At 39.0% G+C, this 186,463-nt stretch carries 161 protein-coding genes, 5 tRNA genes, 1 other RNA gene and 1 pseudogene (1 of these 168 running past the window's edge); 80 read left to right on the plus strand and 88 right to left on the minus strand.

The window, feature by feature from the left end; genetic code table 11:
* From B2107_RS14360 to B2107_RS14415, 12 genes are all read left to right on the plus strand, one after another.
* A protein-coding gene (locus B2107_RS14360) for a c-type cytochrome (protein ID WP_409529476.1) crosses the window boundary here: on the plus strand, positions 1-298 show its 3' portion. It extends 341 nt beyond the left edge of the window; the window shows 298 of its 639 coding nt (coding positions 342-639); its start codon lies beyond the left edge, outside the window; it ends in the stop codon at positions 296-298.
* Positions 299-317: 19 nt separating this feature from the next.
* Positions 318-1,553, plus strand: a complete 1,236-nt coding sequence (locus B2107_RS14365; protein ID WP_293956354.1) for a quinol:cytochrome C oxidoreductase — start codon at positions 318-320, stop codon at positions 1,551-1,553.
* 44 nt (positions 1,554-1,597) lie between these two features.
* A complete protein-coding gene (locus B2107_RS14370) occupies positions 1,598-2,935 on the plus strand; it encodes a cytochrome c oxidase subunit II (protein WP_293956355.1) in 1,338 nt (445 codons plus the stop codon).
* Positions 2,936-2,963: 28 nt separating this feature from the next.
* Positions 2,964-4,835, plus strand: a complete 1,872-nt coding sequence (locus tag B2107_RS14375; protein WP_293956356.1) for a cytochrome c oxidase subunit I — start codon at positions 2,964-2,966, stop codon at positions 4,833-4,835.
* Positions 4,836-4,915: 80 nt separating this feature from the next.
* Positions 4,916-5,959, plus strand: a complete 1,044-nt coding sequence (locus B2107_RS14380; RefSeq protein ID WP_293956357.1) for a COX15/CtaA family protein — start codon at positions 4,916-4,918, stop codon at positions 5,957-5,959.
* Between the two features lie 73 nt (positions 5,960-6,032).
* On the plus strand, positions 6,033-6,938 hold the full coding sequence (cyoE, locus tag B2107_RS14385) for a heme o synthase (protein ID WP_293956358.1): 906 nt from the start codon (positions 6,033-6,035) through the stop codon (positions 6,936-6,938).
* Positions 6,938-7,519, plus strand: a complete 582-nt coding sequence (locus B2107_RS14390) for a cytochrome c oxidase subunit 3 (protein WP_293956360.1) — start codon at positions 6,938-6,940, stop codon at positions 7,517-7,519. The genes cyoE and B2107_RS14390 overlap by 1 nt, the downstream gene beginning before the upstream one ends.
* A gap of 9 nt (positions 7,520-7,528) precedes the next feature.
* Positions 7,529-8,263, plus strand: a complete 735-nt coding sequence (locus B2107_RS14395) for a cytochrome c oxidase subunit 3 (protein WP_121125511.1) — start codon at positions 7,529-7,531, stop codon at positions 8,261-8,263.
* Between the two features lie 27 nt (positions 8,264-8,290).
* Complete coding sequence (locus tag B2107_RS14400; RefSeq protein WP_209578650.1) at positions 8,291-8,668, plus strand: cytochrome C oxidase subunit IV family protein; 378 nt, start codon at positions 8,291-8,293, stop codon at positions 8,666-8,668.
* Positions 8,669-8,677: 9 nt separating this feature from the next.
* Positions 8,678-9,406 (plus strand): SCO family protein, encoded by a 729-nt coding sequence (locus B2107_RS14405; protein WP_293956361.1) that lies wholly within the window; start codon positions 8,678-8,680, stop codon positions 9,404-9,406.
* Between the two features lie 7 nt (positions 9,407-9,413).
* Positions 9,414-9,959, plus strand: a complete 546-nt coding sequence (locus B2107_RS14410; RefSeq protein WP_293956362.1) for a DUF420 domain-containing protein — start codon at positions 9,414-9,416, stop codon at positions 9,957-9,959.
* A 26-nt stretch (positions 9,960-9,985) separates the two neighbouring features.
* A complete protein-coding gene (locus B2107_RS14415; protein WP_293956363.1) occupies positions 9,986-10,441 on the plus strand; it encodes an ABC transporter ATPase in 456 nt (151 codons plus the stop codon).
* 115 nt (positions 10,442-10,556) lie between these two features.
* Here B2107_RS14415 and mtgA read toward each other — a convergent pair whose 3' ends face one another.
* On the minus strand, positions 10,557-11,321 hold the full coding sequence (mtgA, locus tag B2107_RS14420; protein ID WP_293956364.1) for a monofunctional biosynthetic peptidoglycan transglycosylase: 765 nt from the start codon (positions 11,319-11,321) through the stop codon (positions 10,557-10,559).
* Between the two features lie 137 nt (positions 11,322-11,458).
* On the opposite strand from mtgA, the gene mutS reads away from it, so the two are divergent.
* Entirely contained in the window at positions 11,459-14,065 is a 2,607-nt protein-coding gene (mutS, locus tag B2107_RS14425) for a DNA mismatch repair protein MutS (protein WP_293956365.1), read from the plus strand.
* Positions 14,066-14,193: 128 nt separating this feature from the next.
* Here the strand turns inward: mutS and B2107_RS14430 are convergent, their stop codons facing one another.
* Positions 14,194-15,348 carry a hypothetical protein gene (locus B2107_RS14430; RefSeq protein ID WP_293956366.1) on the minus strand — a complete coding sequence of 385 codons (1,155 nt, stop codon included), beginning with the start codon at positions 15,346-15,348 and terminating at the stop codon, positions 14,194-14,196.
* Between the two features lie 97 nt (positions 15,349-15,445).
* Here B2107_RS14430 and B2107_RS14435 point away from each other — a divergent pair, with 97 nt between their 5' ends.
* Positions 15,446-16,153, plus strand: a complete 708-nt coding sequence (locus tag B2107_RS14435) for a tRNA1(Val) (adenine(37)-N6)-methyltransferase (protein WP_293886084.1) — start codon at positions 15,446-15,448, stop codon at positions 16,151-16,153.
* A 3-nt stretch (positions 16,154-16,156) separates the two neighbouring features.
* On the plus strand, positions 16,157-16,651 hold the full coding sequence (locus tag B2107_RS14440) for a metallophosphoesterase family protein (protein ID WP_293886085.1): 495 nt from the start codon (positions 16,157-16,159) through the stop codon (positions 16,649-16,651).
* Positions 16,652-16,820: 169 nt separating this feature from the next.
* Here B2107_RS14440 and B2107_RS14445 read toward each other — a convergent pair whose 3' ends face one another.
* Positions 16,821-17,156 carry a MerR family transcriptional regulator gene (locus B2107_RS14445; RefSeq protein WP_209578639.1) on the minus strand — a complete coding sequence of 112 codons (336 nt, stop codon included), beginning with the start codon at positions 17,154-17,156 and terminating at the stop codon, positions 16,821-16,823.
* Between the two features lie 165 nt (positions 17,157-17,321).
* On the opposite strand from B2107_RS14445, the gene B2107_RS14450 reads away from it, so the two are divergent.
* Positions 17,322-17,681 (plus strand): hypothetical protein, encoded by a 360-nt coding sequence (locus B2107_RS14450; RefSeq protein WP_293956367.1) that lies wholly within the window; start codon positions 17,322-17,324, stop codon positions 17,679-17,681.
* An 89-nt stretch (positions 17,682-17,770) separates the two neighbouring features.
* On the opposite strand, the gene accD is transcribed toward B2107_RS14450, so the two are convergent.
* From accD to dprA, 5 genes are all read right to left on the minus strand, one after another.
* Positions 17,771-18,613, minus strand: coding sequence for an acetyl-CoA carboxylase, carboxyltransferase subunit beta (gene accD / locus B2107_RS14455; RefSeq protein ID WP_293956368.1), 843 nt, complete (start codon positions 18,611-18,613; stop codon positions 17,771-17,773).
* 220 nt (positions 18,614-18,833) lie between these two features.
* An RNA gene (ffs, locus tag B2107_RS14460) (signal recognition particle sRNA small type) lies at positions 18,834-18,931 on the minus strand.
* Between the two features lie 105 nt (positions 18,932-19,036).
* Positions 19,037-19,264 carry a DUF6814 family protein gene (locus B2107_RS14465; protein ID WP_293956369.1) on the minus strand — a complete coding sequence of 76 codons (228 nt, stop codon included), beginning with the start codon at positions 19,262-19,264 and terminating at the stop codon, positions 19,037-19,039.
* Positions 19,257-20,762, minus strand: a complete 1,506-nt coding sequence (locus tag B2107_RS14470) for an MFS transporter (protein ID WP_293956371.1) — start codon at positions 20,760-20,762, stop codon at positions 19,257-19,259. The genes B2107_RS14465 and B2107_RS14470 overlap by 8 nt, the downstream gene beginning before the upstream one ends.
* A gap of 109 nt (positions 20,763-20,871) precedes the next feature.
* Positions 20,872-21,990 carry a DNA-processing protein DprA gene (gene dprA, locus B2107_RS14475; RefSeq protein WP_293956372.1) on the minus strand — a complete coding sequence of 373 codons (1,119 nt, stop codon included), beginning with the start codon at positions 21,988-21,990 and terminating at the stop codon, positions 20,872-20,874.
* 128 nt (positions 21,991-22,118) lie between these two features.
* Between dprA and B2107_RS14480 the strand changes: the two genes are divergently transcribed.
* Positions 22,119-22,430, plus strand: a complete 312-nt coding sequence (locus B2107_RS14480) for a hypothetical protein (protein ID WP_293956373.1) — start codon at positions 22,119-22,121, stop codon at positions 22,428-22,430.
* An 86-nt stretch (positions 22,431-22,516) separates the two neighbouring features.
* A complete protein-coding gene (locus tag B2107_RS14485; protein WP_293956374.1) occupies positions 22,517-23,107 on the plus strand; it encodes a hypothetical protein in 591 nt (196 codons plus the stop codon).
* On the opposite strand, the gene rsmG is transcribed toward B2107_RS14485, so the two are convergent.
* Together rsmG and B2107_RS14495 are read right to left on the minus strand one after the other, a co-directional pair.
* Complete coding sequence (gene rsmG, locus B2107_RS14490; RefSeq protein WP_293956375.1) at positions 23,108-23,743, minus strand: 16S rRNA (guanine(527)-N(7))-methyltransferase RsmG; 636 nt, start codon at positions 23,741-23,743, stop codon at positions 23,108-23,110.
* Positions 23,744-23,765: 22 nt separating this feature from the next.
* Entirely contained in the window at positions 23,766-24,908 is a 1,143-nt protein-coding gene (locus B2107_RS14495) for a glycosyltransferase (protein WP_293956376.1), read from the minus strand.
* A gap of 276 nt (positions 24,909-25,184) precedes the next feature.
* Between B2107_RS14495 and tgt the strand changes: the two genes are divergently transcribed.
* The 3 genes from tgt (at position 25,185) to B2107_RS14510 (ending at position 28,428) form a co-directional block, all read left to right on the plus strand.
* The gene (gene tgt, locus B2107_RS14500) at positions 25,185-26,315 is read left to right on the plus strand and encodes a tRNA guanosine(34) transglycosylase Tgt (RefSeq protein WP_293956377.1); all 1,131 of its coding nucleotides are present in this window, start codon (positions 25,185-25,187) and stop codon (positions 26,313-26,315) included.
* A gap of 28 nt (positions 26,316-26,343) precedes the next feature.
* Positions 26,344-27,420, plus strand: coding sequence for an LptF/LptG family permease (locus B2107_RS14505; protein WP_293956519.1), 1,077 nt, complete (start codon positions 26,344-26,346; stop codon positions 27,418-27,420).
* Positions 27,421-27,516: 96 nt separating this feature from the next.
* Positions 27,517-28,428 (plus strand): DMT family transporter, encoded by a 912-nt coding sequence (locus B2107_RS14510; RefSeq protein WP_293956378.1) that lies wholly within the window; start codon positions 27,517-27,519, stop codon positions 28,426-28,428.
* Between the two features lie 138 nt (positions 28,429-28,566).
* On the opposite strand, the gene B2107_RS14515 is transcribed toward B2107_RS14510, so the two are convergent.
* Positions 28,567-31,608 (minus strand): VIT domain-containing protein, encoded by a 3,042-nt coding sequence (locus B2107_RS14515; RefSeq protein ID WP_293956379.1) that lies wholly within the window; start codon positions 31,606-31,608, stop codon positions 28,567-28,569.
* 339 nt (positions 31,609-31,947) lie between these two features.
* Between B2107_RS14515 and B2107_RS14520 the strand changes: the two genes are divergently transcribed.
* The gene (locus B2107_RS14520) at positions 31,948-33,240 is read left to right on the plus strand and encodes an esterase-like activity of phytase family protein (protein WP_293956380.1); all 1,293 of its coding nucleotides are present in this window, start codon (positions 31,948-31,950) and stop codon (positions 33,238-33,240) included.
* 151 nt (positions 33,241-33,391) lie between these two features.
* On the opposite strand, the gene B2107_RS14525 is transcribed toward B2107_RS14520, so the two are convergent.
* Positions 33,392-34,852: a glutamate synthase subunit beta gene (locus B2107_RS14525; RefSeq protein WP_293956382.1), complete on the minus strand. Its 1,461-nt coding sequence runs from the start codon at positions 34,850-34,852 to the stop codon at positions 33,392-33,394.
* 17 nt (positions 34,853-34,869) lie between these two features.
* Complete coding sequence (gltB, locus tag B2107_RS14530; RefSeq protein ID WP_293956383.1) at positions 34,870-39,384, minus strand: glutamate synthase large subunit; 4,515 nt, start codon at positions 39,382-39,384, stop codon at positions 34,870-34,872.
* A 306-nt stretch (positions 39,385-39,690) separates the two neighbouring features.
* Here gltB and B2107_RS14535 point away from each other — a divergent pair, with 306 nt between their 5' ends.
* From B2107_RS14535 to B2107_RS14545, 3 genes are all read left to right on the plus strand, one after another.
* On the plus strand, positions 39,691-40,788 hold the full coding sequence (locus tag B2107_RS14535; RefSeq protein ID WP_293956385.1) for a mandelate racemase/muconate lactonizing enzyme family protein: 1,098 nt from the start codon (positions 39,691-39,693) through the stop codon (positions 40,786-40,788).
* A gap of 242 nt (positions 40,789-41,030) precedes the next feature.
* Positions 41,031-42,011 (plus strand): deoxyhypusine synthase family protein, encoded by a 981-nt coding sequence (locus B2107_RS14540; protein WP_046674101.1) that lies wholly within the window; start codon positions 41,031-41,033, stop codon positions 42,009-42,011.
* Positions 42,012-42,101: 90 nt separating this feature from the next.
* Positions 42,102-42,764: a hypothetical protein gene (locus B2107_RS14545; RefSeq protein WP_293956386.1), complete on the plus strand. Its 663-nt coding sequence runs from the start codon at positions 42,102-42,104 to the stop codon at positions 42,762-42,764.
* 72 nt (positions 42,765-42,836) lie between these two features.
* Here the strand turns inward: B2107_RS14545 and B2107_RS14550 are convergent, their stop codons facing one another.
* Complete coding sequence (locus B2107_RS14550; RefSeq protein WP_293956387.1) at positions 42,837-43,037, minus strand: hypothetical protein; 201 nt, start codon at positions 43,035-43,037, stop codon at positions 42,837-42,839.
* A gap of 166 nt (positions 43,038-43,203) precedes the next feature.
* Here B2107_RS14550 and B2107_RS14555 point away from each other — a divergent pair, with 166 nt between their 5' ends.
* Positions 43,204-43,779, plus strand: a complete 576-nt coding sequence (locus B2107_RS14555) for a non-canonical purine NTP diphosphatase (RefSeq protein ID WP_293956388.1) — start codon at positions 43,204-43,206, stop codon at positions 43,777-43,779.
* A gap of 159 nt (positions 43,780-43,938) precedes the next feature.
* Here the strand turns inward: B2107_RS14555 and B2107_RS14560 are convergent, their stop codons facing one another.
* On the minus strand, positions 43,939-46,512 hold the full coding sequence (locus tag B2107_RS14560) for an OstA-like protein (RefSeq protein WP_293956389.1): 2,574 nt from the start codon (positions 46,510-46,512) through the stop codon (positions 43,939-43,941).
* Positions 46,513-46,566: 54 nt separating this feature from the next.
* Between B2107_RS14560 and tilS the strand changes: the two genes are divergently transcribed.
* From tilS to B2107_RS14595, 7 genes are all read left to right on the plus strand, one after another.
* Positions 46,567-47,898, plus strand: a complete 1,332-nt coding sequence (gene tilS, locus B2107_RS14565; RefSeq protein ID WP_293956391.1) for a tRNA lysidine(34) synthetase TilS — start codon at positions 46,567-46,569, stop codon at positions 47,896-47,898.
* Between the two features lie 188 nt (positions 47,899-48,086).
* The gene (locus B2107_RS14570) at positions 48,087-48,581 is read left to right on the plus strand and encodes a hypothetical protein (RefSeq protein WP_293956393.1); all 495 of its coding nucleotides are present in this window, start codon (positions 48,087-48,089) and stop codon (positions 48,579-48,581) included.
* A gap of 85 nt (positions 48,582-48,666) precedes the next feature.
* Positions 48,667-48,987, plus strand: a complete 321-nt coding sequence (locus tag B2107_RS14575; RefSeq protein ID WP_209578618.1) for a DUF4834 family protein — start codon at positions 48,667-48,669, stop codon at positions 48,985-48,987.
* 33 nt (positions 48,988-49,020) lie between these two features.
* Entirely contained in the window at positions 49,021-50,124 is a 1,104-nt protein-coding gene (gene recF / locus B2107_RS14580) for a DNA replication/repair protein RecF (protein ID WP_293956394.1), read from the plus strand.
* The gene (locus B2107_RS14585; protein WP_293956396.1) at positions 50,117-50,443 is read left to right on the plus strand and encodes a DUF721 domain-containing protein; all 327 of its coding nucleotides are present in this window, start codon (positions 50,117-50,119) and stop codon (positions 50,441-50,443) included. The genes recF and B2107_RS14585 overlap by 8 nt, the downstream gene beginning before the upstream one ends.
* Before the next feature lie 11 nt (positions 50,444-50,454).
* Positions 50,455-51,018: a Crp/Fnr family transcriptional regulator gene (locus B2107_RS14590; protein WP_293956397.1), complete on the plus strand. Its 564-nt coding sequence runs from the start codon at positions 50,455-50,457 to the stop codon at positions 51,016-51,018.
* A gap of 251 nt (positions 51,019-51,269) precedes the next feature.
* Positions 51,270-51,704, plus strand: a complete 435-nt coding sequence (locus tag B2107_RS14595) for an SRPBCC domain-containing protein (protein WP_293956398.1) — start codon at positions 51,270-51,272, stop codon at positions 51,702-51,704.
* 365 nt (positions 51,705-52,069) lie between these two features.
* Here B2107_RS14595 and B2107_RS14600 read toward each other — a convergent pair whose 3' ends face one another.
* From B2107_RS14600 to sucC, 3 genes are all read right to left on the minus strand, one after another.
* Positions 52,070-52,690 (minus strand): L-threonylcarbamoyladenylate synthase, encoded by a 621-nt coding sequence (locus B2107_RS14600; protein WP_293956399.1) that lies wholly within the window; start codon positions 52,688-52,690, stop codon positions 52,070-52,072.
* A gap of 149 nt (positions 52,691-52,839) precedes the next feature.
* Positions 52,840-54,285, minus strand: coding sequence for an asparagine--tRNA ligase (gene asnS / locus B2107_RS14605; protein ID WP_293956400.1), 1,446 nt, complete (start codon positions 54,283-54,285; stop codon positions 52,840-52,842).
* A 305-nt stretch (positions 54,286-54,590) separates the two neighbouring features.
* Complete coding sequence (gene sucC, locus B2107_RS14610; RefSeq protein WP_293956401.1) at positions 54,591-55,784, minus strand: ADP-forming succinate--CoA ligase subunit beta; 1,194 nt, start codon at positions 55,782-55,784, stop codon at positions 54,591-54,593.
* 172 nt (positions 55,785-55,956) lie between these two features.
* Here sucC and B2107_RS14615 point away from each other — a divergent pair, with 172 nt between their 5' ends.
* The 4 genes from B2107_RS14615 to B2107_RS14630 all read left to right on the plus strand — a co-directional run bounded on the left by B2107_RS14615 (position 55,957) and on the right by B2107_RS14630 (position 58,873).
* On the plus strand, positions 55,957-56,607 hold the full coding sequence (locus B2107_RS14615) for an ABC transporter ATP-binding protein (RefSeq protein ID WP_293956520.1): 651 nt from the start codon (positions 55,957-55,959) through the stop codon (positions 56,605-56,607).
* Between the two features lie 46 nt (positions 56,608-56,653).
* On the plus strand, positions 56,654-57,133 hold the full coding sequence (locus B2107_RS14620) for a hypothetical protein (RefSeq protein ID WP_293956402.1): 480 nt from the start codon (positions 56,654-56,656) through the stop codon (positions 57,131-57,133).
* A gap of 80 nt (positions 57,134-57,213) precedes the next feature.
* Positions 57,214-57,741 carry an HAD hydrolase-like protein gene (locus B2107_RS14625; RefSeq protein ID WP_293956404.1) on the plus strand — a complete coding sequence of 176 codons (528 nt, stop codon included), beginning with the start codon at positions 57,214-57,216 and terminating at the stop codon, positions 57,739-57,741.
* Between the two features lie 127 nt (positions 57,742-57,868).
* Positions 57,869-58,873, plus strand: coding sequence for a LacI family DNA-binding transcriptional regulator (locus B2107_RS14630; protein ID WP_293956405.1), 1,005 nt, complete (start codon positions 57,869-57,871; stop codon positions 58,871-58,873).
* 71 nt (positions 58,874-58,944) lie between these two features.
* On the opposite strand, the gene lpdA (B2107_RS14635) is transcribed toward B2107_RS14630, so the two are convergent.
* Entirely contained in the window at positions 58,945-60,333 is a 1,389-nt protein-coding gene (gene lpdA, locus B2107_RS14635; RefSeq protein ID WP_293956407.1) for a dihydrolipoyl dehydrogenase, read from the minus strand.
* Positions 60,334-60,578: 245 nt separating this feature from the next.
* Between lpdA (B2107_RS14635) and B2107_RS14640 the strand changes: the two genes are divergently transcribed.
* Positions 60,579-60,878 carry a DUF3817 domain-containing protein gene (locus B2107_RS14640; RefSeq protein WP_293956408.1) on the plus strand — a complete coding sequence of 100 codons (300 nt, stop codon included), beginning with the start codon at positions 60,579-60,581 and terminating at the stop codon, positions 60,876-60,878.
* A 148-nt stretch (positions 60,879-61,026) separates the two neighbouring features.
* On the opposite strand, the gene B2107_RS14645 is transcribed toward B2107_RS14640, so the two are convergent.
* From B2107_RS14645 to B2107_RS14675, 7 genes are all read right to left on the minus strand, one after another.
* Positions 61,027-61,431, minus strand: coding sequence for an acyl-CoA thioesterase (locus B2107_RS14645; RefSeq protein ID WP_293956410.1), 405 nt, complete (start codon positions 61,429-61,431; stop codon positions 61,027-61,029).
* Between the two features lie 66 nt (positions 61,432-61,497).
* Positions 61,498-62,904, minus strand: a complete 1,407-nt coding sequence (gene lpdA / locus B2107_RS14650; protein ID WP_293956412.1) for a dihydrolipoyl dehydrogenase — start codon at positions 62,902-62,904, stop codon at positions 61,498-61,500.
* A 211-nt stretch (positions 62,905-63,115) separates the two neighbouring features.
* Complete coding sequence (locus B2107_RS14655) at positions 63,116-63,649, minus strand: plastocyanin/azurin family copper-binding protein (RefSeq protein ID WP_293956414.1); 534 nt, start codon at positions 63,647-63,649, stop codon at positions 63,116-63,118.
* A 174-nt stretch (positions 63,650-63,823) separates the two neighbouring features.
* A complete protein-coding gene (locus B2107_RS14660; protein ID WP_293956416.1) occupies positions 63,824-65,428 on the minus strand; it encodes a response regulator in 1,605 nt (534 codons plus the stop codon).
* A gap of 21 nt (positions 65,429-65,449) precedes the next feature.
* Complete coding sequence (locus tag B2107_RS14665) at positions 65,450-66,010, minus strand: chemotaxis protein CheB (RefSeq protein WP_293956418.1); 561 nt, start codon at positions 66,008-66,010, stop codon at positions 65,450-65,452.
* Positions 66,011-66,016: 6 nt separating this feature from the next.
* Positions 66,017-66,856, minus strand: coding sequence for a CheR family methyltransferase (locus B2107_RS14670; RefSeq protein WP_293956419.1), 840 nt, complete (start codon positions 66,854-66,856; stop codon positions 66,017-66,019).
* Positions 66,844-70,275 (minus strand): hybrid sensor histidine kinase/response regulator, encoded by a 3,432-nt coding sequence (locus B2107_RS14675; protein ID WP_293956420.1) that lies wholly within the window; start codon positions 70,273-70,275, stop codon positions 66,844-66,846. The genes B2107_RS14670 and B2107_RS14675 overlap by 13 nt, the downstream gene beginning before the upstream one ends.
* 962 nt (positions 70,276-71,237) lie before the next feature.
* Here B2107_RS14675 and B2107_RS14680 point away from each other — a divergent pair.
* Both B2107_RS14680 and B2107_RS14685 read left to right on the plus strand, forming a co-directional pair.
* A complete protein-coding gene (locus B2107_RS14680) occupies positions 71,238-71,756 on the plus strand; it encodes a KdsC family phosphatase (protein WP_293956421.1) in 519 nt (172 codons plus the stop codon).
* 2 nt (positions 71,757-71,758) lie between these two features.
* Complete coding sequence (locus tag B2107_RS14685; RefSeq protein ID WP_293956422.1) at positions 71,759-72,337, plus strand: Maf family protein; 579 nt, start codon at positions 71,759-71,761, stop codon at positions 72,335-72,337.
* Between the two features lie 53 nt (positions 72,338-72,390).
* Here the strand turns inward: B2107_RS14685 and B2107_RS14690 are convergent, their stop codons facing one another.
* From B2107_RS14690 to B2107_RS14770, 17 genes are all read right to left on the minus strand, one after another.
* Positions 72,391-74,973: a TonB-dependent receptor domain-containing protein gene (locus B2107_RS14690; RefSeq protein WP_293956423.1), complete on the minus strand. Its 2,583-nt coding sequence runs from the start codon at positions 74,971-74,973 to the stop codon at positions 72,391-72,393.
* Positions 74,974-75,236: 263 nt separating this feature from the next.
* On the minus strand, positions 75,237-75,656 hold the full coding sequence (locus B2107_RS14695; protein ID WP_205399713.1) for an HYC_CC_PP family protein: 420 nt from the start codon (positions 75,654-75,656) through the stop codon (positions 75,237-75,239).
* A 421-nt stretch (positions 75,657-76,077) separates the two neighbouring features.
* Positions 76,078-78,543 carry a phosphocholine-specific phospholipase C gene (locus tag B2107_RS14700; protein ID WP_293956424.1) on the minus strand — a complete coding sequence of 822 codons (2,466 nt, stop codon included), beginning with the start codon at positions 78,541-78,543 and terminating at the stop codon, positions 76,078-76,080.
* Positions 78,544-78,725: 182 nt separating this feature from the next.
* Complete coding sequence (trpA, locus tag B2107_RS14705) at positions 78,726-79,487, minus strand: tryptophan synthase subunit alpha (RefSeq protein WP_293956425.1); 762 nt, start codon at positions 79,485-79,487, stop codon at positions 78,726-78,728.
* A gap of 3 nt (positions 79,488-79,490) precedes the next feature.
* A complete protein-coding gene (gene trpB, locus B2107_RS14710) occupies positions 79,491-80,675 on the minus strand; it encodes a tryptophan synthase subunit beta (RefSeq protein WP_293956426.1) in 1,185 nt (394 codons plus the stop codon).
* On the minus strand, positions 80,672-81,271 hold the full coding sequence (locus B2107_RS14715) for a phosphoribosylanthranilate isomerase (RefSeq protein ID WP_414711849.1): 600 nt from the start codon (positions 81,269-81,271) through the stop codon (positions 80,672-80,674). Before B2107_RS14715 ends, trpB begins: the two co-directional genes overlap by 4 nt.
* A 28-nt stretch (positions 81,272-81,299) precedes the next feature.
* The gene (gene trpD, locus B2107_RS14720) at positions 81,300-82,289 is read right to left on the minus strand and encodes an anthranilate phosphoribosyltransferase (protein ID WP_293956429.1); all 990 of its coding nucleotides are present in this window, start codon (positions 82,287-82,289) and stop codon (positions 81,300-81,302) included.
* A 351-nt stretch (positions 82,290-82,640) separates the two neighbouring features.
* Positions 82,641-83,108, minus strand: coding sequence for a hypothetical protein (locus tag B2107_RS14725; RefSeq protein ID WP_293956431.1), 468 nt, complete (start codon positions 83,106-83,108; stop codon positions 82,641-82,643).
* 147 nt (positions 83,109-83,255) lie between these two features.
* A complete protein-coding gene (locus B2107_RS14730; protein ID WP_028072584.1) occupies positions 83,256-83,477 on the minus strand; it encodes a DUF2795 domain-containing protein in 222 nt (73 codons plus the stop codon).
* A 122-nt stretch (positions 83,478-83,599) separates the two neighbouring features.
* Complete coding sequence (locus B2107_RS14735) at positions 83,600-84,358, minus strand: ABC transporter ATP-binding protein (protein WP_293956432.1); 759 nt, start codon at positions 84,356-84,358, stop codon at positions 83,600-83,602.
* On the minus strand, positions 84,340-85,131 hold the full coding sequence (locus B2107_RS14740) for a lysophospholipid acyltransferase family protein (protein WP_293956434.1): 792 nt from the start codon (positions 85,129-85,131) through the stop codon (positions 84,340-84,342). Before B2107_RS14740 ends, B2107_RS14735 begins: the two co-directional genes overlap by 19 nt.
* Before the next feature lie 65 nt (positions 85,132-85,196).
* Entirely contained in the window at positions 85,197-86,111 is a 915-nt protein-coding gene (locus tag B2107_RS14745) for a substrate-binding domain-containing protein (RefSeq protein WP_293956436.1), read from the minus strand.
* Between the two features lie 6 nt (positions 86,112-86,117).
* The gene (locus tag B2107_RS14750) at positions 86,118-86,588 is read right to left on the minus strand and encodes a DsrE family protein (protein ID WP_293956438.1); all 471 of its coding nucleotides are present in this window, start codon (positions 86,586-86,588) and stop codon (positions 86,118-86,120) included.
* Positions 86,589-86,619: 31 nt separating this feature from the next.
* Positions 86,620-87,600, minus strand: a complete 981-nt coding sequence (locus B2107_RS14755; protein WP_293956440.1) for a c-type cytochrome — start codon at positions 87,598-87,600, stop codon at positions 86,620-86,622.
* Positions 87,601-87,680: 80 nt separating this feature from the next.
* Positions 87,681-88,394, minus strand: coding sequence for a LysR substrate-binding domain-containing protein (locus tag B2107_RS14760; protein WP_312378485.1), 714 nt, complete (start codon positions 88,392-88,394; stop codon positions 87,681-87,683).
* Complete coding sequence (locus B2107_RS14765) at positions 88,364-88,582, minus strand: LysR family transcriptional regulator (RefSeq protein ID WP_293956441.1); 219 nt, start codon at positions 88,580-88,582, stop codon at positions 88,364-88,366. Before B2107_RS14765 ends, B2107_RS14760 begins: the two co-directional genes overlap by 31 nt.
* 61 nt (positions 88,583-88,643) lie before the next feature.
* Positions 88,644-90,014, minus strand: a complete 1,371-nt coding sequence (locus B2107_RS14770) for a dipeptidase (RefSeq protein ID WP_293956442.1) — start codon at positions 90,012-90,014, stop codon at positions 88,644-88,646.
* Between the two features lie 107 nt (positions 90,015-90,121).
* Here B2107_RS14770 and B2107_RS14775 point away from each other — a divergent pair, with 107 nt between their 5' ends.
* From B2107_RS14775 to B2107_RS14795, 5 genes are all read left to right on the plus strand, one after another.
* Positions 90,122-90,436, plus strand: a complete 315-nt coding sequence (locus B2107_RS14775) for a hypothetical protein (RefSeq protein WP_293956443.1) — start codon at positions 90,122-90,124, stop codon at positions 90,434-90,436.
* A 7-nt stretch (positions 90,437-90,443) separates the two neighbouring features.
* Positions 90,444-90,995, plus strand: a complete 552-nt coding sequence (locus B2107_RS14780; protein ID WP_293956444.1) for an RNA polymerase sigma factor — start codon at positions 90,444-90,446, stop codon at positions 90,993-90,995.
* Positions 90,988-91,341: a hypothetical protein gene (locus tag B2107_RS14785; RefSeq protein WP_293956445.1), complete on the plus strand. Its 354-nt coding sequence runs from the start codon at positions 90,988-90,990 to the stop codon at positions 91,339-91,341. The genes B2107_RS14780 and B2107_RS14785 overlap by 8 nt, the downstream gene beginning before the upstream one ends.
* A gap of 186 nt (positions 91,342-91,527) precedes the next feature.
* Positions 91,528-94,251 carry an outer membrane beta-barrel protein gene (locus tag B2107_RS14790; protein ID WP_293956446.1) on the plus strand — a complete coding sequence of 908 codons (2,724 nt, stop codon included), beginning with the start codon at positions 91,528-91,530 and terminating at the stop codon, positions 94,249-94,251.
* An 18-nt stretch (positions 94,252-94,269) separates the two neighbouring features.
* A complete protein-coding gene (locus B2107_RS14795) occupies positions 94,270-95,058 on the plus strand; it encodes a GLPGLI family protein (RefSeq protein ID WP_293956447.1) in 789 nt (262 codons plus the stop codon).
* A 377-nt stretch (positions 95,059-95,435) separates the two neighbouring features.
* Here B2107_RS14795 and B2107_RS14800 read toward each other — a convergent pair whose 3' ends face one another.
* A complete protein-coding gene (locus B2107_RS14800; protein WP_046674057.1) occupies positions 95,436-95,615 on the minus strand; it encodes a hypothetical protein in 180 nt (59 codons plus the stop codon).
* Between the two features lie 116 nt (positions 95,616-95,731).
* Positions 95,732-97,870, minus strand: a complete 2,139-nt coding sequence (locus B2107_RS14805) for a S46 family peptidase (protein WP_293956448.1) — start codon at positions 97,868-97,870, stop codon at positions 95,732-95,734.
* 176 nt (positions 97,871-98,046) lie between these two features.
* Between B2107_RS14805 and B2107_RS14810 the strand changes: the two genes are divergently transcribed.
* From B2107_RS14810 to B2107_RS14825, 4 genes are all read left to right on the plus strand, one after another.
* Positions 98,047-99,417: a DEAD/DEAH box helicase gene (locus tag B2107_RS14810; protein ID WP_293956449.1), complete on the plus strand. Its 1,371-nt coding sequence runs from the start codon at positions 98,047-98,049 to the stop codon at positions 99,415-99,417.
* A 6-nt stretch (positions 99,418-99,423) separates the two neighbouring features.
* Entirely contained in the window at positions 99,424-99,669 is a 246-nt protein-coding gene (locus tag B2107_RS14815; RefSeq protein WP_293956450.1) for a hypothetical protein, read from the plus strand.
* Between the two features lie 104 nt (positions 99,670-99,773).
* On the plus strand, positions 99,774-100,124 hold the full coding sequence (gene gldC / locus B2107_RS14820; RefSeq protein ID WP_088160288.1) for a gliding motility protein GldC: 351 nt from the start codon (positions 99,774-99,776) through the stop codon (positions 100,122-100,124).
* Between the two features lie 27 nt (positions 100,125-100,151).
* On the plus strand, positions 100,152-100,559 hold the full coding sequence (locus B2107_RS14825; RefSeq protein ID WP_293956451.1) for an EVE domain-containing protein: 408 nt from the start codon (positions 100,152-100,154) through the stop codon (positions 100,557-100,559).
* A 116-nt stretch (positions 100,560-100,675) separates the two neighbouring features.
* Here the strand turns inward: B2107_RS14825 and B2107_RS14830 are convergent, their stop codons facing one another.
* The 7 genes from B2107_RS14830 to B2107_RS14860 form a co-directional block, all read right to left on the minus strand.
* Complete coding sequence (locus tag B2107_RS14830; protein ID WP_293956522.1) at positions 100,676-101,203, minus strand: acyl-CoA thioesterase; 528 nt, start codon at positions 101,201-101,203, stop codon at positions 100,676-100,678.
* A 14-nt stretch (positions 101,204-101,217) separates the two neighbouring features.
* On the minus strand, positions 101,218-102,132 hold the full coding sequence (locus B2107_RS14835; protein ID WP_293956452.1) for an SDR family oxidoreductase: 915 nt from the start codon (positions 102,130-102,132) through the stop codon (positions 101,218-101,220).
* Positions 102,133-102,317: 185 nt separating this feature from the next.
* Positions 102,318-103,262 carry a M20/M25/M40 family metallo-hydrolase gene (locus tag B2107_RS14840; protein WP_293956453.1) on the minus strand — a complete coding sequence of 315 codons (945 nt, stop codon included), beginning with the start codon at positions 103,260-103,262 and terminating at the stop codon, positions 102,318-102,320.
* An 86-nt stretch (positions 103,263-103,348) separates the two neighbouring features.
* Positions 103,349-103,999, minus strand: a complete 651-nt coding sequence (locus tag B2107_RS14845) for a lipoprotein signal peptidase (RefSeq protein WP_293956454.1) — start codon at positions 103,997-103,999, stop codon at positions 103,349-103,351.
* Between the two features lie 55 nt (positions 104,000-104,054).
* Complete coding sequence (locus B2107_RS14850; protein WP_046674049.1) at positions 104,055-104,441, minus strand: TraR/DksA family transcriptional regulator; 387 nt, start codon at positions 104,439-104,441, stop codon at positions 104,055-104,057.
* Between the two features lie 3 nt (positions 104,442-104,444).
* On the minus strand, positions 104,445-107,858 hold the full coding sequence (gene ileS, locus B2107_RS14855; protein WP_293956455.1) for an isoleucine--tRNA ligase: 3,414 nt from the start codon (positions 107,856-107,858) through the stop codon (positions 104,445-104,447).
* A gap of 212 nt (positions 107,859-108,070) precedes the next feature.
* Positions 108,071-108,421, minus strand: coding sequence for a HesB/IscA family protein (locus B2107_RS14860; RefSeq protein WP_293956456.1), 351 nt, complete (start codon positions 108,419-108,421; stop codon positions 108,071-108,073).
* A gap of 285 nt (positions 108,422-108,706) precedes the next feature.
* Here B2107_RS14860 and glyA point away from each other — a divergent pair, with 285 nt between their 5' ends.
* From glyA to purE, 8 genes are all read left to right on the plus strand, one after another.
* Positions 108,707-109,978, plus strand: coding sequence for a serine hydroxymethyltransferase (gene glyA, locus B2107_RS14865; RefSeq protein WP_293956457.1), 1,272 nt, complete (start codon positions 108,707-108,709; stop codon positions 109,976-109,978).
* A gap of 522 nt (positions 109,979-110,500) precedes the next feature.
* Entirely contained in the window at positions 110,501-111,097 is a 597-nt protein-coding gene (locus tag B2107_RS14870; protein WP_293956458.1) for an RNA polymerase sigma factor, read from the plus strand.
* Positions 111,098-111,488: 391 nt separating this feature from the next.
* A complete protein-coding gene (locus tag B2107_RS14875) occupies positions 111,489-112,184 on the plus strand; it encodes a zinc metallopeptidase (protein ID WP_209578567.1) in 696 nt (231 codons plus the stop codon).
* Between the two features lie 134 nt (positions 112,185-112,318).
* Positions 112,319-113,659, plus strand: coding sequence for a signal recognition particle protein (gene ffh, locus B2107_RS14880; protein ID WP_293956459.1), 1,341 nt, complete (start codon positions 112,319-112,321; stop codon positions 113,657-113,659).
* 251 nt (positions 113,660-113,910) lie between these two features.
* The gene (locus B2107_RS14885; RefSeq protein WP_293956460.1) at positions 113,911-114,504 is read left to right on the plus strand and encodes an NADH-quinone oxidoreductase subunit A; all 594 of its coding nucleotides are present in this window, start codon (positions 113,911-113,913) and stop codon (positions 114,502-114,504) included.
* A gap of 3 nt (positions 114,505-114,507) precedes the next feature.
* Positions 114,508-115,011, plus strand: coding sequence for an NADH-quinone oxidoreductase subunit B (locus tag B2107_RS14890; protein WP_209578565.1), 504 nt, complete (start codon positions 114,508-114,510; stop codon positions 115,009-115,011).
* A gap of 31 nt (positions 115,012-115,042) precedes the next feature.
* Positions 115,043-116,185, plus strand: coding sequence for a 5-(carboxyamino)imidazole ribonucleotide synthase (locus B2107_RS14895; RefSeq protein WP_293956461.1), 1,143 nt, complete (start codon positions 115,043-115,045; stop codon positions 116,183-116,185).
* Positions 116,186-116,193: 8 nt separating this feature from the next.
* Positions 116,194-116,703: a 5-(carboxyamino)imidazole ribonucleotide mutase gene (gene purE, locus B2107_RS14900; RefSeq protein ID WP_293956462.1), complete on the plus strand. Its 510-nt coding sequence runs from the start codon at positions 116,194-116,196 to the stop codon at positions 116,701-116,703.
* Positions 116,704-116,747: 44 nt separating this feature from the next.
* Here the strand turns inward: purE and B2107_RS14905 are convergent, their stop codons facing one another.
* The 4 genes from B2107_RS14905 to bshA all read right to left on the minus strand — a co-directional run bounded on the left by B2107_RS14905 (position 116,748) and on the right by bshA (position 120,477).
* Positions 116,748-117,731: a sugar phosphate isomerase/epimerase family protein gene (locus B2107_RS14905; protein WP_293956463.1), complete on the minus strand. Its 984-nt coding sequence runs from the start codon at positions 117,729-117,731 to the stop codon at positions 116,748-116,750.
* Between the two features lie 233 nt (positions 117,732-117,964).
* A complete protein-coding gene (gene frr, locus B2107_RS14910) occupies positions 117,965-118,528 on the minus strand; it encodes a ribosome recycling factor (RefSeq protein ID WP_209581773.1) in 564 nt (187 codons plus the stop codon).
* A gap of 27 nt (positions 118,529-118,555) precedes the next feature.
* Entirely contained in the window at positions 118,556-119,260 is a 705-nt protein-coding gene (gene pyrH, locus B2107_RS14915; protein ID WP_075991132.1) for a UMP kinase, read from the minus strand.
* Between the two features lie 74 nt (positions 119,261-119,334).
* Positions 119,335-120,477, minus strand: coding sequence for an N-acetyl-alpha-D-glucosaminyl L-malate synthase BshA (bshA, locus tag B2107_RS14920; protein WP_293956464.1), 1,143 nt, complete (start codon positions 120,475-120,477; stop codon positions 119,335-119,337).
* Between the two features lie 319 nt (positions 120,478-120,796).
* Between bshA and B2107_RS14925 the strand changes: the two genes are divergently transcribed.
* The 5 genes from B2107_RS14925 to B2107_RS14945 all read left to right on the plus strand — a co-directional run bounded on the left by B2107_RS14925 (position 120,797) and on the right by B2107_RS14945 (position 124,613).
* Positions 120,797-121,516 (plus strand): DUF1003 domain-containing protein, encoded by a 720-nt coding sequence (locus tag B2107_RS14925; protein ID WP_293956465.1) that lies wholly within the window; start codon positions 120,797-120,799, stop codon positions 121,514-121,516.
* Positions 121,513-121,917, plus strand: coding sequence for an alternative ribosome rescue aminoacyl-tRNA hydrolase ArfB (gene arfB, locus B2107_RS14930; RefSeq protein WP_293956466.1), 405 nt, complete (start codon positions 121,513-121,515; stop codon positions 121,915-121,917). The genes B2107_RS14925 and arfB overlap by 4 nt, the downstream gene beginning before the upstream one ends.
* 144 nt (positions 121,918-122,061) lie before the next feature.
* On the plus strand, positions 122,062-122,430 hold the full coding sequence (locus tag B2107_RS14935) for a BlaI/MecI/CopY family transcriptional regulator (RefSeq protein WP_293956467.1): 369 nt from the start codon (positions 122,062-122,064) through the stop codon (positions 122,428-122,430).
* Between the two features lie 29 nt (positions 122,431-122,459).
* Positions 122,460-123,704, plus strand: coding sequence for an energy transducer TonB (locus B2107_RS14940; protein WP_293956468.1), 1,245 nt, complete (start codon positions 122,460-122,462; stop codon positions 123,702-123,704).
* 15 nt (positions 123,705-123,719) lie between these two features.
* Complete coding sequence (locus B2107_RS14945) at positions 123,720-124,613, plus strand: hypothetical protein (protein ID WP_293956469.1); 894 nt, start codon at positions 123,720-123,722, stop codon at positions 124,611-124,613.
* Positions 124,614-124,658: 45 nt separating this feature from the next.
* On the opposite strand, the pseudogene B2107_RS14950 reads toward B2107_RS14945, so the two are convergent.
* The 12 genes and pseudogenes from B2107_RS14950 to B2107_RS15005 all read right to left on the minus strand — a co-directional run.
* Positions 124,659-124,913: pseudogene (locus tag B2107_RS14950) on the minus strand (chaperone modulator CbpM); the annotation flags it as partial.
* Positions 124,914-124,917: 4 nt separating this feature from the next.
* Positions 124,918-125,829 carry a J domain-containing protein gene (locus B2107_RS14955; protein WP_293956470.1) on the minus strand — a complete coding sequence of 304 codons (912 nt, stop codon included), beginning with the start codon at positions 125,827-125,829 and terminating at the stop codon, positions 124,918-124,920.
* Between the two features lie 157 nt (positions 125,830-125,986).
* Positions 125,987-127,561 carry a M28 family peptidase gene (locus B2107_RS14960; RefSeq protein ID WP_293956471.1) on the minus strand — a complete coding sequence of 525 codons (1,575 nt, stop codon included), beginning with the start codon at positions 127,559-127,561 and terminating at the stop codon, positions 125,987-125,989.
* Positions 127,562-127,739: 178 nt separating this feature from the next.
* A complete protein-coding gene (rpiB, locus tag B2107_RS14965) occupies positions 127,740-128,186 on the minus strand; it encodes a ribose 5-phosphate isomerase B (RefSeq protein ID WP_293956472.1) in 447 nt (148 codons plus the stop codon).
* Positions 128,187-128,199: 13 nt separating this feature from the next.
* Complete coding sequence (tatC, locus tag B2107_RS14970; RefSeq protein WP_293956473.1) at positions 128,200-129,060, minus strand: twin-arginine translocase subunit TatC; 861 nt, start codon at positions 129,058-129,060, stop codon at positions 128,200-128,202.
* Positions 129,061-129,136: 76 nt separating this feature from the next.
* Positions 129,137-130,492 carry an acetyl-CoA carboxylase biotin carboxylase subunit gene (accC, locus tag B2107_RS14975; protein ID WP_293956474.1) on the minus strand — a complete coding sequence of 452 codons (1,356 nt, stop codon included), beginning with the start codon at positions 130,490-130,492 and terminating at the stop codon, positions 129,137-129,139.
* A 74-nt stretch (positions 130,493-130,566) separates the two neighbouring features.
* The gene (gene accB, locus B2107_RS14980) at positions 130,567-131,046 is read right to left on the minus strand and encodes an acetyl-CoA carboxylase biotin carboxyl carrier protein (protein WP_293956476.1); all 480 of its coding nucleotides are present in this window, start codon (positions 131,044-131,046) and stop codon (positions 130,567-130,569) included.
* Between the two features lie 74 nt (positions 131,047-131,120).
* On the minus strand, positions 131,121-132,110 hold the full coding sequence (locus B2107_RS14985; RefSeq protein ID WP_293956477.1) for a beta-ketoacyl-ACP synthase III: 990 nt from the start codon (positions 132,108-132,110) through the stop codon (positions 131,121-131,123).
* 7 nt (positions 132,111-132,117) lie between these two features.
* Positions 132,118-133,056 (minus strand): phosphate acyltransferase PlsX, encoded by a 939-nt coding sequence (gene plsX / locus B2107_RS14990; RefSeq protein WP_293879633.1) that lies wholly within the window; start codon positions 133,054-133,056, stop codon positions 132,118-132,120.
* A 106-nt stretch (positions 133,057-133,162) separates the two neighbouring features.
* Positions 133,163-133,354 carry a 50S ribosomal protein L32 gene (gene rpmF, locus B2107_RS14995; protein ID WP_046672269.1) on the minus strand — a complete coding sequence of 64 codons (192 nt, stop codon included), beginning with the start codon at positions 133,352-133,354 and terminating at the stop codon, positions 133,163-133,165.
* A gap of 14 nt (positions 133,355-133,368) precedes the next feature.
* Positions 133,369-133,905 (minus strand): YceD family protein, encoded by a 537-nt coding sequence (locus B2107_RS15000; RefSeq protein WP_293956478.1) that lies wholly within the window; start codon positions 133,903-133,905, stop codon positions 133,369-133,371.
* Positions 133,906-134,007: 102 nt separating this feature from the next.
* Entirely contained in the window at positions 134,008-134,658 is a 651-nt protein-coding gene (locus tag B2107_RS15005) for an epoxyqueuosine reductase QueH (protein ID WP_293956480.1), read from the minus strand.
* A gap of 177 nt (positions 134,659-134,835) precedes the next feature.
* Between B2107_RS15005 and B2107_RS15010 the strand changes: the two genes are divergently transcribed.
* Positions 134,836-135,996 carry a hypothetical protein gene (locus B2107_RS15010; RefSeq protein WP_293956481.1) on the plus strand — a complete coding sequence of 387 codons (1,161 nt, stop codon included), beginning with the start codon at positions 134,836-134,838 and terminating at the stop codon, positions 135,994-135,996.
* 8 nt (positions 135,997-136,004) lie between these two features.
* Here the strand turns inward: B2107_RS15010 and B2107_RS15015 are convergent, their stop codons facing one another.
* From B2107_RS15015 to B2107_RS15095, 17 genes are all read right to left on the minus strand, one after another.
* On the minus strand, positions 136,005-136,853 hold the full coding sequence (locus B2107_RS15015; protein WP_293956482.1) for a transglutaminase-like domain-containing protein: 849 nt from the start codon (positions 136,851-136,853) through the stop codon (positions 136,005-136,007).
* 103 nt (positions 136,854-136,956) lie between these two features.
* Positions 136,957-137,616 (minus strand): ABC transporter ATP-binding protein, encoded by a 660-nt coding sequence (locus B2107_RS15020; protein ID WP_046672265.1) that lies wholly within the window; start codon positions 137,614-137,616, stop codon positions 136,957-136,959.
* Between the two features lie 480 nt (positions 137,617-138,096).
* The gene (locus B2107_RS15025; protein WP_312378482.1) at positions 138,097-139,488 is read right to left on the minus strand and encodes an FtsX-like permease family protein; all 1,392 of its coding nucleotides are present in this window, start codon (positions 139,486-139,488) and stop codon (positions 138,097-138,099) included.
* Between the two features lie 140 nt (positions 139,489-139,628).
* Positions 139,629-139,853 (minus strand): helix-turn-helix domain-containing protein, encoded by a 225-nt coding sequence (locus tag B2107_RS15030; RefSeq protein WP_293939600.1) that lies wholly within the window; start codon positions 139,851-139,853, stop codon positions 139,629-139,631.
* A 246-nt stretch (positions 139,854-140,099) separates the two neighbouring features.
* The gene (locus tag B2107_RS15035) at positions 140,100-142,496 is read right to left on the minus strand and encodes an ABC transporter permease (protein ID WP_293956486.1); all 2,397 of its coding nucleotides are present in this window, start codon (positions 142,494-142,496) and stop codon (positions 140,100-140,102) included.
* Positions 142,497-142,523: 27 nt separating this feature from the next.
* Positions 142,524-144,929: an ABC transporter permease gene (locus tag B2107_RS15040; protein ID WP_293956488.1), complete on the minus strand. Its 2,406-nt coding sequence runs from the start codon at positions 144,927-144,929 to the stop codon at positions 142,524-142,526.
* A 190-nt stretch (positions 144,930-145,119) separates the two neighbouring features.
* On the minus strand, positions 145,120-147,453 hold the full coding sequence (locus B2107_RS15045) for an ABC transporter permease (RefSeq protein WP_293956489.1): 2,334 nt from the start codon (positions 147,451-147,453) through the stop codon (positions 145,120-145,122).
* 134 nt (positions 147,454-147,587) lie between these two features.
* Entirely contained in the window at positions 147,588-149,948 is a 2,361-nt protein-coding gene (locus tag B2107_RS15050) for an ABC transporter permease (RefSeq protein WP_293956490.1), read from the minus strand.
* Positions 149,949-150,045: 97 nt separating this feature from the next.
* Positions 150,046-152,436: an ABC transporter permease gene (locus B2107_RS15055; protein ID WP_293956491.1), complete on the minus strand. Its 2,391-nt coding sequence runs from the start codon at positions 152,434-152,436 to the stop codon at positions 150,046-150,048.
* Between the two features lie 215 nt (positions 152,437-152,651).
* Positions 152,652-155,015, minus strand: coding sequence for an ABC transporter permease (locus B2107_RS15060; protein ID WP_293956493.1), 2,364 nt, complete (start codon positions 155,013-155,015; stop codon positions 152,652-152,654).
* Between the two features lie 49 nt (positions 155,016-155,064).
* The gene (locus B2107_RS15065; RefSeq protein WP_293956494.1) at positions 155,065-157,473 is read right to left on the minus strand and encodes an ABC transporter permease; all 2,409 of its coding nucleotides are present in this window, start codon (positions 157,471-157,473) and stop codon (positions 155,065-155,067) included.
* Between the two features lie 45 nt (positions 157,474-157,518).
* Complete coding sequence (locus B2107_RS15070) at positions 157,519-159,921, minus strand: ABC transporter permease (protein ID WP_293956495.1); 2,403 nt, start codon at positions 159,919-159,921, stop codon at positions 157,519-157,521.
* Between the two features lie 92 nt (positions 159,922-160,013).
* Positions 160,014-162,434 (minus strand): ABC transporter permease, encoded by a 2,421-nt coding sequence (locus B2107_RS15075; RefSeq protein WP_293956497.1) that lies wholly within the window; start codon positions 162,432-162,434, stop codon positions 160,014-160,016.
* Between the two features lie 60 nt (positions 162,435-162,494).
* Positions 162,495-164,897 (minus strand): ABC transporter permease, encoded by a 2,403-nt coding sequence (locus B2107_RS15080; RefSeq protein WP_293956498.1) that lies wholly within the window; start codon positions 164,895-164,897, stop codon positions 162,495-162,497.
* 47 nt (positions 164,898-164,944) lie between these two features.
* Positions 164,945-165,622 carry an ABC transporter ATP-binding protein gene (locus B2107_RS15085; protein WP_046672289.1) on the minus strand — a complete coding sequence of 226 codons (678 nt, stop codon included), beginning with the start codon at positions 165,620-165,622 and terminating at the stop codon, positions 164,945-164,947.
* 89 nt (positions 165,623-165,711) lie between these two features.
* Positions 165,712-168,078, minus strand: coding sequence for an ABC transporter permease (locus B2107_RS15090; protein ID WP_293956499.1), 2,367 nt, complete (start codon positions 168,076-168,078; stop codon positions 165,712-165,714).
* A 26-nt stretch (positions 168,079-168,104) separates the two neighbouring features.
* Complete coding sequence (locus tag B2107_RS15095) at positions 168,105-169,358, minus strand: efflux RND transporter periplasmic adaptor subunit (RefSeq protein ID WP_293956500.1); 1,254 nt, start codon at positions 169,356-169,358, stop codon at positions 168,105-168,107.
* A 631-nt stretch (positions 169,359-169,989) separates the two neighbouring features.
* Here B2107_RS15095 and B2107_RS15100 point away from each other — a divergent pair.
* The 4 genes from B2107_RS15100 to B2107_RS15115 all read left to right on the plus strand — a co-directional run bounded on the left by B2107_RS15100 (position 169,990) and on the right by B2107_RS15115 (position 174,760).
* Positions 169,990-171,372 carry a TolC family protein gene (locus B2107_RS15100; protein ID WP_293956501.1) on the plus strand — a complete coding sequence of 461 codons (1,383 nt, stop codon included), beginning with the start codon at positions 169,990-169,992 and terminating at the stop codon, positions 171,370-171,372.
* Positions 171,373-171,473: 101 nt separating this feature from the next.
* The gene (locus tag B2107_RS15105) at positions 171,474-172,835 is read left to right on the plus strand and encodes a sigma-54-dependent transcriptional regulator (protein ID WP_293956503.1); all 1,362 of its coding nucleotides are present in this window, start codon (positions 171,474-171,476) and stop codon (positions 172,833-172,835) included.
* A gap of 3 nt (positions 172,836-172,838) precedes the next feature.
* Positions 172,839-174,158, plus strand: a complete 1,320-nt coding sequence (locus B2107_RS15110; RefSeq protein ID WP_293956505.1) for a sensor histidine kinase — start codon at positions 172,839-172,841, stop codon at positions 174,156-174,158.
* Positions 174,159-174,241: 83 nt separating this feature from the next.
* Positions 174,242-174,760, plus strand: a complete 519-nt coding sequence (locus B2107_RS15115; RefSeq protein WP_293956506.1) for a hypothetical protein — start codon at positions 174,242-174,244, stop codon at positions 174,758-174,760.
* A gap of 189 nt (positions 174,761-174,949) precedes the next feature.
* Here B2107_RS15115 and B2107_RS15120 read toward each other — a convergent pair whose 3' ends face one another.
* Complete coding sequence (locus tag B2107_RS15120) at positions 174,950-176,113, minus strand: BamA/TamA family outer membrane protein (protein WP_293956507.1); 1,164 nt, start codon at positions 176,111-176,113, stop codon at positions 174,950-174,952.
* A gap of 327 nt (positions 176,114-176,440) precedes the next feature.
* Between B2107_RS15120 and B2107_RS15125 the strand changes: the two genes are divergently transcribed.
* The 9 genes from B2107_RS15125 (at position 176,441) to B2107_RS15165 (ending at position 180,835) form a co-directional block, all read left to right on the plus strand.
* Positions 176,441-176,513, plus strand: a tRNA-Thr gene (locus B2107_RS15125).
* Positions 176,514-176,539: 26 nt separating this feature from the next.
* Positions 176,540-176,620: transfer RNA gene (locus tag B2107_RS15130), tRNA-Tyr, on the plus strand.
* 50 nt (positions 176,621-176,670) lie between these two features.
* Positions 176,671-176,743 (plus strand) — tRNA-Gly (locus B2107_RS15135).
* A 95-nt stretch (positions 176,744-176,838) separates the two neighbouring features.
* Positions 176,839-176,910, plus strand: a tRNA-Thr gene (locus B2107_RS15140).
* Between the two features lie 72 nt (positions 176,911-176,982).
* Positions 176,983-178,167 carry an elongation factor Tu gene (gene tuf / locus B2107_RS15145; RefSeq protein ID WP_075991174.1) on the plus strand — a complete coding sequence of 395 codons (1,185 nt, stop codon included), beginning with the start codon at positions 176,983-176,985 and terminating at the stop codon, positions 178,165-178,167.
* Positions 178,168-178,330: 163 nt separating this feature from the next.
* A tRNA-Trp gene (locus B2107_RS15150) sits at positions 178,331-178,401 on the plus strand.
* A gap of 23 nt (positions 178,402-178,424) precedes the next feature.
* Positions 178,425-178,619, plus strand: a complete 195-nt coding sequence (secE, locus tag B2107_RS15155; RefSeq protein WP_028072657.1) for a preprotein translocase subunit SecE — start codon at positions 178,425-178,427, stop codon at positions 178,617-178,619.
* 20 nt (positions 178,620-178,639) lie between these two features.
* Positions 178,640-179,185: a transcription termination/antitermination protein NusG gene (gene nusG, locus B2107_RS15160; protein WP_046672242.1), complete on the plus strand. Its 546-nt coding sequence runs from the start codon at positions 178,640-178,642 to the stop codon at positions 179,183-179,185.
* Positions 179,186-179,254: 69 nt separating this feature from the next.
* A complete protein-coding gene (locus B2107_RS15165; RefSeq protein WP_293956509.1) occupies positions 179,255-180,835 on the plus strand; it encodes a S41 family peptidase in 1,581 nt (526 codons plus the stop codon).
* Between the two features lie 19 nt (positions 180,836-180,854).
* Here the strand turns inward: B2107_RS15165 and B2107_RS15170 are convergent, their stop codons facing one another.
* Positions 180,855-181,175 carry a helix-turn-helix domain-containing protein gene (locus B2107_RS15170; protein WP_120333427.1) on the minus strand — a complete coding sequence of 107 codons (321 nt, stop codon included), beginning with the start codon at positions 181,173-181,175 and terminating at the stop codon, positions 180,855-180,857.
* A 159-nt stretch (positions 181,176-181,334) separates the two neighbouring features.
* Here B2107_RS15170 and B2107_RS15175 point away from each other — a divergent pair, with 159 nt between their 5' ends.
* Entirely contained in the window at positions 181,335-181,475 is a 141-nt protein-coding gene (locus tag B2107_RS15175) for a hypothetical protein (protein ID WP_293956511.1), read from the plus strand.
* Here the strand turns inward: B2107_RS15175 and B2107_RS15180 are convergent.
* Complete coding sequence (locus tag B2107_RS15180; protein WP_293956512.1) at positions 181,472-182,128, minus strand: rhomboid family intramembrane serine protease; 657 nt, start codon at positions 182,126-182,128, stop codon at positions 181,472-181,474. The genes B2107_RS15175 and B2107_RS15180 overlap by 4 nt on opposite strands.
* A 180-nt stretch (positions 182,129-182,308) precedes the next feature.
* On the opposite strand from B2107_RS15180, the gene B2107_RS15185 reads away from it, so the two are divergent.
* Genes B2107_RS15185 through B2107_RS15195 form a run of 3 tightly spaced genes read left to right on the plus strand, consistent with a single transcriptional unit; the run spans position 182,309 to position 185,943 of the window.
* Positions 182,309-182,623 carry a hypothetical protein gene (locus tag B2107_RS15185; protein WP_293956513.1) on the plus strand — a complete coding sequence of 105 codons (315 nt, stop codon included), beginning with the start codon at positions 182,309-182,311 and terminating at the stop codon, positions 182,621-182,623.
* 38 nt (positions 182,624-182,661) lie between these two features.
* The gene (locus tag B2107_RS15190) at positions 182,662-185,058 is read left to right on the plus strand and encodes an outer membrane beta-barrel family protein (RefSeq protein ID WP_293956514.1); all 2,397 of its coding nucleotides are present in this window, start codon (positions 182,662-182,664) and stop codon (positions 185,056-185,058) included.
* 12 nt (positions 185,059-185,070) lie between these two features.
* The gene (locus B2107_RS15195; protein ID WP_293956515.1) at positions 185,071-185,943 is read left to right on the plus strand and encodes a TraB/GumN family protein; all 873 of its coding nucleotides are present in this window, start codon (positions 185,071-185,073) and stop codon (positions 185,941-185,943) included.
* The last annotated feature ends 520 nt before the right edge of the window (positions 185,944-186,463 follow it).

Consider the following 186,463-nt stretch of genomic DNA (forward strand, 5'->3'; position numbering starts at 1 on the left):
GTATTGCTCTGTATGCCATGGTGTAGAGGGTAAAGGTGATGGTCCTATCACCAAAGATCGTAGCGTGACAGATTCAAGAGGTACCCGTCAATTAGAGAACTTTCCGCCGCCACCATCTTATCAGCGCACAGATGCGGCGAACTCTTCACGAGGTGGTTTGATGGCTGACTTGACTGATGGTAAAATTTACCATACAATTTATTACGGACACAACTCCATGGGATCACATGCGTCTCAATTATCTCCAGAGGAGAGATGGAAAGTTGTTATGTATGTTCACGAATTACAAAAGAAATAATCTAACATCAGATATATAAATGGGAACTCACAGTCATCATCACGATTATAATTTCAACGAGCGATACGAGTTTGCTGGCAAAGCTAAAATGTTCAGTATGATCGCTGTTGTACTAGGTATAGCTGCTGTAGCTATTGGGTTGCTTTCGGGCGATCACGTTACTGTAGAGCGTACTTATGCCAACTTGTTATTGATGGGTTATTACTTTACATGTGTATGCGCAGCTGGAACATTCTTTGTTGCCTTGCAATATGTGACCCAATCTGCATGGTCTGCAGGTTTGGTACGTATACCTCAGGCTATGGCGAGTGTTTTACCAATTGCTTCATTGATTTTATTGGTTATTGTAGGTTTAGGTTTAACTACACATAATTTATATCATCACTGGAATGCAGACGGTATCACTGATCCGCATAGTACAAATTATGACCCTATCATCGCAGGTAAGTCTGCTTATTTAAATGTTCCATTCTTCTTGATCCGTCAAGTAGTATTTATGGGTACATATAGCATATTTGCAGTTATTTTTGCGAAGCTTTCTTATAAGGAAGATTTGGAAGGCGGATTGGCTTCTTATAAAAAGTCATTCAAATTGTCAGCAATCTTCTTGGTTATTTTCGGTTTTACCACGCCTATCTGGTCTTTCGATACCGTGATGTCTTTAGAAGCACACTGGTTTTCGACGATGTTCGGATGGTATAACTTTGCAGCAATGTGGGTAAGTGGTATTTCATGTATTACCATCATTGTTGTTGTATTGAAAAAAGCGGGTTATATGAACTGGGTAAACGAAAATCATTTGCACGATTTGGGTAAATTGATGTTCGGTTTCTCGATCTTCTGGACTTACGTCTGGTTTGCGCAATTCATGTTAATTTGGTATTCAAATATGCCAGAGGAAACAGTTTATTTCTACAAACGTTGGGAACCGGAATACAAACCTTGGTTTTGGTTAAGTATTATCATTAACTTTGTGGCACCTTTGTTATTGTTGGTAGACCGCGATGCGAAACGTAAACAAAATGTCATGTTGTTCGTCGGTATTCTATTATTGGCTGGTCACTGGCTTGATTATTACATCATGATTATGCCAGGTACGGTAGCAGAGCACAGAGGATTTGGTGTCATTGAAATCGGAACTGCGCTTGGTTTCTTAGGTTTGTTCACTTTCTTAGTGTTTAGCAAATTAAGCAAGCAGGCATTGGTGCCTAAAAATCATCCTTTGTTGGACGAGAGTTTGCATCACCAAATATAGTTTCACTTTTAAAGGAAGGTTACGTAAAAAACGTTATAAAAGAAATGAGCTTTAAATTAAATAATAGATTCAAATCCATCTCGGGTTTTGTGCTTGCTCTAGGGTTGCTTTTTGCAAATCCTATCCTGGCGAGTCAACAAGATACAGTAGCATCTGATTCTGCAAAAGTGGCAACTACAGCGTTAGCGGCCCCTGCAGCGACGGATTCGGTTGCAAAAGATACAACAGCGGCAGCAGGTACTGCTGCTGTTGCATCTACTAGTTCTGGTACAGAAGCTAGTGCAGCTGCTCCTGCTGTTGAAGAAGTGAAGCAGATAGACCCTCAGGTTTATAAAAACTTCACATATTATGTGTTGTTGTTCTTAGTTATCTGTACAGTGGTTGCCGTAATTGGCAAAGTACTTTCGATCTATGAACTGACAAGAAAAATGAACGGTAAATATAATCCGTTTGCGAATAACACATTTCAATCGTCATTGTTATTCATTTTCTTGGTCGTATTTCTTTATGGTGTGTATTGGTCCTATGTACATTGGGGAGCAGCTTATTGGCGCTCAGCAGTGACGGAGCATGGCGAGCGTATTGATACCATGTTTATCATTACGACAGCGATCACAACATTTGTATTGGTTATTACACACATTCTGTTGCTGACGTTTACATTTTTGTACCGTATGCGGGCAAAACGTCAAGCTTACTATTACCCTCATAACAATGCAATCGAGAAATTGTGGACAATTGTCCCTGCTGTCGTATTGACAGTATTGGTACTGTTTGGTTTCTTTACGTGGAGATCGATCACAAATATTCCTGAAGATCTTCAAAAGTCAGCATTACAGGTTGAGGTTCTTGGTGAGCAGTTTCAATGGAATGTTCGTTATGCTGGTTCAGATGGCATTATTGGTAAACGTAATTATAAAATGACGACGCCAACTAATCCATACGGTATTGATTTTAATGATAAAAATTCTTGGGATGATATTCAAGGATCTGAAATTTGGTTGCCTGTCAATAAACCTGTACGTTTCCATATCATTTCAAAAGATATTATTCACTCTTTCTACATTCCGGATTTCCGCGTTCAGATCAATGCGGTACCAGGGATGACCAACTATTTCCAATTCACACCTACTGTAACGACAGAAGAGATGCGCGACCGTTTGGGTGATTATAACTATGACTTCGTCATGTTGTGTAATAAGATCTGTGGATCTGGTCACTACAATATGCAGAAGAAAGTTGTTGTCGTAACAGAGGAGAAATATAAAGAATGGTTAGCTAAACAAAATAAATATTTTACTGAGGATTTGCAAAAAGAGTTCAGTGGAAAAACAGCTAACGTGAAAAAGGATAGTGTACAAGTTACAGCATCTTTGAACTAATTAAGAATTTTTGAATATAAAATCGAATATGTCAAGTACAGTAATATCGCATAGCGCTGAACATCACGATTCGCACGGCCATCATCACGAGGAGTCGTTCATCAGAAAGTATATCTTCTCGGGTGACCACAAGATGATTGCTAAGCAATTCTTGATCACTGGTATCATCATGGCAGTTTTTGCGATGCTTTTATCAGTATTATTCCGTATCCAATTAGCATGGCCGGATAAAGAGTTCCCTATATTAGAAGTATTCTTAGGTAAGTGGGCTGAAGGTGGTCGTATAAAACCGGAGTTTTTCCTTTCCTTGGTAACCATTCACGGTACCGTAATGGTATTCTTCGTATTGACGGCTGGTCTATCAGGTACTTTTAGTAACTTATTGATTCCATATCAAATCGGAGCACGCGATATGGCATCTCCTTTTATGAACATGTTGTCCTACTGGTTGTTCTTTGTAGCATCGGTAATTATGGTTGCATCGTTTTTCGTAGAAAGTGGACCTGCTTCTGCTGGTTGGACAATCTACCCGCCGCTATCGGCTGTTCCTACCGCTATCGCTGGATCTGCAACAGGTATGACCCTGTGGTTGGTGAGTATGGTTTTATTTGTAGCTTCACAGTTGATCGGTGGTATTAACTATGTAAGTACAATTTTGAACATGCGTACAAAGGGTATGGACTTATGGAAAATGCCTTTGACAATCTGGGCGTTCTTCTTAACTGCTATCGTGGGTATGTTGTCATTCCCGGTATTGGTTTCAGCAGTTGTTCTTCTGATTTTTGACCGTGCTGCTGGTACGTCATTCTATTTATCTGATCTTGTTGTTCAAGGACAGATTTTGCCAAACGAAGGTGGATCTCCAATTTTGTTCCAGCACTTGTTCTGGTTCTTAGGTCACCCTGAGGTATATATCGTTGTTATGCCAGCTTTGGGTTTAACATCTGAGGTTATTGCTACAAACTCTCGTAAACCAATCTTCGGTTACCATGCCATGGTTTATTCGTTAATCGGTATCACTGTATTATCGTTTATCGTATGGGGGCACCACATGTTTGTAACGGGTATGAATCCTTTCTTGGGTGGTGTATTTATGATTACCACACTGATTATCGCAGTTCCTTCTGCTGTAAAAGCATTTAACTACCTTGCAACATTGTGGAAAGGTAATATCCGTTTCACTCCTGCAATGATGTTTGCTATCGGTTTGGTATCCTTCTTTATCTCTGGTGGTTTGACAGGATTGTTCCTAGGTAATGCAGCGTTAGATATCAACTTACACGATACGTATTTTGTTGTTGCCCACTTCCACTTGGTAATGGGATCGGCGTCAATCTTCGGTATGCTTTGTGGTGTTTACCACTGGTATCCTAAGATGTTCGGTCGTATGATGAACACAAAATTAGGTTATTTACACTTTTGGTTGACTTTCATAGGTGCTTATCTGGTATTTTTCCCAATGCACTTTATGGGTATTGATGGTGTTCCCCGCCGGTACTATGCATTTACAGAATTTGCTTTCATGGCGAAGTGGGTTTCTGTAAATAAATTGGTTACTTGGGCTGCGATTATCGCTGCCTTAGGTCAGGTAGCATTCTTATGGAATTTCTTCACATCGATTTTCTTCGGTAAAAAGGCGCCTCAAAACCCTTGGCACTCGAATACATTGGAATGGACTACTCCGGTAGAACATATTCATGGTAACTGGCCAGGTGAGATTCCAACTGTGCACCGTTGGCCTTACGATTACAGTAAGCCGGGTCATAGTGAGGATTTTATTCCTCAAGATGTTCCTTTCTCTGAAACCATGAGTTCTAACTTGGCTCATGATTTTGAAGGAGATGAAGAAGCTGAGCGCATCCAATCAGAATGGAATGCTCAAAATGGTAGAAAAGACTAATAGAATCTTATTAATAGAGTAGGAGCGATCCTACTCTATTTTATAGAAGTTTGTATTTTTTAAGAGGTAGGGGTAATATTATGTTTCCAGCAGCGGAGAAGCGATTTATAAAGACCAATTTTATAACGATCATTGTGTTGTTTTTGGTCATTGTTGCTGGAGGAGTGGTTCGGAGTACAGGGTCAGGTATGGGATGCCCAGATTGGCCAAAATGTTTTAACCGTATTATTCCTCCCACAGATATTTCTCAATTACCTCAAGGATATGAACAGCATTATATTGAAGGAAGAGCAAAGAAGAACGAACGTTTCGCGAAGATTGTAGAATTTTTCGGGGATAAGGAAATGGCTTACAAACTCCGTACCGATAAGAGTATTTTGCAGCATGAAGAGTTTAATGTCGCAAAGACCTGGACGGAATATATTAATCGGTTGGTTGGTGTTGTTTCTGGATTTTGTTTGTTACTGACAGCGATTTATTCTTTCACCTATTTAAAATTACGAAGTTCGATCGTTGTATGGTCAGTGATCAATCTTTTTGTTGTAGTCCTTCAGGCGTGGTTAGGATCAATTGTTGTATCGACTAATTTAATGCCTTGGATTATTACAGTGCATATGCTTTTGGCTATTGTAATTGTTTGCATTAGTATTTATACTTATTTCAAAGCGGTTACATTACGAAACAAAAGCCTACTGGTCAATCGTTCTTTGGGTATATTAAAAGGACTTGCTATAGCTTCTATTTTACTGATGCTAACACAAGTGATTGTCGGTACGGGTGTTCGGGAAGAGGTTGATATGTTAACTGGTTCCACAGTAGCCCGAACTGATTTTATAACGACTATCGGCCAACAGTTTGAATTACATCGCTGGTTGGCATATTGTTCTTTGATTTTAGTTATCGTATTATTCTTTTTGGTCCGCACAAGTTTTAATTCGGGATCTAAGCAATATAAGTTTGCTTTGATTGCACTAATTCTAGTGGGTATCCAAATGCTATCAGGAATTATTTTAGCTCGATTTGCAATACCTGCCTTTGCACAGACAACACATTTGGTGGTGGCTACGCTCTTATTTGGAGCGCAGTTTTACTTGTTGTTATTGTTAAATAAGCAACGGCACTAATTACTGCAATCGGGATGTTTATGTTTAAAATGACGTGTTTAATTACACTGATAGTAGGAGGTCTCTTTTAGTTATGAAAGAATTTATTTCAGATTTTAAAAAGCTTGTTAAGTTGCGACTTACGTTGACGGTGGTATTTTCTGCCTCAATTGCTTTTTTGATCGGATCAAAACAACAGGGTGATATCGTCTGGATCAACTGGTTATTGTTGACGTTAGGTGGTTTTCTGGTAACAGGGTCTGCCAATGGTTTTAACGAGATTATTGAAAAAGATTTGGATAAACTGATGAAACGTACGGAAGACAGACCCTTGCCGTCTGGCCGGATGACAACTGGACAAGCTTTGGTATTGAGTGTCTTTATGGGCATATTAGGGACCCTGGTACTTGTTCGATTGAATTTCGTAGCGGGTTTGCTATCTGTATTCTGTATTCTTCTTTACGCGTTTATCTATACACCTCTAAAAAGAAAATCGCCAATAGCAGTGTTTGTCGGTGCGTTTCCGGGTGCATTTCCTCCGTTGATAGGATATTATGCAGCCTTTTCGCAAGATGATTTAGCCTACTATAGTGGACATAACGAAGAGGCCATTATTATTATTCCTTTTGTATTGTTTGCTATTCAGTTTTTATGGCAGTTTCCGCATTTTTGGGCAATAGCCTGGGTGGTGGATGACGACTATAAATTAGCGGGCTTTCGCTTATTACCGACGACAAAACGTGATAAGATATCTGCCTTTATGGTATTTTTAACAGGATTGTTTATGATACCAGCAGGTTTTATACCGTATCATTTTGGCTTTGGTGGGATTTGGTTTACGGTTGTATCGGTAATTGGTGGATTGATGTTTGGTTATTATGGTTATTTGCTGTTTAAGAATTGTGATATTCCTTCGGCGAAGAAAGTGATGTTTACCTCATTTATCTATCTACCTGTGACACAACTCGTATTATTGCTTAACTTTATTCCGTTGAAATAATGTTAGATATACAAGCACAAACTGACGAGAAGTTAGTACAGAGAAAAGCCCAAAAGTTCAACCTATGGTTGGGTATGTTGGGTATGTTCATGATGTTTGCCGCGTTATCCAGTGGTTTCATAGTATATACAGCGAGTGGTGTGGACAAAGGCATTAAGACCTTGTTGCCTAACGCACTTTTGTATAGTACACTGGTGATTGTGGTGAGTAGTCTGACCATGTTTTTAGCGCATAGATCGGCTAAAAATGGTGAGCGTTCCAAACAGCGGTTGTTTTTGATAGCAACTTTTATTTTGGGAGTCGTATTTTTTGCCTTGCAAGTTCATGCTTGGAATGTATTGATCGATAGGGGTGTTTATTTTGTGAATAACAATGCATCGCAATCGTTTGTATATGTTTTTATATGGATGCACTTGGCGCATATTATTGCGGGTTTGATCGTTTTGATTGGCGCGATTATAGGAATTAACAAACTTCCTAAAGACGGCAATCTTTTCCGCATGGATCTTGCCAGTATTTTTTGGCATTTTCTCGATCTTTTATGGATTTATATATATGTTTTCTTACTTTTGAATCAATAATAGTAAACAATGAGTACAACAGTATCGCAATTGGATAAGGTAAAAACTGGTCCATGGAATGGTGGAAAATCACCTTGGAACTTAGAGTATGGAAAAATCATGATGTGGTTTTTCTTGGTAGGGGATGCCTTCACATTTTCTGCATTTTTGGTTTATTATGGCGCGCAACGCTTTTCTCATCCAACCTGGCCTGATCCAGATAAGATCTTCCAATCTATCCCTGGAATTGCGGAGCATGGTCAGCCATTGGTATTCGTCGGTTTGATGACCTTCATTTTAATTATGTCTTCGGTGACGATGGTGTTGGCTGTTGAGGCAGGCCACCGTAACCAAAAGAATGAGGTAGTTAAATGGATGTTGTGGACTATTTTGGGTGGTATCTGTTTCGTTGGTTGTCAGGCTATTGAGTGGACTCACTTGCACCACATGGGTTTTTGGTTTGGTAAAAATCCAGCAACTGGATTGGAAGGTGATGCTATCAAAACAGCATTATTACCTTATTTCACACACGATATTTCCTATACTTCCGCGTTACAATTTGCTAACTTGTTCTTTACAATTACTGGTTTCCACGGATTTCACGTTACAGTAGGTATTATTTTAAATATCATCGTGTTATGTATGACATTAAATAATACATTTGAAAACCGCGGTTCTTACCTAATGATCGAAAAAGTAGGTTTGTATTGGCACTTTGTGGATTTAGTATGGGTATTTGTTTTTACATTCTTCTACTTAATCTAATTACGCAATAAATAATTTTAGATAGCTATGTCACAATATCAAGATAATATCGCTCATGGAGAGCATGCTCACGAAGGTGGGATGGATAAAAAAGCCATTTGGAGAGTATTTGGCGTGCTTTTAGCGCTTACTTGTCTAGAGTTCTTAATTGCATTGGGCTTTGTGCACCATTGGCAAATCTTAGCGAAGGGTGCATTGGTAAATACCATTTACATTGTACTTACTTTGGTTAAAGCTTATTATATCGTTGCATTCTTTATGCACTTAAAATTCGAAAAATCGAGCTTTATCGTTACCGTTGGAATTGTCTTTATTTTTATTATTTATTTTATTGTTTTGATGCTTGTGGAAGGGGGGCATTTGGCTTCCGTTTTTCAAGAACATCAATTATTTCCCAATAAATAGATAAAGTGAATGAATAATAATACTGGACAAAAGAAAGGTATTAAAACTATATTGATCCTGGCCGTAATTCTTTTACTGCCAGGATTTTTATATTTTGTACTGAATAAAAGCGGTTCGAACACCTATGCTTCTTTGCCAATTTTTGGAAAGAAGGAAGTGCCCGGCACTACGCATCGGAAATGGGGTAGGGACATTGTTGACACAATTTATCATACCGTACCCTCGGTTGATTTTGTTAATTACGATGGTAAAAAGGTACATCTATTGGATAATGACACGACGCTTTCTGTGGTACATCTGATGTATTCTAGGGATGCTTCGTTATCGAGAACGATGATTAAGCGACTTGATCAGATTGCTAATCGATTTATTCAGAATAAGAAGGTTAAGTTGTATTCGATTTCCGTTGATACTACTTATGATACACCGGCGGTATTGGCAAAATATGCAAAAGTTTACAAGCCCTGGACCAAATCTTGGTTTTTTGTGACGAAGCCTTCTGTGGATATCTTTAAATTTGCGAAAGAAAGTCTTTTACAGGATGCGATGGCCAACCCTGAGGGGAGCAAGCCATTTATTATCGGATCAAATTATCTGTTACTCGATACCAAAGGCAGAATAAGAGGAATATACGATATCAATGTGAAGACTGATGTTGATCGTCTTGAGGATGAAATTAAATTATTATTGGTCGAGGAAATCCGAAACCATCCAGCTACAATAGAACAAAAGAGGTAATTATATTATGGAAGAAAGTCTCAACACAGAGAAAAAGTATAGTAAGTGGATTTGGCTACTATCTATTGTAATTCCAATAGTAGTCGCTATCCTTTTTACAGTGAATTTGCAGAAATTGGGTTATAATGTGAAGCCGCTTACATTTTTACCTCCGATCTATGCTACGATCAATGGCATTACTGCTGTATTGCTTTTTTGGGCTGTAGCTGCAATTAAAAGGGGTAATAAGTCGTTGCATGAACGTCTGATCAAATGTTGTATCGCTTGCTCTTTGGCGTTTTTGGCGATGTATGTTGCTTATCACATGACTTCGATCGAAACAAAGTATGGGGGTGAGGGCATTTGGAGACCGATCTATTTTTTCATCCTGATCACGCATATCCTGCTTTCTATTATCATTATTCCTTTTGTACTTTTTACATTTGTACGCGGTATATCGGGATCTTATGAACGACATAAGAAATTAGCTCGTATTACTTATCCCATGTGGTTATATGTTGCTATTACAGGAGTAATTGTTTATTGGATGATTTCTCCTTATTATATTGGTTAATTTAAGCAAGGAAGGGAGTTTTATTTATGAAACGTATTTGGATTTATCAGGCTGATCGCATCTTGTCGCAAGAGGAAAGCGCGCAGATTTCGGCTGAGTTGATGGCTTTTGCCGAACAGTGGAAAGTACATGGAAAGCCGCTTTCGGCTTCTGCGGAATTGCGTGATGGACTTTTTGTGATTCTTAAAGTAGACGAAGAATTTGCCGCTGCGTCTGGTTGCTCGATCGACAGTTCGGTGCGCTTTTTAAAAGGTATTGAATCCAACTATAATATTCAGTTATTCGACCGTATGCAGTTCGCCTACAAGTCGGAGCATGGGATCGCTGTAGTGAGCCGTGATGGATTTGAAAAGTTATTGAATGATGGTATCATCAATGATGATACATTAGTATTTGATAATACGATTACGCAGGAGCATCAAATGGAAAATGCCTGGGCCGTACCTTTCCACAGGAGTTGGCACAAGCGACTTTTCAAATAATTCATATTATAATCACAACTAAAGGCCATAGTACTGAACTATGGCCTTTAGTTGTTTAAAAAACTGCCTATTTTTTGTGACATTCATGGCCTTCGCCAGAGTAATGTTTCTCCGCTTACTCAGGAATGGTATAATGGTGCATGTATTTTGCAATTGCGTTTGCACGTCTATTGACATAAGTGGAAGGGTTGCGTGCATCCCATTCTCTGGGATTTGGCAATATCGCTATGATTAGGGCAGCTTGCTTTTTGGAAAGATTGCTCCCGGTCTTGCTAAAGTAATATGCTGCCGCGGCGTCAGCACCATAAACCCCTTGTCCCATTTCAATTACATTAAGATAAACTTCAAGAATTCTTTTCTTACTCCAAAAGGTCTCAATAAGTACGGTGAAGTAGGTTTCGAATCCTTTTCTCAACCAAGATCTTCCTGGCCATAGAAATACATTTTTAGCTACCTGCTGGCTAATGGTACTTCCTCCACGCAGTTTTTTGCCTTGTGCATTTTTTTTAATGGCATTTTGAATTCCCTTTAAGTCAAAACCCCAGTGGGTCATAAAATGGGCATCTTCTCCTGCAATAGCGGCTAACTTGAGGTTATCGGACAGCTCATCGTAATCCAACCAATTTTTTTCCAATTTGAAGCCTTTTCCTTGTTCTTTCAGTTCGAATCCGCGTTGAATCATCAGCCAAGTAATTGGAGGGTTGATAAAACGTAAGCTAATGACCCAAAACAGTGTAATACCGATAAAATAGAGAATTACTCGTGTGAGAATACGTAGTATGGGCGACTTTATTGACTTCAACGGGTTAAATGAATTCTTTTTGAAGGTGTTTTTTTGTGTGCTGGACGTATTTTGTTTACCAGTTCTTTTGATGGCCATGACTAATTTTTTTCGCTTACAAACTTAGCTTATATTCTTGTTTAATGGAAATGATTTTATTGAGAAGTTGAGTGTATCGTTTGCCAAAGCGATGTTATTATCCTATTTTTACGCTTCATAAAAATTGAGTTTAAAAGTTGGCAAAAGAAAAGAAAGTAACCCCATTGATGCAACAGTACAATGCGATCAAGATTAAGTATCCTGGAGCGTTGTTGTTGTTCCGTGTTGGCGATTTTTACGAGACATTTGGTGAGGATGCAATTAAGGCTGCTCAGATTTTGGGTATTGTTTTGACGAAGCGTGGAAATGGCTCGGAATCGGAAACGGCATTGGCTGGTTTTCCGCATCATTCGTTGGAAACTTATCTTCCGAAACTGGTGCGTGCTGGTCAAAGGGTGGCTATTTGCGATCAACTGGAGGATCCGAAAGCTACGAAAACAATAGTTAAGCGTGGCGTGACAGAGCTGGTCACCCCTGGTGTTTCTTACAATGACAATATTGTTCAACAGAAGTCCAATAATTACTTGGCATCAATTTTTATCGAAAAAGAACGGATTGGAATTTCTTTTCTGGATATTTCAACAGGTGAATTCTTAGTTGCTCAGGGAAGCGTCGCTTATATCGATAAATTGCTTCAAGGGTTTAAACCGACAGAAATTATTCTCTCCAAAAAACAGAGCAAGGATTTTATCGAGCAATTTGGAACTCAGTATTACACCTATTTTCTAGATGAATGGCCTTACACGGGCGACTATGCCACTGAAACATTATTGAAACATTTTGAAGTTTCATCGATGAAAGGATTTGGAGTTGACCGTATGTCTACGGGTATTGTCGCCGCTGGTGTGGCTTTACATTACCTCAATGAAACCGAGCACCGTAACTTGCAGCATATCTCTACGCTTGCCCGCATCGAAGAAGACCGTTACATGTGGCTGGACCGTTTTACGATTCGCAATCTGGAATTAATCGGCTCGATGAATGAAAATGCAGTCACGTTATCGGATGTATTGGATCATACATCTAGTCCAATGGGAGCGCGCTTGCTTAAGCGCTGGATTGTAATGCCCTTGAAAGATAAAAAGAGTATTCAGGAGCGATTGAATGTTGTGGATTTCTTTTTCGCTAACCGCGATCTAAGGGATGAATTGATTGGCCAGATCAAACAAGTAGGCGATCTGGAACGCTTAATCTCAAAGATCGGGCTTCAGAAAGCGAATCCCAGGGAAATCGTGCAGTTGAAGCGTGCGTTATTTGCTATAGAGAAATTGAAAGAACTTACAGATCGCAAAGATGCAAATGCACTGCGTACGATTTCGGGACAATTGGATGCCTGTACTGCTATCCGTGAGCAAATTGAGCTGCAGATTCAGGCAGAACCACCTGTTGCCATCAATAAAGGAAGTGTAATTGCGGATGGGGTTGATGCGGAACTGGATCGATTGCGTAAAATTGCCTTTGGAGGAAAGGATTATTTGCTGGAAATCCAAAAAAGGGAAGCTGAAATCACGGGTATTCCTTCCTTAAAAATTGCGTTTAACAATGTGTTCGGCTATTACCTGGAGGTTACTAATACACATAAAGACAAAGTTCCAACTACTTGGATACGTAAGCAGACCTTGGTCAATGCTGAGCGTTATATTACGGAGGAACTTAAAGAATATGAAGAACAGATTCTTGGAGCCGAAGAAAAGATTCAGGCTTTAGAGAGTAGGTTGTATGCTGAGCTGTTGATTTCGATCGCCGAATACATTAAACCTATTCAGCTGGACGCACAGTTGATTGCTAAGCTGGATGTACTACTCAACTTTGCTGTTGTGGCGGAGAAGAATTATTATGTGAAACCAGAAGTTAGTGAGAGCAAGATTTTAGATATAAAAGGTGGAAGACACCCTGTCATCGAAAAAAATCTACCGGTGGGCGAAGATTATATCACGAATGATACGTTTTTAGATCCGAAGACACAACAGATAATTATCATTACGGGGCCTAATATGGCGGGTAAATCAGCACTGCTTCGTCAGACCGGATTGATTGTACTCATGGCACAAATAGGCTGTTTTGTTCCTGCCAAAGAGGCTAAAATTGGATTGGTTGACAAAATTTTTACTCGTGTCGGAGCATCGGATAATCTTTCTTCTGGAGAATCTACTTTCATGGTCGAGATGAACGAAACTGCGAGTATCATGAACAATCTATCGGACCGCAGTCTTATTCTTTTGGACGAAATTGGCCGTGGTACAAGTACATATGATGGAATTTCTATTGCTTGGGCCATTGCGGAATTTTTGCATAATCACCCGTCTGCCAAAGCAAAAACACTATTTGCGACTCACTACCATGAATTGAATGAACTGACAACTTCTTTGGATCGTATCAAGAACTATAACGTCACCGTAAAGGAGGTCAATAATAAAGTTATTTTCTTGCGGAAACTTGTGCCGGGAGGTTCAGAACATAGTTTTGGTATACATGTAGCCAAGTTGGCAGGGATGCCGCAAAAATTGCTCAATCGCGCTAACCAGATTTTAAAGAGGTTGGAGCAGGAGCGTACTGGTGGAGAGCAGATTAAGGATAGTATGCGTAAGATCCAGAAACAGGCTTATCAGTTACAGATGTTTTCGATTGATGATCCTGTCCTAAACAAGATTAGGGATATGTTGAATAATTTGGATGTTAACTCGCTGACTCCGGTCGAAGCATTGATGAAACTGGATGAAATTCAGCGGTTGCTAAAGCATTAATCTTCCTTATCATACTCTGAGTAATGCTTAAAATAGGGCTTATTTTTCGATTGGAATAGCACAGTAGCGTGCTATCTTGGTTTTACAAGCATATACTGACTTATTCATTTTGGATTACCGACATTTTCTTAAAATCTAAAGCATAATGCTAAGCTTCCGTAGTTGGCTTGGATGGGGCTCAGTACTTTGCTACTTGCGTCATACGGTGCGTAATGATAGCCTAGTTCGAAGCCGATGTATTTTTGGTTTTTCATGCGAAATAGTGAGGAAAGACCAAGTCCGAGGTGAATATTGTTGATGGTAACCATATTTTCTGTGTATCCACCATCATAATAATAACCATCCGGATCATAATAGCCTGAAGAATACGTATTCTCTGTAATGCCGGTATCTGTGATATCAATACCTAGTATGGCTTTTGGAATCAGGATGAATTTGTCGTTGTCAAAAACTTTATAGCCTACAGCACCTCCCATAAAAGCGGTCGCTGATGAATTGACTGCTACTTCTGATCCATCATAATTATAGTCGATATTGCGATCGTTTGCGTTGATGCGTACCTTTAAACCTCCTTCAAAGATCAATTTCCTTTCCAGCGAGCTCATCAGCATAAATCCGAGCGTTACGTTTGTACCGAACACTTTGTTGCCTCCTCCTAGCGGGCTCATCACGCCAATGGAAGGTACATAGCCTAGTTTGGCCTTATGCCGGTCTTTATATCCTTTAGGGGTTGGAAATCGTTGTTCATCACTTTGTGTATTGGCTTGTTTGTCTGGAATTTCTTCAATTTGTGTATCGGCAAAGAGATGAAGGATATTTGTTTCCTGGCCGCTTAATGTATAATTATCAGATGCAAGTAGTGCTTTTGCTCTTAATTTGATAAGGTTATCTAGTGGATGGCGTAATGGATAGAAATGGAATTTTGCTTTATTTTGCTCATATTGGGTAGTAAAATCTTCTTGATCTGCTGCATCGAGCCTCTGGAGCAGGCTCTTATCAAATTGATTGTTCCAGTATAGGTCGATCGCTGTCGTGCTATTTTTCTTTTCAATAATGAGTATTAGGATGCGTAGTCTTTGTATATATTCGTTGATGCCGCAGCTTGCTTGTATAGTGTTCAGTAAGGGGACAATTTTTTCAAATTCATTGTTGTTTAAGGCTTTTGTCAACAAAGGAAGGGTTTCAACCGTATATCGTTCACAATTTTCCTGTGCATGCACGCGTGTGGTGGAAAGGATGCTACTGATGATCAACATGAAAAAAGCAAGCTGGCGGATACTCATGGTTTATCTAGATTTATTGCAGACTAAATTAGTAAATAAATCGCAGGATATATTCGTTTGTTTGCGCCAACGGCTTTAAAAGTTTTATCTTTGGTCTATGGCGTCGATATTTCGATTTAAAGAATTTGAGGTTGATCAGTCTGATTGTGCAATGAAGATTAACACAGACGGCGTATTATTGGCTTCATTGTTGGAAGCGGGGACTTTAGGTCGAATTCTGGATATCGGTACAGGAACGGGAGTCATTGCATTGATGTTGGCTCAACGGTTTGCGCACAGTTGGGTAGAGGCTGTCGAGATGGACTCTTTAGCTGCTGCGATGGCAGATAAAAATTTTCGTCATTCCGTTTTTTGTGAACGGCTTAAGCTTCACGCCTGTGCCTTTCAGCGTATGGAAATGGCAGAGCCTTATGATTTGATTGTTTCGAATCCACCATTTTATACCGATTCACTCCATAATCCTGACGATCGAAAGAAGCTCGCGCGGCATGCTGACCTGGATTTTTTTGCTGAATTATTGGATTTCGCTTCTTTACGCTTATCGAATCAGGGGAAATTAATTCTGATCGTTCCTACTGCTTTGGCAGATATACTGATGAAGATTTCAGCAGAGCACGCTCTTTATTGTTGTGCTGAAGTTCAGATAAGTTCTTTTGAAGGTGGATCCGTCATCCGTAAGATCATTACATTTGAACGGAAGCCTGTCGAATCGGTTGCTGTACGTGAGTTTGTTATATACGCAGGGAAGGGTATTTATTCAGCAGCTTATCGCAGCGTATTGGCCCCTTATTTTTTAGCTTTTTAGGTTATGACAAAAATCGGATTACTTTCGGATACACATTCTTTTCTAGACGAAGCGGTATTTACTCATTTTGCAGCCTGCGACGAGATCTGGCATGTCGGAGATTTTGGTGAAGGTGTTATTGCAGACCGGCTGGCTTCTTTTAAACCATTACGCGGCGTGTATGGAAATATTGATGGCCAGGATATTCGTCTGCAATTTCCCGAAGATTTGAGATTTAGATGTGAGGAAGTAGACGTTTTTATGACGCATATTGGTGGCTATCCAGGGAAATATGCTGCGCGTGTTAAGGGGGAATTAATGAAAAATCCTCCAAAGTTATTTATCACAGGACACTCACACATTTTAAAGGTGATGTTCGATCCCAAAATACAATGCCTTCACCTCAATCCTGGGGCAGCAGGAAAGCACGGCTGGCATAAAGTGCGCACATTGATGCGATTTGACATTCATGCGGATAAAATTGAAAATCTTGAGGTAATTGAGCTGAATGGGCGTTAGACAAAGCGGCTACCATTTGTTTCCAGCAGAAGATCCACCGTGGTCTATTTATCTTGGTATGTCACGTTTTGAAAAATAGATGCATCGTCTTTGTTCTATAGACAGTGTTGCTACGTATGCTCTTGGGGACCTCTGTTCAACAAGAGGATTTCTGCAGTAAATAGGGTTGTTATAATGAATCACGAACTTCAACAAGAAAGCTCTTTAGACGTTCAAGTGAGTCGATAACGCGCTGGTTTTCTTTTGCTTCTGATTTGTTGTCTCGCAGATAATCGCGTGCTCCTTGAAGCGTATAACCTTTGTTTTTAACCAGATTGAAAATAATTTTTAAATTGGCAATATCTTCCTGCGTAAAAAGGCGATTACCTTTTTTATTCTTTTTAGGTTGTAAAATATCAAACTCACGCTCATAAAAACGTATTTGGGAGGCGTTTACTTCGAACATCTCTGTAACTTCTCCCATAGTATAATACAATTTATTTATTTCACGCTCTTTGTACGGCATATCTTCACAATTAATCTATAGCAAACTTAATAAAAATTCCTATTCAAAAAGAAATTTTTGAGATCATCTTATGTAGTGACTCAATGAAAGCGAACAAAGTAATCTAATCTATATGTAATCGCTAATTATTGTGGGTAAGCGTAAATTTTTATAAGTTTGATTCGTGTGAAAAGGGTTAAAGTATTAGGTATGGTTATCGTTAGCAAATTTTGGACAAATTTATTTTCTTTTGGGAGAGCGAATGCAATTACTATTTATCCCTTTATCTTTTTAAAAAGCACTTCTTTCAAATGCAACGAGAATCTGATCCGTCATGAACGTATACATTTGCGTCAAGCGCTTGAATTGGGTATTCTCTTCTTTTATGTATGGTATCTTATTGAATTTGTCTTTCGCTTTATTCAATTGAAAGATTTTCATGGCGCTTATCTGCATATTTCTTTTGAGCGGGAAGCGTATGATAAGGAAGGTGAACCGGACTATTTGACCGGGAGAAGGCTATGGGCATTTTGGCAATATCTTTAGGTAGGCCTATTTGATCGTGTTTAAAAAGAGAAAAGCGGTATCAAAAATAGTTTTGGTACCGCTTTCTGTTTTATCTTTTGGAGGATTAATTATCCGACTAATTTAAGATAAGTAGCTACTTTGTTTTTTAACTGTCTACGGTCGACAATAAAATCCAAAAATCCATGCTCAAGAACGAATTCTGAAGTCTGGAATCCTTTTGGAAGATCCTTTTTAATTGTTTCTTTAATGACACGTGGTCCTGCAAATCCGATTAATGCTCCCGGTTCTGCGATATTCACATCACCTAACATTGCGTAAGATGCTGTAACTCCTCCTGTGGTAGGGTCTGTCAATAAACAAACGTAAGGAAGTCCTGCCTTTGCCAATAATGCTAATTTAGCCGAAGTTTTAGCCATTTGCATCAATGAAAATGCAGCTTCCATCATGCGTGCACCACCTGATTTTGAGATTAGCATAAATGGAATTTTATGCTCAATACAGTAATCTATCGAACGCGCGATTTTTTCACCAACGACAGATCCCATTGATCCGCCGATGAAACTAAAGTCCATACAAGCAATAACGATGTCTTGACCATTCATTTTTCCATGGCCAGAACGTAAAGCATCTTTAAGGCCTGTTTTGGCTTGGCTTTCTTTTAAACGTTCAGGGTATGGCTTTGAATCGAAAAATTTTAATGGATCACCAGAACTGAGATTGGGAAATAGCTCGGTAAATTCGTTATTGTCAAATAAAATTGAAAAATATTCTTTGGAGCCGATTCTTAAATGGTGGCCACAATATTGACAAACATAGTCATTTTCTACTTGTTCAAGATGCAATAATGGCTTTTTGCAAGTGGGACATTTGTTCCACATGCCATCAGGTGCTTCTTTTTTATTAGCGGTAGCTGTGCTAATACCAGCTTTTTCTCTTTTAAACCAACTCATACGATAGTTCTTATTCGATTACAAACTTATATAAATTTGAGTTTATATACAATTATAATTATGTTGAATGTATAGGCCAAGCGATGAAAACGCCTTGTCTAACAGGCTTTCTATTACTACTTGGACAGGGGCCAGCATTGGGATCTATAAGACATTGAGCTGATTATTAGATTGAAATTAATTGTGAAGTGGAAAGTCAGCCAAAAATTAGGGCACAAAAAAAGGGTAAGCTACTCCTATCGCACCGCTCAACCAAATACCCTTGCTTTGTTCCCAACCTGGGGGAGTCAATGGGAGCTGGTCGTAGAAGACTTACCCGTCACAAAAGTAGAAAAAAAAACAGTTTTACGAAAGAAAAAATGCTATTTTATCTTATGCGATTGATTATCATGGTGATAATTTGTTTGAAGTGATGAAAAACACTTACATTTTGTTTTGATCATATTCTCCCAATAGGGAATAATACCCAAATAGGCCAAGTCCAATGGAGATAATCGGTGTCAAGATACCTAGGATAATGATTCCAAATACGACATCTTCCTGGTGACCAGTGGAAATCTTTGGCAGTGCCAGTTCAAAAACGGAAAAATAAGCGGTAAATAGCGCTAAAGTAATCCAGAGTATGCCAAGTAATTTTTTGATACTATTCATGATTAGTGGGAGTTGATTTGTTATTGATATAAATACTGCCGATGATAAAACATACCATTGCGATAATAATCGGATACCATAGTCCCGCCAGATAAAATTGTGGTGTCTGAGCTACTTCGGCTTTGGTAGTTAAGTAGGTGGATACGGCGGGTAGGAGTCCACCGAATATTCCGTTTCCAACATGGTAAGGCAAAGACATGGATGTGTAGCGGATCTTTACCGGGAACAGTTCGACGAGAAAGGCTGCAATGGGTCCATATACCATGGTAATATAAATCACCTGAATAAAGATGAGGAGAATGAGGTAGATATAGTTCCAGTTGGCAATATGAACAGTTGTTGTGACTGTTTGCTGGCCTTTTAGTTTGCCTGATTGGTGTATTGTTTTAGCGCGGGTGATTTCGGTTCCGTCGTCATATTGTGTTTTGACAACTGATTTTATTTCTGTCTTTTCTGTAACCGTAGGACTTTCGACTGTTTCATTCAGTTTGACTTTGTGCGCTGCATTGGAAAGTTGGTACATCGATTCATAGATTGGGCGATAGGTCAATACAGCGAGTAACATACCGCCTAGCATAATCCACTTTCGTCCAATTTTGTCACTGAGCCATCCAAATACGACAAAAAATGGTGTCCCTAAAAGTAGGGCTATCCCAAGAATGGTATCTGCCTGATCCGATTGTAGGTGCATCACTGTTTTCATGAAACTCATGGAATAGAACTGTCCGGTGTACCAAACAACACCTTGACCCATGGCGGCACCAAATAGTGCGAGCAGCACAAATTTGAGATTATATCGGTTGCCGAAACTTTCTTTTAAAGGATTTGTACTTGTTTTACCTTCTGCTTTAGCTTTGCTAAATTCGGGTGATTCCTTCATTTTTTTACGAATCAGGTAGGAGACATACACCATAACTAAAGAGAGTAAGAAAGGAACCCGCCAACCCCAGATGTCAAATTGTGATTCGGTGAGTAAGCTTTTGGTCAGTAGGATGACGACTAGTGATATAAATAGGCCAAATGTCGCCGTTGTCTGTATCCAGGAGGTCCAGTATCCTCGTTGCCCTATAGGCGCATGCTCGGCCACGTAGGTGGCTGCGCCGCCATATTCTCCACCGAGGGCAAGACCTTGTAACAGGCGAAGGATCAAAACGAGCAGGGGTGCCCAAAATCCGATGCTTTCGTAGCTTGGAATACAGCCTATGAGAAATGTTGCTCCGCCCATGAGCATTAAGGTAACCATAAACGTATATTTTCGACCGATAATATCACCCAGTCGGCCAAAAAATAGTGCCCCAAATGGGCGAACGACAAATCCAGCCGCAAATGTGGCTAATGTGGAAAGGAAAGCAGCTGTTGGATTTTCCGCGGGGAAGAATTTGGTAGAAATTACGATCGATAGGCTCCCAAAGATAAAAAAGTCATACCATTCGATGAGTGTGCCCATGGAGGATGCGCCGATGACTTTCCAGATACTTTTTGTGTTGTTTTCGTTCATTAATTGTTTGTTTTTGGTTTAGTTTATACTATTGAAAGTAGCATGTCCTTCTTTTTACTTCACATGTGCGTTGAATTGCACCGGCCTTTGGCTTTTTTGGGAATGTGTATCAGTTTTTCTGCGCTTCTACCATTCCAACGGTTTTATATCTTTTGCCAGGCAGGGCATGAATGAATGATTGCATTTCGAGTTCCAGTAGGATTAGTGCCAATTTGCTTTGCGGCCATTTTGTAAGTTCAATCAAGTGATCTAATTCGAGTTGTCCCTTTTGTTGAATGAGCGTAAACAGGAGTTGCTGATCTTTCGTCAGTGTTAAAGGGAGGCTAAGCTGTGGTGCAGCAGTTTTTTTGGTGATTTCCCAATTCATGAGGTATTCAAGATCCTGAAGTCCTCGAATCATATGAGCACGGTTGGTTTTGATGAGGTAGTTGGTGCCTTCGGAGCTTTTTTCATAAATGGAACCTGGAAAAGCACATACATCACGGTTGTAGCTGTTGGCCAGTTCTGCAGTGATCAGAGCCCCCCCTTTACTGGCTGCCTCCACGACAATGGTGACATCGGCGATTCCAGCTATAATTCGATTGCGCATAGGGAAGTTACCGCGTTCGGGTAAGGTATTGGATGTAAATTCTGTCAGTAAGCCGCCATGGTCTAACATTTTCGCGGCAAGCTCACGATGAGATGCTGGATAAATTCGATCGAGGCCATGTCCTAATACGGCAATGGTAGGTAGATTGTTCTTTAATGCATTGCGATGTGCCAATGCATCTATACCATAGGCAAGACCGCTAACAATCAAGGTGTCTTTGGATCCATTCATGGCGTCCAGCAGATCTTCGCATATTTTCTGGCCATAGTGGGTTGCATGCCTAGTACCAACAATACTAATGATCTTCGAACTGTTTAGCGGCTGGTTGCCCTTATAGTAGACAACAAGCGGAGCATCTTCACATTGGCGAAGTCTGTTTGGGTAATTTTCGTCTTCCAGCCACAAGGCTTGTATCTGGTGTTTGTCGATAAAAGCAAGTTCTTTTTCGCAGGCGGGCATATAACTTTTGTTGTATATTGCTTCAGCGATTGACTCCCGTATTCCAGGAAGCTGCATCAATTCTCGTTTTGAATAGGTGAACACATCGGCTAGACTATGTCCTTGTTCAATGATATTACGTGCCGTTCGAGGGCCAATGCCCTTGATTTGCGTCAAAGCTATGGGATAAATTAGTTTCATAATTGGGTTTGTTTAAAGATAAGAAAAATATAAGTAGCTGCTGTACTTTTTGTTAGAATTGCTCGGAGCACTGTATTTTTTGTTCCAATTAAGCAATATCGATAAGAGGGGTAGGGACCAGGTTTAATATGGTAGGAAATATCGGTCTATTTTGGGAAGAGCGAAGAGGAATTGGTAACTTTGTTCGAATAATAAATATTTTAACGATGGAAATGAAAGAACCTTTTGATATTGAATTGGGAGATATAGTTTATTCTGTCTTCCCTGAGGAAGAGGATACATATGTTATTTTTAAAGATGGCACGGAATACGTCAAGATTATTAAAGATAATGATACCAACTGGTTAAAATTGCATCCAGAGACAGAACTACCTATGTTCGGAATGGATGAGGAAGTCAATCTCATTGGCCTTGAAATCAAAAGAGAGTTAGGGTATTAACTTTTTTAGTTAAAGATAGTTAAAGGCGGTTAAAGACTTTTCAATTTTATTTACAATTGATTAGTTTTAGTTAATCAATTGTAAATATGGTACGGATCGCATTTCTATCTTTATTGTTTTTTTGTTTCTATTTTTCATTTTGTCGGCAGGGTATTTTTGCCTATCCAATAGTTTCTTATGATCAGGATACTATTGAGGAAAGAGGAAGTAAACGGGATACGCTTCGTTTGGATACTGTTTCGATCAAACGCAAATCAGCAGGGGATAAATGGGGTGAAAAAAAGGAGGAATATAAATCCATCTTTTTTTGGGGCGATACGAAAAATATGGTTACCCTTCCCCATCGAGGTGGGATTGCTGTCAATCTAAACAAGCTTTATAATAAATTTAGCCGGAAGGGACGAAATTCAAGGAAGCTCCAGCGTCAGTTTGAAAAGGAATACCATCAGGATCTGATCCGGGAAGAATGGTATCCGCTAACGCAGGAGTATAGTAAGTTGTCGGGAGATTCGTTGCGCAAATTTAGGATATACTATGAGCCTTCCTTAAAATGGCTTCGAGAGAATGATCGTTATGAGAAGATCGCTTATATCCATCAGTGTTTAAGAAACTACCTCGATTCTGTAGACATAATCCATAAGCGGCTTCAGTTTCCGATGGGTAATGCCAAGCTTTAACTACATCGGTACATAGACCAAATATTTTGTATCGAAGAACTCTTCTTTAAAGTAATCTGACAGTGGATGTAATTCTGCTTTAAGTTTGGATTCTTTGATTTCTTCAGTGAGATCGCCTCCTTTTAAATAAAGAATGCCATTGGGAATTCCGTTTTTATCTTTTTTTGAAAACTTGTTTCTTATCCAAGGTGTAAATTCAGCGAGTCTTGTTACCGCTCTTGATAGCACAAAGTCATATTTGTCGTCCAGCTGTTCGGCACGGATATGGTCCGCTTCGACATTATTAAGCCCTAATCCGGCTGCAACTTCCCGTACGACTTTTATTTTTTTGCCAATCGAATCGACCAAGTGGAATTTGACTTCTGGAAACATAATGGCCATTGGGATGCCCGGAAAGCCCCCTCCTGTCCCCACGTCCAAAATTTGTGTTCCAGGTGTAAACTCTTGGACAAATTTGGCGATACCCAGCGAGTGTAATACATGATGTAGGTAGAGGCTATCAATATCTTTACGCGAGATGACATTGATTTGGCTATTCCAAAACGTATATAAATCGGCTAGCTTTGCAAACTGCTCTTTCTGACTTTCAGTCAGTTTTGGAAAATAATTATAGATGATATCGACTGTTGGATTCAAAGTGTGATGTTTTAAATGTGAACTATTTCCAGCTTATTTTTTTCTTTTTTCTGCTGAACATACCATTGATGCAAATATAGAAATAGTAGATGAAGTCTACCAAAGGCAACCACCAAATCAGTTCCTTTACTGCTAGTTTTTTATAGATGTTGTTAAATATTATCCATTGTGCAATAAGCCGAAGGAGGTAGGCACTCAAAGGCACATACCAGTACATTGGGAAAGCAACTGTGGTCGCAATGACTGCTATGTAAAACAGGAATGCGGATAGCAGCTGGGTTCCCAGCATGCGTTGATGACGTTTTTTATAAATAGTAGATGCACCTGAATGCCTTGCTTTTTGTTTGTAGTAGCTTTTCCAAGTCGTTTTGGGTTCGGAATAGACAATGGATCCTGCCGACAGTACGATGTTGACATTGACCGGATTTGCATTTTGGTTGACAAATAGATCATCATCGCCCGATTTAATATGCATGTGGGCTGCAAACCCTTTGTTTCGAAAGAAGAGATCTTTTTTGTAAGCCATATTCCGACCGACCCCCATATAAGCATTCCCCTTCAGGGCATAGGAGAAATAGCTCATGGCCGTATGACTGGTTTCAAATCGAATCAATAGATTTAATACCCCTTTTTTCTTAAAATATGGGGAATAGCCGAGTACAATTTCTGTTTCAGGTCTGAAAGCAGCTGCGACTTCTTTAAGCCATTGATTGGATTGTGGTGCACAGTCTGCATCGGTAAACACCAGTATCTCGTGTTTTGAAGCCTTGATACCCATACTTACGGCGAACTTCTTGCCATGTTTTAGGCGGATATGTTCTTTGATATCGACAATTTTTAAATTGGGATATTTTGCTTCGAATTCATGCAATATCCAAGGTGTATTGTCTGTCGAAAAATCATTGACAACGATTACTTCAAAATTAGGATAATCTTGATGCATTATCTCCGGGAGGAATTGGGCGATATTATCCTGTTCATTGTGTGCACAAATAATTACAGATAGCGGTGGGAATTCCGTTCCTTCCTGTATCGGTTCAATTTGATAACGGCTCAATTTACTATATACAAATAAGATGTAGTATAATTGTATACATAGAAAAAGGCCCAATACTCCGAAAGCAATATAGGGGAGATTGGCCAAAAATACGTGAAGGTCAAGCATAGCTCACAAAGATAAGTGCTTTCCACAACTTTTTTACAGCTGAAAAATGATAATTTATTTTTGAAACATCCTGTTTGCAAATCTTTTTATAGTATTTTTGCAACGTATTCTAGGGATGAATCCGGGCTTGGGCAGCAATACAGAAAGTTACGAAGCTTTTTTAATCTGCAAGTTGTTGGAAATAAGGGTTTATGGTTTTTAGTCCAACAGTCAATAATGCCATGTTCATGGTCGATCATCCTTTAAAATAGAAATAGTCTCAGAGGAAAAATATTAATGAAATTTACGCTACAAGCACAAGATAAGCTGTCTAAAGCACGTGCAGGTGTTGTCGAAACTGCACACGGTCCCATTCAAACACCTATTTTTATGCCTGTTGGTACGGCAGGTACAGTGAAAGCAATTCATCAACATGAATTGAAGAATGATATTGAAGCGCAGATTATTTTGGGTAATACCTATCATTTGTATTTAAGACCAGGATTGAATGTATTGAATAAAGCGGGTGGATTGCACAAGTTTAACGGTTGGGATGGTCCTATTTTGACCGATTCGGGTGGTTATCAGGTATATTCATTGACGGAAGTACGTAAGATTAAAGAAGAGGGGGTTACCTTTCGTTCTCATATTGATGGATCAAAGCATCTCTTTACACCAGAAAATGTCATGGATACGCAACGTATTATCGGTGCCGATATTATTATGGCATTTGATGAGTGTACACCTTATCCATGTGATTATAATTATGCACGTCGTTCTTTGGATATGACACATCGCTGGCTAAAACGTTGTGTAGATCGTTTTGATAGTACGGATCCGCTTTATGGCTATGATCAAACTTTATTTCCAATTGTTCAAGGTTCTGTTTATAAAGATTTAAGAGTAAAATCTGCGGAGACTATTGCCTCATTTAATCGTGATGGGAATGCGATTGGCGGATTGTCGGTAGGGGAGCCTGCGGAAGAAATGTACGCGATGACCGAGGTTGTCTGCGATATCTTGCCGCATGACAAGCCACGTTATCTTATGGGGGTGGGTACGCCCGTGAATATTCTTGAAAATATTGCCTTAGGGGTGGATATGTTCGATTGTGTCATGCCAACCCGCAACGCTAGAAATGGTATGCTATTCACACAAAATGGGATTATCAATATCAAAAATGAGAAGTGGAAAGATGATTTTTCGCCAATAGAAGTGGAAAGCGATTTGCATGCAGATCAATTTTATTCAAAAGCTTATCTTCGACATTTGATTAAATCGCAAGAAATTCTTGGAGCACAAATTGCATCTTTGCATAATTTACATTTTTACCTTTGGTTGGTTAATCAGGCTAGGGAGCGAATCATTGATGGAACTTTCTACGATTGGAAAAACAAAATGGTGAAAATATTGGATCAACGTTTATAAGAGTAACTCGTTCAAGTTAAAGGAAATGCTGTCGTTAATCGATCGTTACATTATTAAAAAGTATCTAAGTACTTTTTTATTCACTATGGCCATATTTACTGTTGTCATGGTGGTTTTCGACGTGTCCGAACGATTGGATGATTTTTTAAAGTATCATGCTCCTCTAGATAAGATTATTTTTGAATATTATGCTGGGTTCATTCCTTTTTATCTGAACTTCCTTTGCCCATTGATCAATTTTATTGCGGTAATTTTCTTTACGTCCAAGATGGCGGACCAAACTGAGATTGTCCCAATTCTAAGCGCCGGGTATAGCTTTAACCGTTTGCTTCGTCCTTACATGATCGCTGCAACCCTGATATTTGCCATATCTTTGGTATTCAACATTTTTATTATTCCGAATACGAATAAAATGAAGGTTGATTTTGAAAATATCTATGTAAAGCCACCCAAGGATAATTCGAGGGTTTCTACTCACATGCAATTGGACAAAAACAGCTATGTGTATATAGACAATTTTGATAATACAACCAAAACAGGATACGGCTTTGTACTTGAAATTTTTAAAGGGGATACCCTCAAGGAGAAAATGATGGCTGACCGTATTACCTGGGACTCGGTGGCAACAAAATGGAAGATCGAAGGGTATACCAATCGTATTATCAATGGACTACATGAACGCATGGATAAAGGTACTGTTAAAGACACAACCTTGGATATGAAACCTTCGGATTTTGAGGTACGTGACAATATGTTTACCGCCATGGATACACACGAATTAAATATTCGGATCCGTAAAGAGGAAATCCGTGGTACCGGGGTGATGAACGATTTATTGCTTGAGAAATACAAGCGTTATGTGTATCCATTTTCCGCTTTTGTACTGACTTTGATGGGTGTGGCACTGTCCTCCAAGAAAGTGCGTGGGGGTATAGGATTGAGTCTGGGTATCGGTATCGCGTTAAGTTTTACTTATATCGTCTTTATACAGTTTGCAACTATGTTTTCTTTGAAAGGGGGACTGCCACCGTTGATAGCCGTATTGATTCCAAATGTTACTTTCTTTTTGGTAGCAATATATTTGGCGATTAAAGCGCCGAAATAATTTTTGTTCAGTTTTCAATAACTTCAATGAGCTTGCCTTTTAAAGGGGAATAGTAGGTATTGCTCATCATTTCTATACACATGTATTCTAGAGAATATGACTAAATTTCAATTAAATCGGAATATTCTAATTCTGCATTTAACCATACTTATTTGGGGATTTACCGGGATTTTGGGGAGTCTGATCTCCGTATCTGCCCTTCATTTAGTGTGGTATCGTGTTGCAATCGCGTCTATCGCGCTGTTGATCTATTTTTTGGTAACCAAGCAGTCGATAGTAGTTTCGCGGAAACAGTTTCTCCAATTTTTTATGGTTGGAGCGGTTGTCGGGTTGCATTGGGTACTATTTTTCTATTCGATTAAAGTTTCTACAGTTTCAGTGACGTTAGTAACACTTTCCTCGGTGACATTGTTTACGGCAATATTGGAACCTATTATAAATAAAAAGCGCATTGCGCTGTTGGACATTGTTGTTGGTTTGGTCATCATTATCGGTATTTATACCATCTTCTCTTTTGAGACACATTACCTTATTGGTCTTTTGGCCGGGCTTGGCTGTGCATTTTGTGCGAGTATATTTTCTATTGCCAATGCACGGATGGTTAAGAAATCTAGTCCTACACTGATTACGTTTTATGAGATGATGGGGGCATGCTTTTGGATCAGCATATTGATGCTATTTACAGGAGATTTTAATGCCGAAATGCGATTGGGACAGCAAGATCTAATCTATCTTTTATTGTTAGGGGTGGTTTGTACTGCTGTTGCTTATGTGATGGGTGTTGCCGTCATGAAAGAGCTGTCAGCCTTTACTGTTGCGCTGACAACAAACCTGGAGCCCGTTTATGGTATTCTCTTGGCGATGTTGATCTTTGGACAGAAGGAGACCATGAGCGGTGGCTTTTATCTTGGAGCCTGTATTGTCTTGGGGGCGGTATTCACTTACCCTTATGTAAAGACTAAATTGGAAAATAGACAAAAAGATTTGGTTATCCGTAAATTGCATTAGTTGAATCAGGTGCTATCCAATCTTTTTTAGACAGCACCCGACTTATTTGATTTATACGTGTTACTCTACAGCATCGTTTCGGAGATTCAATTTTCAACAGGTTTATTTGACTTTTGATCATCTGCTGTCGCTGTTGATCTATTGAAATGAAAACTCGCCAATCCCTACACTGCGTTCTTTATTGCGGTCCAGATAGATCGTAACAATTTTTCGTTCCTGCTTTCCACTGCTATAGTAAGTATAGATTTCAGCCATGACGGCTGCTGGACCTGCTAGGGTCAGGGAACCATCGTTAAAGAAATCAACTTCAATTTTGTATTTTCCCTTCAATGCTTTTTTCAATAAAAATTGTTCAGGACCGTAGCCGCCAGTAAAGTCATTGCTGAGCCTTCCTCCAATGGCTGTGGCAGGATTACTATAAAAGCATTTTTCTTGATTTGGATCCGTTACCCAAAGGTCGATATCCGTGTTTTGTGAATTCCAGTTGATGACAACTCGAATGTCAACCGGTAGGTCTGCAATCAATTTTTTGTCCAATCTTAGGGTAGGGCCTGCCGATTTGTTTGCCTTAATGAGATTATTGATTTCCATAACCAATGTTTCTTCAATACCGTCATCGCGGTCGGCAGCTTCCGGGGAGTAGCTCTGGGTTAAAATCCCATATAATTGTTCTAATGCTTCCTTGAACATACCTTTGTCCTGTAAGACAAGGGCATAATCGCGGTGACTTTGTGGATCCATAGGACGCCATTTTAATACCTTAGCTGTAATGAATAGTGCATTGTCGTAATCTCCCCATTCACGTAACTTATAGGAGATGGTTTTGTACAGATCTACATTTTCAATTTGTAAGTCTGCGAGTGCACTTAAGATGAGTAAGGCTTTGTCTCGATCTCCTCTTTTGAAAAAGAAGTTTGCAACATCAAAATAGAAAGTTGGTGTTCCCATGTACTGATTCCGAAGTTGAAGATAGCTTTTGTAGGGATCTTTGGATTGAATAAGGTCCTGCAAATAGGCTTGGTCTTCTTTGATTTCGGGGATGCTGATTTTTCCGCGTATGTTAGCGATGGTGTTGGCAGTTTGTATGCCAGCTACACGTCCTTCTAAGGATTGAACAACAACTGTTTCCTGAAGAGCGTCATCAGATAAGGTCGCCATTGCCAGTTCGCTGGTTGCTGCATGGGCAGTGCTTGAATTGCCGCCAACCGACAATCTTTTTTCACTGGCGGCATCTGATGATCTGAATTCTTCGGCTCGTGCTGTCGCGACGGGGCTGGCTGAAGGGCGCGACGGAATAGGTGTAATAGGATCCGCTGCGTTGGCGATTTCTTCAGCAACGGCAAGTTCGGGAATTGGAATCAATCTATTACGCTGTGGGTATTTCTTTTTTTGCTGAAAATCGGTTTTCCACCAGGAGCGCAGTTGTTCTGCACTATTTTCGGCCTTATCTAAGAGATTCGCTACACGCTCTTCACGTTCGATTGCATGTTCTTTTTGGAGTGCATTAAATTGCGGGAGTAATTCTTCTGGAGGTGTTATTGCGTAACGTATGTAATCTTCTACGGTTTCCAGTACAATTAGGCTCGTATTTCGCGTCACGATTCCGAATTGTTTACCCAAGGTTTCTATGTCCTCACGATTGTTGTCGTATTGAAGATCCAATGCTTCGATTTTCTTTTGCGCCCAGATCTGTTGTAGGTCAATTTCGCCATGATCTGGTTGCAGTGCTATGCTAATCTCTTGTGGTGCTTGTTGCCCATCTCCTACAAGTACTGTGAGCTGCTTCATTCCTGGGTGTTTCCCTAAGCCTGCGATAGAAAAATTGTCTTGTATTGGGGTACCTTTTTGAGGATAAACTTCCTCAAAATCATTTTTTTCTTTTATCCCCAGATAGATGAGGTTTATCGTATTTAGATTATTGTACGCTTGATTTACTGAAGTATTGGTTAAATTGATCATCTTTCCAATATGTTTCTGGGCGATTTGTTTTAGGACACCATAGTCTGATCCATTGGATGAAGTGATGCAATAGACTGGATTTTCAAGGCTAATTTCACTTTGACCAAATGTGGAAAGGCCATCGCTAAATAGCAGGTAATCGCTGGCCTGTATTACACCTGCCTTTATTTGGCTATAATCTGTACCGCCATCGTAATCAATTCCTTTGAGGTAGTTTTTGAGATCATTCCAATTACCTTGACTTACCTGAAAGGTATGCCCTTTTACAAATTGAATATCCAATAAGCCAAGATCAACAGTCATATTGGGGTTTTCTTTAAAGAAGAGATCTAATAGCGCGAGTTCCTTTTCGATATCTCTGTTTTTACTACTGAGCGAACGGTCCCATATAATTCCAATGCTGTGCCCCCATTTTTTCTGAGCAGGTTTTACGGAGTTGACGCTTGCATTGGCAAGAAAATAAAAGGTATTGTCATTATTTGCCTGAAATAGACCTGATGTTTCCCTGTTGTCTGTTGGCAGTTGAATGACTAAATTTCGCTGGGATCTAAACTGTTGTTGATGTAAAGAAGCTGTGTAATTGTTATTGTGTTGAGAGAATGCTAGAGAACCATCTGGTTTCTCTGTGAAATCTGGCTTATGTGTATGCTGATAGACATGAATATCCAAGACGAAATTTTCAATGGGGGACGTATAGTTTAAGGGTAAATGATAGTAACGAGCCTGATCGGATGCCGTTGTCAGATTTTCCGAATAGCTGATCTGAACGGTTCGTTTCCCATTCGCTGGTAATGGGTAAATCCGAGTTCGGAAATTATTTCCTTCGACTTTTTCCAATAGTCCTGGATCGACCCTACGTGTTTCTATACTTTCAAATACTTCGGTACCTTTATTTTTATCGACTGGAACTGCCTGGCGTAATTTCCCATTAATATCTAAGGCATAACCGCTTACGGAGACGCCTTCCGGCATGGGGAATGTCAGTTCGCCCTCGAGATCGCGATTGGTCTTATTTTCGAAGATCATTGTCATTGTCGTTTTGGCGATATTTCCAAAGATGACGACATCTACTTTGAGGTCTGCCAACATCACCTTGTTTTGCTGGCCATTGTCGTTTATAATTTTTAAACGGGGTATTTCGCGTGTAGTTCTGATCTGAGATTTCGTATTCACATTGGAAAATACCAAAATTATGAAAAGGGCAATTATGATCTTTTTCATCTTTCTATGTTTAGTAGGTGAGGTCCGTGAATACATCGATGGTTCGCGGCTCAATTAGCTTTTATTTTTCTAGTGATGCAGGAAAATTCAAAATTCCATAACCGCGGGTATTTAATTTTTATAGGGTGATTTTTGCGATAGATGTAGTTTATTTAAACTTATGTTAATGATTGGCTAATATCTGGCCATTATGTTTGCAGCAGTATTCGGACAGCCGGCCAAGCATAGATCGTTTAGATTAACCGTACTGTTTTATCAGGGATGCAAGGTGAGAGGAATAAAATTTGGTTATTCGAATAAACCTGAACAGCAGTAAGCATTATTTAAAAATTTGAACAGATGAAAAAAATATACAGTGTACTGGGGATGGCCCTATTGTGTGCTTCATGTAGTAAAGATGATGTGTCGCAGATTATTGACCCGATTGTGGAATTGACCTATCCCCAAAAGGCAATAGCAACAGATCCAAAAGTATTAAGTGATATTAATGGTATAAAAGTGTATAATGGAGGCTATGGGTCATCGATGGTTCAAGATCCTACTGATAAATCCATATTTTATCTTTTAACTGATCGGGGACCGAATATTGATGGAACTGAAAGTGATAGCAAAGTATTTGCTACTCCAGCATTTGCACCACAGATCGGTAAATTTAGGTTAAAGGATAATACGCTAACATTGGAGTCTGTTATCGAATTAAAAAATAAAGATGGCTTGAAATTGAATGGTCTGCCAAATCCTGAAGGAAAGGGTGGTTCTGGGGAAAAAGCATTGGGGGTTGATGGTAAAGATCTAGGGAAAAGTGAGAATGGAATCGATTCCGAGGGACTAGCAAGGGCTGCGGATGGTTCTTGGTGGGTCAGTGACGAATATGGACCACATATTGTTCACTTTGACGTTTCGGGAAAAGAAATCGAACGGATTAATCCGTGGTCTACGGGTAAAAAGTTGCCTTTGGTATTTGCCAAACGTCGTCCTAATCGCGGAATGGAAGGTTTGACAATTACCCCAGATGGAAAGACTCTAGTCGGTATCATGCAATTTCCACTGTATAATCCATCGAAAGATGCGATTAAAAACTCGTTGGCAATCCGTATTGTTACGCTGGATATTGCGAGCGGCGCCACGAAACAATATGTCTATATGATGGAGCGTAGCGATTTGCAAGCTGTGAGTGAAATCGCTGCCGTGAGCAATTCAACATTTATTGTCTTGGAACGCGATGGGGAATACGCGACAGAAGCAACTCGTTCTACTGTATTTAAGCGAATTTATAAAATAGATCTTTCTGGCGCAACAGATATCTCGGATGCGAATAATACCGTAAATGGGAAATTATTTGACGGTAAAACTGTCGAGGAACTCAAAGACGCGGCTACATTGGCTAAATATAATATTAAACCAGTCAATAAAACGTTGGTTGCCGATTTAATGACTGACATCAAGGAATTGTATCCGCATGATAAAGCAGAAGGCTTGGCTGTTATTCATCCATCTCTGATTGCGGTATGTAATGATGATGATTTTGGGGTAACTGGAAAAGGTTTCTATGAGTCGAAAATATTGCCTTACATAAAGACTGTAGATAAAAACAGCATTTATTTTGTTAAACTTAAGGACCCACTGAAATAGGGACTAATGCCTGATTATAAAAAGGTCCGTTAAATTCTCAACGGACCTTTTTATAATTTTATACTTTCCACGCTTTTGCTCTTATCGCTAATGATTATACGATGGCTTAGTATACCACTTGTATGAACTTTTTGGCGAGCGCGGCCTACTTTTAAGCATTTATTGTGGTCAGGAAGTCTTTGCTTTCAAGCTCTGAATAACCCATTAGGTATTCATCGACTTTTCGAGCACATTCGCGTCCTTCGGATATGGCCCAAACAACCAAGGATTGTCCCTTACGGCAGTCTCCGGCAGTAAAGATATTATCAATTGTCGTTTGGTAGTCTTTGTCATTTGCAAGGATATTTCCTTTTTCATCGACACGTACACCTAACTGCTCTAAGAGCGTATGTTCAGTATGTTGATAACCTATAGCCAGTAATACGAGATCTGCCGGGATTTCACGGATTTCGGATTCGCCTAAGCGGGTTCTTCGTCCGAATTCATCCACTTCGTATTGAACCTCTTTGATTTTTACTGCTTTGATATGTCCATTTTCATCTTGAACGAATTCTTGGGTTTCTGTAGCCCAAAGTCTTTCACAGCCTTCTTCCTGCGAAGAGGATGTACCAAATGTAAGCTTATCCATTGGCCACGGATTACTCTTTAGCCTTTCTTTAGATGGCGTTGGTTTACGGGCAATCTGTGTGATACTTTTTGCACGGTGCCGGTTGGATGTACCTATACAGTCTGATCCAGTATCACCGTCGCCGATGACAATAACATGTTTGTCTGTTGCCAGGATGCGGTCTTGTTCGATCGTTATTCCGCTCACTTCTTTATTTTGTTGGGTCAAAAAGTCCATTGCAAAATGGATACCTTTGGCATCATGTCCCGGTAATTGCATATGCCAGGGTACAGTTGATCCTGTTGCCAATACAATAGCGTCATAAGCTTTTAGTTCGTAAATACTTGTATCTTTGCCAACTTCTGTATTCACCTTGAATTCGATTCCAGATTCTTTCATGAGGTGGATACGACGATCAATCACTGATTTTTCTAATTTAAAATCCGGAATACCGTAGCGTAGTAATCCTCCGACCTGATCATCACGTTCGAAGACGACAACATCGTGTCCTGCTTTGTTAAGCTGTGCTGCAGCGGCAAGTCCTGCAGGACCAGAGCCGATCACAGCAACGCGTTTGCCTGTTTTTAAATAACTTTTGTGCGCTTTGACATAGCCTTTTTTGAAAGCGATCTCAATAATATGTTTCTCAATCTCTTCAATAGTGATCGGAGTACTATGTATACCCAGTACACAAGCCGACTCACACGGTGCCGGACATATTCTGCCTGTAAATTCGGGGAAGTTATTGGTGGAGGATAAAATCTGATAGGCCTCTTCCCATTTTCCATCGTATACAGCATCATTAAATTCAGGGATAACATTGCCCAATGGACAGCCTGAATGGCAGAATGGAATACCGCAATCCATACAGCGCGCGGCCTGCTTATTAAGTTCATTCTCAGAATAACCTTTGTTAAATTCCTTGAAGTGCTGTACGCGTGCTTCGACAGCTTCTTTTGGTGGAAGCACGCGCTCAAATTCTTTAAAACCTGTAATTTTTCCCATGATTTGTGCTTCCTATATTATGCTTCAACCAATTTTTGACGAATGACATTTTTGTATTCTCTTGGGAATACCTTAATGAATTTATTTTTTTCTCTCGACCAGTTTTGTAGAATGAAATCTGCTCTGCGACTATTGGTCAGCAAGATATGACGTTTTAACAAGGCAATGATTGCGGTTTCGTCTTCACTTTCCAATGGATCTAAGTCAACCATTTCCTGATTACAATTATCGCGGAAATCTTCGTTAATGTCGTAGATCCATGCGATACCGCCGCTCATTCCGGCAGCAAAGTTACGACCTGTTGCGCCCAAGATCAGTGCACGGCCCCCAGTCATGTATTCACAGCCATGGTCACCAACACCCTCAACTACCGCTGTTGCACCTGAGTTACGTACAGCAAAGCGTTCGCCGGCCTGTCCGTTGACGAATAGATGACCTGATGTTGCACCAAATAGTGCTACGTTACCGATAATGATATTATCTTCCGGTACAAGAGCACTTTCTGCAACGGGATAGATGGCTAGCTGAGCTCCTGATAGCCCTTTTCCAACATAATCATTGGCTTCACCTTGTAACTCAAATGAAAGTCCTTTGGTCGAAAATGCGCCGAAGCTCTGTCCGGCCGAACCTTCAAATTTGAAATTGATGGTATTATCAGGTAGGCCTTCAGAACCATAGAGTTTTGATATTTCATTAGACAGCATTGTTCCGATGGTACGGTCTGTATTTTTTACTTTAAAGGTGCCAAATACAGGTGTTTTGGTATCAAGAGCCAATTTAGACTGCTTCAATAAGCCCCAATCCAAGATCATGGCCATACCGTGATCCTGCTCCTCGGTATTGTATAATGATTGCCCAGGCTCGTTTCGCTCTACGTGCAATATATCGGTAAAGTCAATTTTCTTTGCTTTCCAATGATCTATATTTTCACGTTTTTTTAGGAATTGAGCTCGTCCAACCATTTCGTTGATGGTGCGAAAGCCTAGATACGCCATTGTTTCGCGCACTTCTTCTGCCAAGAAAGTGAATAAGTTGACAATATCTTCTGGTTTTCCGGAGAATAATTTACGCAGTTCTGGATCTTGAGTTGCAACACCTACAGGGCAGGTATTCAGGTGGCATTTACGCATCATGATACAGCCGCCGGCAACTAGGGCAGCAGTGGACACACCCCACTCTTCGGCTCCTAATAGTGTAGCAATGATGATGTCACGACCTGTTTTTACCTGACCATCAGCTTGAAGCACGACGCGACTGCGCAATTTGTTTTTAACAAGTGTCTGATGCGCTTCTGCAAGGCCTAATTCCCAAGGAAGACCGGCATGTTTGATTGAACTGATTGGGGATGCGCCTGTACCGCCGTCAAAACCTGCAATGAGGATGACATCGGCGTGCGCTTTTGCAACTCCGGCAGCAATGGTACCAACACCTGCTTTAGAGACCAATTTTACGTTGATTCTTGCTTGACGATTGGCATTTTTTAGGTCAAAGATCAGCTGGGCTAAATCTTCGATGGAGTAAATATCGTGATGGGGTGGTGGTGAAATCAGGCCGACACCCGGTGTAGAGTGTCTGGTCTTTGCAATCCAGGCATCCACTTTGGGACCAGGTAATTGACCACCTTCTCCCGGTTTGGCACCTTGGGCCATCTTGATTTGTAGTTCGTCCGCTTGTGTCAGGTAATTGGACGTGACACCAAAACGAGCCGAGGCAACTTGTTTAATTGCTGAACGCATGGAATCTCCATTTGGGAGTGGTTTATAACGCAGTTCATCCTCTCCACCTTCACCGGTATTGGATTTTGCTCCGATGCGGTTCATGGCGATGGCAAGGGTACTATGCGCTTCGTGGGAAATTGACCCAAAGGACATCGCTCCGGTTGCGAAACGTTTTAGAATTTCACTAGCAGGTTCTACTTGCTCCAATGGAATAGAATTGCGATGTTTTGCAAAGTCCAACAATCCACGAAGGGTAAACATATGTTCTTTTTGCTCGTTGATTTTCTGCGCGTATTTTTTATAGGTTGCGTAGTCTCCAGTGCGACAGGCCTGTTGCAAGAGGTGAATCGTGTCAGGATTCCAAAGGTGGCCCTCACCGCGGCGTTTCCATTGGTAAATACCGCCTTCTGGCAATAGATTTTGCGGGGTACGGCTTTTTTCAAATCCACGCCAGTGTTTTGAGAGCGCTTCTTTGGCAAGATCATCTAATGTCATGCCGCCGATACGTGAGACTGCTCCGCAGAAAAATTTATCAACAACGGATTTGTCGATGCCGAGTACCTCGAAGATCTGTGCTCCGTGGTAGGATTGCAATGTGGAGATCCCCATTTTGGAGAAAATTTTCAACAAACCATTGTTGACGGCCTTGACGTAGTTTTTGGATAATTCTGGCCAAGTGAGCTCTGTATCTAAGGTGTTTTGTTCCTTCATGGTACGGATGCTTGCCAGTGCCATATAAGGGTTGATCGCAGTGGCACCAAATGCCAATAAGCAGGCAAAATGGTGCACTTCCCAAGCATCACCGGCTTCGACCACTAGACCTACTGCGCCGCGATTTCCGGTTTTGATCAAATGGTGGTGCACAGCTGATACAGCAAGTAAGGAAGGGATCGCAGCATGTTTGGAGTCGATTGCGCGATCCGAAAGGATTAAGACTTCAAAACCATCACGTACAGCATCATCAGCATAGCGACACAGGCGCTCTAAACCTGCTTCTAATGCCCCGGGTTTGCCATCCGAGCGGAAGTAAGATTGAATGGTTTTTGCCTGGAATAAACCTGTATCGATGGAACGCAATTTCTCCAGTTCTTTGGAGGTCAAAATCGGATGCGGTAAGGTTACGCAGTGACAGAATTTCTTGTCCTCGATCAGGATATTACCTGCATTACCAATGAAAGTCGCTAAACTCATGACCAGACGTTCGCGAATCGGATCTATTGGTGGGTTGGTTACCTGGGCAAAGAATTGCTTAAAGTAACTTGAGATATGCTGTGGTTGATCGGAAAGAATGGCTAGCGGAACATCGGAACCCATTGAGCCCGTCGGCTCATATCCTGTTAGCGCCATTGGGGTCAGGATAGTTTCCAGGTCCTCACGAGAGAAACCAAATGTTTTTTGATATTTGAAAACAGATTCTTTGGAAAGATAGGTATAGGTTACACGAGGTTCTTCCAATTCTTCCAGCTTGATTTTGTAATTATCCAACCAATCGCTGTAGGGTTGTTGATTGATCAATTGATCTTTTACTTCTTTATCGGTAAGGATACGGCCCTGTTCCATGTCGACAAGAAAAATCTTGCCTGCTTGTTGTCTGCCTTTTTTGATGATGGTAGATTCTTCGATTGGAAGTGCACCTGCTTCAGAAGCAACCACGACACGGTCGTCTGAGGTTACGGCATAACGAAGTGGACGTAAGCCGTTGCGGTCTAATGTAGCGCCAATGTGTTTACCATCGGTAAAACAAAGTGCTGCAGGACCATCCCAAGGTTCCATTAATGTGGCGTGATATTCGTAGAAAGCACGTTTTAACGGATCCATTTGTGTGTTGCCATCCCAAGCTTCAGGAACTAACATTAACATGACATGGGTTAAACTACGGCCGCTATGTAAAAGCAATTCGGCAACATTATCGAGACATGCAGAGTCTGATTGACCACGGTCTACAACAGGAAGCAGGATTTCCATTTCCTCTTCTGTAAAGTAAGGCGATGATAATGCACGCATGCCTGCATAAAACCAATTGAGGTTACCTGTCAGGGTGTTGATCTCGCCATTGTGTGCCAACATACGGAAAGGCTGTGCGAGTGACCATGAAGGGAATGTATTGGTTGAAAAACGCGAGTGAACTAAGCCAAAAGCAGATACTACACGAGGATCGCGTAAATCGAGATAATAGGTTCCGACTTGGTATGTTGTTAATTGACCTTTGTAAATAATTGTTTTGCAAGAAAGGGATGCAAAGTAAAGTGGGAGAGGGTATTCTTGTTGTTGTTTAACTTTTTGGATGATCAGGCGACGTAATACAAAAAGCTTGCGTTCAAATTCTTCAGTGTTTGAAACGCCGTCCGGTCTGCTGACAAAAAATTGGACAATCTCGGGTTCCGCACTGAGCGCTGTTGGTCCAATACCTTCACGATTGACAGGTACTGGACGGTAACCAAGGAATTTCATACCCCTCTCTACTGCCGCCTCTTCAATTAAATCCCGACATATTTTGTTCATGTCTTCTTCTTTAGGAAGAAAAACCATACCTGTGCCATAATAACCTGGCTCCTCCAATTGTATACCCAAGCTGATACATTCTTCCCATAAAAATTCATGCGGAAGTTGGATCATGATACCTGCTCCGTCACCACTTTCTGGGTCACAGCCACAAGCACCGCGGTGTTCCATGTTTTCCAACATGGTCAATGCATCCTTTACTTGTGCGTGTGATTTATTCCCTTTGATATGGGCGACAAAGCCTACCCCACAGGCGTCATGCTCAAAATTAGGGTCGTAGAGGCCCTCCGTTTTCGGTCTTTGTTGAATCATCTTTCCTTTTCAAATATTATACATTGCTAATATAGGAATAAAAAACGTAAATATTGTAAATATTCTAATGAAAATCTGTTTAATTTGATTTTATCATTTCTTTTGAAGTGTTTTGTTGCTGATATTGTATTTAATATCTACGGCTGTTGATAACTGTTTACGCAGACTTTAAATATGCGTGATTTGGCAATATTTTTTTGCGGGATATGGGAAACACATCCCAAGATTGCGATAATATATATAAATTAGGCAAAATATTGCATATCCTTTATACGGTATCACTATGGCTTAAGTAAAGAGAAAAAGATGAAAATAACTGAAATTGAAATTTATCGATTGAGTATTCCAATGGAACCTTTTGTGATTGCGACTGGTACGATGGATTATGCTCAGAATACGTTTATACGCATTCATACTGACGCCAACTTATATGGTGTGGGCGAATGTTCTGCCTTTCCGATGATCGTTGGAGAAACACAAGATACTTGCTTAGTTCTGGCAAGAGATTTTGCAAAGATCTGGAAGGGGCGCGATCCTTTGGCCATAGAAGAGCGTTTGGCTGAATTGGATTTGTATATTGCCGGTAACAAAACGATCAAATCGGCTTTTGATATGGCCTTGTATGATTTGGCCGCCAAACGTGCTGGTCTACCGCTTTATCAGTTTCTAAAGGGAACGAAACGAGAAATTACGACAGATATCACTTTAGGAATTGCGTCTCCGGAAGAGATGGCGCTGAAGGCAAAGCGTTTAAAAGACGAAGGTGCGGTCATGTTGAAAGTTAAACTGGGGAAGGAGCCAAAAACGGATATTGCACGCATTCGTGAAATACGTAAGGCTGTTGGATTCGAAATGCCTATTCGCGTGGATGCAAATCAAGGCTGGTCTTATGCGGGGGCAATAGAAGCTTTGCAGGGGCTGGAACCTTTTAAGATACAATTTTGTGAACAACCAATGCGTACCTGGGATGACGAATATTTACCGCAATTGCGCACAGAAACTATTGTTCCCGTGATGGCGGATGAATCTGTTTATTCTCACCATGACGCAGAGCGTCTCTGTAAAGCTGATGCTTGCGATTATATCAATATTAAATTTTCGAAATCAGGAGGTATTCAAGAGGCCTTAAAAATTAATCATATTGCCGCGGAATACGGCATTACTTGTATGATCGGAGGAATGCTGGAATCTCGATTGGCTTTGGCTGCTAAGGTACATTTCGCGTATGCTGCACCAAATGTCAAGTTTTTTGATCTGGACACGTGTATGGTTGGCCATCTGGAGGATCCTGTTATCGGTGGTATTCAGTATGACGGATACAAAATACATATTTCAGACGAAATTGGTATCGGGGCCGATATAGACCAAGGGTTCTTAGACCGTTGTGAGAAATGGATCATTTAAATTGTGGTAAATGATGAATAGTATGAACTGGGGAATAGGGATACAAGAGATTGTTGTGCTGATTATTATTGTTATCTTTTTGGTAGCGGCCTATTTGTTTTTCTCTAAGTTGTTGAGAAAGTAGGTTTAGTTGGCTTTAAAAAAAATGTGTTCTATACGCGTTTTGAATCTCTATTGGGACGAAATAGATTATATTCAGTACCTTTGCGGTACTTATTATTTTATAAAAGTTAGAAAATATCATGAGTACTCAAAAAGGACCTATTTCTCAATTTATTGAGCATAATTACCGTCACTTTAACGCAGCTGCATTAGTAGATGCTGCAAAAGGTTACGAGGAACATCTATTGGATGGTGGAAAAATGTTGATCTCTTTGGGAGGTGCAATGTCTACCGCCGAATTGGGTGTTTCTTTGGCAGAAATGATCCGTCAAGATAAAGTACACTTTATTTCTTGTACTGGTGCTAATTTGGAAGAGGATGTGATGAACCTTGTGGCACACTCACACTACAAAAGAATCCCGAATTATAGAGATTTGACAGCTGAGCAAGAAAGAGAGTTATTGGATAACCACTATAACCGTGTGACAGATACTTGTATTCCGGAAGAGGAAGCTTTCCGTCGTTTGCAGAAACATCTTGAAGATGTTTGGCATGCTGCTGAGGCTAAAGGTGAGCGTTACTTACCACATGAGTTTCTTTATCAGGTTGTTAACTCTGGTGTGTTGGAGCAATATTATGAAATCGACCCAAAAGATTCTTGGATTGTTGCTGCTGCTGAGAAAAATTTACCAATTGTATGTCCAGGATGGGAAGATTCAACGACAGGTAATATCTTCGCTTCCAATGTGATCAAAGGTAAATTGAAGGCGAGTACGGTTAAATCTGGTATTGAGTACATGATTTACTTGACAGAGTGGTACCGTAACAACTCAGCAGGTAAAGGTGTTGGATTTTTCCAAATCGCAGGTGGTATTTCTGGTGACTTCCCAATCTGTGTAGTTCCGATGATGTATCAAGATCTTGAATGGGAAGAAGTACCTTTCTGGGCTTATTTCTGTCAAATTTCGGATTCAACAACTTCGTATGGTTCTTACTCTGGTGCTGTTCCAAACGAGAAAATCACTTGGGGCAAATTAGATATTGATACTCCTAAATTTATCGTAGAATCTGATGCGACAATCGTTGCGCCATTAATCTTCTCGTATATCTTAGGTCATTAATCTTTTTGACATACAGAAAGGAGCGATTCTTCGCTCCTTTTTCTTTTCCCTTTTCTTCTTTATCTTTACTCTCTAATATTTCTTTTCCCGATGAGCAATCTTACAACAGATAATCCCGTTGCACTTCAGGCCTTAATGGATGAAACAATCTTTGGAAATGGTTTTGATTTTCAGGCAGATCTGTATACGCATCCTATGCAGGAGGAGAACGGTGCTCATGCGCAAGTAGCTGTTGTACAAGCATCATCGGAAATGAAGGATACCTCGTATGTGGCCGTGGGCTTAGGTGCAGAGAAAGCCGCTGTAGCTATTGAGTCCGGCAGGGGCGGCGATACTGTTAACCATCTGGAGGTATTGGGTGGTGAGTTTATCTATCAGGGAAGTAAAGAACAAGGTATACTCTTTATTTTACGTTATGAGCAGTATCCTTATTTCTCGCCAGCAGCCCTTGATGCTTTTGAGAAGACAATTGGTGCTTTGAAATTGACCAAAGAGACCGTTGCGGTACTCAATTTGGCAAATCCCCATAACCCGAATGATTTTAAGCGCATTATGCAGTTTTTCCAACCAAATAAGATTATATTGTTAGGTGTTGACCCCGCATCTTTGAAACTTCCATTTATTGAACATAATTCCTACATGAAAGGCCGTATTGCGACGGTTTTTAATACGTTCAGTTTTGAAGAGATGTTTGTTGATGTGAACAAAAAGAAGCTGTTTTGGAACGAATTTAAGACCTTTATTGTTTCTTGATTTTTTTATCAGAAACTTGTTATGAATAAAATTGGGATTTAAGAGGGAATGTGAGCTCCTAAACCCCATCTATTATTTAATCTTCTTTGTTATTAATTTGGCAAGGGACTTTGCAGTTTTAGCGTAACCCTCGGCTATTCTGTCATTAGTATTGGGTATCCCGACGAAATCAAAATCTCCAGAAAGAACTTTCATTTTTTGTGCAAATGTACTGCATGGAGACACCATCACTAAGGTCAGCAGTAGATAAACTGCTAAAGAAAACTTTTTCATTATTTTTATTGGGTTAATAGTGCCAATTATAAGTTTTATTACAGAATATATATATGGTAATGCTTATTTTTGGAGGTGTAACTTCATGGAAAAATTGTAGCCCACTGCAAAGTGAGGAGCACGGTAGATAAAGCGAAATAACAAACAAAAACTAAATTTGAAGAAGATGCTAGAATTAGTGTTTGCAACCAATAATGCCCATAAATTGGAAGAGGTCCAAGCGATCGTGGGGGATGCTTTTGTCATTAAGAGTTTAAACGATATTGACTGTCAGGATGATATTCCAGAAACAGGTATAACATTTGAGGAAAATGCCCAGCAGAAAACGGACTATTTGGTGAACAAATATGGTCTTTACTGTTTTGGAGATGACTCAGGCTTAGAAATTGATGCATTAAATGGTGAGCCTGGAGTTTATTCAGCACGTTATTCAGGATCGAGGGATATGGAAAAGAATATTGATCTTGTCCTGAAAAATTTAGGCGATAACCCCAATCGTACAGCGAGATTCAAAACAGTTATTTCACTATATTTGAATGAGCAGCAGCACTTCTTTGAGGGAAGTATTGAAGGTAAAATTATTGCGGAACGTAGAGGTGTTGATGGTTTTGGTTATGATCCCATCTTTATCCCTAATGGCTATGACAAGACTTTTGCGGAGATGACTGCCCTTGAAAAAAACAGCATAAGCCATCGTGCGATTGCTGTGGGCAAACTTGCTGCATATTTAAGAACGAAGTAAGTTAGTTACGATCTGATTTGAGTTATAAATAGAAGTTTTTATTTATTTAATGATAAGGAATGAGCGCTTCTGAGAGGATCAGCAGATAGGCTTAAATCAAAAAAGCAGCGCAAAACAATTTGTTTTGCGCTGCTTTTTTATGCGACTTGGTATTGGCGGTTATTTAGTTTTTACTTTTGTCTGTGTACTATCTTGCGCCGATATTATCGCCGATTTATTTGTTGTTGAGTCGGACTTTGCAGTTGCTTTGTCGGCTGCAGTCTTTACATTTGTTTTCGTACTGTTAGCTTTACCTGTTGTTTCCGATGGCTTAGCTGTTTTGGTGGCAGCGCTTGTTTTATTGTTTGAAGCGTCCACCGCTTTTTCTTTCTCGAGCGTTTCGTTCCCATCAGCTTTCTTGGCGGCACCCTTTTGAGGGGTCGTTGATTTATCGCCTTTTTTAATAGACTTCATTGTCCCTGATTCCTCACCTTCTGGCGCAGTAGGAACCGTAAACGAAGCTTTTGAAAGGTCTCTTTTTCGATTTAATAAATCGTCTTTTGACTTAGGCCGGTCTTCAGGTCGCCAAGTGAAATTCGGAAGAAATTCCTTATCGGCCGTGACTTCAGCAATAGGATAGACCTTGCCGTCTACTTTCCGGATGGATACATATTCCTTCAGCTTATTATCTTCCATCAAGATCTTGAAGCGGCTACTTCGATCGTGGACAAGCTCTGTGGTTACATTGGTCTTTTCATCAATATTGTAGAATATATTTTCAGCGTTGCCATCAACAAACAGACGTTCCATACGGTTATTGGTGAAAAAGCTGGTAATCTTCCGACCTTTAATCTGATTGAATTTTAATGAGTCGCTTGTTGCGTTTACCATGAAAGCGTTACCGACAAGTAGTGAATTGTCCAATTTTTGATTCTTTACTTGTAGGAATATGGTATCTCCAGAGATTTGTGAGTTTTCGGCCCACATCATTGGTTTTCCCATTAGTCTGAACATGGAATCTTGCATACCATAATACATAGAATCTGCTACGGCTTGGAGGTCAGATTTAAATAGTCGCGCATTATAGTAGGCTTTTATAATCCGTGTTTTGGCCGTATCCTGTGTTAGAGAATCTCGTTTACCCTGTTGAGCATTTTTTAAAGCTGCTCCCATCAGTTTATCGGATTCACCGCCTTTCGGGATGATCGCTTTTTTACGCAATAAACTATCAGCCTTAAGATTTTTTTCAATTTCTATCTTGTTTTGATCACCGACAATAGCTGGTGTTTTTTTTGCTGCAATCGGTTTCTTATTTGTCAGGGTATCTTGTACTTTTTTAATGTTCTTTTCAAGAACCGGTTTGCTGTTGTCTTTTTTAGGCAAACTGTCGATTCCCTTGTGAATGCCATCTTTTATGTTTTCTAATGTACCTGTGGAATCAACTGTTGTTGAGCTGGAATCTTGGTCACCATAATCGACCTCATTGTCGTCCTCAATCGCCCCACCTTCACGATTCAATTTAAAATCTCTTGCAATATAATCTCGGCGAAATATCATCTGTGAGAAGAGCGTGTCGGCTGTCATAAAAACAGAATCTACCTGTGAATCAGTCTTAAGTGGTTTATTATTGCCGCTTTTGATATTTTTACCTGGACGTTCCTTTTCTTCTAGAGCAACTTGCGATGTAGTTTTATTTGATTTGAGCTTATCTTTCTGTCTATCTTTATCAATTTCCTTTAACTCTTTAGTTTCTTTTTTGAGCTCTTGCCCTGTTTTTTGTGGAGCAGGAGACAAAGAAGATACAGAATCTTTTTGTGTTGAATCTTTTTTGACAACCGAAATGATCAACGGCTTATCAGTCATTGTGATGGATTCGTTCCTTCCATTGTACAAGCCAAATCCTCCGTAGGCATAAAATTTGTCTAAGGTGTCAACAAAGACCACATTTTTTACGGCTTTACCGATTCCCACTTGTCTATCGTAGAATAGGCTGTCTCCCTTAAGAAACTTTGTCCCTTCTGTGTAGAGGTTGTTTTTAGAGAAATAAGCCTGGCCCGTTGCCATATGGTATCGGCCTTTTTCAGTATATAAGTTTTCCCCTTTATTTCCCTTGATATTGGTAGGCCCATAGAAATCAGTAATGCGTGTATTACCATTATATTTCATGGAATCCGTGTAGACTTTTACATTGGTTGATCGGACCACAACTTTTTGATTGAAATAAGATTCCCCTGTATTTTCGAAATAAGTAGCTCGCTGGCTTGTAATTGTATCGCTTCCTGACAGAATACGCCCACCACTGTAATAATTACCGATTTTACTTCGCATATTATAGACAAGGTGGTCGGTCGTCAGTATGGAGCCGTTGGTGCTGACCATGCGAACTGCTCCTGTAAGTGTAGCGAGTTGCATTGCTGCTTCATAATGTAATTTATTGGAGAATATCTGTGTACCGTCGGGTTGAGTAATGATTACGTTTCCAAAGGCTTCAAAAAATTGTCTGCCAATGTTGTCTTTATGTAAATAGCCACTATCTGAGGATAGCGTTGAACCCACATGTTCATAGACTGGACGGTAAAACAAAATATTGCCGTCTTTTCCAGTAATAATATGGGATGATGAAAGAAGCTTTAGTTCATCCTGTTTCTGAGCTTGGACCGACAAGCCAGTTAAAATAAATACAATAAGTGTATAAATGTATTGTTTCACATGGGCAAAAATATGGATTTTAATTGCTACTTTACTGGATTTCACAAATTTTAAGACTTGAATTTATCTTTGACATAAAATATACCTTAACTTTGTTCTATGAATGTGCTGGAAAGACTAAAGGGCTATATTGAAAAGGAGCATTTGTTGATGCCCCATCATAAGGTATTGCTTACAGTGAGTGGAGGAAAGGATTCGATGCTTATGGCACATCTGTTTGTAAAAGCGGGGTATACCCTTGCTATTGCACATTGTAATTTTAAATTGAGGGGTACGGATTCTGATGCGGACGAAGCATTGGTTAGAACGTTCGCCACGGAAAATAATGTCCCGATATTTGTGCGGCATTTTGATACAAAAACCTATGCGAAAGAGCGACAGATTTCGATTCAAATGGCTGCCCGTGAACTTCGTTACGCCTGGTTTGAGAAATTGCGACATGAAATGGACTTCGATCGAATTGCAGTTGCTCATCATCTGAATGATCATATCGAAACGGTTCTATTAAACCTTTGTCGCGGAACTGGTCTTCAGGGACTTCAGGGTATTCTCCCTGTCCGGGAGCGCATCATTCGACCCTTACTTTTCCTAAAGGCCAGCGAAATTGAACATTTTGTTAATATGTACGGTATTTCCTATCGAGATGATCAATCCAATTTTTCAACAAAATATGCCCGAAATAAAATACGGATTGATATTATTCCGCATTTTCAAAAGCTTCAGCCAGATTTCGAAATGGTCTTCGAGCAGAATATCCAACATTTTAAAGAGTCTTATCAACTGCTGCAGCAATTTGTAGAGCCTATTCGCAAACTGCTTTTTTTTCCTACTGGCGCTGGGTGGGAGGTTCGGAAAGAAGATTTAGAACCTTATCTTGATAATCTACCACTGCTCTATGAGCTATTCTCGCCCTTTAATTTCTCAAAGGCGATATTAAGTGATCTCCAACAAGCATGGGTAAGAGAATCGGGGCGTATTTTTCAATCTGATTGCTACCATATGCTCTTGGACAGAAATGAACTTTTTATTCGAGAGAAGGAATTTGTTTCTGCTGATGAGGGGTTGATTACCTCCGAAACTTCAACCGTGGAGTGGAAGCAGTATTGCTTTCATGCTGAGGTTTCTACAGATGTAACTATTGTCCAAGCGACAGAGGTTGCGAAGCTGGAGTATGATTTATTGGTTTTTCCTCTCACGATTCGATCGTGGAAAGTTGGCGATAGCTTTTATCCTTTAGGTATGGAAGGCCGTAAGAAGCTGAGCGATTTTTTTATCAATAAGAAGATCAGCTTATTTGAAAAAGATAATATTCCGATCGTGGTGAATGGAAACGGAGATATTCTTTGGGTAGCAAATTATCGGATAGACAATCGTTATAAAATTACCTCCAATACAAAAAAAGTCCTTACTTTAGTTTGCAGAACTGATTAGCGACAAATGCTGCCGCTGAATTAGAAAAAAAACTCTGTTTTTGGAGAACGTACAAGGTGTTTCTATGAAGCTAATCCAGTATAGTGTGGATTGTGAAAACCATAGAAGCGAAGCGATGCTATTGATAGGTTGAAATATAACCAAGCAATGGTATTGAGTCTCCCAATTGACAGCTAAATCTTAAATAAATGAAAGAAGGTGTACTCTATTCGGAAAATCAATATTTAGGTCGTGACCGTGTTTGGATAAGTGTGCGTTTGGTGCTTGTACTTTTTTGCTTTACTGCATTTTATCTGAATTTGGATCATTTGATATCCAGTCAATTGTTTTTTATTGTCGGGGTAGGTATTATCATCACATCTATCGTAATGATGTATATGGTATTGTTCCGTACGGAGGTCTTTGAAGATCACATTCTTATTAGCGGGCTTTGGTCTACCCGGGTGGTCAAAATAGATCTTGCTTCTATCACAAAGATTGAAAAGGCACCATATAGCACTTTCTTTTTCAATAACCCAGTTTACAATCTGCATACAAAAGGTAAAATTAAATTCTTTGCTGGTGGTAAAAATGCTGTCTTTCTGACAGATAAAAATGGCCTTACTTATGTCTTGGGCACACAACGCCAAGAAGAGCTCTACCGGATTATTAGGGAAACGAAAGAGAAATTAGGAAAATCTTAAAATGTGTTAATAAATTCTTATCTGACATTTTAAAGACATCAATTTTCCGAGTTATTGGTTAAATTTGATAAAATAACAACGAACTATGGCATTTTTAAAATTTATACTTATTGCATTCGCTGTTTACTTTGTAGTAAGATTCTTATTTAAATTATTTTTACCTTTCGCGATGCGCAAAGCAGCTGAGAAGTTAATGAAAAAAGCGCAGCAACAGGGTGGAGCATATAATAGCCAAGGGCAAGGCGGAACATTTTATTATGAATTTAACGGTCAACGCCAAGAGCAAGCCAAAAGGTCGCAGCCCGAAGGTAAGGTGCATGTAGATTACATTCCGCCAAAAGAAGGTGTCGAACGTAAAGGTACAGAAACGGCTGGTGAGTTTGTCGATTTTGAGGAAATTAAATAATTTTTAGCAATTCAAATAGCGTATCTTTGTGCCATGTGGCTCAAGCAACTTTCTGTTCTAAATTTCAAAAATTACGCGGAATCATCTTTGGAATTCCTTCCTGAGGTAAATGCATTTACAGGTGATAATGGGGTTGGAAAAACCAATCTTTTGGATGCGATTCATTATTTATCCCTTTGTAAAAGTTATTTCAATCCGATCGATTCACAGCACATCAAGTCAGGTAACGACTGGTTTATGGTACAGGGAGAGTTTAATAAAGAATCAACCAGTGATTTTATATCTTGTAGCCTAAAAAAAAATCAAAAGAAGCAGTTTAAAAAAAACAAGAAGGATTATCCTAGATTGGCTGATCATATCGGTTTGTTTCCTTTGGTGATGATTTCCCCAAACGATAGTATCATCGTCACAGATGGGAGTGAAGAACGTAGAAAGTTTGTGGATAATGTAATTTCCCAAACAGACAATAAATATTTAGATACGCTGATTATTTATAATAAGTTTTTAGCTCAACGTAACAGCCTTCTTAAACAAGCGCGTCAAACTAGTGTACTTGATCTTGGACTAATTGAAATTCTTAATTTTCAACTTGAAGAAGTTGGAAATATTATTTTTCAAAAAAGAAGATCCTTTATGGAGGAGTTTCAGCCTGAGTTTGACCGACATTATCAGTTCCTCACTGAAGACGCGGAGTCCGTACAATTGCACTATGAATCGCCTTTAATGACTGATTCTTTTTTACGTATTTTGGAAAAGAACTTGGAGCGTGACCGTATGTTAGAACGTACCACGCAGGGTATACATAAGGATGATCTAATATTTACAATTCACGGTGGAATGCCTTTGAAAAAATTTGGTTCTCAAGGGCAACAAAAATCTTTTTTAATTGCGCTAAAACTTGCTCAATATTCTTATTTGCAACATAAAAAGGGTTTTAAGCCTCTGCTTCTTTTGGATGATATATTCGATAAACTAGATGATCGTAGAACACACAAATTGATGCAAATGGTTTCCGAAGATGATTTTGGACAGATTTTCCTAACCGATACAGATTCAAAAAGAATTGAGCGAATATTTGAGGAAATCAACCGTCCTGTTCGTATATTTGATATTGTAGGAGGACAAGTCAATGTATAAGAAGCACGCTAAGAAAAGCCTGGAATTTATTCGGTCAAGCGATGATATCACGATTAAGGAGGGAGTTGAACGTCTTCTTGAGGCTTATAAACTGCGAAGGAAATTTGACGAAACATCGATCGCTTCCGTTTGGCCTCAATTGATCGGTAGAGCTATTGCTAATCGCACTCAGCAGCTATATGTTCGTGATAAAAAACTGTTTGTACGTGTCGAGTCTGCTGTTATTAAAAATGAATTGGCGCTTATGCGACGACAAATTTTAGGGAGGGTAAATGAATATGTAGGTCACGTCATTATTGAAGAAGTCGTGATTTTATAAAATCTCTTTTCATGTTTGATCAACTCTTCCAAGATTTTTTCCCTATTTCTGAGGCTAGTGCCTTAAAACTTTTCTCAAACTTCGCGCGTATTGAATTAAAACGTGGTGATTATTTGATCAAGGCGGGCGATTATTCTTCCAACCTGTTTGTGATAGAATCCGGATTAATCCGTCAATATGCTTGGTCAAAAAAAGGAGAGTTTACGCAATGGATAGGTACAACGAATCATTTTGTGACAGATCTAACTTCTTTCATCTTTGGCAGGGCTTCCAGATGGAATTTCCAATGCATTAGCGATTGTACGGTATACCGTTTGTCAAAGTCCGATTACCAGCGGATGGAATCCGAAATTGAGGAATGGAATAAATTTGAGAAGGCTTTTTTAGCCAAATGCTTTTGTACTATGGAGCAGCGCATTTCGGATTTCATTTGTCTAACGGCGGATGAGAGATATGTCCAATACTTTGAACAACATAAATTATTATTCCAACAAGTTCCTCTTCAATATATCGCCTCCGTTTTGGGTATGAGCCCAGAAACCTTGAGTCGTATTCGAACAAAAATAAGTTCTTGATAAAAGTCAAGAGCGACCTGCCTGTCTCTTTCTAGTTTTGTCGTGTAGCTGTTAACGAACAGCTTAATTAATCGAACACGTAAGCAAAATTTTGTGTATACGGTTCGTAATAAGCTTGGAATAGTTTGTATGCAACTGTAATAATTGAAATTAAGACGAAACTAGGATAGCATCACATACGCTTTATCGTTATATGAAGACGGATGAAGAAGATGGAGCTATTTTGTCGTTTCAGCGATAAAAAGAACACAATGAAAAAGATTGAAACGAGTATTCTCATTGATGCATCAGCAGAAGAGGTTTGGCAGGTATTAAGTGAATTTAAGGCTTATTCCCAATGGAGCCCAACAATCAAACAGTTTGAAACGGAACCGGTAGTCGGAAAACGCTGTAAAGTGCTTTTAGAACAACCAAACGGATTCAAGATCAAAATGAATCCAATATTCCTTTCTATTGAACAGCATAGCGAGCTGCGTTGGAAAGGAGATTTATTCTTTCCAGGTATTTTTGGTGGCGAGCATTATTTTAGGTTAGAACAAGTGGGAGCTTCACAAGTTAGATTTGTCCAAGGTGAATTTTTTTCTGGATTGTTGGTTCCTCTTCTGGGAAAACTACTGGTAGAGACAAAACGTGGATTTGAACTTTTCAACATAGCGATTAAAAGAAGGGTAGAGGGTGGTTCTTAACTTTCCACAGGAATTTGTTAGTATCGTTTTTTTATAAACACGATAGTTAGGAAATTTGTCGATGATCGCTAACTTATTCACATTTTACTGTGTATAACCTTCTAGTTTTGAACATTTCGTCAGTTTTTCATTCCTATTGGTTTTAGTTGTTAACAATTGGGTGTTAATAAACGTGTGCTTATGCACAATTTCTGTTAATACCTGTATGCTGATAAGCTACTTATTAACATTTATAGTGTTAATAAGTAGCTGTTTTTGTTGGTAAGTATGTTTATGGGTGTAGTTTATGCACAAATTACCAACAATGCTGCTGTTGGTAATTTTGCAAATAGTTGATCAGGGGAATTTCTATTGCAAGTTGGCTTTTATAGGAATTGTTCCAAATCACCTTTTCCTTCACGAATGACATCAAAAGTTCCTTCGGTAACATCGACCACGGTAGATGCTATATTATCGCCATAACCGCCATCTATAACAGCATCTACTAAATCTTCGTATTTTTCGTGAATTAATTCGGGATCAGTAGAATATTCAATAATTTCATCTTCATCGTGAATGGAGGCTGTCACAATAGGGTTGCCTAATTGTTTGACTATTTCACGAACAATGTTATTGTCTGGAACACGGATACCCACTGTCTTCTTTTTGGAACTTAGGAGCTTAGGGACTTTAGTTGTTGCATTAAAAATAAAAGTAAAAGGTCCAGGTAAGGCTTTTTTCAGTACACGGAAAACGGAGGTATCGAAGGATTTTGTGTATTGCGAAATATCTGTTAAATCATAGCATATAAATGATAGATTTGCTTTTTCAGGCTTTAGTCCTCTAATTTCACATACGCGTTCTATGGCTTTTTGTTGCGTGATATCACAGCCAATACCATATACGGTGTCGGTCGGATAGATGATTACACCACCACGGCGAAGAATATCAACCGCCTGTTCTACTGCCTTGGGGTTGGGGTTGTCGTTATATATCTTAATAAGCATTTTCTATTTTTGTTAAGTACCTGAATTAGGTTTAATCTCAAGCCCTATTAAAGAATGCCAATGGGGCAATGGTTACTATCTGTATTCAGATACGCTATATCTAAAAGAACAACAGCCAAAATATTTTGTTTTGGCTGTTGTTCTTTAGATTAAAATTCTGCGTTTTTCGGTGTGCGTGGGAACGGAATGACATCGCGGATATTGGTCATTCCCGTCGTGAATAAAACAAGGCGTTCGAACCCTACGCCGAATCCGGAATGTGGTACCGATCCAAAACGGCGCGTATCCAAGAACCACTCCATTTCTTCTGCAAGAATACCAACTTCAGCCATGCGATCGAGTAAGCGATCAAGATTCTCTTCACGCTGCGAGCCACCGACCATTTCACCAATGCCTGGGAAAAGAATATCCATGGCGCGGACTGTATTTCTTCCTTGTGCGTCCGGCTCATTTTGCTTCATATAGAAGGACTTGATTTCGCGCGGATAGTCGGTTAAGATAACAGGTTTCTTGAAGTGTTTTTCAACCAAATAACGCTCGTGTTCCGATTGTAAATCAGCTCCCCAATCATCAATTAAATACTTGAATTGTTTCTTTTGGTTTGGTTTGCTACGCTTTAAGATTTCAACAGCATCGGTATAGGTAACGCGTTCAAAATCGTTTGTTAATACGAAGTTTAATTTCTCAACAAGGTTTAATTCTGAGCGTTCTGCAGCAGGTTTGGATTTTTCCTCTTCCAGCAAACGATTTTTGAGGAACTCGATTTCTTCTGGACAAGTTTCCAAAGCGTATTTGATGACATATTTCAGCAAAGCCTCGGCCAGATCCATATTATCTTCTAATTCATAGAAAGCCATTTCGGGTTCGATCATCCAAAATTCGGCTAAGTGACGTGTTGTATTTGAGTTTTCCGCTCTAAATGTTGGCCCGAACGTATAGATGTTTCCAAATGCCATGGCGCCAAGCTCACCTTCTAATTGGCCCGATACCGTAAGGTTGGTTGATTTTCCAAAGAAGTCTTCTTTGAATTCAATATCTCCATTTTCGTTGCGTGGCGGATTTTTTAAATCCAAGGTTGTAACCTGAAACATTTCTCCAGCACCTTCGGCATCCGAACCTGTGATGATCGGTGTGTGCATGTAAACAAAGTCGTTTTCCTGAAAAAACTTGTGTACCGCAAATGCTAATGCATTACGCACTTTGAATACGGCATTGAATGTCCCGGTACGGAAACGTAAATGTGCAATTTCACGTAAAAATTCTAAGCTATGCTTTTTGGGTTGTAACGGATATTTTTCGGGGTCAGAGTCGCCGATAATGCTTACCTCAGTAGCTTTAACCTCAACTTTTTGACCTTTACCTAATGATGCTACCAATTGACCTTTTACGCGGACTGCTGCTCCAGTGGTGATACGCTTTAAGATATCCTCAGGTGTATTTTCAAAATCGACAACTGCTTGAATATTATTGATTGACGAACCGTCATTGATTGCTATAAACTGATTGTTACGGAAAGTTCTGACCCAACCTTTAACAACGACCTCTTTGCCAAATTCTGTGGCATTCAATAGTTCCTTTATTCTTGTGTGTTCCATCTTAATTTTTGGAGATTGACTTGTAAAAGATGCTTTGTTAAAAAAGCAATACAAAAATACGCTATTCTGTTGGTTTATTGGCTATAAATGTTGATTTAATTCAATTCACGATGGGGTATTACAGCTCATAGGGCAAATATATTATTGAAATCACAACAGGTGGAGTTAGACGGTTAGGAAGTGAAATATATTTCATTTCTAAATGAAACATAACTTTGATAACGGGGGCTTCATGAGATGCGGTGTAATAACAAAAAGCGCGAATTAAAAATAATTCGCGCTTTTTGTTATGATGATTCAAGGAATTATCCTTTCAATACTTTCGTTACTAGTTCAGCAGCTTCTTTCAATAAAATTGCAGAATAGACTTGTAAACCGGATTCATCAATTAATTTTTTCGCTTCTTCAGCATTCGTACCTTGAAGGCGAACAATAATAGGAACTGGAATGTTTCCAATTTCGCTATACGCATCAATTACACCTTGAGCAACACGGTCGCAACGAACAATACCACCGAAGATATTAATTAAGATTGCTTTTACGTTAGGGTCTTTCAAAATGATATTGAAACCAGCTTTTACAGTTTCAGCATTAGCCGTACCACCTACATCTAAGAAGTTGGCAGGTTCACCGCCGGCTATTTTGATGATATCCATGGTAGCCATTGCCAAACCAGCGCCATTTACCATACAACCTACGTTACCATCTAATTTAACGTAGTTTAGGTTTGATTCACCAGCTTCAACTTCTGTTGGATCCTCCTCAGTTACATCGCGCATAGCTGCGTAATCTGCGTGACGGTATAAAGCGTTTTCATCAAGATTTACTTTCGCATCAACGGCTAAGATCTTGTCGTCAGAAGTTTTCAAGACAGGATTGATCTCAAACATAGAAGAGTCTGTAGAATCGTATGCTTTGTAAAGGGCAGCAACAAATTTTACCATTTCTTTGTGCGCAGCACCAGAAAGACCAAGATTGAAGGCAATTTTACGTGCTTGGAATCCTTGTAAGCCTACTTTTGGATCGATTTCTTCTTTGAAAATCAAGTGCGGTGTTTTTTCTGCAACTTCTTCGATATCCATACCACCTTCCGTAGAGTACATAACGATGTTACGTCCTTTAGCACGGTCCAATAATACAGACATGTAGAATTCTTTTGTTTCGCTCTCGCCTGGATAGTAAACGTCTTGAGCGATCAAAACTTTGTTTACTTTTTTACCTTCAGGTCCAGTTTGAGGCGTTACTAATTGCATACCAATGATGTCAGTTGCTCTTTGTTTGACTTCATCTAAGTTCTTAGCTAACTTGACACCACCACCTTTACCACGGCCACCAGCGTGAATTTGAGCTTTGACAACAACCCAATCAGAGTTGTAGTCTTCTTTCATTTTTTTGGCCGCTTCCACAGCTTGCTCTGGAGTATCTGCTACGATACCTTCCTGTACGCGCACACCAAAGCTCTTTAGTATTTGTTTTCCTTGATATTCGTGAATGTTCATTTGCAAAAATATTTGGCGTAAAAATATAATTTTTTGGGGGATAAGACAAGTGATAAATCGCTCTTTTATCTATTTTTTGACATTTAGACAAAATAAAATGGCTGGAATTGAGAAATAACAGCTTATTTATTCAAACTCGTTGTATCGTAAATTTAGTTATCTTTGCCCTATGATGTTACATGCCAAAGGAATTCACAAAGCTTATGGGTCATTACCGATTTTGAAAGGTGTTGATATCGCTGTTGAAAAGGGCGAAATCGTTAGTATTGTAGGTGCATCGGGGGCTGGAAAAAGTACCTTGCTGCACATTATCGGTACCTTAGATAAACCCGATCAGGGATCGGTTTTGATCAATGGTGTAGATGTCCAAAAATTGAGTGCTAAAAAGTTAAGTGCTTTTCGCAACGAACATATCGGTTTTGTATTTCAATTTCACCATTTGTTGCCTGAATTCACTGCTTTAGAAAATGTATGTATTCCTGCTTTTATTCATGGAAAGGGAAGACTTGAGGCAGAGGAAAAGGCGAAAAAATTGTTGGAGTTATTGGGAGTTTCCCATCGTATTGGCCATAAGCCTGCTGAAATGTCTGGTGGTGAACAGCAACGTGTCTCTGTGGCTCGTGCGCTGATTAATGATCCTTCCATTATTTTGGCAGATGAACCTTCCGGCAATCTCGACTCTGAAAATGCAGCCGCTTTACATCAATTGTTTTTTGATCTTAGAGATAAATTTCAGCAAACATTTATTATCGTTACGCACAATGAGGAACTTGCTCGCATTTCGGATCGAACGATTCATATGCGTGATGGTGTAGTCGTATAATAGATCCACAACATCCTGAAATAACGGGATTAATAAGTATGTTTTAATGAAAAAAATACTCATAACTTTCGGGACTAGGCCTTTGGCGATGCGTATAGCAAAAAAACTAGGCGCTGATTTCGAAGTATTATATGCCAGTTCAGAAGATATTCCCGAATTGCTTTTAGCCTCAGGGAAATATGCTAAAATTCCAAAAGGTCTTCTTCCTACTTTTGCTCATGAGATACTTAAATTAAGTTTAGACCAAGAGGTTAACTATGTGTTGCCTTTGGGTGGTTTTGAGCTCGAACCATTGTCCACTGCCAAAGTTTTATTTGAGGAATATCACATCTCCGTTCTTGTTCCGGATAAGGATTTGCTTGAAACAATACCTGTTATGGAAAACCCTCCAACAGACCTGCCTTATAGACTTCTTTCCAGGGGTAAAGATTTATTGGACTCAACAACTTTTGAAAGATCATTGGATGGCTTGTTTGCTGCCTCTGATTCTGGAGAGGATTTGGCACTAATTTGTGTATCCAAGTAGCCTCTTATTTTGCGTTGCCAATGTTATTGTTTTGTTTAATCGGTGTAGGCGCTGTTCATGTTTTTAAGTTTTAATAGATGATGTTTCCAGAAGAAAAAAAGGTTTATGTTTTTGAATTAGATGATGTTATTTTCGCTAAAAAAGATTACCTACTACAAGTCTATTACCTTTTTGCTAATTTTATAGAATTTACTGAGACGGTTCCCGCTCAAGCAGAATTGATTCAATTTATGAAAGATCATCTCGAGCGTCAAGGAGAAGATTTATTGTTTGAACGTGCACAACAAACCTTTGGATTTGACAAAAAATATAAAGAGAATTTTGAGCGTCTTCATGTGAATGCTATTTTGCCACTGCGATTACAGTTGTTTGATCACATTAATATGCTATTTAAAGCGCTAAAAGCTGAAGGTAAGCAGATATGTATTTTAACAAAGGGAAATCCGCTAGAACAGCTCAATAAAGTAAAATTTGTGGACTGGGGCGAATATGAGAATGATATAAAAGTGTATTTTTTGGATGAACTTATTTTTAGGGGGATTGCGCCTTTGGACTTCCTTGCGAATGAGTTTACTGTTGAACCAAGCGCAATTCAATTTGTAGAATAAGTTCACAGTAAGTATATTTGTTTAATCTACCGAGACGATATTGCCATTATAATCGCAGTCAATATTGTTGAAAAAAATTATGATTAGGGATATAAAAGCCCTATTTTTATATAAAGCCCTTGGATTTATGAATAAAGTGAACAAGCCTGCCACGATAAAAGAAATTGCCAAGAAGCTGAAAATCAGTCCTTCAACAGTTTCTAGAGCATTGAATGATCATCCAAGTATTGGATTGGTAACCACAATGCGGGTAAAAAAGATGGCCGAAGAATTGAATTATGAACCCAATCAAACAGCGATATTCTTCAAACAGCGCAAAACATTTACTATCGCTGTCATCTTGCCGAGTTTGTCTGAACCTTTTTTTTCCTTTGCTATCAGTGAAATTGAAAATGTTGCATCTGAGCACCGATATACTGTTCTAATGGGACAATCATTGGACGATCCCGATCGTGAAGAGCAGATCTTAAAGACATTTAAAAACCATCGTGTCGATGGAATTTTAATGTCAATTGGTAAAAAGACGACTAATTTGGAATTTATCGAAAAATTGGGTGCTTCGGATATTCCTGTTGTCTTCTTTGACTGTGTACCGAGTTTGCCCCATATTAGTAAAGTACAAAGTGACCTTTCTACTGGTATGAACGAAGCTGTCGATGCATTCGTAGCTTGTGGTCATAAAATTATTGCCCTTGTAAACGGACCGAAAACATTGCCCGCGAGTGAAGATCGAAAAGTTGCCTATCTATCTGCTATGAAAAGAAACGGTATGGATATTCTTGATAAGAATATTATCGAAACTGATTTGAGTACGGAAGGAAATGAAAGCGCTATGGATAGTATATTTGCGATGCCTGAGCGACCATCAGCGATCATTTCTTTTAATGATTTTGTAACACTTGACTTGATGAAAGCGGCGCGGCAGAAAGGTCTTGTATTGAACCAAGATATCTTTTTTATCAGCTATGCAAATTATCCGTTATGGCAATATATGGAAAATCCACCAATGGGACGTATTGAACAATTTCCAGGAATGCAAGCGCGGAAAGCAGCAGAAATCCTATTCGATCGAATAGATAATCCTGAAGCCCCAGACCAACAGATCGTCTTTAAGTCGAGGCTAGTTATGTAATCCGATTTATCTGTTCTTCATAAAACTAAAAAGGGGNNCCCCTTTTTAGTTTTATGAAGTTGTTGCAAATACTATAAGTGGATTACCTCACCGTAAGCATCAGCACAAGCTTCCATAATCGCCTCACTCATCGTTGGGTGAGGATGGATCGTTTTAATCATTTCATGACCTGTTGTTTCCAATTTGCGGGCAACAACAACTTCCGCAATCATCTCTGTAACATTAGCTCCGATTAGGTGCGCACCTAGGAATTCACCATATTTAGCGTCAAAAATAACTTTTACAAAGCCATCTTTTGCACCTGCAGCGGAAGCTTTTCCAGAAGCTGAGAAAGGGAATTTACCAACTTTAATTTCATAACCAGCTTCTTTGGCAGCTTTTTCGGTATAACCTACTGATGCAATTTCTGGGGAACAATAGGTACAGCCGGGTATGTTGTTGTAATCGATCGGTTCAACATGTAGACCTTTGATTTTTTCAACACAAGTTATCCCCTCTGCTGATGCAACGTGAGCCAAGGCTTGACCTTTAACGATATCTCCGATAGCATATACTCCTTCGATGTTCGTTTTGTAGTAATCATCTACTACAACACGTCCACGATCAGTTTTTACACCAACTTCTTCCAACCCTATATTTTCGATATTTGGCGCAATACCAACAGCAGATAATACAACCTCCGCTTCGATCACTTCTACACCTTTTTCGGTTTTAATTGAAACTTTGCTCAACTCACCTGATGTATCAACAGATTGAACCTCTGACTTGGTTAAAACAGAGATGCCTTGTTTCTTTAAACTTTTCTCTAATTGTTTTGAAATTTCTTCATCTTCAACAGGAACGATTCTATCCATAAATTCTACGATAGTTACTTTTGTTCCGATAGCATTATAGAAATAAGCGAACTCAACACCGATAGCTCCTGAACCAACAACAACTAAAGATTTTGGTTGTTTAGGAAGTGTCATTGCCTGACGGTAACCGATGATTTTTTTACCATCTTGAGGTAAATTAGGCAATTCACGTGAACGTGCACCTGTCGCTAGGATAGTATGTTTTGCCGAATATTCTTTAGTAGAACCGTCGGCTCCTTTCACATCGATTTTACCACCTTTTTTAATTTTTGCAGTACCATTGATAACGTCGATTTTATTCTTTTTCATCAAAAACTGTATACCTTTACTCATTCCTTCAGCAACTCCGCGACTTCTTTTGACGATAGCTTCAAAATCGGCCTCACCACCTTGAACATTGATGCCGTAATCAGCGGCATGGTTTAAATATTCAAATACCTGAGCACTTTTCAATAATGCTTTTGTAGGGATACAGCCCCAGTTTAGACAGATTCCGCCTAATGATTCGCGTTCAATAATCGCTGTTTTGAACCCTAACTGAGCGGCTCTAATGGCAGCAACATACCCGCCTGGACCACTACCGATTACAATGATGTCGTAATTCATATAAATAAATATTCTGTAGTTGAGTGTTATAGCTTCAAATACCAAGATATATGAAGCCTATATTCATTCAAAAGTACGCATTTTTTCTGATGAAACTGAACAATTTATTGTAAAATTGGCAGTATCTGATAAAACACTGTCGCTGTTTGTAGGTATATGTCACATCTTAGTCAAAGCGGTAAAAATAATAGTTAATCTTTATAGAGAGTCTTATTTTTGGAATTCACAATAGACAGTTTATCATTATGTTAAGAATATTTAGACAGATTGCACTGTGGGAAGCTATTTCCACAATTTGCTTGTTTTTCATTGCTATGCCGCTGAAATATCTCGCTGGAATTCCCGAAGCAGTCAAAATAGCAGGGTCCATTCATGGCTTTTTTGTCGTTATCTTTGTCGTTATGCTAATTATGTCTACCGTAGAATACAAGTGGCCTATCTTGAAGGCTGTTAAATATTTCTTCGCTTCTTTGATTCCTATTTTTGGCTTTTGGGTAGAATTGGATCTAAAAAAGGAAATTGAAGGAAAAAGACAGAAGTCTTAGTCTGCTCGTAATGCAGTATATTGATGCCGGAATCTCCTTAGCGAGTGAGATCGAAAATTGAAATGAACAAAAGCCGATCTGTAAGACGAATAGTAGTTCTGTCTATTATTGACAAGAGACACAAATTTTAAGAGCAACAGGGAGATGTTTAATCATCTCTTCCTGTTTTCTCAATCCCCATGTAAGCATAAGTGATGCTATCCCTGCCATGAGGTGCGGGATTCCCATCCTCATCCAAATTTACAAATACCAGTTTTTCGATCGATAGAATTGTCTTTTTGGATATTTTATTGCGGACTTCACAGCGCATCGTTAAGGATGTTGTTCCAAAATTAATGGCTTCAATGCCGAGTTCTAGAATATCACCTTGTTTTGCTGAGCTTACAAAGTTTATTTCCGAAATAAATTTTGTAACGACTTTTGGGTTTCCAAGTTGAACGATAGCATAGATTACCGCTTCTTCATCTATCCATCGCAGCAATGTTCCCCCAAATAATGTTCCGTTAGGATTTAGGTCTTCGGGTTTGACCCATTTTCTTGTATAAAAATTCATTGTGTATAGCTATTTAAGGCAAAGGGGAAAAGTTTCCTTTTCCCCCTAAGTAATTTATATTAACGCCTAAGCGTGTATTGCTCGATTTGCTGTCGCTGCTAGCGCAGCTTCTTTGAGTGCTTCTGTATAGGTTGGGTGTGCATGGCAAATACGTGCGATATCTTCTGCAGATGCGCGGTATTCCATGGCTACCGTAGCCTCCGCAATTATATCTGCGGCGCGTGGACCAATCATATGTATGCCTAATACTTCGTCGGTTGTGGCATCTGCGAGTACTTTTACGAAACCATCAGTATCGCCAGAAGCTTTTGCACGGCCAGAGGCTTTGAAAGAGAATGATCCTGCTTTATACTTAATACCAGCCTCTTTCAATTGTTCTTCAGTCTTTCCAACAGATGCAACTTCCGGCCACGTATAAACCACTCCCGGAATTAAATTATAATCAATATGTGGTTTTTGACCTGCGATGTATTCCGCGACATATACACCTTCGTCTTCAGCTTTATGGGCCAACATCGCTCCAGTGATTACATCCCCGATAGCAAAGACGCCTTGTACGGCTGTTTCAAGGTGTGCATTAACTGGTATTTTTTTACCTCTTTCTTCTACAGTAATGCCGATATTTTCTAATCCTAACCCTTCTGAATATGCCGTACGACCAACCGCTACGATGCAATAGTCGCCCTCTAAAGTAATTTCTTGTCCCTTCGGATCCTCTGCCGTTACATGAACGACATCGCCATTAGCGGAAGCTCCTGTCACTTTATGGCCCAAATAGAACTCCATTCCCAATGATTTTTTCAAAACACGCTGTAGTTCTTTCCCTAACCCAGCATCCATTGTGCCAATAATGGATTTTGCAAATTCAACAACAGAAACTTTTGAACCTAAACGAGCGTAAACTGAACCCAATTCCAAACCAATCACACCTCCACCGATGACAATAAGGTGTTTTGGTATCTCTTTTAGGTTTAGCGCTTCTGTAGAGGTAATGATTCTTTTTTTATCAACCGGCAAAAAGGGCAATGAAGTTGGTTTCGATCCGGTCGCAATAATTACATTTTTACCAGTGATCTGATCTGTAGAACCATCTGCTTTTGTTATTTTGATTGTGTTTTTGTCCACAAATGAACCTATACCCTGAAAACTGTCAATTTTATTCTTTTTGAATAGGAAGGTAATACCGGCAGTATTTTGTGCAATGACATCGTCTTTACGAGCAATCATCTTTTCCATATCTACTTTCAGGTCTTTCAAACTGATGCCGAATGTATCAAAATTGTGCGCAGCATTGTGGTAATGCTCCGAAGCATCTAAAAGCGCTTTAGAAGGAATACATCCAACGTTAAGACAAGTACCACCAAATGTGCTATATTTTTCGATAACAGCTGTTTTTAATCCTAATTGGGCACAACGGATAGCTCCTACATATCCACCTGGACCACTTCCGATTACAATTACGTCGTATTGCATTGATTACGTTTTATTTTTTTGTACCACAAATTTAATGATTATTAACGGGATAGGAAATCAAAACTTACGATTTGTGACTAAAGCGCCTTACTTTACATTTATTTGATAAATAGCGGGAAACTATACACCATAACAAAAATGATAGGCGTTTGGGAGGGAATATAAATAAAAAAGGTATTCATCTTTTGAATACCTTTTTCTTATTTGGTTATTATTCTGCAACAATTTTGCCTTGCATGACACCATAGTGACCAGGGAAGCTACAGATAAAGGTGTAGACTCCTTTTTCGAGTGTAAACGTGATTTTATCAGTTTCTCCAGGTCCCAACAATTTGGTGTGGGCTGCAATTGAAGATAAAGCCGATTTTGGGATATATTCGTCTGCAGCAGCTGCAGCTGCTTCTGCACCAAAAGTGGGCAGATCAACCCCTGGTTTCAAAATAACTACATTGTGCCCCATCGACTCTTTAGGCATTGTACCTGCATTTTTGAAAGATAATTCAACAGGTTCGCCTGCCTTCACACGGAATAAATCCTTGTCAAATTTCATTTGATCGTTACCTTCTAAAGATAGGCTGTTGGAAATAGCTACGTTTTCAATACCAGGTACTGTTTCTGTTGCTTGGCCTTCTGTCGAAGTTGCCGCTTCTGTACTCGTTGATTTTTCAGACTTGTCACTGTTTCCACCGCAAGAGGCAATTGATAAAGCAACTGCAACTGCTGGTATCATAAAAAGTTTTTTCATTTGAATGATTGTTTGTTTATCTTCTATTTGTTATAGGCATTTCCACTGCCTTCAGCGGTTTAATGATGAAGTTATTATAAACTTTGACCCCTTTCTGGATATACGTTTATGACAAACAACATCAACACATATTGTTTATGTTCTAAAAGTAATCAATTCATTGATAAATTGAAACTAACATTTCAATTTTGACAATAAAGTATCAATTGTTTTATATAGCTTGATCGGATCGAATGGCTTTCCAACAACTTCATTTGCTCCAGCATCAAGAGCTTCCTGTTGTTCGGCTTGCAACACAGAAGCCGAAATCGAAATGATGGGCATATTGGCTATTACCGGATTTGCGTTTCGACGTATTTCTTTGATCGCTTCAAAACCACTCATCAATGGCATATGTGCATCCATAAATACCAGGTCGATTTTTTTCTGATTAATCTCTTCTAGGGCAATAAGACCATTGGTTGCCAAAGTGATATTGCAATTCCAGCTTTTGAGGATATTCGCCAACATGAAACTGTTCAGTTCGTTGTCTTCAGCAATTAAAACCATCGGGAAATTGAACTTCGGTAATTCTGTGTAGAGTACCTGGGTTTCTTTCTCTACAGGCTTATCTTTGATTTTGTCAAAATTACATTCAAATGAAAACACGCTACCCTTTCCGTATTCACTCGAGGCAAAGACTTGACCGTTAAGCAATGCTGCAATCCGTTTTACGATGGCGAGACCTAATCCTGTACCTCCAAATTTTTTGGTAATACTATCCTCGCCTTGTTCAAAAGCAATAAATATTTTTTCAAGGGCATCTTCTGCAATGCCAATTCCTGTATCAATCACCTGAAACCGTAAACAAATAGTGTGGGTGTCTTCTGATAGGAGTTGGATTTTTAAGAGGACAGCTCCTTCAGCGGTAAATTTGAAACTGTTGGAAATGAAATTGGTTAATATTTGTTTTAATCGCAATGGATCTGTCAGAAAATAACTGGTGATGCGATCGTCGACATCAATTGAAAAATTCAGTCCTTTGTAGTTGGCTTTATCAATAAAGAGATTGTTGAGGTCATCTGTAATATCATGTACTGATGTGGATTCCATATTAAGCTTCATCATTCCTGAGTCAACCTTGGAAAGGTCCAGTATGTCGTTGATGATATTCAGCAAATTTTGCGATGCAGAGTCCAGTTTATTGATCCAATTTTCTTGTTCTAAGGTAAGCTGGGAGTTTTTTAGCATCTGTGTAATCCCCATAATACCATTAATAGGAGTACGAATCTCATGGCTCATATTGGCTAAAAATGTTTCCTTGGATTTCCTGGCCAGGTCGGCCTCCTCTTTAGCCTTAAGAATAGTTTGCTTAGACTCCTCTAAAGCAATGTTTTTTTCTTTAAGTTCTTGCTGAATCAGTAGTTGTTGAACGAAAGATTTTACTTTTGCTATAGTAGCTTCTGGATTAAGAGGCTTATACAGATAATCTACAGCTCCGCTATTAAGCCCCTGTAAGAGGTATTTATCTTCTTTAGAAATAGCCGTTACCATAATTGTGATGATATGGTTAGTTTTCGGATTATTCTTTAGAATGGAAACGAATTCAAAACCATTGATGTCTGGCATCTGCACGTCAACGAGTGCTAAATCAATTTGCTCCTTCCAACAAATTTTTAAAGCGTCGTTGGGATCTGTACTTGATACTATATTTATATTTTCTATGTCTTCCAACAGGGCTGTTAGACTGATAATGTTTTCAATTTTATCATCAACAATCAATATATTTATCTTCTTCATTACAGCAAATCTAAATACTATTTATGTCAACTGCTTGATGTAATCTTTAATTTCTTGAATGGTCAAAATACCTTCTTGTGCTCCAAGTTGAATAGCTGCTTCGGGCATGACAGGCACTTCAGCAGTGGTAGGATCTTGTACAAAAGTTTTTCCTCCGTATCGTTTTATCATGAGTAATCCTTGTGCGCCATCTTGATTTGCTCCTGAGAACAATATAGCAATGCAGTTTTCTCTATATACTTCAGCTACAGACTCAAAAGTTACATCAATTGAAGGTCTTGAGTATTGAACAGGTTCAGAGATATCCAAAGAAAAACTATAATCTGGTTCAACTAATAGGTGATAACCAGCAGGTGCAAAGTAAATAGTGCCATTTTCTATTGCTTCTTTATCATCAGCAGTCTTTATTTTTTGAACGAGCGCTTTAGAGAGTGTTTCTTCAATAGTAGAAGCGTATTTAGGATTTCTGTGTACAATGACAATAACAGGTATGCGTATAGGGTGTTCTAATGATTTAAGAATGTTTAGAATCACACTGAAGCCACCTGCAGAGCCCGCTAACAAAAGAATCTTTCTTTCCATTTTCTATTACCCAATTTTTTGGTAAATATTATTTTTTTTGTTTACGATCTTAAATTTGGCAGCATCTTTATAGTTGATCAGAGATTCCTTCGCCCCCAAACAGAGAAAACCCAGGTGACAGAGTGAATGATAGAATAAATCCAAGACTCTATTTTGTAGCTCAGTATCAAAATAAATCAATACATTACGACAGGTAATCATCTGAAATTCATTAAAAACTCCATCGGATACTAAGCTATGTATAGAGAAAAGGATATTTCTTTTGAGACTATTATTAATTGTCGCGGCATTGTACATTGCTGTATAGTAATCCGACAATGAGTTTCTGGGTTCTGTTTTGATAAAGTTTTCCGAGTATTCTTTCACTTTTCCAAGAGAATAAATACCGCGTTTTGCTTTTTCTAGCACTTTCCCATTAATATCAGTACCATAAATGAATGCACGTTGGTAAAGATTTGCTTCTTCCAACAATATGGCTAGCGAATATACTTCTTCACCGGTCGAACAACCTGCGCTCCAAATTTTAATATGGGGATAAGTTGCAAGATAGGGGAACACGTCTGTTTTGATAGCTTTATAAAAATCTGGATCCCGAAACATTTCTGTGACATTTACGGTGATTTCCTGAAGGAAATAGGTGCTGAATCCGGGTTGGTTGATCAAGTTGGATTTCAATTCCTGTAGATTAAATTTATTGAGTTCCATAATTCTCGTTACACGTCTTTTAAGAGATGCTCTGGTGTAACCGGATACATCATACCCATGGAGATTTTTGACTATATCAATAATTTCTTCTAACTCTTCAAAACTGATCATTGCCACATTTTTAACGGTTAACTCAGCCATACACGCATTAAGGATATTAATTTGTCGACGTCAATCGGTTTACTAATATAATCGTTTGCGCCAACAGCAATCGTCTTTTCGCGATCACCTTTCATTGCTTTTGCTGTGACAGCAATAATAGGAATATTCGTAAATTTTTTGTTTGCTCTTATTTTTTCAATAGCCTCGTAACCATCCATAACAGGCATCATAATATCCATTAAAACAAGATCGATCTGGTCATTTCGTTTAAGGATATCCAATGCCTCCTGACCATTGTTGGCAATCTCAATCTTCATATCATAACTTTCAAACGCCGTACTGAGGGCAAAAATATTCCGCATATCGTCATCTGCTAGTAGTACCGTTTTGGAAGCTAAATTGTTCTCAGCAATTACAGCACTTCCAGAGTTGTTGAACATGGTGTATTCGTGTTTACTGCTGCGAATTTTATTTAAGAATAAATTTACCTCATCAATCAGACGGTTGTTTGACTTGGCGGACTTGAGCACCATGGCTTGGCTATGGTGGAGTATTTCAGAAGTTTGCGCTGTACTGAGTTCCATTGCCGTATTGATGATAATTGGTAAATTCTTAAATTGACTGTTCGATTTGATTTCGTTTAGGAGTTCAATCCCTGATCGGTCTGGGAGATTTAAGTCCATAATGATACAATCAAATGATTTCTCCTGATTCAATAAATCGAGTGCTTGTCCCGCACTGAAGGCCTGAAAAATTTGAATATGCTGTTCTTCCAACGATTGTTTGATAAAATCGCTTTGGATTTCTTGATCTTCCACCAAAAGAATTTTTTTCAATGGATGACTTGTTGATGCTTTTATTTTTAAGAAAGTTTCGGCTAGCGATTCTTCTGACACTGGTTTGGACATAAAGCCGATGGCTCCAGCAGAAATAGGTTCATCATGTAAAAATGTTCCTGCCGACATCATGTGTACTGGAATATCCTTGGTGTTATCATTTTTTTTGAGGTTACGAAGTACTTCCCAACCATCCATTTTTGGCAACATAATATCTAGTATTACTGCAGCAGGTAGTAAATTTTCAGCTTTTTGTAAACCATCTTTTCCATCATAGCTGATGTAAACATCATAGCCATTTTGCTCGGCGTAGTCTTTTAAAATATCTGCAAAAATAAAGTCGTCCTCAATAATCAGCAATTTATTGTTTTTTCCATCGTCTTCTATCCTTTGAATTTTTGCAGTGACATTAGTTTCATTCCGCATTAGCGGTGGATAATTATTTTCATTGTCGATAGATGATACTTTTACTAACGGGGTTTGGATTTCCTGTTCTAGCGGAATGCTAAAGATGAAGACGCTACCTTCACCGATTTTGCTGGATAAGGTTATTTTGCCTTTCAATAAATTGGCGATTTCCCGACAGATCGATAAACCTAAACCAGTGCCACCATATTTACGGCTTGTTGAACCATCTTCCTGCTTAAAAGCATCGAAGATAAGCTCTTGTTTTTCCGGGGCGATTCCAATACCATTATCTCTGACCGTAAAAATAAGATTTTGTGTGTCAGCTTTTATTCCAAAAAAAACTTCTCCTCTTTCACCTGTAAACTTAAATGCATTCGATAACAAATTCTTAATGACTTGTTGTATACGATGCTCATCGCCAACAAATTCTTGTGGAGCATTTGAGTCTACATCAAGTAGGAACCGTATATTTTTTGAGGCTGCGGTATCGCTGAAAAAATCTTTAATATAATTTACGAGATAGTTGGTGCTGATACGCTCTTTTTCTACCTCAACTTTGCCGGATTCTATTTTTGCCAAATCCAATAATTCATTGATTAAATGTAAAAGATCTGAGCCGGCACTATGAATAACAGAAGCATATTTTATTTGATCCTCATTGAGGTTTTTCTTTTTGTTATCCTGAAGTAATTTGGCCAGAATGAGAATACTATTAAGTGGTGTCCGCAGTTCATGGCTCATATTGGCCATAAATTCAGATTTATACTTGCTAGATAGCTCTACTTCCTCTATTTTTTGGGCTATCGCCTGACGGGCTTTTTCCAGATCTTCGTTTTGGGCGAAGAGTAACTTCGCTTTCTCATCCAACTCATTATTCGTTTGGATAAGTTCTTCTTGCTGCACTCTAAGTTCTTCTTCAGAGGCTTCTAACAAATGTGTTTTATGTATTAGCTCTTCATTCGTTGTTCTCAACTCTTCCTGTTGAGTCTCCAGTTCTTCGGTTTGTTGTTGAAGCTCCTCATAAAGATCCGCAAGCTTTCCATGTGTTTGGGCTACTTTAATAATAACGGCAATGTTATCTTTTACTTTATTTAAAAAGCTAAACCGCAGTTTTTCGTCTTTCTTATTAATAACGGGGCAGCATATCTCCATGATACCGACACAATGTTTTTCATAAGAAAAAGGAATAATATAAATCTCAGTGTCTACCCGATCTGCCAATGAGGTTTCTAATAAAAGGTGCTTGTTGTTGATATCTTTAATTTTAACAACTTCATGATTGTTTGCAACTTCGCCTAATATACCGTCATTTTCCTTAAAAGTTTGTTTGATATATTGTTTTGCAGAAATGCCGATTTTGTGGCAAAGCTGATATTCCTGATAATTGTCGTCGAAAATATAAACTGTTCCGCCTAGTGCTCTAGTCGACGAGGCAATAGCATGTAGACTTATTTCAGCAATTTTCTTGTCTGTATAATCTCCACGTAACTGTTCATCGATGCTACTGATTGCATTCAAAATCCAGTTATCATTATTTGTTTGTTCCTGCAATAGTTGAAGACTGCTGTTAGACTCCTGTTGACTTTTCACGGTCGCCCTTAGAAATCTTGAGATAGAAGAAATCTTGGAAAGGATATAGAAGAATCCACTTAAACCGATAGCAATGAACAGGTAGGTAATGTATTGGGCTATTTGCAGGTCGTTTCTAGATTTTTCTAAAAGATCTGCTCGTTGATCCAATAAATCTTTTGATATTAGATTAATCTGGCCCAATATAGAGGCTTTTTGTTCGTGAATGTGATTGGATCTAAATTGAATTTCTCTTGTATCTGCAATATCTTGCTCAAAGTTATAAAATGCTGAAATTTCTTTGCGTAATATTTCAATTTTGTTCAATGGGAAATGATAGAAATCATCTTTAAAACTTAATGAACGGAGCAGTTCATCGGTTTTTCTTAATTCCAATTTGTAGGGAATAAATAACGAAGCATCTTTCTTATTCAGGTAATCAAGTTTGACATCATTTACTTCGTCTACATTTGATTTAATTTCATTAATAGTATTAAATCTATTTTCGGCGATTTGAACGATAGTTCGCTCGTTATTTAAGTTATGATGCAGCGATATGAAAAAATATAGGGCTGAAAGGAATATAAGCAAAAAAGAAATGATCACTCCTAGGGTAATTTGCTTTCTATAGTTTTTTCGATTCATGTGAGAATGAGTTTATCGTTTTACTTTTCTGTAGGTAATGTTTTTTGATTGTACCTGGGGAAAAAGATATATGTAAAATAACAAAAAAACTTGCTATTAATCAAAAGCTGGAATAGAAACAGCGCTATAGAAAATTCCAGAGGCATGCCAAATGCATCAATGCCAACACGACAGCCGTTTTTTCTTACCGATGTGTAGCATGGCATGTTTGCGTCTTATTTTTTAGTTCCATCATACGCAGATCAAGCGGTGTTCAAATCCGCCCTTTTAACATTGCTTGTTCATTGCTCGTTCAGTACTTCTTCATTGCTTACTCAGTCGCTACTGAAAAAACAATGACTGATCACTGTCTAAAAATTGGCCGAATAATGAGATTAGGGGTAACTTGGTATCAAGTTGCATACAATTTGATTATCACGACGGTTATTGATATAAGGGGAAAAATAACATCATATAAAAAAGTTTGGACTAAGGTGATAATGAATCAATTTCAAAACCTGTGTACTGAGCCAATAATTCAGTCAATCTGGACAGGAAGAAATGCGTGTAAAAACAAAACCCTGATGATGGGCACCAGGGTTCGTTACTAACCAATTATAAACCTAAATTATGAAAAGACTTTTTACAGGCCGCTAAACTAAATTAGTTGCCGTTTTTTTTACTATGAAAACTAAAATGATTGTTTTTTTATCTTTTGCAATCAAAACGTGAATAACGTCTTTGATTGGTTGCTATTAGTGTTTCATAGTGAGATAACCTTTAATTATCTTCAACAAAGATACAGTAAATATGCAGTAGCCTCCAAATATTTTTTCCAATAAGTTGCTAATACAACTATGTTGTGACACACAAATGATATTTCGACTAATTTGGATAATTATTTGACAGCCTTGTTCATTGGATTGCCGTCATTACTCGAATTATTTATTAGAAATGCTTTACATTTACAAAAATATATTTTTATGATATTGACCGAATTTAAATCGATAAAGGCTTTTGTATTGGATGTGGACGGTGTGTTGACTGACGGAACCGTGCAGGTAAATGAAGACGGACATCAATTGCGTACCTTTAATATTAAGGATGGATACGCGATGCAGTTGGCAATCAAAAGAGGTTATCCGATTTTTATAATTACCGGCGGTGGATCAATTGGTGTTGAGAAGCGTATGAAAGGGTTGGGTATCACTGAAGTACATTCAAAAGTAAGTGATAAGCTTTCAAAAATGAGCGAACTTGCTTATACTTACAAGTTGGAATTAAACCAGTTGATGTACATCGGGGACGATATTCCTGATTTCAGCTGCATGAAAGCAGTTGGCGTGGCTGTTTCGCCAGCGGATGGAGTAGAAGAAATTAAGGGAATTTCACATTATGTGTCTGGCTTTTGTGGGGGTAAGGGAGTTGTGCGTGAAATGATCGAAAAAGTAATGAAAGTGCAGGGTAATTGGTATGAGGATGAAACGATAAAAAGCATATAAGAATGTTGGAAAATATAAAAAATACTACAGTGATATTAGGTTCTCAATCCCCACGGAGAAAGCAGTTATTGGCAGGGCTTGGCCTGACATTCGAAGTTGAGGTAAGGGAGACAGTAGAATTTGTTGATCCAAATCTTTCAGCTATAGAGGCTGTTCGTCAAATAGCAATCTGTAAAGCCGAAGCATTTAGGAATAGGGTAGATTGTTTGATTATCTGTGCCGATACGGTTGTCGTTTCTGATAAGGGCGAAATTTTGGGTAAACCGAAAGATAAGCAGGAAGCTATAGCAACCTTGACAAATTTGTCTGGTAAGAAGCATTTGGTATTGACTGCAGTAGCGATCTTGTGGAAAGGCAAGATTAGCACTTTTGTAGAAAAGACGACAGTCTATTTTTATGGATTAAATCTGGATGAAATCGAATATTATGTTACTAAATTTGAACCTTTAGATAAAGCTGGTTCTTATGGAATACAGGAATGGATTGGATTAATTGCCATAGAAAAAATAGAGGGAGAATATAATAATGTAGTCGGATTACCTACGGCAAAGCTCTATCAAGAATTGAAAAAGTTAATATAAAAAAGCGGCTTTTGCCGCTTTTTTATTAAGATTTGATTTTTTTAGCTTAGTTGTTATTTGATGAAATAACGAACACCGGTGTAGAACATGCGTCCTGTTAATGGACCCCAAAGCATCGACGTATCAAAATAGTTTCCAAAGGGTTGATCTGCTGCGAGGATTGGCATACGTTGAAAATAATTGGACAGATTTTCTCCGCCCACATAAACGGTGAGGTTTTTCTCTTTCCCAAACGTTTTGCTAATCTGTGCATTCATTGTTGCGTAAGCCTTTGATGCTGTAGGTATTTGATATTCAACGGGGTTCTCTGCTGTTGATGGAATGCGTTTTTGTCCAACTACATTTAATGTATAATCTACACTCCAGCCAGCATGGTGGTTATAGGCTAGGTTGACAAAGCCGCGGTGTTTAGCCAATAGGGGTTTGGTCTTTCTGCCACTTTCAAAATCAGTCTGCACATCAAGTAGGCGATAGGCAAACCTCGTTTCAAAATGAGCAGCTGGCATCAAGCGAAATTCTGTTTGCAAACTATTGGAGAAAGATTTTCCATTCAAATTATAAAAATTGATCTCTCGGGGATTTTCGTAATCGACCACGACCTGATTAGAGAAGTTGTTGTGGAAAAATTCAACGGATGCCGAAGCCTCGCGACCAAATATTTGTAAACTTTGGTCTATCGCTATTCCGCTATTCCAAGAGACTTCAGGTTGTAGGCCATAAGCTTTATCGTATATATTAGGCGATTGAATAATCAATTTTCTACTACTTGCCAAGACGGCCGTATTCTCTGCAAATATATTTGCTGTACGTTGACCTTTTCCTGAGCTAGCCCGGATTGTTGTTCCCGAAATCGGTGCATAACGTAAATGGATGCGTGGTGTTGTAAACCATCCATACAGGGAGTTGTAGTCTTGGCGGAGACCAATTATAGCATCAAATTTTTCTGATGGACTATAGGTATATTCTGCAAATGCACCCGAAACAACCTCTTTGCGTTTGAAGTTTTTATCTTTTAAATACCATTCGGTGTAGTTGTCATAATTAATGGATGCTCCAACACGATATTTATGTGCAACAGTTCCGATAATATCTTGAAATAAGAGGTTGGCATAGCCATTTTGTTGTTCCGAATCGTAGTTATTAAGCCCAAAATAGCTTTTCTGATTATAGTTTGATCCTGCGAGTTGGAGACCTATGCTACGGTGCTTATTTTCGGGGAACACGTAACCAATTTTAGCAAAACCTTCTACGCGTTCAATATCAAATCCTAAACCATAGCGATTTGTGGTTCCCTTATCAGTTTTTTCGTTGAAGTCAATCTGCCCACCAGTACGGTCGTCATTGAGATATTTAACCCCAAATTGTACCATCAGCCCTTTTCCATTTTCATAAAACCAGCGGTTGACACCGGAGAATAAATTGCCTACAGGTATATCTCTAAACCCGTTGTGACTAAAGTTCATAGACTTATTGTACATAAAATTGTCGTGCAATAAAACTGCCGTCGACCAATGTTGACCAATTTTTTGGGAAAGATTTAAGTTTACATCTGTGCGGCCCATGTTGTTCGCATAGGCATTAAAAAACAATCTTTCCGAATTTTGAGGTTTCTTCAGTTCAACGTTGATCTGTCCGGCCATGTTTTCGAAACCGTTAGCTACGGAACCTATGCCTTTCGCTATTTGAATTGATTCAATCCACGTTCCTGCAATAGAATTTAAGCCTAATGGAGAAGCCAGTCCACGCGGGCCGGGTAAGTTTTCGACAGTTAATTGGGTGTAAATACCACTCAGGCCGAGCATTTGAATCTGTTTACTACCCGTTACAGCATCAGCATTGACGACATCGACAGAAGCGTTAGTTTCAAAGCTTTCACTTAAATCACAGCAAGCTGCTTTAAAGAGCTCTTTTCCCGTGAGCACTTCTAACCGTGCAGGTGTCATACGGTCAATATAGTTTGAACGACGTGTTCCTTTGACCTCAACTTCCATCAACACATTACCCTTTGCTGTAATCATAATGACTTCATGCAGATCTTTGATGGTGATGGTGTCAGGTTTCATTCCAACGTAGCTTACCACCAATTGGTCGAATCCTTCTTTATGGTCTAATTTGAAAACACCATTTTCGTTTGTCCTTGTATTTTTGGTCGGAAGGTTTGTCCAGTGTAAATTGGCGCCAACAATGGGTTTAAGATCCCCCTTTTGGTTTTCTTCAACCACAACCCCGGTTACTGTATGTGGATGATCGTGATTGTCGGTCGTCACCATTTTTTTTTCGGGTATTTTCCCATTTTCCAATCGCGGATACATACAACATTCATGGAGCTTAGCATAGGATTCATCAGTAGCAACTAAGTTGTCTACATCATGGCCAACCTGAGCAATATTTTTCTTGATAGATTCCAGTTGGACTTTCTGAGGATTATATTTGATCTGCAATAAGTTATCGCTTGCATTCCAAACGGCCATTTCTACACCATGCATTTTCGCTGCGGTTTCAATGCGTTTTTTACACATGGCACAATTCCCAGCTACGGTAAGCGTTGTCGTACTGTCGGTCTGTGCTTGTACAAATGTCAGAAAAACGAAAAATAGGATGGTTATTGTATATATTTTTTTGAAAAATTGATTCATTGCTTTATTACGAGTATTTGCTTCAACTAGCATTTAATTTTTACCTTCATGATACCGCGCAACCACATTCAAGGGGTACGGATTTATTTTTTCAGTTCTACTATTTTTGCTGATGATTTAAAATCCACTGTTTTTGTTCCGTGACAAGCTACGGAAAGATCAATGTTGGGAATGACAGTCTGCCGTTCTCACGAAATATAAAAACTATATTGGACTTCGGTCAATTCAAGAAAATGAACTGTGTTCGGTGAAAAGAGGTGATATTAAATTCTAAAATTTTGATTGAGAATAAAAACAGGTGGGGTCTGTCTATTGTCGCTCGCAAAATCGGTATACTTTAGTTTAGAAAAATCGTCTTCCTCCCCAGAGAAATGATAATAATTAAGTATCCAATGAAGCGTAACTATTGCGGGAGAAAAAGTGTTAAAATCAAGATTTTGTGTTACTCGGCTGAAGTGATCGACCTTTTGTGCTTCGATCTTAACATCTTTACAGCTTCCTGTTTCATGACAGTGGTTCTGCTTTTTTTTTGCAGACTTGGCACAAAGAGGGCAGGCCATATTATGGCTTTCCGATAACGATACACTTTTTGTTTCCCCTTGGCAAAAATGAAGATGCAGTGAGGCACCACTTGCTGCGAGCAAATAGAAAAATAAGCCGATAAATAGTGCAATTTTCTTCATTGAAGCAAAAATAGAGAAAATATGTAATTTTTTTTTGTAAAATTTTGGATAAATGTTATAACTTGTAGAAACAAATGAAAAACCAAAAATTACCAGAGTTATGTATGTATTATTTATCAATTCGGTCGGCTCATACTTATTAGCTATCTTTTTGATTGTTGGGGCAGTACTCTTATACAAGGGATTCTACCATCTCGCTCGTCGTATACAGGAATAAATGATTGGATCTTCTTTTCGTGTAGTTTTATGACTTGAATGTGCTTTAGCTCTGCTGAAGGTAGCCGTATTCTTGTATGTTGTATTCGAGATCAATCGTTCTGTAAAGCTGTTTAGTAAGGTCCTTGGAATATATTGTGGGTGTCAGCAGCAAAGTCAAGTAAACGTGGGCTATCCAGTCATTTTGAACAGCCCTTCTCTTTATTTATCGATCGAATAAGGGATCGCTTTTGCCTGCATTTCCAATCTCGACACGACCGGCATAGTGTTCCACAAAGTTTGGAAAGCCGGCGCAAGTGAGTTGGAAGTCATACCAAAAGTGTTGATTAGCCAAATCAAAATGTATGATGATAGTTTGTCCAGCTTTAAGTTCCACGTTCTTTTTTTTCTGACCATAGCTGACATCTTCGAATATAAGTTGCTGAGCTGTTTTTCCATGATTTGTACAGGAGAAAGATAAACGGCCACTAAATGCTGATTCGTTTTTACACTTTTCATACGAGCATCGTATCACCACATGTGGATTATTCACATCGCCTTTAAATTCGCGATAGAATCCATTTGGACCGTAAATTTCGAAATGATATATTTCTTTTTCGAAGTCATTAAGTGACCAAAGGTCCGTTATACTGTCTCCTGGAGAAATAGCATAATTTCTTGAGGTTCCAACTTCTCCTTTGTAGCTAGCAGCATGGTAGACTGTAAAAGGTGAGCCCGCGGAATGCTCGCCAAAGATTTTATTTGAAGCCTCAAACGTGACCAAGTAATTCCCTTCGGGTTGGTATTCGCCATGCACATAAAGTTCATAAGGAAGGATACACGAATCTCGGAGTCCTTTTTCTTGTTTCGGGAAATAGGGCGAACTGCCGGGGTCTTCCTCTATATGTTTGATCTCCATTGCGCTGAGCGCTTTGAAGCCCATGGGAAGGCCTTTGAACTTGGCTTGGTGAATCTCTTGGATAAAAGGTTCCCGTTCTAGCACAATCGGTTTGTTAATGGTTTCGCCATGGTAAGGCCTAAATGCCGAAGTTAAATCTCCACATACGGTACGCCGCCAACTGCTGATGTTAGTTTCTTTTATATTTTTATTGATTTTGTGGTTAATAAACTTCTCGAGGAATTGTAAACTGGAGGTATGGTCAAACACTTGCGAATTAACCCAGCCGCCTCTGGTCCATGGAGAAGCTATGATCATCGGTACCCGATAGCCAAGACCGATATTGCTTGCTCTGCCGCTTTCAGGATAATATTGCTCATCGCGGCGTACAAATTCCAACGCAGGGTTTATTCCCTCGGATACTTTTCCGCTTTCTGCATCATCAGGATTTGGTGCGGTAAAGGGTGCAAAGTGGTCAAAATACCCGTCATTCTCATCATACGTAAGTATAAAAATAGTTTTTTTCCAAACTTCAGGATTTTGGGTAAGAATGTCCATAATTTCGCTGACATACCATGCGCCAAACCAAGGAGAATCAGGATGGTCAGAAAAAAGCTGCGGTGGAGCTAGCCATGATACGGTTGGAAGTTTACCTTCCTCGACATCTTTTCGGAATTGATACAGAACATCCCCTTTAGGGATCTGTAACTCGCGCTGTTGCTCCCCATCTTGATAATGCATTGTTTCCAATTCCATATACTCAGGTTGTGCGCTGTTATTAACAAAGGCACGGCGATGAATATCTTTTGTCCGTTCATCGAGCTTTTCAAAGTTTTTGGCGGTATATAACTGTAGTTCCTCTAGCGTATGTTTGAGATTTTTCTTTAAATTTTCAAGTGCTTCGGCAGCTGTTGTTTCACTGATTTTGCGTTCGAGATCTTCTTTTTTTAATATCAGGAGCTGACGATAGCGCGGATGATATTTGACCTGATATTGTGGAAAGTACTCCATTGGGTTGCAGCCAAAATTGGCTAGCCAGCTGTTTGCCTCACCACTATATCCGGCACTGCTCGAAGAAATTTCATTTTGATAGATCTTCCAGTCTACACCTAATTCCGAAAGGCGTTCGGGAAAGGTTGTCCATGTTGCCTTGCCACTAAACTCGGAGTCACCGTTCCAAACCAAGGCTTTTCCCGTCAGATTTTCCCGGATATTAGCAGTCCAGAAGTAAAGTCTATTGGGATTAGTACCGGTGATACTTGAACAAAAGTGCTGATCGCAAATGGTGAAAGAGTCTGCGAGTGAATAGTAAAAAGGAATATCTCCACGGGTATAATGTCCCATAGTCAAAGGCAGATTGGCAAACTCTTTAAATCCGGAATGTTTGACATCCAGCCATCTGTTCATTTTACCATTATTCCTTGCGTCGGTTTGGTCGGTCCAATTGTGTGGCAGGCAACCCATCCAGGTAACTTTTGAATCTTTGATATCCAACCGAAAGGGAGCAAATGTTTCTCCGGATTTTTGCGTCTGAAACCAGACTTTATTCCGATTGGGTTGCCGGATAGCTCGAGGATCATTAAAACCTCTTACACCACGCAGTGTCCCAAAGGCATGATCAAAAGAACGGTTTTCCTGCATTAATAAAACTACGTGCTCGGCATCGTAAAATGTACTGCCCAAGGCTGGATTTATGGCCATCGCCTTCGCAATAGCGGATGGAATAACATGGGAGAGAGAGGCCCCTCCAGCAAGCATAGCTGCTTTCTTTAAAAAATCTCGTCGAGTATCCATAGTTATCAGTATTGATTGACTGGCTGTTTATTCCTTGATGCATCAAGGCAGCAAAGTTTTTCGCTTTGAAAAAAATATATTTTCAAAAACTGTCCTAAAAATAAGCGTTCGATCCAAGAAAAAAGACTTTAGATCGAACGCTTATTAAAAAAATAACATTTTGCTAATTCTTAGCTTGTGGATTAAGCTTTGATGGACGAGATAAATGCGGGGATTTGGTTGATATAATCCTGATCTTTTAAGCGTTTAACAAATGCAGTACCTATGATAGCTCCTGCAGTATCTCTAGTTGCCTTTTGAAAAGTTGTTTTATCAGAAATACCGAAGCCGACGATCAATGGGTTTTTTAAATGAAGGTCATATACCCGCTTGAAATAAGCTGCTGTATTGTCTCCGACATCGAGTGTTTTACCGGTTGTGGCATTTGAAGAAAGCAAATAGATAAAGCTCTTTGAAAGGCTGTCTATTTTTCTGATTCGTTCCGTCGATGTCTGTGGTGTTACAATAAATACATTGGCAACTCCATTTTTCTCGAATGTTTCTTTATAAAAGTCTTCATATTCATCCATGGGTAGATCCGGTATAATCACTCCGGTTACACCTACATTTTTACATGCTTCACAAAACTTTTCGACACCGAATTGTAATACAGGATTAAAATATCCCATGAGAAATACAGGGATGCTGATATGTTCACGTAGGTCATTCAATTGGTCGAACAACTTTTCTAGCGTCATACCATTTGCCAAAGCAATTTCTGAACTGTGCTGAATGACAGGTCCGTCCGCAACCGGATCGGAATAGGGAAAACCAATTTCCAGAAAGTCCGCTCCGGCCTCTTCCAATTTCTTGGCAATACTTATTGTACTGTCCAATGTTGGATACCCAGCTGTAAAATATATCGATAAAAGGGGTTTACCTTCTTTTTTTTCAATTGTATTCATGACTTAAAAATCAAAGTATTTCATATAATTATCCAGATCCTTATCGCCGCGGCCAGAAAGACAGATAACGACGGTCTCATCACCTTTAAAAGGAATTTTCTCTAAATAAGCGAGCGCGTGTGCACTTTCAATAGCCGGTATGATACCTTCTAATCGTGTAAGTTCAAGACCAGCACGCATGGCTTCGTCATCAGTCACACTGACGTAGCTACCTCTACCGGATTTGAATAACCAGGCGTGCTGCGGGCCGATTCCGGGATAGTCGAGTCCAGCGGATATGGAATACGGCTCAATGACCTGGCCATCTGCTGTCTGCATGAGGAGGGAGCGACTTCCATGCAAGACTCCTTCTTTTCCTAAAGCTGTTGTAGCTGCGGATTCGCCTGAATCAACACCGTGACCCGCGGCCTCTACGGCATACAATTGAACCGATTCTTCATCTAAGTAATGATAGAACATGCCTGCCGCATTGGACCCTCCTCCAACACAAGCCAATACGATATCTGGATTTTCTCTTCCTGTTTTTGTCAAGAGCTGTTTTTTCGTTTCTTTAGAAATAATAGACTGAAAGCGAGCAACCATATCGGGATAAGGGTGTGGTCCCACAACCGACCCAATGATATAATGGGTGTCGACAGGGTTGTTGATCCAATCTCGCAAAGCTTCATTGGTAGCATCCTTTAGCGTTTTGGAGCCCGATGTCGCAGGAATAACTTCGGCACCCATCATTTTCATGCGTGCTACATTTGGAGCTTGACGTTGAATATCAACTTCTCCCATGTACACTGCACATTGTATCCCTTTCAGTGCACAAACGGTAGCTGTGGCAACGCCATGCTGTCCTGCGCCTGTCTCCGCGATGATGCGCTTTTTACCCAGGCGTTCCGCTAATAGAATTTGGCCAATGGTATTGTTGATTTTATGCGCTCCGGTATGGTTCAGATCCTCCCGTTTTAAGTAAATCGTAGTTCCATATTTTTCGGATAGACGCTTGGCATGATATAATGGAGAAGGACGTCCGACATAATCGCTTAGCAGTTGGTTAAATTCCTCCTGAAAGCTCTCTTCTTCGATAATTTTGAGATATTCTTCACGTAGCTCTTTCACATTTGGATAGAGCATCTCAGGGATATAAGCTCCTCCAAAGGGACCATAATATCCTTTTTCATTGACTTGATATATACTCATTTTTTTATAGTATTTATACTTTGGCTTAATAGCTCAATATCTTTTAAGCCGGGTTCTACTTCAAATTTTGAATTTAAGTCCAAGGCATATAGCCGTGGATCATTTCTTTCTAGCGCTGTTTTGATATTTTCGGGATCCAAACCACCGCTGAGAAAATAGGGGGTAGTCAGTTTGTATTGATCCAGGAGGGACCAGTCAAATTGTAATCCTGTACCACCGTAAGAACTGCTTTTCGTATCAAATAAAAAGTAATCTACAGTATTAGCGTAAGAATCTAAAGCTATCCAATCAAAATCTTGATCAACTCCGAAAGCTTTGATGATCGTAGCTTTTGATTTTTCTTTTAATTCGCGGCAGAATTGTACAGATTCGTCTCCATGTAGCTGAATTGCATTTAATTTAAATTCAGTTTTTTTAATAAGAATTTCTGAGAGACTTGCATTGACGAAAACTCCAACCTTGTTTAGGTTCTCAAGCTCTTTTATATATATGGAAGAGTTTTCGCCAACATAACGTTTGGATTGATCATAAAATATGAATCCCATATAGTCCACTTCCAGAGAAGCTACAGCCGCTATATTATTGTGATATTTCATGCCACAAACTTTTACTTTGACCGCCATTTTATTTTTTGATTAGTTTTTGGAAACTGCGCAAAGCTTTCCCTCCCATCAATGAGCTTTCGGCTTCATAAAAACAGTCGCCAAAAGATTTTTCGGGGTTAAAGGTCTTAATCGCAAATGCGGCGTTGGTCAAAACAACATTGTTCTGCACATCTGTACCCTGATTGTTCAATATAGATAAAAATGTTTGGGCGGCATCTGCTATCGTTTCACCACCCGTCAATTCCTGTGCTGAGACTGGGGTAAAACCAAGCTCTTCCATGCTATAGTAATTCTCTCCTTGGTTGTTGATTACCTTAAAATCACCGGTCATGGATATCTCGTCATAACCGTCCAATGCATGGATAATGGAATATTGTTTGTTGGTATTTTGGTATAGGTAACCATACAGTCTTGCTAATTCTAAACTAAAGACACCAACGGACTGAAATCTAGGATTGGAAGGATTTGTCAATGGTCCCAGCATGTTAAAGAAAGTCTTAATACCCAATGCACGACGTATCGGGGCAACTGTTTTCATAGCAGGGTGAAACAATGGCGCATGTAGGAAACAGATATTGGCTTCATCAAGCTGGCGTTGAAGTTCAGACTTATCGTTGCTGAATTGGTAGCCTAGATATTCCATGACATTGGATGAACCACAGCTCGAAGATACCCCGATATTACCGTGTTTTGCGACATGGTAACCAGCTCCTGCTGTGATAAAAGATGCTATTGTTGAGATATTGAAGGTGTTTTTACCATCACCACCTGTACCACAAAGGTCAATTAAATCATAACCGTTAAAATCCAGCTTGAGGCATAAATCATACATCGCATCTCTAAACCCGCCAAGCTCTTCAACGCGAATACTGCGCATACCATAAGCAGTCATAAATGCCGCAATTTGATGACTGTCGTATTTGCCCATGGCAATGTTGGTTAGAATCTCGTAGGCTTCTTGCCTAGAAAATGTTTTGTATTCAAATAAATGCGCTAAAATTTCTTTCATGGTAATTTAAATAAAAAAAGGCTTACCTTATTTAGGCAAGCCCATCATATCTTGATGTATTAATCAAATAATGCAATAGGAGTTTGCCACAACGTTATTCGTTGTGCCACCACCAAGCTTTATTTGATACAGTTATTTTCATTGTTATTTTTATTAATACAAATATGGTTGATAGAATTATAAAATGCAAGTGTTTTTATTGAAAAATTTTTAAGAAAGCATCATTAGCTTAATATTGCTCACAAATACACTGTAATGTATAGTTTAGTAAGAGCGTGTTAACATTGCCCTGACGGCGAAATTTGAGCGAAGGACACATAGACTTCTCGTAAAATAGGCGCACAACGAAAATTAATAAAAAACAAAATGAGCTTTGTTATTGCCTTTGGAGACTAATGTGAGCGATGCAATCTTTTTATCACGAATGACTACAGCAAATACAAAACGTTTGAGATATTTGACAAAGTAAACTTGCTGCGGATCAATACCTTCGAGATCTATGTCGCTTGTTTCTTTCCTTCCCGCTTGATCAAAGCTCAGATATTCCAATTTATTAATATCCTTACTTTGTATATTTATCCTGACTTCATCAATACTCGCCAATAAGTACTCCTGCATATCGTTCTCTTGTTTTTCTGATGTTATTAGGTCTTGACTTAAAATAACATCGGTAGCTAGAGTAGGATCATGTAATCGATGGACAAACCTTTTTAAAACAACAATATTTTCATTGCCAATTTGTTGTTCTTGTGCAAATGAGCTTTGGATAACTATACAGCTTATAAACAAAAACAATAATAGTTTTAATTTAATCTTCATACCTATGAGACTTGTCTTTATTAAAATGGATTAAACTATAAAATAAAAACCTTTTGAAACAGCATACAAGCTACACTGTATCGTCTACCAACGGCAAGAGCAGCCCTAAATAAAAAACGCCTTTATTTTAAAGGCGTTTTTTATTTTTTAGTATTCATCTTCATTGAAGAAGAAATCGTCTTTTGTTGGATAGTCGGGCCAAATTTCTTCGATATTTTCATATGGCTCGCCATCATCCTCAAGAGATTGTAAGTTTTCAATTACCTCAACAGGTGCACCTGAACGAATAGCGTAATCGATTAATTCATCTTTTGTTGCTGGCCATGGTGCATCTTCTAGATGCGAAGCTAATTCTAATGTCCAATACATATAAAAACAATTTAAGTTCTCTATTTTCGCAAAACTATGATTTAATTTAACTTAAGCAAGTAAATTGCGTGTTATTTTTTTTTGTTTGGTGTAAGTTGTTGATTCATAGCTTTATAATATTTTTAAATATTCTCGAAATCACTTCCCTTTTCGTTTAACGCATTCAGTCTTGGTGACACGGATTTGATGTCGGGGTTTGGATAATCATTTTCGATCAAGCCATCCCGCATACGTACAATACGATGTGCATGTAATGCGATATCTTCTTCGTGTGTGACTAGAATAATGGTATTACCTTTGGAGTGGATTTCTTCCAGTAGGCCCATGATCTCAATGGACGTTTTGGTGTCAAGGTTTCCTGTTGGCTCATCGGCAAGTATAATGGAAGGATCGTTGATCAATGCTCTTGCAACAGCAACACGTTGTCGTTGTCCACCCGAGAGTTCGTTAGGTCTATGATCCATACGGTGTCCTAAGCCAACACTTTCCAACGCTGCAGTGGCTTTTTCCTCACGTCTATTTTTATTATAGCCCGCGTAAATTAGGGGAAGCGCAACATTTTCAAGTGCTGTATTCTTTGGTAATAGGTTAAAAGTTTGAAAGACAAAACCAATTTCTTTGTTCCTTACTTCTGCAAGTTCATCGTCAGTCATGTCACTCACATTAATCCCATTGAGGATGTATTCTCCTCGGCTTGGTGTATCCAAGCAACCTAGAATGTTCATTAACGTGGATTTTCCTGAGCCCGAGGGCCCCATTAAGGCGACAAATTCTCCTTTATGGATATTGAGCGTTACGGAGCTTAAGGCATGAATTGTTTCAGCGCCAATCTGGTATTCTCTGGCAATATCCTTGATTTCGATTAAGATCTTTCCTGACATATTTTTTGGAGATTCTCTAGGTTATGAAAATACGATTTATTCTTCATAATCCAATAGGAATGCATTTTCTCATAGACCACTTTCTCCAATTCTGCCGCATTATCATCGTTAAAATTTTTGGTCTCTATCGGATTGAACACTTTTATTTTAACAATTCCTGGTCGAGATCCCCTTTTTGATCCATCATCGAAAAAGATATCCCAAGCATTCTCGATGATAATAGGTACCGTGGGAACGTTATTTTGAATTGCGATACGAAAGGCTCCAGATTTAAATGCGTGAATCTGCGGGGGGAAACCATCATCGATTTTTCCTTCTGGAAAGATAACGACACTTCTGCCATTTCGGACGATTTCATTGGCACGTTGGAAGGCTTTGAATGACGATACTTTACTTTTTCTAGTGACCGGGATATCTATTGTTTTGAAAAAAATACGTGTAACCGGATTTTTAAGCAATGACGCTTTTCCGATAAATGAAAAAGGGGCGGGGCACAAATAGGTGAGGGCCGTTATATCCAATACCGAAGTATGATTGGGACACAATACCATGGAACGGTTCCAATCTATTTTTGATTCATAGCTCACCTTAAAAAATACACCAGCTAGGGCCGAACCACCAACCGATACCCAACGCCGCATACGGGCGATCCGAGCATAGTTTTTTTCGGGACGTCGCGCTAAAAAATAGATATAAGGGAAAAACAGAAGAAAAACAAGTAGAACGCTGATAAAGTACCAATACCGATGGATTTTTTTGAACAATAGGATCATACAAGTCAACTAATTTTGACCTAAAGTAAAGAAAGAAAATGGATAATTAATTACCCATTTTCTTTTTAGTCTACTGTGAAACCATATTTTTTGTAAATATTCTTGGCCGTTGGTGAGTGCATGAATTTTAAAAAGTCATCTGCTGCCAGCGCATGGGGTGCGTTTTTAAGCTTTGCAGCGACGTAAGTTGTCGTTGTATTTTGAGCATCCGGAATGGGAATGCCTTCGACAGGATGGCCAATTAATTTTTGGTAAACGACTTCAGAAGCCCAAACGGGAGCTGCATCGGCCTGTCCATACAATACACGCATGGGGCTTTCGCGATGGTGGATCTTGGTCAGATAGGTGCTGCCATCTTTGACCTTATCATCCATGATTTTCTTGACAAGTTGCTCGCCCCCGGCTTTTTTATAGGATGCTTTGATCTGCTCACCTATTCCTTCCCATTGGGGATTAGGCATGCTGATACGAATATTTTCCTTTCCCAGATCATTCAATGTTCTGATATTGCCGGGATTTCCTGCTGGAACCATCAAACAGATATTGTTGTAGCAGTAAACCTGTGTGTGGCTGAAGTAATCTGCCATCTCGTTTATCGCTCGTTTGCTCGCTGTGTAAATATCAGGCTTATGCGTAATGCGTAGATTGCCTATCGTGATTGATCCGCCTTTAATCTGTTTAGCTAAAATGCCCGGCGGCAGGGTTTCAACAAAAATACGTTTGTATTGTGGGTATTCTTTTTTGAATGCTGCAAGTAGATCATCGACAACCATAAATTGATTGCCCGCGAAAAAGACAGTAAGCTGCGGATTCTCGATATCACCATATAAATCTGGAATATTGTCTATCCCGGGGACCGTAAAGTTTAAAGCCGATTCTGGTGGATTATTCCAGGGGGGATCAAAACGATGTTCTTGTGCCTTAATTTCATGGGCCCTCAATAATGCTATTGTTAGACCAAGCAATAGAAAATTTCTCATTATACTTTATGGTTTAACGATAATCCACCCTTCATTTGCTCTTAAGATTAATTCACCATTTCCGCTAGGCACATAGCCTATAAAATCAAATAGTTCTTCTTTGGCAATATGTTTCTCTTCCAACGTATTGAGGCATTGCGCTACGATAACGCCTTTTTCGACCAGGTCTTTCAAAGGTTTCTCATATTGGCTGTTCTTTTTTAGGTAAGCTTCGGTACCACCGGAAAATGCAACCAATTCAATTTGTAAACGTCCTTTTAACCGTGGATCTTTCAAGACATTGTTAATATTGCGAATTGCTTTTTCGATTGTTTTTGGATCATTGCTGTCCAGCTGATAAATGGCTTTGTACGCTTTTTTCTTTGCAACGGCACCGCTGTAATGATGGTTATTGAGCAACAATTTATTGTCCTGTGCTTTCGCTTGAATAGTCATTATCACTACTAGAATGCAAGCGATTGTAAATTGTTTTTTCATATTTATTATTGATTTAATGGGGTATTTATGTTTAAAAATTAAAAGGTCCGAGTTTATGTTGTTCTATACTAACGTTATCGGCATAAGGTGGATAGGGGCTATCTTTTGGTTTTTTAATTAGATTAGGATAGTCCAATTGCTTGTTTGTTTTTTGTGGTCTATCGAAAGAATTGATATATGCTGCGACATCATAGGCCTCGTCGTCTTTCAACTGAGGTGCATCATAAGTTGCGCCTAAAGGCATATTGGCTTTGATAAAACGAGCCGCGGTAAGCAATCGTGCCATTCCAGCACCATCATTGTAGCTGTCATTACCCCATAAGGGAGGATATTGATACCCTTTTCCCGCTGTTTGAGGTAGTCCCTGACCATCCTTTCCATGACAACTTGTACATTTATTCTCAAAGACCAATTGACCATGTTTCAAGTCCGCAGCACGATTGGGGATATCCATTTTTATAAATCCTTGGCCTGCTAACCGACCTTTATTAACGGTATTTACGCTGATGTTCTTGATATAGGTGATAATGGCTCTCATTTCCTTGCTATTTTCAGGAATGGCTCGGCCGTTCATGCTTCGCTCAAAGCAACCGTTGATGCGCTCTTCAAGTGATTCAACCTTATTTTCCCTTGCGATGTACGTTGGGAAGACATTGGTGAGCCCGACATAAGGGGCAGCAAAAGCCTTTGTGCCCCCATTGAGATGGCAGCTGCTGCAGGCAAGCTTGTTTCCAATTTTGACCTCCCCATCATAGAAATAATCGTATGTATTTTTGATGAGCTTTTCACCATAATTGGCCATTTTACCTTCGGGATTATCTTTGAAAGCGATTTTCTTAAACTGTGAAACGTGCATAATAAGGGAATCGTTGTGTATTTCAATAGCATCTGTTTGCCTATGGTGTTCTTCATATTTTAACGGAAATACACATAAAGTTGTACAGGTAATCACCAACGCTACAATGATCCAGCTGAGTGCCTTTAAGTGATTTGTAAGTTTCTTATAATCCATTACGCTAATTCATTTCTACAAATCTAAGCGCCTCTAATCTGTAATTAAAACGAAGTTTTTTTATGAGACATAACATTTGGTTATAACTTGAGGTTTTGCCGTAGACAGAATTGCAGAAACTGGTTGGGCGTACCGGCAAGTCCTCCATATAAATGGGTAAAATAGAAATAACGTTCTATTGTCAATTGCGGGATATCGACAATGGTCAATAAATTATTTAACACTTCTTTTTGAACTGTATGAATCGATAAAAAAGCAAAGCTATTGCGACGGGCAAGATAGCCTTTGATACTCTCTGTTGAAGGCAAGATCATTTCTATCTGTACTTCGGATAGATTGATGCGGTTATCTTTTAGTGCATTCTCTATAATTGTTCGTGTACCCGAGCCCTGCTCGCGTAGTACCAAAGGTAAGCGTGTAATATCGGATAATGTTAGATTTTTCAATTGAGCTAATAATGGGTTTTGGCTATTTGTGACTAAGACGAGTTCATCCTTCATAAAAGGAATGTATTTTAGGGCCCGGTTGTCGGTAGACCCTTCCGTAATACCTAAATCCAATGTTCTATCGATAAGCTGTTCCTCAATACTGCGGCTGTTGGATTGAAAAGATTGGATACGATTGTTGGGATATTGCGATAGAAAATCGGCAAGTAGAGCAGGTAAAACATATTGGGATATGGTTGTGCTCGCTCCTAAAACCAGATTCCCTTTTCTTCCTTCCTGTAATTCCTGTATTTCTTGGCCAGCCTGATTATAAAGTGTTATAATTTGTTGGGCATATTTATATAAAATTTGACCTGCATCAGTGAGATTGAGATTATTTCCTTTCGTTCGAAAAGCGGTATTCCGAGTCTCTTTTCCAGTTCTTGGATATTTTTGCTTACTGCCGGTTGCGAGATGAAGAGTGCCGAAGCAGTTTTGGTGAAATTAAGGTGCTGCGCTGCAGTATAAAAAACAATTAAGCGAAAATCGAAATCCATAAAACGATAAAGGGTTATTTCTAAAATTTAAAAATAACCCTTTATCGAATGAAAAACTAAATTATTTACTGAGTTCTGCGTAATATTTATGAAATAATGGAATTGTTGAAATTCCCATGAGGTAATTCTCAATACCATATTTTTCATTTGGCGAGTGTAGGTTGTCGCTATCCAAGCCAAAGCCCAAAAGCACTGTTTTTAAACCCAATACTTCTTCAAAAAGAGCAACAATTGGTATTGAACCACCACCACGCGTTGGGATAGGTTTGACACCAAAGGTGTCATGTAGGGCTTTTTCTGCCGCTTTGTAAGCAACACTGTCGGTCGGTGTGACGACAGGTTCACCACCATGATGAGGTTTAACTTCTACTTTCACATAATCTGGTGCAATAGCTTCAAAATGTTTTTTGAAAAGCTCCGTAATACGGTGAGAGTTTTGGTTTGGCACGAGGCGCATGGAGATTTTCGCATTCGCTTTTGATGGAAGTACTGTTTTGGCGCCTTCACCGATATAACCACCCCAAATACCATTTACTTCTAAGGTTGGTCGAATACCGGTGCGTTCTAATGTTGTGAAACCTTTTTCTCCCCAGATATTTTGGATACCCAGGTCAGTTTTGTATTCTTCAATGTCAAAAGGTGCTTCATTTAAAGCTTTACGTTCTTCAGCCGTCAATTCGACAACATCATCATAAAATCCAGGGATAGCGATATGATTGTTTTCGTCATGTAATGATGCAATCAGTTTCGCTAATATCGTGGCCGGATTAGCTACTGCTCCACCATATACGCCCGAGTGTAAATCTCTATTAGGCCCCGTAACTTCAACTTCAACATAAGAAAGGCCGCGTAAGCCAGTTTCTAACGATGGTTGAGCCATGCTGATCATCGAGGTGTCAGATATAACGATAACATCTGCTTTCAGTCTCTCTGTATTTTCTTTAACAAATGTACCCAAATTGACTGAGCCTACTTCCTCTTCACCCTCAATCATAAATTTGATGTTACATGCTAAAGCATCATTTTTAATCATGTATTCAAAGGCTTTTACATGCATGTAAAACTGACCTTTATCATCGGCAGATCCACGTGCATAAATTTTACCATCACGGACCGTCGGTTCGAAAGGAGGGGTATCCCACAACTCGTATGGATCAGCGGGTTGTACGTCGTAATGACCATATGTCAACACTGTGGGAAGTGCCGGATCGATAATTTTTTCTCCATAAACGATTGGATTACCAGCGGTAGGACAAACTTCTACATTGTCGGCTCCGGCTTCACGCAATTTCTCAGCAACAAATTCAGCAGTTTTTTGGACATCTCCTTTGAATTTAGGATCGGCACTTACTGATGGTAAACGCAATAAATCAAACAACTCATCCAAAAATCGTTGTTTGTTTGCTTCTACATATTCTTTAATGTTTTGCATATTGTTTGTGTTTGAAACAAATTTACACAAATCAACACATTTAACTCAATTTGTTGTAACCTTTTCGGGGATGGTTGCGACTAATGTAAAAACTAATTCAAATAATTATGGAAAAGCAAACAGTAGGGGCCATTTTAGGAATCGGACTATTTACATGTATCACGTTGTGTGTTTATTTTATTATGCGGTATCGGAGCGTGGCTGTACATATTCCAGGTGAAAATAAGAAAAGAGAGCCACTAGATTGGCAAAAGCCCGGGATTTTGGTACTTGGTATAGGGATAGGATTATTCATTGTGGGAATTTTGGACAACTACATGAATACTGATTTGCCAGATTCACTTGCCGTCGCAATTTTGATTATTTCTGCGGGTGTTGCAATGATAATTGCTAACCGATTGGATAAAAAACGCGATATTTAACTCGCTAATGGATGAAATCTATATTCGAAAAGTTCTATCAGGCGATGTGGAATCCTATCGTTATTTTATAAAAACGTATAAGGATATGGCATTTTCTGTCGCTCTTTCTATTGTAAAGGAAGAGCATTTGGCAGAAGATGTCGTTCAGGATACATTTATAAAATGTTATCAATCGCTGTCTTCCTTTAAAGGGAAATCGAAATTTAGTACATGGTTTTACCGAATTGTTGTGCATGTTGCTTTTAATGCCATTCGTCATAAGAAACTGGATTTGGTCAATTTTGATCTAACCCACCATGACATGTCGCATGAAGATTCCGTATTGGATGAAATAATCGACCACGAAAGAAAAGAAATGATCAACGATGCACTCACTATTCTGCCCGCTCGAGAGTCTGTTGCATTACGGTTGTTCTATCTCGAAGAACAGTCGATGGATGAAATTAAAGAGATTATGGGCTGGACATTAGCGAATACCAAAGTGATCTTGCACCGGGCCCGTAAAAATATGCAGATCATTTTAAGTCAGTTAATTAAAAAAGCGGAGTATTATGGATAAGGAACAGGAAAAATTCAAGAAAGTTATGCAAATGAGTAAAATAGAAATGCCATTTGATGATTTTGAACAACGTATCATGAACGGTATTGCTGCGCTTGAGAAAGATAAAGAGAAAGCCCTGTCAAATAAAAAGTATGCGATTACATTTTTTCTTCTTGGGACTGTTTGTGGCATGATGTTCAATAATTATCTGATGGCCAAAATTCAAGTTGCAGACATTGCCCCGGATCTTAAAAATTATAGTGCGATTGGTGGCCAGTTATCTTTTGCTGTTTTGATATGCTTTTTCTGTCTTCAGTTGTGGCGATTGATCAATATGCAACAAAAGAGGCATTATCAGGTATAGTAAACGATCTTTTTTGTCGAATATGCATAGTCTAAGTTTTTTGCGAATTGGACTTTATATTTCGTTCATCTAGCGCAGCTAAGGGGTCAAATTGGTTTTTTAAAAATAAAATTAATTTTACTGTAACAAAACATTAGTTTTATCTACTAATGATATATTGATATTAATTTACTATCCAACAATTTTATGAAGAGAGTTTTACAAATGCTCTTGTTTTTCATTTTTGCTATCCCTGGTTTGGCTTCAGGTCAATCCAAGATTGCTGGAAAAATAAGTGATGTAAAGGAGCAACTAAAGTTATCAGACGCAACAGTCATGCTATTGACTGCTAAAGATTCCATATTGACCGGCTTTACCCGATCGGATGAAAATGGTCTGTTTTCATTGACCAAGCCTGATACAGGAGCTTATATTCTCATTGTGAGTTATCCCAAGTATGGTGATTTTTATACGGAGATCAAATCCGGTGTGGACTATTCCAAATTGGCTATTGGTCTAACGAATACAGCCACATTATTACAAGAAGTTATTGTTACTGGCCGTATCCCAATTACCATCAAAGGGGATACCACTGAGTATGATGCCGGCAGTTTTAAAGTGGAGAAGAATGCAAAGGTTGAAGACCTGTTGAAAGCGTTGCCTGGTATCACGGTTGATGCATCTGGAAAAATTACTGCACAGGGTAAAACAGTAAAAAAAGTATTGGTAGATGGCGAGGAATTTTTCGGCGATGATCCGACGTTGGTAACACGCAATATCCGATCGGATATGGTCGATAAAGTTCAGGTTTATGAGAAAAAATCGGAACAGGCCGAGCGAACAGGAGTGGATGACGGTCAGCGTGAGCAAACGATCAATGTAAAGCTAAAAGAAGGTTCCAAAAATGGTATGTTCGGAAAAGCGCTTCTTGGCGGTGGAACCGACGATTACTATATGGGGCAATTGATGTTGAACAAGTTTAAGGGCTCGCAAAAAATATCAGTTTACGGTCTTTTTGGTAATAATGGTACTACCAGTATGAATTGGCAGGATGCACAAAAGTATGGTGGTGATTCAGGTGTATCCTATGGTGATGACGGATCGATGAGCTGGTCTAATTTTACGGACCCTTTTTCTGGACAAGGAGTTATCGGTGTGCCACGTGCCATAAATTCAGGCGTTAACTTCTCGGATAAATTTGATAAGGACAAACATACAGTCAACATAAACTATAAATATGGAAGATTGAGTAGCGATGGAAATGATGAAACGATTATGACCGGTTTGATCAATAACAAATCGGTGAAGAATGTCGATTCTGAAAATGATCAGCATCGTGCCAATCTGAAATATGATCTCAAATTAGATTCGTTAAACCTTTTAACCATAAAGGGGGGAGCATCAAGAAAAAATCTTTGGTCAAATAATACGCGTGAGGCGTATCAGTTTAGTCAAAATGCAGATACGACCATTGCTGAAAGTACAAGTGAATTGGTTAAAAATAACATTAATGAGTTTGATTTGAGTACCTATTTCACCCATAAGTTCAAGAAAAAAGGACGCTCCTTTACATTTGATGGTCAATGGAAACGAAATGAGATGAAAGGTACTGGACATTTAAAGTCGGACCTGAAAAATTATAGCCTAAAAACAGATTCTACGACCGATCAAAGTAAAGTACGTAACAATACAAGTAATGTGCTAAGTGCTTCAATTTCCTATACTGAACCCTTAACCAATAGCTGGAACCTTGTGGTTGGAACAGGAATTGAGCAAAGTAACAGTAGTTCCCTTGTGGAGTCATTCAATAAAGATGATGATGGCGATTATACTCAACTCGATCGTCGTTTCAGTAATAATTATGATTTCGATAGAAGTAGTAACAGATACAAATTTGCTATAGTCCATACAAGTGAAAAGTTTAAGTTTACTGTGGCCAATAATTTTAATAATGATAAATTGAAACAGTTCAATAACTATACAGACGAGGGGATTACAAGAAGTTACTTTACGTACAATCCAAATGTAAGTGCAGGCTATTCTTTTACGAAAAGTAAGGGGTTATGGCTGAACTATACTGGTAAAAACCAATTGCCTTCCTTGAGTCAGATCCAACCGATATTAGATAACTCCGACCAGATTAATCGTTATCTGGGGAATGAAAATTTAAAGCCGTCATTTAAAAATTCCTTAAATCTGAATTATAACTCATTTCGCGTGCTGACCGGAAACTATATGTATATCGGTGGTAATATTTCTACCGAAAAGAACCCGATAACACAAAATATTGATACATTGAACGGGATCAACACATATACGTGGAATAATGTTGATGGTAAGACAAATACTTCGCTGAACGTATGGTCTGGTGTTTATTTTAAGTTGAGCAAAAAACTTGGCCTTTCCAACTCGCCACAGTTTTATGTAAATATGAGTGACAACTATAATATGTTCAATCACCAATTGAATAAAGTAAATACCACGAACTTTAATTTTACGTATAATTTTAAAAGAGATACCAAAACAGGTTTAAATTTTGACCTGAACCTTAGTCCCCAGTACCGTTTGATGAAATCAAGTTTGGAGCGTAATACAAACAGTAATGGTTTTGTATTTTCCTCAAACGGAAGTGTGGAGTATTTTTTCAACAAAACATTTAAGGTTTATACCAATTACACCTATTCCTACGAGGCGGCCACCAAAGCTTTCGATGAGAAGTTTGAGCAGTTTTTGTTGCATCCGGGTGTGAGTAAGAAATTCCTTAAAAATGAATCATTGGTGCTGGATTTTACAATCAACGATGTTCTTAATCAAAACAAGGGCTTTAGTCGTTCGGCATCGACTTCAGTCTTTACGCAACGTCGATATGATACGATACGCAGATATTATATGCTTAAACTATCATGGGATTTTACAAAAATGTTTTTATAAAATATTAAGCAAGATACAATGTTAAAATATATCTTTTTTCTCCTTTTCTGTTGCTCTGCCCTAGGTCTAAAAGCGCAGTACGTGCTATTTGGACGAGCTGGGACTATTTCCTACGACAAAACGATGTACATGAAGAATATCGTCAATAAAAAATTCATCGCTAAGGCTGATGAAAATTCTAAACAGTTTTTTGAACGTATAGTGCCTAGGCTACCTGAAAGTGCCGTGTTAAAGAAGTCAATGAAATTCAATACCACGGAGACGTTTTTCGAATCGCTAAAAGATGAGAGCCTGGACGCGGAGATAAAGCAGTATATTATGATGTTTGCGTTAGACTTCGACGCGGCAACACTTTCAAACATGGTGAACCGATCGTTCTTAAGATACAATGATATCGTTGGTGAAAAGATCATCGTTCAAGATTCTATGAAGCGTATCAAATGGAAAATCACTGATGAGTATCGTGAAATCGCTAGTTACAATTGTAGGAGAGCCAATGGGATTACACCTGACTCTGTTTATGTTATTGGATATTATTGCAATGAAATCCCCATCAGTGGCGGTCCCGAATCTATCAACGGTCTCCCTGGTATGATTTTAGGCTTAGTGGTACCAAGTCAGCATGTCTCTTATTTTGCAACGAAAGTAGAATTTAGTAACACGGTTGTGATGGATAAAAAGAAATTTGAGAATACAAAGGTGAAGCGGATGACTCGAAAGGCGATGACAGATCAAATGACGAGTGTCCTATCGCAACACATGAATAAAGAAACCGTTCAATTTATTATGGAACTTGGTAATTTGTAAACATTCCAAAATTCTGTTTCAATAATATAATGAGTATTCGTAACTCGCAGCAAAAACAAACAGCTCTTCCCTTGACGAGCTGTTTGTTTTTGCTGTGATAACCCGGAATAATTTTTCGTTTAGCTATTTCCGAGTAGAATAAAAATATCTTCGCGACTAATATCGAATCGAGTGCTATTAAATTTGTGTCAGCTAACCTGTTAATACAAAGTAAAAAACATGGACGGAAAAAACCTAAGATGGACCGCAGGCTCCTTTTGAAGATTATTAAGATATCAAAGTTTATGAGTGGAAGATCGTATGCAACGTTTCACCAATCATCCAAAAAAAAAGGCCTTTCATTAGAAAGGCCTTTTTTATGTTAACTCCGAAAAAGACTATTTTCCGTCGTTTTTCTTAGCAGTAACTTCGTTACGAATTTCTTGTGCTAAAGTTTTAATTTCTTGTAATCCTTTACGTACACGTGTACCAGCGGCAGAATTACCATTGTTGAAGAACTTGTCTGCATCAGCTTCGATAGAAGCTACTAACTCTTTTAATTTTACGTAGTTTTCCATTTTTTTATAATTATAATTTTAGTTTTTATGGTTTTTCCTAAACACTCCTTAAATATACAAAAACGAATCAAATAGAAAATAAATTTCGTTTTTTTTTATCGAAAAAGCTGAAAAAACTATTCAACAATCTTTAGTTCGTCAATAATGTTGGTTGCTCCTGCAAATTTATCGATAATAAATAATACATAACGAATATCAACTGAAATTGTACGTTGCAACTTATGGTCAAAGATAACATCTCCAGCCATTGCTTCAATATTACCATCAAAAGCTAGGCCAATTAATTCGCCATTGCCATTTATTACGGGTGAACCGGAGTTTCCTCCTGTTATATCGTTGTCACTTAGGAAGTTTACTGGTAAATATCCCTTTTTGTCTGCATAGCGGCCATAGTCCTTATTATTATACAGGTCAATCAGACGTTGCGGTAAATCAAACTCTTCGTCACCTTTTTTGTACTTCGCAATGGTGCCTTTTAATGTCGTGTAGAAGTTCTTATCAGCATCGTTACGCGGATCGCTTGGTAAGCCTTTTATCGAGCCGTAAGTTAACCGTAAAGTACTGTTCGCATCCGGATAGAATTTTCCTTTTGGATTCGAAGCCAATACACCAGCAACATATTTACGATAAGCACCTTCAAATTTGTCGTCTTGCATTTTCCAGCTAGGATCTACTTGACGGTATCGGTTGAGTAATGCTGAAGAAAGTTTATATAATGGATCATTCGCTAAGATTTCAGCATTAGGAGTTTCCAAGTAATTGTTCAGACGTTCAGCCGAAGCGAAGATGCTGTTCTTCACCGATTCTTTAACAAAAGCCGTAAAGTCGCCATTATTTTTTGCAGCCAATTCAGCAATATATGGCGCTATATTTCCAGCCTTTTTAGCATAAAGGTTCAATTCGTCAATTAATACTTGCTCTTCAAGAGGCATGTAAATCTTTTCGTAACCTGCCTCTATTGCAGATTTTAAACGTGGGAGAATTGCATTCCTTTGCGCTTCGTCCCCAGCAGCATATACTTCTAATCCAGATCCGATTGAATATGGAAGAGCAGCAATCGCACTGGAACGCAACATGCCCATCAAATAGTTGTCGTGTCTAGCCTTATCGTTCGTTGCTGCATAGAACTCATTGATTGTCGTGATGACATCTCCATATTCGGCTTTGTTTGCAGTTTTATTTGCCCATTTGTCAAATTTCGCTTCGTCTTTTGCTTTTGCTTCCGCTGTTTTATGTAATGTCAAAGCGTCAATCATCCCTTGACGATTTTTCCAGTAATTTGCTACTTGAGAGTATTTAGACGCGTAGTTCAATTTGACAGCTTGGTCTTGATCCATGAATTTTTTCATGGCATCCATACCGGTTTTAGACGCTTCTACCCAAGCTGGATAAGCGAATTTTACATTTTGGTTGATCCCTCCTGAAGGCATCCAACGGTTTGTACGACCTGGGTAACCTAAAATCATTGCAAAATCTCCTTCTTGAACACCTTTTAAGCTGACAGGTAGGAAATGCTTAGGCTTCAAAGGAACATTGTCTTGTGCATATTCTGCAGGATTACCATTCTTATCAGCGTAGACACGGAAAATTGAGAAGTCACCAGTATGACGTGGCCATTCCCAGTTATCGGTATCACCACCAAATTTTCCGATGCTATTTGGAGGAGTTCCTACTAACCGAACGTCATTGTAATCTTGGTATACAAAATAATAGTACTCGTTGCCTTGGTAGAACGATTTTACTTCAACTACATACTTGCCATTTTCGCTATTCTCTTTTTGAATTTTGGCAATTTCAGCAGCAATGATTTTTTTTCGCTCATCTTCAGACATTTTGTTGTTCACCAAACCTAAGATTCGTTTTGAAACATCATCCATACGAACAAAAAAGCGAACCGACAAAGATTTTGGCTTTAGCTCCTCAGATTTGGATTTCGCCCAAAAGCCATTTGTCAAATGATCATTTTCTGGCGTAGATAGTTCAGCAATGGCGCCATATCCACAATGGTGGTTGGTAAATACTAAGCCTTGGTCTGAAACGATTTCTGCTGTACAGCCGCCGTTAAATTGTACAATTGCATCTTTTAGACTAGAGTGGTTAATGCTGTAGATTTCTTCGGCACTTAAACGAAGTCCTTTTTTTTGCATATCTGACTCATTCAGACGCTTCAAATACATTAAAAACCACATCCCTTCGTCGGCAAATGCAGTAAAGCTTGTTGTGATGAACAACAAACACATCCATAATTTTTTCATATCAACCTGATAAAAAGTTTGTTTATACCCTACAAAAATGCTTTAATTCTCTTAAAAACCAAAATATTAGACTTTATAATGTGCTTTTCACCAATTTTTATGTCAATTAAAAGTAAATGTGTGCCGTATTGATCGGTGAGGAAAACCAAATGGACTCTTTTCCTTATCTTTGCAAGATGCAGCAATCATTTGAAAATTTTAAATTCAATAAACAGATCTTAAATGCGATAGCGGAGGCTGGGTATCAACAGCCGACCGAAATCCAAGAAAAGGCAATTACACCAATATTGGCCGGACAGGATGTGATGGGAATCGCTCAAACGGGAACTGGAAAGACGGCGGCATTTGTGTTGCCGATGCTGATGAAGCTAAAGTATGCGCAAGGAAATGATGCGCGTGCTTTGATTTTAACACCAACGAGAGAATTGGCCATGCAGATCGAAGAAAATATTAAACTATTTTCTACTTATCTTGATTTACGATCAGTGGTACTTTATGGTGGATTAGGGCCAAAAACTCAAATAGAAGCACTCGAAAAAGGAGTGGATATTATCGTTGCAACACCAGGTCGATTTTTGGACTTGTACCTGGAAGGGCATATTGGTGTCAAATCACTAAAATTTTTGGTCTTGGATGAGGCCGATAAGATGATGGATATGGGTTTCATTAGTAAGATTCATCGTGTTCTGGAAATCGTACCCCGGAAACGGCAGAACTTATTGTTTTCGGCTACCATGAGTGAACTTGTGCGGAAAATAGCAGGTGATTTCTTGGCGTTTCCTACCATTATTGAGGTGTCCGAACAAGCTACACCAGCAAAGACGGTAAGTCAGGCGCTATATGTCGTTCCCAACCAAAAGACAAAATTGAATTTACTTCAGCATCTTCTGAAAGATGATGAAGCGTTTAGTCGACTGATTGTTTTCTGTAAAACCAAGCAGGTAGCAGACAATGTCTTCCACTTTTTGGAACGTAAATACGGTAAAGATGAGGTTCGTGTTATCCATGCCAATAAAGGTCAGAATACACGTATCAACTCCATCAATGCGTTTAAGGAAGGTAATATTCGTATTTTAGTCGCAACGGATGTGGCGGCGCGTGGACTAGACGTTTCTAATGTAAGCCATGTGATCAACTTTGAAGTACCTATTGTTATAGAAGATTATGTGCATCGTATTGGACGTACTGGACGCGCTTTTAATGAAGGTGATGCCATTACGTTTTGTAATGAGGCTGAGAAATATTACGTTCGCAAAATAGAAAAGTTAATCAAGCAAAGTATACCTGTATATCCAATCCCAGAAGAAGTCTTTATAGAGAAAACACCTTTTCATGAAAAACAAGACATCGCGCGCGAGATTGACAATCAAAAACGAAAAGATGATCCAGATTTTCAAGGCGCTTTTCACGAAAAGAAATACGTTATCAAACAGAAAGAAGTGCGGGAGGCACAACGAGCTTCTGGATTTAAACCAAAAGCAAAAAGTAAAAGTAAGTCTGCAGGCGGAAAATCGGGAGGAACAAATCGTAATTTTAAAAAACGTTAATTTATTGTGCGCTTTACACCACTAAATATCGCTAGTGCATCCCTTGTTGCCTGGTTTATTATGGAAAACCACAATGATGAAAAGGCCTTATTTACTTGGGGCGCATTTATCTTATTGTTGTTGATATTGACCGTCATTGATATTGTATTTAGGGTCTTTGTAAAGCCAAATAAAAAAATGTGGTTATTACAATTGGCATTTTTGGCCGTCGTTTGTGTCACCAGTTTAATTGTCAAAGTAACCTTTGGGTAAGAGGTAAAATTAAAAATAAAGATGGGTTAGGTTGTGAATCGATGGTAAATATAGTTCCTGTTTCAAAAAACATAGCTCAAAATAAATAGCTCAATAATATTAAAATGAAAAAAGCTGAAATAAAATTACAGGTAGAGTTAGATGAAAACAACGTACCTGAAAATATCATGTGGTCTTCTACAGATGGAAATAACGCGGAGGAATTACCTGCAAAAGCGATGTTTTTAGCCCTATGGGATTCACATTATAAAAATTCAATGCGTATTGACCTTTGGACTAAAGATATGCCCTACGATGAGATGAAACGTTTTTTCTATGAAACGCTTCAAACATTGGGCGACTCTTTTATCCGTTCTTCAGGCGGTGATCCGATGGCTGAAAAAGTTATTGGCGACTTGCGCGATTATTGTGCGCATTTTGCAGATAAAATGGAAGTTTTAATGCCACAACAATAGTTTTTAACGCTTAACAGAAATTTCACCATGCAATACTTCTTAGTAAAATCTGAACCATTTAAATATAGCTGGGAGCAATTTAATAAAGATGGACGCACCTTCTGGGACGGTGTTCGCAATTATCAAGCTAGGAATAATATCAAAGCGATGAAAGAAGGGGATCTGGTCCTGTTCTACCATAGCAATGAAGGAAAAGAAGTTGTGGGCGTGGCCAAAGTCGTCAAGGAATTTTATCAAGATCCCACAACAGATGATGAGCGTTGGGTTGTTGTGGACCTGGAACCTGTTGAGACGCTGAAGAAATCCGTTACGTTGGAAACCATTAAGGCCGACGAGCAGTTGCAGGATATTGCTTTGGTCAGACAAGGACGTTTGTCTGTCATGCCTTTGAAGCCAGAAGAATTTGATCGGATTTTAGCGCTTGGTAACAATTAAGGTACCTCGAATAAATCAGGCTATTATATGTTGATATAATGCAAAAAGGGAAAACGATCGTTTTCCCTTTTTGCCTTTTTCAAACAGTATGTGAACTGAACAATCAAAGTTAGGCATCAGTTCTTTTGGCTAAAGAGACTGACCAATGCTTGTAATTTTTTTGCATTTTCAGGCTTTAATTTCCCCGCGAGAATAAGACGTAATTCTCTTCGTTGTAATGCATCTTCGTATGCTTTGTGTTCTGACTCTGTTTCCGGAATTAAAACAGGCACCGCTTTTGGGTTGTTATCCGCATCAACTGCAACAAAGGTATAATACGCTTCGTTGGTTTTTACACGGGTGCCTTCCGGTAAATTAGAAGCGAAAATTTCCATGCGTACCTCCAAAGAACTATTAAATGCACGCGTTACCTGAGCTTGTATCGTGACGACCTCACCGAGTTTAATGGAGCGCTTAAAAGATACATTGTCCACTGATACTGTTACGACGACATTGCTGCAGTGTTTTTGAGCAGCAATAGCCGAACAGATATCCATCCAGTATAATAAACGGCCACCCATCAAATTCCCAAAAGTATTTGTGTCGTTGGGTAATACCAATTCGTTCATCTCAGTGTATGACTCTCGCGCAAATTTTTCTATCATATCATTATTTGTCATTATCTTCCAAACGTTTTGAATTGATTATCTATGATTGCCAAGGCATCCATAAATGATGTCGGCACATAACCCAATTCAGCGTTAGATTTAGTCAGATCAAAGCCTGTCTGCCGTGGCCTGTTTTCCGCCTGTCCAATGCTGGCAGCACTGATCTCCGAAATCAATCCTTTGTCTAGCTGCCAATAGTCCGCAATTTTGTAGACAGCCTCACTGATCGACATTAATTCTGCTCCTGAAATATGAAATATTCCCTGCGCTTTTCGGTCAATCGCGAGTTGGCAAGCATTAGCTAAATCATCCACAAAGGTAGGCATTCTCCATTGGTCATTGACTACTTTTATGGGTTCATTTTGCGACAACTTACTTTTGGCCCATAATACGAGATTCGAACGATTGGGGTCAGCATTGATCCCATAGACTAATATGGTGCGAAGGATAGCATAATGACAGCCCGATTTTACAAGCACTTGTTCGGAGGCGTATTTACTTTTCCCATATTCACTTTGTGGATTGGGAAGATCTGATTCATCATAAGGCGCATTTTTTTTGCCATCAAATACAAAGTCCGTAGATAAGTGGACCAATTGGGTCTGATGTGTAGTACAATAGGAAGCCAGAAAGGCTACGAGATCGACGTTAAGCGATTGACATGCGGTTCGATCTGCATCACAAGCTTCTACACTCGTCATAGCTGCAGTATGAACGATTGCATCGAAAGTTTGTGCAGACAAAAAATCTGTTAATTGATTACGGTCCAATAAGTCTACCTGAAAAAAAGCATAATCCGCTTGATTCGGATTGCGGTTTGGTCCTTTTGAAATGGCAACAACATCATATTGGACATTTTTAGCCAGTAAATCAACCACCTTTTGGCCAAGGAATCCATTGGATCCTGTCACTAGAATTTTTTTCATCAACAATAATTAAATGATATCCAAGCAGCTGTTTATCAAGACTCGTTTGGAGGGGCTTAAGTACGCTGTTTAGTTTATTCGTGTATTTCTACGAAGCGGCCTATCTATTTGTAATGTAGCATTCGTTCAGGCAAAAAGTTAAATTGTCACATTTCGCTAGACGTGAATCCGCTTTTTTATTTGTTTTAATTGGTCCATATAAAATCCATTTTACGGGATTGTTTCATGATATTTTCAATTACAGTTTTTTCTAGATCCAAAATACACTTTAATGCGTTATAATCAATTTTATCTGCATCATCGGTCGGCATATGGTAGTCTGGGTGTCCGCCCGTATGGAAAAACAATACGGGTATATTCTTTTTGTAAAATGAAGTTTGGTCAGAGCCGCCATTCCCATCCCGGCTTAGGTTAAATTTTATAGGTGCCTGGATATCTTTAAATACCACTGGCCATTGGCTACTTGTTCCATAACCAATTACAGCAAGGCCATTGCTAGGATTATAGCGACCAATCATATCCATATTGAGCATCGCTGTGATTTTGTCTAGGGGTAGGGTAGGGTGTTCTGTAAAATATTTGGAACCAACTAATCCTAATTCTTCCGCTCCGAAAGCAATAAACAGCAAGTTGTAAGGTTCTTTTTCATTGTTGCTACTGAAGTAACGTGCAAGTTCCAATAGGCCGGCCGTACCAGATGCATTATCGTCGGCTCCATTGTGTATTTTACCTACTCCTAAGGAATCTTTTGAGCTTCCTTGACGACCTGTTCCCAAGTGATCATAATGTGCGCCTATAACAACTGTTAAGTCAGCGCCGTTGTCAATATATCCAATGATATTATCTGCATTGCGAATGCTGTCTGCAACTTTTACTTTCCAGACTTTGGCTTTGAAGGATTGACGGTACCCTCTTTCACCTTTAGGCTCAAGCTTGTATTTTTTGAATTCCTTTTCAATATAATCTGCAGCTTTGAATACTTCCTTACTGCCTGTTCCCCGTCCCTGCATTTTATCATCGGCGAGGAAGTAGATATGTTTTTTTAAGTTTGAAACTTCAATCTGTTGTGCTTGCGCCGTTTTGATTCCCATTAGGCAGCAGAGTATCAGAAGTAAGCTGATGTTTTTCATTTTAATAGCGATGTTTAATTAGTTTCAGGTATTATCTATATAAAAATAAAAGCCTTGAGATTAACAAGGCTTTTAGGGATATTTCGTTAATCTTCAACGATTTCACTGTGGATGCTGGATTTCTCTTCTTTTTCTGTTTTAAAATACCGTTTTTGAAATAACAGGATCAAAACCACCCCAACAGATATTGCCGAGTCGGCAATGTTGAATACGGGTCGGAAGAAGAGGAACTCTTCACCGCCCCAAAAGGGCACCCAAGAAGGGAAGTTGCCTTGAATTAATGGGAAATAAAGCATATCGACTACTTTTCCATGAAGAAAGGATGAGTATCCTCCTCCTGCCGGAAACAGACTCGCTTTATCATACCAGGTACTTTCACTAAAGATGACACCGTAAAAAGCAGAATCGATGATATTTCCAAGCGCACCAGCAAGAATTAAGGCTACATTTAAGATAAAGCCTCGATTATATTTATTCTTGATCATGTAATGTAGGCCGTATCCAATGCCCGCTACGGCAAGAATGCGAAATACTGTCAAAAACAATTTGCCATAATCGCCGCCAAATTCCATGCCGTAAGCCATTCCATTATTTTCAATAAAATGAATCTGGAAAAATTTCCCCAATACATGGTGGCTTTGTCCAATTGTCATGGTTAGCTTAACCCAGATCTTCGACAATTGATCTAATAAAAGAATCGCGACAATAAGTGCGATCGGTTTTGTATAACCCTTCATTGTGTTATAAAAATGGTCCTTGCCTAAGCAAAGACCATATATTTAATGCCTAAAATTAATATTGTTTGTTTTTCGCTTCGATGCTTAGCGTCGTATGTGGAACAGCTTTCAAACGTTCTTTTTGAATCAGTTTTCCGGTCTCTCTACAAATACCATACGTTTTGTTCTCGATGCGCACCAACGCTGCTTCAAGGTTGTCGATAAATTTCTTTTGACGAGCAGCCAATTGATTAGTTTGCTCTTTTTCTAAAGTAGCTGAACCGTCTTCCAATGTTTTGTACGTTCCAGCAGTATCGTCGGTACCATTAGCATTACTGTTATTAAGCGTTGCGGTCAACGAGGAAAGCTCTTCTTTTGCTATTCTAAGCTTGTCTAGGATAATATCTTTGAATTCTTGTAATTCTGAATCGCTATAGCGTGTTTTCTCGTTGTTGTTTGCCATAATTTAATTTTTTTGGATTAATGCCTTAAGTTCTTTGCCATCGATCTCGATGGTCTCTCCTTCAGTTAGTGAATCTTCAAATACCAATGAATCGGCCAGAATTTCGGTGCAAATATACGATAAATTTTCGTTGGCAGCATTGATCACTTCCGAAGCAGCTGTTAACTTTACGTTAATTCTGTCGGTGACTTCCAATCCCTTTTCTTTCCTTAGATTTTGTAGACGGTTAATCAATTCTCTTGATAGACCTTCTTTTTTCAATTCTTCGGTAATATGTATATCTAATGCTACGGTCAATTTACCTAAATTTGCTACCTGCCACCCCTCAACGTCTTCAGCTATAATTTCAACATCGCTCAGTAGAATCGTATATGGCGTACCTGTTAGGGCTAATTCGCCTGTTGATTCCAACGTGCTAATTTGATCTATAGTCAACGATTGGATAGACGAAGAAACTAACTTCATATCCTTACCAACTTTCGAGCCAAGAGCTTTAAAATTTGGTTTTATTTTTTTCTTAATAATACCAGTGGTATCTGTAATGAACTCGATATCTTTAATATTGGTCTCAGAAAGTATCAGATCTTTTACTTTCTCTACCTTTACTTGGAAAACACTATCAAGTACCGGAACCAAAATTTTGTTTAATGGTTGACGTACATTGATGGAAGTTTTCTTCCGTAAAGAAAGTGTCAACGATGAGATATCCTGTGCTAAAGCCATACGTTCTTCCAGATCTTTATCGACTAGACTTTCATTGTAGACCGGGAAATTCGCCAAGTGAACAGATTCAACTTGATCCTTATTTGTTGCTGAATTTAAATCCAGGAATAACCTGTCCGAGAAGAAAGGTGATATTGGCGACATCAGTTTCGCAATCGTATCAAGACAGGTATAAAGTGTTTGATAGGCCGAAATTTTATCTTCTGTATAATCTCCTTTCCAGAAACGACGACGGCAAAGACGGACATACCAATTGCTGAGATGTTCATCGACAAAGTTTTGAATAGTGCGCGCAGCCTTTGTAGGCTCGTAATCCGCTAAGTATTCGTCTACTTCCTTGGTCAACGAATTTAACAAGGAGATAATCCAACGGTCAATTTCAGGACGTTTTTCCAAAGCAATATCGGGTTCTGAATAGGAGAACTTATCGATATTGGCATACAGTGCAAAAAAGGCATAGGTATTATATAAAGTACCGAAGAATTTACGACGAACTTCATCCAACCCTTCCATATTGAATTTAAGGTTGTCCCATGGTGCCGCGTTACTGATCATGTACCAGCGTGTTGCATCGGCGCTGTATTGATCGATCGTTGAGAATGGATCAACACCATTGCCCAGGCGTTTGGACATCTTATTTCCATTTTTATCCAATACCAAACCATTGGAAACCACGTTTTTGAAGGAAACCGATTTGTACATCATCGTAGAAATCGCATGTAAGGTAAAGAACCAGCCTCGTGTTTGATCAACCCCTTCAGCAATAAAGTCTGCCGGGTATGCATGATCGAATCCAGCTTTAAAAGGAAACTCTTCCCCTTTGGCTAGTTTTTCGTGATCCAATCCCCATTGTGCATAAGGCATTGCACCTGAATCAAACCAAACATCGATCAGATCAGGTTCGCGGAATAACTTTTGTCCGGCATCAGAAACAAGGACAATATCGTCCACATATGGGCGGTGAAGATCCAGTTGTTCGGTGTCGAATTTATCCAGGTAAGCTTTATTCTTCACTTTTTCATCGTCAGACAAGACGTCTGAGTTCAGAGAAGCTTCCAATAAGGACTTTAATTCAGGTAAGGAGCCGATACAAATTTCTTCATTTTCGTCTTCTGAACGCCAGATAGGAAGTGGAGTTCCCCAGTAACGCGAACGAGAAAGGTTCCAGTCTACCAGGTTTTCTAACCAGTTTCCAAAGCGGCCGGTACCGGTTGCTTCAGGTTTCCAGTTGATGGTTTTATTTAATGCTACCAAATCTTCCTTCACTGCTGTTGTGCGGATAAACCAGCTATCTAATGGATAGTATAGAACAGGTTTGTCTGTACGCCAACAATGTGGATAGGTATGCTCATATTTTTTGACATCGAAAGCTTTGTTGTCCTCTTTTAGTTTGATAGAGATCAACACGTCTGTGGGTTTGAAGTCTTCTTTTGAACGTTCCTCAGCGCTGTAATATTCCTCTTTGACAAATCTTCCGGCAAAATCGGTGATTTCACTTACAAAACGTCCAGTACGGTCAACAGTAGGTACCTCTTTTCCATTTTCATCTTTTATCAAGATGCCCGGTACACCATGTTCTTTTGCTACACGAAAGTCATCCGCACCATAAGTAGGAGCAGCGTGGACAATACCAGTACCATCTTCGGTGGTAACAAAATCACCTGGAATAACGCGGAAAGCATTTTCTTGTAAGTCCTCGTTGGTGATATAGGGCAACAATTGCTCATAGCGCAAGCCAACAAGTTCTTCGCCTACAAATTCTGCTGCAAGCTCCCAAGGAATTACTTTGTCGCCCAATTTATAGTCTTGGAAGGATGCATTTTCTCCTTCCGCTTTAAAATGTTTGCTGATCAAATCTTTCGCTAACACGACAGATACAGGAGCACCAGTATATTTATTGAAAGTTCGGATTTTAACATAATTTATTTTCTTGCCTACAACCAAGGCTGTGTTGGACGGTAAAGTCCATGGCGTGGTCGTCCAGGCAATGAATGCTACATCCTCCGCATCGTCGTCAACTAATTTTTCTATCGCTGGATGAAGCTGACTTTTGATCAGTCTAAACTCGGCAACGATGGTGGTATCTTTAACATCTTTATAGGTGCCGGGCTGGTTAAGTTCATGCGAACTCAATCCCGTACCTGCTGCCGGAGAGTAAGGTTGTATCGTATAACCCTTGTACAAAAGACCTTTTTTGTAAAGTTCTTTCAATAAATACCATAAGGTTTCGATGTATTCATTCTTGTAAGTAATATAAGGATGTTCAAGGTCAACCCAATAGCCCATTTTGGTGGTTAGGTCATTCCATACATCGGTATATTTCATTACCTCTTTACGACAAGCGTCATTATATTGTTCTACGGTTATCTTTTTGCCGATATCCTCTTTTGTGATTCCAAGAGCTTTTTCGACGGCAAGTTCAATGGGCAGACCATGGGTATCCCAGCCGCCTTTTCGTTTCACTTGGTAACCTTTCAAAGTCTTGTAACGGCAGAAAATATCCTTAATCGTACGTGCCATCACGTGGTGAATTCCAGGCATTCCATTTGCAGAAGGCGGACCTTCAAAAAATGTATAGGTCTTGCTCTTAGGACGATTATTGATACTTTTTTCGAATATTTTTTCCTGTTCCCAACGGGTCAAAATCTCTTTACCTATCTCGGGTAAATTTAACTGCTTATATTCTTTGTACATCAGACTGTTGTATGCTTCTTTTCTAAAGGTCGCTAATTTAGTGATTTATGATGGAAAATGAAAGAGGGCTATGTAGTGGTAATATCATTAAGTTGAAGGGAGCTGTATAGCATCTAACTTCCGGCAAATGGCGAACAGGATGGTGATAGCTGCTACAACAAAGGGACTACCCATGGCAGTCCCTTTGTTAGTTTATTCGTAAATAAATGTTGTTAAGCTGAGAAGCTGCTTCCACATCCGCACGTGCTAGTTGCATTCGGATTATTGAATGTGAAGCCCCGTGCATCGAGCCCTGATTTAAAGTCGATTTCCATTCCTGCAAGATATAAGCCATGAGCTTTGTTCATAAAGATGCGAATTCCTTGGATTTCGTATTCGTTGTCACCATCCTTTTTTTGATCAAAGCCCAAGATATAACTCATTCCCGAACAACCACCACCTTCGACACCTATGCGTAAACCAAAATCATCAGAGATTTCTTGTTGATCCTTTAATTTATTCAGTTCCTTGATCGCCCCTTCTGTCAACGAAACAGGAGCAACTGCTGTATGTTCTGTACTCATTATAATAATTTTTTAGCCGATCCAATACAAAAATACATTTTTTTGATGGCAAAACACTCGACTGGGATTTTTTGACATTTTCTAAACATTCAGTTTCTCGTCTGCTTATTCGGTCAATTATTGGAGTAGACGGATTCTTAGATAATTAGGTAATTTGCATAAATAAGGCCTTTTTTCTAAGAACATTTAATAAAATATGGCTTTTTGTCGAGATTCTTTATGGAATATGCTATCTTTGAGGCATTAAAATAAACTACAAAATTTACTTTACAACATTTAAAAACAATGGAAAGAGATCAAGCCATTTTTAATTTAATAGCTGATGAGCTTAAACGCCAAGAGGAGGGTATTGAATTAATTGCTTCAGAAAACTTTGTTTCAAAACAAGTCATGGAAGCTGCTGGTTCAGTGTTGACAAATAAATATGCAGAGGGCCTCCCAGGAAAACGTTACTATGGAGGTTGTGAAGTTGTGGATGAGATTGAAACCATCGCAATTGATCGTGCAAAACAATTATTTGGCGCAGAATGGGTAAATGTTCAACCTCACTCTGGTGCACAGGCAAATGCCGCTGTTTTTTTGGCGACCATCAAACCTGGCGACAAAATCTTAGGCCTTGATTTATCTCATGGTGGTCACTTGACACACGGTTCACCAGCGAACCTATCTGGAAAGATCTATCAACCGTTATTTTATGGTGTAAAAGAAGATACTGGTCTAATTGATTATGAGCAATTGGAAGAAACAGCACTTCGCGAAAAACCTAAAATGATCATCTGTGGTGCTTCTGCGTATTCTCGTGATTGGGATTATGCACGTATACGTAAAGTTGCAGACGAAATTGGTGCTATCGTGATGGCTGATATTTCTCACCCTGCGGGTTTGATCGCGCGTGGTTTATTGAATGATCCACTTCCACATTGTCATATCGTTACGACAACGACACACAAAACGCTTCGTGGTCCACGGGGTGGTATGATTATGATCGGTAAAGATTTTGAGAATCCTTGGGGTATCAAAACACCTAAAGGTGAAATTCGTACAATTACGCAATTGTTGGATCTGGCTGTATTCCCAGGTACACAAGGTGGTCCTTTGGAGCATACCATTGCTGCGAAAGCGATCGCATACGGTGAGGCTTTATCTGATGATTATATGGAATATATCGTTCAAGTGAAGAAAAATGCGGCGGCATTGGCACAATTCTTTGTAGAAAGAGATTACAAGATCATCTCTGGCGGTACAGACAACCACTTGATGTTGGTGGATCTTCGCAACAAAGATATTTCTGGTAAAGAAGCTGAAGCTGTATTGGGCAAAGCAGGTATCACAACAAATAAAAATATGGTTCCTTTCGATACACGTTCTCCTTTTGTGACTTCAGGCGTACGTTTTGGTACAGCTGCCATTACAACACGTGGTATTAAAGAAAATGAAATTATACAAATCGGTGAATTGATCGATGAGGCATTGAAAAATGCGTCTAACGATACTCAACTGGATTTGATCCATGGTAAAGTAAAAGCAATGATGGCTGAGTTCCCATTGTATAAATAAGACATTCCTCTACGAATGAAAAAAGCGGAAGTACCATGCGGTGCTTCCGCTTTTTTTATTCCTTTTCCTAAAGCTATTTTCAATGTCCTGTTTGCAGTATAAGTACCTTTCGACTTAACTTATCATAGGAATTTTATACTTATCGGAATCGTACTCTAAACAGATCTTATAAGGATTCATTCGAATGAGGTCCCTATTAGCTTCCTATTAATTCCGGACTATACAATGCCCTGTTTACCCTGTTGTGCTTCTCGTGTAATACTGTTATATCTAGTTCCTCTTGTAAAGGAGGAATTGCTTTAGGAGCGTCCTTTTGGAAATGTGGAAAGGAAACTTATTTTTAAATGTTAAAAAGTCTTAAAATAAAATGTAATAATTTGATTACTCATTTATTTTGCTGTAATTTGATTTGTGATTAATTGATTGTTTTACAATAAGAAAGGATAGGTTATACGACAAACATTTACATTTTAACACAGAACTGATAATTTATTTGCGAACTGCTAAAAAAGTAAGTGACGTATGAGACTTTTAAAAAGTAAAAGCGATCAAGAGTTGATCCAAATGTATGTCGGTGGCCAAGAGTCTGGCCTAGAGGCATTGTTGAATCGATATAAATCGAAAATTTATACCTCTATATATATGAAAGTAAAGGATGAATATCTTGCTGAAGATATTTTCCAGGAGACTTTCATTAAAATCATCAACACATTAAAATCAGGAAAATATAACGAAGAAGGTAAATTTTTGCCTTGGGCTATTCGTATAGCACACAATATGATTGTCGACTTTTTTAGAAAGGCAAAACGGGCACCAAATATTGTAAACGCTGATGGTTTTGATATCTTTGAGGTCCTCGAATTTAGCGATGAAAGTGCTGAGTCAAAGATGCTAAAAAGACAGGTCGATGTAGACCTGAAGAAAATGATTCAAAAGCTTCCCGATGATCAAAAAGAAGTGCTCATTATGCGGCACTTTTGCGATATGAGTTTTAAAGATATCGCAGAAATCACCGAAGTAAGTATCAATACAGCTTTAGGAAGAATGCGTTACGCACTAAGTAATTTACGTAAGATGATCGAAGGTACTGATCTTACATTACAGATGGGGTATTTGTAATAAATAAGGGCGATTAACGCCCTTATTTATGATCCATCTTCTCTATCTACTGCCCAATTATACAACTATAATTCCAACCTACAAAAGTAATTTTTTAAAAAGCATTCGTTGATTATTTTTTCCTCCAATTGATTTGGTTTATTTCCGAAAGAACTACTTTAAGAGCGGCTTCTCGTGTATTGTTGGAACGCGCGGAGGTTATTTCAAACCTGATATGATGGTATTTATTTAAAGACGTGAGGTAAATATGTCATGTGGAGATCAGAAGAAACTGTTCTTTTTGTCAGATCAAAGAGTTTTATTATCTTAGGAGTTTATGGAAACGCCTTTTTTCAAGAACTGGAATAAGGTTTGATAGTCATATAATAACTATAAAAACGATTAAATAGCTATGTACTTGATTTTATTCATTGGGATAATGGTGGTGAGCCTAATTGTCCAAACAAGATTCAAAAACAAATTTAAGAAATATGCTGAGATGCCATTGAACAATGGGATGTCCGGAGCTGAGATTGCGCAAAAAATGTTAAATGATAACGGTATATATGATGTAAAGGTGTTATCTATCCCAGATCGTTTGGGAGATCACTATAATCCGTCAGATAAGACCGTGAATTTAAGTCCCGAGGTTTACAGTGGTCGTAGTGTTGCGGCTGCAGCAGTGGCGGCGCACGAATGCGGTCATGCTGTACAGCATGCGAAAGCCTATAAATGGTTGGGATTTCGTTCGGCTATGGTGCCCATGGTAAATGCCGCTTCCAAACTGACATCTTGGGTGTTGATGCTCGGCGTTATGTTGTTTGCCTTTTCCAAAGGTGGTAACCCCTGGCTTTTAGCTGTGGGTGTAGGCGCATTGGCTATTACGACAATTTTTTCTTTTATTACCTTACCTGTAGAGTTCGATGCATCAAACCGTGCACTGGAATGGTTAAACCATGCGGGTGTAACGTATAATGGCGAAGAGCATGAGGGAGCAAAAGATGCCTTGAAATGGGCGGCGATGACCTATGTCGTAGCGGCGTTAAGCGCACTGGTGACTCTTTTATATTACGCCTCTATATTATTTGGTGGTCGTAGAAGTGATTAAATACAGGTATGGCCACTTTATCTTGCCAAAAATGCGATTATTTTTTATAGTCGCATTTTTTATGGGGTGTTAATGAGGTTACTATAGACAATTTTTTTAACTTTGCTGTTTATATAGAATAAGATTCAGATTTTATGTTTTCAAATCTTCAAGATAAGTTAGATAGGGCCTTTAAAGTATTAAAAGGACAAGGTAGTATTACCGAGATCAACGTTGCAGAAACGATGAAAGAAATTCGCAAAGCGTTGTTGGACGCCGATGTGAATTATAAAACTGCCAAAACTTTTACCGACGATGTTAAACAAAAAGCTTTAGGTGAAAATGTACTGACAAGTATATCGCCAGGCCAATTGTTGACAAAGATCATGAACGATGAGTTGACTGCTTTGATGGGCGGGTCTGTTACGGAGCTTGAAACTGGGAAAAATCCAACAATTATTTTAATTGCGGGGTTAAATGGTGCTGGTAAAACAACGTTTTCAGGTAAGTTGGCGTTGTATCTTAAAGATAAAAAAAATAAGAAGCCATTATTGGTTGCCGGTGATGTTTACCGTCCCGCTGCGATCGATCAATTGGAAGTACTTGCAGAGCAAGTAGGGGTACCCGTTTATGTGAATCGTGAATCTAACGATCCTATTGCTATTGCAAAGGCTGGTGTTGAGGAAGCTAAACGTAATGGGAACAATGTTGTAATTATTGATACTGCTGGTCGTTTGGCAATAGATGAGCCTTTAATGGTAGAAATTACTGCAGTTAAAGAAGCTACAAAGCCTGATGAGATTCTATTTGTTGTGGATTCAATGACTGGGCAGGATGCAGTTAATACCGCAAAAACATTTAATGACCGTTTAGACTTTACAGGAGTAGTCCTGACTAAGTTAGATGGAGATACACGTGGTGGTGCGGCATTATCTATCAAATCTGTCGTGAATAAGCCTATTAAGTTTATTGGTACGGGTGAAAAGATGGATGCACTGGATGTATTCCACCCTGATCGTATGGCTTCGCGTATTTTGGGAATGGGTGATGTGGTGTCCTTAGTAGAGCGGGCGCAGCAGCAATTTGACGAGAAACAGGCTGCAGAGCTTCAAAAGAAAATCCGTAAGAATAAATTCGATTTCAACGATTTTAAATCCCAAATTCAACAGATTAAGAAAATGGGTAATATGAAAGACCTTATGGGAATGATCCCTGGTGTCGGTAAAGCAATGAAGGATATTGAAGTCGACGATAATGCATTCAAACCTATTGAAGCAATTATCGACTCTATGACTCCTTTCGAACGTGAAAATCCAGATGTCATTGATCAAAAACGTCGTTTGCGTATTGCAAAAGGATCAGGTACTGATATTAATGAAGTGAATAAATTATTGAAACAATTTGGTGATATGCGTAAAGTCATGAAACAGATGTCTAATCCAGCAATGGCTGCTAAATTGATGCGTAATATGCCCAAAATGCCGGGAAAAATGTAATTTTTAGAGAATAGTTACATCATAAGAGGGGCATCGTATCATTACGGTGCCCTATTTTTTTATGATTTAATTCTTGGATGATCATGCTTTCATCCGCTCGAACGTATAATTACATGGTGAGTCGGATTAGATAGATATTGAGCGTCACTTCTGCTTGATTTTGTTGGATCTGATCTGTTTTTAAAGAAATAATTCGTAATTTCAAGTTCCTCACCCGAGTGAACAAAATATTTGTTAAATTTGTAATCATTATGGATGACCCCGCGCAATTATCGGAATACGGCAAAATCCTTATCATTCTTCTGATAGGGGCGCTGTTAGTTTGTGCGACCATTTTCCTGGCACGTCTAATCTCTCCTAAAAAGAATAATCCCATAAAATCCGGTACGTACGAATGTGGAGAGGAACCAATTGGTTCATCTTGGGTTCAGTTCAATCCGCGCTTCTATGTTATTGCCCTCGTTTTTTTACTTTTTGATGTGGAGCTTATCTTTATCTTTCCATGGGCTACTGTATTTGGACAATCGGAATATATTGCAGCAGATGAAAGATGGGGATGGTTTACTATGATCGAAATGGGCATGTTTATTGGTGTCTTAATTCTAGGATTGGTGTTTGTGTGGAAGAGGGGGGATTTGGAATGGGTTAAGCCGAAAGTGTCGTTACCGAAGGTTCCTGTATATATCCCAGATAGCGCCTATGCGAGCTTAAATAATAAAACATATCAGCTGCGCGATTATGTAGCGGTAGCAGATGAAACAGTAGTTGGAGAAGTAGTAACGGCAAACGAAGTCGTCTCTGTTCCTAAACCAGCTTTTAAACCGCGATTTAAAAAACCTGAATAAAGCATGAGTCTAGATAGTCAATTGCAAAATGATGGTGTTATTGTTGCCAAATTAGATGATTTACTCAACTGGGCAAGGCTGTCGTCCATGTGGCCGATGAGTTTCGGTATTGCCTGTTGTGCCATAGAAATGATGGGAGCAATGGCATCTACCTACGATTTGGATCGGATGGGCGTCTTTCCAAGACCTTCTCCTCGGCAATCCGATGTGATTATTATCGCCGGAACCGTTACCTTCAAGATGGCTGATCGCATTAAGAAATTATATGAGCAAATGCCTGATCCCAAATATGTTATTTCAATGGGGTCATGTTCAAATTGTGGTGGTCCCTATTGGCAACATGGGTATCATGTCGTCAAAGGAGTGGATAAAATTATTCCTGTAGATGTGTATGTTCAAGGGTGCCCACCTCGGCCCGAAGCGCTGATCGGAGCTTTTATTGAATTGCAAAAAAAAATAGACAAAGAAAGCTTACTTGGAGAACAGCTGTTCAAAGAGAAAGCTTAAAAAAATAAAATTTATAAGATTTAAATCAATTATGGCAAAAGATTTTTATGGCGAACTGCAATTAGGTATTCTTGGCGGTGGACAACTGGGAAGAATGTTAATCCAGGAAGCCATTAATTACAATGTAAACGTTCATGTATTGGATCCCGATAAGAATGCTCCTTGTCGCAAGTTGTGCAATAGATTTGAATGTGGATCATTGGGCGATTTTGAAACGGTCTATAATTTCGGTAAAGATTTGGACATGATTACGATCGAGATTGAGAAGGTAAACGTAGATGCGCTGGAAAAGCTGGAAGGTGAAGGAGTGATCGTTTATCCGCAATCACGTATCATTCGTCTAATTCAGGATAAAGGTTTACAAAAGCAATTTTTTAAACAAAATGATATTCCGACATCTACATTCCAATTGATATCCAATAAGGATAATATGATGAACGCTCCACTAAGCCTTCCTTATATCCAAAAATTACGTCGGGACGGATATGACGGAAAGGGTGTAAAGAAAATTGTCACACAGCAGGATATTCAAGAGGCTTTTGAGGAGCCAAGTTTAATTGAAGAATGGGTAGATTTTGAAAAGGAAATTGCTGTTATTGTTGCCCGGAATGATAAAGGAGAAGTTTCTACCTTTCCAATGGTGGAAATGGAATTCAATCCACAAGCAAATTTAGTTGAATTTTTGATCGCTCCTTCTTTATATGGTGTGGAAATACAACAGCGAGCCGAGATGATCGCAAAAAAAATCGCAGAAGATCTACAAATTGTCGGAATATTGGCCGTAGAGATGTTTCTAACAAAAAATGGCGATATTTTAGTTAACGAATTGGCTCCCCGTCCACACAATAGTGGCCATCAGACCATTGAGGGTAATTATGTGTCGCAATTTGCACAACATTTAAGAGCCATATTTAATCTACCTCTGGGGGATACGCGCTGCAGGACGAATACAGTCATGATTAATCTATTGGGTGAAGCGGGCTATGAAGGGCTGGCTAAATATGAAGGTGTTGAAGAGGTACTTGCTATGGAAGGTGTATATATCCATCTTTATGGCAAGAAATATACAAAGCCTTTCCGTAAAATGGGACATGTCTGCATTATCAATGACGATCGGGAGAAAGCAATCTCCAATGCGAGAAAAGTACAAGAAATATTAAAAGTTAAAGCTTAAAAGAGACTATGTCAGTAAATAATAAAGCCCAAGTTGGTATCATCATGGGGAGTAAATCTGATCTTCCGGTCATGCAGGATGCTATCGATGTTCTAAAAGTCCTCGGTGTAGAGTTTGAAGTAACGATTGTTTCAGCACACCGTACACCTCAGCGTATGTTTGATTACGCTAAAAATGCCGCAATTCGTGGTTTGAAAGTTATTATTGCTGGGGCAGGCGGAGCCGCGCACTTACCAGGAATGGTAGCCTCTATTACACATTTACCCGTCATAGGTGTCCCTGTCAAATCTTCGAATTCAATTGACGGATGGGACTCTGTGCTTTCTATCCTTCAGATGCCCAATGGCATTCCTGTAGCTACAGTCGCTTTGAATGCAGCGAAGAATGCGGGTATATTAGCCGCTCAGATTCTAGGTACAAGTGATGAAGTAATCGGCAATAATATTATTGACTATAAAGAAGAGTTAGCGAGAAAAGTAATTGAGACAGCTGTGCAAGTTGAGGATACCGAATTCTAAGTTGACATTCTTACAAAATAAAAAAGGGGGCATTGCTCCCTTTTTTATTTTGTAAGATTTGCCTGAACATAATCGTAGCTCTTTTTAAGACTTTCCATCTTATTGGGCATATCAATATTATCTTGTTCAACAAAGGCATATTTAAGTCCTGATTTGCTCTTTTCTTTAACAATCTCAGGGAAATTGATGCTGCCTGTTCCTACTTCGGTATACTTGATATCATTGAAAATTTGCTCGATAGGCAATTTTCCATCTTTCGGCCACTCAATAGGATTGGATTTTGTTTTATCCATATCTTTGACATGCCACAATTTAAAACGGTTGGGGAATTTTTCAAACAAAGATATCGGGTTTTTACCAGCTTTTTCTGCCCAAAAAAGGTCTAATTCAAAATCGACCAGGTCTGGCTCGGTAAATGCAAGCATTACCTCTTCACCCGTCGTATTATTGCCTAGATCCCTAAATTCCCAGAAATGGTTGTGATAAGCAACTTTTAAACCTAATTTTTTAGCCTGTTCACCAGCTTTATTCAACTGCTCCGCAGCATAGAGATAATCATCTTTTTTCAATGCGTTAAGATCGAACATTGGTGTTACGGGAGCAATTACATATTCTTGACCAAGTTCTTTTGCCGCATCGAAATAAACAGCGATGTCCTCTTTGTCAGTATGGACTTTACTCAGGTATTTGGCCATGTCGTAATGACCTGAATGTGTTTTTAGACCATTGTCATCTAATATTTTCTTCAGCTCTTTGTAGGGCAATTTCCAAAACTGCTTGGCCGCCGCGTCGATACCATAGAGCTCAACGTGTTTGTACCCAATTTTGGCAATTTGTTCTAGCGATCCTTTTGGATCTTTATCCATCAAATCACGAATGGAATAAAGCTGTACGCCTATATTCTGTAATGGATTGTCGCTGATTGCACCGGCTTTATTTTGACAGGATATAAAGTTGGGCACCAGATAAGCTGCCGAAATACCTATTCCAGCTTGCTTCAAAAATTGACGGCGAGAATTGTTCATCATATAATTGATTACTTGTTAGTGTACAATGTACAATTATTTGTTTAAAAATCAATGGTGCAACAGGGAATATTTTGAAAGATGTGTTGAGTTTAGAATTCTAACTATTTGTAAACAATAGTTTATAAGAGGATAAGGATGGTCTTTGGTGAGTTAGTGGAGGCAATACTGTCGGATGACCTTACAAAAAAAGGTCTGAATACCTTCAGACCTTTTTTCCATTGAAGTAGGAATACCTAAACAGTCATGATATCTTTTTCTTTTAGCTCAGCCAATTTATCAACTTTTACAATGAATGCGTCAGTTAACTTTTGGACTTCACCCTCGGCAGTTTTAATTTCATCTTCTGAAGCACCATCATTTTTTAATTTCTTGATGGACTCATTGACATCCTTACGGATGTTACGAATACCGATACGGCCTCTTTCAGTTTCTTCTTTTACCTTTTTAACTAGATCACGTCTCCTTTCTTCTGTTAAAGGGGGGACATTCAGACGAATAACGATACCATCGTTCTGCGGGTTGATGCCTAGGTTAGCGTCTGTGATAGATTTTTCAATTGCGTTGATAAGCGATTTCTCCCAAGGCTGAATGACAATAGTCCGTGCATCAGTTGTATTGATGTTTGCCACTTGTGAAAGTGGAGTGGCGCTACCATAATAGTCTACTGAAATACCATCTAACATAGATGGAGAAGCTTTACCGGCACGAATTTTAGTTAATTCGGATTCGGTGTGAGCAACTGCTTTGGACATCTTGTCTTTACAATCGTCCAATTCAATTGAAATTAGTTCGTTCATATAAGATTACGTTTTTAACAGATTTAATTATTTAACCACAGTTCCAACATGCTCACCATTAGCAAGTTTTAATAAATTGCCTGGTTTATTCATATCAAATACGATGATCGGTAATTTGTTTTCTTGACAAAGGGTAAAGGCAGTCATGTCCATGACATTTAATCCTTTCTCATAAACCTCTGTGAATGATATTTCCTCAAATTTTGTTGCACTAGGATCTTTTTCCGGATCAGCAGTGTAAATACCATCAACACGTGTTCCTTTCAATACAGCATCTGCATTGATTTCGATCGCACGTAAAGATGCAGCGGTATCTGTTGTGAAATACGGATTTCCAGTACCAGCTCCGAAAATAACAATACGGCCTTTTTCCAAGTGGCGAACGGCTCTTCTACGAATAAAAGGTTCACATATTTGCTCCATTTTGATCGCAGTAAGCAAACGTGTCTTTTTCCCAACTTTCTCAAGCGCATCCTGCAGTGCCATGCTGTTGATGACTGTGGCAAGCATGCCCATATAGTCTGCTTGAACACGGTCCATTCCTGATTTTTCAGCGCTTAAACCACGGTAAATATTACCGCCACCGATAACAATTGCAATTTCTAAACCTTGATCGTGAATTTCTTTGATATCATTAGCGTATTGCGATACACGGTTAATATCGATACCATAGCTTTGGTCACCCATTAAGGATTCACCGCTAAGTTTTAATAAGATACGTTTGTATTTCATAATTGTTTTTTTGGAAATTTTCCAAAGGTCAAAGATAAAATATTTTTTTTATCCCCTAAGACTTAAAGTGATATTTATTGTGGTTTTATGGTTTGATTAATGACTTTTTGGTAATATTGCTCATAAAGAGGCATAATATTAGACAATTGGAATTCTTTGGCGTGATTTAATGCTGCTTCTTTAAATTTCTGTAGACGCTCACCATCTTCCAGAATATAGATTGCATTTTTTGCCATGTCATCCACATCGCCCACCGCACTGAGAAATCCTGTGACACCATTTTTATTCAGTTCAGGTAAACCACCCGTATTAGAAGAAATCACCGGAACTTGGCAGGCCATGGCCTCTAGTGCTGCAAGTCCAAAGCTTTCCGAGCTGGAAGGCATTAGGAAAAGATCCGATACGGACAGTATTTCTTCCACCGCATCTTGTTTACCCAAGAAACGTATGTCTTGGCATACATTAAGTTCTCTCGAAAGCTCTTCGGCATTTCGACGCTCGGGACCATCTCCAACCATTAAAAGCTTCGAAGGGATTACATCATGTACTTTCTTAAAAATACGAATGACATCCTCCGTATTTTTAACCTTTCTGAAGTTGGAGGTATGAACCAATATCCGTTCATTGCCCGGAGCAATCGCTTTTTTGAAATGTGAACGGTCTTTATTGCTGAACCTGTCCAAATCAATAAAGTTTGGGATCACCTTGATGTCGCGGGTGATGTCAAAGTATCCCAGCGTCTGATCTTTAAGATTCTGTGATACTGCAGTTACGCCATCTGATTGATTGATGGAGAATGTAACAACGGGACTAAAACTTTTGTCCTTACCCACTAGCGTAATATCTGTGCCATGTAAGGTGGTTACTACTGGAATAGTAATGCCATAGGTAGTAAGCAAGATCTGTTTTGCCATAAATGCCGCCGATGCATGTGGGATTGCATAGTGGACGTGGATCAAATCCAACTTTTCGAAACGAACAACATCTACCAGTTTGCTGGCTAATGCAGATTCATAGGGTAGAAAGTCAAAAAGCGGATATTGCGAAACAGCTACCTCATGGTAGTATAGGTTTTCAGAGAAGAAATCCAGTCGTGCAGGTTGTCGATAGGTAATAAAATGGATCTCATGTCCATTAGCGGCCAAAGCCTTTCCGAGTTCGGTTGCAACTACACCACTTCCACCAAAGGTGGGATAACAAACAATTCCTATTTTCATCTGCGTAATTATGTCTGAGCGTATATTTAACGGCATCACTAGTATGCACTGTTCAATTTTATTTTAAAGGGTTCCGTGAACCTCATGTTAGTATTCCAACTATTTTCGTCTAAATATATGCGATATTGCTATTTCATCTGACGATTATCTTCTTCAATTATTTCATGGCCACACGAAAATTTGAAGATGATTACTCCTAAATTTTGTGCTGCAAATTTCGACTATTTATGCGTAAAATAACAGAAACCAATTGCCATAGTTTTGTGAATTTTTTGATTGGTTAAAAAGCGCTATCTTTAAATAGACATTTAATTGGTATATGGATAACTTTATAAGTGATATTTCAGGACAGCAATTTCCTTCTGAACAACGTATTTTGGGGGCTTCAATTCGACAGCCAATTTTTAAGCTGATAAAAAAAGAGTATCCGAGCTTTGGCAAAGATAAATATATCGCTTCCACAGAGTTGACACGGTTCAAAGAAGCTTATATATCCGAATTCTTAAGGGATGAGTCGGGGCAGTTAAGTCAACTGGATCAACAGGTAATTAATAGCTTTAAGGAAAATAAGGTCATTAGTGCGAGTTTGGATGGGGATACAAATGAACCGGTCAGCTTAGGGGATAAAGTCGCAGATAAAGTGGCTGAATTTGGTGGAAGCTGGGTCTTTATTATTTCCTTTATCTTTTTTTTAATCGTTTGGATCATAGCCAATATCTACTGGTTAAATAATAAAGGATTTGATCCCTATCCTTTTATTTTACTTAACCTGATTCTGTCCTGTGTGGCAGCGTTGCAGGCTCCCGTTATTATGATGAGTCAAAATAGGCAGGAAGATAAAGATCGCGAACGTGCTAGAAATGATTATATGGTTAACCTAAAAGCTGAGCTCGAAATTAGGGAATTGCATGAGAAAATCGATCATCTCATTATCCGTAAAGAGCAGGAACTTGCCGAAGTACAACGCGATCAAGTGGAAAAATTGGGGTTTTTGCTAAAAAAGATGGAAAAGATAGAAGAAGCATTTAAAGAAAAATGAATTTAGAAGGAGTAATAGGCGAACTAACATTTAAGTTTTCCAGATCAGGCGGAGCAGGCGGACAACACGTAAACAAGGTGTCATCCAAAGTATTGCTCCAGTGGAATGTCGAGGTTTCCACAGCTGTTTCTGTTGAAGAAAAAGCGATGATTTATACAGTTTTGGCAAATCGCATAAATAAATATGGAATATTTCAACTGGAATGTGATATCGATCGATCACAGATTCGGAATAAAGAAATTGCAGTCGATCGCTTCAGGCGCATTTTGGAGTCCGCGCTTGTACCAATAAAGGCCCGAAAGAAAACAAAAATACCTTATTCAAGTATTTTAAAAAGGTTAGACAGAAAAAAGCGACAAGCTCAACTGAAAGCTTCACGCAAGAAGAACTTCGAGGAATAAATTCAAAAAATTAGAATCTTTAATAAAAAGTATTGTTTATCAGTGTTTTAAATGTAAAACTAAAAATATAGTTGTAAAACTAAATATTTAGTTTTAACTTAGATGACGTGTTATTATAACAGTATTTTTTATGCTATAAAAGTTATGGAAGATTTTAAAGAATTAACGAAAGCTGAAGAGCAAATTATGAAAGAGCTCTGGGACATGGGGCGTGGCTTTGTCAAAGAGATTGTTGATCGATTGCCAGAACCGAAACCTGCCTACAATACAGTGTCGACCATCGTTCGTATTCTCGAAACGAAGGGTTTTGTGACGCATGAATCTTTTGGAAAAAGCCATCAATATTTACCTAAGATTTCAAAAGATGAATATAAGAAAGGTATTACAGGAAAATTACTAACCAATTATTTTGATAATTCCCCCAAAAGGATGCTTTCTTATTTTTTGGAAGAGAATAGATTAGACGTTCAGGAACTTGATGAAATCCTGTCTATAATTGAACGTAATAAATAACAACCAAAACCTTTATAAACTTTTTGATTATGATTTATTTATTGATTGTCAATATTTCATTGATTATCAGTTTTGTACTCTATAAACTGATTTTTAGAAGGCTGACTTTTTTTCAATGGAATCGAATTTATTTGATTGGAATGGCCCTGTTTTCCTTATTGGCTCCTATAGGAATCTTTATCGAATTGCCAAATATAGAGATAGTCGAATATGAGATTCCGCATGTAGATTTGATTACCTATATGGATATCGCCATTGGTGGTCCGCAAGAGCAACCTATTTATTTGATATACATCTTGACTTGCGTGTATTGGATTGGTGTTGCCTTTAGCGCGGGCTTTTTTATTTGGAGAGGAATAATGTTGGTAAAGACGTTAGCTCAGAAGCATGACTATTTAAGTTTTTCATTTTTCGATAAGGTCTTCATTGGCGAAGCGATTAAGAATAGAAGCGCTATCGAATCTCATGAGCGTGTTCATGTGGATCAGCGGCATTCGTATGATTTGCTTTTAATAGAACTATTGAAAATCTTCAACTGGTTTAATCCTATCTTATATTTCTTTCAAAAGGAGTTAAAGTTCCAGCACGAATGTATCGCAGATGAAATCTGTTCGACAGATAGAGTAGCATATGCAGAAATGTTGGTTGCTCATGCATTACAGGTAGATCAGCTACCGCTGACACATGAGTTTTCAAATCATTCATTTTTAAAGAAGAGAATTATGATGTTATTTAAGAATAAATCCGCAGGTAAATATAAGCTGCTATATGTATCTATCTTACCGATCATCCTGGTTGTACTTACTTCAACCATGATATTTAATACGAGCAGGGCAAAAGGAATGGTTTTAGCTGTTGAGTCAGGTGTTAAGCAGGTGGCAGCATTCGATCATCAGACCTACCCGCCTAAACAAACAAAGCGTAGCCACCTACAGTTCAATGAACAATTGGATACTATTTCTTTTGATCGGGTCGAAGTGAAGCCAGCTCCAGAAGGGGGAATGCAGTCATTTATGATTTGGATAGGCAATAATTTTCAGTTTCCAAAACAGGCTGTGGAACATAATGTCAGTGGTATGATTGAAGTCAATTTTATTGTTGAAATAGATGGTAGCTTATCCCATATTAACGTTAAAAAGGATATCGGTTATGGCACCAAAGAAGCAACGATGAAACTTATGGAAAGTGCAAAAAGATGGAAACCGGCGCTTGTAGGTGGTAAACCAGTACGGGTTGCCTATACATTGCCCATTCGTCTTAATCTAGCAAAATAAAACACCAGGTATTACATGATGCACCCCATAATCATCCGTTTCTTCTGTGTCATTATCGCCTTTGCGACGCTCTCTTCATGTAAATCTTATCAGGTCGTTCCTAACGGTTTTTCTGTCGAGGGAGATGAATATTTTGTTAATCTCAATAAAGAGCTCACCGTATTTTTAGGAGATGATATTATGGAGAGCAAAAATTGGCAAGGCAATAATAGTCCAATCAATGCCGATAAAGTTACGCGTAGTTTTCGCAAGGTTTTACGCCACTTGCGTTATTCGGACACTGCCTACAGCGTGCTATTTTCTGGACATTTGGAGGGAAAATATCGCTACAATATGCTTGCAATTGTTAACAATTCGCCAAATGTAAAAGGAAAGAAAAATCATTTATTTGATCTAAGTTCTTTTCAACGGGAGCAAAATAAGGAAGGGCGATATTTTTACACGACGACAACTTTTAAAGGACAAAAATTACTTCATTTTGTAATTCCTGTTAATGGACGACTTTGGCAGGAGAAAATGGTGTCTCTTATTTTTATCGTTCCAGAGGATTTTACAGATATCGCGTGGGCAAAGGACATTGTTATGTCGAATGTAGCAATGTATCGCGATCATTATAAATTTACCCCGAGCCGCACAGAAATTTTATGCCCTGATGATGGCAGTAGCCGTTCACATTTGGATTATAAAATTCCTGAAGAAAAGGTAAATCAAACAGGCTATATGTTAATGAAAGCCTATGGTTTGGTTGAGGGGAAAAGAAGATTGGTTGTTTACCGCGTGATGAAGCCCGGTGATTTTTATGGGTCTTTTGTCACCTGTAAAGGGGACTATGAAATTCTGTATACCACATTGCAAGACGAGATTATTTGGCAAACTAAGGTGAATACAGAGCGGGATGTCGAATTCTAAAGAATAAATTGAAAGCCGNNCGGCTTTCAATTTATTCTTTAAATGCAAGATTTCATTTTGGAGCTGTTCAACTTTCTCTAAGAGATGGCTTGCCACTTGAATTCCCGCAGGATTTACATCAAGTTCATAGTAGAGATTCGAAAAGCGTTCCAGTTTCTGAAGATCGTCTTCATTAATATATTGTTCTTCCTGTTGAATGACGATGTGTATGAGACCATATTCCACCATCGTTTCCAAGAAAGTTATTTCAACCTTTCTGGATTGACAGAAATCTATGACTTTTATCAGTGTTGTTTCCATAAGATTATTGCTTTAAATCCCTCAATTGTTGAAACAATGCCTTTTCTTTGGCAGTCAGATTGCTCGGCATTTGTATATTCAATGTGACATATAGATCGCCAAACTCACCTTCTTTGCGATACAAGGGAAAGCCTTTTCCCTTAAGACGCATTTTTGCACCATTTTGACTCTCGTCTTTAATCTTCAATTTTATTTTGCCTCCGAACGTATCTAAAGTTGCTTCACCGCCCAGAACAGCAGTATAGAGGTCAATATCTAGTGTTGTATATAAGTCGTTTCCCTGACGTTTAAAACGAGCATCTGGTATGATGTTAATGGTGATATAGAGATCTCCCTTCGGTCCACCATTGATGCCCTCACTGCCATATCCTTTCAATTTGATTTTCTGGCCATCTTCCACGCCGGCATGAATCGTGATGCGGATACTTTTCCCATTGATATTGAAGGTCTGTTGATGTGTCGTGTAAGCTTCTTGTAAGGTTAAGCTAAGTTCAGCATTAAAGTCCTGTCCACGAAATGTACTTTGGCGCCCGCCGCCACGTCTGCTGCCAAACATCTGTTCGAAGAAATCGGAGAATTGCCCATCATCAAAGTTTCCAGTGTATTCGTAAGATCCGCCACTACCAAATGGATTTCCACCGGTGGATTGGGACTGCCGGTATTGTTGTTGCGCTTTTTCATACTCCTCTCCATGTTGCCAATGTTCACCGTATTGATCATATTTTTTGCGCTTTTCGGGATCGGATAATACTTCGTTAGCCTCATTAATCTCCTGAAATCGTTGTTTGGCCTCATTGTCGTTAGGGTTGACATCAGGATGGTATTTACGGGCCAGTTTTCGATATGCTTTTTTGATCTCATCAGCTGAGGCTGTCTTATCGATGCCAAGCACTTTATAGTAATCTACAAAAGCCATAAATTATACTTGTTTTTTGTATTAAAGTTAACAATAATTACCGATAAAATGTTTATTCTGGAGATCATTTTACGGTATAAAAAAAGCAGGTAAACCTTCGTTCACCTGCTTTTTTTTGTACGTTCAGATAATTTTATTTACATCGGATAATTCGGTTTTATTCTTTACTCGTGTCCACAACAAGACGATTTTCCCGATTGGCAATTTGCCATGTCGTGTAGAATGCAAGCTGCTCGCGCTTTACCATCAAGGGAAAATTGATTTTGTCATAGGTGTCCGCAGGTGTATGATAGTCCGGATGCAATCCGGAAAAATAAAAGACTGAGGGTATACCTTTTTTTGCAAAGTTGTAATGATCTGAACGATAATACAAACGCATGGGATCTTTTGGATTGTCATAGGTGTAGTCGATCTCCATTTTCGTATGTTTTTCATTCTCGTTTTTATTGATCTGAAATAACTCCGAGCTCAATTTATCTGAACCGATCGCATGGATATAATCGTGATTACCTTTGAGATGTTTGTCGTCCACACGGCCAATCATATCAATATTAATGCAGGCAACGGTGTTTTTCAATGGGAATACCGGATTTTCTGTATAGAATTTGGAACCCAGTAAACCTTTTTCTTCTGCCGCATAGGTGATGAACAAAATACTGCGTCTAGGGCCATTTCCAGCAGATTTAGCTTTTGAAAAAGCACGTGCCAACTCAAGGACGGCTGTTGTGCCCGAGGCATTGTCATCGGCCCCAAAGAAGATATTTCCTTTGGAATCTATTCCATCGTGGTCATAGTGGCCTCCAACTACCACGACTTCATCTTTTTTATCTGTCCCTTCCAGGTAACCAAGAATATTTGGGTCAGTAAGGGTAGTGGCATTGGTGCCAAACTCTGCTTTAAAATTAGTAGGGATAACAAAAGAACTTGGTTGTCCAGATCGATTAATCTTTGAAACTACAGCGGCAAGGTTGGTTCGTGCTAGATTCAAAACATAGTTGGCCGCATGATCAGTAATATTGACAACTGGGATCATAGGCGACCTCTCTGGTGCGGGTTGATCTATAGCCAAGTTATAGTGTCCTTCTGTAGCTCGGTCTCCGGCATCTTCCAAAAGTTGAGATAACTGACTATTAATAGCAAGTATCATCTTAGGATTGTGTTTGAGGATTTCTTTAACTTTTTTATTTCTGGTTGTCGACCAATTAGATGGAGTCTTTGTTTTGCTAATCCATGAATTACCCTTTTCATCCATTGGTTCATGCTCATTGATCAACATAACGATTTTATTGTGGAGATCCATGCCAGCGATATCTGAATATTTGGGATCATCAATACCATAGCCAATAAAAACGATTTCATTACTCTCGAAAAACTTGTTTTCATTGTTGCCAATGACAAAAATATCTTTGCCATGTTGAAAAGGTCTATCATTAATACTAAATTGCTTTACCTTGAAGCTGTTTCGAATAAGCTGCAGGGGTTGGAAATAAGATCCATTGACAGGTGCAGTAAGCCCATACTTTTTAAATTCATTGGCTATATATTCCGCCGCTAGGCGTCCTCCTTTTTGCCCTGTTCCTCTGCCTTCAAAATCGACAGAAGCTAAAGTGCGCAGATGTTTTTGCGTAGATTCTACCGTGATTTCCTCCGCATATTTGCTGTTAACGTCCTGTGCGTTAGCACAGCTGATCAGCGAGCATGCAATCCATAGCAGGTTGTATATTTTTTTCATTGTTTATTTTTTACTGTTCCTAGTTTTTTGAGCTTTATCTTGAGTTTTTAGTAGGCTCCGCAGCCGCTATCTGCCTGCAGATAGATGTGAGTACGTTCAGTATCTGCGCAATATATAAAAAAAAGCGGATGAAAAGTATCGACTACCTCTCATCCGCATCTTAAAATATGTTAATTTATTAACAGCTACAAGCGATTTTGTCTACCCGATTAGCGTGACGTCCGCCTTCGAATGCTGTGTTTATAAATGTATTGACAATCTTTTTAGCAAGCTCAAGATCGATAAAACGTGCTGGTATACACACTACGTTTGCATCGTTATGCTGACGCGCCAAAGCGGAAATTTCTTCTAACCAACAAATAGCAGCACGAATATTTTGGTGCTTATTGGCTGTGATAGCAACTCCATTTGCACTGCCACAAATTAAAACTCCGGCATCTACTTCTTTATTTTCTACTGCTGATGCAACCGGATGTGCAAAATCTGGATAGTCAACTGAGTCTGGAGAATTTGTCCCAAAATCTGTTACTTCATACCCCAGTTCTTTCAAAAAGCTTACCAAAGCTGTTTTGTACTCAAAACCCGCGTGGTCACTTCCAATTGCAATTTTCTTTACGCTGCTCATTTTTATTGTTATTTTATTTTTCTTGTGCTAATTTTTTTCTTTTAACATCCGCAGAAACCATAATACTGATTTCATATAATAGGAACATTGGTGCTGCAACTGTCAGCATGGTAATAACATCTGCCGAAGGTGTAATAACCGCTGCTATCACTAAAATAATGACTGTTGCATAACGACGGCTGGCTCGCATAAATTCCGGAGTCATAATACCGATTTTAGATAGAATAAATACCAGTATCGGAAGTAAGAAAACAATACCACAACCCAATGTTAGGGTTGAAATCGTCGAAAGGTAATTATCAATGGTAATTTGGTTGACAATTTCATCACTCAGCGATACATTTGCTAGAAAGTTGATGGATAATGGTACAACAATATAGTATCCGAAAAGTGCCCCTAAAATAAACAATAGCGAAGCATAAAATACAAACCCACGGGCAGATCGTCTTTCTACGTCTGTTAATGCGGGTTTTACAAATAACCAAATTTCGAAAAGGAGATAAGGGAAACCCATCATCAAGGCCATCAATAAACAGGAGTTTATCTGAAGCATAAATTGACCAGCTAGTTCAGTATTGATGATATTAAAAGGAATTTTTTTTACACAAAAGTCTGCCAGATTGAAAGCGTCGGCTGCTTTACACATCATGCGATAGGTCCAAAAATTTAGATTCTTTGGTCCCATGATGATATCGTTGAATACGAAATCATAGAATGTAAAAGCAATACCTGCAAAGATACAGATCGCAATTGCTGAACGGACTAAATGCCATCTTAAAACCTCAAGGTGGTCAAAGAACGACATCTCTGCTTCTATGTTCTTCCCTTTATCTTTAATAGCTTGTATAAGATCTTTCGAATTAGGTGTACTCATAAAAATTGTTTGGAAACAAAAATACCATTCTTATTGTAAAGAATGGTATTTTTTATGTGTGTAAAGATAATTTTATTTAATCTTCTGCAGGATATTCAGTTAGATCGAAAGTTTCCATAAACTTTGTCGTGAAATTACCTGCTCTGAAGTTAGGATCACGCATCAATCTTAAGTGCAAAGGGATGGTTGTTTTGATCCCTTCGATAACAAATTCGCTGAGTGCTCGTTCCATCGTGCTGATTGCTTCCTCACGTGTTTGTGCCACGGTGATTAATTTCGCAATCATTGAATCGTAATTAGGCGGAATCGTGTATCCTGAATATACGTGAGTATCTACACGTACTCCATGCCCACCTGGCGAGTGAAAGTTCGTGATCTTACCTGGAGAAGGGCGGAAGTTATTAAAAGGATCTTCTGCATTGATACGACATTCAATGGCGTGCATCTGCGGTTCATAATTTTTTCCCGAGATCGGAATTCCTGCTGCCACTTTAATCTGTTCTTTGATCAAATCAAAGTTGATGACTTCTTCCGTTACTGGATGTTCTACCTGGATACGGGTATTCATTTCCATAAAGTAGAAGTTACGATGTTTGTCAACTAAGAATTCGATTGTACCTGCGCCCTCATAGTTCACCGCTTTGGCGCCTTTGACAGCAGCTTCACCCATTTCTGCTCTCAACTCAGGAGTCATAAATGGAGATGGCGATTCTTCGATCAATTTTTGGTGACGGCGTTGAATTGAACAGTCACGTTCAGATAGGTGGCATACAGTGCCAAATTGATCACCTACAATCTGAAATTCAATATGACGAGGTTCTTCCACATATTTTTCAAGGTAGATTCCGTCATTACCGAAAGCTGCTGCTGATTCAACTCGTGCAGAATCCCACGCTGGTTCGAATTCTTCATCTTTCCAAATGATACGCATCCCACGACCACCGCCACCAGCAGTTGCTTTGATGATAACCGGATAACCGATTTCATTGGCTAATGAAATACCTTCTTTTACATTTGAGATTAAACCTTCTGATCCGGGCACTGTAGGAACACCAGCTTTTTTCATGGTATCCTTAGCACGGGATTTATCACCCATCTTCTCGATTTGTTCGGCCGTAGCACCAATAAATTTGATGCCATACTCTGCACATATCGCTGAAAAGCGCGCATTTTCGGATAAGAAACCATATCCTGGATGGATAGCATCAGCATTTGTCAGTTCGGCAGCAGAAATAATATTCGGAATGTTTAAGTAAGAATCTCTACTTGGCGGGGGACCAATACAAACGGCTTCATCCGCAAATCTTACGTGTAGGCTATCTCGGTCAGCAGTAGAATATACTGCAACACTTTTGATACCCATTTCACGACAGGTACGGATAATGCGCAGGGCAATCTCTCCTCTATTAGCAATTAATATTTTTTTGAACATTGTCTTGTATTATGAAGTTTGCAAAAAAATGTAGCCCTTTAGAGGCTACATATATTCATTTACGCAATTGTAAATTATTTAGGCTCAACTAAGAATAATGGCTGGTCGAACTCAACAGGTTGAGCATCTTCTACCAAAATCTTAACGATTTTACCTGAAACTTCAGATTCAATTTCGTTGAATAATTTCATCGCTTCAACGATACATAATACAGAACCTGTATTGATATCATCACCAACATTGATGAAAGACGGTTTGCCAGGGCCTGCCGAACGGTAGAATGTACCGATCATTGGTGATTTGATTGTAATCAAGTTTGCATCTGCATTTGTAGCTGGCGCTGCAGGACTAGCTACAGGAGCTGGTGCCGCCGCTTGCGCAACTTGAGGAGCAGCGATAGGGGCAGCAGCAGGAACAGAAGCTGTTACATACGTAGGCTCTTGATTTGTTTTTATTGTAATTTTAAAATCTTGCTCTTCAATCGAGACTTCATTCACACCTGATTTTGAAACGAATTTAATCAAGTCCTGAATTTGTTTGATATCCATACCCATAGTATTCTAGGTTTTGTTTGTTTCTAAAAAATTCTAACTGTCAAAAGTAATAAATTATACCATAAAATGGACAATTAATACGCCCATTTTAAATAGATGGATCCCCAAGTGAAACCACCGCCGAAAGCGGCAAGGATAAGATTATCTCCTTTTTTCAATTGCGATTCCCATTCCCATAAACACAAAGGGATTGTACCACTTGTTGTGTTGCCATATTTTTGAATGTTCACCATGACCTTCTCATCCGGCAATCCCACCCGCTCTGCTGTAGCATCAATGATACGTTTATTGGCCTGATGAGGTACCAACCACGCGATATCTTCAGATTTAAGATTGTTTTTGACCATCACTTCGTGCGCAACATCTGCCATATTGGTTACCGCAAATTTAAATACAGTACGGCCTTCCTGATAGGCATAGTGCAATCCTGCATCTACCGTTGCATGTGAGGCAGGGTTGAGTGAACCTCCACCTTTGATATTCAAAAATTGTCCCCCAGAACCATCGGTTTTTAAAATTGCATCTTGTATACCCATGCCTTCCTCATTAGGTTCCAGTAGTACACAACCACAACCATCACCAAATAGGATACAGGTATTGCGGTCTTGATAATTGATGACCGAAGACATTTTGTCTGCACCGACAACGAGTACTTTTTTGTGTGTACCAGCAATGATAAATTGCGTTGCCGTATTCAAACCGAATAAAAATCCTGAGCATGCAGCCTGAAGATCAAATCCCCAAGCATTGGTCGCTCCAATTTTATCGGCAAGAATATTAGCTGTGGCAGGGAACAGCATATCTGGAGTACTGGTACAAAAGATGATAAGATCAATATCTGTAGCAGCTATGCCTCTTTTTTTCAATAAACCTTGAACGGCAGGTACAGCAAGATCTGAAGTAGCAAGCCCTTCGCCTTTTAAGATGCGACGCTCTTTGATTCCCGTTCTGGAAACGATCCACTCGTCGTTAGTGTCGACCATTGTTTCCAATTCTTTGTTGGTTAGGATGTAATCCGGAACGTAACCATTTACAGCCGTAATTGCGGCGTGAATCTTTGACATAAATATTCTAATTGAAAATAGATCTGATGCTGTCAATGAACTTAGACTCGATCATATCTCTTGAAAATAAAACCATATTTTTAATGGCCTCAGGTGTCGAAATACCGTGGCCAATAATGACAGGAGCATTTACTCCCAGGATAGGGCTTCCGCCGTACTGTTCGTAGTTGAATCGGTCGAAAAAATCATCTTTAAAACCCTTTTTCAACGTTACTACATAAAATGATTCTGCAAGTTTCAAGACGACGTTTCCTGTAAATCCATCACAGACATATACGTCCGCATGGTCACTGAACAGGTCGCGACCTTCTGCATTTCCGATAAAGTTAATTTTGTCGTTGGCTTTTAGTAGGGGGTAGGTAGAGGTTGTTAGGATGTTTCCTTTTTCTTCTTCTTCTCCGATATTCAATAATCCGACTTTAGGGTTGGATACATTGAACACATGCTCGGCAAAGACACTTCCCAAGATTGCAAATTGGTTCAACATCTCTGGTTTACAGTCTGCATTTGCGCCGACGTCCAATAAGATCCCGAAGCCTGATTTCAATTTGGGAACGATGGATGCTATAGCAGGACGCAATACGCCTGGGATAGCTTTAACGCTGAACATCGAGCCCACGAGCATAGCGCCGGTGTTACCAGCAGAAGCGAACGAGTCGATTTCTTTGTTTTTTAAATAGTCAAATCCCTTCGCAATACTTGAGTTGGGTTTTTGAGTTATTGCTTTGGTTGGATGTTCACCCATTGCAATGATTTCTGGAGCCTCAACATATTCAAAGTCAGATGAATTCCCTCCGGCTTGATTGATTAATTGTTTTGTCTCTTCAGTTTTACCAAAAAGGACTATTTTTTGGTCTCCAGTAAGCTGCTTTTGTGCTTCAATAGCACCTGTTATCGTTGCTTTAGGAGCATAATCTCCTCCTAAAATATCTAAACCAATCTTCATCCGTTATTATTTAGTAAATCAATAATACGCAAAAAACATCCCAAAGTAAAGCAAATTTCTAAAATAGTGCTTGTCTGGGATGTTTTGGCGTTATGAAAGGTTTACCTTAGACAACAGCTGTATTTTCAATGATCAATTTACCGTTGTAGTACAAATTTCCGTCTACAGTATATGCACGGTGAGGTAAATGAACTGCGCCAGTTTCTTTACATACTGTCAAGCTTGGAGCTTCAGCTTTATAATGTGTTCTTCTTTTGTCTCTTCTTGATTTAGAAGTCTTACGTTTTGGATGTGCCATCTCGTATTCTTGTTTTAGTTATTTTTAATATTTCTCAATGCTTCCCAACGTGGGTCGATAATTTCTTCTTCTTTTTGTTCCTCTGATTCTGGCTCGCTTGTGAATAATGCGAGCATCTCAGGATCACATTGTATGCCTTGTCCCTGCTCTTCACATTTGACGATATAGGGAACAGCTAAATTAATGTATTCATACAATAGCTCAGCTATATCCAACTCATGGTCGCTTTTGGATAAAATCAATACCTCTTCGGTATTATCTGTCCAATCTTCATCCGTGAATTTGACTAATATCCGCTCTTGAATTGAAATCGGTGACATAAACTCTTTTAAACAGGTATCACAAGTCAACTGAATTTCACCTTGGATATCAAAATGCAATATCAACAGGTTCTCCTGTTTTTGCAACTCAACTTCTGCTGCCAGATTGCCATCTTTTACAATTGAATGTTCGTAGCAGTCAAAGAACTTTTTATTAATGTCAAACTCAAAATTGTGCTTTCCAGCGTTGAGCCCCGAAAAGGGAATTCTATATTGTTTTAGATGTTTCACAATCTTGCATTTGAGCCTGCAAAGGTATGTATAAAATCATTAGGATCGAAATATTTTTTTAAATATTCTAAGGCTAAGCTTTATACCGACCAATGATAGGGCTTATTCATAATAATTTTTGCCTAACTCTATCTTTTCGCGCCCATTTGCCATGCGCCATTTATTGGTGTCGCGCAGCGAATAAGCGCAGCCGCAATACTCCTGCATATAGAATTTCTCCTTCTTGGAGACTTCCAACATACGGGCCGAACCACCTTTCTTACGCCAGTTGAAGGTCCAATATTCCATACCTTCATGGCGTGAAGCCGCACGTAAACCGCAATCGTTAATTTGCTCCATATTTTTCCAGCGAGATATGCCCAGTGAACTTGAAATCACATCAAAGCCATTCGCAGCTGCATATTCCGCTGTTTTTTCAAAACGCATATCAAAGCACATTGTGCAGCGGATGCCTCTCTCAGGCTCTTGTTCCATCCCCTTGGCTAAATCAAACCAATGGTCTACATCATAATCTGCATCAATAAAAGGAATATGATGTTTTTCGGCAAATCGAATGTTCTCCTCTTTGCGTAAATCATATTCTTTGCGTGGATGAATGTTTGGATTGTAAAAATAAATCGTAAAATCGATATCTGAAGCAATAAGTGCTTCCATCACTTCTCCAGAACAAGGAGCGCAGCAGGAGTGTAAAAGTAATTTCTTACCTTCTCCAGGTAACGTCAATTTCTCCCTTACAAATTCCTTATTTTCCATAATCGTATATCCTAACAAAAACAAAGGCAATTTTAATCAAAAAGTAGCGAATTGACAAATATTTCCGTTTTACTTTGAAGGGGTTGCCCTTAAAAGAATCATATAAATTCATTTATATTCTACATATATTAGTAGATTTGTATGTTTAACGCAATACACTATTTTTAATAAAAAAATATGAAATTTTCGTTTCAATCCTGTATTATTATAGTATTCATCAGTATTATAGGTTTTGTCTCCTGTAAGAAATTGGATGATGAACCTACAAACGAAGGACGAATCACGCAGATATCGAGATTGTATATTTCCTTTTTGGATTATGATCCGAATAATTCTTCCCTGAAGAATATGATGATTGTTGACCCAGCAGATACCAACAATTTGGATAATATCTATCAATATCTATCTCCGGCTAAAGGGGGCGGGCCGATTCTCTTTGATGCGAATGCCAAGGCCGTCTTCCAGGCAAGTATTACACCGCAGGATACATTTTTACAAGTTATTCCATTTGCAAATGATATCTATGGGATTCCTGGTACTTCAGGCGCAATTGGATACCGTGGTTTTACCAATGTCATAGGCTTGGCCTACTACACGTTTTCGCAACAAAATAGTGCTACTTCAGCGACGACGATTCCGTTTCTTTTAGCCGCGACAAATCGTGGAGCCGGTAGCTCCATGTTGTATGCCATTAGTACACCTTCTGGGAAGGTTGGCTCCAAGGGTGGGGCCCCTATTATTGACAAGCAGATAAATCTGGGAACTGTTATCCCGAGTTCGATGACCTTGCTCAATGGTAGCGATAACAATGATAAGTTAGTAGTTATAGGTTTTAATAGTGACGGCTCGGGTAAGGGAAGTGGATTTGCTGTTTATGCCAATCTTCAACAACAATTGATTAATCAGGCGCGTGATACAATTATTGAATCAGATAAATTCAAGCCTATGATGAAAGTCTATATCAAAGGAAGAACACAATTGGGCCCTGTATCTTATGCACCCAATAAGGGCTTATTCGCGGTAACATCGGGTAAAGAAGTGTTATTTTTTAAAAATCCAACCGCTTTGTTTAGTGGGACTACAGTCAAAACAGATGTCGAACCTGATTATGTTGTCGGTGGCGCAAATACGGGCTTAGAAAAACCATGGGGAGTAGCAATTGATGATCGGGCCAACGAAGGAAAATTCTTTTATGTTTCTGATCTAACGAATCGTACAATTTCACGCTTTCCATTGTTAGAAGAAGGCAACATACAACCCAATATCACAGCGAAAACGTACGGAAGTCTAAATCCAAATTATATCTTTTTGGATGGACGTTCGACTACAAATTTTTAATAAATAGTTTAAGCAAGCAGTTCAAACAGTGTTCTGATTTCCTGTTGCTTGCTTGAACTTTCATGCTCTTCGTAGGCAGACATCAAATTTCGTAAAGCACGTTTAATGATTGTGGCATTATCGCAGGGATAGGTAAACGCTCTATCGGGACTTAGGTTCAGTTGCTTCAAAAATGAATTCACATCACTTTTTTGCATTACCTGACCCCGGTTAAATGCATTGATGTAAAATAAAACTTGTTCATTCCCTTCTTCGTCCATATCCATATACGCCAACACAAAATGCTTTGGTAAATTAATGCCATAGATCGGAATGTCCAGTTTTTGTGCAATGATGCTATAGATACAAGATAAGGTTAGGGGATTTCCTTTTTTTGTGTCCAGTACCTGACCAATATAGGAGTTCTGTGGGTGATGATAGTCCTTTGTATTCCCAGCTAAGCCGAAAGACCCAAAAAGAACGTGGTTCATCAGGTTAACTTTTTCCAGCGGAGTCATGTCGTAATGCAGGCCTCGCCATACCTCAGTTTTGAGGTCTTCTATAGCCAAAACAATTTTATGGTTTTCATAAGAAGGATATTGATAATTATTGAGGATAATTAATCCTTCCAGTAGATTGAATGAGTTGCTCAGGTTCCAGATCTGTAACTCGTTTTTGGTCTGATCAAATTGAATTTCATGAATGATATTTTCCAGACGTCCTTGTATATGGGGATCGAAGCTCGATTCCCAAAATTTTTCTAAATAGGGTACAATCTCAGGACCTTGGCTTTTTAACTGGTGTTCCACTTCCTGAATAATCTGTTGGTCGGTGTCGTCCAACAGGGATATTAGCGATTTCAACTCTCTCTCATTCATCCTAACGAAGTTAAAAAATTGATTCGAGAAATAGTATACAAAAATCCCCCTCCCAGTAATTTACTCACCGGGCAGGGATTATTTAGGTTAAATTGGCGTACAATTATTTGAGCTGACCATCCAGCATATTGACAACTCTTTTACCGTATTCTGCATTCTTTTCCGAATGCGTTACTTGTATGATCGTCACACCGTCATCGTTGAGCTGTTTAAATAGATCCATGATTTCTTCACCCTGTTTGGAGTTTAAATTACCCGTAGGTTCATCGGCCAGTAATAATTTAGGCGAACCTGCTAATGCACGTGCAATACCGACAATCTGTTGTTGCCCCCCAGATAACTGCGCTGGAAATAGGTCTTTCTTTCCAACGATGCCAAAACGATCGAGCATATCGGCCACAATGGCTTTTCTTTCTTTGCTTGAAATGTCTTTATAGATCAAGGGCGTTTCGATATTTTCGTATACAGTCAATTCATCCAAGAGATGATAGGCTTGAAATACATAGCCAATATGGGACTGGTAAAGCTGCGTTCTTTTTTTCGCTTTCATTTCCAATACATTCTCTCCCATAAAGATATATTCACCTTCATCAGGTTCATCAAGCATACCGATAATATTCAGCAGGGTCGATTTTCCAGACCCCGATGGCCCCATGATGGAGATAAAATCGCCTTCAGCGATATCGAGACTTACATCTTTAAGGACGAATGAGCGTGTACCACCTACATTATACCACTTGAATAAATTTTTTAATTGTATCATTTTTTAATATTGAGATCTTAGATATTCGCATTTATATTTTTTCTAGTAGCCACAATAGGTAATCGATTGCAGCGTAAAGACTGTCATTGGTTCTATTCCTTTTTTATTATTCTTCCCGCAGACTGTCTACTGGATTTGTTTTTGCAACTTTTATAGATTGAAAGCTGATGGAAAATAATATCAACATAAATATGCAAAATATTGAGATCAAAAACGACCACCAGAACAGCTGAAGTGAATTCCATTTATCGTAACTGCTCTCTCGATTGATGTATTGATAGGAAAAAATAAAACCGGTAAAACCCAGTGTCAATCCAATTATATTTAGAAGAGTAAATCCTTTGTTCTTTACAAGTTTACGCCAAGCCAGTTTGAAATCATTTTGTGCCATTTTACGCTGGAAGTGCATGTTTAAACCAATACTGACTATTTCACCTAATTGAAAAATGCAATCCCCTTGCCAGTGTTGTAATTGTTTTGTTATAAGTATTTTATGTTGTAATTATCTTGTTTTTGGATGTCCGATTTCGGACAGTTTTCGTTCACAATCGAACATTCTTTGCGCTTTAGCCATTGGCTCATTGCCCACCACGCAACAGGTGTGGCAATGACGAAGGCAACAAACACCAATTTTATAAAGTCTCCAGACAGCAGTTTCAGTAATCTCATCGTACTTGCGCCAAGCACCTTCCGCACACCGATTTCTTTTGTCCGTTGTTGTGTCACATAGGTGGCTAGTCCAAAGAGACCGAGGGCAGCTACAAAAATGGCGGCGATTGCAAAACAGCTGAATATATTTTTCGTCCGTTCAACATCTTTATAAAGTGAAGCAAAGCTCTCATCCAAAAAACTGTAATTGATCTTTTGATTGGGTGAAAATTTATTCCATACACTGTTCATTCCTTTCAGGGTCTGCTGTAGGTTTTCGGGTTTAACTTTAATGGATAAAAGTGAGGGATACCCCCGTAATACCATGCATAAGCCAGCGTATCCTTTACCTTTCAGCGACTCAAAAATAAAATCATCCACAACACCAACGACTGTCCAGGTATCGCCATTGGTTATTTTTGCTCCGATGGGATTTTTTATGGTCAGTTGCAATCCGAAGGTCTCCAAGTAATCCTGGTCAATCTCCCAGAACTGTCCCTGTGTCGCCATATCGATCTCCCGTCTGCCCGCATTCCAAAATGGATTGCCGTTTCTTTTGGCACCATCAATGGGAACTGGAATAAAATCGCCTAAGGAAACGGAACTTACATTTGCAATGGACTTCAACTCATTTTTAAGGCTTGGAATCTGATTCCCCAATGTACCAATACCTCGGAGGATAATGACCTGTTCCTTTTTGAAACCTAAATCTTTTTCAAGGATATAACGTATCTGTTGATTGGTCGCCAAGGCACTTACAATAAGGATGATTGACGTCGCAAACTGAAAGACGACAAGCCCATTTCTGAATAATGAAGATTTGGCTCCGGTGGTCTTATTTTTCAATGCGGCAATCGGTTTAAATCGGGATAGATAAAAAGCTGGATAGATTCCGGCCAGGCTGCCGATAATCAGTATTGCCAATAATAAAGATGGGAAAAAGTAAGGGGATGTCCATGGGATGGTGAGGGACTTATTGGCGAGACTGTTGAATATGGGCAACAAAAACCAACTCAACAATAGACCAACAAGCAAAGACAATACACTATAACAAATTGCCTCGAGCATGAATTGTCCGATCAATGATGTCCTTGTCGAACCAATTGTCTTCCGGATGCCAATTTCTTTGGACCTTGTAGCGGCATTGGCGGTCGATAGGTTCATAAAATTGATACAGGCAATCAAAAGAATTAACAATGCGACGATTGCAAAAGTCCAAACCATGCGGATATCTCCCCGATGCGGCTTTAATTTAACGTAGACCGTGTAATTATTGCTCAGCCATTTTGAGGCTGTACGATATCTAACAGTTTTTCGTACAATACCTCACAGATCATCTTATTAAAGGGCTCTAGGAAGGTATCCTAGTCCTTAATCTCTTTCAGTTGGAGATGTTCGCAAAGTTCAAGCATCATTTTGGCCGGATCTGTATCAATGGCTAGAGCAATCAAATACATTTCATCTAAACGTAATTTAGCGGTCTCGGTCATGGTCAATTCGTTAATTCTCGCTTTACTCAATCCTGTTTTGCGGGCAATCTGGGATTTATTCACAGATTTCTTCGCTAGAAATTCGCCTAGTTTTGTCATCCTTTTATTTTAATAATCTGTCCTTTTGTATAGATAAATATAGATAATGTTATTTTTATTTATACAAATGTTTTTGTTTTTGCAATATTTTCTATTTCTTTGTATCGAAAATCTATATTGTTTCAATGTACCAATTATGAAAACAGCGAAAATTCAAAAAACTTACACCAATTATAAACTTTCATTCCCTTTAGCTAAATAACAGTTTGCTCGATTTAAATTTGCACAACTACGGCTTATTTTTTCTTATCCATCCCGCAAACTATCTACGGGATTGATGCGGGCTGTCTGGAATATCCGGATAGCAATAATCGTTAATGTCGTCAAACCCATAAACAATCCCGTGAAAACAAAGAGAGCAATCGGAACATCGATATGGTAGTAAAAGTTTTCCAGCCATTTGTGTATAAACCACCATGCTATGGGCAAAGCGATCAGAATTGCTATCAGCAGGAGTAAAATAAATGATTTGGAAATCATATAGGTGATCGTATTTACCGAAGCACCGAGCACTTTACGGATACCAATTTCTTTTACTCTTCGTTCTAACGTATAAATGGCAATGGCTACGATCCCTAAGATAGCAATCAGCATACTAGCTCCTGTAAAAAGTGCCAATTGTTGGTACTGCTTTTTCTCTTTGTTATACTGATGCTGTACCTGATCTTCCTGCCAGTTGATCTGCGCTATCCGGTTAGGGAAAAAGTTGTTCCAGGTGCTGTTTACCAGTGCTAAAGCTTCCTTTTTCTTACCTTCTTCTACGCGGATAAGCATACAGCTGCCTTCCCATTCATTTTGCGCTTTAATCGCAAAAGGACCGATCGGAAACTTTAGACTTGCTCCGTTGAACTCTTTAAATATGCCTACGGGTGTATTGTTTAAAGGCTCATTGCTCTTATTAAGTTTTAAAGACAGCCGTTGGGCGGTCTGTTCGGAAACGAGCATATTGGTAAAGACCTGTTGCCCGGCCTGTATCGAATCCGTAAATGGCCTATCCAGCGCATAGTCCGCACTTAAAGGCCGGCCATTCAGGAGCTTTATACCCATTGTTTTGATGTAATCATAATCCGCATAGACAAATACAACTGGGAGTTCTTCGTTCGGATTGATAGGGTCTTTTACTGTTTTAAAATCTACACTGCCACTAAAGGGCGTCCAGCTTGTGAGACTGACCGAAGAAATATACGAATGTTTTAATAGCTCTTGTTTGAACGCCTGATCTTTTCCCTCCCAGGAGGTATAATTGATGGTCAAGAGATTTTTGGGGGCATAGCCAAGATCTTTGTTGTACAGGTAATGCAATTGTGCCCGCATGGACACCATACAAATCGCTATGACGATGGCAATGGCAAACTGTACAATCACCAGCACTTTGGTAAATGCCATATTTAGCGGGAGCTTGAAGAAAGAAAGCTGTTTCCGAAGTTCTAGGGACGGCCGTGTTTTTGATAGTGACAAGGCCGTAGGTAGGCTACAAAGCCAGCCCAGAATGATCCACATGGATAGCAATCCAACAAACATGAATAGGGAATGTTGGTAGCTCATGGTCAATGGATGTTCTAAATAGTGTTCAAATGCAGGACTGATAAGCACGTAACTCAAAAATGCAATCATAAAAGAGCCGGCAAAGAGTATGGTACTCTCTAGGCCCATTTGTAGGATCACATTTTTTCGGCTTGCTCCCAGTACTTTGCGTATACCGATCTGCTGTGTGCGTTTGAGTGCATGGGCAAAGCTCAAGTTGATATAATTGATACTGACCAATACAAGGATCAAGATCCCTATTCCTGCTAGCAGATAAATGTCTTGCATCGGGTTTTCCCAACCTGTAATACTTCGCAAGTGTATATCTGTGATGGGCTCAATAAAAAGATTGTGCTCTTTCGTCCAATCACCTAGTTTTTGCGTATTATACCACTTGTTTATCTTGTCTGAAAAACTTTGAACATCAGTTGTACTTTTGAGCAATAGAATTTGTGTTTGTAACGAACCACTTTTTTCGGGATTGAATTCATTCACCTTAGGCATCAGCACGAAGGCTTCTGCCTGGAAGGAAGAGTTATGGGGCATATCCTCAATAATGGCATTAACATAATAAGCTTCGGGTTCCCCTTCTTGAGGTTTATTGTAGAATGTGCTACCGAGCACGTCTTTGCCACCGAAGTATTTTTGTACCCCAGAAGCTGTCAATGTGATATTTTTTGCTCCGGAAATAACCTGTTTCGGATTACCTGCGATGATTTTTGTATCAAAAAGATGGAAAAAGCCGCTGTCGACTTCCAGCGTATTGATTTCGGTAAATTGCCCTGAGCGCTTGTTTATTGTTAATTTTGGTGAAAATGAATTGATTGAAGTATAGCCAAGTACTTCTGGGAAATGAGCTTTTAATGTTGCAGAGATACCTTCAGGAGCTCCCGAATTATTGTTTGTGAATCCTTTCTGCGTTTCTTTGGGCACAATTCGCATTCTGTAGAGCGCTTTGGAGTTGCTCCATTGTCTGTCGTAGGAAAGCTCATCAACGACAAGTGAACTGATTAGCATAAAAACCAGCAGGGCAATCGTTAAACCAACGAGGTTTGATAGCGAATAGATACGATTGCGCATCAATGTCCGCCAGGCGGTTTTAAGATGGTTCTTTATCATAGGGTTAATATGGATTGGTTTCGTAAATTATTCATCTCGTAATTTTTCAACGGGATTAAACCGAGTTGATCGAAATACAATAATGCCCACCAATAAACTCAGCAAACCAATCAAAGTCCCCAATGGTAACAAGTAGGTAAACGCATTGATTTCTATTCTGATAATGTAATTTTGCAGCCAGTATTGCATCAATAGATAACTCAGTGGAACTGTCGTTAATGCCGCAAATAGGAAGATTCCGTAGTACTCTTTCGAAAAGAGCAACATCAAATGTGCTAGGGAAGCCCCAAGTACTTTACGAATGCCGACTTCTTTATTGCGCAGATGGATGGAAAGCGATATTAATCCGGTAAGTCCCAATACAACAATCAGCAGCGAAACAACCGTAGCAATCTGGGAAGCGCGATGCAACTGCAGCTCAGTTTCATATAAATTTTTGATACGTTCATCCATAAATTGATATTCGAATGGAGCATCGGGCAACAACGTTTTCCACTTTTTTTCGAGTTGTTGTACTGCATTGGAAAGGGAGCCTTGCTGTAAACGGATGCTAAAGTATCGATATTGTAAGCTTTCCTGTACATCTGTCCAGACGATAGGAGGAGAGGCCTGATGAAGTGAATTGGCAACAAAATTGTCTGCAACGCCCACAATAGTCATTTTGTAACTGGGATCAGCCAGAGCAATTTGCTGACCAATAGCTTGCTCGGCATTTTTAAAACCAAAATCATTCATGGCCTTTTTATTGATAACAACTGGATTGTTATTCGCATTGGCAACATAGTTTTTAGGGAGAAAAGTTCCAGCAACTAGTGGTATCTCATACGTTTCCAAAAAATGACTATCACTTGTAATCCGTTGTACCTGGATTTCTCTGTCATCTGTCGTCCCGAAGGCAGGCTGCATATTGGACCCAAGCAATCCGGGAGTTTCATAAGATAAGCTTATTGATTTTACTTCTGGCTGTTGGCTGAGTTCCTGTTGTACGGTCTCCATTTTGCGAACACCATTTACGGACCAATCTCTAGGTACCTGAACGGTTAATAAGTAGTCTTTGTTGTAGCCTAGATTGCTATGGAGAAATAGATCCACTTGTTTGGAAATAATTAAGGTGCAGACAAGCAGGAGCAAGGCTACCCCAAATTGAAAAAACAAAAGAATTTTTCGGACCAGCTGTTTGCCCCCCAGCGTCGAAAACTGGCTTTTGACTGCCGGAAGTATTGCGACATTGGAAAGTTTAATGGCAGGATAGAGCCCCGCTGATAGACCAATGAACAACGTCATTATAACCAGTAGACCAAAAAAGTAAATCGGTAATTCCACCAACGAGGGTAGCTTGCGCATCAAGACATGTTCGAAGATTGGACTTGTGATGAAATAAATTGGAAGACTGATCAATGCTGCTATGGCCACAATCAGAATATATTCGGTCATCAGCTGTCTAATAAGCTGCATGCGAGATGATCCCATCATCTTTCGAACACCGATTTCCTTTAATCGCGTAATGTGCTGAGCAATACTAAAATTGACGAAATTGATGATGGCCATGATCAAGATGAAGATGGCAGTCCAAACCAGCGTCTGTATCATTTTACGGACGGCCCCTTGGTTGTCATCCAAATAATAAGTTTTCAATGGTTTTAGATCAGGGCTATATTCACTGGAAAATTCCTTATCGGTATTTTTTCTTACCAACGTTTCAATGGCGGCATCTACACGATTCAAGCTTACACCTGGTTTCAATTCGATGTAACCGGCAATATAAGGGTTATTCCAATTGTCTATCGATCGGCCAAAGAATTGCTCATTGATGATCGGTAAAAATATGTCGGCATGCATATTCTTTGTGAGATCCATAATGGCATTTTGAACATCGGATTTGATGATTGCTGTAATTTCAAAATCCTGCTTTTCACCCTTGAAATTTTTTATCTGTAGCGATTTGCCGAGTACATCCACATGCCCGAAATATTTTATGGCTGCTTTGTCACTTATAACAACTGAAAAGGGATTATTTAAAGCCGTATTGGCATTGCCCGCCAGAATATGAAATCCGAACATCGTCAATAGACTGGGATCTCCAAGAGACATGCCTTCTTCATGTACTGTCGCACCGTTTGCTACGATACCGGTCAATCCATCAATCCGATAATAATTAGAGACCAGATTGGGATACTCCTCATATAAAGCTTTTGGGAGTGCCCCTAATGTAGTTAAGTTAATACCAAATCCTTCTTTCTTATACTTGCTTTGCAACAAAAATTGCCGATCAATATTTTTGATATTGCTATTCACTTGATGTACATCCCATACATAGGCGCTCACAAGTAGTAGAAAAGTAATACCGCAGGTCAATCCAATTAAATTGATCAGATTTTGCACTTTTTTCTTTCCGATATTTCGCCAAGCAATCTTGAAGTTTGTAAAGTTCATTGTCTTAAAATATGAATTTATTTTGTTCGTGGAGCTGCTGATACCTTGTGCTCTACTTGAAAAATTAAGAATACAAATGTTTAGCCAAGTAATTATCCTGTTGATCATTAACGGATTGCATTTTTGATTCTTTTACTCGCTGTTCGATATCGGACAGTGAGTTGTTCATAGTGGATCAATTAAATTATCTTTATTCATCACGCAAACTATCAACGGGATTTACTAAAGCGGCCTTAATCGTTTGATAACTTATAGTAGCCATACTGATTAAAATGGCCATCAATCCAGCAATGGCAAAGTAATACCAATGGATCGCTATTCGATAGCTATAATCTTGCAACCACTTGTCCATTGCCCACCACGCGATAGGCGTCGCTATAAAAATAGCGATAACGACAAGCTTGATGAAATCAATTGAAAGTAAAGAAGTTACTTGGGTGACACTTGCACCAAGAACTTTGCGAACAGCAATTTCTTTCATGCGCGTTTCCGCCATGTACGCGATCAGTGCCAGTAATCCCAAACAGGAAATAAAGATCGTCAATCCTGCAAAAACCAGCGCTAATGTACCTATAGCCTTTGTTTCCTTAAACTTTTGTTCATAGGTTTTGTCAATGAACTGATATTCAAATGGGTAATCTGGGTTGAATTTTTTAAAGATAGTTTCAATTGTTTTTAAGTTGTCTGCGATGTTATTGTTTGTATTTAAACGATAATGAATCGTTGTAAACCAAGCCCTTGGGCCCAAAATAACCATAGGTTTTTTATCCCCAAAAGGCGATCCCATAATAAAATCTTTGACAACGCCAACGACTTTCCATTTGGTGCCATCGCCATCCACAATGCTATTTACAGGGTTTGTAAGATGAAGACTTTTAACGGCAGACTCATTTAAAATTAATGCAGTACTGTCTGTTGCAAATTTATATATGTCGATATCACGCCCTTGAATCAAAGTGAGACCAAGATTTTTTACCGCATTAGCGTCCGTACTAAAGCGGTTGTAAGAAATTCTTTTGTCCTCTTCGGTCGGTGTACCGGACGTAAATCCCCAACCATTGCTATAAAAGTCTGTTACTGGCGACATGTTCTTCGATACAGAGACAACAGCATTGCTGGCCAAAAGCTCGTCCCGGAGGATTTTATAATTCTTTTCCAAGTCACCTTTAATACTGCTGTAGAGCAAACCATTTTCATTATAGCCGCGGTCGCGCTGTTTAGTATACTGGATCTGTTTTGCCACAATGACTGTAGCGATAATCAATATAATAGCGAGGCTGAACTGTATAACAACGAGTATTGAACGAATGTTAAACCCTTTACTCTTCGAAACAAATTTTCCTTTCAAAGTTTTGATCGGTTGAAATGAGGAAAGGAAAAAGGCTGGATAAGTACCTGCTAATATCCCTGTAAACAGTGCAAATGCGAGTAGAAAAAGCCAGGTCTGTAGGCTCAATAAGGAAAGACTAAGATTTTTACCAACAAGATCATTGAAAAAGGGCAGCACTATAAAGACGAGTAAAGTTGCGAGAACCATCGCAATTAAACTAATCAGCATGCTCTCAACGAGAAATTGAGCCATTAGGCTTGCCTTACTTGCACCAATTACCTTACGGACACCAACCTCTTTTGCGCGACGCTCAGAACGTGCTGTGCTTAGGTTCATAAAATTGATGCTGGCTACTAATAAAATAAAAACACCGATCCACGCAAAAAGCTTGACAATATCAATCCGTCCCGAAGTATAATTTCCACCTTTACCATTGTTATACAGAAAAGAATCGGGATAAGGAAAAGCAAAAATCTCCCCTGTGTTTTTCGCTGATAAGCGACCCTCTGCCTTATTGCTGGCATTGATATGATCCCTTAAATAGGTCTTGATCTTACTATTAAATGCTGTTAAAGAAGCACCATCTTTTAATAAGACATAAGTACTTATTGAATTATTGCTCCAGTTGTCATCCACATAACCAATTATTTTTGCATATTCAAAAGGAAGAAGTATGTCAAATCTGAAACTTGAATTACTCGGGATATCTTTGAGAACAGCTTGTACATCAACTTGATTGACCGAATCTATTCTAACCGATTTGCCTATTGGATCCTCATCGCCGAACAGCGACTTTGCATAGCTTTCAGTAAGAACAACACCTTTTGGGTGATCAAATTTAACATTCTGTTCGCCTTTCATAAAAGGAAAGGAGAACATCTTGAAAAATCCGGGATCGACAAAAACTGTGTTTGCAATAAGCTTCTTTTCTTTAAATGTCGTTAAAAATTCGTGTCCCTCATTGTATCGTGTAAACGCTTCGATATCTGGGAAATCAGCGGCCAATGAGGGCCCTAATATTTTAGGTGTATATGCCCAGGCCGATTTATCGCCCTTAAATTCATCACGATTACTCAAGACATGGAGGCGATTCCCCTTTTCATGAAAGCGGTCCATCGTCAACATGTTCTGTAACCAAAGCACTATAAGCAATGCTCCGGCCATACCTATTGCCAACCCGATGATGTTAGTCATAGAAAACGATTTATTCTTCATTAGGTTGCGCCATGCTATTTTGATGTAGTTGCTTATCATAATTATAGTTTCCCTCTATTTGTTTTTAAAGTTGATTTAAAAGCCTAATTTTATCTATTAACTGTACTTAGCCGCTATTCATCTCTTAATGCCTTCACCGGATTACTGCTTGCAGCTCTAATTGCTTGGCTGCTGACAGTAATGAGAGCGATCAGTATGGCGGAGGCTCCAGCTAAACTAAATGTCCACCACTGTATTTCAATGCGATAGGAGAAATCCTGAAGCCATTTATTCATAGCCCACCACGCAATAGGAGATGCAATTAAAATGGCAATGACGACAAGTTTGACAAAATCTCTAGATAACATTGCTGTAATTCCTGAGACGGATGCACCAAGTACTTTGCGTATACCAATTTCTTTTGTTTTCAATTCGGCCATATACGATGCAAGTCCAAATAGACCTAAACAGGAAATGGATATGGCTAATAGCGAAAAGATAAATGCTAACTTAGCCGTCTGTTGTTGATCGCCGAATTTTGAAGCGAACTGTTGATCAACGAATTTGTATTCAAAAGGATAAGCTGGATTGAATTTCTTAAGCGTCTTTTCAATTTGATTCAACTGATCGCTAAACGATGATGTAACATTGACCCGAATAACCATGTTAAATAGCCAATTTTTGTTCGCAGATATTAACAATGGAGAGACGGGATTATAGGGAGATCCGCTAATGTGATCATTGATAACACCAACAATCGTATATGTCTTATCGCCCCATTTTAAGTAATTGCCAACCGGATTTTTGAGATTCATTTCTCTAATGGCAGCTTCATTGAGCAATATTGACGAGCTATCAGCTAGCATTCTACTATAATCGATATCTCGGCCTGCTATAAGTTTTAATCCAAGCGTCTTCACAAAATCACTTTCTGTTTTTCCAAGATTGAAGACGATTTTATTGCCTTGTTCAGGAGTAGCACCCTCCCATAGAAAACCTCCGCTCGTATTCGATGCATTTTGTGTGATAGACCAACCGGTGCGTGTCACCGACTGCGCTATGTTGGCGCTGATCAGCTCCGATTTAATTGCTTCGTAATTTTTTTCCATATTACCTTCCATTGGTATTTCGATCAGCTGTGAACTGTTGTAACCGATATCACGTTGCGCAGCATAATTGATTTGCTGTCGTACAATCATAGTCGCTATAATCAGTATGATCGCAATACCAAATTGGAAAATGACCAGTAGTTCTCTAAAATTCAACACAAACTTTTTGGAGTGGCTTATCGGTTTCAGTGTTTTAACGGGCTTAAATGCAGATAGGACAAAGGCAGGGTATAATCCGGCCAATGTGCCTGTAAAAAATGTGAATCCGGCTAACGATATCCAGATGATTGGATCTGTTAAGGAAAATGATAAAGGCCTGTCTAATATTTTATTAAATAAGGGCAATATACCGATGGCCATACCAATAGCGATTAGTCCAGAAATAAGTGCTAATAAGACCGATTCAGTAAGGAATTGGGCAATCAGGTTGAAACGTTGGGCGCCCACCACTTTGCGAACCGCAACCTCTTTTGCTCTTTTCTGACTTCTTGCCGTACTGAGATTGATAAAATTGATGCAGGCGATCAGCAAAATTAGTAGGCCAATACCACCAATCAGTTTGACTTGGTCTATCTTTCCCCCCACAGGTATTCCCTGTTCGAATTTCGAGTAAAGATGCATTTTTGACAAAGGATATAGGAAAAGCGATCCTTTTGAGATATTGTTCGTTTTTTTTGTGATAAAACCGATCAGTTTTTCATTGAAAGCTTCTATATCAACACCCTTTTTCAGCTGCACAAAGGTGTAAAATGAATTGGAAGTCCAATTCGGAGAGTAATTCTCCGGTTGAGCCAAGGGGATTAAATAGGTAAAATCAAAATTTGTATTGCTCGGCAAATCCGCGATTACAGCAGTTACTTTATAAGGCTCTTTATCGTCGAGCATAACTATTTTATCCAAGGGGTCGACATCGCCAAAGATATTTCTTGCCAGGCTCTCCGTGAGAACAATACTTTTATTGTCTCCTAACGCGTTGTTGTTATTTTCCCTAAGGATTTTGAAATCAAACATTTGTATAAAGGCGGGGTCAACTTCGTTTCCTTTAGATTTTATTTTTTTCTCATCGAAAGACAATAATCTATTGGAGCTCCAATAAATTCGTGCAGCGTGTTCTACCTCTGGATATTCAGCTTCCAGTGCTGGTGATGCGAGGCCCGACGTAACTTGTTGAAGTTTAATTTTTCCCTCGTCTTCATATTTGTTCCAAAGTTTATAAAGACTGGTATTATTGCTATAAAAATTGTCAAATTGAAATTGATTTTGTATCCATATTCCGATAATCAATACGGCAGTCATGCCGATGGACAACCCAATGATATTGATTGCGGAATAACCTTTATTCTTCCAAAGGTTACGCCAAGCTATTTTGATATAATTCTTAAGCATTTTTTGTTTCGATTATCGATAAATAGCAAGAGAGAAATTTACAGAGTCTCTCGGGTGTTATCTATCGGATGTATTAGTTAATTAGTCACGTTAATAATTACTCGTCTCTTAAGCTATCAACTGGGTTCAGAATCGCAGCTTTTACAGTTTGAAAACTGATGGTTATAAATGATACAAACAATGCGCTGATTCCAGCCAATATAAATACCCACCAATCCAACGTAATATGATAGGCAAAATTCTCAATCCAGCGATGCATAGCATACCATCCCAATGGTACACTAACTAGCAGGGCAGAGCAGACTAAAACCATGAAGTCGAGGCTTAATATCTGGACAATTTTGATTGTTGAAGCACCTAATACTTTACGTATTCCTATTTCCTTAAAACGTTGTTGCACGGCGTAGGCCGATAATGCAAATAGTCCCATACAGGCAATAGCAATGGTAATGATGGAAAATAACTGCATTACTCGTGTTGTTTGCTGATCTTTGAGATATAACTTATTATAATCATCATTGAGAAAGTGATACTCAAAACTGTTTTTTGAATCAATATCTTTTATAACAGCTTTTATCTGCGCAAGAGCATCTTTCACCGGCGATGTCGGATTGAGTCGAATAAAAATATTGCCGAAATAATCATATTCTGGAAAGAGTACGATCGGCTTAACCTCACTATGTAGCGAAGCAAAGTTAAAACTTGCGACCACCTGCTTAATCATTCCTTTACGCCCGTTTAGGTTGATTTTCTTTCCAATTGCTTGTTGGGGTGTAAACCCCATAGCGGATGCCGCTAGCGTATTTACAACGAAACCATATTCGGGTGAGACTGTATCCTGTGCACGTAAGATATCCGTATCTGATAGCGGTTCACCGGCTACAGACTGAATGTGAAAAACAGAAACAAAATCTTTTTCAATCGGAATTGCCGTGACATCCATATCAAAATCATTGGGTTGGCCTTCTACTTCACTGACGCTGTAGCCACCTTGGATATTGACAGGATTGTCATACGAAGCGGTAACGCCCTGGACACTATTGAGCTGCATTAACTTTTCTTTTAATAGCTGCCTTTCTTTATTTTGCCATCCTCGGCCATCAATGACCAACATATCAGAGCGATCCAATCCGGTGTTTTTAGACTGGATAAAATCCATCTGCCTACCGGCGAATAAGGTGCAGATAATAAAAAATATAGAGATACTGAATTGAAAAGTAACGAGTACTCTACTCAGAGATATACCATTTTGTTTTTCAGTCAATTTTCGTTTAAAAATCGAAATAGGTTTTGAGCTTGCTATGGAATAGGCTGGCCAGCCGCCCGAAAGCAGAGTTATAAACACTATAAATGTAGCCAAAACTGCATAAAAGCGGGGATCGGCCCATATCGTCAATTTTATCTCAGCGCCCATAAACGAACTAAATACCGGTAATAAGAGTACAGTTGTCAAAAGACTAAAGCCAACAGCTAGAAAGACCATGATACTACATTCAAAGAAGAATTGAAAGAATATCGTTTTCTTTGCAGCACCTAGTACTTTCTTGACACCGATTTCCTTTTTACGTTCAAGCGCATGTGCTAATACCAAATTTGTAAAATTGATACAGGTTAAAATAATAAGCGCAGCACCTAATGCCATTAAAATATAGATATAAGTGATGTTTCCTGTACCTGCTGCTTTGGAGTGGAGATGGATATCGGTCAGCTTTTCCAGGATAAATCGAAATTGATAGCCTTGTTTTGTCGCTTCGGCGAATTTTGATTTAGTCATTTGATCCAATTTCTGTTGGATCAAGCTGAACTGATCTTTATTTTTTAAGAGCGCTATGGTTACATCATTTGCAGAAGACCATGCTATTTCTTTGTAGCGTTCTAATCCCTTATTGGAAAGGAGTGCGGAGAAGTTCAGCTGTGTATTCGTGGGCAAGTCTGCGATAATGCCTGTGATTTTCCAGTTGACTTTGTCAATGGATAGTGTCTGACCGATGGCCGACTGCTTGGGAAAATATTTCTCTGCGAGTTTTTTTGTCAAGACAATCTGATTTGGTTCTGCCAAGGCTGATTGTGAATCACCTTCGAGAAAGGTATAACCTAACGTTTTAAAAACATTCTGGTCAGCATACAGCAGGCCTTTTTCAGTTATTAGTGCTTCTTTGGATTCTATTTTGCCGCCTTTGGAATAGCTGTAGAATCTGGTTGCTTGTTCTACATCCGGAAATTCAGCCTGCAATGTAGGCGCTAAGCCTGTTGGTGTTACGGCAGAGTTTACTTCTTCGGTGCTATTGGGTGATTTATAGGTGAGGCTAATATAAGCTAGGCGGTCAGCGTGGGGAAAGAAACGTTCATAGCTCGATTCATGGTATATATATGCCGCCAATAATAGAAAACATGTTATTCCTATACTAAGTCCAAACATATTTAGAAGAGAAAATCCTTTGTTTTTTCTAATATTTCGCGAAGCGATTTTAAAATAATTCTTTACCATGGTTATGCGTATTTAGACTGTTAATTAGGCTATATTCTTGTCACATAGTTCGCTTTAGTAGAAGGCTGTGTTATTAGACAAATAGCAAAGTCAGTTAATTCAATTCGTCTGCCATAAATATAATGTATTGATTTTTAGGTTTTTGATGTGTTTTTGTGGTGGTTTTAAATGTTCGGAAACGGACAGTACAGTGTCCGTCCCCGAACAAATTAATATTATTCGCTTCTTAGGGTTTTTACGGGATTTGCTAAAGTAGCTTTAATCGCTTGGTAACTAACGGTTAATAGGGTAATGACTAGTGCGGTTAAGCCTGTGATAGCAAACACCGTCCATGTAATTGATATGCGGTAGACATAGTCTTCGAGCCACGATTTCATCAACAGATAAGCCAGGGGAGATGCAAGCATAAAGCTGATGCCCGTGAGCCAAATGTATTCGGTGGAAAGTAGTCGCCACAAGCCAAGTTCTGAAGCACCCAATACTTTTCGAATACCGATTTCCTTTTCACGTTGCTCCGTAAGAAAGGACACTAAGGCGTATAGACCGAGACAGGAAATGAGTATGGCCAGTCCTGTAAATAAACTTGTTAAGCTCTTGATCATTTCCATTTGTTGAAACTGCTTGGCATATTCCTGATCCGTAAAGGTATAATCAAAAATCAAATCAGGATCTATACGATTGAAGCTTTCCGCAATAGCTTTTAAGTCCTGCTTACCATCTTGACCTTCGTTCAATTGCAGCGTGATCTTGTTCTTTGGTAAAAATTTGAGGAAATAAGCTGTCGGCGTAATCGATTTAAAAGGGGATTCGGAAAGTGTATTCTTGATAATACCCACAATATGATAATCAATACCGGCACGTGAAAGCTGTTTACTGTTAAGGTCTGTCACGCCCATAAATTGAGCAGCTGCCTCATTCAAAATAACAGCGGTTGAATCTGTTTTAAAATCTTTTGAAAAATTACGGCCCTGTATAAAATCCCATTGTACAGTCTTCGCAAAATTGTCATCAACGGTAAAGATACCCATAATAGCACCATCTTTGCTGTCATTTCCCTGCCAATTAAATCCACCTCCGGTCAACGAAAGACGGTTGACAAAGCTGGAGGAAAGTGCCGCATCCTGAATTAATCGCTGCTCGATCAGTTCTTTCCGGAGCACGTTAAAGTTTTTAATGATTGTAGGACTAGAGGAAGTAATATTCAGCAAATTGGAACTTTTATATCCCATAGGACGATCCTTTGTGTAACGCAGTTGCTGGATCACCAGATAAGTGGATATCATCAGGAAAATAGAAATCGCAAATTGCACGATGACCATTGCCTTTCTACTTCTTGATCCGCCTTTTCGGCTGTTGATTTTACCCTTAAGAGCAAGAATAGGATTAAATGCCGATAAAAATAGCGCAGGGTAAATACCTGCTAAAAGACCTATAACGCCTATTCCTGCTAAGGAGTAGCCATAGAATCGAAGATCCATAAAGGGTATATGTAAGTTCGTATGGGTGATTGTATTGACCCAAGGCAACAGTACTGTAGCCAATAGAACGGCGATCAAAAAAGCACAGGCTACCGCGAGGATGGATTCCACAAGAAAGCCAGTGATAAGATGGCTGCGATTGACGCCAACAGATTTTAAAACGCCGATTTCTTTTCCTCTTTTTAGACTTCTTGCAGTACTTAAATTGATAAAGTTTATACTGGCCAGCAACATAATGAATATACTGATCCACCCAAACATCCATACATATTGAATTTGTCCACCTACGTTCTTTCCATTTTTGAATGAATCGTATAAATGCCATTTCGACATCGGATGTAAGAGGATCTCAGGTTTTATATCCGTTAGTTTTTTGTTGATAATATTTGTCAGCTTGTTTTCCAACGCGGGAACAAAGGCAGCATTGTCGATTTTGGCGAAAGTGCTAAAAAAGCAGCTGGACCAGCTGTCTTCTATGCCTTGGTCTTTCGCAAGATAATCGACAAACGGCAATACATAATCTAAGCCATAAAAAGTGTTGTTTTCAGGAATATCTTTATAAACACCTTGAACAGTATACTGTTCTTTGCCATTCAATTGAAGTGTTTTCCCGATGATATCTACCTTATCAAACAGTCGTTTTGCTAAAGATTCTGAAATTATGATGGTTGATGGATTGCCCGGTGTGGTACTATTTCCTTTTACAGATTCGAGAGAAAATAATTCGGCAAATTTTCCCATGGCGTAAAACCCCGGAGCATTTAATTTTTTATCACCTACTTTAAGATTATTGCTTTCTAGATTGGTGACCAAAGTGGCATCTGGCATCTCATTTTTAAAATCAGAGACAATCGTTTTGGCCAAAGGAATAGGCGTAGAGCGATCAGTTGATTTTTCATCGTTGAAAGTTCCGGTCATCATGACCTGATAAATATGTTGATAATTGCGGTAATGCTTATCAAAAGAAAATTGTTTCAGCACCCATAACGTACTGATCAGAGCAACAGTAAACCCCAGTGCTAATCCCAAAATATTTATTGTTGTATTGAGGGGACTGCGTTTTAAATTTCTAAGTCCTGTTTTTAGGAATAACTGAATCATTTTATTGTTTGGTATTTAATTATAAGCTACTCGTTATTTATCAACCGCTCTATTCGTCCCTTAAACTATTTATCGGATTTGCTTTTGCTGCAAATATACTTTTGGTTGAAAGTACAAGACTTGCAAAAGCAATTAATCCTACAGCTGATAGCCCAAAAATCCAGGGACTGATTGTCGTTCGGTAGACAAAATCATTAAGCCAATTATGCATAAAATAATAGGCAATTGGAAAAGCTATTAGACAGGCTATCGCAACCAGTGATAGCAAATTTCGAAGCAGTAGGAATGTGATCTGGAAAACAGATGCCCCCAATACTTTACGGATTCCAATTTCCTTTGTGCGTTGATTTGCCGTGAAGATTGCTAGTCCAAATAAACCCAGTCCAGCGATGGTTACAGAGAGTCCCACTGCCCAGGATAAAAGTTTAGAAAGCTGCTTCTCTTGGGTATAGAAATTTTGGATTACCTCGTCTACAAATCGTAGATCCAATTCATCATCAGCGAAGACCGATTTATAACTGGACGTTATTTTATCGATAGCATTTTTCCAGTTTTCAGGATGCGATTGATCCAATGCAATATGGAGTACATAACCATCTTTGCTACCCGTATAAACAACGGGTTTAACTCCTTGTCGCGCTGAAGCAAGGTCAAAATCTTCCATTACCCCCACAATGATGCTATTTCCATTTTCAAAGGTTTTACCGATGGCATCTTCTGGGTTTTTGATATTTAGCAGTTCAAGACCTTTTCTATTGATCAACATTTCCCTGGTTGAATCCAATAGGCGTATATTTCTTCCTGCTAAAAGCGGAATCTGATAAACTTCTAAATAGTTTTCATCACCAGAGCGGCTATCAAAAGTCAAGGATTCCTTGTCGGGCGATTGATCGTAAGCGATGGCAGTAGTCATCCAACCGTTCATTGCAGGAGCGATGTTCCCAAAACTGATTGCTTTGACATCTTTTAACTTCTGGAGCTCATTTTTGAGAATGATGCCTTTAGCGGAATTTTGAAAAGCTCCAGGAATGTAAACATTGACAATGGCGTCTTTCTGGAACCCCATATCTCGATGAGTGGCGTAATTGATTTGGCGAACAACGATAAGTACGCAGATAAGGAACGCTTGGGCCATGACAAACTGAAAGATGGTCAGCGCTTTGCGTATCCATGCACTTCGGGATAAATTGGTGTTTTTCCCAAGCTGATTTTTGAGCGCCAGCACTGGCGCATATCCTGTCAGTACCCAGGCAGGGTAGAATCCCGCAAGTAAAGTGACTAAGATCAATTGCCCGAATAGGAACAAAACAATAACGGCTTTGTCTAAGCGGTCTACGCTCAGGTTTTTCGGAATAAATCCTTCGAAGACATGTAAAAACAAAGGGAGCAACAGAACTGCAAGTAATGTCGCCGATAAGGTTATCAGAAATGTTTCTATTAAGAATTGCTTGATCAATGTAGCTTTAGAACTGCCCAGGGTTTTGCGAATACCCACTTCTTTCGCTCTTTCGATGGATTGCGCAGTGGATAGATTGATAAAATTTACCGCTCCTAGCGCCAAGAGGAATAAGGCCAGTAGAATGAGGTTGCGTAGTGCTTCCGGGTGGGTCGCATCATAATTAAATCGCGTATCAAAATGTACATCTGCCAAGGCTTGCAGTTCCAGCTTATCGCGGATCTTTTCTCCTTCTTTGTATTTATATTTTTTAAGGAGATTAGCAATATTGTGCTCCAGCAGATGCGGATTGCTGTGGGCTTTTGTTTTGATAAGTACTTGATGGGAGTCGGAGATGCTGTTCCAAGCTTCCCAGTTATACATGTTCTTTAAGTTATTGTCAATAGGGATCGTCGCATCGGCAATGAAGATTTCATAATTGAAGTCCGAATTATGTTGCGGATTTTCAATCACTCCAGCGACCTGAAGCGGTATACTATCCGCATAGAAGATGGTTTTGCCAATCACATTTGCCGGCGATTCTTTTCCATAAAACTTTTCTGATGTTTTCTGCGTAAGGATGATATTTCCGGATAAATTCAAAGCCTTAGGACTGCCAGCCAACCATTTTGAAGGGAAAATATCGAAATATTGACTGTTAGTGAATACCATCTTCTGTTCTTTCGGGAAAGTCTGGAATTTGTCCTTAGCCAGCGAAACTTTCAGCTTTTGGATATGGCTATGGTAGATCGGCGCTACCGCTTCTAAGTTTGGGAGTTCTGCTTTCATCGTACGAACCAATGGGACGTAGACACCGGCATTTTTAAATTCCCCATTGTTAACTACGCGATACACTCGTTCTTTACCGGGTACATGTTTATCAAAACTATAGTCGTATTGAATCATGAGGAAAATAACCAACGTAGCCGTAATCCCAATAGCGAGACTAGTAATATTGATGAACGTGATCAACTTATGTTTTTTTAAGAAACGATACGCTGTTTTAAGTGAATTTACAATCATTGTTATTTCGTTTTTTGTTAACCCCAATTTGATATTCCAGTGTTGCTATTCGTCCCGCAAACTATTTACAGGATTTAGTAATGCAGCTTTAAAAGTTTGGAATCCAATTGTTATAAATGCGACAATTGTCACTGTCAGGACAGCGACTACGTATGCCCACCACGGCATATCGATGTGATAAACAAAATCATTTAACCAGCTATTTGATAAGTAGTATGCAATTGGTCCTGCAATCAGAAATGCTATACAGATCAATTTGATGTAGTTTGCGGACAGCAAATGAATAATACTACCGACACTTGCACCAAGAACTTTACGTATGCCGATCTCTTTACTCTTTGATTCAGCTGTATAGGCAGCTAGTCCTAGTAAACCCAGGCAGGCAATAAATAGGGTCAAAAATGAAAACAAAGTCATGACATTGGATGAACGAATTTCATTATCATATTGATCTTGTACATGCTGGTCTAAAAAGAAAAAATCAAATGCAGCATCGGGAGCAATAGCTGTGTAGATTTTTTTTATCTCCTCCATATACGACTGAAGATCTGCTGTTTTATAGCGGATCAATAAATTCCGAGGAGATTCAGAAGAAGCATTCATTGTATAGTAGGTATATCCACCGATCTCAGATTTTAGGTTGGCATAATTAAAATCTCGAACAACACCAGATATGATGGAATTAGTCGCACTCATTTCTGTAACGATATGTTTACCTATTGCCTCTTCGGGTGTTTTATAACCTAAAAACTTCATTACTTTTTCGTTGATCAATACATAACACGTTGAGTCTGTACGCCCGATCACATTTGGTAAATCTGTACCCGCAAGTAATTTTAGTCCTAAAGTATTGATCGTCTTGCCATAGGTGACGCAGCTCAGTGTGGGTAAGCCCTGCTTGTCAGTCGTAAATTTATAAGTTGATTTACCACTTTCATTGAATCCGGGTATCGATTGTGCGAAAGTCGTGGCTACCGTATTGGTCAGGTTTTGAACTTGTTGGCCAAGGGTATTTAACTTTTCTTGATTTTTTAAAGAACGAATTGAAATAGACACAACATTTTCAGGTTGATACCCTAAATCCTTATTGCGGATAAAGCTTATTTGGGCAAGCATAATACTGATACCAATAATCAGTACGATCGAAATAGAAAACTGGCATACAACCAATATTTGTCGGATTAATATTGTTTGCCCCTGTTTATTGTATCCTTTGTTCATTAAAGAGATTGATTTAATGCCTGAAAGGAATAATGCAGGATAGCTACCTGCAACCAACGTAATGACTAGCCATGCTATAGCCAATATTCCTAACATATTCCAATTCAGCAGATGCTGAATAGTCATATCGGTCTTACCGACCAAATTGAACGCAGGAATAAGTATGATGGCAAGGACGAGCCCAATAAGCATAGCGGAAAGACTAATTGTTGCCGTTTCTACAAAAAAACGGATAATGAGCTGCCGACGGGTAGCGCCAAGTACTTTATTGACTCCAACTTGTTTTGCATTTTTCTGTGATTTGGCTGTCGCAAGATTCATATAATTGATGCATGCAATTATAATCACGAGAAGGGCAAGGACTGATAATGTTCTAATGATGGTTATATTTCCAGAACGTGTAGTAACTCCACTTGTAAGATCTGCTGAATAGAGGTGTACTGCTGATAACGGTTGTAGGAAAAATTGTGTATAATATTGGTTGTCTTTTTCGACATACTTGTCTATCAATTTAGTAGCTTCTTGCGCAATAGAGCCTGGATCTGCGCCCTTTTTCAATAGAATATAAGTTTCGTAACTCGCATTGCTCCAGTATACATTTTGCCCCATCCATGAATCCATAATATTCATGACCATGTTACAATCTAATGTGCTATTAGCTGGAAGATCTTTGAAGACTCCGGTGACCTGTACGGTATCCTGTTGATTGATACTGATTAATTTGCCAATGGCTTCCTGTTTTCCAAATAGTTTTTCTTTCGACGATTGGGATAGGACGATGCTTTTTCTATTTGAAAAAGCAGTACGCGCATTTCCTTCAATAAATTGAAAATCAAATATCGAGAACAGCGTCGAATCTGCTAAGTACAATTGTTTTTCAGAGAAATTATCATTCCCGGTGCCGATTGAAGCCGTTGCACCATAACCGTCTTTTACCAGACGCACCATATTATCCACCTGGGTAATGTCGGATTTTAAAGTTGGTCCCACCGCATTGGGGAGTGTAAGCATTTTCTCCTCATTATATGCTGCGGATAGCTTCATGTAGACGCGGTAGATATGCTCAGCTTTAGGATACATAGTATCAAAACTTAGTTCCTGTCGGATAAAGGCGAATAACAATAGCGATACACAGATACCTATGGCCAGTCCACTGATATTAAGGATACTGAAAAATCGGTTTGCCCTGATTGTTCGCCAAGCTGTCTTTATATAGTTCTTTATCATGATCGTGTGTGTTTGGAAAGTTGTCTGATGACCTGTTCTAATAAAAGATTGTTCATAGCAGAAGCGTAGTGATTGACTAAAATTGACGCTAGTTATTCATCTCTTAGGCTGTCTACCGGGTTTGCTCTGGCCGCTTTAAGTGTTTGATAGCTTACCGTAAATAAAGCGATCAGAATGGCGGCGAAACCGGCCAAGGCAAACATCCACCATTGTGGTTCAATGTGATAAGCAAAGTTGTCCAGCCATTTTTTCATCGCCATCCAAGATAGGGGAGTGGCAATGAGGAGGGCTACAGCCAATAACTTGATGAAGTCGGAAGAGAGCAGGAGGATTAAATGATAGATGGATGCACCGAGAACTTTCCGTACGCCGATTTCTTTGGTACGCTGTTGGGCTGTATACGTCACAAGTCCCAATAATCCCAGACAGGCAATGAAAAGTGCCAGTCCAGAGAAGGCTGTAAAAAGTCTTCTAAAATTAAAATCCGCTTCATATTGTCGATTGAAGCTATCATCAAGAAAGCTATATAAAAATGGACGGTTTGGTACAAGCTCATTCCACAGTTTGCCGATTCTTGCAATGGTCTCAGGCTGGTTTACATGTTGGATATTCAAGGTTAAATATCGGCTGCCGCTTGGATCAAGGCGCAACGCTAATGGCTCAATCTTACGGTGTAGAGAAAGGTAGTTGAAATCTTTCACCACACCAATAACTGTCCCCTCTCTTCCCCATTGACGAAATTGTTTACCAATAATATCTTGTGGATTGGAGTATCCCCATTGTTTAGCAGCAGATTCATTGATAACAAGTGAATGAGCTGTATCGGCAGGGAAATCTCTGGAATAGGCGCGCCCTGCGGCCATTTGTAAACCGATATTAGGAATAAAGTCGACATCGACTTCATATAAAAAAGGAGCAAATGAAGTCATTGTTCCGTTGGCTGACATGATTTCGGTTCCGGCATTTGGAAAAAATGTTCCGGGTACCGTGCGTGATGCGGTGACAGACAGCACATCTTTATCTTTTGCAAGTGTCGATTTTATCGCTTCCAGGTTATTGTTTACCTTATCATCGAAATTATAATCAATGACAAGTCGTTGATCTTTTTGAAATCCAAGATCGCGGTGCTGCAATTGATCTAATTGAGAAAAGACGACGACAGTACCTGCAATGAGCGCAATGGAAAGGCAAAATTGAAAAACAACTAATACGCGACGTAATAATGTGCCACCTTTGCTGTTGCTATAACTTCCTTTAAGCACTGAAATAGGTTTGAAATTTGCTAGAATCAATGCGGGGTAGCTGGCTGCAAGTAGCCCCGTAAAAACGGTAGTGGATAGGAATATTGCCCAGGTCGTCCCGTTTAGCAGGGACGAATAATTGAGGTGTTTGCCTGAAAATGCTTCCAAAAAGGGAAGAAAAGCCATAACGAGCAGTATAGCCAAAATACTACTGACAAATACAAGGACCAATGATTCAGACATAAACTGAAAGATCAGATTGCTTTTGCTCGCGCCTATGGTTTTTCGGACGCCGACTTCTTTTGCTCTTTCCATTGACCTTGATGTAGCCAGATTCATAAAGTTCACACAGGCGATCAATAATATAAATCCGCCAATAATGCTGAATATGTATAAATTCTGATAGCTTCCATTGGGACCGGGCTGACGATCCGCAGACGAGTGCATGTAAGCCTGCAGAAGTGGCTCAATATGGAAATCGTATTTTGCGTTGCGGTTTTCGTTTGCAGGGAGATGCCGCTTGAGAAACTCCGGTATTTTTTGGTTGAACTTTACAGGGTCAAAGTCTTTTGAAGCGAGAAAGTACGTGTAGAAGTCCACATAATCCCAGCCTTCTTTGTTAAATACGTCTGGCCGAGCTTTTCGGAAGGTACTCATCGAGAGCAGTGCATCGAACGTAAAGTGCGAGTTGGGAGGTACATCGGCCATTACTGCTGTTACCGTGTATAGACCTGCGTCAGCACGGCCCGCGGCTAAACCTCCCTCAAGCGTCTTGCCAATGGGATTTTGATCGCCGAAATATTTTTTGGCTGTACTCTCTGTTAATACAACAGAATAGGCATTATTTAAGGCTGACTGAGGGTCGCCGGCCAAAACCTTCCAACTGAAGACATCAAAAGCAGTTGAATCCATGAAAAATACATTTTCCTCTTGGAATCTTTTATCGCCTTTTTTGAGTAGGATAGAGGTTTGCCCTGAAAATTGAACGACCTTCTCTATCTCAGGGAAATCAGCCCTGATGGCATCACCGACGGGTGCATTGCCCCAGATCTGATGCTGCTCGGTGCTGCTTACACCCTTATAGTCATGGACGATGCGATAAATTCGATCTTTATTCACATGGTATTTGTCATAAGACAATTCATTTTGTACATAAATCGCTATTAATAGGCAGCAGGCTAATCCTATTGCTAATCCAATTATGTTTATGGTCGAATATCCTTTATTTTTAGAGATATTGCGCCAGGCTATTTTTATATAGTTTTTGATCATAGCTCAATTTCTTAAATTGCAGTGTGTTTGACAATCAATTAGTTTCTTATATTCCAGCTTTTACTCATCTCTTAAACTATCGACCGGGTTTGCACGTGCTGCTTTTATGGATTGGTAGCTCATTGTAAAAAATGCAATAAGTAGGGTTGCGGCAGCCGGAATAATAAACATCCACCAGGATAGATCTATCCTATACGCAAAATCATCCAACCATTTGTGCATCGCCCACCAAGCAATTGGAGTAGCAATCAAAATAGAAATGAGTATAAGTTTGACGTAATCTTTTGATAATAATCCAATAATTCCCAGTACTGTACTTCCCAACACTTTTCGAATACCAATTTCTTTTGTACGTTGTACCGTGGTGATCGTAACCAAACCGATCAATCCCAGGCAGCTGATGAGAATTGTCGTCGACGTAAATAGATTGATGATCTTCGAGAATTTTAGATCACTGCTATAAAGTTCTTTGATTTGCTGATCATAGAAATCATATTTAAATGGGGCTTTTGAATAGTATTTTTTCCATTCTTTCTCAATCTGTTTTAAAGTTTCCGGCCAGGTAGTTGAGTTAGTGTTGAGTTTGATACTTATTCTGCTTAATTCCCATTTTTTAATGGAACTCAGCATGACGACAGGTTGAATGGCTGCATGGAGATTTTTTGTATGAAAATTGTCCGTCACCCCCACAATCTGACGCTGTTTATCTGTATACGTAACAAAGCTCCCTACAGCATGTTCAGCAGATTTAAAACCTAATTTTTGAACGCTGGCTAAGTTTAACACGATGCCTGTGCTCGTATCGGCCAATTGCAGCGGGCGGCCAGCAAGCATTTTAAAATTATAGAGCTTAAAGTTATCTTGGTCGACAAACTTCATTTGTACATCGGCTTGTACCTGTCCCGTATCACTTTTTGCAAACAAGGCATTTCCCCAATGTTCGCTACTCATGGGCAGATGCCCCAAGGAAGCCTGCTCTACGCCTGCGATCTGCTTGATCGCTTGTTTGAAAACAAAAGGATCAACATTACTGTCCTGATAGCTTTTACTCGGGAAACGTAGGGTAATGATCGCATTCTTATCGAAGCCGTAGTTACTCTGTAGGGCATGTTTCAACTGTAGACCAATGATGAAAGTTGAAATAACGAATAGCTGGGCAATCAAAAATTGAAAAACAATGAGCATTTTTCGAAAAGAAAGATTGCCAAATTTGAGCGTTTGCGCATTCGAGATTTTAATGACTTCAACAATCTTGACTTTATTTGTCAGTAAAATTGGGTAACATGAGGAAATTAAGGTAATCGTTATGGTAAGTGTTGCTAAAAATAGCGATACGCCAAAGGGGTCTGGATATAGCTTGAGCTGATCGGGAATATAGGATGCTAAAACTGTTTGAATGAGAATAAGTAAAGGCCATGATAAAAGTACCGAAAAAGCCGTAATGCAAAAGGTTTCCAATAAAAAGGATTTGCTGATCCTCTGTTGGCTTTCACCCAATGTTTTACGAATACCAATCTCCTTCGCCCGCTGAGGAATTTGTGCAGTAGCCAGGTTGATATAATTGACACAGGCCAATAGGAGGAGGAATATACCAATGCCAATAAGTCCAAATATGATTTTCTTATCCACACTATTCTGGGCGAAAGAAGTAAAATGTAAGTCTTTTAAGGGTACTGTATTTACATGCATTTTAAATCCGAATTTGTCAAATTCGGCATGCGTCATCTCATACGCCTTTTTATCGGCTGTCTTTATGAGGTTAGGAAGAGAAGCCGATGATTTTACCTTAATAAAGAGCTGCCAATTTGAATTTGAATTACTCCAGTTTGTACTGTCCCATTCCTTTTCTGGAATCCGGATAAATTCTTTGCCCAAAAAGCTGCTTGGAAGCGCTAAATCTTTTACAATACCGGTGACATTATATAATGTACTATCATAGGACAAAGTCTGTCCTATGATTTGGTCCATTGACGTATTTGGGAAGTACAATTTAGCCCGCGATTCTGTCAGGATGACTTCATGGCTATTTTTTAGTATATTCCTTTTGTCGCCAGCTAACCAAACATAAGGTGTCATTTTGAAATAGTCTCCCGTGGTACCGATGATTTCGGGCTGATCTTCAAACTCTATTTTCTGCGCGCCACCATTATTACTGATACGCTCGAAGTATTGTTTAAAGATGGGTACTGTCAGTTCAACATGAACAAAGTTTTCCTTGATATATGCCGGTAATGGTGCAGGAACACCATCGAAATGATCTAATTTATCCTTTTCCTCATAGGAGGTATGGACCTTGTAAATCTGCTCACTTTCTGGATGATGCTGGTCAAAACTAAATTCATAATTGACGATACGGAAAATAAGCCAACAGGCACTTATTCCGATGGCAAGCCCAAATACATTCAGAAATGTGAAAAGACGGTTGCGCCATAGTTGTCTGAAAATTAATTTAATCGTGCTCATCATCTATAGGTTATTAGGATTAATATTTTGGTTATGTATGAGTTGTCTTATACCGATGTTGTTTCCATAATCACTTGTCCGTCTAGCATGCGGATTACACGGTCAGAAAATTTTGCATCGTGCTCACTGTGTGTTACCATGACGATGGTTGTGCCGGCCTCGTTCAATTCAGTCAGAAGCTGCATCACTTCATTACCGTTATTGGAATCGAGGTTACCCGTAGGCTCATCGGCAAGGATCAGTTTGGGGTTATTGACAACTGCACGAGCAACGGCCACACGTTGTTGCTGACCTCCGGAAAGCTGTTGTGGAAAGTGATTGCGGCGGTGCATGATCTGCACTTTTTCCAGAACTTCTTCTACACGTTTTTTGCGTTCTGCTGCTGGAACATTGGTATAAACCAGTGGAAGTTCCACGTTTTCAAATACAGTTAGCTCATCGATCAAATTGAAGCTCTGGAACACAAAACCAATGTTATGTTTGCGAAGATCTGAGCGACCGCGTTCCTTGAATTTGGCAACTTCGATCTCATTGAACAGATAGCTTCCTTCATCCAAATCATCCAGTAGACCAATGATATTGAGTAATGTCGATTTCCCACAGCCCGAAGGCCCCATTACAGCAACAAACTCGCCCTCTTTGACATGAATGTTTAGGTTGTTTAATGCGACGGTCTCCACTTCTTCAGTGCGATAATACTTTTGAAGGTTTGTGATCTTGATCATATTTTTTGTGCTCATGATTTTTATGTTTTTGTATCCTTAGCGAAATTGCTTTGGACGGTTACTGTTTTATTATTAAACTCGTTTAAATTTTATTGATCTCTTAATGTTTTGGTCGGGTTTGCTATTGCCGCTTTAAATGCTTGTGAACTAATGGTCAACAAGGCAATGACAATTGCTGCCAAGGCGCTGATCACAAAAATAGTCCAGGAAATCTGCACATGATGTACATAGTTGGTTAACCATTTGCTCATAATGACCCAGGCAATTGGAGAGGCAATAATACATGATATTGCCACAAGAATGACAAATTCCCGATTGAGCATCTGGATAAGTCCTGATACCGAAGCCCCCAGTACTTTGCGGATACTGATTTCTTTGGCACGCTGCTCGGTTGCAAAGGCAGCTAAACCAAATAGACCTAAGCAGGATATAATGATGGACATCAGTGCAAATACACTGGATAGTTGCTGTACAAAAAGCTCAGCTTTAAACTTACTATTGAAACTATCATCTAAAAATTTATAGTCAAAAGGGAAGCCAGGGTTATTTTTGACGATGACCTTCTCGATTTGTTGAATGGCATCTGGTAAATCTACTCCAGCTTTTGTCCTAATGGTCATGATGCCATTATCTCTATTCATTGGTAGAAACAGCATCGGCTCAGGATCGGCATACACATTGTTATAAACGAAGTTTTTGACGACACCGGCGATAGTAAACTTTTCCTCACCGTAGCTGATGATGTTACCGGCCACAAGGCCATCTTTTTTGATCAGTTTTGCAAATGCTTCGTTGATGACAACCGATGTGCTGTCGCCTACAAAATTTTGATGAAAGTTTCTACCGTCAAAAAGCTTTAAGTCTAAAGCCGGAATAAGACCCTCATCAGAACGTAACATGCCAATCAATATACTGGCATTTGGATCTTTTCCATCCCAGCTAAAACCGGACGTATTGGAGTTGATATTGAGGATACTCATATCACTGACACCGACTTCTTGCACAACTCCTGTTGCTAATAATTGATTCTTAATGAGCGGCAGATGTTTGGCCATATCACCTTGTAGCGCTGTTGTTAATACCTGACTCTTATCAAAACCGAGATCCCTGTTCTTGTTGTGCTGAATCTGTTGGTAGATGATAATGGTACAGATAATTAACACAACTGAGGCTGTATATTGTAGGATGACCAACCCTTTACGGACGAGACTTCCACTACCAGCCTTCTGTTTTGCCCCTTTGATCGTTGAAAGCGGCTTGAATGCCGAAAGGAAAAATGCGGGATAGCTACCTGCAAATAATCCACATACTAAGGTTATTGTCATTAAAAATAGCAGGTGTGAGGGGGCTAAAATAGTAACCTGAAGATCCTGGCCTATCATGGTGTTGAACGGCCCGATGAAGATATAGATTAGTAATATAGCAACAAGAGAGGAAATAATTGCCAAAACAAGGGATTCTCCCAAAAATTGCATAATGAGCGATTTGCGACTTGCACCAACCACTTTGCGCATACCCACTTCTTTTGCTCTTTTTTCTGATCTTGCTGTTGCGAGATTCATAAAATTTATGCAGGCAATTAATAGAACAACCCAAGCGATAAAGGTAAATAGACGTATATTCTTAATACCACCTTCTTTTTCAATACCACTGTTATCAAATTGGTTGTAAGTAATCCAACGTTCCATCGGATAGAGAAAATTCTGTGAGAAAGTGACTTCACCATTGGTTTTGTGTTTGACAAAATCCATCATCTGCTTGTTAATCTGATCGACGTTGGCATTATCTTCGACCTGCACTAGCGTTTGAACACTATTATTCCCCCAATTTTTTAGAAAATCCTGACCTGCTTCAAATTTTTTGAAAGGGATGAGCCATTGAAAGTCATAGCTGCTATTTTTGGGGAGGTCCTTGATTACCCCCGCAATAATAAATGGCTCACTATTGTTTGTTTTGACTGTTTTTCCCAAGGCAGGACGGTTGCCAAATAATTTCTTCGCTGCAGTTTCTGATAATACAATGTTATTGACTTGATCAAAGGCAGTCTTTCGATCCCCTTCAAGAAATGCAAGGGATAGCACATCAGCGATGCTTCCATCGGCATATACACCATTTTGAAATATATTATTGTCTCCTACAGAAAATAACATGGGCGAATTCCAGCTTATGCGTACTGCATGCTTGATGCCTGGGATTTCTTTCGCGATGCTTTGGGCAAAAGGTCCTGGGGTAGATTCAAAAACATAGGTAGCTCCATCATAAGTCTGTTTTGATTTGACAATGTAGATATCCTTTTTGTTGGCGAAATTATCGTTGAAATTCAACTGATTTTCAACCCATAAAAAAATCAACGAAGCCGCAGCGATTCCGACCGCCAATCCGAAAATATTAAGAAAGCTGTAACCTTTGGTTTTCCAAAGGTTGCGAAGTGCGGTTTTAATAAAGTTTTTAATCATAATTATGGTCGTAGATAAAGGTGATGTTACTTTTTAATATTTAGCTCTTGCACCTTATCGTAGGTCTCATAGCTCGATACGATAACCTTATCTCCAGGTTGTAGACCTTTGATGACTTCATAATATTCGGGATTCTGTCTTCCAAGTTGGATATCTACACGATATGCTGTGCTTCCATTTTTATCCAATTTGAAGATCCAGTTACCGCCGGTCTGTTGATAGAATCCTCCTTTTGCCAGTAATAATGCTTTTGTCTCGTCACTTAACGCTAGACGTATTTGCAAAGTTTGTCCACGACGGATCCCTTTGGGAACATCATTGATAAATTCCATGTCAACTTGGAAACGACCATTGGTAACTTGTGTATACACTTTTTTAATACGGAGTTTGTAGGTTTTATCGCCGATAGCAAACTCTCCCTGTAAATCAGGGAAAATTCGGTTGATATAGTGTTCATCAATATCAGCGCGAACTTTAAACCCGGTTAAAACGTCGATTTGTCCCAATCGTTCACCTGCATTTTTGTTTTGTCCAATTTCTGCATCGAAGGAAGTCAACTGTCCATCAACGGGTGCCCTAACAATTAAGTCACCAATTTTCCTTTTCATCAGTTCCAATGCGCTCTGCGTACGTTGGTAGGTTTGTTTGTCCTGATTAGTTTTTTGCGCATTGGAGATCTCGTCCTGTTTTAGAATCTGTTTGGTCAAGTTGACCCGCTCTTTTTGATAGTTATATTCGTTCTTTGATTTTTCGAACTCTTGTGTTCCAATGGCTTTTTCAGCAAGTAATTTTTTATTGAGGTTATAGACACGTTCTGCTTCTCTATAGGCTTGTTCCACATCAGCCATTTGGTTGCGGTTGTTAATAGAAGCTTGTTGGGCATTGGTTTGGGCAATCTGGGACTGTGTCAATAGATTTAACACTTGCGTTTCCTGTTGTACTAAAGTAAGCTCCTGATCGGTATTGGAAAGACGCATGATTGCATCCCCTTTGTTTAAGATAGCCCCGTCTTCTACAAATTTTTCTTCTACGCGTCCGCCAACAGAAGCATCGAGGTATATACTACTAATAGGAAGCACGGTGCCATTTATCGGTATAAATTCTTGAAAGTTTCCATTTTTTATTTCGACAATAGAGATGCGGTCAGCTTCAACATTCAGTTTGCTTTTGCCGGAGGTAAAATAGAAGCTGGCGCTGATCAATCCAACTAAGCCAGCAACCCCCACAATAGTCATGATACGTTTGCTATTCCACTTCTTCTTTTCTAAAGGTCTGTCCATAATTTAATATCAATTTTGTATGTAACTATGAAAGCTGTGCCAATAATGTAATCTATTGATTGATATATACTTATTTTGTTCAGTTTTAAGTTAGGTGTTCGATAGCGGACACTTCTTGTACGAAGGCGTACAACGGTGTCTTTTTTGTCGATGGTGCTAACTGAAACGGTTTGAGCAAAAAACAAATCTAACTACAGGTTGTGTTTAATTGAGTAAAATTTCATCCGATGATTTTCTCGCTCGATTTGATCAAAAGATGCAATATTTTCAATGATATTATTGCGTTTTGAAACCTATTTTAGTATCGCACATTCCCACCCGAGTCATACCATATTCGGACTTTGTTCGGAGCTTGTTCGGTACTTATTCGGTGTTCCTTCGGATCTTGTTCGGTTGTAACCGAATAAACTCCGAGAAAGTACCGATGAATATCCGTAGAATAAACGAGTAAAAGGCGAACTTGATATCCATCATGGACCTATTGATACGCTTGTGAATTTTGATTGTCCAACTACGCACACCGACTGTTCATTAACGAACATTTTTCAAAATTCACTTTTTATATCATTTTGATATTTAGTGCTTTATTTGTTTGGCATGGGGATGGTCAGCAACAAAATAAAAAATGGATATGAAGAGAGTCTATATATATACTACATTATGCTTTTTATTGAGTTATGCCAAGACCGAGGCGCAGCAGACTGAGCGGCGGCCACCAGAAAAAGTGGCGCAAACAACAACGATAATAAGCACTGACGATAAGCAAATTTCCAAACGGAGTTTAGCTGAATGTATACAGTTGGCTATAAAGGCCAATCCAACCTTATTACAGAATGAACTCGATGTGAAGCGTGCGGAGGTGAATTTAGCCCAGGCTAAAGCGAATAGATTGCCCGATGTAGATGCAAGCCTACAGCATAGTCTGACATCTGGAAGATCTCAGGATAATTCGACCCTTCAATATATTTCATCAAACAATTCGACAGGGAATTTTTCTTTAGACGCAAGCCTGCCTATATTTAGAGGGTTTCGCTTATTTCACGATATACGGATGCGCGCCGACGCGAAGACCGCCGGTAAATTGACTTTTGATACACAGATTAATGCCTTAAAACTGGATGTTATTACTGCTTATATTCAAAGTTTAACTGCTCAGGATATATTGCGGCAATCGGAAATGCAGACTGAAGTAACCCGAGAACAGGTCAGACGTGCGGAGAGTATGCATAAGGAAGGTGCAATTAATCCTGGAGATTACTTTGATTTAAAAGGACAACTGGCAAATGATGTCAATACGATTGAAAATAATCGTCAGTTACTATATAGTAGTCGTGTGAAGCTTGCAGCCTTACTCAATATGGATGAAAATCAATTGGGCCAATTGGAGAATCTTGGAATAAAAGAGAGCGGGCAACGACTGGACGCGAAACAGCTCTATGAAATGGCTATTGATCAATTGCCCGATATACAGGCACTGAACTATCGGATCAAAGTGGCGGAGCGGGATATTAAGATTGCGAAATCATACTATTATCCGTCCTTGAGTCTGAGCGCCGGTTTAGGCTCAAATTATTCGAAATTGGGGATTCAAGGGACGTATTGGTCACAAATGCGTAATAACGTAGGAAAGTATATATCGCTCAATCTTTCTGTTCCGATTTTTAATCATTTGCAAGTTTATAACAACGTGCGCTTGGCAAAATTAGATCTGCAGACGGCTAGATTTCAAAAAGAGATCCAGCAAAATGTTTTGCGGTCGGCGACCTCCAATGCTGTTTTTAACTTGCAGAATGCAAGTAACATGATTACACAATTGCGTAGTCAAAATGAAAACTACGCGGAATCTTTTCGTATTGCCAAGGTAGTTTTCGAATTGGGAAACAGTAATTCAGTGATTTTTTTGACGGCGAAAAATAAATTCGACAACAGCCAGATTCAGTTGGTCGTCAAGCAGTATGAATGGCTATTGCAAAAATATATCAATGATTATTATGCAGGCTCGTTGAATTTATAGTTATCTTAGTATCTTCATACTTTAGCAGACATGGAAAAATCACATAGCGTTTGGCAAGTTCTTTAATTCCATTAAAATAAAGAAAATCATAATTTAAAAAGATGAAAAAAGCATCAATTTTAGTGGTTGACGATGATCAGGACTTACTAACGGCAGCGAGAATCTTGCTTAAACCTAAAGTCAGCCATATTCAGGTCGAGCCTAATCCGGAGAATCTTATCGCACATTTGGAGAAGATACCTTATGATCTGGTGCTTTTAGATATGAATTTTAAAAGTACGATTAATACCGGCAATGAGGGATTATACTGGTTGTCGCGGATCAAAGAAAAGTTTCCACAGGTACATGTCATTATGATAACCGCTTATGGAGCTGTTGATCTCGCTGTAAAATCGCTGAAACAAGGAGCATCAGATTTTGTGGTGAAACCTTGGGAAAATGAGCAACTATTGACAACGATCGAAAGCGCGCTTGCCGAATCAAAAAATAAAGAAAAGAAAAGTAAAAATTCCTTGCTCAGTAGTGTGAGCAGTCCTGATTTGATTGGTAATTCCATTGTGATGGACGAACTGCAATATAAATTGGAGAAAATTGCACCTACAGATGCCAATATATTAATATTAGGTGAAAATGGGACCGGGAAAGACCTGATTGCTCAAGCCATACAGCGAAGATCACTGCGTTCCGATCGGACTTATGTTAAGGTTGATGTCGGGGCGCTGACAGAATCATTGTTTGAAAGCGAGCTTTTTGGCTATAAGAAGGGCGCATTTACGGATGCACGTGAAGACCGTCAAGGGCGGTTCGAAGCGGCGAATGGCGGGACATTGTTCCTCGATGAAATTGGCAATATCTCTTTGCAGCAACAAGCTAAACTGTTGACTGTACTGCAGAATAGACAAGTGACGCCGTTGGGTTCCTATCAACCAATATCGGTGGATATACGCTTGATCTCCGCAACCAATGTTCCATTGAAACAACTTGCAGATGAAAGCCGTTTTCGAAAAGACTTAATTTATCGGATCAATACCGTTGAAATTCAGGTACCGCCCTTGCGTGAACGAGGAGAGGATATCAAGTTATTGGCTGATCATTTTCTCGATATCTATTCAAAAAAATACAATAAAAGGATTGAAGGTTTTGAGTCGGATGCGGTTAAGAAGATGACCGCATACCATTTCCCAGGAAATGTACGCGAACTACAATACAGTATTGAGCGCGCTGTTATTATGGCCGACCAGCTTAGTATCGCTGGTAACGATCTTTTTTTCTCGCCAATTGAACAGCAAATGGAGAGCCGTATCGTTGAATCTAGTCCTGGCAGTCAAAATTTAGAAGAACTTGAACGGAAAGCGATCAAATCAGCGATTGAGCGTTATAATGGTAATATTAGTAAAGCAGCGAAAGAATTGGGGCTTACGAGGGCGGCACTTTATAGACGCTTGGAAAAATATGATATTTAGTCGATGCGGCACGGAAAAATTCTAAATGCGATTAAGATTGTAGTACTGCTGATCGCGGCTCTTCTAAGTGCTTATCTGTTACTAAAGCGCGAATATGTGCAGGCTGCCTTGATCTTTTGCGTCATGCTTTATCTCGGTTTTAATTTATATGCACAATATAATTTTTTAGCGCGTCAATTGATTGAATTTTCTGAAGCCGTCAAATACCGTGATTTTACAAGACGTTTCTTGGTGAAAAATACCCAATCTGTGGAAGGAAAGCTTTTCCTTGCTTTTAATCAGATTAACGAAACCTATAAAGATATCAGCATCAAACAGGAAATTCAGCATCAGTACTTGGATCGTGTAATCAATATGTTGAATTCTGCGATCATCTTCTATGAAAGGGATAGTGGAAAGGTGATGTGGGTCAATGATGCATTTAAACAACTATTCCATTTACCACATCTCGGAAACATCGCAGGGCTGAAGAAAAAAAACACCGATCTTTATGAAAAAACCATGTTACTTGAAAACGGACAGCAGCAGATGGAGTCCGTTCAGTCGAGTAAAGGAAAAATAAAGCTATTGATTCAGAGCTCAAGCTTTGAGACACAGGATGCTTTGTTTCGCATTGTGGTATACCAAAATATCAATGAAGCAATTGATGAGACCGAGACAAAGGCATGGCACAAGTTATTACGTGTACTGACACATGAAATCATGAATTCCATCGCTCCAATCAGCTCACTTGCTGAAACCTTAAACGGTCGTTTGGACCATTTTAAAGGGGCGGAAGATATTGATGATCTAAAAACAGGTATTTCCACCATCAAACGCCGTAGTGAAGGACTTTTACATTTTGCGAAGAGTTATCGTATGATCAATAAGGTCGATCAGCCTCAGCTAGCGCCGATCCAAATTTCGCAGTTATTTGAGCATATCTATCAGCTGCTTGAACCAACCTTGATCCAAAAAAATATTGATGTTGATATTATTCTGAAAAATACACGGCTAATCTTATCTGCCGATGTCAATTTGATCGAGCAGGTTATTATCAACTTAATGTTGAATGCAATAGATGCGGTTAAAAATAGGGTAGAAGCCTATATTAGTTTATCTGCTCTTGAAGTAGACGGAAAGGTGCAGATTCGGATTGAAGATAACGGGGCAGGAATTCCTGCCGATCTTCAGGAGCAGATCTTTACACCATTTTTTACAACGAAGAAAACGGGTACAGGGGTCGGCCTTACCCTAAGCAAACAGATTATGCTTTTGCACAAGGGAACTATTTTTCTCAATAGTACGGAAGGAGAAGGAAGTGTTTTTATTCTCCAGTTTTAGGGGGATCATTCCTGCAAACTAAAACCTAATGTTCCATGTGAAAAATCATAAAATTTAGCGATGTTTGCAGCGAAATGAACTACATGCTTAAGTATTGGCGACATTATTTTGTATCCCATAGTCGCCATGGGACCCATTCTCCTTTTGTTTATAAATTGGTAGACGAAGTAATTTATCAAAAGACATCCAAAGCGAGCGTTTCAGAATTACCACAAACTATTCAAAACGAGAGCAAGGTAGAACAGAAAAAGTATGCATTAATCGATCGATTATTAAGGACATTTGCTTACGACAATTTTAGCTATTGGGCCGATCATCCGTGCGAAAGTTATAGGAGTCTTTTGCACGATCAATGTGGACGTTATGCGTACCGGCATATTTATTATATTGACCAGGACGATCTTGACCTGAATTTTTTGAAAAATGTTGGGGATCGAGATCTATTAATTATAAACGAGCCCCATTTATCAGTGAAAAGGGAAGCCTATTGGAATAAGCTGAAGGAGGATGATCATAGTGTAGTTACAATAGATCTATACCGAATTGGGTTAGTTTACTTTAGAAAAGGACAGCGTAAAGAGAATTTTCTGATTCGATTTTAACCTGCTGTTCCGATTTAGGCTGCTGTTCCGACCTCTTTTTGACTGTCGATGGTCAGTCATCTACTGCGTTCCGTTGGGCACCAACTATTTTAGCTGAAGTTTGCGGGTAGTAGAGATGAGGGGAAAAAGTGGATGTCATTAGGCAAGAATACACAAGAGCATCCATACATGTATAGATGCTCTTGTGTATTAAAAAGCTTCACTTAGGGACAGATAGAAACCCGACTGTCGTTTTTCTCCGGGTCTTTGTTCACCAAAAGAATAATCAAAGCGTATGCTGCTATTGTGTTCGAGACTAAAGAAGTAGCGTAAACCACCACCGTAACTTGCGACATATCGGCTGCTATTTTCCTTGGAAAAGGTGGATCCGAGTCCTGAAAATCCAACGATGCCAAAGCGTGGATGAAAGCGATAGCGCAGTTCAGCCTGTGAGGCAAGATAATTCTTGTCTCGATAACGTCCGAGGTAATAACCGCGCATCATCATGTCTCCACCGAGCTCACGGTAATTGTAAAATGGGACAGTTTTTCCAAATGTGGAACGAAAGATTCCTTGCAGGGCCATTGTGACTTGGTTGTGCAGGGGAATAAAGCCACGGAGATCCACATCGAGGTTTGCCCCCGTAAAATCAGTACTTGTCCATAACTTTGGGGCATAGGCCAGCCGCAATTTAGCATAATACCCCTTTGTTGTATAAGAAACGTTGTCCCTATTGTCAAACAATTGCGAAAGACCTACGAGTAGCTGTTGTCCGCCACGCTTCCCAATCAGATCGGAATGGTTGAAAATGCGATCGGCACTATCGCTTCGAATGGTGAAGTTATCGTATTGAATGTTGATACCTGAATAAAGGCCGTTGCTGATTTTTTTCTCAGCTTCGAGTTTGACGCGAAATAATTTTTGATCAATGCGTTCTTCATCTGCTTTCCAAGTGTCCATACCGACGCCATAATAGTTAAAGGGCCAATTGCGGTAGCGTATTTCACTAATCAGATGGTAGTCGTTGTTTTTAGTCCAAAGATCGGTCTGTAGTTTGAAGTTGGACTGGCTATTGGATGTAAAGGTTCCCATGGCCATGACGGTGGAGGTGCGGATTTTGGGATCAGATTTGTCCAGATAAAAATTATACGCGCTGGCCAGGCCGTATTCAACTCCCGTTTCTTGCGCATAACCAACGGCCGGTAAAACCATAAAACTACCGGAACGTGTCGAATCTCTTTCAGCGGAAAGAAATTTTTTACTCAATTTTTGAATAATATTTTGAGCTTTCAATTCGGCCGATCCCATTAAAAGTACCGTAAATAGTACAGAGTATCGGGTAAGTTTTGAAAGTGATTGCGGTAAAATTTGCATGCCCAAAGATAGTATATTAGCCAAATAACCAAAACAGGTAAATATGCAATCAAAAATTATTGTGCTGCATATCAGTATAATTGCCAAAAACTGTCTTTTTTTTTTGATAAATATTTTTGTAAAGTGAGTTTTGTGTCTATCTTTGCATCAGCAAACAAGGGAACAACGGTTCAAAACAACGAAAGTTTGCTTAGTTCTTTTAAATGAAAAAAAATAAAAAATAAACTTGCAGAAATCAAAAGTAAATTCGATATTTGCACTCGCTGAAAAGGTAGAGATACTTGGTCAGACGTTGATAGAATGTAAGTTTAAATAAAGATATTAGAAGCCTCTTTAGCTCAGCTGGTAGAGCAACTGACTTGTAATCAGTAGGTCATTGGTTCGATTCCGATAAGAGGCTCTAAATGTAACGAAAGTTACAGGTCTGGAGGGGTTCCAGAGCGGTCAAATGGGACGGACTGTAAATCCGTTGCTTCGGCTTCGAAGGTTCGAATCCTTCTCCCTCCACACTTTATTTTAATTAGGGTGTTAGATTTACTCTAGTTTCTAATTATTAAGCGGAAGTAGCTCAGTTGGTAGAGCGATAGCCTTCCAAGCTATAGGTCGCGAGTTCGAACCTCGTCTTCCGCTCAAATTTTTCAAGTATTAAATTTAGTCTCTATCTTCTTTGATAATAATGTATCTAAAGGTGGGGGCATTAATACGTAAATAAGGTTTTTTAGTAAGCCGAAGTAGCTCAGGGGTAGAGCACTTCCTTGGTAAGGAAGAGGTCGTGGGTTCAAATCCCATCTTTGGCTCGTACTTGTGTAAAAGTTAAGCAAGAGTATATAACAAATAGAAATAATTTATAATTACTAATTCGCATAAACATGGCAAAAGAGAAATTTGACCGTAGTAAACCACACTTAAACATTGGTACTATCGGTCACGTTGACCACGGTAAAACTACAACTACAGCTGCTATCACTAAAGTGTTGGCTGATAAAGGTTTGTCAGAAGCTCGTTCATTTGATTCAATTGACTCTGCTCCTGAAGAAAAAGAGCGTGGTATCACAATCAATACTGCACACGTAGAATATTCTACAGCTAACCGTCACTATGCACACGTTGACTGTCCAGGTCACGCTGACTACGTTAAGAACATGGTAACTGGTGCTGCTCAAATGGACGGTGCTATCATCGTAGTTGCTGCGACTGATGGTCCTATGCCTCAAACTCGTGAGCACATCTTGTTGGCTCGCCAAGTAGGTGTTCCTGCGTTAGTAGTATTCATGAACAAAACTGACTTAGTTGATGACCCTGAGTTGTTAGACTTAGTTGAAATGGAAGTTCGTGAGTTATTATCATTCTACGAATTCCCTGGTGATGATATCCCTGTAATCAAAGGTTCTGCTTTAGGTGCATTGAATGGTGAGCCTGAGTGGGTTGAGAAAATCATGGAATTAATGGATGCTGTTGATAACTACATTCCAATTCCTCCACGTTTGACTGACTTACCTTTCTTGATGCCAGTAGAGGACGTATTCTCGATCACAGGTCGTGGTACAGTAGCTACAGGTCGTATCGAAAGAGGTGTGATCAACTCTGGTGATCCAGTTGAGATCTTAGGTATGGGTGCTGAGAACTTGAAATCTACAGTAACAGGTGTTGAGATGTTCCGTAAAATCTTAGATTACGGTGAGGCTGGTGATAACGTAGGTTTATTGTTACGTGGTATTGAGAAAACTGATATCAAACGTGGTATGGTTATCTGTAAACCAGGTTCAGTAACTCCTCACGATCATTTCAAAGCAGAGGTTTACGTATTGTCAAAAGCTGAAGGTGGTCGTCACACACCATTCTTCAACAAATACCGTCCTCAATTCTATTTCCGTACAACTGACGTAACTGGAGAAATCTCTTTACCAGAAGGTACTGAAATGGTTATGCCAGGTGATAACGTTACAATCAGTGTGAAATTAATTTCTGCGATTGCAATGGAAAAAGGTCTACGTTTCGCTATCCGTGAAGGTGGTCGTACAGTAGGTGCTGGTCAGGTAACTGAAATTATCTAGTCTTAAATTAAGATTTAGAATCACATAAAATAAGCTAATCGACTCAGGTTGATTAGCTTATTTTTTCGATAAGCGATTTATCGGATTAGAATAAAAAAAAGTGAAAAAAGATTTGCAGAAAGTGGTTTAAAACACTATATTTGCATCACAAAGTAAGAAATACACGGGCATAGTTTAAAGGTAGAACGAAGGTCTCCAAAACCTTTGGTCTGGGTTCGAGTCCTGGTGCCCGTGCTTATAAAAACAGATAAACTAAAATGGCAAAAGTACTTGATTTTTTTAAAGACTCTTATGTAGAGATCACTGAGAAAGTGACTTGGCCTACATGGTCTCAGTTACAAAGTTCAGCTGTTATTGTACTTGTTGCTTCTCTTCTTATTGCATTGGTAGTCTTTGTAATGGATAAAGCTTCAAGCGTAGGGTTAGAATTCTTGTACGGTATTGCTTCTTAATTTTTCAATCGTATTTATTTATGGCAGATCAAGGTTTAAAGTGGTACGTAGTTCGTGCTGTAAGTGGTAAAGAAAAGAAAGTAAAGCAATATATTGATGCCGAAGTTAGCCGTTTAGGTATTGAGCACTTGATTCCTCAGGTGTTGATTCCAATGGAAAAATACTACTTGATGCGCGATGGTAAGAAAGTTGCTAAAGAGCGTAACTATTATCCTGGTTATGTATTATTAGAAGCAGCTCTTGACGGTGAGTTAGAGCATATCATCAAAAATATCAATAGCGTAATTGGTTTCTTGGGAGATAAAGCTGGTAATGCGGTTCCTTTGCGCCAAGCAGAAGTAAATCGTATCCTAGGTAAAGTGGATGAAATGGCCGAACAAGGTGAAACCATTAACGTTCCTTACTATGTGGGTGAAACAGTGAAAGTAAACGATGGTCCTTTCAACGGATTTACCGGAGAAATCGAAGAAGTCCACGAAGATAAAAAGAAATTAATCGTGATGGTGAAAGTCTTCGGTCGTAAGACGCCACTTGAACTAAACTACATGCAAGTAGAAAAAGAGTAAGATTAGTAATTAACGATAGAGAAAAGCTTTTCATGAAAATTGGAAGGCTTTTTTTGTATCTTACTGCAAATGAAAAGGCCAACTATTTATCTATTCGTATTGGTGTATGTGCTGACATTGCTGAGCTGTGCAAATGTCGAGAAGTACAATCGATTTATCGAAACTCCCCTGGCGGTGGAAGCTATGCAGCAAGATATCAACTATGTCGAGCATAACTTATGGAAAATGCATCCAGACCTGTTTCTGTATGTGCGGGAAGATCAGTTAAAGGTTAAGTTCGACAGCCTTCGTCGGACGATCCGCCAACCCTTATTGCCCAATCAGTTTCAGCTGGCATTAGCATCTGTACTGGCCCAGGTTCGGCAGGGGCATATGACGCTGAGTCCCCTTATTTCTAAATTTGATCCAAAAGGTAAGGATAAAGTCCGTTATCAAAAAAGTAAAGGTCCCTTTTCACAACTGGGCTTTCATTGGCAGGAAAATACACTCTATCTCTCAAAAAATGGAACGTTAGATTCAAGTTTGGTAGCAGGCTCTAAAATTCTTTCTATTGAGGGTATACAACCACAAAATCTGTACACTAAATATCGTCCAACCTTTACGTCGGACGGCTATAATACGACATTTATAGATCAGGCTTTCGAGCGTTTATTACCGCGGTATTACCAATTGGAACTGGGGTATAAAGATTCTATTTCGGTTTTGTTTTCTCGCGCCGATAGTACATATCAGCGGACTGTGGTCAGAAGGTTTGACAGTGTCGATACAAAGGCTAAATCAGGGATAAGGACCACGGCAGTGAAAAAAGTGAGCCAACCTGATCAGAAGAAAAGTGATCTAAAAAAGCAGCGTAAAATCTTTGGTTATAATGCTAATCTAAAAAGAATGAGTAAACAGCTCTCTTTTCCTGTTAAAGGCGATAGTAGTGTTGCTTTATTGAAAGTGGTTGACTTTTCGTATGGGCGTCCAAAAGAAGCCTATAGAAGAATTTTTGATCGGCTGGAGCTTAATTCGGTACAATACCTGATCTTGGACCTTCGTGGAAATTTGGGCGGACATTTGTCCGATGTCCGTGAACTATACAGTTACTTAGTGGAAGAGGATAAATTCCAATTTGTTCAGCCTGCAGTTATCACCTCAAAATTCAACTTGCCGTTTTATCAGGTAAAAGGATTGCCGGGCTGGTCTTATCCCGTTTTATCGCCATTTATCATACCTAGTGCGGTTGTATCCTGGACAAAGACCTTTTCCAAAGATGGGAGAAATTATACCCACCTTACAGGGAGTAAAAGTGAAAAATCAAAAGGCAATCGCTATCGCGGTGATTTATTTGTATTGATTGATGGCGGGACTTTTTCTGCAGCGAGTTTAATTGCTACAAATCTAAAAGTTGGGAAGCAGGCTGTTTTTGTGGGGGAGGAAACTGGTGGGGCTGCCAATGGAACAGTTGCCGGATCTCTTCCTGTGCTGAAACTTCCAAACTCCCATCTGCGTTGGCGTTTTGGCTTAATGGAGGTCAAACCTTATTATCAAGTATTAGAAGAGGGAAGGGGTGTCATGCCGGATGTTCCTGTTGTACGGAGTGTTGATGATGTTGTCAAGGGGAAAGATCCAGTATTGGATAAGGTGTTGAAGTCTATTAAAAAATAAGGCGAAGTGTAATTAAGGATTAGACTTCACCTTGAGATCGTTTCCCTTGAAATAAGGCAATTATTTTCTTTGCAAGAAGTTTGCTATAATGATAGATTAGGCCAAAGATATTTTCTCCTGTTATGTCACTGGCTAAAGCAGGAGGTAAAAGCTCATAGATGGTAATACCAAAATATTCGGCAATCTTGTAAACCTGCTCTACCTTTAGCTTAGTCTCATTGCGTTCTATTTTTGAATAGGCAGCCTGTGATATCTCCAAAACGAATGCAACGGCTTCTTGCGATATCTTGAGACTTTCTCTTTTCTGTCTAATAATTGTTCCGATTTCCTCTCTTGCCATTCTTTTCAATACCAAAATTTAGAAATCCTAATTTAGTAAATATAACTTATAGTTGTGAAGTTTTTTGATGTTAAAACTTCTAGTTATAGTCTATAACCCTAGGTTGTGGTGGCTAAGCCACTTTTCCATGAATTTTGAGGAAATAAAAATCACAATATTATGGAAAAAAAATTGGAAGAAATTAATGTAAGCGAGTTAGATGCAAATGAAGTGTTAGAAATTGGAGGTGGGGGTTCGGAAAGGAAGGATGAGAAGAGAACTAATTTTTGGGAATGGCTAAAAACAGGTCTATTAGGTTAAAGGAAAATTTTGAAAACAGTTTGAATTTCAAGAAAGGATTGAGGTCGAACGATTATTGCTAAAAGTGATCCGGTCAGATAGGCTAAAAGGTGTAATCTTTTGTTGATTTTACTTTTAGGAATTTTTAATAAAAAAAATAATAAAAGCAAAACAGCCAGCCAGTACTGAGCACTATTGTTAATAAAAGGAATAATGAAACTATGTGTTGGTTGTAAAGGAAAATACAAAAAACTGAATCCAAATAAGCCAAATGTGAGGTTAGATGCGCCGATAGACGTGTGGATGAAATTGCCTTTTTCTTGTAGATATTGGAATAAATTTGGAAGTATAATCATCATGATAAATAGCAATGGGGTGACTAGCGATGCGATGGTGATCCCAGATTCTTGCTTTAAATTACCAAACGTATCATATCCTAATCCAAAAATTACCATACAGTTAAACAACAAATGCCGCCAATTTCGATGAACTAATGCAGAGGTAAGCAAAGTATGAACACGCTTACCTCTTGCTATTTCGTAGGGGTGCAGGACCAGTGCGTGGAAAAACGATTTGTTATAAAATCCAATTATGCTGCATATCAATATAATCGGTACGACAATATAGGAATATGGCGCTTCGGTGAAAGTTGGGAATATATCGAAAAATTTCATTAACCACTATTAATTTGCGTTGTAAGTTAATTAATAAATTTTAAAATACAACCTCAGGTTGTGGTGGATTTTATGGATAATGTTCAATTTAGGCATATAGATAAGAGCCATATATTGTTGGATACAATATATACAAGTAGACAATGGTACTTATTCTCTGGGATTATAAACAATTTTAATATGCAACTATTTAAATATATAAACCGAATTAACTTATTGGATAGGTTAATCAGGCAACGTAGCACAGGTACACCCGCTGAACTGGCATTAAGAATAGGTGTTTCCGTTTCTAGATTATATGTGATGGTTGACCAGCTGAGAGAGCAGGAAGCACCAATTGTTTATTCTAGACAACGCTTAACATATTATTACAGCTCTGAATTTATGATTTCTATTGTGGTGAAGATTGAAGTTTTAGAAGACGACAATCTTCGTCATATCTCTGGTGGGAACAATTTTTTTTCAAGTTTTCCCTTCACTACTGTTTTTATATAGTGGGGAAAATTAACTTAGTGTTATTGACAAGGTAAAGAATGAAATACTGTTTATATAAGTTATTATTGGTGATGATTTTAGTGCTTTTAATGGATGATAGTATTTCAGCGCAAATTAATAAGAAGTTGATGGGAAAAGTGTATAACGAAGATAATTCTTTGCCGGTAGCTGGGGCTACAATCAATTTTTTTGAGTTAGATGGGGGACGTTCTTACAAAACATCTTCGGATACTAGTGGAATATTCCAAATAGATGATCTGAACTTTGCCAATTATATAATTAAAATTTCTTGTCTAGGGTTTGTTTCTATTATAGATACGATTTCATTAAGGGGTGAAGGGAATTTTAAAAATAACGGCTTACATTATACTTTGAAATCGGATACTAAATATCTTCAAGTAGTAGATATTGAAAAACAAATAGATGAGAAATTTATAAACTTCACAAAAGGAAAAATTATACTTAACGTTCAGCAAAGTGCTCTTGTTTCTGGTAATTCGGCTTATGATATTTTACTTAGAGCACCAGGTGTAACTGAACAGAATGATAAACTAACTTTTAGAATGAAATCTATTAAAGTTCTAATTAACGGTAGGCCTTCGAATTTGACGGGGGCTGAACTTACTAATTTTTTAGGAGGATTGCCCGCCAGTCAATTAGATAAAGTTGAAATAATTCCCCATCCCTCTGCAAAGTATGACAGTGATGGTGGGGTAGTAGTAAACATTATTTTAAAGAGCAATGATCGAACAGGATTTAATGGATCTGTTAATCTTGCTGTTGGCTCTGGATATCACATTCGTCACAATGAGGGGGGGAATTTTAGCTATGGCAATAAGAAAATAGGAGTGTATGGTGCCTATGATTATTCTTATAAAAAACAATATGGAAATAGCACTAGTCGTTCAAAGTTTAATGCTAATTCATTGTCTATTTTGCAAGATAGTTATGAATTAGGGCATCGCTCTGTAAATAATTTTAGAACAGGTATTGATTATGAAATAAATCATAAGATTAAAATTGGTACTCAGTTTAGAGGAACATGGAACCGTGGAAAAGTAAGGACTGAAAATATTGCAATTAGTCGTTCGGAGGCCAATGAACAGAAGGCATTTACACAAGGCTTAGAGGATGCTAAAACTATCAATCCTTATTTTAATGGATATCTAGATCTAAATTTAGATTCTCTAGGTAAAAAACTGATATTTAATTTCGATGTGTACAATCAGGATAGAAAGTTAAATGAAGATATATTAGTAGACGGAGATACGTTTAATCATATAAAGGGGAAACAGCCTTCTACTGTAAATACGCGATCTTTTAATTTAGATTATACTCATCCGATGGTTTTGGGGAAATTGGAAGCAGGTATTAAAATCCAAAATTCGGCTACTAAAAACATACCGATTTGGGAGTTGGAACTTAACGGGAACTGGATTAGGGATGATGCTAGGACATATGATTTTCTATATAATGAAAATAACTTTGCGGCTTATTTAAATTGGAATTCTATTTTCGGCCCTTTGGAATTTAATATTGGGGTTAGAGCCGAACAAATGTCAATTAGCAATGATTTGCGTTCAGAGCACATGAAAAATAAGCGAAAGTTTAGTTATCTCTTTCCAACTGTAAATTTGGAATATGCTATTTCAAGCCAAAACGTCTTAAATTTTAACTATAGAAAGAACCTAGATAAATTTGGTTTCCAGATCGTCAATCCGTTTAAAAATTATGTTAATCCTTATTTCACTTCTGTAGGAAATGTCAATATTGAGCCTCAGGTTAATCATGATATGGAATTGACTTATACTTATCGAGGATCTTTTGTTTTTGGTGTTAGCTTTACACGTACTAATGATGTTATATCTCCCGTGTATCTTCCCAGTGAAAATAGTGGGCTTATTTCAACTTATGATAATTTGCCAAATGCCGATCTGTTTTATGGTTTTGCAAACTTTCCATATCAAATAGCAAAATGGTGGGATTTAAATTTTAGCGGTGGATATGGCTTTTATAAATTTAACGCTTTGGATATTTCAGGGATTGCCTCCAATAAATCATGGTCCTATTTAGCACAATTGGAAAGTCATCTAGACCTAGGGCACTCCTGGGATTTTGAAATAAGTGCTTTTAGTAGAGGGCCCTATTCATCGGGTATTTATCGAACAAAAGGAATTTCTACAGTTAGTATCGGATTTAAGAAAGCTATTTTAAAGAATAAGTTGATTCTAAGTGCTAATGCTACAGATATATTTAATTCAAAGATTAATACTCAAACTATGGATTACCGCGGATTGGTTATGTACACTCGAAATAAACCGGAAAGTAGATTTTACACTATCGGAGCTGTATATAATTTCGGTAGCAAAAAGTATAGAAAAAAGATGCCACAAGATGACCGAGTAAAAGAATTTGAAAAAAGAATGTATAATTAAAATTTAAATAACATGTTAAAAAAAAGTTGCCTTATGGTTTTAGCGTTGTTCAGTCTGTTTCTAAGGACAGAAGCACAAGGAATAAGCTCCAGCTCTTTAGTTTGGAAAATTTCTAAAAATGGAAGTCAGGAAAGTTCATATATTGTTTTAACCACTGGAGGCGTATGTGAAGTACCTCCATCTGTCTTAGATAAGGCTTCCGGATTACTTGGAAAGGTAAAGACTTATTATACAGAAAGTGCTGTTGGAAATAAGAAATACGACAGTATGAGTGAGCAACTTCTTCTGTTAAAAAAAGATGATGACCCGATTAGAAAATTGCTGCCTGCCAAAGATTATTTAAAATTAAAAAGTAAAATGGCAGAGGGAAACATGGAAGAAAAGGTGTTGAACAGATTAAAGCCGTTGGTTATTTATAATCTTTTAATGAAAAAAGCAACTCCGAATTGTAATACCCCTAATGTTGTACAAGAAATCTTTCGAAGTTATGCAGATCAATATGGTGTTACAATTAAAGAACTACTCAATATACATGAATCCTTTGATTATTTGGAATCTTTTGGTACAGAGTATTATGTGGCGGAGATCTTGCAATTATTGAATAATACTTCTGTGATTTCCAGCGAAATTGTTTCAAAAGCTGCTCTTTATCAGAAAGAGGATTTAAAAGGACTTAAAACACTTTATGACAAGAGTTCTTTCCTGAGTTCCAAATTTAAAGATGAATCTATAGCGAAAAACCGTATCAAAGCTATTTCAGCATTGATCGATAGGGTGAAAGGTGGTGCGTTATTTACGTTGGATATTACCTGTGTCTTAGATAGTCGTAATAACATTTTCGACGAGTTAAAAGCTAAAGGCTATAGCATTAGCCCTGTACTATAAAATTATTTACTAAATATAATAAAGACTTATTCTCTGGCCAATAGAATGATGGGGTATCCGAAAACCATATAGAGTAGGATTTAAATCTAAATTAAAAAATATGAATGCATCAAATCAAGCATTGTTCTTGGAGAAGGTTTCTATGGAACAGTTGGAGTCAAGATTGGAGTTAGCGGTAGCAAAAAAAGTTTCAGTCGAAGTTGGATACGAAGATGGCTGCCTGAAGGTTACATGTACGATTGAATGGTAATAGTAGCTAAATAATTTTAGGAATTGCAGACCATTAGATATGGTCTGCTTCCATTATTATTTTCCTACCCAAAGATAATGTTATATATGATCACATATTCGTTGCAAGCTGATATAGAGGAAGGAAAGTATTTACTGTTAAACAATGGTAATACATATTCAATTAGCGACGTGCTTTATGAAATATTACACAACTATAAAAATAGTGAAACAATAGAGGATATTTCCGCGAGACTAATCAGCAAGTATAATTGTAATCTCACCCTAACTA

The organism is Sphingobacterium sp. UBA7855, from assembly GCA_002500745.1.
Taxonomy (GTDB): Bacteria; Bacteroidota; Bacteroidia; order Sphingobacteriales; family Sphingobacteriaceae; genus Sphingobacterium.

Coding starts and splice junctions, on each gene's coding strand:
- B2107_RS14365 (WP_293956354.1), top strand. CDS start 318: ATGGGAACTCACAGTCATCATCACGATTATAATTTCAACGAGCGATAC.
- B2107_RS14370 (WP_293956355.1), top strand. CDS start 1,598: ATGAGCTTTAAATTAAATAATAGATTCAAATCCATCTCGGGTTTTGTG.
- B2107_RS14375 (WP_293956356.1), top strand. CDS start 2,964: ATGTCAAGTACAGTAATATCGCATAGCGCTGAACATCACGATTCGCAC.
- B2107_RS14380 (WP_293956357.1), top strand. CDS start 4,916: ATGTTTCCAGCAGCGGAGAAGCGATTTATAAAGACCAATTTTATAACG.
- cyoE (WP_293956358.1), top strand. CDS start 6,033: ATGAAAGAATTTATTTCAGATTTTAAAAAGCTTGTTAAGTTGCGACTT.
- B2107_RS14390 (WP_293956360.1), top strand. CDS start 6,938: ATGTTAGATATACAAGCACAAACTGACGAGAAGTTAGTACAGAGAAAA.
- B2107_RS14395 (WP_121125511.1), top strand. CDS start 7,529: ATGAGTACAACAGTATCGCAATTGGATAAGGTAAAAACTGGTCCATGG.
- B2107_RS14400 (WP_209578650.1), top strand. CDS start 8,291: ATGTCACAATATCAAGATAATATCGCTCATGGAGAGCATGCTCACGAA.
- B2107_RS14405 (WP_293956361.1), top strand. CDS start 8,678: ATGAATAATAATACTGGACAAAAGAAAGGTATTAAAACTATATTGATC.
- B2107_RS14410 (WP_293956362.1), top strand. CDS start 9,414: ATGGAAGAAAGTCTCAACACAGAGAAAAAGTATAGTAAGTGGATTTGG.
- B2107_RS14415 (WP_293956363.1), top strand. CDS start 9,986: ATGAAACGTATTTGGATTTATCAGGCTGATCGCATCTTGTCGCAAGAG.
- mtgA (WP_293956364.1), bottom strand. CDS start 11,321: ATGGCCATCAAAAGAACTGGTAAACAAAATACGTCCAGCACACAAAAA.
- B2107_RS14430 (WP_293956366.1), bottom strand. CDS start 15,348: ATGAGTATCCGCCAGCTTGCTTTTTTCATGTTGATCATCAGTAGCATC.
- B2107_RS14435 (WP_293886084.1), top strand. CDS start 15,446: ATGGCGTCGATATTTCGATTTAAAGAATTTGAGGTTGATCAGTCTGAT.
- B2107_RS14440 (WP_293886085.1), top strand. CDS start 16,157: ATGACAAAAATCGGATTACTTTCGGATACACATTCTTTTCTAGACGAA.
- B2107_RS14445 (WP_209578639.1), bottom strand. CDS start 17,156: ATGCCGTACAAAGAGCGTGAAATAAATAAATTGTATTATACTATGGGA.
- accD (WP_293956368.1), bottom strand. CDS start 18,613: ATGAGTTGGTTTAAAAGAGAAAAAGCTGGTATTAGCACAGCTACCGCT.
- B2107_RS14465 (WP_293956369.1), bottom strand. CDS start 19,264: ATGAATAGTATCAAAAAATTACTTGGCATACTCTGGATTACTTTAGCG.
- B2107_RS14470 (WP_293956371.1), bottom strand. CDS start 20,762: ATGAACGAAAACAACACAAAAAGTATCTGGAAAGTCATCGGCGCATCC.
- dprA (WP_293956372.1), bottom strand. CDS start 21,990: ATGAAACTAATTTATCCCATAGCTTTGACGCAAATCAAGGGCATTGGC.
- B2107_RS14480 (WP_293956373.1), top strand. CDS start 22,119: ATGGTAGGAAATATCGGTCTATTTTGGGAAGAGCGAAGAGGAATTGGT.
- B2107_RS14485 (WP_293956374.1), top strand. CDS start 22,517: ATGGTACGGATCGCATTTCTATCTTTATTGTTTTTTTGTTTCTATTTT.
- B2107_RS14495 (WP_293956376.1), bottom strand. CDS start 24,908: ATGCTTGACCTTCACGTATTTTTGGCCAATCTCCCCTATATTGCTTTC.
- tgt (WP_293956377.1), top strand. CDS start 25,185: ATGAAATTTACGCTACAAGCACAAGATAAGCTGTCTAAAGCACGTGCA.
- B2107_RS14510 (WP_293956378.1), top strand. CDS start 27,517: ATGACTAAATTTCAATTAAATCGGAATATTCTAATTCTGCATTTAACC.
- B2107_RS14515 (WP_293956379.1), bottom strand. CDS start 31,608: ATGAAAAAGATCATAATTGCCCTTTTCATAATTTTGGTATTTTCCAAT.
- B2107_RS14520 (WP_293956380.1), top strand. CDS start 31,948: ATGAAAAAAATATACAGTGTACTGGGGATGGCCCTATTGTGTGCTTCA.
- B2107_RS14525 (WP_293956382.1), bottom strand. CDS start 34,852: ATGGGAAAAATTACAGGTTTTAAAGAATTTGAGCGCGTGCTTCCACCA.
- gltB (WP_293956383.1), bottom strand. CDS start 39,384: ATGATTCAACAAAGACCGAAAACGGAGGGCCTCTACGACCCTAATTTT.
- B2107_RS14535 (WP_293956385.1), top strand. CDS start 39,691: ATGAAAATAACTGAAATTGAAATTTATCGATTGAGTATTCCAATGGAA.
- B2107_RS14540 (WP_046674101.1), top strand. CDS start 41,031: ATGAGTACTCAAAAAGGACCTATTTCTCAATTTATTGAGCATAATTAC.
- B2107_RS14545 (WP_293956386.1), top strand. CDS start 42,102: ATGAGCAATCTTACAACAGATAATCCCGTTGCACTTCAGGCCTTAATG.
- B2107_RS14550 (WP_293956387.1), bottom strand. CDS start 43,037: ATGAAAAAGTTTTCTTTAGCAGTTTATCTACTGCTGACCTTAGTGATG.
- B2107_RS14555 (WP_293956388.1), top strand. CDS start 43,204: ATGCTAGAATTAGTGTTTGCAACCAATAATGCCCATAAATTGGAAGAG.
- tilS (WP_293956391.1), top strand. CDS start 46,567: ATGAATGTGCTGGAAAGACTAAAGGGCTATATTGAAAAGGAGCATTTG.
- B2107_RS14570 (WP_293956393.1), top strand. CDS start 48,087: ATGAAAGAAGGTGTACTCTATTCGGAAAATCAATATTTAGGTCGTGAC.
- B2107_RS14575 (WP_209578618.1), top strand. CDS start 48,667: ATGGCATTTTTAAAATTTATACTTATTGCATTCGCTGTTTACTTTGTA.
- recF (WP_293956394.1), top strand. CDS start 49,021: ATGTGGCTCAAGCAACTTTCTGTTCTAAATTTCAAAAATTACGCGGAA.
- B2107_RS14585 (WP_293956396.1), top strand. CDS start 50,117: ATGTATAAGAAGCACGCTAAGAAAAGCCTGGAATTTATTCGGTCAAGC.
- B2107_RS14590 (WP_293956397.1), top strand. CDS start 50,455: ATGTTTGATCAACTCTTCCAAGATTTTTTCCCTATTTCTGAGGCTAGT.
- B2107_RS14595 (WP_293956398.1), top strand. CDS start 51,270: ATGAAAAAGATTGAAACGAGTATTCTCATTGATGCATCAGCAGAAGAG.
- B2107_RS14600 (WP_293956399.1), bottom strand. CDS start 52,690: ATGCTTATTAAGATATATAACGACAACCCCAACCCCAAGGCAGTAGAA.
- asnS (WP_293956400.1), bottom strand. CDS start 54,285: ATGGAACACACAAGAATAAAGGAACTATTGAATGCCACAGAATTTGGC.
- sucC (WP_293956401.1), bottom strand. CDS start 55,784: ATGAACATTCACGAATATCAAGGAAAACAAATACTAAAGAGCTTTGGT.
- B2107_RS14615 (WP_293956520.1), top strand. CDS start 55,957: ATGTTACATGCCAAAGGAATTCACAAAGCTTATGGGTCATTACCGATT.
- B2107_RS14620 (WP_293956402.1), top strand. CDS start 56,654: ATGAAAAAAATACTCATAACTTTCGGGACTAGGCCTTTGGCGATGCGT.
- B2107_RS14625 (WP_293956404.1), top strand. CDS start 57,214: ATGTTTCCAGAAGAAAAAAAGGTTTATGTTTTTGAATTAGATGATGTT.
- B2107_RS14630 (WP_293956405.1), top strand. CDS start 57,869: ATGAATAAAGTGAACAAGCCTGCCACGATAAAAGAAATTGCCAAGAAG.
- lpdA (WP_293956407.1), bottom strand. CDS start 60,333: ATGAATTACGACATCATTGTAATCGGTAGTGGTCCAGGCGGGTATGTT.
- B2107_RS14640 (WP_293956408.1), top strand. CDS start 60,579: ATGTTAAGAATATTTAGACAGATTGCACTGTGGGAAGCTATTTCCACA.
- B2107_RS14645 (WP_293956410.1), bottom strand. CDS start 61,431: ATGAATTTTTATACAAGAAAATGGGTCAAACCCGAAGACCTAAATCCT.
- lpdA (WP_293956412.1), bottom strand. CDS start 62,904: ATGCAATACGACGTAATTGTAATCGGAAGTGGTCCAGGTGGATATGTA.
- B2107_RS14655 (WP_293956414.1), bottom strand. CDS start 63,649: ATGAAAAAACTTTTTATGATACCAGCAGTTGCAGTTGCTTTATCAATT.
- B2107_RS14660 (WP_293956416.1), bottom strand. CDS start 65,428: ATGAAGAAGATAAATATATTGATTGTTGATGATAAAATTGAAAACATT.
- B2107_RS14665 (WP_293956418.1), bottom strand. CDS start 66,010: ATGGAAAGAAAGATTCTTTTGTTAGCGGGCTCTGCAGGTGGCTTCAGT.
- B2107_RS14670 (WP_293956419.1), bottom strand. CDS start 66,856: ATGGCTGAGTTAACCGTTAAAAATGTGGCAATGATCAGTTTTGAAGAG.
- B2107_RS14675 (WP_293956420.1), bottom strand. CDS start 70,275: ATGAATCGAAAAAACTATAGAAAGCAAATTACCCTAGGAGTGATCATT.
- B2107_RS14680 (WP_293956421.1), top strand. CDS start 71,238: ATGATATTGACCGAATTTAAATCGATAAAGGCTTTTGTATTGGATGTG.
- B2107_RS14685 (WP_293956422.1), top strand. CDS start 71,759: ATGTTGGAAAATATAAAAAATACTACAGTGATATTAGGTTCTCAATCC.
- B2107_RS14690 (WP_293956423.1), bottom strand. CDS start 74,973: ATGAATCAATTTTTCAAAAAAATATATACAATAACCATCCTATTTTTC.
- B2107_RS14695 (WP_205399713.1), bottom strand. CDS start 75,656: ATGAAGAAAATTGCACTATTTATCGGCTTATTTTTCTATTTGCTCGCA.
- B2107_RS14700 (WP_293956424.1), bottom strand. CDS start 78,543: ATGGATACTCGACGAGATTTTTTAAAGAAAGCAGCTATGCTTGCTGGA.
- trpA (WP_293956425.1), bottom strand. CDS start 79,487: ATGAATACAATTGAAAAAAAAGAAGGTAAACCCCTTTTATCGATATAT.
- trpB (WP_293956426.1), bottom strand. CDS start 80,675: ATGAGTATATATCAAGTCAATGAAAAAGGATATTATGGTCCCTTTGGA.
- B2107_RS14715 (WP_414711849.1), bottom strand. CDS start 81,271: ATGAAATATCACAATAATATAGCGGCTGTAGCTTCTCTGGAAGTGGAC.
- trpD (WP_293956429.1), bottom strand. CDS start 82,289: ATGAAAGAAATTTTAGCGCATTTATTTGAATACAAAACATTTTCTAGG.
- B2107_RS14725 (WP_293956431.1), bottom strand. CDS start 83,108: ATGAAGATTAAATTAAAACTATTATTGTTTTTGTTTATAAGCTGTATA.
- B2107_RS14730 (WP_028072584.1), bottom strand. CDS start 83,477: ATGTATTGGACATTAGAATTAGCTTCGCATCTAGAAGATGCACCATGG.
- B2107_RS14735 (WP_293956432.1), bottom strand. CDS start 84,358: ATGTCAGGAAAGATCTTAATCGAAATCAAGGATATTGCCAGAGAATAC.
- B2107_RS14740 (WP_293956434.1), bottom strand. CDS start 85,131: ATGATCCTATTGTTCAAAAAAATCCATCGGTATTGGTACTTTATCAGC.
- B2107_RS14745 (WP_293956436.1), bottom strand. CDS start 86,111: ATGAGAAATTTTCTATTGCTTGGTCTAACAATAGCATTATTGAGGGCC.
- B2107_RS14750 (WP_293956438.1), bottom strand. CDS start 86,588: ATGAAAAAACAATTTACAATCGCTTGCATTCTAGTAGTGATAATGACT.
- B2107_RS14755 (WP_293956440.1), bottom strand. CDS start 87,600: ATGGATTATAAGAAACTTACAAATCACTTAAAGGCACTCAGCTGGATC.
- B2107_RS14765 (WP_293956441.1), bottom strand. CDS start 88,582: ATGGATTTCGATTTTCGCTTAATTGTTTTTTATACTGCAGCGCAGCAC.
- B2107_RS14770 (WP_293956442.1), bottom strand. CDS start 90,014: ATGCAAAACATTAAAGAATATGTAGAAGCAAACAAACAACGATTTTTG.
- B2107_RS14775 (WP_293956443.1), top strand. CDS start 90,122: ATGGAAAAGCAAACAGTAGGGGCCATTTTAGGAATCGGACTATTTACA.
- B2107_RS14780 (WP_293956444.1), top strand. CDS start 90,444: ATGGATGAAATCTATATTCGAAAAGTTCTATCAGGCGATGTGGAATCC.
- B2107_RS14785 (WP_293956445.1), top strand. CDS start 90,988: ATGGATAAGGAACAGGAAAAATTCAAGAAAGTTATGCAAATGAGTAAA.
- B2107_RS14790 (WP_293956446.1), top strand. CDS start 91,528: ATGAAGAGAGTTTTACAAATGCTCTTGTTTTTCATTTTTGCTATCCCT.
- B2107_RS14795 (WP_293956447.1), top strand. CDS start 94,270: ATGTTAAAATATATCTTTTTTCTCCTTTTCTGTTGCTCTGCCCTAGGT.
- B2107_RS14800 (WP_046674057.1), bottom strand. CDS start 95,615: ATGGAAAACTACGTAAAATTAAAAGAGTTAGTAGCTTCTATCGAAGCT.
- B2107_RS14805 (WP_293956448.1), bottom strand. CDS start 97,870: ATGAAAAAATTATGGATGTGTTTGTTGTTCATCACAACAAGCTTTACT.
- B2107_RS14810 (WP_293956449.1), top strand. CDS start 98,047: ATGCAGCAATCATTTGAAAATTTTAAATTCAATAAACAGATCTTAAAT.
- gldC (WP_088160288.1), top strand. CDS start 99,774: ATGAAAAAAGCTGAAATAAAATTACAGGTAGAGTTAGATGAAAACAAC.
- B2107_RS14825 (WP_293956451.1), top strand. CDS start 100,152: ATGCAATACTTCTTAGTAAAATCTGAACCATTTAAATATAGCTGGGAG.
- B2107_RS14830 (WP_293956522.1), bottom strand. CDS start 101,203: ATGATAGAAAAATTTGCGCGAGAGTCATACACTGAGATGAACGAATTG.
- B2107_RS14835 (WP_293956452.1), bottom strand. CDS start 102,132: ATGAAAAAAATTCTAGTGACAGGATCCAATGGATTCCTTGGCCAAAAG.
- B2107_RS14840 (WP_293956453.1), bottom strand. CDS start 103,262: ATGAAAAACATCAGCTTACTTCTGATACTCTGCTGCCTAATGGGAATC.
- B2107_RS14845 (WP_293956454.1), bottom strand. CDS start 103,999: ATGAAGGGTTATACAAAACCGATCGCACTTATTGTCGCGATTCTTTTA.
- B2107_RS14850 (WP_046674049.1), bottom strand. CDS start 104,441: ATGGCAAACAACAACGAGAAAACACGCTATAGCGATTCAGAATTACAA.
- ileS (WP_293956455.1), bottom strand. CDS start 107,858: ATGTACAAAGAATATAAGCAGTTAAATTTACCCGAGATAGGTAAAGAG.
- B2107_RS14860 (WP_293956456.1), bottom strand. CDS start 108,421: ATGAGTACAGAACATACAGCAGTTGCTCCTGTTTCGTTGACAGAAGGG.
- glyA (WP_293956457.1), top strand. CDS start 108,707: ATGGAAAGAGATCAAGCCATTTTTAATTTAATAGCTGATGAGCTTAAA.
- B2107_RS14870 (WP_293956458.1), top strand. CDS start 110,501: ATGAGACTTTTAAAAAGTAAAAGCGATCAAGAGTTGATCCAAATGTAT.
- B2107_RS14875 (WP_209578567.1), top strand. CDS start 111,489: ATGTACTTGATTTTATTCATTGGGATAATGGTGGTGAGCCTAATTGTC.
- ffh (WP_293956459.1), top strand. CDS start 112,319: ATGTTTTCAAATCTTCAAGATAAGTTAGATAGGGCCTTTAAAGTATTA.
- B2107_RS14885 (WP_293956460.1), top strand. CDS start 113,911: ATGGATGACCCCGCGCAATTATCGGAATACGGCAAAATCCTTATCATT.
- B2107_RS14890 (WP_209578565.1), top strand. CDS start 114,508: ATGAGTCTAGATAGTCAATTGCAAAATGATGGTGTTATTGTTGCCAAA.
- B2107_RS14895 (WP_293956461.1), top strand. CDS start 115,043: ATGGCAAAAGATTTTTATGGCGAACTGCAATTAGGTATTCTTGGCGGT.
- purE (WP_293956462.1), top strand. CDS start 116,194: ATGTCAGTAAATAATAAAGCCCAAGTTGGTATCATCATGGGGAGTAAA.
- B2107_RS14905 (WP_293956463.1), bottom strand. CDS start 117,731: ATGATGAACAATTCTCGCCGTCAATTTTTGAAGCAAGCTGGAATAGGT.
- frr (WP_209581773.1), bottom strand. CDS start 118,528: ATGAACGAACTAATTTCAATTGAATTGGACGATTGTAAAGACAAGATG.
- pyrH (WP_075991132.1), bottom strand. CDS start 119,260: ATGAAATACAAACGTATCTTATTAAAACTTAGCGGTGAATCCTTAATG.
- bshA (WP_293956464.1), bottom strand. CDS start 120,477: ATGAAAATAGGAATTGTTTGTTATCCCACCTTTGGTGGAAGTGGTGTA.
- B2107_RS14925 (WP_293956465.1), top strand. CDS start 120,797: ATGGATAACTTTATAAGTGATATTTCAGGACAGCAATTTCCTTCTGAA.
- arfB (WP_293956466.1), top strand. CDS start 121,513: ATGAATTTAGAAGGAGTAATAGGCGAACTAACATTTAAGTTTTCCAGA.
- B2107_RS14935 (WP_293956467.1), top strand. CDS start 122,062: ATGGAAGATTTTAAAGAATTAACGAAAGCTGAAGAGCAAATTATGAAA.
- B2107_RS14940 (WP_293956468.1), top strand. CDS start 122,460: ATGATTTATTTATTGATTGTCAATATTTCATTGATTATCAGTTTTGTA.
- B2107_RS14945 (WP_293956469.1), top strand. CDS start 123,720: ATGATGCACCCCATAATCATCCGTTTCTTCTGTGTCATTATCGCCTTT.
- B2107_RS14955 (WP_293956470.1), bottom strand. CDS start 125,829: ATGGCTTTTGTAGATTACTATAAAGTGCTTGGCATCGATAAGACAGCC.
- B2107_RS14960 (WP_293956471.1), bottom strand. CDS start 127,561: ATGAAAAAAATATACAACCTGCTATGGATTGCATGCTCGCTGATCAGC.
- rpiB (WP_293956472.1), bottom strand. CDS start 128,186: ATGAGCAGCGTAAAGAAAATTGCAATTGGAAGTGACCACGCGGGTTTT.
- tatC (WP_293956473.1), bottom strand. CDS start 129,060: ATGAGTACACCTAATTCGAAAGATCTTATACAAGCTATTAAAGATAAA.
- accC (WP_293956474.1), bottom strand. CDS start 130,492: ATGTTCAAAAAAATATTAATTGCTAATAGAGGAGAGATTGCCCTGCGC.
- accB (WP_293956476.1), bottom strand. CDS start 131,046: ATGGGTATGGATATCAAACAAATTCAGGACTTGATTAAATTCGTTTCA.
- B2107_RS14985 (WP_293956477.1), bottom strand. CDS start 132,110: ATGTCAAAGATTCACGCCGCAATTACGGCTGTAAATGGTTACGTTCCG.
- plsX (WP_293879633.1), bottom strand. CDS start 133,056: ATGAAGATTGGTTTAGATATTTTAGGAGGAGATTATGCTCCTAAAGCA.
- rpmF (WP_046672269.1), bottom strand. CDS start 133,354: ATGGCACATCCAAAACGTAAGACTTCTAAATCAAGAAGAGACAAAAGA.
- B2107_RS15005 (WP_293956480.1), bottom strand. CDS start 134,658: ATGGAAAATAAGGAATTTGTAAGGGAGAAATTGACGTTACCTGGAGAA.
- B2107_RS15010 (WP_293956481.1), top strand. CDS start 134,836: ATGAAATTTTCGTTTCAATCCTGTATTATTATAGTATTCATCAGTATT.
- B2107_RS15015 (WP_293956482.1), bottom strand. CDS start 136,853: ATGAATGAGAGAGAGTTGAAATCGCTAATATCCCTGTTGGACGACACC.
- B2107_RS15020 (WP_046672265.1), bottom strand. CDS start 137,616: ATGATACAATTAAAAAATTTATTCAAGTGGTATAATGTAGGTGGTACA.
- B2107_RS15025 (WP_312378482.1), bottom strand. CDS start 139,488: ATGGTTTGGACTTTTGCAATCGTCGCATTGTTAATTCTTTTGATTGCC.
- B2107_RS15030 (WP_293939600.1), bottom strand. CDS start 139,853: ATGACAAAACTAGGCGAATTTCTAGCGAAGAAATCTGTGAATAAATCC.
- B2107_RS15035 (WP_293956486.1), bottom strand. CDS start 142,496: ATGATAAAGAACCATCTTAAAACCGCCTGGCGGACATTGATGCGCAAT.
- B2107_RS15040 (WP_293956488.1), bottom strand. CDS start 144,929: ATGAACTTTACAAACTTCAAGATTGCTTGGCGAAATATCGGAAAGAAA.
- B2107_RS15045 (WP_293956489.1), bottom strand. CDS start 147,453: ATGACTAACATCATCGGGTTGGCAATAGGTATGGCCGGAGCATTGCTT.
- B2107_RS15050 (WP_293956490.1), bottom strand. CDS start 149,948: ATGCTTAAGAATTATATCAAAATAGCTTGGCGTAACCTTTGGAAGAAT.
- B2107_RS15055 (WP_293956491.1), bottom strand. CDS start 152,436: ATGGTAAAGAATTATTTTAAAATCGCTTCGCGAAATATTAGAAAAAAC.
- B2107_RS15060 (WP_293956493.1), bottom strand. CDS start 155,015: ATGATTCAGTTATTCCTAAAAACAGGACTTAGAAATTTAAAACGCAGT.
- B2107_RS15065 (WP_293956494.1), bottom strand. CDS start 157,473: ATGATTGTAAATTCACTTAAAACAGCGTATCGTTTCTTAAAAAAACAT.
- B2107_RS15070 (WP_293956495.1), bottom strand. CDS start 159,921: ATGATAAAGAACTATATAAAGACAGCTTGGCGAACAATCAGGGCAAAC.
- B2107_RS15075 (WP_293956497.1), bottom strand. CDS start 162,434: ATGATCAAAAACTATATAAAAATAGCCTGGCGCAATATCTCTAAAAAT.
- B2107_RS15080 (WP_293956498.1), bottom strand. CDS start 164,897: ATGAGCACGATTAAATTAATTTTCAGACAACTATGGCGCAACCGTCTT.
- B2107_RS15085 (WP_046672289.1), bottom strand. CDS start 165,622: ATGATCAAGATCACAAACCTTCAAAAGTATTATCGCACTGAAGAAGTG.
- B2107_RS15090 (WP_293956499.1), bottom strand. CDS start 168,078: ATGATTAAAAACTTTATTAAAACCGCACTTCGCAACCTTTGGAAAACC.
- B2107_RS15095 (WP_293956500.1), bottom strand. CDS start 169,358: ATGGACAGACCTTTAGAAAAGAAGAAGTGGAATAGCAAACGTATCATG.
- B2107_RS15100 (WP_293956501.1), top strand. CDS start 169,990: ATGAAGAGAGTCTATATATATACTACATTATGCTTTTTATTGAGTTAT.
- B2107_RS15105 (WP_293956503.1), top strand. CDS start 171,474: ATGAAAAAAGCATCAATTTTAGTGGTTGACGATGATCAGGACTTACTA.
- B2107_RS15110 (WP_293956505.1), top strand. CDS start 172,839: ATGCGGCACGGAAAAATTCTAAATGCGATTAAGATTGTAGTACTGCTG.
- B2107_RS15115 (WP_293956506.1), top strand. CDS start 174,242: ATGCTTAAGTATTGGCGACATTATTTTGTATCCCATAGTCGCCATGGG.
- B2107_RS15120 (WP_293956507.1), bottom strand. CDS start 176,113: ATGCAAATTTTACCGCAATCACTTTCAAAACTTACCCGATACTCTGTA.
- tuf (WP_075991174.1), top strand. CDS start 176,983: ATGGCAAAAGAGAAATTTGACCGTAGTAAACCACACTTAAACATTGGT.
- secE (WP_028072657.1), top strand. CDS start 178,425: ATGGCAAAAGTACTTGATTTTTTTAAAGACTCTTATGTAGAGATCACT.
- nusG (WP_046672242.1), top strand. CDS start 178,640: ATGGCAGATCAAGGTTTAAAGTGGTACGTAGTTCGTGCTGTAAGTGGT.
- B2107_RS15165 (WP_293956509.1), top strand. CDS start 179,255: ATGAAAAGGCCAACTATTTATCTATTCGTATTGGTGTATGTGCTGACA.
- B2107_RS15170 (WP_120333427.1), bottom strand. CDS start 181,175: ATGGCAAGAGAGGAAATCGGAACAATTATTAGACAGAAAAGAGAAAGT.
- B2107_RS15175 (WP_293956511.1), top strand. CDS start 181,335: ATGGAAAAAAAATTGGAAGAAATTAATGTAAGCGAGTTAGATGCAAAT.
- B2107_RS15180 (WP_293956512.1), bottom strand. CDS start 182,128: ATGAAATTTTTCGATATATTCCCAACTTTCACCGAAGCGCCATATTCC.
- B2107_RS15185 (WP_293956513.1), top strand. CDS start 182,309: ATGCAACTATTTAAATATATAAACCGAATTAACTTATTGGATAGGTTA.
- B2107_RS15190 (WP_293956514.1), top strand. CDS start 182,662: ATGAAATACTGTTTATATAAGTTATTATTGGTGATGATTTTAGTGCTT.
- B2107_RS15195 (WP_293956515.1), top strand. CDS start 185,071: ATGTTAAAAAAAAGTTGCCTTATGGTTTTAGCGTTGTTCAGTCTGTTT.